General features: G+C 72.9%; 157 protein-coding genes and 7 pseudogenes (1 of these 164 cut by a window edge). 91 read left to right on the forward strand and 73 right to left on the reverse strand.

Features of this window, described 5'->3' with window-relative positions:
* Positions 1-138: 138 nt before the first annotated feature.
* On the reverse strand, positions 139-972 hold the full coding sequence (locus tag ACIBEA_RS15025; RefSeq protein ID WP_399260839.1) for an alpha/beta fold hydrolase: 834 nt from the start codon (positions 970-972) through the stop codon (positions 139-141).
* 18 nt (positions 973-990) lie between these two features.
* Between ACIBEA_RS15025 and ACIBEA_RS15030 the strand changes: the two genes are divergently transcribed.
* A complete protein-coding gene (locus ACIBEA_RS15030; protein ID WP_399260841.1) occupies positions 991-1698 on the forward strand; it encodes a hypothetical protein in 708 nt (235 codons plus the stop codon).
* 92 nt (positions 1699-1790) lie between these two features.
* Here ACIBEA_RS15030 and ACIBEA_RS15035 read toward each other — a convergent pair whose 3' ends face one another.
* Complete coding sequence (locus ACIBEA_RS15035) at positions 1791-2639, reverse strand: aminoglycoside N(3)-acetyltransferase (protein WP_399260842.1); 849 nt, start codon at positions 2637-2639, stop codon at positions 1791-1793.
* A 54-nt stretch (positions 2640-2693) separates the two neighbouring features.
* Positions 2694-2891: a helix-turn-helix domain-containing protein gene (locus tag ACIBEA_RS15040; RefSeq protein WP_399261426.1), complete on the reverse strand. Its 198-nt coding sequence runs from the start codon at positions 2889-2891 to the stop codon at positions 2694-2696.
* A 581-nt stretch (positions 2892-3472) separates the two neighbouring features.
* Between ACIBEA_RS15040 and ACIBEA_RS15045 the strand changes: the two genes are divergently transcribed.
* The 11 genes from ACIBEA_RS15045 to fabD all read left to right on the forward strand — a co-directional run bounded on the left by ACIBEA_RS15045 (position 3473) and on the right by fabD (position 68954).
* On the forward strand, positions 3473-4468 hold the full coding sequence (locus ACIBEA_RS15045) for a LuxR C-terminal-related transcriptional regulator (protein WP_399260844.1): 996 nt from the start codon (positions 3473-3475) through the stop codon (positions 4466-4468).
* A 435-nt stretch (positions 4469-4903) separates the two neighbouring features.
* Positions 4904-5095 carry a hypothetical protein gene (locus tag ACIBEA_RS15050; RefSeq protein ID WP_399260846.1) on the forward strand — a complete coding sequence of 64 codons (192 nt, stop codon included), beginning with the start codon at positions 4904-4906 and terminating at the stop codon, positions 5093-5095.
* 52 nt (positions 5096-5147) lie between these two features.
* Positions 5148-5900 (forward strand): 4'-phosphopantetheinyl transferase, encoded by a 753-nt coding sequence (locus ACIBEA_RS15055; protein ID WP_399260848.1) that lies wholly within the window; start codon positions 5148-5150, stop codon positions 5898-5900.
* Between the two features lie 361 nt (positions 5901-6261).
* The gene (locus ACIBEA_RS15060; protein WP_399260850.1) at positions 6262-15252 is read left to right on the forward strand and encodes an SDR family NAD(P)-dependent oxidoreductase; all 8991 of its coding nucleotides are present in this window, start codon (positions 6262-6264) and stop codon (positions 15250-15252) included.
* Between the two features lie 15 nt (positions 15253-15267).
* A complete protein-coding gene (locus ACIBEA_RS15065) occupies positions 15268-24516 on the forward strand; it encodes an amino acid adenylation domain-containing protein (protein ID WP_399260852.1) in 9249 nt (3082 codons plus the stop codon).
* 575 nt (positions 24517-25091) lie between these two features.
* Positions 25092-40235 (forward strand): SDR family NAD(P)-dependent oxidoreductase, encoded by a 15144-nt coding sequence (locus tag ACIBEA_RS15070; protein WP_399260854.1) that lies wholly within the window; start codon positions 25092-25094, stop codon positions 40233-40235.
* Positions 40232-43735 carry an amino acid adenylation domain-containing protein gene (locus tag ACIBEA_RS15075; protein ID WP_399260856.1) on the forward strand — a complete coding sequence of 1168 codons (3504 nt, stop codon included), beginning with the start codon at positions 40232-40234 and terminating at the stop codon, positions 43733-43735. The genes ACIBEA_RS15070 and ACIBEA_RS15075 overlap by 4 nt, the downstream gene beginning before the upstream one ends.
* Positions 43736-43791: 56 nt before the next feature.
* On the forward strand, positions 43792-44925 hold the full coding sequence (locus ACIBEA_RS15080) for an OzmP (protein WP_399260858.1): 1134 nt from the start codon (positions 43792-43794) through the stop codon (positions 44923-44925).
* A gap of 65 nt (positions 44926-44990) precedes the next feature.
* Positions 44991-47612, forward strand: a complete 2622-nt coding sequence (locus ACIBEA_RS15085) for a type I polyketide synthase (RefSeq protein ID WP_399260860.1) — start codon at positions 44991-44993, stop codon at positions 47610-47612.
* 82 nt (positions 47613-47694) lie between these two features.
* Positions 47695-65736 (forward strand): amino acid adenylation domain-containing protein, encoded by an 18042-nt coding sequence (locus ACIBEA_RS15090; RefSeq protein WP_399260862.1) that lies wholly within the window; start codon positions 47695-47697, stop codon positions 65734-65736.
* Positions 65733-68954: an ACP S-malonyltransferase gene (fabD, locus tag ACIBEA_RS15095; RefSeq protein WP_399260864.1), complete on the forward strand. Its 3222-nt coding sequence runs from the start codon at positions 65733-65735 to the stop codon at positions 68952-68954. Before ACIBEA_RS15090 ends, fabD begins: the two co-directional genes overlap by 4 nt.
* A 97-nt stretch (positions 68955-69051) precedes the next feature.
* Here the strand turns inward: fabD and ACIBEA_RS15100 are convergent, their stop codons facing one another.
* On the reverse strand, positions 69052-70419 hold the full coding sequence (locus ACIBEA_RS15100; protein ID WP_399260866.1) for a cytochrome P450: 1368 nt from the start codon (positions 70417-70419) through the stop codon (positions 69052-69054).
* Between the two features lie 187 nt (positions 70420-70606).
* On the opposite strand from ACIBEA_RS15100, the gene ACIBEA_RS15105 reads away from it, so the two are divergent.
* Positions 70607-70894 carry a hypothetical protein gene (locus ACIBEA_RS15105; RefSeq protein ID WP_399260868.1) on the forward strand — a complete coding sequence of 96 codons (288 nt, stop codon included), beginning with the start codon at positions 70607-70609 and terminating at the stop codon, positions 70892-70894.
* 126 nt (positions 70895-71020) lie between these two features.
* Here the strand turns inward: ACIBEA_RS15105 and ACIBEA_RS15110 are convergent, their stop codons facing one another.
* The 4 genes from ACIBEA_RS15110 to ACIBEA_RS15125 all read right to left on the reverse strand — a co-directional run bounded on the left by ACIBEA_RS15110 (position 71021) and on the right by ACIBEA_RS15125 (position 79405).
* A complete protein-coding gene (locus tag ACIBEA_RS15110; RefSeq protein WP_399260870.1) occupies positions 71021-72073 on the reverse strand; it encodes an RICIN domain-containing protein in 1053 nt (350 codons plus the stop codon).
* Between the two features lie 104 nt (positions 72074-72177).
* Complete coding sequence (locus ACIBEA_RS15115) at positions 72178-77913, reverse strand: PA14 domain-containing protein (RefSeq protein WP_399260872.1); 5736 nt, start codon at positions 77911-77913, stop codon at positions 72178-72180.
* Positions 77914-78095: 182 nt separating this feature from the next.
* Positions 78096-78905, reverse strand: a complete 810-nt coding sequence (locus ACIBEA_RS15120; RefSeq protein ID WP_399260874.1) for a hypothetical protein — start codon at positions 78903-78905, stop codon at positions 78096-78098.
* Positions 78902-79405: a hypothetical protein gene (locus ACIBEA_RS15125; protein ID WP_399260875.1), complete on the reverse strand. Its 504-nt coding sequence runs from the start codon at positions 79403-79405 to the stop codon at positions 78902-78904. Before ACIBEA_RS15125 ends, ACIBEA_RS15120 begins: the two co-directional genes overlap by 4 nt.
* 6 nt (positions 79406-79411) lie before the next feature.
* On the opposite strand from ACIBEA_RS15125, the pseudogene ACIBEA_RS15130 reads away from it, so the two are divergent.
* The 6 genes and pseudogenes from ACIBEA_RS15130 to ACIBEA_RS15155 form a co-directional block, all read left to right on the forward strand.
* Positions 79412-79465, forward strand: a pseudogene (locus ACIBEA_RS15130) (hypothetical protein); the annotation flags it as partial.
* Between the two features lie 36 nt (positions 79466-79501).
* Positions 79502-81325, forward strand: coding sequence for an RHS repeat-associated core domain-containing protein (locus tag ACIBEA_RS15135; protein WP_399260877.1), 1824 nt, complete (start codon positions 79502-79504; stop codon positions 81323-81325).
* Between the two features lie 30 nt (positions 81326-81355).
* Entirely contained in the window at positions 81356-82378 is a 1023-nt protein-coding gene (locus ACIBEA_RS15140; RefSeq protein WP_399260879.1) for a hypothetical protein, read from the forward strand.
* 9 nt (positions 82379-82387) lie between these two features.
* A pseudogene (locus ACIBEA_RS15145) lies at positions 82388-83018 on the forward strand (helix-turn-helix transcriptional regulator); the annotation flags it as partial.
* 113 nt (positions 83019-83131) lie between these two features.
* A complete protein-coding gene (locus tag ACIBEA_RS15150) occupies positions 83132-83452 on the forward strand; it encodes a hypothetical protein (protein WP_399260881.1) in 321 nt (106 codons plus the stop codon).
* Between the two features lie 177 nt (positions 83453-83629).
* Complete coding sequence (locus ACIBEA_RS15155; protein ID WP_399260883.1) at positions 83630-86572, forward strand: DUF4157 domain-containing protein; 2943 nt, start codon at positions 83630-83632, stop codon at positions 86570-86572.
* 51 nt (positions 86573-86623) lie between these two features.
* On the opposite strand, the gene ACIBEA_RS15160 is transcribed toward ACIBEA_RS15155, so the two are convergent.
* From ACIBEA_RS15160 to ACIBEA_RS15215, 12 genes are all read right to left on the reverse strand, one after another.
* Positions 86624-87991, reverse strand: a complete 1368-nt coding sequence (locus ACIBEA_RS15160; RefSeq protein WP_399260885.1) for an NADase-type glycan-binding domain-containing protein — start codon at positions 87989-87991, stop codon at positions 86624-86626.
* The gene (locus tag ACIBEA_RS15165; RefSeq protein ID WP_399260887.1) at positions 87988-88560 is read right to left on the reverse strand and encodes a phage tail protein; all 573 of its coding nucleotides are present in this window, start codon (positions 88558-88560) and stop codon (positions 87988-87990) included. The genes ACIBEA_RS15160 and ACIBEA_RS15165 overlap by 4 nt, the downstream gene beginning before the upstream one ends.
* The gene (locus tag ACIBEA_RS15170) at positions 88557-90515 is read right to left on the reverse strand and encodes a putative baseplate assembly protein (RefSeq protein ID WP_399260889.1); all 1959 of its coding nucleotides are present in this window, start codon (positions 90513-90515) and stop codon (positions 88557-88559) included. The genes ACIBEA_RS15165 and ACIBEA_RS15170 overlap by 4 nt, the downstream gene beginning before the upstream one ends.
* Positions 90515-90955 (reverse strand): GPW/gp25 family protein, encoded by a 441-nt coding sequence (locus ACIBEA_RS15175; protein WP_399260891.1) that lies wholly within the window; start codon positions 90953-90955, stop codon positions 90515-90517. The genes ACIBEA_RS15170 and ACIBEA_RS15175 overlap by 1 nt, the downstream gene beginning before the upstream one ends.
* 34 nt (positions 90956-90989) lie before the next feature.
* Entirely contained in the window at positions 90990-92900 is a 1911-nt protein-coding gene (locus tag ACIBEA_RS15180) for a VgrG-related protein (protein ID WP_399260893.1), read from the reverse strand.
* Entirely contained in the window at positions 92900-93622 is a 723-nt protein-coding gene (locus ACIBEA_RS15185; RefSeq protein WP_399260895.1) for a LysM peptidoglycan-binding domain-containing protein, read from the reverse strand. The genes ACIBEA_RS15180 and ACIBEA_RS15185 overlap by 1 nt, the downstream gene beginning before the upstream one ends.
* Before the next feature lie 30 nt (positions 93623-93652).
* Positions 93653-94075: a phage tail protein gene (locus ACIBEA_RS15190; protein ID WP_385781399.1), complete on the reverse strand. Its 423-nt coding sequence runs from the start codon at positions 94073-94075 to the stop codon at positions 93653-93655.
* A gap of 60 nt (positions 94076-94135) precedes the next feature.
* Entirely contained in the window at positions 94136-94591 is a 456-nt protein-coding gene (locus ACIBEA_RS15195) for a hypothetical protein (protein ID WP_399260897.1), read from the reverse strand.
* A 2659-nt stretch (positions 94592-97250) separates the two neighbouring features.
* The gene (locus ACIBEA_RS15200) at positions 97251-97409 is read right to left on the reverse strand and encodes a DUF6760 family protein (RefSeq protein WP_385781393.1); all 159 of its coding nucleotides are present in this window, start codon (positions 97407-97409) and stop codon (positions 97251-97253) included.
* Entirely contained in the window at positions 97406-97894 is a 489-nt protein-coding gene (locus tag ACIBEA_RS15205) for a hypothetical protein (RefSeq protein ID WP_399260899.1), read from the reverse strand. The genes ACIBEA_RS15200 and ACIBEA_RS15205 overlap by 4 nt, the downstream gene beginning before the upstream one ends.
* Positions 97894-98337, reverse strand: coding sequence for a phage tail protein (locus ACIBEA_RS15210; RefSeq protein WP_399260901.1), 444 nt, complete (start codon positions 98335-98337; stop codon positions 97894-97896). Before ACIBEA_RS15210 ends, ACIBEA_RS15205 begins: the two co-directional genes overlap by 1 nt.
* Before the next feature lie 90 nt (positions 98338-98427).
* Positions 98428-100035, reverse strand: coding sequence for a phage tail sheath subtilisin-like domain-containing protein (locus ACIBEA_RS15215; protein WP_399260903.1), 1608 nt, complete (start codon positions 100033-100035; stop codon positions 98428-98430).
* A 305-nt stretch (positions 100036-100340) separates the two neighbouring features.
* On the opposite strand from ACIBEA_RS15215, the gene ACIBEA_RS15220 reads away from it, so the two are divergent.
* A complete protein-coding gene (locus ACIBEA_RS15220; RefSeq protein WP_399260905.1) occupies positions 100341-101729 on the forward strand; it encodes an RICIN domain-containing protein in 1389 nt (462 codons plus the stop codon).
* 46 nt (positions 101730-101775) lie between these two features.
* On the opposite strand, the gene ACIBEA_RS15225 is transcribed toward ACIBEA_RS15220, so the two are convergent.
* The 3 genes from ACIBEA_RS15225 to ACIBEA_RS15235 all read right to left on the reverse strand — a co-directional run bounded on the left by ACIBEA_RS15225 (position 101776) and on the right by ACIBEA_RS15235 (position 105403).
* Positions 101776-103818: an ATP-binding protein gene (locus ACIBEA_RS15225; protein WP_399261428.1), complete on the reverse strand. Its 2043-nt coding sequence runs from the start codon at positions 103816-103818 to the stop codon at positions 101776-101778.
* A gap of 20 nt (positions 103819-103838) precedes the next feature.
* Positions 103839-104540 (reverse strand): DUF4255 domain-containing protein, encoded by a 702-nt coding sequence (locus ACIBEA_RS15230; protein ID WP_399260907.1) that lies wholly within the window; start codon positions 104538-104540, stop codon positions 103839-103841.
* A gap of 164 nt (positions 104541-104704) precedes the next feature.
* Positions 104705-105403 (reverse strand): response regulator transcription factor, encoded by a 699-nt coding sequence (locus ACIBEA_RS15235; RefSeq protein WP_399260909.1) that lies wholly within the window; start codon positions 105401-105403, stop codon positions 104705-104707.
* Between the two features lie 302 nt (positions 105404-105705).
* Between ACIBEA_RS15235 and ACIBEA_RS15240 the strand changes: the two genes are divergently transcribed.
* The 3 genes from ACIBEA_RS15240 to ACIBEA_RS15250 all read left to right on the forward strand — a co-directional run bounded on the left by ACIBEA_RS15240 (position 105706) and on the right by ACIBEA_RS15250 (position 109937).
* Entirely contained in the window at positions 105706-108639 is a 2934-nt protein-coding gene (locus tag ACIBEA_RS15240; RefSeq protein ID WP_399260911.1) for an AAA family ATPase, read from the forward strand.
* 173 nt (positions 108640-108812) lie between these two features.
* Positions 108813-109037, forward strand: coding sequence for a DUF6243 family protein (locus ACIBEA_RS15245; RefSeq protein WP_399260913.1), 225 nt, complete (start codon positions 108813-108815; stop codon positions 109035-109037).
* Positions 109038-109145: 108 nt separating this feature from the next.
* Positions 109146-109937, forward strand: coding sequence for a hypothetical protein (locus tag ACIBEA_RS15250; protein WP_399260914.1), 792 nt, complete (start codon positions 109146-109148; stop codon positions 109935-109937).
* A gap of 27 nt (positions 109938-109964) precedes the next feature.
* On the opposite strand, the gene ACIBEA_RS15255 is transcribed toward ACIBEA_RS15250, so the two are convergent.
* The gene (locus tag ACIBEA_RS15255) at positions 109965-110429 is read right to left on the reverse strand and encodes an SRPBCC domain-containing protein (RefSeq protein ID WP_399260916.1); all 465 of its coding nucleotides are present in this window, start codon (positions 110427-110429) and stop codon (positions 109965-109967) included.
* 128 nt (positions 110430-110557) lie between these two features.
* Here ACIBEA_RS15255 and ACIBEA_RS15260 point away from each other — a divergent pair, with 128 nt between their 5' ends.
* Both ACIBEA_RS15260 and ACIBEA_RS15265 read left to right on the forward strand, forming a co-directional pair.
* On the forward strand, positions 110558-111592 hold the full coding sequence (locus tag ACIBEA_RS15260) for a hypothetical protein (protein WP_399260918.1): 1035 nt from the start codon (positions 110558-110560) through the stop codon (positions 111590-111592).
* Positions 111593-111656: 64 nt separating this feature from the next.
* Entirely contained in the window at positions 111657-112097 is a 441-nt protein-coding gene (locus ACIBEA_RS15265; RefSeq protein WP_399260920.1) for a hypothetical protein, read from the forward strand.
* A gap of 7 nt (positions 112098-112104) precedes the next feature.
* Here ACIBEA_RS15265 and ACIBEA_RS15270 read toward each other — a convergent pair whose 3' ends face one another.
* The 6 genes from ACIBEA_RS15270 to ACIBEA_RS15295 are packed head-to-tail and all read right to left on the reverse strand — an operon-like array spanning position 112105 to position 117935.
* The gene (locus ACIBEA_RS15270) at positions 112105-113208 is read right to left on the reverse strand and encodes a pyridoxal-phosphate dependent enzyme (RefSeq protein ID WP_399260921.1); all 1104 of its coding nucleotides are present in this window, start codon (positions 113206-113208) and stop codon (positions 112105-112107) included.
* A complete protein-coding gene (locus tag ACIBEA_RS15275; RefSeq protein WP_399260923.1) occupies positions 113129-114172 on the reverse strand; it encodes a GHMP kinase in 1044 nt (347 codons plus the stop codon). The genes ACIBEA_RS15270 and ACIBEA_RS15275 overlap by 80 nt, the downstream gene beginning before the upstream one ends.
* On the reverse strand, positions 114169-115020 hold the full coding sequence (locus ACIBEA_RS15280; RefSeq protein WP_399261430.1) for a Rossmann-like domain-containing protein: 852 nt from the start codon (positions 115018-115020) through the stop codon (positions 114169-114171). Before ACIBEA_RS15280 ends, ACIBEA_RS15275 begins: the two co-directional genes overlap by 4 nt.
* Before the next feature lie 5 nt (positions 115021-115025).
* Positions 115026-115838, reverse strand: a complete 813-nt coding sequence (locus tag ACIBEA_RS15285) for an ABC transporter ATP-binding protein (protein WP_399260925.1) — start codon at positions 115836-115838, stop codon at positions 115026-115028.
* Positions 115835-116902 carry a FecCD family ABC transporter permease gene (locus ACIBEA_RS15290; protein ID WP_399260927.1) on the reverse strand — a complete coding sequence of 356 codons (1068 nt, stop codon included), beginning with the start codon at positions 116900-116902 and terminating at the stop codon, positions 115835-115837. Before ACIBEA_RS15290 ends, ACIBEA_RS15285 begins: the two co-directional genes overlap by 4 nt.
* The gene (locus ACIBEA_RS15295) at positions 116892-117935 is read right to left on the reverse strand and encodes an ABC transporter substrate-binding protein (RefSeq protein WP_399260929.1); all 1044 of its coding nucleotides are present in this window, start codon (positions 117933-117935) and stop codon (positions 116892-116894) included. Before ACIBEA_RS15295 ends, ACIBEA_RS15290 begins: the two co-directional genes overlap by 11 nt.
* Before the next feature lie 153 nt (positions 117936-118088).
* Here ACIBEA_RS15295 and ACIBEA_RS15300 point away from each other — a divergent pair, with 153 nt between their 5' ends.
* On the forward strand, positions 118089-119354 hold the full coding sequence (locus ACIBEA_RS15300) for an MFS transporter (RefSeq protein ID WP_399260931.1): 1266 nt from the start codon (positions 118089-118091) through the stop codon (positions 119352-119354).
* An 89-nt stretch (positions 119355-119443) separates the two neighbouring features.
* Here ACIBEA_RS15300 and ACIBEA_RS15305 read toward each other — a convergent pair whose 3' ends face one another.
* Positions 119444-120853 carry an MFS transporter gene (locus ACIBEA_RS15305; RefSeq protein WP_399260933.1) on the reverse strand — a complete coding sequence of 470 codons (1410 nt, stop codon included), beginning with the start codon at positions 120851-120853 and terminating at the stop codon, positions 119444-119446.
* Between the two features lie 101 nt (positions 120854-120954).
* Between ACIBEA_RS15305 and ACIBEA_RS15310 the strand changes: the two genes are divergently transcribed.
* Complete coding sequence (locus tag ACIBEA_RS15310) at positions 120955-121482, forward strand: winged helix-turn-helix transcriptional regulator (RefSeq protein WP_399260935.1); 528 nt, start codon at positions 120955-120957, stop codon at positions 121480-121482.
* 106 nt (positions 121483-121588) lie between these two features.
* Positions 121589-122953 (forward strand): endonuclease domain-containing protein, encoded by a 1365-nt coding sequence (locus tag ACIBEA_RS15315; protein WP_399260937.1) that lies wholly within the window; start codon positions 121589-121591, stop codon positions 122951-122953.
* Between the two features lie 100 nt (positions 122954-123053).
* Here the strand turns inward: ACIBEA_RS15315 and ACIBEA_RS15320 are convergent, their stop codons facing one another.
* Positions 123054-124073: an Lrp/AsnC family transcriptional regulator gene (locus ACIBEA_RS15320; protein WP_399260938.1), complete on the reverse strand. Its 1020-nt coding sequence runs from the start codon at positions 124071-124073 to the stop codon at positions 123054-123056.
* A 168-nt stretch (positions 124074-124241) separates the two neighbouring features.
* On the opposite strand from ACIBEA_RS15320, the gene ACIBEA_RS15325 reads away from it, so the two are divergent.
* Positions 124242-125468 carry a sensor histidine kinase gene (locus ACIBEA_RS15325; RefSeq protein ID WP_399260940.1) on the forward strand — a complete coding sequence of 409 codons (1227 nt, stop codon included), beginning with the start codon at positions 124242-124244 and terminating at the stop codon, positions 125466-125468.
* Positions 125469-125491: 23 nt separating this feature from the next.
* Here ACIBEA_RS15325 and ACIBEA_RS15330 read toward each other — a convergent pair whose 3' ends face one another.
* On the reverse strand, positions 125492-126175 hold the full coding sequence (locus ACIBEA_RS15330; RefSeq protein WP_399260942.1) for a response regulator: 684 nt from the start codon (positions 126173-126175) through the stop codon (positions 125492-125494).
* A gap of 345 nt (positions 126176-126520) precedes the next feature.
* On the opposite strand from ACIBEA_RS15330, the gene ACIBEA_RS15335 reads away from it, so the two are divergent.
* From ACIBEA_RS15335 to ACIBEA_RS15355, 5 genes are all read left to right on the forward strand, one after another.
* Complete coding sequence (locus ACIBEA_RS15335; protein ID WP_399260944.1) at positions 126521-129796, forward strand: hypothetical protein; 3276 nt, start codon at positions 126521-126523, stop codon at positions 129794-129796.
* 164 nt (positions 129797-129960) lie between these two features.
* Positions 129961-130524, forward strand: coding sequence for a papain-like cysteine protease family protein (locus tag ACIBEA_RS15340; RefSeq protein ID WP_399260946.1), 564 nt, complete (start codon positions 129961-129963; stop codon positions 130522-130524).
* A 10-nt stretch (positions 130525-130534) separates the two neighbouring features.
* Entirely contained in the window at positions 130535-131476 is a 942-nt protein-coding gene (locus tag ACIBEA_RS15345; protein ID WP_399260948.1) for a hypothetical protein, read from the forward strand.
* A gap of 248 nt (positions 131477-131724) precedes the next feature.
* The gene (locus ACIBEA_RS15350) at positions 131725-132825 is read left to right on the forward strand and encodes an LLM class flavin-dependent oxidoreductase (protein WP_399261432.1); all 1101 of its coding nucleotides are present in this window, start codon (positions 131725-131727) and stop codon (positions 132823-132825) included.
* On the forward strand, positions 132825-133535 hold the full coding sequence (locus ACIBEA_RS15355) for a CE1759 family FMN reductase (protein WP_399261434.1): 711 nt from the start codon (positions 132825-132827) through the stop codon (positions 133533-133535). The genes ACIBEA_RS15350 and ACIBEA_RS15355 overlap by 1 nt, the downstream gene beginning before the upstream one ends.
* Before the next feature lie 36 nt (positions 133536-133571).
* Here ACIBEA_RS15355 and ACIBEA_RS15360 read toward each other — a convergent pair whose 3' ends face one another.
* Complete coding sequence (locus ACIBEA_RS15360; protein ID WP_399260950.1) at positions 133572-134399, reverse strand: oxidoreductase; 828 nt, start codon at positions 134397-134399, stop codon at positions 133572-133574.
* A gap of 120 nt (positions 134400-134519) precedes the next feature.
* Between ACIBEA_RS15360 and ACIBEA_RS15365 the strand changes: the two genes are divergently transcribed.
* The gene (locus ACIBEA_RS15365) at positions 134520-134951 is read left to right on the forward strand and encodes a MerR family transcriptional regulator (protein WP_399260952.1); all 432 of its coding nucleotides are present in this window, start codon (positions 134520-134522) and stop codon (positions 134949-134951) included.
* Positions 134952-135010: 59 nt separating this feature from the next.
* Here ACIBEA_RS15365 and ACIBEA_RS15370 read toward each other — a convergent pair whose 3' ends face one another.
* Entirely contained in the window at positions 135011-135610 is a 600-nt protein-coding gene (locus ACIBEA_RS15370; RefSeq protein ID WP_399260954.1) for a TetR/AcrR family transcriptional regulator, read from the reverse strand.
* 96 nt (positions 135611-135706) lie between these two features.
* On the opposite strand from ACIBEA_RS15370, the gene ACIBEA_RS15375 reads away from it, so the two are divergent.
* From ACIBEA_RS15375 to ACIBEA_RS15395, 5 genes are all read left to right on the forward strand, one after another.
* Positions 135707-136144 (forward strand): DoxX family protein, encoded by a 438-nt coding sequence (locus tag ACIBEA_RS15375; RefSeq protein WP_399260956.1) that lies wholly within the window; start codon positions 135707-135709, stop codon positions 136142-136144.
* A 329-nt stretch (positions 136145-136473) separates the two neighbouring features.
* Complete coding sequence (locus ACIBEA_RS15380; RefSeq protein ID WP_399260958.1) at positions 136474-136608, forward strand: hypothetical protein; 135 nt, start codon at positions 136474-136476, stop codon at positions 136606-136608.
* Positions 136609-137014: 406 nt separating this feature from the next.
* Positions 137015-138523, forward strand: coding sequence for an FG-GAP-like repeat-containing protein (locus tag ACIBEA_RS15385; RefSeq protein WP_399260961.1), 1509 nt, complete (start codon positions 137015-137017; stop codon positions 138521-138523).
* Between the two features lie 147 nt (positions 138524-138670).
* A complete protein-coding gene (locus ACIBEA_RS15390; protein WP_399260963.1) occupies positions 138671-142306 on the forward strand; it encodes a hypothetical protein in 3636 nt (1211 codons plus the stop codon).
* On the forward strand, positions 142307-142804 hold the full coding sequence (locus tag ACIBEA_RS15395) for a hypothetical protein (protein WP_399260965.1): 498 nt from the start codon (positions 142307-142309) through the stop codon (positions 142802-142804).
* Between the two features lie 80 nt (positions 142805-142884).
* On the opposite strand, the gene folK is transcribed toward ACIBEA_RS15395, so the two are convergent.
* Positions 142885-143448, reverse strand: a complete 564-nt coding sequence (folK, locus tag ACIBEA_RS15400) for a 2-amino-4-hydroxy-6-hydroxymethyldihydropteridine diphosphokinase (RefSeq protein ID WP_399260967.1) — start codon at positions 143446-143448, stop codon at positions 142885-142887.
* 194 nt (positions 143449-143642) lie between these two features.
* On the reverse strand, positions 143643-144317 hold the full coding sequence (locus tag ACIBEA_RS15405) for a DUF4230 domain-containing protein (protein ID WP_399260969.1): 675 nt from the start codon (positions 144315-144317) through the stop codon (positions 143643-143645).
* A gap of 108 nt (positions 144318-144425) precedes the next feature.
* Between ACIBEA_RS15405 and ACIBEA_RS15410 the strand changes: the two genes are divergently transcribed.
* Positions 144426-144773 (forward strand): VOC family protein, encoded by a 348-nt coding sequence (locus ACIBEA_RS15410; protein WP_399260971.1) that lies wholly within the window; start codon positions 144426-144428, stop codon positions 144771-144773.
* Here ACIBEA_RS15410 and ACIBEA_RS15415 read toward each other — a convergent pair.
* The 3 genes from ACIBEA_RS15415 to ACIBEA_RS15425 form a co-directional block, all read right to left on the reverse strand.
* Positions 144751-145083, reverse strand: a complete 333-nt coding sequence (locus tag ACIBEA_RS15415) for a YkvA family protein (protein ID WP_399260973.1) — start codon at positions 145081-145083, stop codon at positions 144751-144753. The two genes, ACIBEA_RS15410 and ACIBEA_RS15415, sit on opposite strands and share 23 nt — an antisense overlap.
* 67 nt (positions 145084-145150) lie before the next feature.
* Positions 145151-145642 carry a GNAT family N-acetyltransferase gene (locus tag ACIBEA_RS15420; protein ID WP_399260975.1) on the reverse strand — a complete coding sequence of 164 codons (492 nt, stop codon included), beginning with the start codon at positions 145640-145642 and terminating at the stop codon, positions 145151-145153.
* A 167-nt stretch (positions 145643-145809) separates the two neighbouring features.
* Positions 145810-147006 (reverse strand): hypothetical protein, encoded by a 1197-nt coding sequence (locus ACIBEA_RS15425; RefSeq protein WP_399260977.1) that lies wholly within the window; start codon positions 147004-147006, stop codon positions 145810-145812.
* A gap of 155 nt (positions 147007-147161) precedes the next feature.
* Between ACIBEA_RS15425 and ACIBEA_RS15430 the strand changes: the two genes are divergently transcribed.
* From ACIBEA_RS15430 to ACIBEA_RS15445, 4 genes are all read left to right on the forward strand, one after another.
* Positions 147162-148388 (forward strand): cytochrome P450, encoded by a 1227-nt coding sequence (locus tag ACIBEA_RS15430; protein WP_399260979.1) that lies wholly within the window; start codon positions 147162-147164, stop codon positions 148386-148388.
* A 57-nt stretch (positions 148389-148445) separates the two neighbouring features.
* Positions 148446-148781 carry a hypothetical protein gene (locus ACIBEA_RS15435; RefSeq protein ID WP_399260981.1) on the forward strand — a complete coding sequence of 112 codons (336 nt, stop codon included), beginning with the start codon at positions 148446-148448 and terminating at the stop codon, positions 148779-148781.
* Positions 148782-148914: 133 nt separating this feature from the next.
* Positions 148915-149343, forward strand: coding sequence for a hypothetical protein (locus tag ACIBEA_RS15440; RefSeq protein WP_399260983.1), 429 nt, complete (start codon positions 148915-148917; stop codon positions 149341-149343).
* A 189-nt stretch (positions 149344-149532) separates the two neighbouring features.
* Positions 149533-149673 (forward strand): hypothetical protein, encoded by a 141-nt coding sequence (locus tag ACIBEA_RS15445; RefSeq protein WP_399260985.1) that lies wholly within the window; start codon positions 149533-149535, stop codon positions 149671-149673.
* Between the two features lie 43 nt (positions 149674-149716).
* Here the strand turns inward: ACIBEA_RS15445 and ACIBEA_RS15450 are convergent, their stop codons facing one another.
* Positions 149717-150406: a recombinase family protein gene (locus ACIBEA_RS15450; RefSeq protein ID WP_399260987.1), complete on the reverse strand. Its 690-nt coding sequence runs from the start codon at positions 150404-150406 to the stop codon at positions 149717-149719.
* 222 nt (positions 150407-150628) lie between these two features.
* Positions 150629-152341, reverse strand: coding sequence for a hypothetical protein (locus ACIBEA_RS15455; RefSeq protein WP_399260989.1), 1713 nt, complete (start codon positions 152339-152341; stop codon positions 150629-150631).
* A gap of 471 nt (positions 152342-152812) precedes the next feature.
* Here ACIBEA_RS15455 and ACIBEA_RS15460 point away from each other — a divergent pair, with 471 nt between their 5' ends.
* Positions 152813-154009 carry a S8 family peptidase gene (locus ACIBEA_RS15460; protein ID WP_399260991.1) on the forward strand — a complete coding sequence of 399 codons (1197 nt, stop codon included), beginning with the start codon at positions 152813-152815 and terminating at the stop codon, positions 154007-154009.
* Between the two features lie 221 nt (positions 154010-154230).
* Here ACIBEA_RS15460 and ACIBEA_RS15465 read toward each other — a convergent pair whose 3' ends face one another.
* Positions 154231-157269 (reverse strand): Tn3 family transposase, encoded by a 3039-nt coding sequence (locus tag ACIBEA_RS15465; protein ID WP_399260993.1) that lies wholly within the window; start codon positions 157267-157269, stop codon positions 154231-154233.
* Between the two features lie 127 nt (positions 157270-157396).
* On the opposite strand from ACIBEA_RS15465, the pseudogene ACIBEA_RS15470 reads away from it, so the two are divergent.
* Both ACIBEA_RS15470 and ACIBEA_RS15475 read left to right on the forward strand, forming a co-directional pair.
* A pseudogene (locus tag ACIBEA_RS15470) lies at positions 157397-157729 on the forward strand (DUF2809 domain-containing protein); the annotation flags it as partial.
* A gap of 198 nt (positions 157730-157927) precedes the next feature.
* Positions 157928-158437 carry a hypothetical protein gene (locus tag ACIBEA_RS15475; RefSeq protein WP_399260995.1) on the forward strand — a complete coding sequence of 170 codons (510 nt, stop codon included), beginning with the start codon at positions 157928-157930 and terminating at the stop codon, positions 158435-158437.
* 66 nt (positions 158438-158503) lie between these two features.
* Here ACIBEA_RS15475 and ACIBEA_RS15480 read toward each other — a convergent pair whose 3' ends face one another.
* Positions 158504-159241, reverse strand: coding sequence for a hypothetical protein (locus tag ACIBEA_RS15480; protein ID WP_399260997.1), 738 nt, complete (start codon positions 159239-159241; stop codon positions 158504-158506).
* 526 nt (positions 159242-159767) lie between these two features.
* On the opposite strand from ACIBEA_RS15480, the gene ACIBEA_RS15485 reads away from it, so the two are divergent.
* A complete protein-coding gene (locus ACIBEA_RS15485; RefSeq protein ID WP_399260998.1) occupies positions 159768-161807 on the forward strand; it encodes a M4 family metallopeptidase in 2040 nt (679 codons plus the stop codon).
* Between the two features lie 133 nt (positions 161808-161940).
* Here the strand turns inward: ACIBEA_RS15485 and ACIBEA_RS15490 are convergent, their stop codons facing one another.
* On the reverse strand, positions 161941-162495 hold the full coding sequence (locus ACIBEA_RS15490; RefSeq protein WP_399261000.1) for a YbaK/EbsC family protein: 555 nt from the start codon (positions 162493-162495) through the stop codon (positions 161941-161943).
* Positions 162465-163454 carry a DMT family transporter gene (locus ACIBEA_RS15495; protein ID WP_399261436.1) on the reverse strand — a complete coding sequence of 330 codons (990 nt, stop codon included), beginning with the start codon at positions 163452-163454 and terminating at the stop codon, positions 162465-162467. Before ACIBEA_RS15495 ends, ACIBEA_RS15490 begins: the two co-directional genes overlap by 31 nt.
* A gap of 80 nt (positions 163455-163534) precedes the next feature.
* Between ACIBEA_RS15495 and ACIBEA_RS15500 the strand changes: the two genes are divergently transcribed.
* The 7 genes from ACIBEA_RS15500 to ACIBEA_RS15530 all read left to right on the forward strand — a co-directional run bounded on the left by ACIBEA_RS15500 (position 163535) and on the right by ACIBEA_RS15530 (position 170706).
* Complete coding sequence (locus tag ACIBEA_RS15500; RefSeq protein WP_399261002.1) at positions 163535-164440, forward strand: LysR family transcriptional regulator; 906 nt, start codon at positions 163535-163537, stop codon at positions 164438-164440.
* Positions 164441-164639: 199 nt separating this feature from the next.
* Positions 164640-165053 carry a rodlin gene (locus ACIBEA_RS15505; protein WP_399261004.1) on the forward strand — a complete coding sequence of 138 codons (414 nt, stop codon included), beginning with the start codon at positions 164640-164642 and terminating at the stop codon, positions 165051-165053.
* A gap of 474 nt (positions 165054-165527) precedes the next feature.
* Positions 165528-167504 carry an RICIN domain-containing protein gene (locus ACIBEA_RS15510; RefSeq protein ID WP_399261006.1) on the forward strand — a complete coding sequence of 659 codons (1977 nt, stop codon included), beginning with the start codon at positions 165528-165530 and terminating at the stop codon, positions 167502-167504.
* A 277-nt stretch (positions 167505-167781) separates the two neighbouring features.
* The gene (locus tag ACIBEA_RS15515) at positions 167782-168390 is read left to right on the forward strand and encodes a hypothetical protein (RefSeq protein ID WP_399261008.1); all 609 of its coding nucleotides are present in this window, start codon (positions 167782-167784) and stop codon (positions 168388-168390) included.
* A gap of 109 nt (positions 168391-168499) precedes the next feature.
* Positions 168500-169153, forward strand: coding sequence for a CatB-related O-acetyltransferase (locus ACIBEA_RS15520; protein WP_399261011.1), 654 nt, complete (start codon positions 168500-168502; stop codon positions 169151-169153).
* An 82-nt stretch (positions 169154-169235) separates the two neighbouring features.
* Positions 169236-169691 carry a GNAT family N-acetyltransferase gene (locus ACIBEA_RS15525; RefSeq protein WP_399261013.1) on the forward strand — a complete coding sequence of 152 codons (456 nt, stop codon included), beginning with the start codon at positions 169236-169238 and terminating at the stop codon, positions 169689-169691.
* A gap of 181 nt (positions 169692-169872) precedes the next feature.
* A complete protein-coding gene (locus ACIBEA_RS15530; protein ID WP_399261015.1) occupies positions 169873-170706 on the forward strand; it encodes an NAD(P)H-binding protein in 834 nt (277 codons plus the stop codon).
* 130 nt (positions 170707-170836) lie between these two features.
* On the opposite strand, the gene ACIBEA_RS15535 is transcribed toward ACIBEA_RS15530, so the two are convergent.
* Positions 170837-172168, reverse strand: a complete 1332-nt coding sequence (locus tag ACIBEA_RS15535; RefSeq protein ID WP_399261017.1) for a YhgE/Pip family protein — start codon at positions 172166-172168, stop codon at positions 170837-170839.
* Between the two features lie 138 nt (positions 172169-172306).
* On the opposite strand from ACIBEA_RS15535, the gene ACIBEA_RS15540 reads away from it, so the two are divergent.
* A complete protein-coding gene (locus tag ACIBEA_RS15540; protein WP_399261019.1) occupies positions 172307-172981 on the forward strand; it encodes a MerR family transcriptional regulator in 675 nt (224 codons plus the stop codon).
* Positions 172982-173207: 226 nt separating this feature from the next.
* A complete protein-coding gene (locus ACIBEA_RS15545) occupies positions 173208-175232 on the forward strand; it encodes an NAD-binding lipoprotein (protein WP_399261021.1) in 2025 nt (674 codons plus the stop codon).
* A 51-nt stretch (positions 175233-175283) separates the two neighbouring features.
* Here the strand turns inward: ACIBEA_RS15545 and ACIBEA_RS15550 are convergent, their stop codons facing one another.
* Both ACIBEA_RS15550 and ACIBEA_RS15555 read right to left on the reverse strand, forming a co-directional pair.
* Complete coding sequence (locus ACIBEA_RS15550) at positions 175284-176378, reverse strand: DUF1152 domain-containing protein (RefSeq protein ID WP_399261023.1); 1095 nt, start codon at positions 176376-176378, stop codon at positions 175284-175286.
* Positions 176375-177823 (reverse strand): coproporphyrinogen-III oxidase family protein, encoded by a 1449-nt coding sequence (locus tag ACIBEA_RS15555; RefSeq protein ID WP_399261025.1) that lies wholly within the window; start codon positions 177821-177823, stop codon positions 176375-176377. Before ACIBEA_RS15555 ends, ACIBEA_RS15550 begins: the two co-directional genes overlap by 4 nt.
* A gap of 217 nt (positions 177824-178040) precedes the next feature.
* Here ACIBEA_RS15555 and ACIBEA_RS15560 point away from each other — a divergent pair, with 217 nt between their 5' ends.
* Genes ACIBEA_RS15560 through ACIBEA_RS15575 form a run of 4 tightly spaced genes read left to right on the forward strand, consistent with a single transcriptional unit; the run spans position 178041 to position 182828 of the window.
* A complete protein-coding gene (locus ACIBEA_RS15560; RefSeq protein ID WP_399261027.1) occupies positions 178041-179294 on the forward strand; it encodes an ATP-grasp domain-containing protein in 1254 nt (417 codons plus the stop codon).
* Positions 179295-179299: 5 nt separating this feature from the next.
* On the forward strand, positions 179300-180565 hold the full coding sequence (locus ACIBEA_RS15565) for an acetyl-CoA carboxylase biotin carboxylase subunit family protein (RefSeq protein ID WP_399261029.1): 1266 nt from the start codon (positions 179300-179302) through the stop codon (positions 180563-180565).
* On the forward strand, positions 180562-181812 hold the full coding sequence (locus tag ACIBEA_RS15570; RefSeq protein WP_399261031.1) for an MFS transporter: 1251 nt from the start codon (positions 180562-180564) through the stop codon (positions 181810-181812). Before ACIBEA_RS15565 ends, ACIBEA_RS15570 begins: the two co-directional genes overlap by 4 nt.
* Positions 181809-182828 (forward strand): GNAT family N-acetyltransferase, encoded by a 1020-nt coding sequence (locus ACIBEA_RS15575; protein WP_399261032.1) that lies wholly within the window; start codon positions 181809-181811, stop codon positions 182826-182828. The genes ACIBEA_RS15570 and ACIBEA_RS15575 overlap by 4 nt, the downstream gene beginning before the upstream one ends.
* A 43-nt stretch (positions 182829-182871) precedes the next feature.
* On the opposite strand, the gene ACIBEA_RS15580 is transcribed toward ACIBEA_RS15575, so the two are convergent.
* Positions 182872-183279 (reverse strand): DUF3224 domain-containing protein, encoded by a 408-nt coding sequence (locus ACIBEA_RS15580; RefSeq protein ID WP_399261438.1) that lies wholly within the window; start codon positions 183277-183279, stop codon positions 182872-182874.
* A gap of 103 nt (positions 183280-183382) precedes the next feature.
* Between ACIBEA_RS15580 and ACIBEA_RS15585 the strand changes: the two are divergent.
* The 4 genes and pseudogenes from ACIBEA_RS15585 (at position 183383) to ACIBEA_RS15600 (ending at position 186520) form a co-directional block, all read left to right on the forward strand.
* Positions 183383-184355 (forward strand): annotated as a pseudogene (locus ACIBEA_RS15585) (helix-turn-helix transcriptional regulator).
* Between the two features lie 84 nt (positions 184356-184439).
* Positions 184440-185237: a hypothetical protein gene (locus tag ACIBEA_RS15590; protein ID WP_399261034.1), complete on the forward strand. Its 798-nt coding sequence runs from the start codon at positions 184440-184442 to the stop codon at positions 185235-185237.
* 109 nt (positions 185238-185346) lie between these two features.
* The gene (locus ACIBEA_RS15595; protein WP_399261036.1) at positions 185347-185538 is read left to right on the forward strand and encodes a hypothetical protein; all 192 of its coding nucleotides are present in this window, start codon (positions 185347-185349) and stop codon (positions 185536-185538) included.
* A gap of 163 nt (positions 185539-185701) precedes the next feature.
* Entirely contained in the window at positions 185702-186520 is an 819-nt protein-coding gene (locus ACIBEA_RS15600) for an aminoglycoside phosphotransferase (protein WP_399261038.1), read from the forward strand.
* 5 nt (positions 186521-186525) lie between these two features.
* Here the strand turns inward: ACIBEA_RS15600 and ACIBEA_RS15605 are convergent, their stop codons facing one another.
* Complete coding sequence (locus tag ACIBEA_RS15605; protein WP_399261040.1) at positions 186526-187383, reverse strand: helix-turn-helix transcriptional regulator; 858 nt, start codon at positions 187381-187383, stop codon at positions 186526-186528.
* Positions 187384-187526: 143 nt separating this feature from the next.
* Here ACIBEA_RS15605 and ACIBEA_RS15610 point away from each other — a divergent pair, with 143 nt between their 5' ends.
* Positions 187527-188306 (forward strand): NAD(P)H-dependent oxidoreductase, encoded by a 780-nt coding sequence (locus tag ACIBEA_RS15610; RefSeq protein WP_399261042.1) that lies wholly within the window; start codon positions 187527-187529, stop codon positions 188304-188306.
* Between the two features lie 57 nt (positions 188307-188363).
* On the opposite strand, the gene ACIBEA_RS15615 is transcribed toward ACIBEA_RS15610, so the two are convergent.
* The 5 genes from ACIBEA_RS15615 to chvE all read right to left on the reverse strand — a co-directional run bounded on the left by ACIBEA_RS15615 (position 188364) and on the right by chvE (position 195271).
* Positions 188364-190010 carry a M4 family metallopeptidase gene (locus ACIBEA_RS15615; protein WP_399261044.1) on the reverse strand — a complete coding sequence of 549 codons (1647 nt, stop codon included), beginning with the start codon at positions 190008-190010 and terminating at the stop codon, positions 188364-188366.
* A 496-nt stretch (positions 190011-190506) separates the two neighbouring features.
* Entirely contained in the window at positions 190507-190818 is a 312-nt protein-coding gene (locus tag ACIBEA_RS15620; protein ID WP_399261046.1) for a hypothetical protein, read from the reverse strand.
* Between the two features lie 404 nt (positions 190819-191222).
* Positions 191223-192467: a multiple monosaccharide ABC transporter permease gene (gene mmsB, locus ACIBEA_RS15625; RefSeq protein WP_399261048.1), complete on the reverse strand. Its 1245-nt coding sequence runs from the start codon at positions 192465-192467 to the stop codon at positions 191223-191225.
* A gap of 3 nt (positions 192468-192470) precedes the next feature.
* The gene (mmsA, locus tag ACIBEA_RS15630) at positions 192471-194018 is read right to left on the reverse strand and encodes a multiple monosaccharide ABC transporter ATP-binding protein (RefSeq protein WP_399261050.1); all 1548 of its coding nucleotides are present in this window, start codon (positions 194016-194018) and stop codon (positions 192471-192473) included.
* A 149-nt stretch (positions 194019-194167) separates the two neighbouring features.
* On the reverse strand, positions 194168-195271 hold the full coding sequence (gene chvE, locus ACIBEA_RS15635) for a multiple monosaccharide ABC transporter substrate-binding protein (RefSeq protein WP_399261052.1): 1104 nt from the start codon (positions 195269-195271) through the stop codon (positions 194168-194170).
* 445 nt (positions 195272-195716) lie between these two features.
* Between chvE and ACIBEA_RS15640 the strand changes: the two genes are divergently transcribed.
* On the forward strand, positions 195717-196748 hold the full coding sequence (locus ACIBEA_RS15640) for a LacI family DNA-binding transcriptional regulator (protein ID WP_399261054.1): 1032 nt from the start codon (positions 195717-195719) through the stop codon (positions 196746-196748).
* Positions 196749-196993: 245 nt separating this feature from the next.
* Positions 196994-198082 (forward strand): aldose epimerase family protein, encoded by a 1089-nt coding sequence (locus ACIBEA_RS15645; RefSeq protein WP_399261056.1) that lies wholly within the window; start codon positions 196994-196996, stop codon positions 198080-198082.
* Between the two features lie 687 nt (positions 198083-198769).
* Here the strand turns inward: ACIBEA_RS15645 and xylA are convergent.
* Positions 198770-199942, reverse strand: coding sequence for a xylose isomerase (xylA, locus tag ACIBEA_RS15650; protein ID WP_399261058.1), 1173 nt, complete (start codon positions 199940-199942; stop codon positions 198770-198772).
* A 94-nt stretch (positions 199943-200036) separates the two neighbouring features.
* Between xylA and xylB the strand changes: the two genes are divergently transcribed.
* From xylB to ACIBEA_RS15670, 4 genes and pseudogenes are all read left to right on the forward strand, one after another.
* Positions 200037-201467: a xylulokinase gene (xylB, locus tag ACIBEA_RS15655; protein ID WP_399261060.1), complete on the forward strand. Its 1431-nt coding sequence runs from the start codon at positions 200037-200039 to the stop codon at positions 201465-201467.
* A 72-nt stretch (positions 201468-201539) separates the two neighbouring features.
* Positions 201540-202277: pseudogene (locus tag ACIBEA_RS15660) on the forward strand (ROK family protein); the annotation flags it as partial.
* Positions 202278-202293: 16 nt separating this feature from the next.
* Positions 202294-202827, forward strand: a complete 534-nt coding sequence (locus ACIBEA_RS15665; protein WP_399261062.1) for an ROK family protein — start codon at positions 202294-202296, stop codon at positions 202825-202827.
* A gap of 455 nt (positions 202828-203282) precedes the next feature.
* Positions 203283-203996, forward strand: coding sequence for an alpha/beta fold hydrolase (locus ACIBEA_RS15670; RefSeq protein WP_399261064.1), 714 nt, complete (start codon positions 203283-203285; stop codon positions 203994-203996).
* A gap of 61 nt (positions 203997-204057) precedes the next feature.
* Here the strand turns inward: ACIBEA_RS15670 and ACIBEA_RS15675 are convergent, their stop codons facing one another.
* Positions 204058-204555, reverse strand: a complete 498-nt coding sequence (locus ACIBEA_RS15675) for a winged helix-turn-helix transcriptional regulator (RefSeq protein ID WP_399261066.1) — start codon at positions 204553-204555, stop codon at positions 204058-204060.
* 97 nt (positions 204556-204652) lie between these two features.
* Here ACIBEA_RS15675 and ACIBEA_RS15680 point away from each other — a divergent pair, with 97 nt between their 5' ends.
* The 4 genes from ACIBEA_RS15680 (at position 204653) to ACIBEA_RS15695 (ending at position 207707) form a co-directional block, all read left to right on the forward strand.
* Entirely contained in the window at positions 204653-205144 is a 492-nt protein-coding gene (locus ACIBEA_RS15680; protein ID WP_399261068.1) for a PaaI family thioesterase, read from the forward strand.
* A 124-nt stretch (positions 205145-205268) separates the two neighbouring features.
* A complete protein-coding gene (locus ACIBEA_RS15685) occupies positions 205269-205829 on the forward strand; it encodes a GNAT family N-acetyltransferase (protein ID WP_399261070.1) in 561 nt (186 codons plus the stop codon).
* Positions 205830-205932: 103 nt separating this feature from the next.
* Positions 205933-206571: an RNA polymerase sigma factor gene (locus tag ACIBEA_RS15690; RefSeq protein ID WP_399261072.1), complete on the forward strand. Its 639-nt coding sequence runs from the start codon at positions 205933-205935 to the stop codon at positions 206569-206571.
* Positions 206568-207707 (forward strand): CU044_5270 family protein, encoded by a 1140-nt coding sequence (locus tag ACIBEA_RS15695; protein ID WP_399261074.1) that lies wholly within the window; start codon positions 206568-206570, stop codon positions 207705-207707. Before ACIBEA_RS15690 ends, ACIBEA_RS15695 begins: the two co-directional genes overlap by 4 nt.
* A 60-nt stretch (positions 207708-207767) precedes the next feature.
* On the opposite strand, the gene ACIBEA_RS15700 is transcribed toward ACIBEA_RS15695, so the two are convergent.
* Complete coding sequence (locus tag ACIBEA_RS15700) at positions 207768-208604, reverse strand: S1 family peptidase (RefSeq protein WP_399261076.1); 837 nt, start codon at positions 208602-208604, stop codon at positions 207768-207770.
* A 193-nt stretch (positions 208605-208797) separates the two neighbouring features.
* Entirely contained in the window at positions 208798-209016 is a 219-nt protein-coding gene (locus ACIBEA_RS15705; protein WP_399261078.1) for a hypothetical protein, read from the reverse strand.
* Between the two features lie 340 nt (positions 209017-209356).
* Between ACIBEA_RS15705 and ACIBEA_RS15710 the strand changes: the two genes are divergently transcribed.
* A complete protein-coding gene (locus ACIBEA_RS15710) occupies positions 209357-210277 on the forward strand; it encodes a cobalamin-binding protein (protein ID WP_399261080.1) in 921 nt (306 codons plus the stop codon).
* A gap of 57 nt (positions 210278-210334) precedes the next feature.
* Here ACIBEA_RS15710 and ACIBEA_RS15715 read toward each other — a convergent pair whose 3' ends face one another.
* From ACIBEA_RS15715 to ACIBEA_RS15735, 5 genes are all read right to left on the reverse strand, one after another.
* Positions 210335-210823 carry a DUF2165 domain-containing protein gene (locus ACIBEA_RS15715; RefSeq protein ID WP_399261440.1) on the reverse strand — a complete coding sequence of 163 codons (489 nt, stop codon included), beginning with the start codon at positions 210821-210823 and terminating at the stop codon, positions 210335-210337.
* Between the two features lie 224 nt (positions 210824-211047).
* On the reverse strand, positions 211048-211443 hold the full coding sequence (locus ACIBEA_RS15720) for a hypothetical protein (protein ID WP_399261082.1): 396 nt from the start codon (positions 211441-211443) through the stop codon (positions 211048-211050).
* Entirely contained in the window at positions 211440-212753 is a 1314-nt protein-coding gene (locus tag ACIBEA_RS15725; protein ID WP_399261084.1) for a hypothetical protein, read from the reverse strand. The genes ACIBEA_RS15720 and ACIBEA_RS15725 overlap by 4 nt, the downstream gene beginning before the upstream one ends.
* The gene (locus ACIBEA_RS15730; protein ID WP_399261086.1) at positions 212750-212914 is read right to left on the reverse strand and encodes a hypothetical protein; all 165 of its coding nucleotides are present in this window, start codon (positions 212912-212914) and stop codon (positions 212750-212752) included. The genes ACIBEA_RS15725 and ACIBEA_RS15730 overlap by 4 nt, the downstream gene beginning before the upstream one ends.
* 48 nt (positions 212915-212962) lie before the next feature.
* Entirely contained in the window at positions 212963-213874 is a 912-nt protein-coding gene (locus tag ACIBEA_RS15735) for an NADP-dependent oxidoreductase (RefSeq protein ID WP_399261088.1), read from the reverse strand.
* A gap of 331 nt (positions 213875-214205) precedes the next feature.
* Between ACIBEA_RS15735 and ACIBEA_RS15740 the strand changes: the two genes are divergently transcribed.
* Positions 214206-214379 (forward strand): LapA family protein, encoded by a 174-nt coding sequence (locus ACIBEA_RS15740; RefSeq protein WP_399261091.1) that lies wholly within the window; start codon positions 214206-214208, stop codon positions 214377-214379.
* Positions 214380-214442: 63 nt separating this feature from the next.
* Positions 214443-215180 carry a hypothetical protein gene (locus ACIBEA_RS15745; protein ID WP_399261092.1) on the forward strand — a complete coding sequence of 246 codons (738 nt, stop codon included), beginning with the start codon at positions 214443-214445 and terminating at the stop codon, positions 215178-215180.
* Between the two features lie 62 nt (positions 215181-215242).
* Here ACIBEA_RS15745 and ACIBEA_RS15750 read toward each other — a convergent pair whose 3' ends face one another.
* Positions 215243-215806, reverse strand: coding sequence for a nitroreductase family protein (locus ACIBEA_RS15750; RefSeq protein WP_399261094.1), 564 nt, complete (start codon positions 215804-215806; stop codon positions 215243-215245).
* A 194-nt stretch (positions 215807-216000) separates the two neighbouring features.
* Positions 216001-217350 (reverse strand): PucR family transcriptional regulator, encoded by a 1350-nt coding sequence (locus ACIBEA_RS15755; protein ID WP_399261096.1) that lies wholly within the window; start codon positions 217348-217350, stop codon positions 216001-216003.
* A gap of 245 nt (positions 217351-217595) precedes the next feature.
* On the opposite strand from ACIBEA_RS15755, the gene ACIBEA_RS15760 reads away from it, so the two are divergent.
* Positions 217596-218954 (forward strand): lipase family protein, encoded by a 1359-nt coding sequence (locus ACIBEA_RS15760; RefSeq protein WP_399261098.1) that lies wholly within the window; start codon positions 217596-217598, stop codon positions 218952-218954.
* A 208-nt stretch (positions 218955-219162) separates the two neighbouring features.
* Positions 219163-219303: pseudogene (locus ACIBEA_RS15765) on the forward strand (ATP-binding protein); the annotation flags it as partial.
* A gap of 318 nt (positions 219304-219621) precedes the next feature.
* On the opposite strand, the pseudogene ACIBEA_RS15770 reads toward ACIBEA_RS15765, so the two are convergent.
* Both ACIBEA_RS15770 and ACIBEA_RS15775 read right to left on the reverse strand, forming a co-directional pair.
* Positions 219622-219735 (reverse strand): annotated as a pseudogene (locus ACIBEA_RS15770) (IS5/IS1182 family transposase); the annotation flags it as partial.
* Positions 219736-219775: 40 nt separating this feature from the next.
* Positions 219776-220648, reverse strand: a complete 873-nt coding sequence (locus ACIBEA_RS15775; protein ID WP_399261100.1) for an SDR family NAD(P)-dependent oxidoreductase — start codon at positions 220646-220648, stop codon at positions 219776-219778.
* Positions 220649-220786: 138 nt separating this feature from the next.
* Between ACIBEA_RS15775 and ACIBEA_RS15780 the strand changes: the two genes are divergently transcribed.
* The 3 genes from ACIBEA_RS15780 to ACIBEA_RS15790 all read left to right on the forward strand — a co-directional run bounded on the left by ACIBEA_RS15780 (position 220787) and on the right by ACIBEA_RS15790 (position 222361).
* Entirely contained in the window at positions 220787-221464 is a 678-nt protein-coding gene (locus tag ACIBEA_RS15780; RefSeq protein WP_399261102.1) for a TetR/AcrR family transcriptional regulator, read from the forward strand.
* A gap of 161 nt (positions 221465-221625) precedes the next feature.
* Entirely contained in the window at positions 221626-222156 is a 531-nt protein-coding gene (locus ACIBEA_RS15785; RefSeq protein WP_399261104.1) for a PhzF family phenazine biosynthesis protein, read from the forward strand.
* A gap of 25 nt (positions 222157-222181) precedes the next feature.
* Entirely contained in the window at positions 222182-222361 is a 180-nt protein-coding gene (locus ACIBEA_RS15790; protein ID WP_399261442.1) for a hypothetical protein, read from the forward strand.
* A 100-nt stretch (positions 222362-222461) separates the two neighbouring features.
* Here the strand turns inward: ACIBEA_RS15790 and ACIBEA_RS15795 are convergent, their stop codons facing one another.
* Positions 222462-222896, reverse strand: a complete 435-nt coding sequence (locus ACIBEA_RS15795; protein WP_399261444.1) for a DUF2000 family protein — start codon at positions 222894-222896, stop codon at positions 222462-222464.
* 309 nt (positions 222897-223205) lie between these two features.
* Between ACIBEA_RS15795 and ACIBEA_RS15800 the strand changes: the two genes are divergently transcribed.
* Positions 223206-223997 carry a DUF4239 domain-containing protein gene (locus tag ACIBEA_RS15800; RefSeq protein ID WP_399261106.1) on the forward strand — a complete coding sequence of 264 codons (792 nt, stop codon included), beginning with the start codon at positions 223206-223208 and terminating at the stop codon, positions 223995-223997.
* 130 nt (positions 223998-224127) lie between these two features.
* Here the strand turns inward: ACIBEA_RS15800 and ACIBEA_RS15805 are convergent, their stop codons facing one another.
* Positions 224128-225492: an NAD(P)/FAD-dependent oxidoreductase gene (locus ACIBEA_RS15805; protein ID WP_399261108.1), complete on the reverse strand. Its 1365-nt coding sequence runs from the start codon at positions 225490-225492 to the stop codon at positions 224128-224130.
* A gap of 213 nt (positions 225493-225705) precedes the next feature.
* Between ACIBEA_RS15805 and ACIBEA_RS15810 the strand changes: the two genes are divergently transcribed.
* The 5 genes from ACIBEA_RS15810 (at position 225706) to ACIBEA_RS15830 (ending at position 229237) form a co-directional block, all read left to right on the forward strand.
* Positions 225706-225984: a GlsB/YeaQ/YmgE family stress response membrane protein gene (locus tag ACIBEA_RS15810; RefSeq protein WP_399261110.1), complete on the forward strand. Its 279-nt coding sequence runs from the start codon at positions 225706-225708 to the stop codon at positions 225982-225984.
* Positions 225985-226107: 123 nt separating this feature from the next.
* Positions 226108-226590, forward strand: coding sequence for an MSMEG_6728 family protein (locus ACIBEA_RS15815; RefSeq protein ID WP_399261112.1), 483 nt, complete (start codon positions 226108-226110; stop codon positions 226588-226590).
* 25 nt (positions 226591-226615) lie between these two features.
* Entirely contained in the window at positions 226616-227827 is a 1212-nt protein-coding gene (locus ACIBEA_RS15820) for a spore photoproduct lyase family protein (RefSeq protein WP_399261446.1), read from the forward strand.
* 68 nt (positions 227828-227895) lie between these two features.
* Positions 227896-228657, forward strand: a complete 762-nt coding sequence (locus ACIBEA_RS15825; RefSeq protein ID WP_399261114.1) for an isocitrate lyase/phosphoenolpyruvate mutase family protein — start codon at positions 227896-227898, stop codon at positions 228655-228657.
* 235 nt (positions 228658-228892) lie between these two features.
* Positions 228893-229237 (forward strand): beta/gamma crystallin domain-containing protein, encoded by a 345-nt coding sequence (locus tag ACIBEA_RS15830; RefSeq protein ID WP_399261116.1) that lies wholly within the window; start codon positions 228893-228895, stop codon positions 229235-229237.
* Between the two features lie 229 nt (positions 229238-229466).
* Here ACIBEA_RS15830 and ACIBEA_RS15835 read toward each other — a convergent pair whose 3' ends face one another.
* Positions 229467-229865 carry a hypothetical protein gene (locus ACIBEA_RS15835; protein WP_399261118.1) on the reverse strand — a complete coding sequence of 133 codons (399 nt, stop codon included), beginning with the start codon at positions 229863-229865 and terminating at the stop codon, positions 229467-229469.
* A 148-nt stretch (positions 229866-230013) separates the two neighbouring features.
* A protein-coding gene (locus ACIBEA_RS15840; RefSeq protein WP_399261120.1) for an SDR family NAD(P)-dependent oxidoreductase crosses the window boundary here: on the reverse strand, positions 230014-230686 show its 3' portion. It continues 113 nt past the right edge of the window; the window shows 673 of its 786 coding nt (coding positions 114-786); its start codon lies beyond the right edge, outside the window — the gene reads right to left on this strand; its stop codon occupies positions 230014-230016.

Here is a 230686-nt window from a genome sequence, read left to right on the forward strand (position 1 = left end):
CCGGGGGCGGGCGTAGACGGCCCCCCCCGCCCCCCCCCCCCCAACCCCCCCGCGCCCCCCCCCCCCCCACCCCCCCCCCCCCCGCGGGGGCGCGGCCCCCCCCCGGGGGGGGGGCCCCCCGGCCGCGCGCCCGCACGGCTACGACGGCGACGCCTGCGGGCGCGGGCCCGGCAGCCGGGCGGTGAGGAAGTCGAGCAGGACGGCGTTGAAGCGCTCGGGCTGTTCGGCGCCGGGCAGGTGGCCCGCCCGCTCGATGACGGCCAGGGACGCGTGCGGGACCAGGCGTCGGATCGCCTCGGCGTCCGCGACGGGGGTGTACGCGTCGTCCGCCCCGACGACGATCAGCACCGGCTCCCGGACCGCGGGCAACGTGTCGCGGAAGTCCCGGCGTTCGGCCCGGCCGCGCAGTGCGGCGGCGGCGCCGCGGGGGTCGGTGGCGCGCATCATGGACAGCACGCGCGCGGCGACGTCCGGCATCGCGTCGACGTTGTACGCGGCGAGCATCTTGTCGATCACCTCGTCCGCGTATCCGCCCATGCCCTCGGAGAGGAGCCGGTCGGCCAGGCGGTTGCGGAACTCCTTGCCGTCCTCGGTCTCGGCCGGGGCGGAGGTGTCGGACAGGACGAGGGCGTGCACCTGCCCCGGGTGGCGGTGGTGGAACTCCATGGCGATCTGACCTCCCATGGAGACCCCGCCGACCACCGCGCGCTCGATGCCCAGGTGGTCGAGCAGCGCGGCGAGGTCGTCGGCGAAGTCGGAGAGGAACACCTTGCCCGGGGTGACCCCGCTGAGCCCGTAGCCGCGCAGGTCCGGGGTGATGACCCGGTAGCCGGCCCCGCCCAGTGCCTCGGCCTGGGGCGCCCACAAGGTGCGGTCGAAGGGGTGGCCGTGCACCAGGAGCACCGGCAGGCCCGTCGCCGGGCCGAAGTCGTCGTGGTGGAGCGTGGCACCGCGCAGGGTCGTGGCGTTCATACCGGGCACCCTAACTCCATGATCTTGTCGTTCGCGCGTGCTACAGGTCGCGACCGGCATCGGTTCCGGCCGCTATCGGTTCCGGCCGATATCCCTGAACCCCACTTCGTTCCAGCCGACTTGACATATTCCGAGGGGGAGAAGCATACGCTCCGGAATCCTGAATTCGCCCCGAAAAGCCGTATTCGCGCCGAGATGACGTCGATGGAATGCGCGATTCATGGATGCCGACGAGTCGATCGACCTGACGTATTGGGCCATTGGCGAGTTGTCGACCCATCCATGCGGTGCATAAGGTCTCGGCGCAAAGCTTTTCGGAATCGGAAAGGAACCGACATCCTCGCGCGCCTCCCCGTCGGCTGGCTTGTTGCCCTGGCGGTCCTCGCCACCTGCGTCCTCTGTCTCGGCGTACAGCGCTGTCTGGGGACGCGCGGATCGGCCGCCAAGGCGGCCGGTCTTTCCCTGTTGTTCCTGCTTCTGATGACGGTCATGGGGGGTGTGGGAGCGGTGCCGTGGAACGCCCGGCAGATGGTGGTCATGTACTCCTTCACCTGGGTCGGTTTCACCATCGGTGCGATTCCCAGCGGGAGACTGCTGCGCGCTCACCTCCGAGCAGGGACGGCGTCGACGTCGGACCGGGGCCTCGTGGTGCCGACGCGCCATCTCGTCATCATGTGCGTGACCCTCTCCCTCGCGCTGCTCCTGGCCTACGTGCTCGCCACATGAGCCGGAAGCGGAGGCGGTGCGCGGGGAAGCGGCGGGAGGTCCTCCCGGGGCCGCGGCCGCGTACGGTCGCGCCGTACGGGTGTCGGTGGGCGTCAGGCGGCGCGGGCCAGGACCGCCTCCTGCTCCGTGGCCGCCCCCCAGGCGTCCTCGGCGAGCAGTTCGGCCAGCCGGGCCGCGGCGAAGTCGGTGTAGCGGCCGGACTCCATCAGCAGGCAGCGGGCGGAGCCCACGGTGCGGCTGCGGACCAGGCCGGCCGCCTCGGCCTCGGCGCCCAGCAGGGAGAAGAACCGGCCGTTGTCCTCGGCGACGTCGGGGGTCTCCACCCACACCCGCCCGTGCTGGATCTCGTACGGGAACCGGCGCACCTGGGTCCGGTGCCAGGGCACGCGCGACTCGGCGTGGTGCAGGAAGGAATTGCGGTGGTGGCCGACACCGAGCAGCAGGATGTGGGCCCCGAGCTCGTACATTCGCTCGAAGGGGGAGTCCGGGCCGAAGGCGTGCTGGAGCGGCTGCTCCGCGGTGATCGCGGCGGCCAGCGGGCCGACCGCCGCCACCGAGACCTGGGGATGGCGACCGCGCACGCGCTCGGGCAGTGCCAGCACCGCACTGGACACGGCTCCCATCGAGGTGGGGAGCCCGTCGTGGAAGAACGGCACGTGCCGACGGTCCTCGTCCGCCCGCGCGTTCTCCAGGGGCGGCGTGTGCGGATGCGGGTCGCGGACCTGGGGCGTGAAGGTGGGCGCGACGACGGTGCCGGACGGACCGACGCACCTGCGCAGCGCCCGTACCAGCGCGTGGGCCCCGTGCCGTACCGGGCCGAAGGCGGAAAGCGACGCGTGCACCATCACGACGGCTCCCTCGGGCAGGCCCAAGGAGCGGAATTCCTGATGCAGGAATTCTTCGTCGAGGACGGTGTCCGGGCAGGCTTCGGATATCGGCATGGTGTTCCTCGTCTCTGCGTGCGTCGCTTCATCGACCGTGCATGGCGGAACCGGTCAGTGCTCGTCCGCGGAACCCTCGGCAGGACCGGAGGGGCCGCCCCGTCGGCGGAAGGCGACCCCGGCCTCGGCCAGCATCCGGTGCACCCAGCCGTAGGAGCGGCCGGTCTGCTCGCTCAGCTCGCGGATCGACGCGCCGTTGAGGTAGGCCTTCTTCAGCTCCAGGGAGTGCTGGGCCCGAACCGGTCCCAACATGTGTTTCCTGTCCGGCAGGTGGAGGTCCGTGGAGTCGGGCTTCGGCTGCGCACGGTCCGGTTCCACCGGGAGCGGTTCCGCCTCGACCGGCTCCGGTTGCGGCGGCTCCGGCTGCGGCTCCTGCCGGTACCGGTCGGCCGTACCGGCCTCGGAGCCGGTCGGGGGCTCCATCAGGGCCGCCCCGCACTCCAGGACGGCGAAACCGGCGAAGGCGGGTGAGCGCAGGGCGCGCAGCGCCAGGCGCAGGGCCGCCGTCTCGGCGTCCGCGAGAGCTCCGCAGGAGAAGAACAGGCCGATGACGGGAGGCATGTGCGGGTCGGGGATCGCGACGGCGACGTGTTCCAGCGCGTCGTCCGCGTCAGCGCGCGCCATCAGCTGTGCCGCGGTGTCCCGGGGCAGTTGCTGATGGCCGTCTAAGGGGGCCATGCGTAAGTGAACAAGATGCATGAGAACGAACATCGTCTGTCCGTCCGGCCGTATCAAGAAGATGTAGTTGGCCGGTTCCGGCAATTACCCGTTCTGGCCCTGACATGCTGAGATCAATCTGCCATGATCAATCTGAATCTGATGAGGGGGACGTCTTGCTGGGGTTGTTAGGATTAGATTCGCTGACCGAAGAGGTCTACCGCGCGATGCTGCTCCATCCCGGTAAAGGGGTGAGCGCGTTAGTCGAGCACCTGGGGCGACCGGAGCACGCGGTCCGGACCGCACTGGACAGGTTGCACGAATTATCGCTGGTACGTCCATCCGCGGGAAACGGGCTGCGCGCGGTCGAGCCCGAACTGGGCATGGAGGCGCTGCTGGCCAAGCAGCAGGCGGACCTGGCGGCGCAGCGGCAGCGGGTGGAGGAATCCCGCGCCGCGGCGGCCCAGTTGATCGCCCAGTTCTCCGAACTGCGCTCGACGTCCCGGCAACCGGGCGTCGAGCACCTCGATGACATCGAGCAGATCCGCGACCGACTCGCGCTGCTCACCCGCCGGGTGCGGACCGAGGTGATGACCTTCGCCCCCAACGGTGGGCACACGCAGGAAAGTCTGGACACCGCCAGGCCGTTGGACGCCGAACTGCTCGACCGCGGGGTGCGGATGCGGACGGTCTACCTGGACAGCGTCCGCAACAGTCCGCCCACCGTGGCCTACGCCGAATGGCTGGCGGAGCGGGGCGGTGCCGTGCGCACGGTGCCGTCCCTACCGGTGCGCATGGTCATCGTGGACCGGGAGACCGCGCTCATTCCCGTCAATGCCGAAGAGGCCCGGCATTCCGCGGTGGTGCTCACGGGGCAGGGCACGTTGACCGCCCTGTGCGCTCTGTTCGACACCGTGTGGGCGTCGGCCTCGGACCTGGGGGAGGGGAACAAGCGGGACGAGTCGGGGCTCAGCGCGCAGGAGCGAGAGGTCCTGGCCTTCCTGTACCGGGGAATGACCGACGATGCCATCGCCAAACGGCTGGGCGTATCACCGCGCACGGCGCGCCGGGTGGCCAACGACATGATGGAACGGCTGGGCGCCCGCAGTCGGTTCCAGGCCGGAGCCCTCGCCGTGCAGCACGGCTGGCTGCCGACCGTGCAAGCCCGCTGAGCGATCACCACAAGGACGCGATCGAATAGGGCCATTGACTGGATTCACCCGTCGTCATGGCGGAAAAGGAAGGGAAGGGAAGGGAAGAGACAAGGAAGAACCCCCGGGCGGTACGACGCGGAACGAAGAGCGACGACGCGCAATCGCCCCTGTGCACACACCGATGGGCCGACCCCTTTGCGGGGGTCGGCCCATCGGCGTTTCCGGTCACGGACCGCGGAATTCGCCTTCGACGTGCAGGCCGGGCCAGGCCAGGCCGGAAACGGCAACTGCCGGTTCCGGCAAACCGGTAGCCCTTCCGGGCCGCTTCCGGCCCGGCGAGAGTGGAGACATCGCCGGGGACGCCCGAGAGAACCGCACAGCAAGAGCCCGACCAGCCAGCCAGGCATGCATGGCAGTCGGGGTCGCTGTCACCCGTTACTCGAAGGAGCTTCCATGTCCCGCCACACGACCGCCGCCGCCCAGACCGCCGCCGCCAAGACGGTCCTGGTCCTCGCCACGGCGCTGCTCGCCCCGGTCCTCCTGGCCCAGAGCGCTTCCGCGGACCCGGTCACCCCGGCCGCCGCCCCCACGACGGTCACCACCACGACCCCCGCCGCCGGGACGAACTCCATGATCTGGGACTGAACCCCCGCCTCACCGGCCGTGCGACGACAACAAGTGAAGAAAGGGGAGGCTCGTGATCGAGGAGATACTTCCCGCTGAGGTGGCCGCCATCGACGCGGTCGACGAGGACGTGGCCGAGCTCTTCGCCGTGGAGCGCGCGGCGATCGGCGGAGCGGTTCCCGAGCGCCGCCGGGAGTTCGCGATGGTGCGCAAGTCCGCCCGGACGGCGCTGGGACAGCTCGGCATCCCGCCGGTGCCCCTCGTGCCGGGCGCCGGCCGGGCCCCGGTCTGGCCGACCGGAGTGGTCGGGAGCATGACGCACTGCCCGGGCTACCGCGCCGCCGCGGTGGCCCGGTCCAGCAGGGTGCACGCCCTCGGCATCGACGCCGAGGTCAGTGAGCCGCTGCCGAGCGGGGTGTTGCAGATGATCGGACTGCCTTCGGAACGCACGATGCTCGCCCGACTTGACGAACAACACCCCGAAGTTCCGTGGGACCGATTGCTGTTCAGCTGTAAGGAGTCCGTCTACAAGATCTGGTACCCGCTCGCCGGGACCATGCTGGAGTTCGACGGCGCGGAGGTCGAAATCGACCCAGGTGGCGGCTTTTCCGCACGGTTCACGGTCGAGGGGCCGGTGGCCGCCGGTCGCAGGGTCTCGCGCCTTTCGGGGCGCTGGCTGCACCGGGACGGACTGCTGCTGACCGGAATCGCATTGGGGATGATCAATCTGCCCGGGATTTCATTGCGCCGGGATGATCACTCGCCTAGGCTCCAACGTGCCATCTCGTCAGGTGAATTGACGAGGAGTTCCCTTGGCTGGAACTAGGCGTAACGGGGGTCAGATCCGGCCACGTACCGGACGAGCGCGCGGGGGGACTGAATTTGAGAGTCTGCGGACTGTAACGGGGCCACCTCCGCTTACAGGAGTGCTGGTCAACCGGGCTGCCGCCCGAATCCGCCAGGTGTCCGCAGGGCGCCTCGCCTTCATCGACGCCGTCGACAGCTGTCGCTTCCGGCGCCATTGAGGCATGCCCTGGACGGGTTGATTGATCATGTTCCGTTTCTTTGCGCGGAGATCCTGGCGATCAGAATGACGGAGTTCTCTCACGTACTCCGGAATGAATTCTTCCGGCTGGGCCTGGATCGGGCCCCCTCGCCGGATCGTCGCTCGTCTGGGATGGAAACCGATGGCCGTATCCGAATCGCCCGTGTTCACCGAGACCTTCACGGTCACGTCCGAGAACCCCCTGCTGCACGGCCATGTCGTGTACGGGCGGCCGCTGCTGCCGGGAGTCGGCTACGTGGACCTGGTGCTCCAGGTCCTCGCCCGGCACGGCCACGCCATGCCGGACGTCGAGCTGCGCAACCTCACGATCCTCGCGCCCCTCGTCGCCGCACCGGGTGAACGCGTACAGACCACCATCGAGGGACGTCCCTCCCCGCGCGGCGGCTGGCGCATCGAGGTCCGCAGCCGCCGCGAACAGGACGCGGCCGACGTCCTGCACGCCGTCGTGGCCGCCCACCGACGGGAACCGACCGCCTTCACCGAGCGGTTGGCGCTCCCGCTGGACGGGGTGACCGGTGCGACCCCGGTGACCGACATCTACCGCTGGTGCCGGGAGCACGATCTCCAGCACTCCGGCATGATGAAGATCAGCGGTCAGGTGCACCACCGGTCCGGGGACTGGATCGCCGAATTGGAGCTGGCCCCCGAGTACCACGGCACCACCGAGGCGTTCCTCTTCCACCCCGCGCTGTTCGAGGCCGGGCTGCTCGGCGGCGGAATCGCCATCGGCATGCTGCACGGCGACGACGACGGTCCGGGGCTGTACCTGCCGCTGATGTTCGAGGAGTTCCGGGCGACGGGCCCGCTGGGCAAGCGCGTCTTCGTCCGGGTCCCGGCCGAGTCGGTGCGTCGGGACGAGGAACTCATCCGGCTGGTGGTCGAGTTCTACGACGAGACCGGGCACAAGGTCGCCGAGGTCGGCCGGTTCGTGGCCAAGCGGGTGCGGGCCCAGTCCTCCCTCGACGTCCGCGAGACCCCGGCGCCCGAGCCCGTGTCCGCGCCGGTTGCGGTCGCCTTGCCCGAGTCCGTGTCCGTGCCCGTCCCTGTCCCTGTCCCCGCCCCTGTCGTCGTCGCGGAGGCCGTTCGCGTGGGTGGCGGTGGTGATTTCGTGTCGGTGTTGCGGGATCTGGTGGCGGTTCCGTTGGGGCGTGTGGCGGCTGATGTGGAGGTGGATCTGGGGTATTACGACCTGGGTCTGGCGTCGGCCGATCTGTTGGCGTTGGTCGCGGAGTTGGAGGATCGGCTGGGTGTGCCGTTGTCGCCGACGGTGATGTTCGAGTACCGGACGATCACCGAGTTGGCGGCCTGGCTGGAGGAGGAGCACCCGGACCGGGCGCTCTCGCCCGAGTTCGAGCCCGAGCCCGTGTCCGTGTCCGCGTCGGTCGCGGTCGCCTTGCCCGTCCCTGACCCCGTCCCCGTCCCCGTCCCTGTCGTCGTCGCGGAGGCCGTCCGTGTGGGTGGCGGTGGTGATTTCGTGTCGGTGTTGCGGGATCTGGTGGCGGTTCCGTTGGGGCGTGTGGCGGCTGATGTGGAGGTGGATCTGGGGTATTACGACCTGGGTCTGGCGTCGGCCGATCTGTTGGCGTTGGTCGCGGAGTTGGAGGATCGGCTGGGTGTGCCGTTGTCGCCGACGGTGATGTTCGAGTACCGGACGATCACCGAGCTGGCGGCCTGGCTGGAGGAGGAGCACCCCGACCGGGCGCCCGCGCCCGAAGCTCCCGCGACCGTCGAAGCCCCCGCGGTGGTCGAGGTGCGGGTCCCGCTCGACCATGCCGCCGGCCCGCTGGCCGTCGTCACCGAAGAAGTGGCGGCGCTGCTGAGCGTGACCGCCGCCGAGGTGGACCCCGACGCCGAGCTCGCCGAGTTCGGGCTCGACTGGACCGGCCTCGCCCAGCTCGCGGGCAGGTTGACGGCGCGGTACGGCCGTACCGTCGAGCCCACCGTGTTCTCGCGGCACCGGACGGTACGGGCCGTGGCGGCCCACCTCGACTCCGCCGTCCCCGCGACCGTCCCGGCGACCGTCCCCGCGGCCGGGCACCCGATGCTGCAGCGGCCCGTCCCGGACGCCGCCGGCGAGGGCGACCGCCGCGTGACCTCGTACGAGACGCACTTCACGGGCGAGGAGCCCTACCTGAAGGACCACCAGGTGCGCGGCGTCCGCGTCCTTCCCGGCGTGGCCCACCTGGAGATGGCCCGCGCGGCCGTGGCCCGCACCCTGGGCGAGGAGCACGCCGACCGGGTGCACCTGGAAGACGTCGTGTGGCTGTCCCCCGCCACCAGCGGAACGGACGGGCTCGACCTGCGCGTCACCGTACGGGCCCTGCCCGGCGGCGCCGTCCACGCGTACGAGATCCACGCCCTCGGCGCCGACGACGAACCCACCCTGTGCAGCGCGGGCCGGGCGAGCCTGCGCGACGCCGGCCGGACCCGGACCCGGACCCTGCCCTCCCTCGCCGAGGTGCGCGCCGCCTGCACGGGCACCCCCCTTTCCGCCGCGGACGTCTACGGCCACTTCACGGCCATGGGCCTGGAGTACGGCCCCACGCAGCGCACCCTGGTCGCCCTGGCCACGGGCACCGACGCCGCCGGGCGCCGCCAGGTCCTCGCCGAACTCCGGCTGGCGCCCACGGCGGACCCGCTGCCCGGCGTCCGGCTGCACCCGGCGATCGCCGACGGCGCCCTCCAGGCCAGCATGGGCCTGTGGCTGACCGGCGGCCCCGCAGGCGAGGGACGGGCCGCGCTCGCGCTGCCGTTCGCCCTCCAGCAGGCGGCCACCCCCGCCGCCACCACCGACCGGGCCTGGGCCTGGGTCCGCCACCAGCCGGACAGCGCGGCCGAGGCCGCCGACGGCTCCGTGCGGCTCGACGTCACCCTCTACGACGAGCACGGCCGGGTCTGCGCGGACCTGTCCGGCCTGAGCTCGCGGCGCGTCCCCGCCGGGTCCGTGACCGCCGGGGCGCCCGCCCCGGCCGCCGAGCCCGCGCAGGGCGAGGCTCCGGTTGCCGCCCGGGCCGCCGCGCCGGCGCCCGCCGTCACCGACATCGCGATCGTCGGCGTCAGCGGCCGTTACCCGGAGGCTCCCGACCTCGACGCGTTCTGGGACAACCTCCGCGCCGGCCGCGACAGCGTCCGCGAGGTCCCGGCGGACCGCTGGGACCACCGCCGCTACACCGAGGCGTCCGGGCGCACCGCCGGCACGTGGGGCGGCTTCCTCGACGGCATCGACGAGTTCGACCCGCTGTTCTTCCAGATCTCGATGCTGGAGGCCGACTACCTCGACCCGCAGGAGCGCCTGTTCCTCCAGTGCGCCCACCACGCCCTGGAGGACGCCGGATACACCGGCCGGGGCCTGTCCGGCTCGGGCCGGGTCGGGGTCTTCGTCGGGGTGATGTACCAGGAGTACCAGCTCTTCGGCGCGCAGGCGCAGGAGCGCGGCAAGCGGACCGCCCTGTGGGGCAGCGCCTCCACCATCGCCAACCGGGTCTCCTACTTCCACGACTTCCGCGGCCCCAGCCTGGCCGTGGACACCATGTGCTCGTCCTCCCTCACCTCCCTCCACCTGGCCTGCGAGGCCATCAGGTCGGGCCAGTGCGAGGCGGCGATCGCGGGCGGCGTGAACCTCAGCCCCCACCCCAACAAGTTCATGGTGCTCGCCGAGCGCCACTTCCTCTCCAGTGACGGCCGCTGCCGTTCCTTCGGCGAGGGCGGCGACGGCTACGTGCCCGGCGAGGGCGTGGGCGCCGTCGTGCTCAAGCCGCTGGACCGGGCCATCGCCGACGGAGACCAGATCTACGGCGTGATCAAGGGTACCGCCGTCAACCACGGCGGCCGGACCGGCGGTTACTCCGTACCCACCCCGGTGGCCCAGGGCGAGGTCATCGCCGAGGCGATCGCCGCGTCCGGTGTGGACCCGCGGGCCCTCAGCTACCTGGAGGCGCACGGCACCGGCACCTCCCTCGGCGACCCGATCGAGATCGCCGGACTCCAGAAGGCCCTCCGCCAGGCCGGCGGCGGCCCCGGACACCTCGCCATCGGTTCGGTGAAGTCGAACATCGGGCACTGCGAGAGCGCGGCCGGCATCGCCGCGGTCACCAAGGTGTTGCTCCAGCTCAAGCACGGGGAACTCGTGCCGAGCCTGCACTCCCGCGAGCTCAACCCGCACATCGACTTCGACCGCACCCCGCTGCACGTGCAGCAGGAGGTCGAGCCGTGGCGGCGCCCGGTCCTGGAGGTCGACGGGGAGCAGGTCACCTTCCCGCGGATCGCCGGTGTGTCCAGCTTCGGCGGCGGCGGTTCCAATGCCCATGTGGTCATCGCCGAACACCTGCCCACCACCCCCCGACCGGTACGGTCCGCGGCCGACGGCCGGCCGGCCCTGCTGGTGCTCTCGGCCATGAGCGAGGCGCAACTGGTCGAGCAGGCGCGGCGGTTGAGCGCCCGCCTGGGCGAGCTGACCGACGCAGACCTGGGCGACGCCGCCCGGACCCTGCAGAGCGGCCGGACCGCCCTGGACGAGCGGCTGGCCTTCGCCGCCGCGTCGAGGGCCGAGGCCGTGGCCCTGCTGGAGTCCTTCGCGGGAGACCCGCGGCGCCCCGATGCGGCCTGGACGCGCGGCACCGTCCGCGCCGACCGCGACCGTGACGGCCGGGCCCTGGCCGAGGCCGTCGCACAGTGGTCCGAGTCGGGCGCGTACGAGCGGCTGCTGGGCCTGTGGGCCGACGGGGCGGCCGTGGACTGGGAGGCGGCCCACGCCTTCCTGCCGCCCGCCCGCCGGATCAGCCTCCCCGGCTACCCCTTCGCCCGGGACCTGTGCCGACTGGGCGAGGAGATCCTCGGCGTGCCGCTGCACCAGCAGCCGCACCAGCTCGCGCGGCAGTCCGCGCAGCAGCCCGCCGAGCGGCCGCGGCCGCCCGTGGCGACGGCGCGACCCGAGTCGGACGACACGGACGAGGTGCTGCTGCTGCGCCCGGTCTGGACCGACCGCGCCTGCGGCCGTACGCCGTCCGGGACCCCGCAGGGGAACCCGGATCCCGCGGAGTTCGCGGCGCGCCACGTCGTGGTGATCGGGCGGCTCGACGCCGCCGACCGCGAGGCGTTCGAGGCCGCCCTGCCGGCGCAGACCCGGTGCCGCTTCCTGGAGCCGGTCGAGGGCTCGCCCGCCCAGCAGTACACCGACCTGGCCGGGCGCCTGTTCGGGGTCGTCCGCGAGCTGCTGGAGCGCGGCGTGCGCAGGCCCGAACTGCTCCAGGTCGTACTCGTGGGCGACGCCGGCCAGGACGCCGATCGCGACCCGCGGGCCTGCTTCGGCGGCCTCGGCGGGCTGCTGCGGACCGCGCGGCTGGAGAACCCGCGGCTGCGCACCCAGTTCGTGGAGTGCCTCGACGGCGCCGCGCCGGCCGCGGTCGCCGCCCGGCTGATCGCCGAGGCCGTGCCCGACCCCGAGCCCGAGGTGCGCCACCGCGGCGGCCGCCGGCTCGTCGCGGAGCTGGCCGAACTCACCGGGCCCCGGCCCGCCGCCCGACCGTGGCGCTCGGACGGGGTGTACCTGATCACCGGCGGCGCCGGCGGCCTCGGCCTGATCGTGGCCCGCGAGATCGCCGCGTCCGCCGCCGGCGCCACCGTGGTGCTGACCGGCCGCTCCCCGCTGGACGCGGACCGACGGGAGGACCTGCGGACCCTGCGCGAGGCCGGACTGACGGTGGACTACCAGCGTGCCGACGTGGCCGACCGCGAGGCGCTGGCCCGCCTGCTCGCCCACGTCGCCGACAACCACGGCCCCCTGACGGGCATCGTGCACAGCGCCGGAGTGGTCGCGGACAACTTCGTGGTCCGCAAGAGCCCCGAGGAGCTGGAGCGCGTCCTGGCGCCCAAGGTCGCCGGACTCGTCCACCTGGACGAGTTGACCCGGGACCAGCCGCTGGAGGCGTTCCTCTGCTTCTCGTCGATCAGCGGTACCTTCGGCAACCCCGGCCAGGCCGACTACGCCGCCGCCAACGGGTTCATGGACGCCTACGCCGCCCACCGCAACCACCTGGTCGGGGCCGGCCTGCGGCGCGGGCACACCGTGTCCGTCGCCTGGCCGCTCTGGGACGAGGGGGGCATGGGGGCCGACGCCGCCGTGCGCGACCACCTGGCCGGTACGGGTCTGACCCCGCTGGACACCCCCCGCGGCCTGGCGGCCCTCCGGGTCGCCCAGGATCCGCGGCAGAACGGCCTCGACACCGGCCGCCTGCTGGTGGTCTCGGGCCGTCGTGAGCAGCTGCCGGCCGGACTCACCGGCCGCACGGCCCCGACCGCGACCGCGCCCGCTCCCGCCGCGGGCACACCCGGTGCGACGGCTCCCGCCGAGGGCGCCCCGGTGCCCGAGACGGACGGCTCCCTGGAGGAGCGGACGGTCGGTCACCTGCGACGACAGCTCGCCACGGCCCTGGGGCTCCGGCCGGAGCGGCTGGCCGTCGACAAGCCGCTCGAGCGGTACGGGATGGACTCCGTCCTCGCGGTGAACTTCGTCTCCGGCCTGGAGGACTCCTTCGGCCCGCTGCCCCGGACCCTGCTGTTCGAGGTGCAGACGGTCCGCGGACTCGCCCGCCACCTCCTCGGCGAGCACCCGGCGGAGCTGCGCGCGCTGCTCGGCGAGCCCCCGGCCCCGTCCGGCGCGCAGCAGCCGACCCCGGCGGCCGCCCCCGAGCCCGCACCCGCTCCGGCGGCGGTCCCGCGGCAGCCGCAGCAGCCGCACGTCGCGGAGCCCCGTACGACCGGGGCCCGTACCGAGGGCACCCGCACCGGGGCCCGTACCGCGGAAGCCGACCGCGACCTCGGCGGCGACCGTGACCGTGACCGTGACCGTGACGCCATCGCGATCATCGGCATCACCGGGCGCTACCCGGACGCCCCCGACCTGGACACCTTCTGGGCCAACCTGCGCTCGGGCCGGGACTCCGTCACCGAGGTGCCGGCCGACCGTTGGGACCACGAGCAGTACTCCGGAGCCCCCGACACCCCCGGCACCAGCCGCGGCAAGTGGGGCGCCTTCCTCGACGGGATCGACCGCTTCGACCCGCTGCACTTCGGCATCTCGCCCCGCGAGGCCGCGGTGATGGACCCGCAACAGCGGCTCTTCCTGGAGACCGTCTGGCACCTGTTCGAGCAGAGCGGAGTGACCCAGGAGGTCATCGAGCGGCGGCACGGACGCCGGGTCGGCGTGTACGTCGGATCCGCCTACCAGATGTACCGGGCCGAGGACACGGAGCCCGCGCTCGCGGCCCTGACCGCCTCGTCCTCGTACAACATGATCGCCAACCGGGTCTCGCACTTCTTCGGTCTCGAAGGCCCGAGCCTGGCCGTCGACAGCATGTGCACGTCCTCGGCGATGGCCGTCCACCTGGCCTGCGCCGACCTGCTGCGCGGGGAGAGCGAACTGGCCGTCGCGGGCGGGGTGAACCTCACGGTCCACCCGGACAAGTACGTGGCCCTGTCCGAGATGCAGTTCCTCGGCAGCCACCCGGGCAGCCGCAGCTTCCGCGACGGGGACGGCTACCTGCCCGCCGAGGGCGTCGGCGCCGTCCTGCTCAAGCCGTTGGCCGCCGCGCGGCGCGACGGGGACACGGTCCTCGCCGTCATCCGCGGCACGGCCTCCTTGCACAGCGGCCGGTCCAACGGCTTCATGACGCCGAGCCACCGCAGCATGGTGAAGGTCATGCGGCAGGCGCTGGACCGCGCCGGAGTCGCCCCCGGCTCCATCGGTTACGTGGAGGCCGCCGCCAACGGCACCACCTTCTCCGACGAGGTCGAGGTGGGCGCCCTGCGCGAGGTGTTCGCCGCGGCCGACGCCCCGGTCGCCGTGGGCACCGTCAAGTCCAACCTCGGGCACCCGGAGGCGGCTTCCGGCATCGCCCAGCTGACCAAGGTCGTCCTGCAGCTGCACCACCGGGAGCTCGCGCCGCTGGTCGAGGCGGGGGAGCCCAACGCGAACCTGGACCTCGCCGCCGGCCCGCTCGTCCTGTGCGACGCGCTGACCGCCTGGGAGCCCCGGGGCGCGGGGGGCACGTCGGGTGCGCCCGGTACGACCTCCGGTCGCCCGGAGCGCCTGCTCGCCCTGGTCAACTCGGTCGCCGCGGGCGGCAGCCACGTGAGCCTCGTCGTCGAGGAAGCGCCGCAGCGCGCGTCCGACGCGTCCGACGCGGGGGATGCGGGGGACGTACGGGAGGCCGGACCGCAGCTCGTGGTGGTCTCGGCCCGTCACCCCGAGGGGCTGCGCACCGCCGCCCAGCGGCTGCACGACCACCTCGGGACCGGACCGCTGGACCTCGCCGACCTCGCCTGGACCACCCAGGTCGGCCGGGAGGCGCTGCCCGAACGGCTCGCCGTGGTCGCGGGCTCCGCGCAGGAGCTCCGGGACGCCCTCGCCCACCACCTGGCCGCCGACGTCGACGGACTCGACGCCCCCGCCGACCTCGCCACGGTCCACCGCGGCAACGCGGACGAGGACGGCGGCCCCTTCGCCGCGGTGATCTCCGGCCCTCGCGGCGAGGCCCTCCTCGCGGGGTTGGCCGCCGACGGGGACCTGGAGAACCTCGCCCGGCTCTGGGTGCACGGCGCCACCGTCGCGTGGCCCGCACTGCACCGGGGCCCCCGCCGACTGGTGCGGCTGCCCGCGACCGCCTTCGAGACGGGCCGCTACTGGGTGGGCCGCACGCCCGCCGGAGCACCGGCGCCGGTACCCGCCGCCCCCGCATCGGGTGCGGTACCGGCAGCGGACCAGGGCCGGGCCGACGCCGAGTCCCTGATGGCGTCCGCGTGGGCCGAGCTGCTCCAGATCGAGCCCTCCCGGCTCGGCGGCGCGAGCAACTTCTTCTCCCTCGGCGGCAATTCGCTGCTGGCGACCCGCCTGATCAACCTGATCAAGCAGCGCACCGGGGTCGAACTGCCCGTACAGGCCGTCTTCGACGCGCCGAAACTGACCGTGATGGCCGCCGAGCTCCGCCGCCGCCTGCCGGCCGCCCGGCCCGCCGCCGCCATCGGCGCCGCGGACGTGAACACGATCCTCGAAAGCCTCAGCCGCATCGAGAACATGACGGACGACGAGCTGGACGCCCTGGGCGTCGGTAACTAGGGCGAGGGGACCACGATGAGCACCACCACGCACTCCACCACGCACTCCACCGCACCGGACCTGCTCCGGACGATCAACTCACTGCCCGCCAAGCGCCGCCGGGCCCTGATCGCGCTCCTGCGCGAACAGGGCGTCGACCTCACCGCCCTCGGCCGGATCGACGACGTCCCGCTGCGGGCCCGTGACGACGACGGGCCCGTGCAACTCTCGTTCGCCCAGCAGCGGCTGTGGTTCCTGGCCCAGCTGGACGGCAGCAGCGCCGCTTACAACATCCCCGTCGCGACCCGGTTGAGCGGCCCGCTGGACCGCCCCGCCCTGCGGCGCGCCCTGGCCGAGCTGGTCCGCCGCCACGAGGCGCTGCGCACCCGCTTCGCCGACCGCGACGGCGTCCCGCACCAGCTGATCGGCGACGGCTGCGACTTCGCCGTCGCCGAGGCCGACCTCGGCGACCCGGCCGAACTGGCCCGGATCTGCGCGGGTGAGGCGGCCACCGCCTTCGACCTGGAGCACGACCCGCTGATCCGGGTCCGGCTGCTGCGCGAGGCCGAGCAGGAGCACGTGCTGCTGATCACCATGCACCACGCCGTGTCCGACGGCTGGTCGGTCGGCGTCCTCATCCGCGACCTGAGCGCCCTGTACGAGGCGTTCGCCGCCGGACTGCCCTCGCCGCTCGCCCCGCTGCCCGTCCAGTACGCCGACTACGCGCACTGGCAGCGCCAGTGGTTGCAGGGCGCGGAACAGACCCGGCAGACCGCCTACTGGAAGGAGCAGCTCGCCGGGATCGACCCGCGGCTGACCCTGCCCGCCGACCGCGAACGCCCCGCGGTCAAGACGTACCGGGGGGCCCGGATGGGCTTCCTGCTCCCGCCCGACCTGCTGGCGCGGCTGCGCGAGGTCGCCGCGCGGCACGACGCGACCCTCTACATGACGCTGCTGGCCGCGTACTCCGTCGTCCTGAACCGCTACACCGGCCAGAGCGACATCGCCGTCGGCACCGTGGTCGCGGGACGCAACCGCATCGAGGTGGAGGGGCTCATCGGCTTCTTCGCCAACACGCTCGTCATGCGCGCCGACCTGTCGGACGACCCGGCCTTCCCCGAGCTGCTCGCCCAGGTCAAGCGGACCGCGCTGGCCGCCTACGACCACCAGGACGTGCCCTTCGAGGCGGTGGCCGACGCCCTCCAGCTGGAGCGCAGCCTCAGCCACTCGCCGGTCTTCCAGACCATGCTGGTGCTCCAGGAGGCGCAGACCGAGCGCACGGCGCGGCTCGGTGAACTCCTCGTGTCGGCGATCGAGTTCGACCTCGGCGTCACCAAGTTCGACCTCACCCTCGACCTGCGCGAGACCCCGGACGGCCTCGCCGGGACCGTCGAGTACAACACGGACCTCTTCGACCCGGACACCATCCGCCGGTTCACCGGCCACTTCGGCGAGCTCCTCGGCTCCCTCACCGCCGACCCCGGGGCCCGGCTCTCGGGCCTGTCGCTGCTCGACGAGGCCGAGCGGGAGCAGGTCGTCCGGGGATGGAACGACACCGACCGCCCGTTCTCCGCCGACCGCTGCCTGCACGAACTCTTCGAGGCCCGCGCGGCCCGCCACCCCGGTCGGACCGCGCTCGCCGACGCCGACCGCACCTGGACCTACGCCGAGCTCAACGCCTGGGCCAACCGCATCGCCGACGCCCTGCGCCGCAGCGGAGTGGGCCCGGACACCCTGGTCGGCCTCAGTGCGGAGCGGTCCGCCGAGATGGTGGCCGGGATCTACGGCATCCTCAAGGCCGGCGGAGCCTACATGCCGATCGAACCGTCCTACCCGGCGGCCCGCATCGAGGACCTCGTCGAGAGCTCCGGCGTCCGCGTGGTCCTCACCCAGCCCCATCTGGACCCGGCCCCGCTGCACGGCGCCGCCGACCTGTTCACCCTCGACCGCGACGGCACGGTCCGCGACCGGGCCGGCCACGCGGCCGAGGACCTGTCCGAGGCGGACCTGCCCGCCGCCGCGCTCGGCCTCGGCCCCGGCAACCTGGCGTACGTCATCCACACCTCCGGCTCCACCGGCCGCCCCAAGGGCGTGATGATCGAGCACCGGGCGGCCGTCAACCGCATCGAGTGGATGCAGCACGAGTACCGGCTCGATCAGGACGACGTCGTCCTGCAGAAGACCCCCTACAGCTTCGACGTCTCGGTGTGGGAGTTCTTCTGGCCGCTGCTCTTCGGCGCCCGCCTCGCCGTCGCCGCGCCCGGCGGCCACAAGGACCCCGCCTACCTGGTCTCCGCGGTACGGGAGTTCGGGGTGACCACCCTGCACTTCGTGCCCTCCATGCTGCGCTCCGTCGTCGCGGAGCCCGACTGGTCCGCCTGCGCCTCCGTGCGCCAGGTGTTCTGCAGCGGCGAGGCCCTGCCCCCGGAGCTGTGCGAGCGCCACTACGAACGCCACCCCGCCCCGCTGCACAACCTGTACGGGCCCACCGAGGCCGCCGTCGACGTCAGCCACTGGACCGTGCCCGCCGGGCCGGCCCCGCGCCTGGTCCCCATCGGCCGCCCCATCCAGAACATCCGCCTGTACGTCCTGAACGAGGCCCTGCGCCCCCAGGGCGTCGGCTGCGTCGGCCAGCTGTACATCGCCGGTACGGGCCTGGCCCGCGGCTACCTGCACCAGCCGGAGCTGACCCGCGAGCGGTTCGTACCGGACCCGTTCGCGACGGACCCCGACGCCCGCATGTACCTCACCGGGGACCTGGCCCGCTGGTTGCCCGACGGCACGCTGGAGTACCTCGGCCGCGCCGACGACCAGGTCAAGCTCCGCGGCTTCCGGATCGAGCTGGGCGAGATCGAACACCGGCTGACCGAGCACCCCGCGGTCCGCGCCTGCGCCGTCATCGTCCGCGAGGACCAGCCCGGCAGCCCCCGGCTGGTGGCCTACCCCGTCCTCGGCGACGACGTCGCCCCGGCGGCGGACGAGGCCGCCCTGCGCGCCGAGCTCGTCCGGCACCTGGAAGCGACCCTGCCGGAGTACATGGTTCCCGGCGCCTTCGTCGTCCTCGGCGAACTGCCCGTCACCGCCCACGGCAAGCTCGACCGCCGGGCCCTGCCCGTCCCCGACATCGAGGCCTTCGCGCAGCGGGAGTACACCGCCCCGGCCACCCCCACCGAGCGGCTGCTCGCCGGCCTGTGGGCCGAACTCCTCGGCTTCGACGGGGACCGGATCGGCGCCGGCGACAACTTCTTCGCCCTCGGCGGCCACTCGCTCCTCATCACCGTCCTGGTGGCCCGCCTCGCCGAGCACGGCCTGCGCGCCTCCGTGCGCGCCGTCTTCGGCGCCGCCACCCTCGCCGAGCTCGCCACCGCGCTGGACGCGGCCGAGCCCGCCGAGACGTACGAGATCCCGCCGAACGCGATCCCGGCCGGCTGCGAGCGGATCACCCCGCAGCTGCTGCCGCTGGTCGAGCTCACCCAGGAGCAGATCGACGCGGTCACCGCCACCGTCCCCGGCGGAGCGGCGAACGTCCAGGACATCTACCCCCTGGTCGCCACCCAGGAGGGCATCCTCTTCCACCGCCTGCTGGACCCGGACAACGACCCGTACCTGGTCTCGACCCTCTACGTCGCCGAGGACGAGGCCGCCTGCGCCGCCTTCACCCGCGCCCTGCAGGCCGTCGTCGACCGGCACGACGTCATGCGCACCGCCGTCGTCACGGACGGCCTGCCCGCACCCGTCCAGGTCGTCCACCGCACCACCACCCTGCCCGTACGCCGACTGCTCCTCGACCCGGGGCGGGACGCCGAGCAGCAGGCCCTCGCCCTGCTGGAGCAGCCCGACAACCTGGAGATCGACCGGGCCCCGCTGCTGCGGCTGACCGTCGCCGAGGACCCCGGCTCCGCCCGCCGCTACCTGCTGCTGAGCGCCCACCACCTGATCGAGGACGCCACCTCGCTCCGGCTCACCCTGAACGAGCTCGCCCTGCACATGGCGGACCGCGCCGACCTCCTGGCCCCGCCCGCCCCGTACCGCGACTTCGTCGCCCACACCCGGAGCCGGCAGGCCGACGCCGACGCGGAGGGCCACTTCCGCGCCATGCTCGGCGACGTCACCGAACCGACCACCCCCTTCGGGCTGACCGACGTGCACGGCGACACCAGCCGGGTCCGCCGGCTGCGCCGCGCCCTGCCCGACGCCCTCACCCGGGAGATCCGGACCCAGGCCCAGCGGCTGCGGATCGGCCCCGCCAGCCTGTTCCACGCGGCCTGGGCCCGCGTCGTGGCCGCCACCAGCGGGCGCGACGACGTCGTCTTCGGCACCATCCTGTCCGGCCGGCTCCAGGGCGTGCCCGGGGTCGAGCGGATGCTCGGCAACTTCATCAACACCCTGCCCCTGCGGACCCGGCTGGCCGAGCGCACCGTGCGCGAGCTGATCGCCGACGTCGACACCGGGTTGAAGGACCTGATCGACCACGAGCAGACGCCGCTCGGGCTGGCGCAGCGCTGCAGCGCACTGGCGGGCGACGCGCCGCTCTTCAGCGCCGTCGCGAACTTCCGCCACTTCGAGGCCGGGCACGGCGAGGCCGCCGAGGCCCTCACCGACGGCCGGGGCGTGCGCTTCCTCTCCGCCGCCGACGGCATCAACTACCCCCTCGTGGTCTCCCTGGACGACTTCGGCACCGAGCTCTCGCTGGACATCCAGGCCGACGCGCAGGTGGCGTGCGAGGCCGTCGCCGACTACCTGGAGAGCGCACTGGCCGGCATCACCGCCGCCCTCGCCGACGGCGACGGCGCCCGCACCGCCGCGCTCGACGTACCGGTCCTGCCCGCGGCCGAACGCCACCGGCTGCTCACCGAATGGGCCGGGCCGAAGGCGCCCGTCACCGACGTCCCGCTGGGGGAGCTGATCCAGCGGCAGGCGGCCCGCACCCCCGCAGCCCTCGCCGTCAGCGCGCCCGGCGGTGACGAGTTGACGTACGCGCAACTCAACGAGCGGGCGAACCGCCTGGCCAGGGTCCTCATCGCCCGCGGCGTCGGACCCGGCTCCTTCGCGGGCGTGTCGCTGCCCCGCGGCAGCCTGGCGATCGTCGCCTTCCTCGCCGTCCTCAAGTCCGGCGCGGCCTACCTGCCCATCGACCCCGAGTACCCGCAGGACCGGATCGACTTCATCCTCGGCGACACCGGGCCCGCGGTGGTCCTCACCGACCGGGCCACGGCCCCCGCCCTGCCGGGCGCCCCGCTCCTGGTCCTGGACGACCCGGCCACCCGGGCGCTGCTCGCCGACGCCGCGGTCGACGATCCCCGGCCGCGGGAGCGCACCGGCCCGCTGACCCCCGAGACGCCGGCCTACGTCGTCTACACCTCCGGTTCCACGGGACGGCCCAAGGGCGTGGTCCTGCCGGCCCGGGTGCTGACCAACCTGCTCGCCTGGTCCCGGTCCGTCTTCCCGGCCGAACCGGGCTCGCGGGTGGCGCAGTTCGCCGCGGTCAGCTTCGACATGTCCGAGTACGAGCTGCTGAACGCCCTGCTGCACGGCAAGACCCTGTGCGTGCCCGCCGCGGACGTCCGGGTGGACCCCGCCGAGCTCGCGCGCTGGCTGGAACGCGAGCGGATCACGGAGTTCTTCGCCCCCAACGTGGTGATCGCCGCCGTGTACGAGGCCGCCACCGCGCAGGGCCTGGAACTCACCGCCCTGCGCCACGTCCTGCAGGCCGGCGAGGCCCTCCAGCTGACCGCGCTGGTGCGGCGGTTCCACGCCGACCGGCCGTGGCTGCGGCTGCACAACCAGTACGGACCCTCCGAGACCCACGTGGCCACCGCCGCGACCCTGCCCGAGGACGTCGGCGCATGGCCCGCCGCGGCGCCGCTGGGCCGCCCCGTCGCCAACACCCGCACCTACGTCCTGGACGACCGGCGCCGCCCGGTCCCGGTGGGCGTGGCCGCGGAGCTCTACCTCGCGGGGACCTGCCTGGCCCAGGGGTACCTGGGCCGGCCCGACCTCACCGCGGAACGCTTCGTCGAGGACCCCTTCGGGGCCCCGGGCGAGCGCATGTACCGCACCGGAGACGTGGCCCGCTGGCTGCCGGACGGCACCCTGGAGTACCTCGGTCGCGCCGACGACCAGGTCAAGGTGCGCGGCTTCCGGATCGAACCCGGCGAGATCGTGAACGCCCTGCACGCGCACCCCGCCGTGCACAGCGCCGTCGTCGTCCCCCGGGCCTCGGGAGACACCACCACCCTGGTCGCCTACGCCCGCCCCACCCCCCAGTGGCTCGACGGGGCGGCCCGGGAGCAGGACGCCGTCCACCTCGACCGGTGGCGGCGGACCTTCGACGAGAGGTACGCCGGCTCCGCGGCCGTCGACCCCGCGCCGCCCGCGGCCGGCGGGGCGCGGGGCGCGCTCGCCCGCGCCGTCGAGGACCTGCGGCCCAAGCGCCTGCTGGAGATCGGCTGCGGCACCGGCGACCTGCTGCGGCACTACGCCGAGGAGTGCGAGGCGGTGCACGTCGTCGACGTCAGCGCACCGGCCCTCGACGCCGTCCGCCGACTCGCGGAGCGCCGCGGCTGGACCCACGTGTCCCTCGTCCACGGTGACGCCCTGAGCGTCGCCGAACCCGCGAACGGCCCGCTCGCCGGCGCCCGGTTCGACACGATCGTCCTCGACTCGGTCGTGCGGTACTTCCCCAACCGCCCCTACCTGGAGGAGACGCTCGCCCGCCTGCTGCCGCTGCTGGAGGAGGGCGGGCGCATCCTGATCGGCGGCGTCCGCAACCTCGACCTGTTCCCGGCGCAGCTGTGCGCCGCCGAGCTGGCCGACTCCTGCGCGGGCACCACCGCCGGGGCACTGCGGGCCCGGGTGCAAGGCCGCCGCCGGGCGGAGTCCGAACTCCTGCTGAGCCCCAGCTGGTTCGCCGCCCTCACCGAGCGGTTCCCCGAGCTCGGCGCCGTCGACCTGCTGCTGCGGCGCGGCGCCGGTGACGGCGAGGAGCTCGCCCACCACTACGACGCGCTGCTCACCAAGGGCGCCACCGCCACCGCTCCGGACCCCGGCCACCCCTGGCTGGTGGCCGACGGCCCGGCCGCGCTGCGCGCGCTGCTCGCCGGCGGCGCGGGCGCGCTCCCCGAGCGGTTCGGGGTCAGCGGGCTGACCAACCCCCGGGTCGCCGAGGACGTCCGCCTCCACGAGGACCTGGCCCGCTGGCCCGCCACCCGCGAGGTCCCCCTGCCGCCACACGGGGCAGGACTGTCCGCGCAAGCCGCCGAAGGGGTGCGGGAGCTCGAAGACGTCCTGAGGTACGCCGAGTCCCTCGGCCTCCGGGTGGCCGCCACCTGGTCCCAGGACCGGCCGGATGGCCTGGACCTGGTGTTCGGCCGGGGCGAGCTGCCCCGGGTGCGGGCGCGTTCCCCCTACCGCGCTGCCCAGCAGGCGAGCTCCCCGCAGCTCGGCCTGCTCGGTCCGGCGATGGCACGGATGCTGAAGGAGCACCTCGCCGGTTCGCTGCCCGAGTACATGGTCCCCAGCGCCTTCGTGATCCTCGAAGAGCTGCCCCTGACCTCCAACGGCAAGGTGGACAAGCGGGCGCTGCCCGCCCCCGGCGACGACGACGTGGCCAAGGGCGAGTACGTCGAGCCGCGCACCGACGCCGAACGGACCCTGTGCCGGATCGTCGGCGAGCTCCTCGGGGTCGGCCGCGTGGGCCTGCGGGACAGCTTCTTCGACCTGGGCGGGCACTCCCTGCTGGCCACCCGGCTGACCCTGCGCGTGAAGCAGGAGACGGGCGCAGAACTCCCGCTCAAGCTGGTCTTCACCGGTGCCACGCTGGAGCAACTGGCCGCCGCGGTCGCGCAGTCCGCCACGGACCGGGCCACCGCGCGTGCGGACGGGCCCGGCCGGGCGCGGACCGCGCCCCCGCTGGTCCCGGTGGAGGGCGCCACGGCGGTCGGCGCGCGGGCCCCGCTGGCCCTGCAACAGCGGGACCTGTGGTTCCTGAACCGCCCCGGCCACCTCGCCGAGGCCCACGACAACGTGCAGCTGGCCTTCCGGATCGACGGCCCGCTCGACCGCGGTGCCTTCACCAGCGCGGTCCGGGCCCTGGTCGAACGGCACCCGATCCTACGCACCGGCTACACGGAGCACGAGGGGGTCTGGACCCAGCAGGTCCACGCGGCGGCCGGGTTCACCGTGCCGGTGCTGGCGGCCGGGGACGAGGAGGAGGCCGGGGCCTGGGCCGCGGCGGAGCGGCTGCGCCCGTTCGCACCCGGCGCCGGAACCGCCCTGCGGGCGCACCTGATCGCACTGTCGGAGCACGCGCACGTCGCCGTGCTCACCCGGCCGTGGGGCGTCTTCGACGGTTGGTCGGTAAATCTGGTCCTGGCCGAGTTGATGGATTCCTACCAGCAATCGGTCGGCGGCCGGGAACCGCGGCGGGCCGCACCGGCGCTGTCGTACGCCGATTTCGCTCACTGGCAGCAGTCGGCCGTTGACGCTGCGGAGTTGGATCGGCAGCGGGAGTACTGGCGCGGCCGCCTGGTCGGACTGCCCGCTGTCACCGCCCTGCGCACCGACTACCCGCGCGGCCCGGTGAAGACGTACCAGGGCTCCTCGGTCCCGGTCCGCGTCCCGGCGGGGACGGCCGACGGGCTGCGGCGGCTGGGCCGCGAGCGCGGCGCCACGCTCTACATGAGCCTGCTGTCGGCGTACGCCGTCCTGCTGGGCGGGCGCACCGAAGAGCGTGAACTGGCCGTCGGAACGGCGGTCGCCAACCGACCCGGGCCCGAACTGGAACAGGTCGTCGGCTACTTCACCAACACGTTGGTGATCCGGCTGGACGTGGACCCGCAGCGCTCCTTCAGCGAGCTGCTCGCCGACGCGGGGGAGGCCACGGCCGACGCCCACGACCACCTTGACCTGCCCTTTTCTGATCTGGTGCGCTCCCTGATCGCGGAGTCGGACCCGGCGCACTCCCCGTTGTTCCAGGTGATGTTCAACCTGCTGCCCGCCCCCGCCGGGGAGCCCGCCGCCGCCCAGGACGGGCCGGGGACGGAGCCCGGCGGGCTCGCCGTCCGGTACCTGCCGGCCCGGCCGGGCACCACGAAGTTCGACCTCAACCTGGTGCTCCAGGACGCCGACGGCGCCCTGGAGGGCTACCTGGAATACAGCACGGACCTGTTCGCCCGGGGGACCGCGGAGCGGTTGGCCCGGGGGTACGAGCGACTGCTGGACGCGATCGCGGCGTCCCCGGACACCGCCCTGGCACGGCTGCGGGAGGCCGCCGCCAGGTCCTGACGTCCGGCACGTGAGTAGGTTTTCGGCCACCCCCGATGCGGGGGTGGCCGAAAGTCGTGGGCGAAAAGTCGGAAGGATTGGCTCCGGACAAAGCGGTCAGGGAAAGATCATTCTCTGATCGTTTTTCGTTGCACCCCGTCGATCACTCCTCTAGGCTCCAGCTAGCCGAGTCCGATCTTGACTCGGTGGCGGGTCCACCGACTGGGACCCGGAGCTACGGGGTGACGGAATCGGCATTCATGCCGACGGGCTTTTCGGGGGATCACAGTGAAGCTGTGCGGTATTCCAGCGGGGACAGGCCCCGTTTTCTCTCCAGTGGTGTAGCCGCCAGGGACTTTTCCCTATGTGACGCCATCGGCGCCAGCCGGTAGGTGCTCTATGGTCATGCCTTTTGTCACTCAGGAGTTTCCTCCTGTCCAGTTAGCCGGTTTCGCCCTGTCGGGCACCGGCGGAATTCAACGCCCATTGTCGGACCCACATGAAATGTGTGGGGATCATGGGGTCGTGCCGGAATTCATCATCAGCGGTTCGCCTGCCCCACTCCGGTCAGGCCAGCGAAAGGGAGAGTTGGGTCAGTGAGCAGCCCCGAGGGTCCGATGGTGAACGACACGGATGTCGCGATCATCGGCATGGCCGGGCGTTTCCCCGGCGCCGACGATCTCGATTCCTTCTGGCAGCTGCTGAGCGAGGGCCGGGAGGGAGTCACCCGTTTCAGCCGCGAGGAGCTCGCCGCCGCCGGAGTGCCCCGCCGCCTGCTGGACGACCCGGACTACGTCCCGGCCCACGGCGTGCTCCCCGACGTCGACCTCTTCGACACCGGCTACTTCGAATTCACCCCGGCCGAAGCCGAGTTCACCGACCCCCAGCACCGGATCCTGCTGACCGCCGGACACGCCGCGCTGGAGCACGCGGGCTACGACCCCGCCCGCCACGACGGGCTGATCAGCGTCTATGCGGGCGCGGCCATCAACACGTACCTGCAACAGCAGGTCCTGCCCCACGTCGACCAGACCACCACCTCGAACCACTTCGCCGTGATGGTCGGCAACGACAAGGACTTCCTCGCCACCCGGCTGGCGTACAAGCTCGACCTCAAGGGCCCCGCCTACACCGTCCAGACGGCCTGCTCCACCTCTCTCGTCGCCATCCACCTGGCCTGCCAGGGCCTCATCAACGGCGAATGCGACATGGCGCTGGCGGGCGGCGTCACCATCAAGCTCCCCCAGGAGAAGGGCTACCTCTACGAAGAGGGCGCGATCCTCTCCCAGGACGGGCACGTGCGCACCTTCGACGCCGACGCCAGCGGCACCGTCCTCGGCAACGGCGTCGGCGTCCTCGTCCTCAAGCTGCTCAGCGACGCCATCGCCGACCGCGACACCATCCACGCCGTCATCAAGGGCACCGCCACCAACAACGACGGCTCCGGCAAGGTCAGTTACGCCGCACCCGGCGCCGCCGGACAGAGCGCCGTCATCCGCGAGGCGCACGCCGTCTCCGGCGTCGACCCGCGGTCCATCAGCCACGTGGAAGCACACGGCACCGCCACCCGGCTCGGCGACCCGGTCGAGGTCTCCGCCCTGACCAGGGCGTTCCGTGCCGGCACCACCGACACCGGCTTCTGCGCCATCGGCTCGGTCAAGTCCAACCTCGGCCACCTCGACGCGGCCGCCGGGGTCGCCGGCGTGATCAAGACCGCGCTGATGATGCGCCACCGGACCCTGGTGCCCACGCTGAACTACCGCACGCCCAACCCGGCCATCGACTTCGCGTCCGGCCCCTTCACGGTCACCACCGAGACCCGGCCCTGGACCGGCGACGGCCCGCTGCGCGCCGGGGTCAGCTCCTTCGGCATCGGCGGCACCAACGCCCATGCCGTGCTGCAGGAGGCCCCGGCCGTCACCACCGGCGCCCCCTCGCGTCCCGGCCAGGTCCTGGTCCTCTCCGCCCGCACCGCCACCGCGCTGCGCACCGCCGCCGACCGGCTCGCGGACCACCTCGACGGCGCCGGCGGCACCGGCACGGACGGCCCCGGCGAGGAGCACGCCGCCGCGGCCCTGCTCGCCGACACCGCCTACACCCTGGCCGTGGGCCGCCGCGCCCACGAGTTCCGCCTCGCCGTCCACGGCGCCGACCGCGCCGCGCTGGCCGAGGCCCTGCGCGCCGCCACCGCCCCGACCGACCACGGCGCCACCGAGATCTCCTTCGCCTTCACCGAGCACGTCCCGGGCGCCGAGGCGCTCGCGGCCGAGTGGGCCGCCGCCGAACCCGCATTCGCCGCGCACCACGCCGCCGCCCTGGCCGCGGGCGCCGCCGAGCAGGGGGAGCGCGGGCAGGCCTTCGCCCTCCAGTACGCGCTCGGCCGGCTCTGGCTCGACTGGGGCGTGCGCCCCGTCGCCGTCCACGGCGACGGCCTCGCGGCCCGCGTGGCCGCCTGCGTGACCGGCGCCCTGGACCTGGCCGACGGCGCCGCCCCGCAGGGCGGGCCCGCGCCGCGGGCCCGTACCGCCAAGGCGGCGGGCGGCTCCGGCATCCCGCTGCGCAGCGCCCAGGAAGAGGTCCGCGGCCTCGTCCTCGGCGTCTCCGACGGCCCCTGGCAGGGCGTCGCCCGCGCCTGGCAGGCCGGGGCCGACGTCGACTGGACGGCCTGGTTCGACGGCGAGGAGCGCGGCCGCGTGCCGCTGCCCACCTATCCCTTCGAGGGCCGGCGCTGCTGGATGACCGCTCCCGCGGCCGCCGCGGAAGCCGCCACGGACCACGAAGGCCGCGGCCCGCACCCGCTGCTGGACGAGAACGTCTCCACCCTGGACACCCTGGCCTGGCGCAGCTCCCGCTCCGGCGAGGAGTTCTACCTCGCGGACCACCGGGTCGCCGGCGCCCCCGTCATGCCGGCCGTGGGCCACCTGGAACTGGCCCGCGCCGCGGGCGAACTGGCCTTCGACGGCCCGGTGCGGCTGCGCGACGTCTCCTTCGAGCAGCTGCTCTCCTACGCCCAGGGCCCGCGGACCGCCCTGGTCTCGCTGTGGCAGGAGCAGGAGCAGGAGCAGGACCCGACGGCGTACGACGCGACGGACGCGGCGGTCGACCCGGTCCGCTTCGAGATCGCCGAGGACGACCGCGTCCACGCCGCGGGCACCGTCCTGCCCGGCGCGCCCGCCCCGGCCGGCCCGTTCGACCTCGCCGCGGCGGCGGACCGCTGCCCCGAGGCCGTCGCCCACCACGACTGCTACGCCCTGCTGCGCGAGCGCGGCCTCGACTACGGCCCCCGGATGCGGGCCCTGGCCGAGGTGGCCCTCGGCGACGGCGAGGCCCTCGCCATGCTCGAACTGCCCGAGGGCGCGGCCCTGGACGGCGCCCTCTTGAACCCGGCCCTGTTGGACGGCGCCCTGCACGCCCTCGTGGTGCTGCTCTCCCGTGCCTACGGCGACGCCGCCGACGGCTTCCTGCCGCTCGCCCTCGACGAACTGACCGTCCACGCGCCGGTCGACGGAGCCTGCTGGGCCCACGTCGAAGCGGGCCGCACCGGTGAGCGGTCCGCCGTCGCCGACCTGAGCCTGCTCGACTCCGACGGCCGGGTGCTGGCCCGCCTGGCCGGGCTCACCGTCCGCGTCCTGAAGGACGGCGCGGGTTCCGCCGAGCCCACCGCCGAGCTGCTGGTACGCCACTGGGTCGACGCCCCCGCCGAGCCGGTCGGGCACCGTCCCCGCACGGCCCTCGTCGTGGCCGACGACGAGGCCCGCCGCACCGAACTGGACGCCCTGTTGCGCTCGCTGGGCGCCGCACACGTCACCACCGACGGCGCCCTGGACACCGCCCCGGACACCGCCCCGGACACCGTCGTCGTGGACGAGCCCACCGCCGTCCAGGCCCTGGAGCTGGTCCGCGAACTGCTCCGCAGCCGGCCCGCGGCCCCGGTACGGGTGCTGCTGGTGCACCGCCACGAGCCGGCCGGGGCCCGCCCCGAGCGCGCCGCGCTGGCCGCCTTCGCCCGTACCGTGCGGGCCGAGAACCCGCTGCTCGCGGTACAGGCCGTGGGCCTGGCCGCGGACGCGGACGACGCCGCGGCGCTCGCCGCCGAACTCGCCGGTCCGGGCCGCGACGCCGAGGTGCTGCACACCGCCGGTGCCCGCCGCGTACCCGCGTTCCGACCCGCCCCGGCCACCGAGCCGGTCTCCGTCCGCGACGGCGGCCACTACCTGGTCACCGGCGGCGCGGGCGGCCTCGGCCGGATCGTCGCCGACTGGTTGACCGGCAGCGCCGACTGCCGCGTGGTCCTCGTGGGCCGCAGCGAGGAGCCCGCCGCACCCGCCGACGGGCGCGTGACGTACCTCCGCGCCGACGTGTCCGACCCCGAGGAGCTCGCCGCCGGGCTGGCGCAGGCCCGTACGCTCCACGGCCCCTTCCACGGCGTCGTGCACGCCGCCGGAATCCTGCGCGACGGCTTCGCCCTCACCAAGTCCGCCGAGGACCTGGAGGCCGTACTGGCCCCCAAGGTGGCCGGGCTGCGCGCCCTGGAGGCCGCCACGGCCGAGGACCCGCTGGACTTCTTCGTCGCCTTCTCCTCGATCGCCGCGCACATCGGCTCTGCCGGACAGAGCGACTACGCCTACGCCAACGCCTACATGGAGGCCCACGCCGAGCGTGACGGCCGGACGACCGCGGTCGCCTGGCCCATGTGGGCCGAGGGCGGCATGCGCCAGAGCGCCGAGGCGGCGGCCGACATCGCCGCCGCCACCGGCTTCGCGGTCCTGCCCACCGCGGCGGGCCTGGACCTGCTGGAGCGGGCCCTCGGCACCGCGGGCGCGGTGGTCGCCGGCTACGGGGACACCGCGCGGATCACCGCCGTGCTCGGCGCTCCGGCCGCCGCACCCGCCCCCGCCGCCGCGAACGGCGCCGCCCCCGCGGAAGCCGACGGCGGCGGGCACGGCGAGGGCCCGACCCCCCGCGCGGCGGCCCTGGCGATGCTGCGCGAGCTGATCGCGGCCGAGACCGGGCTGGTGGCGACCGAGGTCGCCGAGGACGCGCCGTTCGACCGCTACGGCATCGACTCCCTGATGATCACCAAGCTCAACCGCGAGCTGGACCGTCGGATCCAGGGGCTGTCCAAGACCCTGTTCTTCGAGTACGCCACCCTCGGCGAGCTCGCCGACCACTTCGCCGAGCACCACCGGGCCGAACTGCTCGCCGCGCACGCCGGTCAGTCGGCCTCCGCAGCCGCAGCCGTTGCGCGCCCGGCCGCCGCCACCACGCCCGCCCGCACCCGCCCGGGCCGTACCTCCCGCACGGCCCGCACCGCCCGCACGGCGGTCACCGCGGAGCAGCGGCCCGCCGACGCGCACGACGCGGACGACGAGGCCATCGCCGTCATCGGCCTGGCGGGCCGCTACCCGATGGCGGACGGGCTCGACGAGTTCTGGACCAACCTGCTCGACGGCCGGGACTGCATCACCGAGATCCCCGAGGACCGCTGGGACCGCGACCGCTGGTACCACCCGGACCCGGCCAACCCCGGTACCGCGCACACCCGTTGGGGTGGATTCCTGCGCGACGTGGACCGCTTCGACCCGCTGTTCTTCGGCATCTCCCCGCGCCAGGCGGAGCTGATGGACCCCCAGGAGCGGCTCTTCCTCCAGAACTCCTGGCACGTCCTGGAGGACGCCGGCTACCGCCGCGCCGACCTGTCCGGCGCCCCCGTCGGCGTCTACGTCGGCGTGATGTACGGCGAGTACCAGTTCCACGGCGCCGTGGACGTGCTGCGCGGCGGCCGTCCGCTCACCGGTTCCTCCTTCGCGACCATCGCGAACCGGGTCAGCTACGCCCTGGGCCTCTCCGGCCCGAGCCTGGCGCTCGACACCATGTGCTCCTCCTCGCTCACCGCGATCCACCTGGCCTGCGAGAGCCTGCGCCGCGGCGAGAGCGAGCTGGCGATCGCCGGCGGCGTCAACGTCTCGGTCCACCCGTACAAGTACGCCTTCCTCAGCCAGGGCCGGTTCCCCTCCTCCGACGGCCGCTGCCGCGCCTTCGGCGCGGGCGGCGACGGCTACGTGCCCGGCGAGGGCGTCGGCGCCGTCCTCCTCAAGCCCTACCGCCGGGCACTGGCCGACGGCGACCGCATCCATGGCGTCATCCTCGGCAGCGCCGTCAACCACGGCGGGAAGACCAACGGCTACACCGTGCCCAACCCCCGTGCCCAGCAGCGCGTCGTCACCGCCGCCCTGGCCCAGGCCGGGGTGGACCCGCGGGAGATCGGCTACGTCGAGGCGCACGGCACCGGAACCGCCCTCGGCGACCCGATCGAGCTGACCGGCCTCACCGCCGCCTACCGCGCGGCCGACGGGACCGCAGCGGTCCCCGGCCACTGGCCGATCGGCTCGGTCAAGACCAACGTCGGGCACCTGGAGTCCGCCGCCGGGATGGCCGGACTCACCAAGGTGCTGCTCCAGTTCGCCCACGGCACGCGGGTGCCCTCGCTGCACGCCGACGAGCTCAACCCGAACATCGACTTCGACCGCTCCCCCTTCCGGGTCCAGCGCACCGCCGAAGCCTGGCCCGCCGGGGACCGCCCCCGCCTGGCCGGCCTCAGCTCCTTCGGGGCGGGCGGCGCCAACGCGCACCTCGTGCTGCGCGAGGCCCCCGAGCCCGCCCCGGCCGCCGCCGCGCCCGCGGCCGAGCAGAGCGTCGAGGAGCCCGTGCTCTTCCTGCTCTCCGCCCGCGACGAGGAGCGGCTGCGCGCCTACGCCGACACGGCCGCGCGGTTCCTCGAAACCGAGCGGGTGCCGCTCGCCGACCTCTGCTTCACCACCCAGGTCGGCCGCGAGGCCATGGGGGTCCGCCTCGCGGTGCTCTCCACCGACGGCGCCGACATCCTCGCCGCCCTGCGCCGCTACGCCGCGGGCGGCCCGCTGCCCGCGTCCACCGGCGCCACCGGACCCGAGCAGGACGGCCCGCTCGCCGCGGCGGCCCTGCGCTGGCTCACCGGCGCCGAGGTGGACTGGGCCGCCGAGCACGCCGGACGGCCCGGTCCGGCCCCGCGCCGCACCGGCGCCCCGCTCTACCCCTTCGCCGACGAGCGCTACTGGATCCCGCTCGACCCCGACCAGGGGCAGGACGGGGACCCGCACCCGGCCGTGGCTCCGGCCGCCCTGCACCCGCTGGTCGACGCCAACGAGTCCACCGTGGCCGAGGCCAGGTTCCGCAAGACCCTGCGTGCCGACGACGCCCTGCTGCGCGACCACGTGATCGAGGGACGCGCGCTCCTCGCGGGCGCCGCGACGCTGGAGTTCGTACGGACCGCGGCCGCTCTCGCCGAACCGGGCGTGCGGCACACCCTGCGCGAGGTCGTGTGGGGCCGGGCCGTCGAACTGCCCGGCGACGCCGCCGAACTGGCGCTGTACGCCGCCTTCCGGGCCGACGGGGACCGGCTGGCCTTCGAGGTCTTCTCCCGTACCGGGGACGCCCGCACCACCCACGTCCAGGGCATCGCCGTCCCCGCGGCCCCCGCCCTGCCCGGCTCCGCCGACCTCGACGCCCTGCGCGGCCGACTGGCCCCGGTGCGCGACCGGGAGGGTGCCTACGCCGACTACGCGGCCGCGGGATTCCACTACGGCCCGTCCTTCCAGGTGATCGACGAGGTCCGCACCGGACCAGGGGAGGCCCTGCTCCGGCTGAGCGCCGCCCCCGCCGCGCACGGCACCGAACTGCCCCCGGCACTGCTGGACGGAGCGCTGCGGGCCTGCCACTGGGCGGGCCGCACGGAGTCCCCGCGCCCCGGCGCCCTGGACGTTCCCTTCAGCCTCGGCGCGCTGGAGGCGCACGCCCCGCTGCCCGCCGTGTGCTTCGCGCACGCCCGGCTGATCGGCGAGAGCGCCGGCATCCGCCGCTTCGAGGTGAGCGTCCACGACGAGCAGGGCCGCGTACTGGCCCACATACGGGACTTCGCCGGCCGCACCCCGACGGCGGCGGCCACCTCGGTACGGGAGACAGCTCCCGCCGCCGACGCCACTGCCACGGGCGAAGCCCGGTTCTACGAGCCGCACTGGCGCCCCGCCGCCGAACCCGCGGCGGCGGACGCCGCTGCGCTGCCCGGCACCCTGGCCGTGCTGGGCGAGGACGCCGCCCTGGTGGACGCCCTGGCCGCGACCGGCGCCTGGCGCCGGGTGGTCGCGGTCCCCGAGCTCGGGGAGGCCCGTACGGACCGGCTCGCCGGGCTCGCCGACGAGCACGGCCTCGACCTCGCCCTGGTGCGGGACCCGGCCCGGCGGCCCGCGTCCGCCCCGGACTCCGCGGACGGCCCCGGTTCGGCCCCCGACGAGCTGGAAGGGCTCTGCTTCGAGGTGCTCGGCCTGCTGACCGCGACCGTCGCGGGCACGCTGCCCGGCCGCGTCCGGTGCCTGCTGGCCCACCCGCAGGACGCCGGTGCGGACCGCCCCGAACAGGCCGCAATGGCCGGCTTCGCCCGGTCCACCGGCCCGATCACCTCCCGCTTCGAACTGCTCACCCTGGGCCTGCCGCACGACCTGGACGCGGCCGGCCGGGCCGCCGCCGTCGCCGTCGAGCTGCGTGCCGCCCCGCGCGCCGCCGGCCTGGAGGTGCGCCGCACCACCGCCGGCGGGCGCGAGGTGCGCGCCCTGCGGCGGGCCGTTGCCACCGCGCCCGCCACCGCGCCCGCCACCGCGACCGCCACCGCGACCGCCACCGCGACCGCCACCACGACCGCCACCGCGACCGCCACCGGGCAGAGCACCGCTACGCCCCTGCGCGAGCACGGCGTCTACGTGATCACCGGCGGCAACGGCGCGATCGGCCGGCTGCTGGCCGAGCACCTCGCCCGTACCTGCCGGGCGAAGCTCGTGCTCGTCGGCCGCTCCGAGCCCGACGCCGGAGCCACCACCTGGCAGCAGGGCCTGACCGCCCTCGGCGCCGAGGTCCTGGCGCTGAGCGCCGACGTGGCCGACGCCGCCGCCCTCGCCGCCGCCCTCGCGACGGCCCGGGAGCGCTTCGGCGCCCCGCACGGGGTGTTCCACCTCGCGGGCGTCGCCGACGACGGCCGGGCCACCGACGGCGACCGCGACCGCTTCGCCCGGGTGCTGGCCGCCAAGACCCGCGGCCTGGTCCACCTGGACCGGCTGACCCGGGACGACGCCCTCGACCTGTTCGTGGTCTTCTCCTCCGTCTCCTCCCTGGTCGGTGACTTCGGCGCGGCCAGCTACGCAACGGCCAATCGTTTCGCCGACCTCTACACCGTGCTCCGCGACTCCTGGGCCGCCCAGGGTGCGCGCCACGGCCGGAGCCTGTCCCTGGGTTGGCCGCTGTGGTCGGTCGGCGGGGTCGACGGCCTGGTCAACCCGGCCGAACTGGCCGCATACACGCGGCGCAGCGGGATGCGGGCGCTCACGGCCGAGCAGGGCCTGGCGGCGTTCACCGGTGCCTTCACCATCCCGGCGCCGTGGCTGGTCCCGGCCTGGGGCGAGCCCGCGGCCCTGGACGCGGCCCTGGTGGAACCGGCCGCCGCGACCGGGACGGCCCACCAGCCCGCACCGCACGACGCCCCGTACACCGCCCCGCTGCCCGTCGCCGCGCTCGCCGACGTGCGCGCCCGCCTCGTGGAGCACCTGAGCGAGACCCTGTCCGGGGTGCTGGGGCTGCGCGCGGGCCGGCTCGACAGCCGCGTCCCGCTGGACGACTACGGGCTGGACTCGGTCCTGGTGATGGAGTCGAACAGGCTGCTCGGCAAGGACTTCCCGGGCCTGCGCGGCACGGTGTTCTTCGAGTGCCGCACGGTCGAGGAGCTGGCGGCGCACGTCCTGGCCGAGCACCCGGACGCGGTGGCGCGACTGTTCCCCGCCACCGCCACCGCCACCGCCACCGCCACCGCGAACGCCCCGGCCACCGAGGTCGCCCCCGCCCCCGCCCCCGCCCCCGCCCCCGTGCGTTCCGCCGCGGCCCCGGCCCCGGCAGGGGACGAGCCCATCGCCGTCATCGGCATCAGCGGGCGCTACCCGCAGGCCCGCGACCTGGACGAGTTCTGGCAGAACCTGGCCGACGGCCGGGACTGCGTGAGCGAGGTCCCCGCCGACCGCTGGGACGCCGACGCCCTCTTCGACGCGGACCCGGCCGCCCCGGGCCGCAGCTACAGCCGGTGGGGCGGCTTCCTGTCCGACGTCGCCTCCTTCGACTCGCTGTTCTTCCAGATCTCGCCGATGCAGGCCCGCACCATGGACCCGCAGGAGCGGCTGTTCCTGGAGACCGCCTGGTCGGCACTGGAGGACGCGGGCTACCCGCCCGCGCGCCTGCCCGCACCCCGCTTCGGCGGCCAGGGTCACGACGTCGGCGTGTTCGTCGGCGTGATGTGGAACGACTACGCGGTCCTCGCGGCCGCCGAGTCCGCGCGAGGCAACCACCAGGTGGTGCTGGCCAACCGCTCCTCGATCGCCAACCAGGTCTCCTACTTCGGGGACTTCCGCGGTCCGAGCGTGGTCGTGGACACCGCCTGCTCGGCCTCCCTGGTCGCCGTGCACCAGGCGTGCGAGAGCATCCGCCGGGGCGAAGTCGGCTACGCCGTCGCGGGCGGCGTCAACGTCGCCGTCCACCCGGACAAGTACGTCCACCTCAGCCGCAAGACGATGCTCGCCGCCGACGGTCGCTGCCGCGCCTTCGGCGCGGGGGGCAGCGGATACGTGCCCGGTGAGGGCGTCGGGGCGGTCGTGCTCAAGCGGCTGTCCGACGCGGTCCGCGACGGCGACACGGTGCACGCCGTGATCCGCTCGACCGCCGTCAACCACGGCGGCCGCACCAGCGGTTACACCGTCCCCAACCCGCACGCCCAGCAGGCCCTCGTGGAGCAGGCGCTCGCCGCGGCCGACGTCGGCGCCCGCACCATCGGCGTGCTGGAGGCGCACGGCACCGGCACCGCGCTCGGCGACCCGATCGAGCACACCGCGCTGGCCCAGGCCTACGGCAAGCACACCGCCGACACCGGGTTCTGCGCGCTGGGCTCCGTGAAGTCGTCCATCGGCCACCTGGAGGGCGCGGCGGGCATCGCCGGTCTCACCAAGGCGGTGCTCCAGCTGCGCAACGCCACCCTGTTGCCCACGCTGCACGCCGAGGAGACCAACCCGGTGATCGACTTCACCGGCTCCCCGTTCACCGTCCAGCGCGAGAGCGCCCCCTGGCCGCAGCCGCTGGCCGAGGACGGCAGCCCGCTGCCCCGACGGGCCGCCGTCAGCTCCTTCGGCGCGGGCGGCACCAACGCGCACGTCATCGTCGAGGAGTACCGGGCGCCCGAGCCCGCCCCGCAGGCCGTCGAGACGCCCGAACTGATCGTCCTGTCCGCCCGCGACGCGCAGCGCCTGACCGCCTACGCGGCCGAGCTGGGCAGCGCCCTGACCGCACGGGCCGCCCGCACGGACGGTGCCCCCGTCCGGCTCGCCGACGTCGCCTACACCCTGCGGGTCGGCCGCGAACCGATGGCCGAGCGCCTGGCGTTCGTCGCCGCCGACCTCACCGACGCGGCCGCGCGGCTCACCGCCGTCGGACGCGGCGAACAGGGCCAGTGGTTGCACCGGGGGCAGGTCCGCCCGCACCCGATGCTGGAGGGCCTGCTGGCGGGCCAGACCGGCGGCGAGGACTTCCTGTCCGCCCAGGTCCGCGCCGGCCAGGACGACATGATCGCCCGGCTGTGGGTGTCCGGCATCACCGTGGACTGGGACCTGGTCCACCGACTCCGGGCCGCGACCCGGCGCACGGTGTCCCTGCCCACGTACCCCTTCGAGCGGGTACGCCACTGGATCGACCTCACCGGCTCCGCCACCGCGGCCGCCGTGAGCGCCGCCCCGGCCGTGTCGGCCACCGCCCCGGCGGCCGCCGGGCCGCTGTGGCGCCGGACCCTGACGGCGGACGCGCCGGTGCTGCGCGACCACGTCGTGGACGGCCGTCCGGTCCTGCCGGGCGTCGGCCACCTGGACCTGGTCGCCGAGGCCGCCGGCGGCGCCGTTGTCGGGCGGGCCTTCGCGGACGTCCGCTGGATCGCCCCGCTCGCCGTGACCGGCGGCGAGGAGCGGGCCGCCGTCCGCTTCGACGCCGAGGGCTACCAGGTGCTCGGCGGCGACGACGCCCTGCGTTCGCGCGGTCGGCTCACCGAGGCCGCACCCGTCCCGAAGCCCCTGGACACCGAGGAGCTGCGGGCCCGCATGGAGACCGGCCCCGGACAGGACGCGTTCTACGCCCTGCTGCTGGGCCAGGGCCTGCCCTACGGCCCGTTCTACCGCCGCGTGGAGCAGGTGTGGACGGGCGGGGACGAGGTCCTCGGCCGCCTCGGCCGGACCGCCCCCGGCGGCGCCCACGCGCTGCACCCCGGCGTCCTGGACGCCGCCCTGCACACCTACGCCGCCCTGCTGGCGCGGCGCCGCGGGGCACAGGCCCGGCCGATGCTGCCCTTCGCGGCCGACCGCGTCGACGTCTTCGGCCCGGTGCCGGACCACGGCTGGTCGTACGTGCGGGAAACCGGCACCGACCGCTGCGACGTGTGGGTCCTGGACGGGACGGGCGAGGTCCGGGTCCGCTTCACCGGCCTGACCTACCGCCAGGCGAAGGCGCCGACCGTCGTCGCCCACCGCCCCGTCTGGATCCCACGCGCGGCCGAGGAGGGCGCCGCGCCCGCCCGCAGCGTGCTGCTGGTCGGCAGGGCTCCGGACGCCGAACCGGCGGCCGGGATCGCCCGCGCCCACCAGGGCGCCGAACTGACCCGCTTGGAGATCGGCCCCGGCGGCCTGGCGGAAGCGGAGCTGGACCGGGTCCTGACCGGCCCGGGCGCACCCGACCTGGTCTACTTCCTCGGCACGGGCACGGGCCCGGACACCGCGGCGGGCGCCCCCTTCGACGCCGCCGCGCTGCGCGACGCCAACGAGCGCGGACCGATCTCGCTGTACCGCCTGGTCCGCGCCCTGGACCGGCACGGTCTGCTCGAAGCGGAGCTCCGGCTGAAGGTCGTCACCCACGACGTCCACCCGCTGGAGCCCGGGGACGACTCCGCCCCCTGGTCGGCGGGACTGGCCGGTCTCGCGACCGTGGTCGCCAAGGAGTACCCGGCCCTGAAGGTCGCCCTCGTCGACGTCCGCGCCGCCGAGGCCGCCGACTCGGCCGCCCTGGTGGCCGCCGAACCGTTCCCCCCGCGCACCACCGCCGTCTCCCTGCGGGGCGGCGTACGACGGGTCCGCGTCCTGGAGCAGGTCGAACTGCCGGCGTCCACCGGCCGGTTCCGCACCGGCGGCGTGTACCTGGTGATCGGCGGCCTGGGCGCCGTCGGCCGGGACACCTGCCGGTACCTGGCCACGACCTACCGGGCCAAGCTCGTGGTCGTCGGCCGGTCCCCGCTCGACGCGGCGCGGCGCGAGGTCCTCGCCGGGCTGGAAGCGGCCGGGGCCGAGGTGCGCCACCTGCCGCTCGACGCCACCGACCCGGCGGCGCTCGCCGAGGCCGTCGCCCTGGCCAAGCGCGAGTTCGGCGCCCTGCACGGCGTCGTCAACGCGGCGATGGTGCTGGTCAACCAGGCCGTACGGGAACTCCCCGAGGCCGAGCTGCGCGCGGCCCTGACCTCCAAGACCGACACCACCGTCAGCCTGCTGGAAGCGGTCCGCGGGGAGGCCCTGGACTTCGTGCTCTTCTACTCCTCCGGGGTCGCCTTCGAGGGCAACCACGGGCAGGCGGGCTACGCGGCCGGCTGCACCTTCGCCGACGCCTACGCCCTGCACGCCGCCCGCACCCTGCCCTTCCCGGTCCGGGTGCTCAACCTGGGCTACTGGAACGCGGGCGGGGACGCGGAGCGCGAGCGGGTGCTGCGGCGCTTCGAGGCCGCCGGGATCCGGCCGTTCACCGCGGAGCGCGGCATGGCCGTGGTCGAGCGGGCGCTCGGGGCCGAACTGCCCCAGCTGCTCGCCCTCGACGCCGACCGGCACATCCTGGACAACCTGGGCGTGGTCGCGGAGCGCACGCTGACCGTGCACCCCGCGGGCCCCGGTCCGGCCGCGGCGCCCGAGGTCCGCTTCGCCTCCGACCCCGCGCGGGACGGTGAACTGCGGTCCTACCAGATCGCGGTGGCCGAGGCGGAGGAGCTCGCGCACCGCCTGCTCGCCGCCGCCCTGGACCGGGCCGGACTGTTCAAGCTCCTGGAGGGCCGGCCCGCGGGGGCGTACGGCAGCGCCGAACTCGCCGAGCGGCTGGGCGTGGTGCCCGAGCACGCCGACCTGTTCCGGGTCCAGCTCGACATCCTCGCCGCGACCGGATTCCTGTCCGCCACCGGTGACGGGGCCGACGGCCCGCGCCCCGGGACCCGCTCGGCGGAGCCCGAGTCCGGGGTGGTCCGGGAACTGGACGCGCTGATCGCCCGGCACCCCGGCATCGCCCCCGTCGCCTCCCTGCTGCGGGACTGCCTCGCGGCGCTGCCCGAGGTGCTCACCGGCCGGCTCGGCGCGATGGAGGTGCTCTTCCCGGACGGATCCGCGGAGCGGGTGGCCGCCGTCTACCGGGGCGACCCGGTCACCGACCGCTGCAACACGGAGGTGGCCCGGCTCGTCGTGGCCCAGGTCGAGGCCCGGCGCGCGGCCGCGCCCGGAGCCACGGTCAGGGTGCTCGAAGTGGGCTCCGGCACCGGCGGCACCAGCGCCGCGGTGCTGGCCGCGCTGGCCCCGTACGCCGACGAGGTCGACTACGTCTTCACCGACGTCTCCCCGGCCTTCGTCCGCAAGGGCCGCACCCGTTTCGCCGCGGCCCACCCCTTCGCCCGGTTCGAGGTGTTGGACATCGAGGCCGGTCCCGGGGCGGGCCCGACCGGAGCGGGCATCGAGGCCGGCGCCTACGACGTGGTCTTCGGCACCAACGTCTTCCACGCCACGCGCGACCTCGCCCACACCCTCGCGCAGACCAAGCGGCTGCTGCGCGGCGGCGGCGTGCTGCTGCTCACCGAAGGCACCCGGCCCCAGCACCAGTTGGCGCTGATCTTCGGCCTGACCACGGGCTGGTGGCTCTTCACCGACGCGGAGCAGCGGATGCCCGGCTCCCCGCTGGCCGCCGAGCGGCAGTGGCGCGACGTGCTCGGGGCCGGCGGATTCCACGGGATCAGCACGGGCTCGCCCTCGACCAGCGCCGGAACGGCCTTCCAGAGCGTGATCGCGGCGGTCAGTGACGGCCTGGTCCCGGCGCCCCGCCCGGTCGCCCGGCCGACCACGGCGGCGCCCGCGGGGGCCCCTGTCGGGGCCGTGGTGAACGCCCACGCCCCCACCCCCGCCCCGACGCCGGCCCGTTCGGACGACACGCTGGAAACGGTCACGGCGGTGTTCGCCCGGGTGCTGGAGATGGCCCCCGAACAGCTCGACCCCGACCTCACCTTCGAGAACTACGGAGTGGACTCACTGGTGGTGCTGGACCTGACCCGGGCCCTGGAGGCCGTCCACGGGCCGCAGCCGGCGACCCTGCTCTTCGAGCGGATCACCATCCGGCAGCTCGCCGAGCACTTCTCGCGCAACGCCGCGCCCGCGGCGGAGCCCGAGCCGGTACGGGAGGCCCCGGCGGCCGTTGCTCCCACTCCCGTCCCCACCCCCGCCCCCGCCCCGCAGGGCCCGGCCGACGGCGCGGAGACGCTCGTCGCTGGCCTGTCCGACACGGCCGTCGAAGAACTGCTGGCCGAACTGCTGGGCCGCGACGGCGGCTCCGAAGGAGGAAACCGATGACCGCCGTGCCCTTCAGCTGTGTGGTGGTCGGCGAGGAGGCCCTCCTCGTCGAGTGCACCAAGGTGCTGCTCGCCCGCGGGCACACGGTGGCAGCCGTGGTCAGCCCGTCGGAGCAGCTGCGCGCCTGGGCCGAGGGCGCCGACCTGACCGCCGTGCCGTTCGGCCCGGACCTCGTCGAGCGCCTCGCACCGCTCCGCTTCGACTACCTGTTCAGCATCGCCAACCTGCGGATGCTGCCGGACGAGGTACTGGAACTGCCCGCCCGACTGCCCGTCAACTTCCACGACGGGCCGCTGCCCCGGCACGCCGGCCTGTTCGCCACCAGCTGGGCCGTCCTGGAGGGGGACACCGACCACGGCGTCAGTTGGCACGTGATGACCCGCGAGGCCGACACCGGCGACCTGCTGCGGCAGCGAGCCGTTCCGGTCGGTCCGCGGGCGACCGCGCACGACCTCGACGTGGCCTGCTACGACGCCGGCATCGAGTCCTTCACCGAACTGGTCGACGAGCTCGCCGCCGGCACCGCCACCCGTACGCCGCAGGACCTCGCCCTGCGCACCTACCACGGCAAGTACGACGGCCCCCCGGGCGCCGGTGTGCTCGACTGGCGGCGCCCCGCCGCCGAGCTCGACGCGCTCGTCCGCGCCACCGACTTCGGCCGCCGCCCCAACGGCTTCGGTACCGCGCTGCTGGCGCTGGGCGACGACGGCTTCGCCGTCGTCCGCACCCTGGAGCCCACCGGGCGGCCGTCCACCGCCGCACCCGGCACCGTCGTCGACTCCGGCCCCGACGGGCTCACCGTGGCCACCGCCGACCACGACGTGCGCCTGACCACCCTGACCACGCTCACCGGGGAGCCCGTCGACCCCGCGGCGCTCGCCGACGCGGCGGCCCGCGACCACGGGAACCGGCTGCCGCTCCTGACCCCGCGGCGGACCGCCGAACTCGCGGCCGACGTCCGCGCCGCGCACCGCCAGGAGGGACACTGGCTGCGCACCCTGACCGCGCTCGAACCGCTGCTCGCGCCGCGGTTCGGCCTGCTGCCCGAGCGCCCCCGGTCCGCGGGGCCGGTCGCCCTGCCCCAGGCCCTGGTCTCCGGCGCCGCCCCGGCCCCGGAGCAGCTCGCCCTCGCCGCGGTGCTGGGCTTCCTCGCCCGGCTGGCCCGCGGCGGCGAGCGCGACGTGGCCCTGCCCGTGGCGGCCCCCGCCGCGCTGCTGGCGACCGAGGTCCCGCTGCGCGCCCCCGCGGGGCTGCTCGACCGGACACTGCCCGAACTCGCCGAGCTCGTGGGCGCCGAGGCGGCCGCGCTGGCCGCCCGCTCCCCGTACCGGCGCGACCTGCTGCTGCGCCACCCGGCCACGGCCGCGTCGCTGGGCGGCTTACCCGTCGCGGTCCTGCTCCCGGGCGCGGCCCAGGACGCTCCGGCGCCCGCCGAGCGCGCGCTGACCGTACGCATCGACACCGCCGGCACGGTCTCCTTCCACCGCGGCGCCGGGCTCACCGAGGGGCACGAGGGCTGGCTCGCCGAGCACTTCGCGCTCTTCCTGGCCGCCGCGGCCGAGAGCCCGCGGCTCCCGCTGGCCGCCCTGACACTGCTGCGGCCCGAGGAGCGCGAGCTCGTCCTCGACCAGTGGAACGACACCGCCGAGGAGTACCCGCGCGAGCGCACCCTCACCCGGCTCGTCTCTGACATCGCCTGCGCCGCGCCGGCCGCGCCCGCCGTACGGGACCGGGGCCACGAGCTCGGCTACGGCGAGCTGGAGGCCGCCACCGACGGGCTGGCCCGACGCCTGGCCGAGCTGGGCGCGGGACCGGGCTCCCGGGTCGGCGTCTACCTGGAGCGCGGCGCGCGGCTGCTGGTCTCCCTGTTGGCCGTGCTCAAGACCGGCGCGGCGTACGTACCCATCGACCCGATCTACCCCCCGGCCCGGATCGGCCACATGCTCGGCGACTGCGGGGCCCGGCTGGTCCTGACCGACGAGGCCCTCGCCGACACCCTGTCCGGTTTCGAGGTCACCCCGGTCCTGGTCACCGAGCAGGACACCCGGCCGGACCCGGCGGCGCCCGCCGCCGCGCCGCTGGACCGCTCGGACCCGGACGCGCCCGCCTACGTCATCTACACCTCCGGATCCACCGGGTTGCCCAAGGGCGTCCAGGTGGGCCACCGGGCACTGGTCAACTTCCTCTGGACGATGGCCCGGCGGCCCGGCTTCGGCTCCGGCGACTCGCTGCTCGCGCTCACCACGGTCTGCTTCGACATCGCCGCCCTGGAGCTCTACCTGCCCCTCGTGCGCGGCGGCACCGTGGAGGTGCTGCCCGCCGAGGTCGCCGCCGACGGCTTCGCGCTGCGCGAGCGGATCGAGGCCGCCTCGCCCACCGTGCTCCAGGCCACGCCGACCACCTGGCAGATGCTCCTCACCGCCGGCTGGCCCGGCGACCCGGACCTGCGGGCGCTGTGCGGCGGCGAACCGCTGCCCGGCGAGCTGGCCGCCGAACTCATCGGCCGCGTGGGCGCCCTGTACAACATGTACGGCCCCACCGAGACCACCATCTGGTCCACGGTCGACCGGGTGCTGCCGGGCGGCGCCGTCACCATCGGCCGCCCGATCGGCAACACGCGCTGCCACGTGCTCGACGAGCGCGGGGTCCCCGTACCGCCCGGCATCCCCGGGGAGCTGTACCTGTCCGGCGACGGCGTCGCCGACGGCTACCTGGCGCGCCCCGAACTGACCGCCGAGCGCTTCGTGGCCGCCCCCTTCGGCGAGGGCCGCGCCTACCGCACCGGCGACCTGGTGCGCCACCTGCCCGACGGGCGGCTGGAGTACCTGGAGCGCATCGACGGGCAGATCAAGCTCAACGGCTACCGGATCGAGCTCGGCGAGGTCGAGTCGGCCCTGCGCCGGATCGACGGGGTCACCGCGGCCGTGGCGCTGGTCCGCGAGGACCGGCCGGGGGAGCGCCGGATCGTGGGCTACGCCACCGGTCGTGCCCTGCCCGGGCCGGACGCGCTGCGCGCGGCCCTGCGCGGCGGCGCCCTGCCCGCCTACATGGTCCCGGCCGCGGTGGTGGTCCTGGAGGCCCTCCCGCTCACCCCGAACGGCAAGATCGACCGCAAGGCACTGCCCGCCCCGACGGCCCCCGGCCCGATCGCCGGCGGCGGCGCGGCCGTCCGCAGCGGCATGGAGGGACGGATCGCCGAGGTCTGGTGCGCGGTGCTGCGCCTGGACCGGGTCGGCGCCGAGGACAACTTCTTCGACCTGGGCGGCGATTCGCTGGGCCTCACCCGGGTGGTGGCCCTGCTCCGCGAGGGTCTGGGCCGGCCGGTCTCGCGCCTGGACATGTTCGGGCACCCGACCGTCCGGGCCATGGCCGCCCACCTCATCGCCACCGACGCCGCGGCCGCGCGGCCCGCCGCGGCGGGGGCCGCCCCGCCGGCGCGGCGCGGGCGCGACACCGCCGCGCTGGCCGGGCGCCGCAATCGACGCGGAGGCCGGGCATGACCGGCAGCGCCGCCCACCACGCACCAACCATCCAGTCAGGTAACCCAGGGGGATCCATGTCCGTGTGCACCGTCTGCTCGCTCAAGGCCGACCATCCCGGAGTCGTCCTCGACGACAAGGGCGTCTGCAACCTGTGCACGATGGACTTCGCCGAGGGCCTGCTGGAGAACTACCGCTACACCAGCAAGGTGTTCACCGAGTTCCAGCAGGCCCCGCAGGCCACCGGCGAGTACGACTGCCTCTTCATGTACAGCGGCGGCAAGGACAGCACCTACATGCTGGACAAGTTCGTCAACGAGTACGGCAAGCGGGTCCTGGCCTTCACCTTCGACGTGCCGTTCGAGAGCGTGCACGCGGCGCAGAACATCGCGCTGGCGAAGGAGAAGATCCCCGCGACCTTCGTGCTCGACGCCGACGACGACAACATCAAGCTGATGATGCGCGAGGTGTTCACCCGCAAGGCGCCCAAGAAGCCCGGCAAGTACCTCGACGAGAAGCTGCCCTGCGTCTCCTGCCGCACCTTCTTCGTGCTGCGGGCCATCCTGATGGCCTACCGGCAGAAGATCCCGTACATCGCGCTGTGCGCCGACCCGCAGCAGATCCTGACCATGGAGTCCAACGTCCGCGAGGTCGTGCGCGACTTCTACAAGACCTTCGGCGAGCGGCTGGCCGACACCCTGTTCGGCGGGGAGCTGGAGGAGCTCCTGTTCGACGAGGACGAGAACCTTCCGAAGATCGTCTTCCCGTTCATCGCGACCCGGCACGAGTACGACCCCGACCGGATCGTCGAGGAGCTCCGCGCGAAGGGCCTCTACCAGTCCTCGCCGCTGGAGACCCACTGCACGCTCTTCCCGCTGCTGAACTACTACTCGTTCAAGAACTTCGACTGCATGTTCTACAAGCTGAACGCTGCCAGTCACGTGCGGTCGGTCCAGCGCAACGCCGACTACGACCGCAACACCTTCAGCATCAAGTTCCCCCGCTCCCTCGACCTGCCCGTGGTGGAGGAACGGCTCGGCAAGGTGGTCCTCGCGATCGCCGCCGGCGAAGGCGTCCGGGAGGACCACGAAGCGGAGCTGGTGGACCTGTTCCAGCGTATGGACGCCACCGAGGACGCCGCCCGCTTCGTGGCGGCCAGCTTCCTGGACATGCGCACGGTCGCCGCCGATCTCGGTATCCCGCTGGGCTGACGCCCGCGGCCCCGGCCCCGGCCGACCTCCACCCAGCTTCGAGAACCCGACGAGGGAGACCCACCATGACTGTTTCCGCATCAGATTCCGCATCGGACTCCGACATCGCGATCATCGGCATCGCCTGCCGCTTCCCCGGCGCGGACTCCGCCGACAAGTTCTGGGACGTGCTGCGCGAAGGGCGCGAGACGCTCACCCGGTACACCGACGAGGAACTGCTGGCCGCCGGCGTGCCCGCGGACCGGCTCGCCGACCCGCGCTACGTCAAGGCCGCACAGACCATTCCGGACACGGACCTGTTCGACTCCGAGCTGTTCCAGTTCACCCACGACGAGGCCGAGATCCTCGACCCGCAGCACCGGATCTTCCTGGAGTGCGCCCACGAGGCGCTGGAGCGGGCCGGATACGACCCCCAGCGCACCGACGGCCGTATCGGCGTCTACGGCGGCGCCGGCATGAACACCTACCTGCTGCACAACCTCGGCGAGCGCTACCGTGCGGCCGGTTCGGTCGACCACTACCGACTGATGCTCGCCAACGACAAGGACTTCCTGGCCACCCGCACCGCGTACAAGCTCGACCTGCGCGGTCCGGCCATCAGCATCAACACCGCCTGCTCCACGGCGCTCGTCGCCGTGCACACCGCCTGCCTCGCCCTGATCGGCGGCGAGTGCGACGTGGCCCTGGCCGGCGCGGTCCACCTCGGCCCGAAGGACCAGGGCTACCAGTACCAGGAGGGAATGATCTTCTCTCCGGACGGGCACTGCCGCGCCTTCGACGCCGAGGCCCAGGGCACCGTCATCGGCAGCGGCGCGGGCATGGTCGTCCTCAAACGGCTCTCCGACGCGCTCGCCGACGGCGACTGGATCCACGCCGTGGTCAAGGGCTCCGCCGTCAACAACGACGGTTCCAACAAGACCGGTTACACCGCCCCGAGCATCGCCGGACAGGCCGAGGTCATCGCCGACGCCCAGGAGGTCGCGGGCATCGCCCCCGACACCATCGGCTACGTCGAGGCCCACGGCACCGGCACCCCGCTCGGCGACCCCATCGAGGTCGCCGCCCTCACCCAGGCGTTCCGCCAGGGCACCGAGCGGGTCGGCTTCTGCGCCCTCGGCTCGGTCAAGACCAACATCGGCCACCTGGACACCGCCGCCGGCATGGCCGGTCTGATCAAGACGGCGCTGATGCTGGAGAACGCCACCCTGGTGCCCAGCCTGCACTACACCCGGCCGAACCCCGAGATCGACTTCGAGACCGGCCCGTTCTACGTGAACACCGAGACCACCAAGTGGCCGGAGGGCGAGGGCCTGCGCCGGGCCGGGGTCAGCTCCTTCGGCATCGGCGGCACCAACGCGCACGTCATCCTGGAGGAGCCGCCGGCCCGGGCCGCCGCCCCGCGCGGCCGGAACCGCGAACTGCTCGTACTCTCCGCGCGCTCCGAGGCCGCCCTCCAGCAGTCCGGCGCGGCCCTGGCCCGCCACCTCAAGCAGCGGCCCGACCTCGACATCGCCGCCGTGGCGCAGACCCTCTCGCTGGGCCGCCGCGGCCACGGCCACCGCCTCGCCCTGGTCGCCAAGAGCGCCCGCGACGCCGCCATGGCCCTCGCCCTCGGTGACGCGGACCGCCTGCACCGGGGCGCGCCTAACGGTGAACCGGCCGCCCCCGTCCTGGTCCTGGACGGCTCCGGCGCCGACGCCGCCGACCGCGCCGAACTGTACGACGCGGTGCCCGCCTACCAGGACGCCGTGGACGCCTGCACCCGCGCCGGAGCGGGCGAGGCCCACCAGGACTTCGTCCACGGCTACGCCCTCGCCTCCACCCTGCTGGCCTGGGGCATCGAACCGGCCGGTCTGGCGGTCACCGGCGCGGGGGCCGCCGTCGCGGCGGCCCTGGCCGGCGCCCTCCCCCTCGAAGCGGCCCTGGCCCTGGCCGAGGGCCGCACACCGGGGGAGTGGCAGGCACCGGGCCTGCCCGTGCTCTCCCCGCGCACCGGCGCCTGGATGACCGAGGAGGACAGCCGCACCGCGCACGCCTGGACCGGCACCGGCGACCTGTCCGGCCTCGACGCCCAGCTCACCGGCACCGGGCGGTACGCCTTCCCGTTGGCACCGCAGGACGACGAACCCGCGGGCCTGGCCCACCTCCTGGGCCTGGCCGCCCGGCTGTGGACGCTCGGCGCCGACCTCGACTTCGAGGCCGTCAACGGCGGCGCCGACACCCGCCGGGTGCCGCTGCCCACCCACCGCTTCGAGCGGCGCCGGCACTGGGCCGTGCCCGGCGCCCACGCGGCCACCGCCGCCGAGTCGCAGGACACCGACCGCCTGATCGGCCGGTTCGACGCCCAGGACCCGGAGCACAACCGCCGCCTGGTCACCGACTACCTGGTCGAGGAGATCGGCAAGGTGCTCGGCGGTCGCCACCTCGCCGCCCTGGACACCAGCCTCTTCGACCTCGGCCTCGACTCCCTGGTGCTGATCGAGATCGTCGCCAAGCTCACCGAGGAGCTGGACTTCGCGGTCCCCGCCACCTCCTTCGTCGAGTTCCCGACCATCCGCGCCTTCGTCGACAACCTGGCCGAGCTGATGGGCTTCGGCGCGGCGCCGAGCGGCGCCGCGCCCGCCGGGGACGGCCGCACCTCGCGGCGCGCCCAGCGCGCCGCGGCCGCCCAGGGCCCGGCCGCCTGACCTGCCGCGCGCCCGTGGCCCCACCCGCCGGACCGCCCGCCCCCGCGACCGGCACCCCAGACCTTGTGAGAAGAGAGAGACTGTGAACGACAAGCGCAAGCTGCTGCTGAGCCTGCTGAAGCAGGCTTCCGCCCCGGCGGCGCCGAGCGAGGGCGTGGCGATCATCGGTGTCGCCGGCCGCTACCCGCTGGCCGAGACGGCCGGTGAGCTGTGGGACAACCTGGCCTCGGGCAAGCACTGCATCCGGGAGGTGCCGGCGGATCGTTGGGACGCCGACGCGCACTACGACCCCGCCGGCACCCGCGCCGGATACAGCAAGTGGGCCGGATTCATCGACGACGTCGACAAGTTCGACCCGCTGTTCTTCCAGATCTCCCCCGCGGACGCGGAGGCGATGGACCCCCAGGAGCGACTGTTCCTGCAGACCGCCGCGGCCACGCTGGACGACGCCGGCTACCCGGCCGCGCGGCTCGCGGCCCAGGGCCGGGTCGGGGTGTTCGTCGGCGTCATGAACAACAACTACGAGTGGATGGGCGGCGAGGCCACCGCGCTCGGCGTGCAGACCGACGCCCACTCCAACCACTGGTCCATCGCCAACCGGGTCTCCTACACCTTCGACTTCACCGGGCCCAGCCTCGCGGTGGACACCGCCTGCTCCGCCTCGCTCACCGCGGTCCACCTGGCCTGCGAGAGCCTGCGCAGCGGCGAGTGCGCTTCCGCCGTCGCGGGCGGCGTCAACCTCGTCCTGCACCCCATGCACCTGCGCACCCTGGCGCAGCGCGGCATGATCTCGCACGACGACCGGCTCAAGAGCTTCGGCGAGGGCGCCGACGGGTTCGTCGACGGCGAGGGCGTCGGCGCGGTCCTGCTCAAGCCGCTGTCCGCGGCGATCGCCGACGGGGACCGGATCCTCGGCGTGATCACCGGCTCCAGCATCAACGCGGGCGGCAAGACCGGCGGCTACACCGTGCCCAGCTCCGCCGCCCAGAGCGAGGTGATCCGCGCGGCCCTGGGTCGCGCCGGAGCCGCCCCCGAGAGCATCGGGTACGTCGAGGCCCACGGCACCGGCACCCCGCTCGGCGACCCCATCGAGATCGCCGGCCTGACCGAGGCGTTCGGCGGCCGCATCACCCCCGCACAGCGCGCCGAGCGACCCACCGTCGCGGTCGGCTCGGTCAAGTCCAACATCGGCCACCTGGAATCGGCGGCCGGCATCGCGGGCCTGACCAAGGTGCTCCTCCAGCTCCGCCACCGCGCACTCGTGCCCTCGCTGAACTCGGCCCGCCTCAACCCCGAGATCGACTTCACCACCACCCCCTTCGAGGTGCAGCAGACCCTGCGCCCGTGGACCCGACCGACCACCAACGACGCGGACGACGCGGCCGACGGCGCGCCGCTGCGCGCCCTCGTCAGCTCCTTCGGCGGCGGCGGCGCCAACGCCTGCGTGGTCGTGGAGGAGTACCGGCCCGCGGTGGAGCCGTCCTCGGCCCACGAGGCCGACACCGAGCAGCTGTTGGTGCTCTCCGCCAAGAGCGAGGACCGGCTGCGCGCGGCCGCCACCGACCTCGCCGCCTTCCTGCGCCGCGGCCAGGGCGAGGATTCCCGGGACCAGCGGCCCGAGCCGGACACCCTGGCCGCGGCCCAGCGCCTGAGCCTCGAACTGGCCGCCGAGACCCTCGGCGTGGACGCCGACTACCTGGACCTGGCCACCGAACTCACCGAGTGCGGCTTCGGCGTGGCCGAACGCGCCCGCTACCAGACGCTGCTGGCCGACGCGGCCACCACCGCGCTGCCCGCGGACACCACCGCCGCGGACACCATCGGAGCCGTCGCCCGGACCGTCGCCGCCGCCCTGGCCGCCACCCGCCCCCGCCCGCTGGACGGCGCCGCCCTCCGACTCGCCGACGTCGCCCACACCCTGCAGTCCGGGCGCACCGCCTACGAGTTCCGGCTCGCCCTGCCCGCCGCGTCCCCGGCCGACGCGGCCCGCCTGCTGGAGTCCTGGGTCGCGGGGGAGGACGAAGCCCGGACCGTCACCGGTCGCGCCGCCCGCGCCCGGGTGGAGCTCACCGCCGACGCGGCCGCCGACCTCGAACGGGCCCTGGAGCGCCGCGACCTGTCCGGCGTCGCCGCCGCCTGGGTCACCGGAGCCCTGGTGGACTGGACGCGGACCACCCCGGCCGCCGCCCGCCGCGTCGAGCTGCCGACGTACCCCTTCGCCCGCCGCCGCTACTGGATCCCGCGGCCCCCGGCCCCCGTGGCCGTCGCCGCGCCCGCCGAGCGCCAGGACACCGGCGAAACCGCCGTCAGCGACGGCGCGCCAGAGTTCTTCCGCCCGCTGTGGGTCCGCACCCAGGCGCCGACCGAAGGCGCCGCCCCGGCCCCGCGGCGCATCACCGCCCTGGTCACCGCGGCCTCCCGCTGGCTGGGCGAGGCCCTCGCCGCCCGCCACACCGGCTCCGTGGACCTCGTACGCATCGACGAGCAGCCCGGGCACGCGGCCGCCCCGTGGCTCGCCCGCACCGCGGACGCCGACCTGGTCGTCCACCTCGGCGCCGTCGGCACCCGGATCGCCGATGGTACGGGCGCCCCCGCGCTCGCCGCCGAACAGCTCCGGAACGGTTCGCTGTCCCTGTTCCACCTGCTGCGCTCCACCGCCGCGGACCGCGTCCTCGTCGTCACCAGCGACGTCCACGCGGTGGCCGGCAGCGCCTCGGAGAACCCCTTCGCCGCAGGGCTGCACGGTCTGCTCCAGGTCGCCCCCAAGGAACGGCCCGAACTCCGCGCGGCGGCCGTCGACTTCGCCGCCGCCGACTTCACCGGCGAGGCCGGCGCGCGCGCCCTGGCCGACCTCCTCCTCGCCGAGCCCGTCGACACCACCGGGCGCACCACCGTCCTGCGCGCGGGCATCCGCTACGAACGCCGCCTGGGCCGGGTCGCCCTGCCCGCCACCGTGACCGACGACCGCCCCGTCTACCGCGACGGCGGCGTCTACCTGCTGATCGGCGGCACCGGCGGCATCGCCCGCGAGCTCAGCGTCGACCTGGCCCGACGCCACCGCGCCCGCCTGGTCTGGTTCAGCCGCGGCGAGCTCGGAGCCGAGCAGCGGGCCGCGGCCGAGGAGATCCGCGCCCACGGCGGCGACGTCGCCCACGTACGCGGCGACGCCTGCTCCACCGAGGACCTGGCCGCCGCCGTGGCCGAGGCCCACCGCCTCTTCGGCGCCCTGCACGGCGTCTTCCACGCGGCCATGGTCTTCGACAACCACCTCCTGGCCGACCTCGACGAGGCCGCCTTCACCGCGGCCACCCGGGTCAAGACCGAGGGCGCGGCCGCCCTCGCCGCGGTCGTCGCGGGCGAGCGGCTCGACTTCCTCGCCTACTTCTCCTCCGCCGGCTCCTTCGGCCGGTTCGCCGGCAACGGCGCCTACATCTGCGCCTCCGCCACCGAGGACGCCTACGCCCTCTTCCTGCGCGCCCGCCTGGACTTCCCGGTCACCGTCGTCAACCAGGGCTACTGGCACCAGGTCGGCTCCGGTGCCCAGCCCGGCCTCGCCGAGATCTTCCAGGGCCTGGGCATCAGCGGCTTCACCGCTGCCGAAGGCATCACCGCCGTCGAGCGGATCCTGGCCTCCGGCCTGCCCCAGGCCATGCCGATCCGCGCCAACCGCCGCGCCCTGGAAGCCATGGGCCACGACCCGGCCCTCGACGGCGACGCCCTGCCCGGCGGCTACCCGGCCGCCCTCGCGGACCAGGCGTCCCGCCTCGCCGGGGCGGCCGCCACCGACCCCGCCGCCACCCGGGTCCTCGACGGCTACCAGGAGCTGGAGGCGGTCTCCGCCCCCGTCCTGCTCGGCGTCTACCAGCGCATGGGCGTCTTCCACCGCTCCGGCGAACGCCACAGCGCCCTGGAGCTGCGCACCACCCTGCGCATCCAGGACCGGTTCCAGCGGCTGCACGAGGCCCTGCTCAACATCCTCACCGGCGCCGGCCTGCTCACCCGCGACGGCGACCGGGTCACCACCACGGCCGCCGCCGACTCCGTGGACCACGCGGCGCAGGCCCAGGGCTGGGAAGCGGAGTTCGACCGCATCGCCACCGCCTACCCGGACATCGAGCCGACGGTCACCCTCAACCGGCTCTTCCTCCAGGCGTACCCGCAGATCCTGCGCGGCGAGGTCGGCGCCACCGAGATCATGTTCCCCGGCTCCTCCATGCAGCTGGTGCAGAACTTCTACAAGGGCAACCCGCTCACCGACCACTTCAACCTGCTGGTCCGCGAGACCGTCCGGCGCGCCCTGGAACTGCGCCTGGAGCAGCTTCCGGACGGCACCTCCTTCGAGGTGGTCGAGCTCGGCGCCGGCACCGGCGCCACCAGCGAACGGGTCCTGCCCGCACTGGAGGGCCACTCCGGCCGGGTCGGCTACACCTTCACCGACATCTCCCCGAGGTTCCTGGACTACGGCCGGGAGCGCTTCGCCGAGCGCTACCCCTTCGCCCGGTTCCAGATCCTCAACCTGGAGCGCGGACTGGCCGAACAGGGCTTCACGCCCGCCGCCGCCGACCTGGTCCTCGCCACCAACGTGGTGCACGCCACCAGCGACCTGCGCTCCACCCTGCGCAAGGCCAAGGCCCTCCTGCGCCCCGGCGGCTGGCTGGTGCTCAACGAGCTGACCTCCGTGCGGCCGCTGCTGACCATCGGCGGCGGCGTCCTGGAGGGCTGGTGGGCCTTCGACGACGGCGAACTGCGCATGCCCGACTCGCCGTTGGCCTCCCCCGAGGGCTGGACCCGGATCCTCCACGAAGAGGGCTACACCGAGGTCCGCGCGCTCGGCGCCGACGGCGCCGACCTCGGCCAGACCGTCCTCGTCGCCGAGAGCGACGGCGTCGTCCTCGGCGCGAACCCGGCGCCGCGGGCAGCTCCCGCGGCCACCGACGCGGCCACCGACGCGGCCACCGACGCGGCCACCGACGCGGCAGCCGACGAGGCCGCCTCGGCCCGGGCCGCGGCCGCCGACGCCGCCGACGCCGTCGGCGAGCGCCTGCGCGAACTGGTCGAGCGGGTGCTCAAGCTGGACGAACGGGTCGACCCCGACCGCCCCCTCGCCGACTACGGCTTCGACTCGCTCAGCGGGATGAAGATCGTCTCCGCGGTGGACGACACCTTCGGCGTCACCGTGCCCCTCGGCGACTTCTTCGAACGCCCGACCCTGCGCGAGCTCGCCGCGCACCTCGCCTCCGGCTGGCTCGCGGACGTCGTCGCCCCGGCCGCCCCGGCGCCCGCCCCCGCCCCGGCCCGGTCCACGCCCGTGGCCCCGCAGGCCCCCGCCGCGCCCGCCGCCCCCGCACGGCCCGCGGCCGCCCCGGCCGCCGAACTCGTGCTGCGCCCCCGTACCGACGCCGAGGCGTCCGTCCACCCGCTGTCCGAGGGCCAGCGCGCCCTCTGGGTCATCGAGCGGATCGCCCCTGCCACCTACGCGTACAACCTACCCCTCGCCCTCTGGCTCGACCGCGACACCGACCTCCTCGCCCTGCGCGTGGCCCTCCAGGACCTCCTGGACCGCCACGAGGAACTGCGCGCCACCGTCCGCGAGGGCGCCGACGGCCCGGCTGCCCACATCGCCACCGAGCCCGAACTCCCCTTCCAGCAGGTGTTCCTCACCACCGTGCACGAGGACGACCTGCGCGGGCGCATGCGGGCGGAGCTGCGCCGCCCCTTCGACCTCGCCGGTGGCCCGCTGCTGCGCGCCACCCTCTACACCCTCGGGGACGGCCGCCACGCCCTCCTGCTGACCTTCCACCACCTGGTCTTCGACGGGGTCTCCATCGCCCTGCTCCTCGCCGAACTGGAGCGCGGCTACCGCGCCGTGGCCGACGGCGGCCTGCCGCCCACCGACCGCCCCGAGCACAGCTACGCCGACTTCACCACCTGGCAGCGCGATCTCCTCGCCGGTCCCGAGGGCCGTCGGCTGCGCGACTACTGGACGCAGCGGCTGAGCGGCCGCCAGACCACCGTGCCGCTGCCGCTGGACCGCCCCCGCCCCGCCGTACCCGGCTACCGCGGCGCCAGCATCGACGGCGCCGTCCCCGGCCCGGTCACGGAACGGGCCCGCGCCCTGGCCGCCGCCGAAGGCACCTCGCTCTTCGGCGTCATGCTCTCCGGCTGGTTCGCCCTGCTGCACCGGTACGCCGACCAGGCGGACATCGCGGTGGGCACCCCCACCGCCGGCCGCCCGGCCAGCGGCTACGACGACGTGTTCGGCTACTTCATGAACATGGTCGTCCTCGCCGAACGGGTCGACGGCCAGGAGGCGTTCCGCGCCCTGGTCCGCCGCACCCACGCCACCGTCCTGGGCGCCCTGGAGCACAGCGCCTACCCGCTGCTCACCCTCGCCGAGGACCTGCGCCGCCTGGACCCGGCCGCGCCGTCCGCCCCCTTCAACACCGCCTTCTACTTCCAGAACTGGGCGCGCGCCGCCCGCCACGACGGCCTCGTCCTCGGCCCCGTCGAAGGAGTCCACCAGGAAGGCGAGTTCGACCTCACCCTGGAGCTCGTCGAGCAGGCCGAAGGCTGCCGCTGGACCCTCAAGTACGACCCCGACCTCTTCGACGAGGACACCGTGGAGCGCCTCGGCGCCCACTTCACCACCCTCCTCGCCGCGGCCGTCGGGGCCCCCGACACCGCCGTCGGCGCGCTCGACCTGCTCACCGGCGAGGAGCGGACCCGGCTGGCCCCGCCGGCCGCCGCCGAGTACCCGGCCGACACCCTCGTGTGGGAGCTCGTACGCCGGCAGGCCGAAGCCCGCCCGCAGACCGTGGCCGTCCGCCACCAGGGCACCGAGCTGACCTACCGCGAGCTCACCGAACGCGTCGAGACCCTCGCCGCCCGGCTGCGCACCGCCGGCGTCGGCCGCGGCCGTACCGTCGGCGTCCTGCTGCCGCGCGACGCGGACCTGCCCGTCGCCCTGCTCGCCGTCCAGGCCGCGGGCGGCAGCTACGTCCCGCTCGACCCCGGCTACCCGCGCCAGCGCCTCGCCTACATGGCCGAGGACGCCGGACTCTTCCTGATGCTCACGCACTCCTCGCACCAGGACGCCTACACCGCCGTGCCCCGCCTGCTCACCGACGGCGGCCAGGAACCGCCCGCCGCTCCCTCGCCCGGCCCCGCCGGACCCGGGGACACCGCGTACGTCATCTACACCTCCGGCTCCACCGGTCGGCCCAAGGGCGTCGCCGTAGCGCACCGCGCCCTGACCAACTTCCTGTGGTCGATGGCCCGCGAACCCGGATTCGGCCCCGGCGACACCCTGCTCGCGCTGACCACCGTCTGCTTCGACATCTCCGGCCTGGAGCTCTACCTGCCCCTGGTCACCGGCGGCACGGTCGAGATACTCCCCACCGAGGACGCCCGCGACGGACTGCGGCTGCGCCGCGCCGTCGAGACGAGCAGGGCCACCGTCATCCAGGCCACCCCGGCCACCTGGAGCATGCTGCTGGCCGCCGGATGGCAGGGCAAGCCCGGCCTGACCGTCCTGTGCGGCGGCGAGGCACTGCCCGCCGACACCGCCCGCGCACTGCTCGCCGGGAACCACGCGGTGTGGAACCTGTACGGGCCCACCGAGACCACCATCTGGTCCGCGGCGAGCCGCCTCGCCCCCGGCGAGAAGGTCACCATCGGCACCCCGATCGCCAACACCGCCCTGTACGTCCTCGACAGCACCCGCCGCCCCGTCCCGGCGGGGGTGCCCGGCGAGCTGTACATCGGCGGCCACGGCGTGGCCCAGGGCTACCTGGGCCGCCCCGAGCTGACCGCCGAACGCTTCCTGGCCGATCCGTTCGCCACCGCCGCCGACGCCCGCATGTACCGCACCGGCGACCTCGTCCGCCGCCTCCCGGACGGCCGGATCGACTACCTCGGCCGGATCGACTCCCAGGTCAAGATCCGCGGATTCCGCGTGGAACTGGAGGAGATCGAGACCACCCTGCGCGGCCTGCACGGCGTGCGCGAGGCCGTGGTCGTCGCCCGGGGGGAGGGCACCCGACACTCGCTGCTGGCCGCCTACGTCCTCGCGGACGGCGCCACCGAACCCACCCGGGAGCGGCTCGCGGCCTGGCTGCCGGACCACATGGTCCCGGACGCGCTGGTCCGGGTCACCGGCTTCCCCCGCACCCTCAACGAGAAGATCGACCGGACCACCCTGGCCGCCCTCCCCGTGGCCGAACTCCGGGCCCGCTTCGGCGCCGCCGGAGCCACGGCCGCCACCGCACCCGAGCGGGAGCGCACCGACGGCGGCGCGCAGCTCCGTACCGAGGCGCTCGTCGCCGAACTGACCACCATGGTCGCGACCCTGGCCGGACAGCGCCCCGAGGACATCGGCGCGCAGACCCCGCTCGGCGACCTCGGCATGAACTCGGTCAGCTTCACCGCGCTGAGCACCGAACTGCGCAAGGCCTACGACATCGAGGTCTACCCCACGCTGTTCTACCGCCGCGGCACCCTGCTCGCGCTCGCCGACCACCTGTGGGAGCACCACGGCAGGGAACTCACCGCCCACTTCGGCCCGGCCGTCACCGCGCTCCCCGCGGACCGCGACCTCGACCCCGCGGGGGCGGAGCCCGCCGACTCCCCGGCGACGCGGGGGCGGCGCCCCAGCAGCGACATCGCCGTCATCGGCATGGCCGGACGCCTGCCCGGCTCCACCGACCTCAAGGAGTACTGGGACCACCTCGCCGCCGGCGACGACCTGGTGACGGAGATCCCCGCCGACCGCTGGGACTGGCGCGAGCAGCCCCGCTCCCGCTCCCGCTGGGGCGGCTTCGCCCCCGACGTCGACCGCTTCGACGCCGCCTTCTTCGGGATCTCCCCGCGCGAGGCGGAGCTGATGGACCCCCAGCAGCGCCTGATGCTGGAAGTGGTCTGGTCGGCCATCGAGGACGCCGGCTACCGGCCCTCCGAGCTGGCCGGACGGCGCGTCGGAGTGTTCGTCGCGGTCACCAACTCCGACTATCTCGACGTGCAGCGCGCCGCCGGACGCGGCACCGAGGGCCACACCCTCACCGGCGCCGCCCTGTCCGTCATCCCCAACCGCGTCTCGTACGTCCTGGACCTGCGCGGCCCGTCCGTCGCCGTGGACAGCGCCTGCTCCGGCTCGCTGACCGCCGTCCACCAGGCGAGCGCCGCGCTCCGCGACGGGAGCTGCGACCTGGCCATCGCGGGCGGCGTCAGCCTGATCCTCTCCCCGTCGGTCTACGAGGCGCTCAGCCAGGGCGAGATGCTCAGCCCCGACGGCCGTTGCAAGGCCTTCGACAGCCGCGCCGACGGCTACGTACGGGGCGAGGGCGCCGGCGTCGTGCTGCTCAAGCCGAACGACCGCGCCGAACGCGACGGCGACGCCGTCCACGCCGTCATCAAGGCGGTCGCCGTCAACCACGGCGGCCGGACCACCTCCCTGACCGCCCCCAACCCTGACGCCCAGGCCGACCTGTTGGTCGAGGCGTACCGGGCGGCCGGGGTCGCCCCGGAGACCGTCGGCTACATCGAGGCCCACGGCACCGGCACCGCGCTCGGCGACCCCATCGAGACCGCCGGCCTCTCCACGGCCTTCCGCCGGCTGCGCGCGGAGAACGGCTCCGGCGCCCCGCGGACGCCCATCGCCATCGGCTCGGTGAAGACCAACATCGGCCACCTGGAGGCCGCCGCCGGCATCGCCGGCCTGTTCAAGGTCGCGCTCGGCATGCGGCACGCCACCATCCCCGCCAGCCTGCACTTCCACGAGCAGAACCCCTACCTGGAACTCGACGGCGGACCCTTCGAGGTCGCCGCCACCGCCCGACCCTGGCCGCGTCACCGCGACGCCGCCGGCGCACAGCACCCGCGCCGCGGCGGCGTCAGCTCCTTCGGCTTCGGCGGAGCGAACGCGCACATCGTGCTGGAGGAACCGACCATGCCCGACACCCGCGACGAGCAGACCGCCGAGCAGCTGTTCGTGCTGTCCGCCCGGGACGAGGAGGCACTGCGCAACACCGCGCAGCGGCTCGTCGACCACCTCGACGCGCAGGACGTCCCCCCCGGCGACCTCGCCCACACCCTGCAGACCGGCCGCGAGCCGATGGCCCACCGCCTCGCCGTGGTCGCCGAGGGCGCCGCGGCCCTGCGCGCCGAACTCGCCGCCCACCTCGCGGGCCGCCCCTCGGCGGTGCGCACCGGACGGCCCGCGCGCGGCCTGACGCCGCGCCCGGCAGCCGCCACCACGGACCTCGACACCCTCGCCGGCCACTGGCTGGACGGCGCCGAGGTCGACTGGGCCGCCCTGCACCGGGGCGCCCCGCGCCGCCGCGTGCACCTCCCCGCCTACCCCTTCGCCCGGACCCGGCACTGGGTCACCCCGGCGGCCCCCGCGGCCGCCGCCGCAGCGGCCCCGCTCCACGCCCCGCTCCACGCCCCGCTTCACCCTGCGCTCCTCGACGCCGAACTCCCCGCGCCCGACGGCGGCGGCCGCGTCTTCGCCAAGCACCTCACCGGCCGGGAGTTCTTCCTGCGCGACCACATCGTCGCCGGCGACCCCGTGCTGCCCGGTGTCGCCCATCTGGAGATCGCCCGGCTGGCCGGCGAACTCGCCGCCGACGGCGCCCCGGTGACCGGCATCGACGGCCTGGTCTGGGCCGCCCCCGTCCGGCTGCCCGCCGGCCACGGCGGCCACCGCCTGCGGGTCCGCCTCACCGGCCCCGCCGACCGACCGGCCTCCTTCGAGGTCGCCGGCGAGGGCGACGGCGCCCCCGTCCACGCCGCCGGAACCCTGCGGTTCGGCGACCCCGGCGAGCGCCCCGCGCCCGTCGACCCGGCGGCCGTCCGCGCCCGCTGCCCGCGCGTCCACACCGCCGCCGACTGCTACGAGGGCTTCTCCCGGCTCGGCTTCGACTACGGCCCGGCCTTCCAGGTGATCGAGGAGATCGCCGAGGGCGACGGCGAGGCCCTGGCCGCGCTGCGGCTGCCCGCCGACCGCCACACCGGCCCCGGCGCCTACGCCTTCCACCCGTCGCTGCTCGACGCGGCCCTGCAGACCGCCGGGCGGCTCGCGCCCGGCGCCGCCGACCCCGCGAACCCGGTCCCGTACCTGCCGTTCTCGCTCGGCTCGGTCCGCCGCTACGCCGACCTGCCGGAGCGGGTGTACGCCCACGCCACGGTCTCGGCCCGCCCGGCCCGCCCCGGCACGCTGTGCTTCGACGTCGCCCTGCGGGACGCCGAGGGCCGGGTGGTCGTCGCGATCGACGCCTTCACCCTGCGGGCCGTGCCCGCCGCGGCCCGCGCGGCCGCCTCGACCCCCGCGCCCGGGGCGCTCCCCGGCTCCGACGAGGTCTTCGCCTTCGCCCCCGGCTGGCAGCCCGTCGCCGCCGGAGCCGGCCCGCTCGACACGGCCGTACTGGTCCTCGGCCCCACCACCGGGTCCGCGGCGGTCACCGCGGCCCTCACCGCCGCCGGCGCGACCACGGTCGTCCGCACCACCGACGCCGTCGACGCCGCAGACGCCTTCGACGCCGAGGCGGCGGTCGGCGCCGTCGCGTCCGGATCCGCCACCGTGGTGCACCTGTCCGGCCCGGACACCGACACCGCGGCGGCCGTCGAGCACGGTTTCCACACCGCCGGCGCCTTCCTGCGGGCCTGGCAGCGGGCCCGCCGCGGAGCCCTGCGCTACCTGTACGTCCACCCCGAGCCCGCGGCCTCCCCGGCCCACCCGGCCATGGCCGCCTTCGCCCGCTCGGTGCGCCTGGAACACCCCGCCGTCGATTTCACCGTGCTCGCCGTCGCCGCGGACCGCACCCTCGCCGACGCCGTCACCGCCGAACTCGCCGGATCCGGCGGGGTCGAGACCCGCGCCGACCGCACCGGCCGCTCCCGCCGCAGCTGGCACCGCGCGACCCTGCCCGCCACCGCCCCGTCGCCCTTCACCGGCCCCGGCGCGCACATCGTGACCGGCGGTACGGGCGCCCTCGGCCTGCTCCTCGCCGAGCACATCGCCGCCGCCCGCACGGAGGCCGGGACCCGCGCCGGAGGCATCGTGCTCGCCTCCCGCACGGCCCCCGGCCCCGAGGCCCTCGCCCGGATCGACGCCATCGGCGCCCACGTGGTGCGGGCCGACGTGTCCGACCCGGACGGCGTGCGGCTGCTGATCGAGGAGGCCCGCCGCACCCACGGTTCGGTCGCCGGCGTCCTGCACGCCGCGGGCGTCCTGCGCGACGGCCTGCTCGCCCGCAAGGAGCGGGCCGACGCCGAGGCCGTCCTCGCCGCCAAGGTGCACGGCACCGTCCTGCTCGACGAGGCCACCCGCGAGGACCGCCTCGACTACTTCGTGACGTTCTCCTCGGCCGCCGCCGCCTTCGGCAACACCGGCCAGAGCGACTACGCCTTCGCCAACGCCTTCCTCGACCACTTCGCCGAGGAGCGCGAGCAGCGGCGCCTGGCGGGCACCCGGCACGGCCGCACCCTCGCCGCCGCCTGGCCGGTGTGGGCCGACGGCGGCATGCGGATCGACGCCGCCGCCGAGGAGTTCATGGACCGGGTCCTCGGCATGCGCCCGCTGCGCACCGGCGCCGCCCTCGGCGCCCTGGACCGCGCGCTGGCCACCACCGCACCCCGGCTGCTCCTCGCCCCCGGTGACCCCGACCGCATCCTGGCCGCCCTCGACGGCGGGCGCGCCCCCGCGGCCCCGGTGACCGCAGCGGCCACCGCGACCGCCCCGGCGGCCGACGCGGACGCGCAGGGCCGCGCCGAGGCACTGGTCCTGCGGCTGCTCGCCGAAGAGGTAAAACTCCCCGAGAGCGAGATCTCCCTCACCGAGTCCTTCGACCAGTACGGGCTGGACTCCCTCATCTCCATGAGCATGGTCCGCCGGCTGGAGGAGCTCTTCGGCCCGCTGCCCAAGACCCTGCTCTTCGAGCACGTGACGGTCCGCGAACTCGCCGGGTACCTGAGCACCGAACACCCGGACGCGCTGACCGGTCTCGCGACCGAGACCGCGACGGCGACGGCCCCGCCGGCCCCCGAGGTCGTCGCCGTGACCGCCGCCCCCGACCGCGCCGCCACCCGCGGCGAAGACATCGAGATCGCCGTCATCGGCGTCGCGGGCCGGTACCCGCAGGCCGACGACGTGGACGAGTTCTGGCGCAACCTGCGGGCCGCCCGGGACAGCGTCGAGGAGGTCCCCGCCGACCGCTGGGACCACGACACCTTCTACGACGCCGACAAGTCCGCCCCCGGCAAGACCTACGGGAAGTGGGGCGGCTTCGTCCGCGACGCCGACCGCTTCGACCCGCTGTTCTTCCGCATGTCCCAGATCGAGGCCGAGCACACCGACCCCCAGGAGCGCGTCTTCCTGGAGACCGTCTGGCACCTCATGGAGGACGCCGGCTACACCCGCGCGCAGCTCCGCGGCGCCCGTACCGGCGTGTTCGTCGGCATGATGTACGGCCACTACCAGCTGTACGGCGTCCAGGAAGCCCTGGAGGGCAAGGGCTTCGCCCCCTCCTCCTCCTACGCCTCGGTCGCCAACCGGGTCTCGTACTTCTTCGACTTCACCGGACCCAGCGTCGCCCTGGACACGATGTGCTCCTCCTCGCTGGTCACCATCCACCAGGCCTGCCTGGCCATCCGCAACGGCGACTGCGACGTCGCCGTCGCCGGCGGCGTCAACATCTCCAGCCACCCCGTGAAGTTCCTCCAGCTCGCCCAGCGCAGCTTCCTCGCCGCGGACGGCCGCTGCCGCAGCTTCGGCGAAGGCGGCACCGGCTACGTGCCCGCCGAGGGCTCCGGCGCCGTCCTGCTCAAGCGACTGGACGCCGCCCTCGCCGACGGCGACCGCATCCTCGCGGTCGTGAAGTCGTCCGCCGTCAACCACGGCGGCGCCGGCTCCGGCTACAGCGTCCCCAACCCCAAGGCCCAGGGCGACCTGGTCCGCTGCGCCCTGGAGCGGGCCGGGCTGCGCCCCGCCGACCTCGACTACCTGGAGGCCCACGGCACCGGCACCGCCCTCGGCGACCCGGTGGAGGTCACCGGTATGCTCCGCGCCTTCCAGGGCGACACGCCCGAGCGGCTGCCGATCGGTTCCGTGAAGTCGAACATCGGGCACGCCGAGTCCGCAGCCGGCATCGCCGCCATCACCAAGGTGCTGCTCCAGATGCGGCACGGCGAACTCGCCGCCTCGCTGCACGCCGACCGCCTCAACCCCAATATCGACTTCTCCGCCGGCCCGTTCGAGGTCCAGCGGGAACGCGCCCCCTGGCCGCGCCGCGTCCTCGACGACGGCACCGTCAAGCCGCGCACCGCCGGTGTGAGCAGCTTCGGCGCGGGCGGCACCAACGCGCACATCATCCTCCAGGAGTACGTCGCCGACCCGACGTCGCCGACCCGCACCCCGGCCGTCGGACCCCAGCTGGCCGTGCTGTCCGCCCGCGACGCCGACCGGCTGACCGCCCAGGCGCGCCGACTGGCCGCGCACCTGCGCGACGAGGCCGTGGACGCGACCCCCGAGGAGATCGCCTGGACCCTGCAGTCCGGACGCGAGGCCATGGAACACCGGCTCGCCGTCCTCTTCCACCACCCGGCCGAACTCGCCGCCCACCTGGACGAACTGGCCGCCGGCCACACCCCGGCCGGTACCTGGCGCGCGGTCGTCAACCTGCGCAAGCCCGTCGCGGGCGGCCCGGTCGACGACAGCCCCGCAGCCCTCGCCGAGGCGTGGACCGCCGGCCGCCAGGTCGACTTCGCCGTCCTGCACCCGGCGGGCCGGCCCGCCCGCACGGCCCTGCCCGGCTACCCCTTCGGCGGGGACCGGGTCTGGCTCGCCGCCGCGGACGCCCAGCTCGCCGCCCTGAACCGGGCGGCCGCACCCGCCGGCGAACTGCTCACCCGGCACTGGGTCCCGGCCGAGGCGGTCGTACGCGGCGCCCTGCCCGCCCGTACCGCCGTACTGGCCGCGCCGGGCACCGAGGCCCTCGCCGCCCGGCTGGCCGCGCACCTGCCCGCCGCCGAGGTACTGGACGCGGAGCGGATCGCCGCCGACCTCGCCGACCCCACCACCGCGTGGAACCGCTACGACGCCGTGGTCGACCTCGCGGGCTGCGCCGACCCGGCCCGGCCCGCGGCGCACCACCTGCTGGCCGGCTGGCTGCACTGGATGCGACAGCTCGTCGACAGCCGCCACGAACTGACCGCCCTGCTGATCACGCGCGACGGCGGCGGGGGAGCGGCCGCCCGCACCGGGCTGTACCGGATGCTCCAGAGCGAGTACCGCCACCTGCGCTCCCGCCACGTCGACGCCGGCCATGGCGTCCTCGACGACCAGCTGTGCCTGCGCGTCGCCGACGAACTCGCCGCGGGCGACGACCCGTACGAGATCGCCTACCGCGACGGCGCGCGCCACCGGGCGGAGCTGCGCGCCCTGCCGCAGGCCCCGACCGGCCGCACCTCCTTCCCGGCCGACCACGTCCTGTGGGTCACCGGAGGCACCCGCGGCCTCGGCCTGCTGAGCGCCCGCCACTTCGTCGAGCGCCACGGCGTGCGCAAGCTGGTCCTCACCGGCCGCGAGGAACTCCCGCCGCGCACCGCATGGGCCGCGCACATCGCCGCCGGCACCGCCCTGGGCGAGAAGCTGCGCCCGCTCGCCGAACTGGTCGCGCGCGGCATCGAGCTGGAGGTCCTCGCCGTACCGCTGGAGGAGACGGAGGCCCTGGCCAAGAGCCTCGCCGACATCCGGCTCCGGATGGGACCGGCCGGCGGAGTGATCCACAGCGCGGGCTTCACCGACTTCGAGAACCCCGCCTTCGTCCGCAAGACGCAGGCCGGCATCGACCGGGTCGTCAGCCCGAAGGTCTTCGGCCTCGACTCGCTGATCACCTGCTTCCGCGACGAGCCCCTGAGCCTGTTCGTGCTGTACTCCTCGGTCGCCGCCTGCGTCCCCGCCCTCGCCGTGGGCCAGAGCGACTACGCCTTGGCCAACGCCTACCTGGACGCGGTCGCCGAGGCCCGTCCGTACGGGCTCCCGCTGGTCAGCGTGCAGTGGCCGAGCTGGAAGGACACGGGGATGGGGGAGGCGCGCAGCGCCGCCTACCAGGCCTCCGGGCTGTCCTCGCTGACGGACGAGCAGGGCCTCGCCCTGTTGGACCGAGCCCTGGCGAGCGGTGCCCGGGTGGTCCTGCCCGCGCTGCCGCGCCCGGACGCCGAGTGGCGCCCCGAGCTCCTCACCTCCCGCCGGCTGTCCCCGGCCACGACCCCGGCCGCCCCGGCCGTCGCCGCCGCCCCGGCGGTCCCCACCGCTGCGGCAGCCGACGACGGGGTGCGGGGCGCGGTCGACGCGGCCTCCTCCTGGCTGCTGGACCGGCTCGCCGCCGAACTCCGCTTCGAGCGGAGCCGGCTGACGGGCGACACCCCCATCCACGACTACGGCACCGACTCGATCATGGTGTCCCAGCTGGTGCAGACCGCCGCCAAGCGACTCGACGTCTCCATCGACCCCTCGGCGCTGCTGGAGCACCCCACCGCCGACGGCTTCGCCGCGTACCTCGCCGACGAGCACCGGGACGCCCTCCTCGCGGCCTTCGCCGCACCCGCCGCGGCCACCCCCGCCGCCGTCCCGGCATCCGCGGCCCGCACGGCGACGGCCGCCGCGCCGACCGCGCCGGCGGCACCGGTCGGCCCGGCCACCGCGGCCGTCGCCCCCGCCACCACCGACATCGCCGTGATCGGCCTCTCCTGCCGCTTCCCCGACGCCCCGTCGGCCGGCGCGTACTGGGACCTGCTGCGCCAGGGCCGCTCGGCCCTGCACCCGATCCCGGACAGCCGGTTCGGTCGTCCCGTCGGCTACCACGCGGGTCTGCTCGACGACGTCCTGCGCTTCGACCCGGAGTCCTTCCTCCTCGCCGAGGCCGACGTCGCGGCCATGGACCCGCAGGCCCTGCTCCTCCTCGAAGAGGTCGACAACGCCCTGCACCACGCCGGCTACCGGCCGGCCGAGCTCAAGGGCCGTCGCATCGGCGTCTACGTCGGCGGCCGCGCCACCCACACCCCCGACACCGAGAGCCTGGCCAGGGCGAAGAACCCGGTCGTGGTCACCGGTCAGAACTACCTGTCGGCGAACGTCTCGCAGTTCTTCGACTTCCGCGGACCCAGCCTGGTCGTCGACACCGCCTGCTCCTCCGCCCTGGTCGCCATGGACATGGCCGTCCAGGCCCTGCGCTCGGGCGACATCGAGTCCGCCGTGATCGCGGGCGTCAGCCTGCTGGCCGACGACCGCGCCCACCAGGTCTTCGGACAGCGCGGACTGCTCAACCCGGGTTCCGCGTTCCACGTGTTCGACCGCCGGGCCGCGGGCCTGGTCCTCGGCGAGGGCGTCGGCGTCGTCGTCCTCAAGCCGCTGGCGGCCGCGCAGGCCGCCGGGGACCGCGTGGTCGCCGTCATCAAGGGCATCGCGATCAACAACGACGGCCGCACCGCCGGCCCCGCCACCCCGAACCTCCAGGCCCAGAAGGACGTGATGAAGGAGGCACTCGCGCGCAGCGGTCACCTGCCCCAGGACATCGGCTGGATCGAGGCCAACGGCTCCGGGTCGGCCGTCACCGACCTGCTCGAACTCAAGGCCGTGGAAGGGGTCTACCGGTCCGGCTCCGCCCAGCCGGTGGCGCTCGGTTCCATCAAGCCGAACATCGGCCACCCGCTGGCCGCCGAAGGCATCGCCGCCTTCATCAAGGTGGCCCTGATGCTGCACCACCGCGAGCAGGTCCCCTTCGGCTCCGGTCAGGAGCCGCTGGCCCACTACGACCTGGCCGCCTCCCCGCTGTACTTCCCGCGGGAGCCCCGGCCCTGGCCGACCGGCGCCGCCGAACTCGCCGCGGTGAACTGCTTCGCAGACGGCGGCACCAACGCCCACCTGCTGCTCGCCCCGGCGCCGGATGCGTCCTCGACCGGGTCGGCCGTCGTCCGTACCCCGCTGCCGCAGCCGGTCCGCGCCCCCCGGGTCGTGATCCGTGGCCGGGCGACGGCGAGCGCCACCGCGTCCGCGAGCACCGCTCCCGCCGCCCCCGCCCCCGTCCCCGCCGCGCCCGCCGGGAGCATGTTCTGGGACACCTACCGATGAGCGCCGTGATCCCCGCGCCGACCGGGGACCTGCCCGTCGTCTTCATGTTCTCCGGCCAGGGGTCCCAGTACTACGGGATGGGTCGGGAGCTCTTCGAGGCCGACGCGGTGTTCCGCGCCGCCCTCCTCCGCCACGACGCGGTGGTGGCCGCCGAGCTCGGGGAATCGGTCATCGCCCGGATGTTCGACCCGGCTCGCCGCAAGAACGATCCGTTCACCGACACCCGGCTCACCCACCCGGCGATCGTCATGACCGAACTGGCCCTCGCGGAGACCCTGCGGGCGGCGGGACTGGAACCGGCCTACCTGCTCGGCTCCAGCCTCGGCGAGTACGCGGCGGCAGCCGTCTCCGGCAGTCTGGACGAGGCGGAGTGCCTGCGGGTGCTGGTACGACAGGCCTCCGGCCTGCGCACCGGCCCCCGCGGGGGCATGCTCGCCGTGCTCGCCCCCGTCGACGTGCTCGACCGGGTCGCCGCCCTGCGCGAGTGCGAGGTCGCGGCCCGCAACTACCCGGGCCACTTCGTGGTCGCCGCCGACGAGGACACCCTGGCCCGGGCCGAGCGGGAGCTGCGCGCCGCCGACGTCCTCCACCAGCGCGTCCCCGTCGAGTACGCCTACCACTCGCGGCACATGGAGCCGGTCCTCGCGCAGTGCAACAACGCCTTCGACGGCGTGGAGTTCGGCCCGCCGACCATCCCGTGGATCTCCTGCGTGGACGGCCGGTCCGTGGAACGGCCGACCGCGCACCACTTCTGGCGGGCGGCCCGCCGACCCATCGAGTTCGAGGAGGCCATGGCCGCCATGCGGGCCCGGGGCGACTTCCTCTACCTCGACCTGGGGCCGTCCGGCACCCTGCACAACTTCGCCCGCAACAACCTGCCGGCAGGGAGCCGCTCCCGGTCCCTGCCCCTGCTCAGCCCCTTCGGGTACGACCCGGAACAGATCTCCCGGGCCCGGACGCTCGCCGCACCGAAGGCGGCCACGGCACCGCGCGCACCGCTTGCACCGCACGCACCGAAGACACCAAGGAAGGCACACGGTATGAAGGTCTACGGCTTCCCCGGCCAGGGCTCCCAGCAGCGGGGCATGGGCAAGGGATTGTTCGAAAAGTTCCCCGAGCAGACCGCGATCGCCGACCGCGTCCTCGGCTACTCCATCGAGGAACTGTGCGTCTCGGACCCCGAGCGCCGCCTCGGCCGCACCGAGTACACCCAGCCCGCCCTCTACACGGTCAGCGCCCTGACCTACCTGGACCACCTCACCCGGGACCCGGAGCCCGCCGACTACCTGATCGGCCACAGCCTGGGCGAGTACGTGGCCCTCTTCGCCTCCGGCGTCTTCGACTTCGAGACCGGGCTGCGCCTGGTGCAGCGCCGCGGAGCCCTGATGGCCGCCGCGGGCGGCGGCTCCATGGCCGCCGTCGTCGGCAGCGACGAGGACGCCGTCACCCGGATCCTCGCCGGATCCGGTCTCGACGGCCTGGACCTGGCGAACCTCAACGCGCTCGACCAGTTCGTCCTGTCCGGTCCCGCCGACGACATCGGCGCCGCCTGCACCGCCTTCGAGGCGGCCGGCGCCCGCGCGGTCCGACTCAATGTGAGCGCCCCCTTCCACTCCCGCTACATGCGGGGAACCGCCGAGGAGTTCGCGCGCTTCCTCGACGGCTTCGCCTTCGGCCGGCCCACCGTCCCCGTCCTCGCCAACACCGACGCCCAGCCCTACCGGGCCGACACCGCCAAGGCGACCCTCACCGCGCAGATCGCCTCCCCGGTGCGCTGGAGCGAGACGGTCCGTCGACTGATGGGCCACGGCGACTTCGACTTCACCGAGCTCGGCCCGGGCCACGTCCTCACCCGGCTCGTCGCCCGCATCCGCTCCTCGGCCACCCCCCTCCCGGTCCCGACGCACACTCCGGCCCCGGCCCTCGTCGACGCGGCCCCGGCCCAGGCCCCCGCGCCCCGCGGCATCGAAGCGGACACGCTCGGCTCTGCGACGTTCCGGGCCCGCTACGGCCTCCGGCGCGCCTACCTCCTCGGCTCCCTCTACGGCGGCGTCTCCGGCCCCGACATGCTCCGCGCCGCGGCCAAGGCCGGGCTCCTCGGCTTCCTCGGCACCGCCGGTCTGGGCCCCACCGAGACCGAGGACCAGCTGCGCACCCTCGCCGCCGACCTGGGCCTCGGCGGCGCGTTCGGCGTCAACCTGCTCTACCGGCACGGCGCCCCGGAGCAGGAGTCCGCGCTCGTCGACCTGTTGCTGCGGCACGGAGTGGACCTCGTCGAGGCCTCCGGCTTCCCGCTGATCACCCCGGCGCTGGTCCGCTTCCGGCTCAAGGGCGGCCGGATCATCGCCAAGGTGTCCCGGACCGACACGGCCGCCGAGTTCCTCGCCCCGCCGCCGCAGGTCCTGGTCGACCGCCTGCTCGCGTCGGGCGAGGTCACCGAGGAGGAGGCCCGGCAGGCCGCCGGCCGGCCCATGGCCGACGACCTGTGCGTCGAGGCCGACGGCGGCTGGCTCAGCAGCACCGCCGACCTGCTGACCCTGCTCCCCGCCGTGCTGCGGCTGCGCGACGAGGTCGCCCTGCCCGGCCACCGCGTGCACATCGGCTGCGCCGGCGGCATCGGCACCCCCGAGGCCGCCGCCGCGGCCTTCCTCCTCGGCGCCGACTTCCTGCTGACCGGCTCCGTCAACCAGTGCTCCGTGGAGGCCGCCACCAGCCCCGAGGTCAAGGACATCCTCCAGCAGGCCCGGGAGTTCGACGTGGACACCGCCCCCTGGGGCGAGATGTTCGAACTCGGCGTCCAGGCCCGCTACCTCAAGCGCGGTCTGTTCTTCCCCGCCCGCGCCGCCCGCCTGTACGAGATCTGGCGCCGGCACGCCTCGTTCGCCGAGCTCGACGAGGAGACCCGCACCCAGGTCCTCGACCGGTTCCTCGGCGGCGCGACCGCGCCGGCCGCCACCCCCGGCCCGGACCCCAAGGCCGAGCTCGCCGCCCTGTTCCGCGGCTACTTCGACCGGGGCCTGCGCCTCGCCGTCACCGGGGACCAGCGCTCCCGGGTCGACTACCTGGTCCACTGCGGTCCGTCGATGGGCGCGTTCAACCAGGTCGTCGCGGGCACGGCGCTGCACCCCTGGAGCGCCCGTACGGTCGAGGCCATCGCCGACACGCTCATGGAAGGCGCGGCGACGCACATCACGGACCGCCTGAACACCTTCCGCTGATCCGGCCTCACCCGCACGACGACGTCGGCCTCCACGACCAGGACCTGGTCGTGGAGGCCGACGTCGTGCCCGCCCGGTGGTTCATCGGGCGGGTCGTTCACCCACGGGGAGCGAGCTTCACCCGAACCGGGCCCTCGGCCCGCAGCGTCACCCCGGTCGACATCGGAATGTCCGTGTCGACCGCCGTGAACTCGAACTTCTGCAGCAGCGCGCCCAGGGTCAGGACCGCGTTCAACATCGCCAGGTGCTGGCCCACGCAGGCCCGCGGACCGCCGCCGAACGGGAACCACGTGTACCGCCCGCGCTCCGCCTCCTTCTCCGGCAGGAACCGCTCCGGGTCGAAGAGGTCGGGGTCCTCCCAGATGTCGGGACGCCGCTGGATCACGCCCGGGCTGACCAGTACGTCGGAGCCCGCCGGGATGACGTACTCGCCGATCTCCACGTCCACATCGGGGGAGCGGCCGAAGGAGGGCGCCGCCGGGTACAGGCGCAGCGTCTCCTTGATCACCTGGTTCAGGTACGGCAGTTGCGCCATGTCCCCCGCACCCGGGATCCGGCCCTCCAGCACCGCGTCGACCTCCGCGTGCGCACGGGCCTGCGCGTCGGGGTTCAGCGCCAGCATGTGCATGGCGAAGGAGAGGGAGGTCGCCGTGCTCTCGTGGCCCGTCACCAGGAACACCAGCACCTGCTCGCGGATCTCCTGCGCGCTGAGCGGCTCCCCGTTCTCGTCGCGCGCACGCGCCAGCACGCTCAGCATGTCGTGCCGGTCCGACTCGCCCTCGGCCTCCGCGTCCTGGCGGGCCGCGATGATCTGGTCACACACGTCGTACAGTTCCTGGTGCGCTTTCGCCGCCTTCGTATTGCCGGGCGTCGGTACCTTTCGCGGAATGTTGACGGGCGAGAAGGCCCGCTTCACCGCGTACGCATTGATGATGGGGAAATTGCGCTTGACGCTCCCGAGCGCCGTCTCCAGGTCGCCGCCGGTACCGAACAGCAGCCGGGCTATCACGCGCAGCGTGTACCGGGCCATCTCGTCGGCGGCGTCGACGGTCGCGTCCTCCACCTCGTCCCACCGCCGCGTCAGCTCCTGCGCCTCGGCGGCGATGTCGGTGCAGTAGCTGTCCACCTGGCGCTGGCTGAACAGCGGGTTCAGCAGTCGCCGCTGGCGCATGTGCTCCTCGTCCTGGCTGGTCAGCAGCCCGTTGCCGAAGGAGGCGCGCAGTTCGTCGTAGAACCGGCTGTCCTTGCGGAAGGTGGCCGCCGACTGCGCGAGCACCTGCTGCGCCCCGGCCGGGGAGAACACCCCGTAGAACTGCGCCCGCATTCCCGGCGGGCCGGCGACGAACCGCACCACGTCGCCGTGCTCCTGCTGGGCCTTGAGGTAGGTCCCGAGAGCGTCCCGTTGAAGGTCGAGCATCGACCCGAACAGCGGGTGTCCGGTCGCGGTGGGCGGTTGGATCGCCATGCTGAATTCTCCCCGTTGTAAAGAATTGGTGAATCATTAACTATGTGCCGAGCAAGCCTAGTTGCTGTCGACCCGAGGCCAAGATCGATTTCAGGAAAGATCGTTTTGATCTGGCTGGTAAACATCTCTGGGGAGAGGGCGGGGGAGCGGTCCGTCGGCGGTCCGTGGCCTGTGGTGTACTCGGCCGATGGACATGACTTCCCGAGAGGTCCGCATCCCCCTTGACCAGGCCGTGGAGGTCGTTCAGGACCTGAACGAGTTGGTGGTCTCCCTCGACCGGCTCGTATCGCGGCTGGGCACGGGGACGGCGGATGAGAGCGCCATCGGCACCTTCGTCCTCGACTGGAACGTCCTGCGAAAGCTCGCCAGAGCTCGTCAAGTCATCGACGTGGCGCTCGATGCGGAGCTGAGCGAAGAGGAGAACCTGGAGGTCGACGCCCTGTGCGAGCAGGGCCGGTTCTTCGGCGCCGGGTAGGCGCGAGGCGCGGCCCGTCGCACGTTCGAGGGGCGGACTCCCTGAGTCCGCCCCTCATCGCCCGTTACGCTCCGGCCGCCCGGCGGAACCCACCGGCCGGACGGCGGGATCCTGCCGGGGTACGGGTCAGATCCCGGCGCAGTTGGTGAACGTCGGCCTGGTCCGGGCGCTGTAGATGCTCGCGCCGCCGTTGACGTCGTACTTGAGCGGCACGGTGATGGTGTCGTCGGCGGTCCACGGGAAGCCCTGGGCGTCGAAGGTCCAGGTGCCGGTGGCCTTGGTGGCGAGCTCGGACAGCGTGACCCACCCGTACTGGCGCGGGGGCACGCTCACGGTCAGCTTGTTGCCCATTTCCCGCTTGAGGTCCAACGTGGTCTGGCCGTTGACCTCGGCCGAGACGGTGAGCGTGAGTTTGACGACCTCGATGCTGCCCTCGCCGGAGAGGCTTCCACCCAGTTTGAAGCCGATGGAGTTGGTCCACCCCGTGCTGGTGCTCAGCGAGAACTCCCACGGGATCATGGTCGAGGTGTCGTTGAACCAGATCGGGGAGACGCACGTCTCCGGCAGGGTGAACGGCGGTGTCTGACTGGTCGTGGACCACGCGCAGGTCGCGGTGTCCTTGTTGCAGCGGCCGGCGGCGTAGTCCACGGCGGTGTTCCACGCCGTCTGGTAGATCGAGGCGGGCAGCGTCCACTGCTGCTGCGACGTGTTGTCGCAGCGGTAGGTGTACACGAAGTTGTCGGTGTTGGGCGGGATCTGGACGGTCAGGCAGGTGTTGTCGCCGACCTGGCGGATCCGGAAGGCCTTCTGCGGGGATCCGGAGATCGGTTGGAGGTACCACTGCTCGGACGCGCGCCCGTCACACGGCTGTTGCCGCAGTTGGTAGCGGGCGGTGGTCAGGTCCATGCACTTGCCGGTGGTGTTGTTGACGATGGCGAATCCCGAGCCCAGGGTGGCGGGCGTGTTGATGCGCCAGTTCGTGGCCGAGCCCGGCGCCCGGTTGACGGAGATGAACGCGTTGTCGTCGTAGTTGCCGTCCTGGACGTCCAGCAGCTTTCCGTTGCTGACGTTGGCGAACGTCAACTGGATCAGTGCCGTGGCCGACGTGCCGCCCTCCTCCCGTGCGGCGGCGGGGGACGTCATGACCCCCACGGCCGCGCACAGCGCCGCGATGAGCACAGCGCTTCTCCGCAGTAGAGATCTTCTTCCGCGCCCAGCTGTTTCTCTTGCCACGGGTGTCGTAGTCCCTTCGTAGAACGCATGCCGGAGGCAGCGACGGTGCATCACTTGTTTCGGCCCGAGTACTTGTTCCAGAGGTTCTTTCCTGCTTGTGCGCACACGGCGGCGGTTATGCAGACCACGGTCTCCGGACTGTGGACAGCGGCGCCCTTGATGACCTGCTCCAGACCGTTCACGCGGGTGTCCATGCTCGTCGTCGTGTAGCCGACGGCGGTCTCGTCCCCCAACCCGATGACGTTGAGAACCTTGCGCGAGGAGTCCGGCTTGGCGGCGCAGTTGTGGACGAGGAGGGAAGCGGTGCCGGCGCGGACGTGGTAGGTGTGGATGCGGCCGACGGCGAGGTTGTAGACGGTCTGGTCGGCGACTTCGCCGCGGTCGTGCACCGAGCTGACGCGCACGGGCGCGGCGCCGGGTCCACCGCGGATGAGGTCACCCGCCTTGACGTCCCCGGCGTCCACCCAGCCATGACCCTCGATCCAGACGGGGTGGCCGGCGGTGGCGGTGATGGGCGCCGCCCCGGGCCCCTCGACGCCGATGTCGACCAGGTGCTTGCTGCCGTGGCCCGTGATGACGTCCGTGACGGGCTCCGGCGCGGTGTGACCGGTGGCGGGGTCGGTGGCCTGGACCCGATCGCCCTCGCGGACCTCGCTGATCGGCTTGGTGGTGCCGTCGGCCATCACCACCGGGGTGTCGGGGGCGAAGGAGTTGTAGTTGCACGACTTCTCGACGGCCTCGACGGCCTTTCCGACGGTCGATGCCTCCTTCCCGGCGGTTTTCGCCAGGGTGCTGGCCAGCTTGCCGCCCGGGATGGCGCCGAGCGCGTCCATGGCGGCCTCTTTGTAGTGGCCTTGCGCCAACTGCCCGGCCACAGCGGCCCCGGATGCGACCGTGCCGATCGGGCCCGGTACGTAGGCCACCACTTCCGCCGCCTTGGTGGCGGTGGAGACGATCGATTTCCAGCCGAAGGTGCCGGCGATGTCCAGGCCGTTGACCGGATCCGCGTTGACGTAGTCGTAGTCGTTGGCCGACCCGCCCTCGACCGGATCCACTTGGAGGAATCGGCCCAGGATCGGCAGGTAGACCCGCGCGCCCATCTCGATCGCCTGCTGGCCCGCGAGGTGTTCCACCGGTCGCTCGTGCTGGCCCAGCCACCCGAAGTCCATCCCACCGGCCGCGGTCGCGGGGACGGGGATGTCGGCGAAGGAGCCGGAGGCGGGGTCGATGTTCCGGCCGTACGGGTCGTAGAGCCGGATGTCGCTCGTGAGGGTGGCGGCCCCGTCGGCGGTGAAGAGCACGTCGCCGTGGATGTTGGGGTAGGCCCAGTTCGTACTGGCGGCCCTGTCGTAGTTCTTGGTCAGCAGCACCCCTCCGGGCAGCGACACGATCCGCTGGAGCAGGCCGCCGTCCTTGTCCAGGACGAGGTCAGCGTCGTCCGTCTTGGAGCTGTACGAGTAGCGGGTGCTGCCGTTCTTCCACGGGTCGCCGGCGCCGGTGACCTTGCGGGCGGTCAGCCGGTCGGCAGGATCCCTGGTGTAGGAGATCGACGTGCCGGACGCGGTGGTCGTCCGGATGTGCCGCTTGGTGGAGTCGTAGCCCAGGGTGTCGCCGCCGACCTTGACCGCGTCGCCGTGGGTGTCGTAGGTCAACGCCAGCGCGAGGCCGCCGTTGGTGGAGGTCAGCCGGTCGACGCCGTCGTAGCAGTAGGTGGTGGTGACCGCCGGAGCGCCGTCCGGACTGTCGGTGGACGCGGTGCGGTTGGTGTTCGATCCGGCCGCTGTGGCCGCGCCGCAGCCGTCGGCCGGGTCGAACCCGTAGGTGAGCTGGTGGTGCGGGACGACCGCCGCGACCAGCCGGCCCACGGCATCGTAGGTGTAGGAGTAGTTCGCGACGGGTTTGCCGCCCGCCGTCACCGCGTCGCCGACGACCCGATTGTCACGGGAGCGGGTGACCGCGTCGACCACGGTGGACGAGGCGGTCTTCCAGGTGAGCGCCAAGGGCTTGCCCGAGTCGTTGCGTGCCAACGAGTCGAGGCGGGAGCCGTTGCCGTAGGCGACACCGGACAGTTCGGTGGCGGTGTCGTAGGAGGGGGTGGCGACCGTTGTTCCGTCCAGTTTGACGTTGGTCAGCTGGTTGGCGTCGTTCCAGGTGTACGTCACGGTGCTCGACACGCCCTTGACCGTGGTCGTGTCGTTGATCAGCCGCCCGACCTGGTCGTACGTGGACGCGGACGTGACGCCGTTGGCGTCGGTGTAGCGGATCTCCTGGCCCAGCAGGTCGATGACGGTGGTGATCGACCCGCTCTCGTCGGACACCTTCGTGGTCAGCGGGTCGCCGCCGACCGCGTGGTCGGTGACGATGGTGCGCGCGGGCTGGCCCCCGTACGCGGGAGCGCTCTTCCTCACCACGCGTCCGCGGCCGTCGTAGCCGGTGCAGGTCCACGCCTCGTCGTTGACGCGCTGGGCCACCACACGGCCGGTCTCGTCGTACACCGTCTCACCGGTGAGGGCGGGGCCGGTGCCCGGCTTCGCCCCGGTGGCGGTCTTGGCCATGCCGCCCTGGTTGGCGGCCGGGGCGTTCGGATCGCAGGGGTTGGTGCGGGTCTCGGCGTCGCCGTAGTAGGTGGTCGTGCCGCGCCGGTCGGGGCTGGCGATGTCGCCGGCCGGCAGGGCCGTGGCCAGCTTGCGCAGGTAGCCCGCGCCCGGCTGCTCGTAGCGGGCCCGCGAGGTCAGGCCCAGCCCGCCGGGATCGGCCGTCGAGGACACGGCGAGGCCGTACACGGGGTCGATGCCCGCCGCCGGGTCGGAGTAGCTGGTCGCGCCGCGCTTGGAGGGGGCCCGTTCCTTGTCGCCGCCGGAGGTGTCGTCGGTGGTGGAGCCGGTCGCCCAGCCGTAGCGGGGGGCGAGGTTCGTGCCGGGGACCTGCGTCGGCGCGCCGGAACCGGGCGGGGTCCAGGTGAAGGCCAGAGCTCCCGTCGTACCGGAGCGGTTGTAGTAGTCGACGCGGAGGCGGTGGCGGCTGCCGGCCTCGGTGTTGGTGTACGTACCGGTGACCGCGGTGGAGGGCTTGTCGCCCCAGCTGTCGACCGTCAGCACATCGTCCACCCACAGGCGCACGCCGTCGACCGCGGTGAAGCCGAGGCCGTACGCGCCGGTGGCGGGCAACCGGATCTCGCCGGTGAACCGGCCCGACCAACCACCGGTGTTCGCCACCGGCGGGCTCGCTCCCCACGTCCGGGACAACGCCCCGTCGCCGGCGCCCACACCGGTGGCGAAGGAGGTGGGTACGCCCGACAGCTCAGGGTTGTCGTAGAAGGCGGCCGAGAGCCCCGCGAGCCCCTCGTCGTAGGTGGTGTGGCTGTGCGGCATCCTCGCCGCGCACGCGGGCGTCGGGGTCAGGCCGTTGAAGCAGGTCACAGGTGCGGGACCGTACTTGTCCACCGGGCGGTCGGCGTGGTCGTAGACCGTGGTGGAGCGCCGGCCGGCGCTGTCGACCGCCGCGGTGGCCTGGTCCTTGGCGTTCCACTCGGCGGATATGGTCGCGCCGGCGAAGTCGGTGGTGACCAGTGCACGGCCCGCGTCGTCGTAGGTCACGGTGCGCGAGCGGGTGGAGTCGTAGACCCCGGCCAGGGCCACGGTGGCCTGCTTGCGTTCCAGGTAGTACTGGTAGAAGTGTTCGGCGCGCATGGTGCCGGAGCGGCCGTCGGGCGCGGGGGCCAGGACCTGGACCGCGCGCAGGGCGGGGGGCTCCTGGGGTTGTTCGATCACCGGGGTGTAGCCGATGACCGTACAAGCGGCCGCGGTGTCACTGGTGTTGGTGCAGCCGTTCTCCTCGGACGGGGCCTGGCGGGCCGCCCAGTCGTAGGCCAGACTGCCGCGGAGGGTGGCCAGCGGTCCGATGCTGTCCAGGGCCTTCTGCTTCTCCTCCTCGTTGTCCCCGGCCTCGTCGTAGCGCTGTTTGGCGGAGGCGCGGCCGACGTAGTCGAAGTCCTGCATGGCCGCGCCGGGGTTCTCGATCCGGGCGAGGGTGCCCATCTGGTACCACAGCCGGGTCTCGCTGCCGTCCCAGTACCGGATCCGGCACAGCATCTGCTGCGGGGCCTGGTCCGAGCCCGGCGGTCGGGACGTGGCGCCGTAGCAGCTGTCGCTGCCGTCGGTGTTGTAGAAGAGCTGGTGCGAGCGGCCGGAGACCGGGTCCTTGATCCGGGTCAGGCGTGCCGGGTTCCCGCTGTAGACGTACTGCAGGGCGGCGGGCTTCTTGCCGTCCAGTACCGATTCCACCGCCGCGAGGCGGCCGTCGGCGTTGAACACCGACACCGTTTCGCCCTCGGTGACCGTGATCTGACCCTTGCTGTCGAAGGCGAGCACGCCGTCCTCGCCCACCGGCGGCGTGTAGCCGCCCGCGGAGGCCTTGGCCCAGGTGTGCTTGCCGCCGGCGGAGTCGGTCAGCACCACCGATCCGTCCAGCATCTCGGCGCGGCTGTAGCCGCTGGACTGCGCCGACAGCGTCCAACCCGCCGGTAGCGACTGCGAGTCCGAGGAGAGCAACCACTCCGTCGGCACGATCCGCGGTTGCAGGTTGTCGGTGCGCTGGTCATCGGCGCCGGTGCTGCTCTTCGCCCACAGCACCATGCGGGGGCGCTGGTCGGAGTGGTGGTAGAGCTCGACGCGGATCGGCACCAGCTGGCCGGCCTTGAGGGCGACCTCCTGGCCCTGGCGCGGGCCGGGCAGCAGGAAGTCGTCGCCGGGATCGGCGGGGCCGGGGTTGTCGTAGACGAGCTTGTCGCCCAGCCAGACCCGCGCACCGTCGGTGTGCGCGCCCGCGAACCGGAAGTCACCGGTGACCGCGGCCTTGAACTGACCCTCCCAGCGCACGACGAACCAGTTCTTGTCCAGCGCCGGCGGCATCGGATCGTCCCGCCACGGCTGGTTGTCCGGGTTGCCGGTCCACGGGATGCCCCAGTCCAGGTTGACCTGCGACTCACCACGCACCATCACCGGCGTCGCGTCCGGGGTGCCGGTGTGCCGCGAGTCGTTGAAGTAGGAGGCGCGCGCTCCGTGGGGCGCGCCCTCCCTCGAGTTGTAGGCCAGGCTCACCCCGGCCGACCCGCCGACGGTCTGGAACGCCGGCCCGGCGGCCTCGACGTGCGCGTTGCCGTTGAACAGGTTGACCGTCACCGGCCCCAGGTGGTCGGTCGGCGCGGGTCCCGGATCGCCCACCCGCTGGTTGACCGTGAAGTGGCCGACCCACAAGGGCGGCGTCGCCGTCGTCGCGCCGGCCACGGCGGTGGCCGCCGTCCAGGTGTAGCGGCCGCCGTCGTGCAGCACGTGCTTGGGGACCGTCCACTGCGGCTGGTCGAGGCATCCGGAGTCCACCACGCTGCCCGAGCGGCCGTCGAACCCGGTGGAGATCTTGAAGCAGTACAGGAAGCCGTCACCGACCGCGTCCACCTGCAACGTCGGTGTCTCGGTGCCCACCACAGCGCCATCGACCGGGGCGACCGGACGGGTCTGTGGTGCGGAGTCGGCGTCGGCGCCGTGTACCGCCCTGCGCGCGTCGAAGCGGGCGTGCTCGCCCACCGCCAAGGGTCCGAAGTCGGCCTTCGGCTGCTTCGGCTCGGCCTGCGGTGCCTGCTCGCCGGGGGAGCGGACCGACAGGAGCGGTAGGTTCCGCGGCACCTTCTTGGACGCCGAAGCCGACGCCGACGCCGCCGAAGCGGACGGCGTGCTCCCGGCCTGCGCCAGTGACACCACCACAGCCATCGTCAGTGCGAAGACGATCATACGTATCCACGACCGCGCGGATAATCGCGCTCTCCCGCTACCTCCGGGCACCAAGACCCCTCCAACCCGTCCGCCGGAACGCGATGGTCCATCCCCCCACGACCGTGGGGACTGGTTCCGGGCCGCGGGAAAACTACCGGCCGGGCAGCGGGGTTGGATTGGATAAATCTGACCTGCTCACGTCAAGCCGTTCCGGCCGGCTTCTTCTTGACCTGGTCCGTGAAATCGACGGTGTCGGCGGCCGGCGGAGCCTCGACGGTCCGACTGCCCCCGAAGCTCAGGAAGTCGATGCTGAGGTCGGTGCCGCCGACGGACTGGCTCAGGCGGGACGGGGTCCCCTTGTCGTCGAGCCATACGTCCGTGACGAGGTCGCCCGTCATGCCCATGCCGGTGTACGCGTCGCCGGCCGCGCCCATCCGGTCCGTGGGGACCGTCGCCCGGTAGTGGGTCGTCTTCTTGCCGCGGAGGGTCTCCGTCCCGACCTTGGAGGCGTTCTTCGCGTACGTGAGCGTCTTGAGGCCGGCCATCGGGTCGCCGTCGCCGGACTTCATGGCGGAGGCGCCCGCCTCGCCGAGGATCGCCGAGGCGTCGATCCGCACCCAGGTCTTGCCCTTGAAGGGGCCTTCCGGGACGGGGTCGATGTTGTAGTAGTACACGGCGTCGACCAATCGGACCGTGACGGTCCCGTCCGCGACGAACTTCTCCATCTTCACGTCCGCGGCCGGCATCTCGTTCTGCATCGAGATGCCCCTGCCGTTGCCCCACGAGTAGAGCCCGGTCGTCCTGACGGTCCTGCCGCCCGTCTTCGGGCCCGAGACGGTCGTGGTGATGTCCGCCGAGCCGGGCTTGGAGGCCTGCTGGGAGGCCTCGGCCAGCGCTGCGGCCACCGCGGCGCTCGCGGCCTTGTCGGTCACGTCCGTGCCGCACCCGGTCGTGCCTGCTGCCATGAGGCCCATCGTGACGATGGCCGCGGCGATCGTGCGTGTCTTCATTCCCACCCCTGGGTCGTGTCCGTACCGGGCGGCGCCCACGCGCCCGCATCGTGGCCCGCCTCGTAGTACAGGTTCGCCGAGGAGCCGGCCGTGCCGCTGAACCAGTAGACGCCGATGTTCGTCAGCAGGCGGTCGCGCCCCACGGCGTCCTCGGGGAGCTCGGTGGCGGGGTCCGTCCACTCCTTGAACTTCTCCGCGATCCAGGCGAGTTGACCCACGGGGGAGTCGTGCAGGCCGTAGGCGAGGGTCTGCGGGCGGGTGGACTGGATCGCGTTGAAGCCCATCTTGTCCTGCTGGAAGTCCTCCAGCCGGGCGAGGCGTTCCTGCTCGGATCCGGTGAGCCCCTCGCATTCGGCGGGGTCCCCGGAGGGGAAGGTGATCAGGCCGTTGACGTGGATGCCGACGATCCGATCGGGCGCCTGGCGGCCCATCTCGGCGGCGGTCCAGGCACCACCACCGGTTCCTTGGACGCCGTACGAGCCGCAGCCGAGCCGGTCCATTAGCAGATCACGCGCCGCACCACCCCGCTCGGCGAGAGCGTCACCTACACCTGGGACTCCCTGGGACGGCTGGCGACCCAGGACGCCGCCGGCGCCGTGACGCACTACGCCTACGACCGCACAGGGTCCCTGGCCGAGGCCCGCACGGCCACATCGGTGCTGAGCATCGAACGAGACCTGGTCGGCAGGGTCCGTGCGGAGACCGTCGACGGTCGGACCATCCGGTACGCCCATGACAAGTCAGGCCGCCGCACCGGCCGCACCACGCCGACCGGCGCCGTCAGCCGCCTCGCCTACGACACGTTGGGCCACCGGACGTCGATCGCCGTGGACGCCCACGCGATCTCCTTCGGCCACGACCCGCTCGGCCGTGAGGTCACCCGCGTCGGGGGCTCCCCCGAGGAACGGGTCACCCTCACGACGACCTGGAGCGGCACCGGCCGACCGACGGCCCAGACCCTCGCCGCGGCCGTTTCGGCCGAGCCCCTCAGGTCCCGCACGTACGGCTACCGCCCGGACGGGTACCCCGTCTCGGTCACCGAGCACACCGCGGGGACCCCCCTACTCGACAGACGGATATCCCTCGATCCGGTCGGGCGGCCCCTGGCCGTCGAATCCGCCGACTGGTCCGAGGCCTACGCCTATGACCGGGCCGGCAACCAGACCGCCGCCAGCTGGCCCCCGTCAGCCGGTCGCACCGACGCCCGCGGGCAGCGCGCGTACGACGGCACCCGCCTCCTGCGGGCGGGCGCCGTCCACTACGAACACGACGCGGCCGGACGCGTCGTCCTGCGGCGCCGCACCCTTCTCTCCCGCAAGCCCGACATCTGGCGCTACGCCTACGACGCCCAGGACCGCATGACGTCCTGCACCACGCCCGACGGCACCGTGTGGACGTACGCCTACGACCCCCTCGGCCGCCGCAACGCCAAGCACCGCCTCGCGGCCGACGGGCGGACCGTGGTGGAGAGCGTGCACTACACCTGGGACGGAACCCTGCTGGTGGAGCAGAGCGATGACATCACCGGGACCGTCCTGACCTGGGAACACGACGGGCACAGCCCGATCGCCCAGTACGAGCGCAAGGTCCTGGACGGGGAAGAGGTCGACGCACGGTTCTTCGCCATCGTCACCGACCTGGCGGGCACACCGACCGAGTTGGTGTCCGCCACCGGCGAGACGGCCTGGCACGCGCGCGCGACCACCTGGGGAGCGACGGGCTGGAACAGGGACGCGACCGCCTACACACCGCTGCGTTTCCCGGGTCAGTACGCCGATCCCGAGACCGGGCTGCACTACAACTTCTTCCGGCACTACGACCCCGACACCGCCCGGTACACGACCCTCGATCCCCTGGGCCTCTCCCCCGCCCCGAATCCGTCGGCCTATGTCGTCAACCCGTCCGTCTGGGCCGACCCGCTCGGACTCGCGCCCAAGCGGTGCCAGCTCGACGGATACGACTGGGAGGGCAGCGTCCGCTACGGCCGGCTGGACAGCATGGGGCGTCCCACAGGGGTCTACTCCTGTATCCGGCCCGAGATGCTCAACACGGGAACGGAAGCCGGCAGGGTGAGGCCCCCCGGCTGGCGCGGCGACGGAAACGCGTTCAACGAAGCCCGCGGACACCTCTACGCCAACCGTCTCGGCGGGCACGGTACGGGACGGAACGCCCACCAGAACCTGGTGACGGAGACTCAGACGCCCACCAACACGCCCGAACAGCGCCTCTCGGTCGAAGACGTCATCTTCCGGCAGGTGAACGGCCCCCTGGACGAGATAGTCCAGTACAACGTGGTACCGAAATACCACGGCTCCAACCCCGTCCCGCACGAGATCCACTTCACGGCGCACGGAAACAAGGGGTTCACCTTCAGCTACATACTCGAGAACCCCGCCGCCTATCCCAGGACCGGCGTCTAGAGTGCCTGCCGCAACGCCGAGGAGCCGTTCATGACCCGCATCACGCCCCCGCGCCCCATCGACATCGAAGCGCTGTTCCCGGACCTTGCCGGGTTCAGGCGCACGGCCACCCGCCTGCACCCCCGTCCGGGCGAGCCCTCCGCCCAGGACAGCTCGGTCGCCGGGCCGATGCTGTGGCCCGCCGACGAGCCCTGGCCGGTGTGCACCGCCGTCCACCCGAAGGGCAAGGGGTACCGCACGGCGGACGTACGCCTCGCCCGCCGCATCGAGGCGGACGCACGAGGACGGACCAAGACCGATACCGAACTCCAGGACCTCACACGTCTGCAGCCGGCGACCCACGCGCCCGAGATCCACGACGAGGACCCGATCCCCCTGCTGGCGATCGCACAGCTGTGGGCCCGGGACGTCCCCGACCTGCGCGGTCCCGAGGGGTACGACCTCCTCCAGGTCTTCTGGTGCCCCTTCGAGGCGCACGGACCCACCCAGAGCGTCGACGTCGTCCTGAAATGGCGGCGCGCCGCGGACACGCGGGGCACCTTGAGCGAACAGCCGGAGCCCGTCGTCGTCGGCCGGCAGGAATGCGTGCCCGACCGCTGCGTCGTCCACCCCGAGCAGGTCACCGAACACGAATACATCGACCTGCTCCCCGCGGACCTCCGGGACGCCATCGACGCATGGCAGGAAGACCTCCTCGACGAGGACGAGGACGAGGACGAGGAGAACGACGACCACGATCCGTTCGGAATCGAATACGGGAGCGCACTGTCCATCGCGCCCGGCTGGAAGGTGGGCGGCTTCGCCACCTGGCACGCCACCGACCCACGGCCCGTCGATTGCCAGGTGTGCGGGACGCCGATGCCTCCCCTCCTGACGGTGCACCACGTCGAATGGGACCCCGCCTCCGCGAGCTGGGCCCCCGAGGAGGACCGCCGCCCCGACCTCTACCGGCACGTCATCACCCCCACCCAGGTCTACGTGGGCCGCGGATACCTGCGCATCCACACCTGCCCCACCGACCCCTGGCACCCGCACCGGCTGAGCTTCCAGTAGCTGGGCCACATGCTCGATACCTCCGCACGCTTGTTGCGCCTGCTCTCCCTGCTCCAGACCCCGCGTGCCTGGCCGGGATCCGAACTGGCCGAGCGCCTGGGGGTCAGCGGCCGCACCATCCGCAACGACATCGACCGCCTGCGCGAGCTCGGCTATCCCGTGGACGCCACGCGCGGATCCGCCGGCCACCCGCCGCACGGTGGAGCCCTACCGGGCGGCGAACTGGGGACGACGCTGGTACCTGGTGGCATGGGACGTCGAGCGCGCGGACTGGCGCATGTTCCGGATCGACCGGATCCGGCCCCGCACCCCGACCGGACCGCGCTTCGCCCCGCGCGAGCTCCCCGGCGGCGACGTCGCCTCGTACGTCTCCCAACGGGTGTCGAGCGCGGCCTGGCGCCACCACGCGCGCGTGAGCGTCCACGCGCCGGCGACGGCGGTGATCGAGCGGATCAACGCCGCGGTCGGCACCGTCGAGGCCGTCGACGCCGACAGCTGCGTCCTGACCACCGGCGCCGACACGCTCCAGGGCCTCGCCGTCCACCTGGGCATGCTCGGCTTCGACTTCGACGTCACCGAACCGGCCGAACTGGTCACCCATCTGCGTGACCTCGCGACCCGCTACGCCCGCTCCACCCCGCCGATCGCCTGAGCCGAGCCCGGCACCCGACCGGAGGCGCGCCCGGGCAACCCGCCCGACCCGGTCGGCGTCTCACCCCACGACGCACTGTTGCGAGCGACCCGGGAGGGCACGTGGCGAAGAAGGACCGTACGCCGGAGGCGGCGGCCGAGAAGGACCGCGAGAAGTGGATGGCACGGTTCCAGGTGCGGCTGGCCGGGCAACCGGGCGTGGACCGGGCGGTCGTGCTCCAGGCGGTCAAGGAGGTCACGACCCACTGTGCGGACACGGGGGAGGACCCCCGGACCGCCTTCGGTGACCCGGACGCCCACGCCGTGGAGGTCGCCACCCGGCTGGTGCCGGCGGACCGGGCGGCGCGCGCGAGGCGGCACGACGCGGCGGTGGGCAGGATCGGTTCCGCGCTGAAGAAGGCGAGGGACGCCACCGGTCTGTGACCGGTCCCGGCCTGCGCACGCGTACCGGCCCCCGCACCCGTACCGGCCTGCGCACCCGGATCCGTATCCGCGCCCGATCTGCCCCCAAGGCTGCCCCGGCGGCCCTTTCGCGGTCGGTGCCGCGCGGATACAACAGCGGTACGGAGACGGGGACGGCACCGGAGGGGCGGGTCAGACGTGGTCGCGCACGAAGAACGAGCCGAGTCGAAGGCCAAGGGCCCGGGCGCCGCAGCGCGCCAGGTCCGCGGCGTCGCGGGGCGCGGCACCGAGGAACAGGTGCGGCTGCTCGACCTGCAGGCACTGGTGGGCAATCACGTGGTCGCGCGCCTCGTCGCGCAGCGGCGGCACGAGCACGGGCCCGCCTGCGGGCACGGCGAGGCGGAGGACACCAGCCCCGCCGGACAGCGCGATCTGCTCCACAGGGCCCTGACCGAGTCGCCCGGGCGCCCGCTGCCGTCGGCGCTGGAGAAGGAGGCGAGCGCCTTCTACGGGCGGGACATGTCCCCCACCCGCCTCCACGACGGCCCGGTGGCCCAGCGGGCCACCGCGGCGATGGGCGCGGAGGCGATGACGGTCGGCCACCACGTGTTCCTGCCCCCGCGAGCGGCCGGGAACAAGCACGTGGTCGGCCACGAGCTGAGCCACGTGAAGGAGAACCTGCACGGTGTGCGGGAGACCGGCACCGACAACGGTTCCGGGGTCACGGTCACCGATCCCGGCCAGGGTTCCGAGCGGTCGGCGGACACCGACGGCGCCGCCTTCGCCGCGGGGGCGGGCACCGCCCCCTCGGTGGCGGTGCAGCGTGCGGCGGCGGCGGGTCCCGAGGGGGCCGGCGAGGGCGAGCGGGGCGCGGTCCAGCGTTCGCCGCTGGACACCAGGGCGGCGGGCCACGGCGGCGGTTGCTGCGGCGGGCACCACGTGCAGCGGATGCCCAAGAAGGACAAGGGCAAGGGCCGTGCGACCGCGGCGGCACCCCGACTGCGCACGTGGGAGGAGAGCGTCGCGCGGATCAGCGAGCTCGCCCATCAGTGCACGTGCGCGCAGGCGTACGGGCCCCGCGCCGGCCGCACCCCCGCCCAGGCCGTCCTGCACTACGCGCGTTCGTACAAGAAGCAGCCGGACGAACAGAGCCTGCGCCACCTCAGCCGCGTCCTCTTCCAGGAGCTCCAGGCCGGGGGACCGGAGGAGGAAGCGCGCACACCGCAGCCGGCGGAGGCCAAGGAGAAGGAACTCCAGTCGATGCTGGCCAACGACCACCTGCTCTTCGCCACCAACCTCAACGCGTCCACCGCGCGGCTGCACGCGGCGCTGCTGGAAGCGAGCCCCCTGGTGGAGGGACGGCCTCCGGTGGAGGACGCCCACGGCGACTCCCTGCGCCGGCTCCTGCTCGTCGGGCGCGGCCACGCCGAGTCGGAGAGCGAGGAGGACCCGGAACCGGTCCCGGGGTCGTCCAAGCGCCCGGCCCCGGACCGCCGCCCCGGACCGAAGCGGCGCAGGACGGTGGAGATGGCCGGCGAGACGGCGGGCGAGCAGGCGGGCGGGGCGGCGGGCGAGGACGCCGGCACCTACACCTCCAGCCGCGCCGCCAAGCGCGACGAAGAGGCGCGGCGCGACGAGCAGGCCAGGAGGAAGATCCGCCAGGGCTTCACGCGGCAACCGATGCCGCAGGTGCCGCCCCACGGGGCGATGGACGCGGACGGCAGGGACGGGTCGGCGGGCGGTCCGGCGTACAAGCGGGACAACCGGACGTTGCAGGCCCTGCGCAACACGTCATACGTCCGCATGGTCGACGTCTCGCGGTCCAGGACGAAGCACGAGGACTACCGCGACTACCTCGCGAAGCTGATCGCCCCGGACGGCGAGTACGCCAACTACGCCTACCTCCTCCACGACGGCACGAACAAGGACGACGTGCACGCCGAGCAGAAGCACCTGAGCCTGCTCGCCAACGCCGGGCTCGACCGGGACACCCCGCCGCAGGACCCCGTCCTCATCCGGGGCCGCAAACGGCCGTGCCAGCCGTGCCTGAGCCTCTTGACGTACGTCCGCGACGAGTTGGGGATCGACCTGCGCTTCAACCCCAACGGGAACAACTACTACGAAGGTCCCGTCAGGACCGCGGTGAGGAACTTCCGGACCGACGACGCCGAACGGGCCCAGCGGTTGGAGGACCATCTCGCCGAAGGGCTCGGCTCCATCGGGCACAGCCACGTATCGGCGCCGAGGCACGCCCGGCACGCACCGGCCGGACCAGGGGTCGGCGAAGTGGAACCGGACGGCAGGGGCGGCTTCCAACAGCATTACGAGCTGCTGAAGGTGATGACGGAGGGGACGGACGACATCGCCTACGTCGCGCACCCGAACAGCGGCGAGATGCAGACGGTGGACTCCGCCTCCAGCAGCGAGGCGTCCGGGGACTCGGACACGGAACTGGCCTCGCGGACCCGCCGGATGCGCCTCGCCGACGCATCCGGCCCGCTCGACCTCACCGCCCGGCCCCGGGGCGCACCGCAGCCCGTCCTCACCAGGGCGGAGAAGAAGGTGCGGGCGAACGCGGAATTCGAACGGGTCATCGCTCCGCAGCTGTTGGCGAAGATGGAGCCCGACCTGAGGGAGGAACGGGCGAACCACGTCGAGACGGAGCCCTACAGGGAACCCTGGCCGGAGTCGCTGCTCCAGACGATCGTGGACCTGACGGCCGGGGTCCACGCGCCGACCAGCAAGGCCGCCGTCGCGAGGTGGTTCGACATCTCGACGGCGGCGCTGCAGCAATCGCACTTGGACAAGCTGGGCCAGGTCGAGGAACGCAAGCAGGCCCGGGGTACCGATGCCGAGGGCGAGCGCGAGATCGAGAGGGAGATGGCGCAGCGCGACCCCCGCTTCCACGCCCAATGGCAGGCCGTCCCGTCGGGCGGGAAGACGTCGGCGAAGTTCAGCGAGGGCTTCGCCCGCTACTTGTGGTCGATCATGTACGAGCGCCCGACCGGCCGGGTGTCGTACACCTCGCTGGCCGATTTCCTCAAGGTGGGGCGCAGCACGATGAACAACCGTGCGGGGAAGATGCGCAAGGACTGGGGCGACCCCCGCAAGGACGGGAACGAGGGCGGCTCCTCCCGCTGACGCCCGCGCGGACCGTGTCGGCGCGGGCGTCAGCGGGAGGTCGGCGAGGCGTCAGCGGTTGGCGTTCGACGGGCCGAAGAACTCGATCTCCGCGAGGGCGGCCTGCTTGTCGGCGGCGGCGGCGTACGACGACTCGATGGTGAAGCGCACCTTGGTGACCTCACCGACACGGAAGGCGCGCCGCTGGCCACCCGCCCCCTGGTCCAGGGTCAGCCGGCGCGTGGTGACCTTGCCGTCCTTCCCGGTGACGGTCGCCGTGACGCGGTGCGGCAGGGCGGACTCGCCGATCTTGTCGGCCCGCCCGGATACGCCCGGGGTGATGATCACGTCGAGCAAGCGGGTCGGCTCGCCGAAGGTGGCCTCGATCCATTCGCCCTGCCCGGACTGCGAGACGCCGGGCCCCCACCAGGTGTTGCTGCGCTTGTCGAAGGCCAGCTCCGGCTGGTGGTCGGGGTACGAGCGGGAGGCCGCGACCCGGTCCGGGGCGACCGGGGCCCGCTTGGCGAAGTGGTCCCGGGCGGCGTCGATGCCGCCGGGCAGGTAGACGAAGCCGAGGACGGCCAGGGTGACGGCGGCGGCGAGGGCGAGCCAGGTGCCGACGCGGCCGAAGACGCGGCGCAGCCGGGGCCGTTCGCCCGCCCAGGGGACCGCGCGGCCCCGACCGCCGAAGAGCCGGCGCCACCAAGGCGCCCGTACGGACGCGGCGGCCCCGCCCGACTCGGCCAGGGGCATCGCACAGCGCACGCAGTAGTGGCGGTCGGCAGGATTGGGCGTGGCGCACCACCGGCACGGCGGGCCGCCCGCGGTGCCGGGCTGCGGCCCCGGGGCCCGTACGGCGGGCCGGTCCGCCTCCGGCCGGCCGGGGAGCACGGGCGCGGCGGCCGCCGCAGGGGGGCGGGGACCCTCGGAGTCCGCCACGGGCACGAGCAGGGAGCGCGCCCGGTCGGACAGGGTGTCGCTGAGCGGGTGCGGGTGCGGGTGCGGGTGCGGGTGCGGGTGCGGGTGCGGGGCCGGGGCGGCCGGCACGGGCCGGGTGGGCGCGGTCTCCTCCGGCCCCGGGGTACCGTGCCGTGCCGGAGCGGGTCCGGTGGGCTCGGAGTCCGCGGCCCCGTCCGGCCGCGCCGCATCGGCCGGACTCCGCTCCCGCGCCGGGGCTCCCGGGGCCGACGGCCGTTCGATCGGCTCCGGCCCGTGCGGGTCCGACACCGGCCCCCGCGCGGCGCCGGCGCCCGGCGTCGGGGCAGGACCGGCGGCGCGCGCCGCCGGATGCGCACGGGCGGCGTCCGGGGCGGCGGGCTGTGCGGCAGGCTGTGCGGCGCGGGCGCCCTGGTTCCAACCGAGCACGGCGCCGCACGCGTCGCAGAAGGACTGGCCCGGTTCCGCGCGCGTTCCGCACTCGGCGCAGTTCTGCGTGGTCATGTCTCCAAGTTCCTTTCTACGGCGGTCACCTCGACCGCGTAGGGCATGTGGGCGGGGCGGGCGGCGGCGACGAGGGAGTCCAGGCGGTGCACGTCGGCCGGAGTCGGGTCGGGCAACCGGAGCCTGACGTGCAGCCGCGGGCGCGGGGCGCCGGGGAAGGCGCCGAGGGGACGGGCGTCCCAATCGGCCCCGCCGCTCTCGGTGATCTCGGGCTCCGCGCCGAACGCCAGGCGGACCGCCTCCGCCAGGCCGCGGCGGGTGCCGCGGATCCGGTGGAGCGCGACGGCGGCCGCGACGGCGGCCCGCAGCCGCGGCTCGGGCTCGCCGCCGTCGGTCTCGGCGCCCACCCAGGTGCCGAGCCACCGGGCGAAGTCGGCCGGGGTCAGCGCCGGGTCGAAGTAGCTGTCCAGGCAGTCCAGCACGTTCAGGACGGGCGCGAGGACCTCGTCGAGTCCGGCGACGAACCGCTGGGCCAGGTCGTCGTCGGCGAAGACGGCCGGGAGCATCGTGCCCAGGGGCAGCGAGGAGCCGAGGCCGTCGACGGACCCCCGGTAGGCAGCCGCCGTCATCCGCCGTCCCCGATCACCCGGACGCGGTGGTCGAAGGAGAAGATCAGCGAGGGCCGCTCCAGGTCGATGCGGTCGGTCGGATCGCCGCGCTTGCCGGTGAGGGGGTCGGCGGGGTGCAGGACGACCTCGTCGACGAGCTCCACCCCCGGGACCCGCTGCAGGACCGCGAACACCTCGCCGGTCTGGACCGGCCGCCCGAAGGGCCAGCCCCGACCGTCCGCGCCGCCGGTCAGCGGATCGAGGTGGCGGTAGAGCGCGTCGTGCGCCCGGCGGCGCACCCGGTCCGTGTCGACCCCGCGGAAGGCGTGCACCGTGGCGACGACGGTGACGCCCTGGTAGTACGGCGGTCCGACGGCCAGCCGGGTGCCGATGAGCCGGCGCTCGTCCAGGTGGCGCGTGATCCGGTCGAGCAGCGCGTCGCCCGGCACGAGCTGCTCGAAACGCAACCGCCCGCCCGGATCGGGAACGGCCTGCGGGACGACGAGGACGCGGACCGCGTAGGCGCCGTGCAGCCCCTCCTCCCCTTCCAGGCAGGTGATGCGGGCGGTCTCGGGCGCGGCGCGGCGGGCGAGCTCCTCGTAGTCGCGCAGGGTCACGGCGCGGTCCTGGGCGCGGAGCGTGATCGGCGCCCGCAGCTTGGCCTCCTCGACCGTTTCGCCGTCGACGCCGCCGCGCGCCGCCTCGCGGTTGACGACCTCGGCGACGTACGGGACGGAGGTGCGCAGGACCTGTACGGCGCCGCGCGCCACGTTGCCGCCGCGGCCGCCCCCGGTCCGGTAGCGGTGGGCGCGGACGACGGCGCCCTTGGGGGCGACGGCCCCGAACTGGCGCAGGGTCCCGTCCGGTTCGCGGACGGCCGGGCCGAAGGCGATCTCGCCGGTGGCGGCGTCCAGGGTGACGTGCCGGTCGCCGGGCCGGGAAGCGGCGAAGTGCGGGACCACCTGCCAGTCCCGCCAACCGTCGTCCCCGGCGGTCTGCAGCAGCAGGGGCGGGTCGTCGGCCACGACCGGTGCGCGGGAGAGCCGCAGCCGCTGGCCGGGCAGCCCGGTCGCCTCGCCGAGCGCCTCGTCGTGGACGGCTTCGGCGTGCACGGCGCGGGTGGTGCCGCCGATGGTGAAGGCCTCCACGGAGCGGATGCTCGGCGAGGAGGTGTAGAAGGGCTGGCCCGCCAGCGCGGGCGTGGCCCGGCAGCGGATCCAACCGGCCTCGTGCCCGCCGCTGCGCGAGAGCACGTGACCGCCGGGCAGGTGCAGGACGACGTCGCCGGGCCGGTTGAGACCGCCGGTGCCGTCCCGGTCCACCTCGCACTCCTGCCAGCCGTCCTCCGTCCAGGCCTCCCACAGCAGCGGCGGCTGGCGGGGATCGACGCCGACGCCGTCGACGCTGCTGTCGAGTTCCAGCGCGAGCGCGCAGTGCGGAGCGGCCGCGGTCAGACCGATCAGCATGCAGTCGCCGGGTACCGGGGTCTCGGCGAAGCACTGCACGTCCTTGCCCTCCAGCAGGTCCGTGGTGCGGTCCACGACGGGCCGACCCTGGTGCTGCACCACCACGTGCGACAGCGCGCACGGGACGACCGCGAGGTCGCGCTCGGTGGCGAAGACGACGGCCTCCTCCCGCTCGGTGCGCAGCGTGGCGACCTCGGCACCGGCCGGGACCAGGACCACGTCCTCCTGCGGCGCGGACAGCCAGAAGGTGACGTCCGTACGCGCCGCGGACGGCGGGAACAGGGTGATGCCGACCAGGTCCAGGAAGGCGAGGTGGTTCTTCTCCGGGACGCGGTTGAGCCGGTAGACGATCTGGTCCGCCATGTGCGCGACCGTCTCCACGAGCGTGATGCCGGGGTCGGAGACGTTGTGGTCGGTCCACTCCGGGGCGCGCTGTTGGATGTAGCGCTTGGCGTCGTCGACGAACTGCTGGAAGCGCCGGTCGTCGAGGTTGGGGGAGGGCAGGGACATCAGAGGTCGCTTTCCGAGGAGCCCGAAGCGTCCGGCGCGTCGGGCTCGTCGTGGGAAGGGATGACGTAGAAGGGGAAGACGAGGCTGCGCGGGTTGTTCGTCCCGCGGATCGAGTACCGGACGTCGATGAACAGGACGCTCCGGTCGTCGCCGGCGGAGACCTCCACCTCGTGGACCTCGATCCGGGGCTCCCAGCGGTCCAGGCTCACGTGCACCTCGTGCTGGATGCGGCCCGCGGTCTGCTCGTTGACCGGGGCGAAGACGAGGTCGTGGATGGCGCACCCGAACTCCGGGCGCATCGGCCGCTCGCCCGGGGCGGTGGCCAGCACGAGCCGGATGGCCTCCTCGACCTCGCGCTCGCCACTGACCAGCGTGATGCCCCCGGTGGGCCCGATACGCAGCGGGAACGCCCAGCCGGAGCCGATGAACTGTTCGGCCATCAGGAGGCCACCTGCCTTCTGGTCGTCCTTCTGGTCATCCGAACGGGTACTTGATCTGGTTGAAGTAGACGACTCCCATGAGGTCGACCTTCAGGGCGCGGATGCCGACGTTGGCGATGGTGGTGACCTGGACCGTGCCACCAGAGGTGATCATGGTGGAGCCGATGGACTTGAGGCTGAGCAGCCCCATCGCGTCGACGTTGACGGCGCCGGCGGACTTGAGGGTGACGATGCCGCCGCCCTGGATGTCCAGCGGGCCGCCGCTCTTGAGGGTGAGCCGGCGCCGGGCGCTGAGCGTCAGGTCGGTCCCGGCCTCGACGGACACCGAGCGGCCGCCCTTGATGGTCACCGACCCCGCGCTGTCGACGGTGATCTCGGTCTCGGTGCGGTCGAGGTTGATGGTCAGCCGGTCGTCACCGGTCGCGATGCGGACACCCTGCCGGCGCCGACCCGTCCGTTGGCTGAGCAGGTCCACGCGGTTGGCCTGCCGGTCGGACAGGGTGTGCCGGGCGGCCTTGCGCTTCAGGCCGTCGTGGAGGGGCACGTCGTCGACCCGGGTCGGCAGGTCCCGGCCGTTGTAGAGACCGCCGATCACGAACGGGTGGTCCAGCGCTCCCCGGTCGAAGGCGACCAGTACCTCGTCACCGACGTCCATGGGGAAGACCCCGCCGCCGCCCACGCCCCCGAGCTGCACGCTGCGGGCCCAGTCGCTCACGTACGTGTCGTCCAGCCACGGGAACTGCAGCTTGACCCGCCCCCGTTTCAGCGGATCCTGCACGTCGGTGACGATCGCGTTGGCGACGCCGGGCAGCCGGGAGGCGCTCGACGCGTCCGCGGCGCCCCCGCCCGACGCCAGTCCGTACAGGGAGCGCCACTGGCGCCCGCTCACGGTGATCCACGACTCGTAGTGCTTGCCGTCGCCGAAGACGTGCCGCACGGAGGTGACGGTGTACTTGCCCTCGAAGGGCCTGCCCACGTCGCCGAGGGCCACGGGCACGCCCGGCCGCAGCCGGGGATCGCCGTGCGCCGAGACCTCCAACTCGGCGAACGACGACGTGACGTCGGAGGCCAGGGCCTTGGCGGCGTTTCGGACCTCGTCCTGCCGGTCGTACGGCGTGGCGGTCTCGACGAGCCGCGCCGAGGCGAACTTCGCGGCCGTCCGCCCCGGGGTGAGGCCGATGGAGATGCCCGGATCGGTGGTGGCCGGGGCCGTCTCGACGATCTTCTTCTTCGTGGTGACGTTCCAGCCGCGCGCCTCGACCTCGGCGACCTGGTCGGCGGCGGTCACCGCCGCCCGCAGCCGGAGGATGTCGTGGCCGGCCCGCAGCACGAAGGGGCTCGTGGCGGCGTCGGCCCGCGGGGACGGCGCACCGGCCGACGGCATCGGCGTCACGAACCGGAACCTTCCCTTGGAGTCCAGGGACATCACCATGTCGTTCTCGTCCGCGAGCCGGGAGAGGAAGTCCCAGTCGGTGACGTTGGACTGGCTGATGAAGGAGTAGGTGCCCCTCGTCGACTGGATCCGGCCGATCGGCACCCCGTCCAGGGCGGCGAGCTTGCGGGCGATGTCGGACGCCTTCTGGTTGCGGTAGGCGGCGACGCGGCGTTGGCGCATCATCCGGTGCCCGAGGTCGTAACCGCGGATCACGGTGAAGCTCCCGGTGCCGTCGTAGTCGGCCTCCAACGCGGTGACCTCGCCGGTCAACAGGGGTTTGCCACCGCCCTGGCCGTCGGCGATCGGGGTGAGCACCACCTTCGTGCCGAAGGTGACGTTCAGCTTGCCGAGGACCAGACGGTACGGGTCGCGGAAGGTCAGCCGGAAGGCGGCCGGCACGCCGACACCCTGGTCGACCCAGCCCTCGACGAGCAGCGGGGCGATGTCGTCCGGGAGCTTCGCGCCGCCGATCCGCACCTGCATGATGCTGGAGAACGCGGGCTGCACCATCAGCGGGAGACCTCCTCGGGCGCCGGCAGCACCAGTTGGGTGCCCGGCGCCAGCCGGGACGGGTCGTCGATGCCGTTGATGTCGGCGATCACCCGCCAGACGGTGGCCGTGCCGTACTCCCGCCACGCCAAGGACTGCAGTGAATCCCCGGCCACGACCCGGTGCACGCGCTGGGCGGTGAGCGCACCGGACGTCGGGTTCTGGCCCTTGGTCTTCCCGGGGATCTCCACCAGGTGGACCTGGCAGGTGGCGCGGATGGGCACGCCCGTGGTGCCGAAGAGGCTGTACGAGGCCTCGACGGAGCTCACGTACGCCACGAACCGGGCCGTGGAGAACGACCCCCACTCGAACACGACCCACGGGGGCGACGGCTGGTCACCGGCGATGCTCTTCGCCGTCACCTCGCAGCAGCCCAGCAGGGACTCCACCTTCCTCAGCACCGTGTTGCCGGTCGGCGCGGTCGAGGAGTCCAAAAAGATCTCCAGGGTCATCTCGCGCGGCTCGGCGCCCATGAACTCGGGCTTGGAGCCGTCGCGCACGGCCATCGTCGGCGTCGCCTTCCACTGCGCGCGCTGACTCAGCGACAGCTGCGCCGGATTGAACTCGAAGCCGAACGTCCGCATCAGCGCGCCGGGCGTCGTGCTCGTCCCGACCGGGGGTTCGTGGATCGCCAGCGATGCGCGCACCAGGCTCTTGCCGGCGCCCCTGCTGTTCCTGGCCATGGTGTGCCTCCTTTCCGTCCCGCCGCGCCGTCAGTCCGTGAACCCGTGGTGGGCGATCTCCAGGACCTCCGTGGCCACGGCGGCGCTCGCGGGGTCGAGGGTGGGGCCCTGCCAGCGCACCGGCAGGACGTCGATGAGTCCCCAGCGGGCCACCAACGACCCGTCGGCCCGCAGCGCCGCGATCTGTGCGGTGGGCCGCTTGATGCCGGTCTGGACCGAGGAGATCCACTTGGCGACCTTCGCGGTGTCCGGGGTCAGCGGCCGGGTGAGCCGGATCGTCGAGAAGGTGACCCGGGTGGGCAGTTGCCACACGAAGCCGTTGTTGCCGCCCTCCTGCCGGTGCTCGACCTCGACCTGCGACGACAGGCCTTCGCACCCGTTGAAGTAGCCGAGGCTCTCGCCGTCGATGGTGAGGGTGAACCAGATGGTGGACCCGGGGTCCTGGCGGGACATCGGCGGTGGGCCTTTCTGTCGTTCGGGAGGAGTCCGGTCCGTGGGACGCGGCCCGGTCCGTCAGGCGCGCGGATCGCGGAGCCTGCCGATCCGTTCCCGGTCCATGCGCAGTTCGGTACGGACGAGGCGGGTGACCCGGTCGATGATCCGGTGGACCAGTTCGTCCAGCTGGAACTCGGTCAGGTCGCGCGGATCGAAGGCGCCCGCCGGCACCGCGGCGTACGCGGGCGGCGGTTCCTCGGGGGAGACCGCCGCCCCGGCAGTCGGGTGCCCGCCGGACGCGAGCGGTTCGTACGGCGGCGGGGGCTCGTACGGCGGCGGGAGTTCCTGCGGCGGCGGCCGCTGCGGGGACGGTCGGATGTGCCCCAGCGTCGAGGCCACCGCGGCCGACGCGGCGGCCACGAGCGCCCCGACGGACCGGCCGGAGCCGGTGCCGAAGGGGAGGCGCTGGACCGGGGATCCGCCGGGCGCCGGTAGCGGGCCCCAGGCCGGGGCCGGGGCCGTCAGCGGCGCCACGGGAAGCGCTCCGCGCGCCGCGGCCCCCGCTCCGGGCCCGGAGGCCCGCCGCAGGGGAACCCCGCGCCCCGGGAGGGAACCGGGTGCGACGACCGGCGGGGGCGCTGCCGGCGGTACGTGCGGTACGTGCGGTACGTGCGCTGTGTGCGGTGCGGTCGGAGCCCAGGTCCGCTGGACCGGCGGGGGAGCGGCAGCGCCGGCGCCGGCCGGAACCGTCCGGGCGGGCGCGCCCACGAGGGGGGCGCCCAGCGCGGACCGGCGCCGGGCATCGGACGCACTGCCGGATTCCGGGTTCCGCGCCGTGGGCGCGAGGGGCGCGCCGACCCCCGTGCGGGCGGGGGAGGCGGGGCGGCCCGTGGGCCGCTGCACCGGGCCCGCCGCCGTGTCCGTTCGCGCGGCGTGCGCGGCCGAGGGCGGGGCCGGGGCCGGTAACGGGAGCGCCGCGGCGCGCTGGACGGGCGGGGCGCCGGGTCCGGTGGCCGGGCCACCGCGTTCGGTGTGCTGGTCGACGCGCGGGGGTGCGGGAGGGGAGCCGGCGGGTGGGGTCGAGGTCTGCTGGACGGTCGGGATGTGGTGAGCGGGTGCCGGCCGGTCGGGGCGGATGGCGGGGGGTGTCGTGGGTGTGCCGGGGCCGGCCGCCGGGACGCTGGGCTCGGCAGGCCGGTTGGCGCGCTGGGTCGAGGTCCGCTGGACGGGCGGGGTGCCGGAAGCGGTCGTCCGCGGGGGAGCGGCAGCGGACCCGGCGGGCGAGGTGCCGGGAGAGGCCGGACGGGGCGCCGCCGGAGCGGGTGCCTCCGGGGCAGGGCGCCTGCCGGGCGTGGGGACGTGGGATCCGACCGCCCGTTGGACGGTGGGCCATGCGGTGGCAGGGCGCTCGCCGACCTGTACGACCTGCACGGGTTCGTTCGCCGATCGCCGAACGGCCCCACCCCCGGCCGGGGGTGGGGAGGGCGGCGCGGGGTCCGCCGCCCGCGCGGGGCCGGAGACGCCGGTGCGCGGCGGCTCCTGCCGGGGCGGCGCCGGCTGTGCGGCGGTCGCTGGCCCGGACACCGACGGCCCTCGCGTGCCCGGGACTTCGGGGGCGTCCGTGCGCGGTGCGGAACCCTCGGGCCAGCGCACCGCGCTGCGCTGCACCGGCGCGCCGAGCCCCGGACGGCGGGCAGCCGGAGCCGTGCGCTCCGCGCTCGTCGGCCGCGGCGGGGCACCCCGTACCGGACCGTCCTGAGCCGCGGGGGCGATCTGCGGCGCGGACGTGACGACGGGGCCGCCCGTGGGCGGAGCGTCCCCGGCAGCGCCGACGGAACCCGCGGCCGGGCCGCCCCGGGGAACACCGCCCGACGCGGTCGCCGGGCCGGCTGCCGCCGGGATGGCCGGGATGGCCGGGGTCGCAGGGGTCAGCGAGGCCATCGGGGTCCCTGGCGTCACCGGAATCGCCTGGGGCGCGGGGGCCGCTGCGGTCACCGCAATCGCAGGGGTCATCGGGGCCGCGGGGCTTGCCGGGCCGGATGCCGCCGTGGCCTCCCGGGACTCCGTCGGCAGCGACGCGGGCCGGTGCGCTGCCGGCAGCGTCCGCTGGACGGTCGCGTGTACGGGAGGCGCCTTCGACAGCAGCTGCCGGGTCCGCGGCGCAGCCGGCGGTACGGGGGTCACCCGGATCCCCCGGGAGGCCGCCGGCGCCGGTGCGGACACCGCCCCAGGGGCCGGCCTACGCACGGGAGCCGGTGCGCGGCCTACCGGGGCTGCGGTCACGGCCGGGCCGGTCATCGCCCCACGGGCCGTCTCCCGTACCGCGGTTGGGGCGCGGTCCGCCGCGGCCACGGTCACGGCCGGGCCGTTCACTGCCCTAGGCCGTCTCGTTCGGATCCTGTCGGTCGAGCCCGCGGCGTCCGGTGCCGTGCCGGACGCCGCGGGCCCGGCAAGATCCGAAAGAGACGGCCTGGGGGCCGGATCCCGCGTGGGAGCCGGTGCGCGGCCTACCGGGGCTGTGGTCACGGCTGGGGTGGGCGCCACCCTACGAGCCGGCTCCCGTGCCGGAGCCGGGGTGCGGTCCGCCGGGGCTGCGGTCACCGTCGTGGCGGTCATCGCCCCACGGGCCACTTCCCGCGCCGGGGCCGGTGCACGGCCCGCCGGGGCGGACCCGATGGGGCGGGTGCCCGTGCGCGCCGCGGGGGCCCCCGGCACGGGGGACGCCACCGGGACCGCCCGGAGCGGAGCCACCGGCACGCGCTGCACGGCGGGCACGCCGGCGGCAGGCGACGGCACGCGCTGCACGGCGGGCACGCCGGCCGCGGGGAACGGCAGGGCGGGCGCGGGGCGGCCGAGCCCCACGACGGGCCCGGCCGCCCCGGCCACCGCACCCGGGAGCAGCCCGCCGCCCGCCGCGGGATCCAGTACCGCCGGGGAGGGTCCCCGGGTGAAAGCCGGGTCCTGCCAGGTCGCCAGCCGCCCGCCGAAACCGGCGTCCGCGACACCCGTCGCAGCGCCGTCCGTCGCCCGCCGCAACGGCGGCAGCCCGGCCCAGGCGGCAACGGCCACCGGGGGCGCGGAAGGCGCGGGCACCGGGGCCGGGGCCACGGCGCCCGGAGCGGGCGAGCCGCCGGGCGCCGACGCACCGCGGCCGCTCCGCTTCCCCCGCAGCCGGTCCAGGAATGCCACCTGCTCAGCCCTCCGGTGCGGCGCGCGTCACGAACGACGCGATCTGTTCGGTGTACCGGCGCCGGTCCTGGTGCTCCAGGTCCAAGATCGCCTCCAGTTCCCAGTGGAAGTGGAAGGCCACGTACGCGATCTCCTCGTGCAGCCGGTCGGTCGCGTACGTCACGATTCCCCCAGGCGGCTCCCGCCGAGCTCCACCTCGAAGGGCTCCGCGCAGTGCGGACACCGCACGGCCGCGCGGGTGTGGCCCTCCGCGTTGATCTGGCGGTAGAAGTCCTGGAGGAACGCCAGGTCCGAGGCGAACATGTTCTCCACGATCCCGTCGTGCACCATCGCCAGCGTGCCCAGCCTGACGATGACCCGGCCGAGCAGCACCACCGAGAGGTAGGCGGGGTTCTCCTGCACGCGCACGTCCCGCAGCGGGACCAGCTCGTCGCGCGCCGTGGACAGCCGCATGACACCGTCCCGGTGCACGGTGCCCGCCTCGTCCACGTACCCCCGCGGCAGCTCGAAGGGGAACTCGGTGCGCAGGGACCACCCGGGTGCCGGCTCCGCCGACGGGCCGGTGGGCGCGGCAGGGGCGGGCGCGGCGGCGGGGGCCGAGGGGGGAAGGTCCGCCCCCGCCGCGACCCTGGTCGTCGAACGGCGCATTACTCGATGACCAGTTCTTCGAACACGATGGTGACCGACTCGGTCAGCGCCGCGGCCTCGCCGGCCTTCACCGTGCTCGTCTCGATCTTGCTGCACCAGGCGTTGCGCAGGTTGTAGCGCTTCACCGGGTTGTCCTGGTAGTCCATCATGATGATGGAGGCGTTCTTGCGGGCCGTGCTCATCTGGCCGCGGATCGAGTCGTTGATCCACTCGGTGAAGGACGCCGACTGGGTCATGCCGCGCACGACCGTGCACTGGCCGTTCTTCTGGACGCCCGGCAGCAGCGCCACCTCGGGCCGGCCCTGCGCGCTGTTCTGCTGGTAGGTGATGACGTCCTGTTCGAGGGTGAGACCGCTGATCTCGGCGAGGTACTCGACCATCACCCCGTCGATCTGGAGGCCGAAGTTGTGTGACGTGAGGGCGTCACCCGGCTGGAGGCTCATGTGTTCGCTGTCCTTTTCACGACTTCACGACGGGAGTTGCGCGGAGGGGTACGGAGAAACGACGGGGCCGGAGGCGGGCTCCGCGCCCGGTTACTCCTCCAGCTCCCCGTTGCCGCCGGAGAACTGCGCGAGCCGGAAGATGACGAACTCGGCGGGCTTCACCGGTGAGATGCCGATCTCGCAGACGACCCGGCCGAGGTCGACCGACTCCGGCGGGTTCGTCTCCTCGTCGCACTTGACGTAGTAGGCCTGCTCGGGGCTCTGCCCGAACAGGGCGCCACCGCGCCACTCGTTGACCAGGAACGCGGAGACGTTGCGGCGGATGCGCGCCCAGAGGTTGTGGTCGTTCGGCTCGAACACCACCCACTGGGTGCCGATCAGGATCGACTCCTCCAGGTAGTTGAAGTACCGGCGGATGTTCAGGTAGCGCCAGGCCGGGTCGGAGGAGAGGGTGCGCGCTCCCCAGACGCGGATGCCGCGGCCGGGGAAGGCCCGGATGCAGTTCACGCCGATCGGGTTGAGCAGGTCCTGTTCGCCGCGGGTGATCTGGAGTTCGAGGTCGACCGCGCCGCGCACGACCTCGTTGGCGGGGGCCTTGTGGACACCGCGCTCGCTGTCGTTGCGGGCCCAGATGCCGGCGACGTGACCGCTCGGCGGGACCAGGCGCGACTGCCCGGTCGCCGGGTCGAAGGACTTGATCCACGGGTAGTACAGGGCCGCGTACTTGGAGTCGTAGTTGGCCGTCTCCTGGCGCCAGACCCGGATGGAGCGGGCGTTCATGCCGGGCGGCGGGTCGATGATCGCGACCCGGTCGCCCATCAGCTCGCAGTGCGCGATCAGGCCGAGTTGGACCGCCTTGACGGCCTCCAGGTCGATCGCACCGCGCTGGTAGGCGGACATCAGGTCGGGCACGGCGACCATGGAGATCTCGTCGACGGCCTCCAAGCCGCCGAAGCCCGTACGGTCCGCCGAGTCGCCGAGGTACTGCGCGGGGCCGGGGTGGGAGTCCTCGCCGCCCCGGTCGGCGGGGAGGGCCGGGGCGGCCGGGGGCGCCGGCAGGTCCACCGTCTGGTTCTCCGGTCGCGCCAACTGCCCGGACGGCGCGGCCTCGGTCACGGTGATGAGCCGGGAATGCTCCTTGACGTGCGTGACGACGTAGGACCGGTTGCCCTTCTTCGCGCTCACGTCGAAGGTCTCGACCGGCTTGTCGCCGTCCTTGACGATCAGCTTGAACCGCTCGGCCGGCCCTTCCCCCTCCGGGTCGGCGACCTCGACGGACAACGGGCCGAGGCCCTCCGCGACGGCGGCCACGGCGAAGGAACCGAGCGGGCGGGACGGGGCGGCGGGCAGCGGGGGCCGGGCGGACGCACCGGTGACGGCGGCGGGCGCGGACGCCCGGCCGTGGTCCTGGCCCTGAGCGGCGGCGTCCCCGGCGGACCCGCCGACGCGCACGACGTACGCGGCCGAACCGCCGTTGTTGAAGAACCCGTAGACGGAGTGCGCGAGGTAGTAGCCGTCGGTGAAGTCGCCGAAGGCCGCGACGTACTGGGTCCAGTTGGTCACCAGCGTGGGCTCGTTGAGCGGGCCGGTCGGAGCCAGACCGACGAAGGCCGCCACCGACGTGCCGACCCCCTCGATGGGGCGCGAACCGCTGGCCACCTCCTCGACGTAGACGCCGGGTGACAGGTAGGACGGCATGCTCTGCTCTCCTCGGGTACGAGACAGGACACCACCACCTTGACGCGCGCACCGCCCCCTCGAAACGTCCCCCGGTACCTGCACGGGGGCACCGTCGTTGCCCCCGCCGCTGCCTGGACGGGTACCCGCAGGGGCAGTGGCAGGGGTAGCGACAGGAGCGGCGCAGGAGCAGCAACGGAAGCAGTGGTGAGGGAGGTGCCGGCGGCCCGGGCAGCGGCTCGCGCCGGCGCGGACCGCGCGGGCTGCCCCGGGGTCTGCCCCTGCGGCTCCTGGCCGGCGGTGGGGCCGCGGTTAGCGTGCGGGGGGTGAGCCTATGGACTTCCCTGGAACCCGCCTCCGTCACCGTCGACCCGGGCAGCAGTACGCGCGTACGGCTGCGCGTGCGCAACACCGGTGACGTGGTGGACGAGTACCGCTTCGAACCCGTCGGCGACGCTGCGCCCTGGACGACGGTGGAACCGGCGACCCTGCGGTTGTACCCGGGCACCACCGGCACGGTGGAGCTGACCTTCGCACCGCCCCGCACCCCCGACGCCACGGCCGGCCCGAACCCGTACGCGGTGCGCGTCACACCGACCGAGCACCCCGAGGCCGTGACGGTCCCCGAAGGGAACCTGACCGTCACCGCCTTCACCGAGGTGCGCGCCGAACTCGTGCCGCCGACCGTCAAGGGACGCCTGCGCGGACGCCCCAGGCTGGCGGTGGACAACCTCGGCAACACCAAGGTGACGGCATCGATCACGGGCGGCGACACCGGGGACCACCTCACCTACGAGATCCGTCCCGGGAGCGTCCAGATCGACGCCGGGCGCGCCGCGTTCGTCGACACGACCCTGCGGCCCCGGCAGATCGTCTGGTTCGGTTCCAAGGAGGAGCGGCCGTACACCCTGGCGGTGCGCCGCTCCGGGGCCGAGCCGCTGGAGGTCGAGGGGACCTACGTCCAGCGCGGCTTCCTCCCGCGCTGGCTGGCCACCTCCTTCGGGCTGCTGCTCGCCCTGGCCGTCGCCTTCGTGATGATCTGGATGGCCTACGACCCGCAGGTCCGCACGGCGGCCACCGAGGCGACCGAGCAGGCCGGCACCGTGCTGCCGACCACCCAGCCCCTCGCCCCGCCGCCCCCGCCCTCGCCCAGCGCCACCCCCGAAGCACCCAAGGCCGAGAAGCCGGGCGCCGACGGCGGGGGAGGGAAGTCCGCGAAGCCCGCGGCCCCGGCGCCCGTGGTGCCCGCCGAGAAGGTCCTGCTGCGCAATGCCGCCACCCGCATGTGCGCCGACCTGTCGGGGGTCGACAAGGGCCGGATCAACCAGCCCGTCGCGCAAGCCGGTTGCATCGGCACCACGGCGGACAACCAGCTGTGGAACCTGGAGGTGAAGTATCCGGAGCTCGGCCCCGGCGGCACCCCCCTCTTCCAGATCCGCAACGTCAAGGACCAGCTCTGCATGGACCTCGGCGAGTACGACGGCCGGCCCGTGGGGACCGGCATCGGCGAGTTCACCTGCGACGGAACCACCGCTGACAACCAACTGTGGTGGATCGCCGTACAGGAGAGCGGCGACTACTGGATCCGCAACTACGCGAGCAACAACAAGTGCCTGAACGTGAAGGGCGGGGCCGTCGACGACCGGCTGGACATCGCCGACTGCACCAACACGGGCAACCAGGAGTGGAAGATCGTCCACCCCAAGACCGGCTGATCGCGGGTCGGCCGGATCGCGGGTCGCCGGATCACCGTGGGCCGGATCACCAGCCGCCTTCGCCCGGTACCAGCCGCCCCGCCTTGCGGTACTCCCGGCGGGCACCCTCCAGGAGGTCCTGCGCCGTCACCTCGTCGCCCCGACCGGCGGCGAGGTAGGCGGCGGTCACCACCGCACTGCGGATGGAGCCGCCGGCCAGCTCGAAGTCCCGAGCCAGCGGAGCCGGGTCGATCCCGTCGGCGGACGGTACGTGCGCCAGCCCGTGCCGCCACAGCGCGAGACGCTGCCCCGCGTCCGGGAACGGGAAGTCGACCACCAGGTCGAGGCGTCGGGTGAAGGCCGCGTCGATGTTCGCGCGCAGGTTCGTGGTGAGCAGCGCGATCCCGTCGAAGGACTCCAACCGTTGGAGCAGGTAGGAGCTCTCCATGTTGGCGTAGCGGTCGTGGGCGTCCTTGACCTCGGAGCGCTTGCCGAAGACGGCGTCCGCCTCGTCGAAGAGCAGCACGGCGTCGGTCCGGTCCGCCTCCGTGAAGATCCGCTCCAGGTTCTTCTCGGTCTCACCGACGTACTTGTCCACGATCGACGACAACTGGACCACGTACAGGTCGAGTCCGAGATCGGCGGCGACGACCTCCGCCGACAGCGTCTTGCCGGTCCCGGACTCCCCGGCGAACAGACCGAGTACGCCCCGCCCGCGCCCCCCGCCGGCGCTGAGCCGCCAGTCGCCGAGCACCCGGTCGCGGTGGCGGGCCCGTAGGGCCAGTTCGCGCAGCTGCGTCAGGGGGCCCGCGGGCAGGACCAGGTCCCCCCAGTCCACGGCCGGCCGGATGCGGCGGGTGTGGCTCTCCAGCCCCGAGGCCGACTGGCGGCGGGCGGCCCGCCGTACGTGAGCGGCGGTGAGCGGTGCGCCGTCGAAGGCGGCCAGCGCCCGGGCCGCCCGCGCGGCCCGCCGTATCCGGTCCCCGCCGAGGCGGTACGGGGCGACCGTCGCGGCCAGGTCGAAGCCGTCGGCGGCGTCGCCGGTGACGTCGGTGCCCAGCGCGGCCCGCCACGCGGCGGTCCCTCCGTCCCGGCGGTCCGGCGCGTCCAGGACCAAGGGGTCCTCGGGGGCCCAGTGGGGGTCGTACGGCCGGGGCCCGGCCAGCAGCACCGTCACGTCCGGCGCCGCGACGAGCGCCCGAACCAGTGGGCCGGGCGCCTCGGGCAGTGCCGGGACGACGACGGCCCGGCCGCTGAGGCGGGCCTCGCGCAGCAGCTCGGCGACGTGTTCGCCCGGCTCGGCGCAGCACAGCCCGTCCAGGCCCGCGGCGCGCAACGCCGAGGCGTAGGCGGCCAGGCCGTCGCCCTCGCGCTGTTCCCGCAGGTAGACGGTGGCGGGAGCGGCCGCCAGGAGGGCCGCGAGCCGGTGGGTGAACTGCTCGGCCGTACGGTCGCCGGGCAGCGGATCCGGCATCGGGCGCACCAGGCCGAGCAGGGCCGCGTCCGGGGTGTCGTCACCGAGGAGATGGCCGGTCAGCCGGTCGGGCACGCGCAACGAGCGGGTCAGGAAAGGGCGTTCGGGCTCGATGACCTCCAGCAGGCCGAGAGTCAGGAGGGGCGCGGACGGGTGCAGCCGGGCCCGGGCAGTGGCGGACCGGGCGGGCACCCCGCAGAGTTCGAGGGCGAGACCGACCGTGGCCCGGCGCCTGCTCACGTCGTCGTTGAGGTAGCCGTAGAGGGGTTCGAAGGTCCGGTCGACGTCGGGAGCGAGGGCGACGAGCACGACGGCGACGTCGAGCGCGCCGAGGCCCGCCCGCCCGGCCAGCCGGGCCATCCGGTCCGTCCCTGTCCCGGGGCCCTGCGACGGCGCCGCGATCATGTTCCGGTCGGATCCGGCGGCAACGTCGGACATCGGGGGCCAGGTATCGAGCACGTGGTGGACCGCCTCGTCGGACAGGTAGAGACCGCGCAGCGGGTCGTCGGCGGTCGGATCACCGGCGGTCCGCCGTTCGACCAGCGCCGACACCCGCCCGCGCAAGGCGTCGAGGCGATCGAGCAGCCCACGGCCCGGGTCGCCTGGATCGCCGGTGTCGGCCGCCGGCTGCGGGATCGGGCCGGCGTAGGGGGCGTTCACCGCGCGTCCGAGCGGCGGGAGGTCTCCCGGGGAAGGGGCGCGCCGCCGGCGTCGGCCCGGGCCGCCCGGGCGGCCGCCACCTGGTGGGGACGGTGCGAACGGCCCCCGGTCGCCGCCGGGTCGCCGTCCATCCCGCCCAGCCGGACGGTCGCGCCCTCGGTGACCGGCGGCCCCGCCTCGTACTCGGGGAAGGCCGGGAAGGGCGCGGTCACCACCAGGTCCAGCGAGGGTTTCAGCTCGCCGCCGAGCGCGGACCAGATCTCCGCGAGCGAGCGTGCCTCCGTCTGCACGCCGGCCGCCGTCAGCTGCACGGAGAGCCCCAGCGCCCGCAGGGAGCCCGGTAGTTCCTCCGGCGGCAGCACCTCGCGGGGCAGCAGCGTCGCGAGTACGGCGGACAACAACCGGTGCTCGTCCTGTGGGGTCTTCGTCCACGCGGTCACCAGGTACGACAGCTTGAACCAGCGCGGCGGTTGACTGCGCCGCACGACCACGTCCCGATCGTCGCGCACCTCCGTCCGACCGCGCTGGCGCCGGGCCACGTCCTCCCGGATGTCGTACAGGTAGGTGTTGACCACGGGGGCGTTGCGCCGGGCCGCCCAGTCCCGGGTCGGTGCCTCGAAGGACACCTCGATGCCCGAACCCGCCAACGCCCCGCCGCCGAGGAGGCCCTTGAGCACCTCGTCCACTTCGTGGATCACGCCCGTACTCCCGCCCTGCCCGCACGGCCGGTCGTGCCCGGGCCGTCGTCCTGCGCCGATCGTCCCCCGGGCGGCACCCGGGCGGCAGGAGCGCGGGGGACGACGGCGGGGCAGCCGCCCCTGCCCGCGCGGACACCCACCGGCGCCCGCGGTTGCCCGAACGCTCAGATGTAGCCCTCCCTGAAGGCGAAGGCCACGGCGTGCGCACGATTGCGCAGGTGGAGCCGGATGGTGAGGCCGTGCACGACGTTCTTGACGGTCCGTTCGGAATAAGCCAACTTGCCCGCGATCTCGGCGGTGTCGAAGCCCTCGGCGACCAGACGCAGGACGTCCACCTCGCGCGGCGTGAGCCCGAGGGCCGGCGGACCGGTCCGGCCGGCCGCACCCCGGTGGAGCGTGCCCAGCTGGTGGATGAGCCGACCCAGGAGATCGGCGGGCAGATCGCTGTCGCCGCGGGACGCGGCGAGCACCGCCCGCACCAGCCGCTCGGCCGTGGCGTCGCGGCGCCGGACGATCGCGCCGATCCCGCACTCCATCACGTCCAGCAGCTCGCTCTCCCGCATCGCGCCCACCACGAGAACGGCGCGTGCGCCCTCGCCGCGCACGAGGCGGCGCAGCCGGGTCAGCGCGGCATCGTCGAGGGCGTCCACCACGAGCAGGGCCACCGTGTCCGGACCGGACTCCTCGCGCAGCTCGACCTCGGGGCGTCTGCGCAGCTGGCCGACCGTCCCCTCCAGGCTGATCGGGTCAGCGGCGTACACGGCCACGGGCACGCGCCGGTCCGTGGAGCCGGCGTGCGGTCCCGTACCGGCGGAGGGCGTGGTGGCGGAGGGCAGGGTGATGGTCCGGGGTGAGTCGAGCAACGTTTCCCCTATGCAGCGGCCCGTCGTGCGGCTCGGGCCGGTAGCCGATGAGCTCCCCCACACTTCTTCGGGCGCCACCGGCGGGGCAATCGTGGACGACCACGGGCCCCACCACGAGAGCGCGGTGGTGATGACCACGAGGCCGGCCCGTTCCGTGCGCGTCGCCGCAGGTCACGGCGGTGCCCCTCGGTCTCGGGCCGGCCGTGGCCAGCGGAAGTGAGGTGCGCCACTTCGGGTCACCACGCCGCGGGCCCGGTCGTCTCATCTGGCGGCGGAGCACACCCTTGCCCACGGAGGTACCGATGACCACACCACTCCACGAGCGCCAAGGCGCCCGGGCGCTCCTCGCGGACCGGGCGGAGCGGGCCCGTTCCGGATCCGGTTCCCTGGTACTCCTCCAGGGCGCCACCGGCACCGGCCGCACCGCCGTGCTGGAAGGCGCCGTGCGGGAGGCCGAGGGGCTGGGCATGCGGGTGCTGTCGGCGCGGTGCTCGCCGGAGGACACCGGTGTGCCCTTCGCCACGGTGCTGCAACTCCTGGGCCCGGTGCCGGACTTCATCGACCTCGTGCCCGACCACGTCGACCGGGGGAACGCCGCCCGACTGTGGCGGCTGCTGCGCTCGTACGCGGCCGAGGGACCGCTCCTGATGGCGGTCGACGACGTCCACCTCGCCGACTCCGCGTCACGCCGCTGGCTGCGCGAAGCGGTGCGTCACATCGACCGATTACCCGTATTACTCGTGGCGGGCGAGCGCAGCCAGTACGACATCGGCCCCCGGCGCTCCGGGCTCGCCCGGTCGCTGTCGCCCTCGCTCGTCCACACCCACACCATCGACCCGCTCGGCGACGCGGCCGCCGCGGAACTCGTCCGCACCGCCCTGCCGACGGCCGGACCCGAGGGGACGGCGGAGGTCGTGCGGGCCGGCGCGGGCAACCCACTGCTCCTGCACGCCCTGCTCCACGACCTCGGCGGCGCACCGGAAGCGATCCCGCTGCTGCCGGACACCTGCGCCGCGCTGTACCCCGGCAGCTACCCGGCGGCCGTCTCGTGGTGGCTGGAGAGCGCGGGCGCGGCGACGGCCGAGGTGGCGCGCTGCCTGGCCGCCCTGGAGGAGGCCTGGCCCCGGCCGGCCCCACCCGGGCACCGCCCGAGCCGGGCCGACGGGAGCGCCACCGAGGCCGTGGCCGCGTCCGGCCCTCCGGCCGACCCCGATCCGGCCACGGGAGCGACCGGCGCCCCGGCGGGTCCGTTCGCGGCCGGGGTCCCGGCCGGTCCGTCCGAGGCCCGGATTCCGACGGGTCCGGGGGTGGCCGGGGTCCTCGCGGAAGCGGTCGGCGCGGATCCCGCGCGCGTCACGGGCTGGCTCACCGCGATGACCCGCATCGGGCTCCTGCGCCCTGACCCCGCCGGCCTGCCGCGCTTCGCGCACCGGCTGCTGCGCGACGCCGTGCTGAGCGGCTGGCCCACCACCCGGCGGGAGGCGGCGCACCTGGTGGCCGCGAGGACGATGCTGCGTCGCGGCGAGCGCGTCGAGACGGTCGCCGCCCACCTGCTGCGCACCCCGGGCGACGGCCTGCCGTGGGCCCTGCGCGTCCTGCGGGACGCGGCGACCGTCGCGGTGCACGACGCCCGCCCCCGCGACGCCGCGGGCTATCTGCGTCGCGCCCTGGACGAACCCCTCTCCGACGACCACCGCCAGCGTCTGCTGACCGAACTGGGCTCGCTGGAGTACGCCTCGGACGACGGCACGGTGGCGATCGCCCGGCTGGCCGAGGCCCAGTACCTGCCGGCCGCGCCCCGCGACCGGGTGCGCGCCGCCGTGGCCCTCGGCACGGCCCTGGTCGGCCGCGGCGAGGTCACCACGGCGCTGGAGGTGATGCGGCGCACGGAGGACGGCCTGGACGGCCACCCGGGACTCGCCCGCACCGTCCAGACCGTCACCGCGCTGCTGTCCGACGCCGACCTCGCCTCCCGTCAGGAGACCTACCGCAGGCTCTCCGCGAGCGGCGAGGACGCACCGGAGCTCGTCGGCACCGCCAGCCGGGCCCTGCTGGTGCGGTACGAGGCGACCGCCGGGCTGATCTCGGCCGCCGAGGCCATGACCCGCGTACGGGCCCTGCTCGCGCAGCCGTGCGACCCGCTGGCCGAGCCGTTCCTGCTGGGGACGGCGGCGGCGGTCGCCGAATGGGCCGACGAACTCGACGAGGCCGAGCGGCTCGTGGACCGCGGCCTGGTCGGCCAGTACCCCGCTCTGCTCCACCCCATGGAGGACGCGCTCCTCAACACCCGCGCGGACATCGCGGCCGCCCGCGGCGACGTGGCCCGGCTGATCGCGGTGCGCGGCGACGGTGCGGCCGTCGCCGCGCGCGCCCACGGCGGGCCCTCCAACCGGGACGCCCAGGTGCTGATGGCGCTCGTCCACACCGGCCGCCCGGAGGAGGCCCGACGGCTGGCCGAGGCCTTCGACCTCAGCCGGGCCCCGGAGTCGTGGGAGCTGAACCGCTTCCTCTACGCGCGGGGGGTGCAGCGCCTCGCCGCCGGCGACCCGGCGGGCGCGCTGCACGACTTCCTGGAATGCGGCCGCCGGCAGAGCGCCCGTGAGGTGTTCAGCCCGGTCGTCACCCCCTGGCGGACCGCCGTCGCCCAGTGCCGGCTCGCCTTCGGCGGCGATCAGGAGGCCCTGGCCCTGGCCGCCGAGGAGCTGCGGCTGGCGCGGGTGTGGAACACCCCGCGCACGGTGGGGCGCGCGCTGCGCGTCCTCGGCACCGCGACCGGTGGCCGTCGGGGCCTGGAGCTCGCCGAGGAAGCGGTCGGCACCCTCAGGGACGCACCCGCCGACGCCGGGATGGAACTGGTCGAGGCCCTCCTCGCCCAAGGCCGCCAGCTCCTCGCCGCCGGCGAACGCGCCCGCGCCCGTGACCGGCTGCGCGAGGCGGCCGACCTGGCCGAGCGCAAGGGCGGCCTGCGGCTGCTGGCGCTGGCCGAGCAGGCCCTGCGCGAGGGCGGCGCCCGGGTCCCGACCGCGGCGCGGACCGGTTCGGCGGCACTGACCGACAGCGAACGCCGCATCGCCGAACTGGCCGCGGCGGGCAGGACGAACACCGAGATAGCCGACCTCCTCCACCTGGCCCGGCGCACCGTGGAGACCCACCTGACGAGCACCTACCGGAAACTGGGCATCCGCAGCAGGGCAGAACTGCCCGCCACGCTCGCCCGCACCCGCACCCGCCGATGACGGGGACCGAGCCATGACCGGGCATCGACCGGACATCCGTCCCTTGTCATGTCCGTCCGGTCGCCGATCTACGATGGAGGGTGTGACGGACCCCTGCTGACGTCCTACGACGCCGCCGCGCCCGTCCCCACCGATGAATCCGCAGATCGCTTCACCTCATTCCCGGAGAGCTCGTGACCGACAGCAAGAACATCAACAACCCCGTGGGCCAGGGCGGCGGCCATCGCAAGAAGCTGTCCCGCGCCGAACGGCAGAACAACGGCCCGCACCGCAACCTCGACCGGCAGGGTGCCGCCGACCAGAAGGCGGAGCTGGTGCGCAAGATGCGCGAGAAGGCGCGCGCCGCCGAGGCCGCCGAGGCCGCCGCGCAGGCGAGCGACGACACCGCCCAGAGCTGACGCACCGCCGCGGCGGGGCCGCCACCGCACGGCCGGGCCCGGCCCGCGGCAAGCGGTCCGGCCCCCGCCGCCGCGCGCGTCCCGAGGGTCGGCGCGTACGTTGGAGGGGTGCGCTCCGAAACCCGCTCCGAGGCATACGGCACGGCCACCGGACCCGTCTCCGGCTTCCTGGAGAACCCGGTCGTCGGGATGGCCCCGTGGATCGTCTTCTCGCTGCTGGTCGGCCCGGGGCGCTTCGAGATCGCGGTCGGGATCGCGCTCGGCACGGCCCTCGCCCTGATCGCCCTGAGCCGGTTCGTGCGCCGCGGCGGTTCGTGGAAGCTGCTGGAGCTGGCCGACGTGGTGTTCTTCGCCGCGCTGGCCGTCATCGGCGCCCTCGCGAGCGACGGCACACTGCGCTGGCTGGAGACGTACGCGGGGGAGGTCGCGAACCTCACCCTGACGGTGATCGCCTTCGGCTCGATGGCCGTGCGGATGCCCTTCACCCTCCAATACGCCCGCGAACAGGTCGACCCGTCGCTGTGGCACGCACCGGCCTTCCTCCGCACCAACTACGTGATCACCGGCGTGTGGGGCCTGGCGTTCCTGGTGGCGGCCCTCGCGGGCGGCTACGGCGACCTGGTCCTGCACCATCCCGACAACATCTGGACCGGCTGGATCATCCAGGTCCTGGCGATCGTCGCCGCCCTGCGCTTCACCGTCTGGTACCCGGGCGTGGTCCGCGCCCGCGCCCGCGGCGAGAGCGCGCCGAAGCGGGCTTCGCTGCTGCTGCCCCTGGCGGGACTGCTGGTGCCGATCGGCATCGCGGTGCTGGTCTTCGACGGCAACGTCTGGTGGCTGGGCGTCGCCCTGATGGTCGCGGGCGGGCTGCTGACGAAGACCCTCCAGGCGCGGAGTTGAGCCGGTCCGCCCCCGCCACCCCCTCCGTCAGGCGGGATGGTGGTCGGCGACGGCGCCGATCTCGATGTCGTGTTCCAGCAGGGCCTTCATGGCGCACAGGGCGGTGGTGAACCCGCCGACGGTGTTGTTGAGCCACGCCACGAGGTCCGCGCCCTGGCCGTGGAAGCCGGTCTCGCGCACCTCGACGAAGGTGGCCTCCGGTAGCCCGGGGCGCGGGGTGAAGGTCACCTCCACATGGGTCGGCTCCGCGTAGTTGCCCCACTCGAACCGGATCAGCCGGTCCTGCTCCACCGCGGTGACACGGGCACGGACGCTGGCCCCGTACGTCTCCCACTCCCACTGGAGCTCGGCGCCGGGGACCATCGGCCCGCTGCTCCCGCTGTACCAGAACCGGGTGGTCACGTCGGGGTCGGCGAAGGCGCGGAACGCGGTGGCGGCCGGCTTCCGGACGATCATGCAGGCATAGGCCACGGCTTCTTCTTCGGTACTCACACGCACGATCATGGCCCCAGAGGCCACCACGGCCGCGGCGGCGCGGCCGACGGCGAGCACGGCCGGTTCGGCCGGCGTCTGTGAGCCGTTCTTATATTCTTCTGAGAATCGCCCCATAGCGTCCGCGCATGACGATGAAGCGCATGCTCCCCGTATCGGTATCCGTCCTGCTGACGGCAGTGGCTCTGACGAGCACGGCGGGGGTGGCCGTCGCGGCCCCCGCGGCCCCCGGTGGCAAAGCACCGACGGATTACCTGTACATGTCGCTCGGAGATTTCGAGGAAGCCGTGTCCGGAAAGTCCCCGGACATCAAGGCGAAGATCGACCGCCCGGACATTCACGGTGTCCAGGTGGTGGCGCCGTGGAAGGCCCTCGAAGGTCGCAAGGGCGAGTACAAGTGGTCGAGGATCGATGACGCCCTGACGTATCTCCAGGGCCACGGCAAGAAGCTGTTCGTCCAGGTCCAGGACCGGTTCTTCGACGTGGACGGCATCGAGAACGCCAATGTCCCCCAGTACGTGAAGGACGAGGGCGGGGTCGCCCCGACGATCGACGAGAACCCCGACGTGGTCACGAGCACCGGCGCCATGGCCGCGCAGTGGAAGAAGGACGTGCGGACGGACTTCCAGGGGCTGCTGAAGGCCATGGCGGCGAAATTCGACGGCAGGCTCGGCGGAGTGAACCTGCCCGAGACCGCGATCGAAGTGGACACGAAGAAGGACCGCACCGGATACGACTCCACGTCCTACATCGACGCCGAACTGGAGAACATGGCCTACGGCAGGAAGGTCTTCACCAAGACGCCCTTCGTCCAGTACGTGAACTTCCTGCCGGACGACGACGACCACAAGCGCATGAAGGAGATGTTCGACCTCGCCAGGGACAAGGGAATCGGAATCGGCGGACCGGACACCCTCCCGGACCGGGACTGGCAGATGAAGAACTCCTACAAGTTCCTCCACGCCTACAAGGACGTCCTCCCCGTCGTCGCCATGGCCGTCCAGGAGCCCGACATCGGCGCCAAGGACCCCAGGACCGGCCTCCCGTACACCCGTCAACGGTTCACCGACTTCGCCGGCGGCTACCTGGGCGCGAGCTGCCTCTTCTGGACGACCGAGGCCGATTGGCTGGGGAAGCCCGCGGCGAGCGCGGGTTCCCGGTAGCCACCGGTGGTGCGCCAGTAGCCCCTGGTACGTGGGCGGCGGCCCGGCAGGATAGTTTGCTCGGATGAGTCTCCTTGATGATGTGGCCGAACGCGACGGCTGGCGGTGCTGGGTGTGCGACGAACCGGTCGACCCCGACGAGTCGGTGAACGACCCGCGAGGGCCCAGTGTCGACAGCCGGACCACCGACCGGAAGGCCAAGGTCGCCGAGCGGCTCGCACACCGTGCGTGCAACACCCGCAAGGGCGCGGTCAAGGTGGTCATCGCCTGGCCGGAGCACCTGTACGTGGTCGAACCCGCGCCGCTGATCACCGTTGCCGACCGGCTGGAGCGCAAGGGCGGCCGCGAGATGGTGGGCCGTTGTCCGACGAAGAAGGACGCCCAGCAGGCGGCGGACTGGCTGGTGGACCGGTTCTCCCGGCTGGTCCCGGGGCTGCCCGTGACCGCAGCCGTCGAGCCGGGCGGCGGTCAGTTCCTCGTCGTCCTGGCCACGGGCCGCCGCTGACCGGCGATCACCCGCGCGCACTCGCCCGCGCCGAGGTGAGGGTCACCTCGGCCGGTCGACCGGCGGGCCAAGGCGCCGCCGGGGCGCGGTTCCACCGCATCCGGGACCACGGCAGCGCCAGCTGACCCTGGTCGGTCACCTCGCGCGGGGCGAAGTCCGCCATCGGCGCGACCTCGCGGTGCCGGGCGTAGACGGTGTCGACGTAGCGGTGTCCGGTGTCGGCGGCGATGAAGAGGACCGTCCGCTCGGGGGAGCGCTCGCGTTCGTGGCGGGCGGCGAGGTAGCCCGCACCGGTCGACAGGCCGGCGAAGACGGCGTGCCGCCGCAGCAGGTCGACGCTGCCGGCCAGCGCCGCGTCGAAGGCGACCCAGTGCAGGACGTCGTACAGCTCGTGGGAGACGTTCCCGAAGGGGATGGAGCTGCCGATCCCGGCGATGATGATCTCCGGGTCGCAGACGTGTTCGGCGCCGAAGGTGACGCTGCCGTACGGCTGGACACCGACGAGTTCCACATCGGCTTCCCCGCCGGCCTCCCCGTGCGCCTCCCCCTTCGCAGGGTCGTCGGCGGCCGTGCGCAGGTAGCGGGCGAGGGCTCCCGTGGAGGCGCCCGAGCCGACCCCGCCGACGAGGGTGAGCCCGTCCGCGCCGGTCGCCTCCCGGATCCGGTCGGCGACGGTCCGGTAGCCGAGGTAGTGGATGTCGTCGTGGTACTGCCGCATCCAGTGGTACTCGGGGTGTTCGGCGAGGATCTCGTGGATCCGCTCGACGCGCCGTTTCTGGTCGAGTTTGAGGTCGTTGCACGGTTCCATCTGCGTGAGCGTCGCCCCGAGGACGGCGAGCTGGGTGCGCAGCGTGTGGTCCACCGTGGTCGAGCCGACGATGTGGCAGCGCATGCCGTGCCGGTGGCAGGCCAGGGCGAGGGCGTAGGCGTAGATGCCGCTGGAGCTGTCCAGGAGGGTGTCCCCGCGGCGCACGACTCCGGTGTCGAGCAGGTGCCCCACCGCGGCGAGGGCGGAGACCACCTTCATCGTCTCAAAGCGCAGGCAGACGAGCCGGTCGTCGAGGCGTACCAGGTCCGGCCTGCCGATCGACTCCGCGATGTGCTGGTCCATTGAGGATCTCCTTGGTGGTGGTGCAGGTCGTGAAGGTACGAGTGGCGGGGATCGCATGGGCGTCCAGGGCGCGCAGGCAGCTGCGCACGCGGTGGCGCAGGCCGGGCGCGGCCGGGTCGAAGAGCACCCCCGCCACCGCCCCGCTGTGCGCGATCTGGACGCCCGCCGCGCCCACCCGCCGGGCGATGCCGCACAGCGCGTCGAACTCGGCGTGGCCGAGGACCCGCTGGCCGCGCCGAGCACTGGCGGTCGCGACCTGGCCGAGCAGTCGCACGTCACCGGTGGCCACCGCCCGGCGCAGCAGCTCGCGCAACCGCTCCCCGGCCCGCACGTCGTCGTCGCCGGGCTCGGGCACCGGCAGGGCCAGGGTGTCCACGGGCGCGCCCCCGCCCAGAGCGCAGCCCACGACGACCAGCGGCGGCAGCCGCGGGCCGAGGACCTCCAGGACCCTGCCCTCCCGCTGGGCGAAGAGCACCGGGCGGCCGTCCAACATCAGTGGATCGCAGGCCAGTTCCGCGCGTACGGACAGCCGGGCGACCGTTTCGGCGGACAGTCGCAGCCCGTACGCGTCCGCGACCGCGCGCACGGCGGCGATCACATCGCTGGTCGAGCTGCCCATGCCGAGTCCCACCGGCACGTCACCGGCGAGCCGCAACTCCCCGCCGCAGGGCGGCTGTCCGGATCGCTCCGCGCATTCCGCCACCGCGAGGGCCGCGGCCCCCGCGGCTTTCGTACGGTCGGCCGGTACGACGCTCAGCTCCCCGGGCTCGGTGCCGGGACGACGGACGAAGGTGGCGCGGCTGCCGGGGCCGGCCATGGGGAGGGTGACCAGGCCCGCGCACCGGCGTCCCGCGCCGTCCAGGAAGACGCCCTGGAGGATCTCGCCGTGGTGGCAGGGGGCGTACCCGGCGCCGGTGAGGAGGTCACCGCCGCCGGGCGCCGCCGGGCGTGGGGCGCGGATCATGCGCGGCCCACCGTCCGGTAGCGGTACAGGGTGGTCTCGTCGGCGCTGAACTGGGAGAACGGGAACGGTTCCGCCGACAGGGCGGTCACGCCCGAGCCGAGGAAGGCGCGGGCCACGGCGCTCCCGGTCTGCGCGTAGACGATCAGCGGGATGCCGCGGGACCGGCAGCGTTCCAGGATGGTGTCGAACGAGCCGTTGCTCAGGGTCATCCCGGTGGCGACGACGGCCTCGGCGCTCTCCAGCACCTCGTGCATGTCGGTGGTGACGGGATCGCCCCACTGGGTGGCCTTGAGGTTGAAGTCGCAGGGCAGCGGTGCGCCGCCGCGCTCGCGGATCGCCGCGACGAGGGGGTTGACGACGCCGATGAGGCCGACCTTGGCGCCCTCCTCGATGTCCAGGAGACCGGCGATGGCCGCGTCACGGGCCTTCGCGCGGACCTCCGGGGTACCGCCGGGCAGGGTCACGGACTCGGCGTCGCCCGCCCCGGCGGCGTCGCGGTGCGGGCGGGCCTCGGAGAGATAGGCGTCGAGGGCGGCGATCCGCAGCGGGCGCGGGGCCTCGCGCAGCAGCACGTCGAGCGGGGCGCCGGAGGAGTCGCGGCAGATCGACGGGGCGATCTCGCCGGCCTCGAAGGCGCAGCCGCCGAACGAGCCGCCGAGACGGACCAGGACGTACTGGTTGAGGTAGGTGGTGTCGCCGCCGGCCAGGCGGGTGCCGTGGTGCGTCCAGAACACGCTGGTCGCGACGAGCCGGTGGGGGAGCGGGCCGTGTTCGCCGGCGAGGACGGCCTCGATGAGGGCGTCGACGGTCACGGGGCGCATGGGGTCCACAGGGTTCATGGGGTCCATGGGGTTCACGGGGTTCCTTTCACGGGGGTGGGTCGGGGTGGGGCCGCCGGTGCTCCGAGCGGGCCCCGGCAGGTGACCGCGGGGTTGCCCAGGGCGTCGGTGGAGAGTTCCGCGTCCACCTCGAAGACCTCGGCGAGCCGATCGGAGGTCAGGACGGCGGCGGGCGTGCCGGCGGCGACCAGGCGACCGTGGTGCAGGAGCAGCAGCCGGTCGCAGTACCGGGCGGCGAGCGACAGGTCGTGCAGCGCGACCAGGACCGTCTGCTCGGTGCCGGTCGACAACTCCATCAGTTCCAGCTGGTGTTTGACGTCGAGGTGGTTGGTGGGCTCGTCGAGCAGGAGCCCGTACGGCTCTTGGGCCAGCGCGCGGGCGATGTGGGCGCGCTGGCGCTCACCGCCCGACAGCGCCTTCCAGGGGCGGTCGGCCAGCGCGGTGAGTCCGACCCGCTCCAGCGCGGCGGCGACCACCGTGCGGTCGGTGGCGTCGGGTCCGCGCCAGCGGTCCCGGTACGGGGTCCGCCCGAGGCCGACGACATCGGCGACCAGCAGGTCGCTGTCCGCGCCCGAGCCCTGTTCGACGAAGGCGACGTGACGGGCGATCCGCCGGGCGCTCCAGTGGCGTACGGACTCGCCGTCGTAGCGGACCGTGCCCGCGTCGGGGGGCCGCAACCCGGCCAGGCAGCGCAGCAGCGAGGACTTGCCCGAGCCGTTCGGTCCGAGCAGCCCGACCGTCTCGCCGGGTGCGATGTCCACGTTGACATCGCGCACGACCGGCCTGCCGGACACCGACCAGCTCAGCCCTTCGGCGGTGATCCTCACAGCTCACCCCTCCTGCGCAGGACGAGCAGGAAGAGCGGCACGCCCAGCAGGGCGGTGATCACGCCCACGGGAACCTCGCGGGGCGCGAAGGCGATCCGCGCCAGCGCGTCCGTCCACACCAGGAACACCGCTCCTGCCAACGCCGCGTACGGAAGCAGGACCCGGTGCAGCGGGCCGACGAGGAACCGCACCCCGTGGGGGACGATCAGCCCGACGAACCCGATGGCGCCGACGGTGGCCACCGCCACGGCGGTCAGCACGGCCGTGACCACGAGCAGCAGCATCCGGGTGCGCCGTACGCCGATCCCGAGGGAGGCGGCGGTGTCGGTGCCGAAGGCGAGCCCGTCGAGGGAGTGGGAGCAGAGCCAGGCCGCCGCCAGCCCCAGCGGGGTGACGATCGCGCAGACCACGACCGCGTTCCAGCGGGCCGGCGCCATCGAGCCCAGGAGCCAGTGGGTGACCGCCCGCGTGGTGTCCGCGTCCGCCGAGGCCATCAGGACGAGCGAAGTGATCGCCGTGAAGAGCTGGCCGACGACGACACCGGTGAGGACGATGCGGACGGAGTCCAGTCCGGTGCGCTTGAGCAGGAGCAGGAGCAGCCCGAAGGAGAGCAGCGCGCCGGCGAGGGCGCCGCCGGTGACCCCGAGGGCGTCGGCGCCGACCCCGAGGACGACCACGGTGACGGCCCCGGCCGAGGCCCCCGATGAGACGCCGAGCAGGTAGGGGTCGGCGAGCGCGTTGCGGGTGACCGCCTGGAGCACCGCGCCGCACACGGCGAGCGAGGCGCCGACGAGGGCCGCCATCAGTACGCGCGGTAGTCGCAGGTCCCAGACGAGGGAGTCCAGCAGCGGGGGCAACGGCCGCACGTCCAGGCCGAGACGGGAGCCGAGGACGCGGGCGAGGTCGGTCCAGCCCACGTCGGCGGTGCCGATGCGTACGGACGCGGTCACCGAGGCCGCGAGGGCGACCGCGGCGAGGAGGAAGAGCGCCGCCCGGGCCGCCGCGGACCGGCCCGGAGGCGAGAGGTCCCGCGTCCCCTGCCGGGCTACGGGGTCAGCGGACATATCCGAGGCCCTTCATGCCGTCGGCCAGCAGCCCCAGGGCGTGTACGGAGCGCACCGAGGGATCCAGCTCGATGCCCGGCACTTCGAGGACCTTGCCGTCACGGACCGCGGCCAGCTTGGAGATCACCGGGTGCTGGGTCATCGCGGCGCGCTTCTCCTTGGCGCTGTCGCCGGGCCGGCCGCGCTCGGACAGGTCGCCGATCACGATGAAATCGGGGTCGCGCTTGGCCACTTCCTCCCAGGAGACCTCGGGCCAGTCCTGGTCGACGTCGTCGAAGGCGTTCTGCGCACCGATGATCCGGCTCATCTCGCTGGGCAGGCCGGTCCTGCCCGCCACGTACGGCATGCCGTTGAAGACGGAGTAGAGGTAGACCACGGTGGGCCGGCCGGGCCGGCCCGCTCCCCGGGCGACCTTGGAGGCGTTCTGTCCGGCCCTGGCGACGGCGGCGCGCTGGTCGGCGGCGAGCTTGCCGGCCCGCTCCTCGACGCCGAAGACCTTGCCGAGGTTCTCGTAGTCGGAGAAGAGGAGCTCGAAGGGGGCCGTGCCGGCCGGGCTCTGCTGCGGGCAGTCCACGGCGCTGACGAAGGTCGGGACCTTGAGGGCGCCCAGCTCCTCACGGGTGCCGGCCCGGTCCTTCGTGAAGAGGTCCGCGGAGCCCGCGACGACGAAGTCGGGTGTGGCGGCGCGCAGTTGCTCACCAGTGGCGATCTTGGGGGCGATGACCGGGATCTTGGCGTACGCGGCCGCGTACTGGCCGGGGATCTTCGTCTTGATGTTGGCGGTTCCGGCCGTCCGGTCCTGGAGTCCGAGTTCGAGCAGGGTCTCGGTCGAGGTCTGGTCCAGGGCGACGGTCCGCTTCGGGGGCGCGGCGAGGGACACCTGGCGGCCGCAACTGGTGAAGGGGGCCGCCTTGGTGGAGGGGCGGGCGGCGGGATCGTCGTCCGTCGTGGAGCCGTCGCCTGCTGCTGTGGAGCAGCCTGCGGTGGCGAGGGCGATGGTCAGGGCGATGCCGAGGCGGGCGGGGTGGCGCATGGGTTCTCCGGTCCGGGAGAGCGGGCGTGGGCGTTGTCGTGCACAGGGCAGAAGCCCGGCGCTTGAAGGGTACTGTAATGGTATTCATTTTCATTAAGAAACCCGGGTGCGGTTCGACGAGCCGCCACCCCCACCCCGAGGAGCGACCACACCGTGGCGACCACACCCGCGCCCATCGCGACCAAGACCCCTATCCCGCAACCACGTTCGGTGCTGCGCGACACCGCGTTCCTGCGCCTGTGGGCGGGCACCACCGCCTCGGGACTCGCGACCTGGGCCCTGCCCTTCGTCCTCGGGCTCGCCGTACTGCACCGCGGTCTCGGCGCCGCCGGTCTCGGCCTCGTCCTCGCCGCCCGCACCGCCGGCTTCCTGGCCGCCGTCGCCGTCGGTGGCGTGCTGGCCGACCGGCACTCCCGCCGCGCGGTCGTCCTCTGGTCGGGCCTCGCGGCGGCGGTCGCCGCACCCCTGCTCGCCGCCGGACTCGGCCGTTCGCTCGTGCTGATGACCGCCGCCGCCGCCCTCGCGGGCGCCGGACAGGGCGCCTGCCGCCCGGCGTTCCAGGCGCTCACCGCCGAGACCGTGGAACCCGAGCGCCGTCAACAGGCCAATGCCGCCCTGACCATGGCTGTCCGCGGATGCACGCTCGCCGGGCCCGCACTGACCGCGCTCCTCGCCGCCGTCCTCGACATCAGGACGCTGCTGCTCGGCATCGGCCTGCTCTGGCTGGTCGCCGCGTTCGTCCCCGGCAAGGGAGCCGCCGTCCCGGCGGACCCGCAGGCCGAGCCGCAGCCGCGCGCCGGCCTGCGCGCGGAGTTCCTCGAGGGGATACGAGAAGCGCGCCGCCACCCCTGGTTCCTGGCCGGACTCGGCGCCCTGACCGCGGTGATCGCGCTGGGATACTCCGTCACCAGCGTTGCGCTGCCCCTGATCAGCCGGGACCGCTACGACACCCAGTGGGTGCTGGCCGCGGCCGTGACCGCGTACACCGTGGGCGCGCTCGGCGGGGCCCTGGTCACCGCCCGGTGGCGGCCCCGCTCGCAGGGGTGGGCCGCCTTCGCGGGATTGGGCGCCTACGGTGTCGCGCCGCTGAGCTTGATGCTGCCCGTGCACCCGGCCGTGGTCGTCGCCGCGTACGCGGTCGCCGGGATAGGCATCGAACTGTTCAATGTGCCCTGGTTCACGGCCACCCAGCGCGAGGTCGCCCCGGACAAGCTGGCCCGCGTCTCCTCGCTGGACTTCCTCGTCTCCTACGGTCTGGCGCCGGTCGGGCTGGCCCTGATCGCACCGGCCATCGCCGCCTTCGGCGTCACTCCGGTGCTCGCCGTGTGCGCCGCCGCCTGCTTCCTCGTACCGGCCGCCGCGGCGCTCGTACCCGGCGCCCGCCACTTCGCGCGGACGGCGCCGGTGTCGAGGGACTGACCCGACCTGCACCTGCGCCTGCGCCAGGAGGGCCAACGCCCGGGGCGAGTGCGAGTCCCGTCCGCCCTCGGGCGGACGGGACCCCTTCCTCAGGCGGCGCCGGTCTTCGTGGTGTTCGCGGTGTCGACCGTCGTCGCCGTCGCGGCGGCGACGGTCGGTCGCGGCTCGCGGACCAGCGGGAGCGTCGCGCACGCGGCGAGCAGGGACGCCGCGGCGACGGCGTACCAGCCGTGCTGGAACGCGGTGACGACGTGTTCGGGGGTCGGGGTGCCGAGGAGGCCGATCAGGACCGCCACGCCGAGGACCGCGCCGATCTGGCGGCCCATCGAGGTGATGGCCGAGCCGGTGGCGAAGCGGGCCGGCGGCAGGGCGGCCGCCGACGCCCCGGTCAGGACCGGCAGCGTCATGCCGACGCCGAGGCCGGTCAGCATCATGCCGGGCAGGAGCGAGGTCGCGTAGGCCGAGCCGGTGTCGAGCGCGGCGGCCCACCACAGGATGCCGGCGGCGAACAGTACGGTTCCCGCCAGCGCGATGCGACCCGCGCCGAACCGGGCCACGGCGGGCCCGATCCGCAGGGCGACCGGCGGCACCAGCAAGGGACCCGGCGCGATGGCGAGGCCGGTGCGCAGGGCGGAGTAGCCCCATACGCCCTGGCACCACAGCACCGCTCCGAGCAGCATGCCGGCGAACGCGACGGTGAAGAGCGTCAGGGCGGCCGCAGCGGATGCGAACGCCGGAACCCGGAACAGTGGCAGCTCGACGATCGGCACGGGGTGGCGGGCCGAGCGCAGGACGAACCAGACGCCGAGCAGCACCGCGGCGGCCAGTCCGCCGAGGGTGGCGGCGCTCGTCCAACCCCAGTCGGGAGCCTTGACCAGGCCGAGCGCGAGCGTGGCGATCGATCCGGTGAGGAGGGCGGCGCCGAACAGGTCGGGCAGCGCGCTCTTGACCGCCCCGGCGCGCCCGGGCGACGGCAGCACCTTGATGCCGAGCGCGATCGCCGCGATCCCCACCGGCACGTTGACGATGAACACCCAACGCCATCCGGCCTCGACCAGCAGTCCGCCGGCCACCGGCCCGAGTCCGGCGGCGATCCCGCCGATCGACGCCCAGGCCCGCACCGCTCCGGCACGCTTCTCGGGCGCCGTCGTGTCGAGCAGCAGCGCGAGCGAGGTGGGCATCAACAGCGCGGCGCCGGCGGCCTGTACGAGCCGTGCCGCGACCAGCGTCCCGACGCCGGGAGCGAGCGCGCAGCCGATCGAGGCGAGGGTGAACACCGCCAGTCCGGTCAGGAAGACCAGCTTGTGCCCGGAGCGGTCGGCGATGCGGCCGGCGACCACGAGGAGCGCCGCGAAGACGATCGCGTAGCCGTTGAGCACCCAGGAGAGGGAACCGAGGCCGCTGCCGCCGTACGAGCGGCCGATCTCCGGGAGGGCGACGTTGACGATGAAGAGGTCGAGGTTCGACATGAAGACCGCCGCCGCGACCGTCGCGAACACGGCTCGGGATGCGTGAGGTGGGTTTGATATTCCAACTGTCATGCGGCGGAGATTAGTCGTGTGAGTTTGAAAACACAACGGAGTGGGGGGATGATGGGGACGTGACCTCGAATGCGAAACAGGCCGAGAACGCGGTTCCGCACCCCGAAGTGCCCGGTCGGCCGTGCTCCGTGGCCGCCGCGCTGCAACTCATCGGCGAACGCTGGGCCCTTCTGGCGGTCCGGGAGATCTTCTACGGCAACCAGCGCTTCGACCGGATCGTCCGCAACACCGGCGCCCCCCGCGACCGCCTCGCCGCCCGATTGCGCGCACTGGAGGAGGCGGGCGTGGTCGAGCGCCGCGCCTACAGCGAGCGCCCACCGCGCTTCGAGTACCACCTCACGGAGGCCGGCCGCGATCTCGCGCCGGTGATGCGGGCGATGCTGACCTGGGGCGATCGCTGGGCGGTGGACACTCCACCGGTCGCCTTCCGGCACCGCGGCGGACCCGGCTCCGCGCACGAGGTCGAGCACGACCTCGACCCGGCGTCGACGTGCCGGACCTGCGGCGAGGAGGTCGCGCCGGGGAGCCTCACCCTCGACGTACGGGCGCCCGGATGGGACCAGGCCGGACCGACCGAGGGCTCCTGAACCGAGCGGCGATCGCCGACCCGGGCTCGGGGCCGCCGCTTGAGCCCAGGTCTGAGCCCGACGTCCACTGTGACGCCCAAGGGCCGCCAGCCCTTAGCCTGTTGGCATGCCGGAGCTTGCCGTCCCGGGCCGCGCGGGCGGCCGGATCACCCTACGTGCCGCGGACGCCCTGTGGGCCGACCTGACGGCCGACAGCGCCGTGCCGACGGCCTCCGAGGTGTTTGCCCGCCCTGCCGCCCGTGGCCGAGCGGGGTACGCCCTGCTCGGCTGCCGTGTGGTCGCGATGATCGAGGCGAGCGACGGCCGGTGGAGCGTTCCCGAGGCGGAGGTGCGCAGCGCGGCAGCGGAGATGAACGCGGTCGAGCTGGACGGCCGGGACCTGGTCCGCATCGGCCCGTTCCGCGGCGTCCCGCGGCAGGAACCCGACGGGGGAACGTCGCTGCGATGGCGCGCGCGCATCATGTGGGAACTGCAGCAGCCTTGCTCCCCGACGGAGTCGGGCGCCCCGGAGCGGGCGGCACGAAACGAAGGCGGCGGCCGGTCGTGTCAGCTGGCGGGGATCGACTGGCGGCGGATGCTCGTCGAGAAGTCCCACGACCGCGCGGTGCGGACCTGGTGGCTGCCGCGCGCCCTGGTCCGACTGCTCGACGCGGCCGAACACGCCGAAACGCGCTGGCTGCACGCCGAACGGACCCGCCGGACGGGCGCGGCCGTCACCGAACCGCCCTCCCCGCGCCGCGGGCCCCGATCCACCGGCGACCCGCAGGCGACCGGCCACGACCGCCCGACCGCCCCGTCGCGCCCGTACGAAGGGGAGCTGGAAGGTCACCTGTACGCGGTACTCAGCAGGAAGGCCGGTACCGCCCGCAAGGTGGCCGGGTGGGCGTGCTCCGTCTGCCGCACCGCCCCCGCCGCCGTGCTCGACCACTGCCACGAACACGGCTACGTCCGCGCCCCCGTGTGCCAGTCCTGCAACACCCACGAACGCCCCGACCACCTCTACAGCAACGACGTCCGCGTCGCCGACCACTACACCCGCCTCTTCGACACCCACGCCGCCGACTGGCTCCGCCACTGGCACCGCTGTCCCGGCTGCCGCACCCGCAGCACCCTGCCGCTGCCGCACCTCGCCGCATGGACCGCGCACACGGCCTGCCGATCCCTGCGCCCGACCCACATCGCCGCCCGCGGGCGCCGACCCTGCGGCGTGCTGCGCGCCTACTGGACCGGCAGCCACCGCGCGCCCCGCTCCTGCCTGCTCACCGTCGCCGTCGACTTCTGCCCTTCCGGCGAACACCGCGTCCTGGCGCGGATGCCCTACCGCGAAGCCGTCGAGCGCTTCGGCACCTGGCTGGCCGAGACCGCCCCCGCCGTGGCCGCCGCGGCCGGACCGGAGCGCTTGGACGACCTCCCCATCCGGTCCCGGCCGGTCGTCGTCGACACCGGCGGCGAGGGCCTGGCACTGTTCTGACCAGCCAGTATCGAGGAAGCGGTGGCTCTCGTGGGGTCCTCGCCACCACTGCGGCCCGGCGTCTCGGCGGCATCGGGCAGAGCGGGCGGGCTCCCACAGGTCACCCCCGAAGGTCGGCCGGGACGTGCGTGAGGGAGCGGCCCCGGACGTCGAGCAGGCGGCCCACGCGTTTGGCCGACCGCAGGACGAGGATCCGGTCGCGGATGAGCAGGCCGAGCGCCTGGGTGATCTGCTTCTCGAAGCGGAGCAGGTGCTCCAGCGAGTTGACCCAGACCGCGAAGCCGAGCGTGTACGCGTCGACGGAGGAGAAGACGGAACGGATCTCGGGATGGCGGGCGAGCAGCGCGACCCGGTGGTCCAGCTGGCCGATGGCCGCGTCCGCGAAGAAGTGGGCCTGCACCGGGAAGCGGGACGCCGAGCGGGCCACCTCGGTCCGCAGCGTGATCTGTCCGTTGCCCAGCAGTTGTTCGAGTCGTCTGCGGGTCCACGTCTCGTTCGTCCCGCACACCTGTGCCAGCCGGGGGACGGAGGCGCGGCCGTCGCGGCCCAGTTCCAGGGCCATGGCCCAGTCCTCGTCCGACAGCTCGCTCCAGGGACCGGACAGGCGGTCGCCGGCGCCGCGACGGACCTGCCCCACCTGGGAACTGTCCAGCGTGGACAGGCGCCAGCGGCTCCCGTCGGTGAAGCGGCGCAGCGCGAAATGGGAGCGTACGGCCCGGATGTGCGCGATCGACTGGAACCCCTCGATCACGCGCCCCGCCAGCTCCTCGTAGGTCCGCGCGGCCGCGACGACGAGCAGGTCCCGGGCGCCGCTGGCCACGTCGACGGTGATGCACCAGGGCTCGGCGCAGACCGCCCGGGTCACCTCGGCGAGCCGCCCGTGCTCGCACTCGATCTCGACCAGCGCGAACTGGGTGCCGGGTTCCAGCGCGGGGTGGCAGGTCACCCAGGCAGTACCCGCCTCGTGCAGCTGTCGCCAGCGGCGGGCCACGGTGGTCGCGTCGATCGACAGGACCCGCGCCACCTTCGTCCAGCTCGCGCGGGGCGCCAGCTGGAGGGTGTGGAGGATCGCCTGGTCCAGCTCGCTCAGATCGCCGGAATCGGGCGTTTCTCGGTTCATATCACCACTCATGCTGCTACGAAGGCGGTACAGGGCGCGACTCGGCGAGGATTCCCGGGCGGCTCCACCACGGCTTCACGCTCCCTCGGCTGCCGCGCCGCCGTCGTTCCGACACGGCTCCCACCTGCCAGCAATCCCGTCCGAGTGGCCTTCACCATGCGATGTCCCGTGACCTACGCCCGGCTCGTGGACGGCGCCGTGTGCGCGTCGGCGACCGTGGCCTCCCTGCTCGCCCTGGAGCAGAACCATTCGAGCGGCCTCCTGCCCGCGTACGCGGCCTCGGTGCTCGTCGCCGGGGTCGCGGCCGCCTCGCTGCTGCTGCGCCGGCGGGCGCCGGGGCTCGTCATGGCGTTGGCCCTGCTCAGTACGCTGTCCTCCGCCGATCCGACCCTGCTGATCTTCGCGGCGTACGCACTCGGGGCCTATGGCGATCAGGGCCGATGGGCGGGGACCGGCCCTGCGCTCATGGTCGCGGGCGCCAGCGCGGTGTACGTCTGCACCCGTTCGTGGGTGGATCCCGCGCAGCTGGAGCTCTCCGAGATCGCCTACGAGACCTTCGTCGCGCTGTGCTTCCCGGCCGCGGTCGGTGATCTGATGCGAAGACGGCGGGTGGTGACCCGGTTGCTGCGCCGACGCCTGGTGGCGGCCGAGCGCGCGGTGGACCAGGCCGCCGAACAGGCTGTACTGGAGGAACGGACCCGACTCGCCTTCGACATCCACGACGGCCTGGGCTACCAGGCCACCGTGCTGCGGCTGCACGCCGAGGCGCTGCGCAACGCCCCCGGGATCCCGGATTCGGCGGCCGTCCTCGCGGCGACGGTGGAGGAGGCCGCCGGGGGAGTGCAGCGGGACCTGCGCGCGCTGCTCGACGTACTCGGGGGAGGCGACGGGGAGCGGGCGCGCGGCGGGCCGCCGTACGCGCAGTTCGCCGCGGCGCTGGTCAGCAATCTGCGCGCGGCCGGGGTCGACGTGTCCCACCGGCGCACGGGGGAGCCCTATCCACTGCCCACCGGGGTGGACGACGTCCTGCGCAACTGCGGGCGGGAGGCGCTGACGAACGCCGTGAAACACGGGCACGGGGCGCCGGTCTCGCTCCACCTGGACTTCGGGGCCCGGGCGGTGACCCTGGAGGTGGGCCACGGGCCGAGTGCGGTGGGGTCTGTGGGGTCTGTGGGCTCGATGGGGTCCGGACGGGCGGGGCGGGCGCGGCGCGCGGGGCGGCGGCGGGGCGAGGGGATCGGGCTGGCGAGCATGCGCGAGCGGGTGGCCCGCGCGGGCGGCCGGATCGAGGCGGGAGGCACCGAGGACGGGGGCTTCCGGCTACGGGTGGAACTGCCGGTGGAGCTCGCGGGGCCGGAGGTCGGGGCGGGAACGGGTGTGGGGACCACCCGCTGATCGCGGGGCCGGGCCGGGGGCGGCTACCCCGGGTGGTTCGCGCGGGAGCGGTCGGTGTCGACCAGCCCGGCCTCGTACGCGAGGACGGCGGCCTGGGTCCGGTTGTCCAGCCCCAACCGCGTCAGCATGCGCGACGCGTACGTCTTGACGCTGGCCAGGGAGAGGTGGAGCGTCTCGGCGATCCGCTGATTCGTGTGCCCGGCTCCGATCAGCGCGAGCACCTCGCGCTCGCTGTCGGTCAGCCCGGCGATCTTCTCCATCATGCCCTCGAAGCCGACCGGTGTGCGCGCGTGCGCCCGGCTGACCAACTGCGCCATGATCTCGGGCGACATCACGGTGCCGCCCGCGGCCACCGTGCACACCGCGGTGGTCAGTTCGCTCCCGCTGAGGTCCTTGAGCAGGAAGCCGGAGGCGCCCGCCTGCAACGCCCGGATCACCAGGTCGTCGGTCTTGAAGGTGGTCAGGACCAGGACGCGTGGCGGGTCGTCCAGGCGCAGCAACTGGAGCGTGGCCTCCACACCGCCGATGTGCGGCATGTGCAGGTCCATGATGACGACGTCCGGGCGGAGCTCCCGGGCAGCGCTGATCGCTTCCGCGCCGTCGGCCGCCTCCCCGACGACGGCGAGCCCGTCGGAGGTCGCCAGGACCGAGCGCAGGCCCGAACGGATGAGGGCCTGGTCGTCAACAATCAGGACGCGGATCGTCACCGGCATTTCCTTCACTGCGGCAGGGACGCCGCCGAGCAAGGGCGGCGGTACGTCGTGGTGTCGGGGGTGCCGGGTCGACGGCACGGTGCGCGCCGGGGCAGGTGCCGCGGCAGCGGGCCACGGTGGGCATGAAACACCATATGTCACTTCTTCTCGGGAGCTCCTCCACGCCGGCCGGTGGGCGCGGGAGGTATCAACCATCGACGCCGACTGTCGACGACCGACGGCCTTGCGCGGTACGCGGAAGCTCATAACCTCGGCCCCAGTTCGCCCTCCGCGACCGCCGTTTCCGTCCTCGCCCTCCAGACACAGAACCCCGCCTCGACACGACAGACAGGGCCAGACATGCCTGGGTACGACTTCCACCCCCACCAGGAACACCGCAAGCGGCAGCAGAAGAAGATGCGGGAGGTGAAGAAGGAGCTCGGGCCCTTCGCGCGGAACGGTCCGTGGGCCGCCCCGGCGGCGGGCCGTGACCACCGGTCCATGACACCGGCCCAACTGTTCACGCTGGCGCTCTACATGAGCTCGACCCTGCCGAACGGACTGCCCGAACGCCCCGGCACCCTCCCCGCGTCCCCCGGAGCGGTACGGGAGCCGGGCTCCGAACCGCAGCAGCGGGGCGGCACGGGGCCGCAGGCGGAACCCTCCGTCACGGAGCCCGCGGTCACGGAGCCCGCGGTCGCCGAAGCCGCGGCGTCACCGGGCATGCTCGCCGCGCTGGACGCCTGGGCCAAGGGCGGTTGGGATCCCCTGCCCTTCCCGGGCGCCCACGGCGCGCCCGCCGCCGCTTCCGGGACGGGCGCCGGCAATGTCCCGCCGTTCGACGTCGATTCGATTCCCCTGCACGTGGACCCGCCGTCCTTCCTCGCCCGTCACAAGCACAAGGTGTTCCGTACGGCGCTGATGAGTCCGGTCTATTCCCCGCAGGGGGAAACCCTCCGGTCCACTCCGTGGAACACGGTGGAGAGGTACGCGCACCACCGCAGGACCCGCCACCCGGACATCTGCAAGGTCCAATGGCCGGACGGGGACATCACCCGGCTCAGGATCAGATGCGACCCGCCGGTGACGGACGACGGGCGCTTCCTCAGCTATGTCCACGTCAGCATCGGCTTCAAGGACGGCCGGGCTCCGCTGGAGACGATCATGCCGGCCGACGGACGGTGGAAGTCCTCCACCGACGTGTTCAGCCCGGGGATCCTGAACGGGCACTGGAAGAAGACGTCCGACGTGACGGTCAGTCTCCTCGGCAGCGAGCACGTCGATGACACCCGATGGGGTACGAGGTTCACGCCGCCCCCCGCCCCCGCCGTGCACGTCTCGGTGGCCGGGACGACCAGCGGCCGGGAGGTGGCGACGCGTCAGCCGCTGCCCACCTACTCGCCGGCCGAGTACTCGGTGTACGAGCGGGCCTACCTCCCCTTCGGCATGACGACGGAGTACGCCAAGGTGGGCGCCGACCCCGACGGCGACACGAACGGCTGGGAGCACCTCGTCGACACCACCGGCATCAGGATCGTCAAGCCGGTGGGGGCGACGTTCCACAGGAGGATCGCCTACACGAAGACGTCGGGGTACGACCACCAGGTCGACTTCACCGCCGCCTTCCCGCGCACCAAGGACTACGACACGGTCGAGATCTGGGTGACCCCCACCCAGGGGAGCCCGTTCAAGGTGATGGACCTGGCCGCGGACGGAACGACCCACCGGACCGTCGAGGTGAAATCGCCGCGGCCCATCTCCAGCGTGTCGGCGAAGCCCCGGCAACCGGCCGGAAACCCCTGGACGATTCCGGACATGGAGTTCCGGGGGCGCCCGAACGCCTTCCCCGTCCAGAGCGATCCCGACTTCGGCCTCCGGCACCTGAACACGAAGGCCGGCAGTTCGGTCAAGCCGCACGACATCGCCTTCGACCCGGTGCCCGCCCCGTGGTACGCGATCTTCTCCGCCGACACCTGCCGCATCACGGTGCCCTCCGGTCGGTACGACGCCGCCCTGGCGACCGTCGAGCGCAGCGGGTACCCGGGCTACGACAACATCGACCGCACGGCGCACCCCCTGATCAAGGCGGGCACCAGCCTCGGCGTCGCGTGCCCGGACAAGTCGACGACCACCATCACGCCGATCCTGTGGCCCGGCCGGTACCGCCCGGGACCGGTGGCCGAGTTCCCCACCCCGCCGACCCCCGAAGGCATGACGGCCGTCGCCGACGGCCCCGGCTGGACGAAGAGCATCTCCCTGCCCCGGATCATCGACGAGGCGACGGGCACGACGGCGCCGGAAGCGCTCCGCTTCCCGGAATACGTCATGCGGAAGGAGAACGGAGCGGTCCGCTGGCCGCAGATCTGCGATGTCTACCTGGACCCGGCCCGCCCCGGCTTCCTCATGGTGGGATGCGATGCCAACGGGGCCTTCGACACGCTCCAGGTCGAGCTGACGGAAGGGGGCTCCTACCGGATCCACGAGCGCGTACAGGCCAACGGAACCGTGTACGCCGTCCAGCTCCCGAGCAATGCACCCGACCCGTTCGGCGGAGACTTCAGCCTCACCGTGACCGGCTGCCGAAGCACCTCCCACGCGCAGCAGGTGTCCTTCCCGGTGCCGCTCAAGACGATGGCCGAGGACAGTGGCAGCACCTTCGGCGCTGCGGTCGGAGCGGCCACGCGGGGCGCCGACGGGGGCACCATCGACCCCGGCGGGAAGAACGTGATCCTCGCCGCCGGATCACTGGCGAGCACCGTGACGGTGATGACGGGGGACCCCTCCGTTCCCGACGCCCTGGTGAGCGTGGGGAACACCGGCGTGGTCATGGTGAACGCGGCACGCTACGGCCTGCAGCGGTCCGGGGCCTACGTCGCGGCGGACGCCCTGGGCAATGCGGCGCCCGTTCTCTCCCTCGCGGTGAACATCGGCTCCCTGGTCAACAGCGCCTGCAAGATGGACAAGGGCGCGATCGTGCTCGACGTCATCGCCATCAGCGGCGACATCGCCGTCATCGTCCTCACTTCCATGGGCGTCGCGGCGGCGCCGGTGGCTTTCGTCGGCCTCCTCTTCGGGCTGCCCGCCTTCTTCATGAGCGGCTCGGTGTCCACCGGCCCCATGACGGATCCGGAACTCTTCTCGAAGGCCCTCGTCGACGACACCCTCCCGCTGATCAAGGCCGCTCTGGTCAAGGCCGAGGAGGACACCTTCGACAAGTTCAAGCAGAACCTGTCGGGAGACTTCGCTCCGGAGGCGCTGCTGACGGCCTTCCACCAGGGTTGGAAGGGAACCGCCGAGAGGATCACGCTCAAGCTCTTGGAACAGTGGGAGAAGAGCTGGATGGAATGGATCGACAACCTGAAGCCGATGCCGGGACAGTGGATCGGCCACACGTGGCATCAGGACACGTCCCGGGCCGGACCGAACTCCATGCCGCATACGGACACCCTCCGCAAGGGCCTGGAGAAGCACGGGTACTTCGGCTGGACCTCGGAGGGCGACGTGAAGGCCCTGTACCGGCTGCTCGCGCGGTCGACCATGGCACAGCTGCGGCAGAACGCCGACGTGCTCACGGGCGGGACGGGTTTCTCCTCGGACAACGTCAGGCTTCCCGACCTCGGTTCCTTCCTCTCCTGACGAGACACCGAGTGCGTTGTCACCAATATTCAGATGAGCTGACAAGTAATCAGTAGGGGTTAACTTTCTGCGCGACCCCTTATGTGACGTTGGCATGCCGGGCTGTCATATTCCTGTCAGATTGCCCGGCTCATCTCGTTGCACCCATCGGGGAAGGCAGGAACATGGGCAAATTCAGGTACGGAACCACGGCGTCGGTGATCGCGCTGGCCGCCTTGGGATCGCTCGCCGCCACGGGAGGCACGGCTCACGCGGAAGCGGGCCAGGACACCATCAGCATGCTGAAGCAGGAGAAGACCCAGTGGTGCTGGGTCGCCTCCGGGCTGACCATCGCCAAGTTCCAGGGCTTCGGCTCCACACAGGCGGACTTCTGCACCAGGGCCCAGCCCTACTACGGCTGCAACAACCAGCCCGCCACGCTCGACGACATGGCCAAGGGTTGGAGCAGCCTCGGCATGACCCACCTGGGCTCGGGCCTGAACAGCGCGGCCACGTTCAACCAGGTGTACACCGACGTCAAGGCCGCCCGGCCGATCGGCGCCCGCATCGGGTGGTCGTCCGGTGGTGGCCACATGAACGTGGTCTACGGCTTCGACACGGCGAACAGCACGATCGCCGTGGCCGACCCGTGGCCGGACACCACCACGTACACGTGGTGGAGCTACAACGACTACGTGAGCAACAGCTCCTCCAAGTGGACCCACTCCCGCATCGGCATCTCCCGCTAAGGCAGGCGACATGCGTGACACCAGTGGCACCAGCAGCACCGGCATCAGTAGCACCATGGTCTCCGGCGGGCGGGCGGCTCCCCGCGCCTCCCTCCTCTCCCTCTGCATCGCACTGAGCGCGTCCGCACTGCTGTCCGTGGTCGGTCCGGCCCACGCGGCCCCGGCCAAGGATCCGCTCCCCGCCGACATCCCCGACTACCAGGCCGCCCTCGACGCGGTGAAGTCCCCCGAGGTCCTGGGCGCCGTCTGCCGTTTCCTGCGGACTCCGCTGCCCGCCGGCGGCGGCGACGGGCAGGTGCAGACGATTCCCGACACCGTCGAACCGTGCCGGGGCCTCCCGGTCTTCACCGTCCGGGACCCGCTCGCACAGAACGAGATCACCCCGGGGTTCGCCGCGGGCACCGCCGCACCACTGCCCACCGAAGCGATCCGGCTGACGCGGTTGGTCTCCTCCTTGAGCACCACCGTCAACGGCCGCGACGCCACCGTCATGCTCGCCCCCACCCAGGGCGGCGGCTGGCACCTGGCGGGCGTGCGCGACGGCGACGGTGACGCCGCATACGCCGGCAAGGCCACCGTGGGCACGCTGGTCTTCACCGAGCCGCAGATCCGCGGCTGGTACCGGCTGGGGCTCACCACCGTCACCCCGCTCAACGACCAGGCCCGACAGGGGCTGGACGGCAAGGAGTCGGTGTCGCTGAGCGACTACCAGAAACTGGTCAAGGCCCGCTACGCGGACAAACTCCCCGGGTCGGAGTACGCGGGCAAGGGCTACTCCAGCGGTTACGGCGCCCCGCCCGGAGGTGATGACACCCCGTCCTCGGCCCTGCTGCTCGCAGGCGGCGGCGCCACGGCACTCGCCTTCGTCGGCGCGGCCGCAGTGCTGCGCCGCCGTCGGCGCACCGGCACCAGCACCGGCACCAGCACCGGTACCGGCACTGACACCGTCTGAGGCACACCCCGTACAACCGGCTCCCCGTTCCGGCAACCGGCCGGATCGGGGGGCCTTCGGCCCTGTCGTGCGGCGCGTCGAGTCGCCCCGGGAAGCGGCCGGGGTGGCCGCTCGGCGACGCGAGCGTGCGTGCGCCCGCCCGCCCGCCCGCCGGGAATACCCCGGCAGCACTCCTCGTTCCCACTCATGGTTGAAAGTGAAACAATCATGGAGAGGGAGCCAAAGAAGTCATGGGAGCCACGGGAGCCATGCAGTTCGGGATCTTCACCGTCGGTGACGTCACGGCCGATCCGACGACCGGACGCGCACCCAGCGAGCACGAGCGCATCAAGGCCATGCTCGCCATCGCGCAGAAGGCCGAAGAGGTCGGCCTCGACGTCTTCGCCACCGGCGAGCACCACAATCCGCCGTTCGTCCCCTCCTCTCCGACGACTCTGCTCGGCTACATCGGCGCGCGCACCGAGTCCCTGATCCTGTCCACGTCGACGACGCTGATCACCACCAACGACCCGGTGAAGATCGCCGAGGACTTCGCGATGCTCCAGCACGTCACGGACGGTCGCGTCGACGTGATGATGGGCCGCGGCAACACCGGCCCGGTCTACCCGTGGTTCGGCAAGGACATCCGCGACGGCATCGACCTGGCCGTCGAGAACTACGCGCTGCTGCGTCGGCTGTGGGACGAGGACGTCGTCACCTGGAAGGGCAAGTTCCGCACCCCGCTGCAGGCCTTCACCTCCACTCCGCGCCCACTGGACGGCGTGGCGCCCTTCGTGTGGCACGGCTCCATCCGCTCGCCGGAGATCGCCGAGCAGGCCGCGTACTACGGCGACGGCTTCTTCCACAACAACATCTTCTGGCCCGTCTCCCACACCCGGCAGATGGTGAACCTGTACCGGCAGCGCTACGCCCACCACGGGCACGGCACCCCCGAACAGGCCATCGTCGGACTCGGAGGCCAGGTGTTCATGCGCAAGAACTCGCAGGACGCGGTGCGCGAATTCCGGCCGTACTTCGACAACGCGCCGGTGTACGGTCACGGCCCGTCCCTGGAGGAGTTCACCTCCCAGACACCACTGACCGTCGGCTCGCCGCAGCAGGTCATCGAGCGCACCCTGTCCTTCCGGGACTACGCCGGTGACTACCAGCGTCAGCTCTTCCTCATGGACCACGCGGGCCTGCCCCTCAAGACCGTCCTGGAGCAGCTCGACCTGCTCGGCGAGGAAGTCGTGCCGGTGTTGCGCAAGGAGTTCGCGAACCTGCGCCCGGCCGGTGTACCGGACGCGCCGACGCATTCCGCCCGCGTGGCAGCGGTCCGGAACGCTCCGGTGACGGACGCGGAGGCATGATGAAGCTCGTCGTCGTCACAGCGGGCCTGAGCACCCCCTCCTCGACGCGCCTGCTGGCCGACCGCCTCGCGGCGGCGACCGTGGCGCACCTGGACGCCGAGGCCGCAGCGAGCGAGCTGATCGAGACGATCGAGACGATCGAGCTGAGGGAACTGGCGACGGAGATCGGCCAGCACCTCGTCATGGGGTTCCCGCCCGCGCGACTGGCCGCCGCGCTCGACGCCGTGGCCGCCGCGGACGGCCTGATCGCCGTGACGCCGGTCTTCGCCGCCTCCTACAGCGGTCTGTTCAAGTCGTTCTTCGACCTCATCGACAAGGACGCCCTGACCGGGAAACCGGTGCTCCTCGGAGCGACCGGCGGCACACCCCGGCACTCCCTGGTCACCGAACACGCCATGCGCCCGCTGTTCACCTACCTGCGCGCCCTCGTCCCGCCCACCGCCGTGTACGCGGCCTCGGAGGACTGGGGCGACGCGGGGCTGGACCACCGCATCGCCCGGGCGGGCACGGAACTGGCCCGCTTCATGGTCGCCGCCGCACCCACCCGTGCCTCTTCCGCCCCCTCTGTCCCCGCTGTCCCCGCTGTCCCCGCTGTCCTCACCGCGAGCGCTCCCCGCTCGCCGACCGGATCGATCACCTCGGTGGATCCGGCGGACGGCTTCAAGGTGATCCCGTTCGAAGAGCGCCTGGCCGCGCTACGGTCCGAGTAGGGGAGTTGCTCGACCTCTTCCGTCGGGTACGGCCTCTCAGACCCCGGTGGACAGTGCCACGTGGCGCCACTGGTCGAGTTCGCTCCGCACCAGATCCAGCTTCGCCTCGACGCGCTCGACCGCATCCGCACCCAGTTGCAGGCGCAGCGGAGGCTCGGCGACCTCGGTGAGGTCGACGATGGCCTTCGCCGCCTTCACCGGATCGCCCGGCTGGTGGCCGTCGTTCCTGGCCAGCGCCTCGCGCACCGGCCCGGCGCCGGCGAGGTAGTCGGGGATGGAGGCCGGTTCGACCCGCATGCTGGAGCTGCTGAGGAAGTCGGTGCGAAACCCGCCCGGCTCCACGATCGTGACGCGGACGCCGAGCGGCGCCAACTCACCGTGCAGCGCCTCGGAGACGCCCTCGAGAGCGAACTTCGACGCGCCGTACAAGCCCGCCGCCGGAGCAGTGGCGAAGCCGCCCACGGAGCCGATGTTCAGGACGTGCCCGGAGCGCTGGGCGCGCAACGTCGGCAGGGTCGCCCGCAAGGTGTTGAGCACGCCGAAGACGTTGACGTCGAACAGTGCTCGGGCGGCCTCGTCGGAGACCTCCTCGATCGCGCCGATGAGGCCGTAACCGGCGTTGTTGGCCACGATGTCGATCCGGCCGAACCTCGCCAGGCCGGCCTCCACCGCCGCCGCCAGCTGCTCCGGCTCGGTGACGTCCGCGTCCACCGCCAGCAGCCCCGCACGCCCTTGTGGGTACGCCCGGCGCACCGCGGAGGCGTCCCTCGCCGTGGCGATCACGCTGTGCCCCCGGTCCAGCGCCTCCCGGGTGATCTCGGCGCCGAGCCCACGCGATGCCCCGGTGACGAACCAAACGCTCATGTTCTCCCCTGTTCCACTGTTCCCCTGTGCCGCCGTTCTCATGACCCGACGGGCCGATGACCAGACGCTAGAACCTAGAGTCGGGTCTAGATCAACAGTCGGCTGAGGAAGGGGGTGCTCATGGACCTGAGCATCGGTGAGGTGGCGCAGCGCAGTGGACTGAGCGTGCACGCGCTGCGGTTCTACGAGCGGGAGGGCCTGTTCGCCAACCCCGTGCGCCGCCTGTCCAACGGCCGCCGGGTCTATCACGAGGAAGACCTGGAGTGGCTGGCCATCTGTACGAAGCTGCGCTCCTCCGGCATGTCCCTCGCGGTGATCCGGCAGTACATCGAGCTGGCCAGGCAGGGCCCGGGCAACGAACACGAGCGCCTCCAGCTGCTGCGCCGGCACGAGGCCCAGGTGGAGGCGCAGATACGGGAGTTGCAGGGCACCCTGGACGTGATGCGGTACAAGGTGCGCATCTACGAGGAGCACCTGGCCCGCGGTGAAGCCGACCGGCTCTGGAATCCGTCCTCCTCGGACGCCGCGCCCGACGGCCCCGTCGATCGGTAGGGCGGATGGCTCCGCAGGTGCGGCGCGGAACTCCGGCCGCCGCCTGGGTACGGCTCGCTTCACCGCACGAGGAACCTGGTGACCTGCCGCGCCACGCCCTCCAGGTCGGCGTCCGGCGGTAGCGGGAGCGTGCCGCTGAGCTGCAGCGCCGTGAATCCGTGGACCAGCGACCAGGCCGCCAACGTCGCGATCTGAGGGTCCCCGTCTTCGGCGCGGGCGGCCAGGAGGGCTGCGCCGCGGCGCAGTGATTCGCCCGCGCGGGCCCGGGCGGCGTCCAGGTCGGCGGAGTCCGTGTGGCACAGGCCGGGTTGGAACATCACCTCGAAGTGCCCGCGATGGGTCAGCCCGAACCGTACGTAGGCGACGCCGACCTCGGCGAAGTCGCCGCTCCGTTCCCAGGTGGCGTCGAGCGCGTCGGCGAAGAGGTCGAACCCTTCGACAGCCACTGCGGTGAGCAGACCGGCCTTGTCGCCGAAGTGGTGGGCGGGCGCGGCATGGGAGACCCCGGCCCGTCGGGCAAGGTCGCGCAAGCTCACCGCGGAGGCACCGGTTTCCTCGATGGCCTCGACGGCTGCGGTCAGGAGCGCGCGGCGGAGATCGCCGTGGTGGTAGCTCTGACGGTCTGCGGCGGGGCGGGACGCGGAGGAGGGGGTTGTCATGGGATCAGCTTACCTGGATCTAGGCATTGACAGGATTGGTGGGATGAGTGAATCTTTCCAGTGTCAAGTTCTGGGAATTCGAAGGGTGAACACGCAATGGCTCCCGTGATCGTGCTCGTCGTCGGTTGGATCCTGGCCCGCCTCGCGGGAATGCTCGGCCTCTCCGTTCTGGACGGCTGGCAGCCCGCGTTGTGCCTCGCGTTGGCGTTGATGTTCACGCTCACCGGCGTTGCCCACTTCACGGGGCGCCGAGCCGAGATGATCGCGATGGTCCCGCCCGCGCTGCCCCGGGCGGACCTGCTGGTGACGGCCACGGGGCTGCTCGAACTGGCCGGAGCCGGCGGCCTGTTGCTTCCTGTGACGCGCCCCTTGGCCGCGATCGGGCTCACGGTCATGCTGCTGGCGATGTTCCCCGCCAACGTCCACGCCGCCCGGTCCGGGCTCACGCTCGACGGGAAGCCCGTCATGCCACTGGTGCCGCGCACCTTCCTCCAGGTGGTCTTCGTGTCGGCGTGCGTCCTCGCCGCGCTCTGACCACCGAGCACCGCGCACTGCCCTGATGCGCGCGCAGCCGATTCGAAGGGAGGCGGTCCAGGCGTCCGCGACCACCGGTCCCGGGCGACGGTCTCTTGCCCCGGCTGCGGCGGAGCGCAAACGGCCGCTGCCGCTTCCGTCCACGCCGGCGCCCTTCCACCCGTGTTGACCTGCGGCGAAAGTAGTTCTTGCCCGACGGACACCGGTCCGGAAGGGACTCGGACCGGAAAGCGCCGCCGCGGGACGCGACCGGGTCGGGGCGCCAGGGCACCAGCCGACCAGGGTGACTTGCCGACAGCACTCAAGAACGGAAGACCTTCGTGATTCGCATGCGCAGCGCCCGGGACACCGCGGTCCTCACGCTCTTCCTCATCGCCCCGCACTTCGCTGCCGGATCGGCGCCCGCGGCGCCCCCCGAGTCGGCTCCGCCGCCGGCGGTGCCGGACTCCATGGGCCGCCAGTAGTAACGACCCGGAGCCGGGCACGGCCAGGCTCCGCCCGCACCGACCACCGGTCGACTCCGCAGCCCGATGGCTCGTAGCCCTCCTCGCGACGGGCCGGGCCCCAAGAGCACCCACGCCGTCAGGAAGCCACCCGAACGCGGACTTCCAGCAGGCGGCCGCGCCCGCAGGTCCGTCGATCGGCCTGCCGAAGTCGCCGCCGCATCCCCGGCCGCACGACTTCCCCGAAGGCCTCTCCCAAAAACCTTCCCCACGGGCCTTTCCCGCAGCCCTTTCCCACGCCCCGTACGCCGCGCACTCAGGCCGGCCACGCGAGGTTCTCCTCCGCGAGCTGACGAGGGCTGCCCACAAGCCCGACCGCCGTGGGACCACCGCCTTCTTCGCACCACCCACCCATCTGGAGTTTTCGATGACCCGTTCCCTGCGCCGTTCGTCCGCCACCGCCCTGCTCGCCGCGGGCCTCGCCTCCGTCGTGCTGACCAGCGCGATCCCGGCGCGGGCAGCACAGGCCCCCGCGGCGCCGGCCGCCTCGCAGACCACCAAGGCCGACACGGGCACCATCACGCCGTTCACGCCGACCGTGCCCAACCCGACCACCGCCACGAAGGCGGAGCTCGCGGCGGCCGCTGCCAAGACCGCGAAGCCCGGCCAGATGTTCCTGGCCCCGCAGGCACAGGCCGCCGCCGCCGATTCCAGCACCGGCGGTCGGATCAGCCGCACCGAGGTCATAGCGCGAGCCAAGACCTGGGCCGACGCCGGGGTTCCGTACAGCATGACGAGCTACCGCTCGGACGCCAACGGCCGCTACCGCACCGACTGCTCGGGCTTCGTCTCCATGGCCTGGAACCTCGCCTCCTCCTCGGCCAACAACTGGGGCGAGACGACGGGGAGCCTGCTGGACTTCACGTCCTCCATCGCCAAGGAGTCCCTGAAGCCCGGTGACATCCTGCTCAACCCCGCCTCGGGGGCCCTCGGCCACGTCGTCATCTTCAACGGCTGGGCCAACGCCGAACACACCCGGTACGACGCCTACGAGGAGGCCGGCAGCACCGGCGCGGTGCACCACGAGATCCCGTACCCGTACTACTCCGGCCACGGCACCTTCAGCCCCCGCCGCTACGACAACATCACCGACGCCGGTAACGGCGACCTGACGGGTGATGGGAAGGCTGATCTGGTGGCGCTTGAGGCGGATGGTTCGATCTCGGCCGCTGATGGTACGGGGGGCGGTTTCACCAACTACCACACGATTGCGAGTGGTTTTGGTCTGCATGTGAATGCGGACCGGTTGAATTACGTGGACGCGGACGGTGATGGGAAGGCGGACCTGATCGGTCTGGAGACGAACGGGTCGCTCACCTTGGCCAGGGGCACGGGTAGTGGTTTCACCGACTACCACACGATTTCCGGTGGTTACGGGGAGTACGTGAACAACAGTCGGCTGAAGTTCGGTGACATCACCGGTGACGGTAAGGCCGATGCGTTGGCGGTGGAGAGCGATGGGTCGCTGACCTTGGCGGTCGGGATGGGGAACGGTTTCACCAATTTCCACAACGTCGCGACCGGTTTCGGTGAGTACGTCACCGGTAGTCGGTTGAAGCTGGCCGACATCACGGGTGACGGCAAGGCCGACCTGATCGCTCTGGAGAACAACGGGTCGCTGACCATGGCCGTCAGCAACGGTGACGGGTTCTCGAATTACCACACGATCTCCGGTGGTTACGGGGATTTCGTCGGCAATGACCGTCTGCGTTTCGGTGATGTCACCGGTGACGGCAAGGCCGACATCCTCGCGGTCGAGCCCGACGGCAGCCTCACCCTCGGCACCGGTACCGGCGACGGTTTCAAGGACTTCCGCAAGGTCGCGACCGGCTTCGGCACCTACGTCAACGACCACCGCCTCCAGCTCGCCGGCTGACCCGCCCCGCGCGAGAAACCCCACACGCCCCCACGGGTCGCCATCCGTCGACCGCCCTCGGTCCGTCTCGCAGGTCCCGCCGCAACTCCGCGGCGGGACCGAGCCGTCCGGCGCCGTCACAGGATGCGGACCCTTCCTTCGCGGAGAGTGAGCACGTACCGTGAAGGGGTGCGATGCAGCCGTTGTGGGGCGCAGATCGATACCGGAAGCCTGCTGCTGATACGCGACCACGACGTCGCGAAGACGGTCCAACTGTTGCGCGGGGAACTGGACTTCCTGCGCTGCGCGACGGGATGCCACACGACCGTACCCGCCAAGGTCTTCTACTGGGCGTCCACCGAGCAGAGCCTGATCCGCTCGCACGAGTCGTCCGAGATCGGCACGCCCGACGCTCTGCGTGCGGCGCTGCGCGAGCGGATCGAACAGAACCAGAGCAAGGATCGGGATCGAAGCCGGGATCAGCGCGAGGACCAGGACCAGGACCCGTACCGGGAGTGGGTGCAGGAACTGGCGCAGGGGCAGGGTCAGGACCGGGGGCAGCAGCGGGAGGGGGCGAGCCTCCTCGCCGATTCGCCCGCCCACTTCAAGCACCTGGTCGGCGCACTGCTGCGGCTCCGGATCGAGGCGGTGCTCGGGTGGTTCACCGAGGCGGAGTACGCGGAGCTCGACCTGCGCTGGCGGGAGCTGACCGGGGCGGTCTACTCCGCGCTGGCGGTCGCCGCGGCGGGGGTGCTGCCGCGGGTCAGGGTCGACCCGGATGAGGGGGTCGCCGTCCTGGGCTCCTGCCAGGCGCGGACGTGGCAGAACCTCTGCGCGGCGTGGGCCCTACGGGCGCGCGGGTTGCCGAGGACCTTCGAAGAGGACCTGCGTACGTACGTGGACGGGTCACCGCCCATCGGCGACGCGCTCGGCCTGTTCTCCGCCGCCGTCGCCCGCGTCCCGCGGACCGGGGCCAAGGGCGAGCGCGAGTGGTTCTACTGCGCCCGGGCCGTCGAGGCCGTCCTCCACCACAGGGCCGGCCTGTCGAACCCGGCCTCCCTCGACTGGGCGATGGAGTACATGAGCCTGGAAATGCGGGTGCGGCGGGCCTGGATCGGTACGTCGCTCGGCGAACGGCTGCGGCTGAGCGAGGAACACCTGCGCCCCACCGTGTCGGCCTTCGACCTCGGCCGCCTCATCGAGCTGGAGAAGGGGCTCCGCATCGACGCCTTCCAGCGGCGGCCGCGCCGAGTCGGCAGGAAGTGGAACAAGACGGAGGAGCACATTCAGCAGGCGGCGGTCAGGGCGGGCCACCCGAACCTCGCCGCACGGCTCGCCGACCACATCGCCATCCGTTTTCCCGAGAACGAGGTCGGCGTCGCCCTGGCCGGCATGATCGACGGACTCGGGGTCGGGTCCCTCGGCATGGTGCGCTCCCAGATCTACTCGGGACTGGCGCACCACGGCACGGACGCGGACTTCGATCTGGTCCACGCGGCTCTGGAACGCAAGACCGGGCCGTTGAACGCCACGGTGCTCATGGGCGAGGCGCTGATCACCGCGCGGAACGCGGCGGGCGCCCTGCGCATGCTGGAACGCGTACAGGACCTCGAACCGGCACAGGACTTCCGCCGATCGGACCTGTCCGACGTCCGCGCCCTCGCGCTGACCCTCACCGGCCGCACCGAGGAAGCGCTCGCGGAGATCGGCGACCAGGACGCCTGGTTCACACCCGATCGCTGGCTCACCGCGGTCCACCCGTTCCCGCACAAGCACGTGATCACCACCGCCGTCGTGCTCCGCGAAAGCGGTCGGGTCGACCAGGCCCTGGCCCTCCTGGAACCGCAGTGGGCGAAGCTGCGGCCGAGCCTGCGCCCGTACGTCGCCGTGGAGCTGGCGCCGGCGTACTTCACCACCGGCAGGTTCGGCGACGCCGTGACACTGCTGAGGCAAGCTTTGGTCCACGCGCTCGAATTCTCCTCCCTCGTCACCCCGATCGTCCGGGCGCAGCTCCAATACGCGCTCCTGCGTGACGACGAGGAACCCGAAGAAGAACTGTGGGCCCTGCCGCTGCACTCGCTGGACATCCGCGGGCCGGGGGAGGTCACGAACCTCGGAGCCGTCCCGTACAGCCCCCTCGCTGACCTCTATGCCGCCATGGCCCGGCTGGAGGAGCTGCGACGCGGAGCCCCAGGGGCTGGAGCCCTGGACGGGCTGGCGGACCTGCGCGCGCGGGCGGCCTCCCGCGGCGACTGCTTCGTGCACCTCCAGGCCACCCGGGTGGAGGCCCTCGCCGAGGAGATCCGCGGCGGCGCCCCTGACGTGCGGGTCCCCGACGTGCGGGCCCCCGACTGGGGAGCCCTCGAACGGCTGGCCGTGGAGCAGTACCGGGTCGATCCGCCGGTCGAGTGCTTCGTGCGCCCCGCGGTCGCCGCGGTCTCGGCCGGCGCGCACCAGGACGCCCTCGGGCTCGTGCGGAGGGCCGACCGGCTCGTCGGCCGGGCGATGGAGGGGTTCTCCGACTTCGAGCAGGCCGCCGGCGTGGAGGTGGCGTACCCCGGTGACCTGCGGGAGATCCAGGGAGCGCTCCTGGACGGCGAGGGATGCGGAGAACTGCAACGGACGGTGGAGGAGCTGTGGAGGGACCCGGCGCGGCGGATGCTCACCTCGGGTGCCTCGGGTGCCTCGGGTGCCTCGGGTGCCTCCAGTGGCCACGAGGCCCGTGGCGCGTTCGCCGACGACCGGGCGCTCGCCGCCTTCTGCGACCGGACGGGGCTCGCACGCACCGCCGTCCTCGAACAGATCGAGCACGGCCCCGACCGGCGGTCGCTGGTCCTGACGCTGATCGAGGCCGGACGGACTCCGGTCACGGAGGTCGTCATGCCCCTGGACGATCTCGGTCCGCTCGCCGCCCGGCTCGGCACCCGCATCGCCAACTGGACCCCGAGCCGCCCCGGCGACCCCCTCGACGTCCCGCAGTGGCGGACGTTCACCAGCACGCTCCACGCCGTGCTCCGCGAACGGCTCGGCGCCGCCGACCACGTCGTCGTCATCGAGTCGCCGCAGTTGTACCGGCTGCCGTGGCACCTCGCCCTCGGGCCCTCCTGGACGTGCTCCTACGCGCCGAGCTGGGGATCGCTCATGCTGCGGCCGGACGCCGCGGTCGCACGCCCGGCCGTCGGTACGGTGTGCGCGCCCCGCTTCGGCGAATCCCGGGCCGTCGAAGCGGCCCTGACGGCGTCCCTGGTCGCGAGCCGGGCGGAGGCCGCCGCGGCCGAGCTCGCCTTCGCCTCGGCGGACGGGGAGCGGGCGGACGCCGCCGCGCTCGTCCGCATCCTCGAAGGCTCCGACCTCTGCACACTGCTCTGCCACGGCCTGGTCGACACCGGCAGCGCCTCCGTGTCGCTCCTGCTCTCGTCCGAGGGGCGGCTCCCGCCCGGTGACTCCCTGGCCGCCGCCCGTTCCGGCCCCGCCCACCGGTTCGACTGGCGGTCCGCGACGGCCGTCGCGCGCTCGCCCTCCGCGATCTTCTCCGCGGCCTGTTCGAGCGGGCTCAACCACGCCCGCGGCGGTCAGCAGGTCGGCCTGTTCAGCGCGCTCCGCCACCGTGGCCTGCGCACCCTGGTCGCGCCGCGCTGGGACATCCTCGCCGAGCAGGTGCTGCCGGTCCTCGACCGTTGCCGCGCCCTCGTGCTGTCCGGCAGCCCACCGGGCGTCGCCCTGCGCACGTCCTGTCTGGAAGCGGAACGGTCCGGCCTGCCCGGCTGGATCGCTTGGTCGATGGCTCTGGAAGGTGACTGGTAGATGACTCGGACCTTGACGTCGGCGTTGTCGGAGCGGGAGGTGGACCCCGACACCGTCCACCACACCCTGCGCTACTACCTCAGCGAACGGCTGGACGACCCGACCACGGAAGAGATGCGCGCCGAACTCGCCCGGGGATGGGGCCCGGACTTCGCGGCCGACCTGGACCGGCTCGCCGCCGACCCGCTGCTCCTGGAGAATGCCGCGCTCCTCGTCCTGTCGGGCGCCTGGGACGAGCCGGACCAGGCCGAGCGGATCCTCCGGATCGCCGCCGACGCCAAGGCCAAACTCCCCGTCATCGAGATCGGGATCATCAGCGTCGCCGCCATGTACGGCCTCTACCTGCTGCGCACCGGCGGCATCAGGCGCAGCCGGCGCACCACCATCCGGCGCGGGGACGGCTCGTTCGAGGAGCGGGAGACGGTCGACTACGCCGACCCGCTCGGCCCGATCGCCGCGCTCACGCGCTTCCTCGGTCGCGTGCAGCCGCCACCGTGAGGCGTGCCCCGCCGGGAGGGGAGCGCTGTGCCCGATGGCGGTGGCCCCCTTCTCCTCCGGTGAACGAGCCGTGGGTCCGGTCAGTCCGGCAGGCTCAGGTACAGGTCGCGGCGCGGTACGACGCCCGCCGAGCCCTGCGCCGCGAGCAGTTCCCCGACCGGCCCGTGGCCGGGCAGCAGCGCCGCCGGGTCCAGGCAGTACCAGGGCACGAGCACCCGGGCGCTGCGGTGCGCGGCCGGGTGGGGCAGGGCCGGGCCGGGTTCGGCGCGGACCCGGCCGTCGTACGAGACGAGGTCGACGCCGATCTCCTGCTGCCCCGGCCGGGTGCCGATGCCGTCGTGGTGGAAGGCCTCCTCGACCGCCCGGCCGCGTTCCACCAGCGCGGCGGGGAGCAGCGCGGTCCGTACGACGGCGATCGCGTGCAGGTACGGGGCCGGCGCTCCCGGCGGCCGCGGCGCGGACTCGCAGACGGGCGAGAGGGCCGTCACCTCCAGCCCCGGGGTGTCCCCGAGGGCGTCCACGGCGGCCTGCAGACTCGCCAGCCGGTGGCCCGCGTTCGCGCCCAGCGCGATGACCGCCGTACAGGGCGTGCCGAAAACGGGGGACGCGGGCCCGCTCGGGGTGTTCGGGACGTCGTGGGACATGTGTGACTCCGGGGAGAAAGGTGGTGCCCCGATCCTCCGCGGCCACCTCGGTCCGGCGAACTCACCCAACGGCCACTGCGCGTCGCCGAAAGAAGGCGTTCCTTCCGCACGCCCCGGACCCCGAGCTCCTCCACGACCGGCCGACGTCGTGGGCCGCCCGTCCGTCCGTCTGTCCGCCCGCCCGCCCGCCCGCGTCAGGCGAAGGTGACCGTGACCGCGGTGAATCCCAAGGAGTGCAGCATTCCTTCGAGCACCGCGGCCGTGTTGCGTTCGGCGCGCTGCTCCAGCCCGCTCGCCTTGGCCGCCTCGCCGATGCGCTGCACGGCGACCTTCTGCACCGCCTGTTCGCCCGATGGATTGTCCGAGAAGAAGTCGCCGAGCCGGTCGAGCAGGCCGCGCTGCTTGGAGACCGCGTACGAACGCTCCGGGTCGAGCGCCGCCGCGCCCAGCCTGGCGTGCGGCAGCCGCAGCGAGGCCGAGGTCCGGTCCGCGTCGACCGTGACGGCCTGCTGGCCGAGCCCGCCCATTTCGACGTACGCCGACACGGAGCCCGCGCCCACGTACAGGGTGCGGGTGCCGCGGATGCCGTCGGGGAGGAACGGGGCGTCGTGTTCCAGATCCACCACGACCTGGTAGTCGCCCGCGGCGCCCTCGAACCGGCTCAGGTCGCGCAGGGACTTGAGCACGGCCGGTCCGGTCCGGTCGTGGGTGCGCGAGCCGAAGAGGTCTCCCAGGCCCGGCACGGGGAGGAAGCGGAACACGAGGACCAGCAGTGCGGCCGTCACGACGACGGCGACGGCGATCCGGCCGACCGTGCGGGCCGTGCGGGACCGGCGATCCGGGGCGACGTGCGTCTCCTTGGTGTCCATGCTCACCGGATTCCCCGTCGATCCATGGTCACGCGCGCGCGGCGCGGGGAGTGCTGTAGTACTCCTTCACACCGTCGAAGCACCGTCCGCACCCACCTGGAGTCAGTGATGGCCGTACGCCGTGTCGTGCCCAACATCCGGTCGGAAGCCGCCGAGGAGAGCCGGGAGTTCTACGGCCTCCTGGGGTTCGAGGAGGTCATGAACCACGGCTGGATCATGACGCTCGCCCCTCCGTCCGCTCCGGCGGCGCAGGTCAGCTTCATGGCCGCAGACCGCACCGCCCCCGTCACCCCGGACATGAGCATCGAAGTGGACGACGTGGACGCGGCCTATGAGGTCATGCGGGGGAGCGGAGCGGAGATCGTCCACCCCCTGCAGGACGAGGAGTGGGGGGTGCGGCGGTTCTTCGTCCGGGACCCCAACGGTCGCGTGGTCAACGTACTCGGCCACCTTTGAGGTGACCGACCGGGGCGGGATCCACCGGCGGGCGTGGTCCGCCGGGGATCCGCGCCGCCGCCGCGTGGAGGGAACGCAGGGCGAGCAGCAGCACCCCGATGTCGTCCAGGTACACCGGGTCCGGGATCAGGTCCAAGGGCGAGATCGTGTACACGACGGCGACCCAGAACAGCGCCTTGTCGCGCAGCGGGATCCCGGCGTCGAGCAGCAGCCGCCGCGCCGCGAAGACGCGCACCAGCAACACGGCGGCGCCGACCGCGAGTCCGGCGGCGACCACGGCGGCCAGGATGAGCCAGGCTTTTGTGTCCATGGCACCCGTATACCCGATCCGCCCCGGTCCTCCCCGCCCCCGTCCGCCAGCCGGTGCGCGGGCGTGGTCAGCGGGACGTGGCCGTGTCGGTCGCCGGAGCGGCCGCAGTCGCCGGGGCCATGTCGTACGTCACCCACATCGTGCGGGTGGCCACCTGGTCGTACTTGGACCGGGCCCGGTGGTTGTCGTCGGCGGTGATCCAGCGCACCACGCTCCAGCCCTTGTCCGCGGCCATCGCGCGCAGGGCGTCGAGCAGCAGGTCGGCCGCTCCCGAACCGCGGTGCTCGGGTGCGACGAACAGGTCGTCGAGGAAGCAGCCGACGGTGGCTGAGAGCGGCCGGGCGAACGGACGGTAGTGGGCGAGCCCGACGAGCCGCCCCGCGGAGTCCTCGGCCACCAGGGCGCCGACCTCGTGCGCGGGATCGTTCACCCACGCCCAGACGGTCGCGGCGGCGGCCTCCGTCTGCTCCACCGCGTAGAAGTCGGCGTAACCGCGGTAGAGGGCGCGCCACTGGGCGAAGTCGCCGGGCCGGGGCGCACGGACGGTGGTGTCGGGCATGGTGGGGAACTCCTGTACGTGGAGGCGGGGGACTGGTCCTCGATCATGGCGCGACACGACCGCCGAGGCACGCACCGCCCTGTCGAAGTACGGACGCCCGGGCCGCCACCATGGACGGGGCGCCCTCCGCGCCGGAGCGTGTACGGCCCCGGCCCCACCACCCCCACCTACGGCTGACGCGGGATCAGAGCCCGGAACCGGGCCGCCGCGCGGTCGGCCACGGCCTCCACGTACGGCACGTAGGCGTCGGGGTCCGCGTGGTCGGCCATCGGGAAGGTCACGGGACCGGTGTGCCCGGGGGCGTCGAAAGCGACGATCTCGTGGTGGATCAGCTGCTCGGCGAACCGTTCGGGATCCCTCGTGGACCAGCTGTAGCGGTAGCCGTAGCCCCCCGGGGGGATCTTCGACCGGCTCTCCGTCGCGAAGCCGTACGCGGCGGATCGGGCCGCGACGAAGATCTGGTCGGCGGGCAGGTGCAGCTGGTAGAGCCACCTGTTCGCGTCAACGGACCCCGGCGGCACGTCCGGTGGGGTCCTGAGCCGCCCGGTGTCGGGCAGGTCGGACCAGTCGAAGTGGATCCACCACCCACGGAGCACCTCGCTGGGATTGCCCCTGATGGTTTCGATGCCGGGCCTGCCCGCGGCCTCCAGCGCCGAGGCCGCCTCGGCGATCGCCCCGAGGACCCGCCGCAGGGCCAGTGCCTCCGCCTGCCGGTTGCGCACCGACGCGCGCACACCCGCCCACCACGCGACGGGGTCGCCCACGGCCGCCCTTACCTCCTCGGGCCAGCTCGCGGGACCGTCCCCCCGGGCCGCCATCTGACGGGGGGTGAGACCGCCGGCCAGCGGACGGTCGGCGACCGTCTGTCGGGCTTCCCACTGCCTGAACCGGACCACGACCTCCCTCCATCGCCGCTCCTTCTCCTGGTACGCCCGTCGCGTGACGTCGCGCGCGTGAGCCTCCTGAGCGGCCAGGCGCACCTCGATGACGGCCCGGACCGGTCGGTAGACGGCCGCCGCGGCCCGCACCTGCGCCAGGAAGTCCGCTCGGGAGTCGTCGTACCTCGCCCGAGCCCGCCGACGCGTCACCAAGGAGTCCCACCTCCGGATACGGCGCTCCGCCCGCCCCAGCAGCCGTTCCGCCTCGGCGATCCGCCGCACGAGCGAGGCGGCGGCCGCGGTCCAGCACTCGACCTCCTCGGGGGTACCGCCCACGTCGACCTGTCGGGGCGGCCAGGTACGCCACGACCCGAGCGCGCGCGTGACGTCGTCCGCGGGCGGGTCCGGCTCGCGGGGGAACAGGTACACCGTGACGTCGAGCTCCTCACCGAGCCGACCGCCCGCGTACGGGATCCGTAGGGCCATTCCCCCACCATGGCAGGTTCGGTGGCGCTGGTGGCCGTTCGCGCACGCCGCGTCCGCCGTTACGACGCGCTCTTCCGGTCGGGCCCGGCGTCCGGCAGGATGCCCGGTGCGCGCGGGACCGCTCCCGGGCGCAGACCGTGGGACGGGGGCTCTGTGTGTCAGCAGGTCACGAGCAGGCGGTGCGGGACGCGTTCTACCAGGACCCCTATCCCCGTTACGCCCTCGCCCGGCGAGCGGAAGGACTGACCTGGCTGCCGGAGGCCGACGCCTGGTTGGTCGCGCGCGAGGCGGACGTGCGGGAAGTCCTGCGCCGCGACGCGGACTTCTCCTCCGCGAACGCGCTCCTGCCGGACGTCCCGCTGTCGGAGGCCGCGCTCGGCGTCCTCCCGCGCGGGTTCGGACCACGGCCGACGGTGGTCTCCACGGACGGGACCGCCCACCACCGCCTCCGAGCCCCGCTGAACCGGGGCCTGTCATCCGCCCGGATCGCGGCGCTGCTGCCGTACGCGCGGGAGCGGGCGCGCGAGCTGGTGGACGCCTTCGCCACGGACGGCTCGGCCGAGTTGGTGGAGGCGTACGCCCGGAAGCTGCCCGGGCTGGTCATCGGGCACCTCATCGGGCTGGAGCCCGAGGACGCCCTCGCCGCGGTCCACGGCGGCTACCGCGCCGAGGAGTTGTTCTTCCGGCCGCTGACGCCGCAGGAGCAGGCCGCCGCCGCGCAGGACGTGGTGGCACTCCAACACCTGTTGGACGGCTACGTTCGCGACCGACGGGCCCATCCCCGCGACGACCTGTGTTCGGACCTGGTGGCGGCGCTGGCGCCGGGGAAGGGCGAGTTGACCCTGGAGCAGCGTCACGAACTGGTGGCCAATCTGCAGAACCTGCTGATCGCCGGATTCCTGACGACGAGCGCGCTGATCTCCACCGCGTTGCTGCACCTGCTCGGGAACCGGGAACAGTGGCAGTTGCTCTGTTCCGAACCGGAGTTGACCGACTCCGCCGTGGAGGAATGCGCCCGCTTCGATCCACCCATCCAGGCCTTCCGCCGGATCACGACACGGTCGGTGGCGCTGGGCGGGACCCAACTGCCCGCGGGCGCCACGGTGCTCGTCGCCTACGCCTCCGCCAACCGCGACGAACGCCGGCACGGGACGGCCGACCGCTTCGACATCCGGCGCCCGGCGGACCGGCGCCACCTCGGCTTCGGCCACGGACCGCACAACTGCCCGGGCTCCCGCCTGGCACGTGCCCAGCTCCACCTGACGCTGGAGCTGTTCTCGCAGACCCTTCCCGGCCTGCGGCTGGACCCGGACCGGCCACCGCCGCCCATGCGCCCGACCCTCATCCACCGCTCGCCCCGGACGCTCCACACGACCTGGTGAGCGTCCGACGAAACCAGCGAAGCCAACGGAACCAACGAATCCATCGGAGGGACTCCTATGCCCGACCGCACACGACGGGCTTCCATACTCGCCGCACTCGCCACGCCGCTCCTGCTCGCAGGGGCGGTCGCCGCGGTGCCGATCGCGCTCGCCACTCCGGCGAGCGCTGCCCCGCACGGCTGCCAGTCGACGAAGCTGGACCACGCCACGGCCAGCTCGACCTGCCACTACGGACCCGGTCAGCAGCGGGTGGTGATCACCTGCCTGGACGGGGTCAACGGGGAGCGGTACACCTTCTACGGCCCGTGGGCGCAGTGGTACCAGAATTCGAAGGCCTCGTGCGCGGCGGCGTACCGGCAGAACATCTCCTACATCACGATTGAAGTCCGCTGACCTGCGGTTTTATGCAGGGCTACGGTGGTGGGGGAGTGCCGTGTGAGGATGCGGCGTCGGTGGGCCTGTGCGAGGTTGGTACGAGTGGGGGCTGGACGGGGGGTGTCTTCTTCCCTGAAGGGGTGCATCACAGATGAACCGACTTCTCGCCACTGCCGTGAGCACGGCCGCCGCAGCGCTTCTCGTGACCGGCGGGGCCGCCTCGGCCTTCGCCGCCGCGCCGACCGACGACGCGACGAACAAGCTGTGCAGCAGCCTGACCGAACTCAAGGCCGACAACGCGAAGTTGCGTACGCTCGACCCGGCAACCGCCACCAAGGACCAGATCAAGAGCGCGCACAACGCCGTTCAGGATGACTGGAAGACCGTCGCCGAGTCCACCGCGCAATTCAACGCCGCTCAGAAGGACGCGGTGAAGTCCGCGGCCAACGCCGTGAAGAAGACGTACGACGGCCTGCCCGGTGACACCACCGGCGCCGATGCCCTGACCAAGCTCACCCCGGACCTGCAGAAGCTCGACACGGCCGTGGCCAGTGCCCAGTCCGGACTGAAGTGCGGCTGATCCGACCCACCACCGGGCCTGCTACTGGTGCAGCTGGGCCCACCACCGGACCTACCACCGACGGCGGTGGTTCGATCGCGCACTGCGACCGGACCACCGCCGTCTCCGTCTCCGTCTCCGTGAGGCTTCGACCCGCCGGGGGCGGCCAACGCTCGACCGGCGGCTCGTGGCGTGCGGCAGGATGACTCCGTGTCCCTCGTACCAGGAACCCATGGCCGCATAGCAGCCGACCCCGTACGCATCCGCCTCGTGGCGGCCGCCGCTGCCGCGGCAACGATGTGCGCGGGCCTGGGGCTTCGGGCCGTGGCGGGCGGGGACGTGGCCAAGTAGGGGTGCCGGTAAGAACCCTGTCACCAGCCGCAAACGACGGTGATCAGTCCTCTGACCTGGAGGGTCGGGGCAGTGCCGCCGCGCTGGTGGTCTCGGCGAGTGCGAGGCGGCCGCCCTTCAGTTCGGGCACGTAGTTGTAGATGGTGTTGCGGGAGACGCCGAGGAGCTTTGCGATCGAGGTAACCGTGTTCTCCGGACGGGCGAGTAGATCGCGGGCATGACGTACCTGTTCCTCGGTCATCGCCGGCGGGCGACCGAGCCGGGCGCCGCGGGCGCGGGCGGCGTCCAAGCCCTCGTTGGTGCCCTGCACGATGAGTTCGCGGATGAACTCGGCGAGGGCCGCGAACACGTGGAAGACCAGGCGCCCGCCAGGTGTGGTCGTGTCGAGCGCCTCGTGCAGCGAGGTGAAGCCGACGCCACGCTTACGCAGGCCGGACACGATCGCGATGAGGTCCTGGAGAGAGCGGCCGAGCCGGTCCAGCGACGGCACGACGAGGGTGTCGCCCTCGCGCAGGAAGTCGAGGGCTTTCCACAGTTCCTCGCGTTCGGCGTTCTTGCCGGACTTCTTGTCGGAGAAGATCCGGATGCACCCGGCTTCCGTAAGTGCGTGGACCTGCCGGTCGAGCAACTGTCCCTTGGTGGAGACGCGTGCGTATCCCACGCGGTCGCCGGTCCGTGCGGCCGGAACGGGGGCGAGGAGATCGGCGGTGTCGTCGTCCTGGGGTCGCTGCACCCGTCAGATCGTACAGAAAACGGTGCCCCTCAAGTTCTTGAGCACATCGACTTTCTGACACCGTTTTATGGGCATGATCCGGCCCCGATTCGGCCGCGTACAGCCGCTTGCAGGTCTTGCTCATCAATCGGTCGATAGATGAACACCAGCCGTGGGTAGGCTGCGGCGTCCCGTACTCAGTGGAGTCCGGATGCGGCGGGACCTGCCCGGCTTCAGCGGTGTCTAGGGGAGGTGGGGGCCGATGTAGCCGATGTGGATCTGGCGGGTGCGGCCGTGGGTGTCGTCGTGGAGGTGGAGGCGGAGCGCGGGTGGGCGTCCGGAGCCGATCCGGATGTGTTCGCTCATGAACACCCGGCCGGTGGGGTCGATGGTGCGGGGGACGGGGAAGGTGCGGCTCTCGCGCAGGCGGCTGTTGGTGGTGAGGCTTTCGGATTCGCCGGGTGCGTGGCGGGTGGCGGGGATGAGATCCTTGGCGTCGGGCCAGCGCAGGTAGGCCGCGAGGTGCGGCAGCAGCTGGGGGCCGTGCCGGGTGGCGGCTTCGGCGTAGGCCTGGAGAGTGTTCAAGGTCTGCCAGGTTCGGCGGATCCACACCTGTTCCAGGGGGTGGCCTCGCAGGGGGACCGTGGAGGCTGTGATGTCCGCAAGGACGATCCGGGTGAGTTCGCGGTGTGCCTGGTGAGCGAGTTGCTCCCAGCTGTCGGGCGTCGGGGGCGCGGTCTGGGGCAGGCTGCTGGGTGTGCTGGCCGTGGCGAGGCGGGCGCGCAGGCGGATGATCTCCGTGTTCTGGCTGTCAAGGAGTTCTTCTGCGGCCTCAACATCCTGTTCGGCCTGTTCGCGGCGGGTTTCGGCTGCTTCAGCGGCAGCGGTGAGCGCGCCGGTGGCGGTGGCGTCCTTGAGGTCGGCGAGGTGCTGCTCGGTGTCCCGGAGGCGCCTGAGGGCTGTCTGCTCGCGGCTGGTGGCATCCCGTGCGGCCAGGACGGCGTCCTTCAGGTCCCTTTCGTGGGTGGTGGCGAGCTGCCGCCAGGTGTCGCGGTCGGCCGTGAGGGCCTTCAGCTGCCGGTCTTTGGCCTGGAGGGCGGCCGCGGCTTGTTCGAGGCGTTCGGTGTCGGTGTCCAGGGTCCAGGTCGCCTGCAGGTCGCGGACGAGGGCCAGGATGGCGGGGGTGGCGGGCCAGGGCGCTGCCGCGTGCTGGAGGACGGCAGCCAGCAGCGGGGCGGGATCCGCGGCCGTGTCGTCTCGGATCTCCAGGTCTCTCAGGCTGATGCCGGGGCGGGGAGGGTGGGAGGGAATGATCACCGCTCCGCCGGGGGGCAGCTTTACACCGGTGGTGTGCAGGAGGCGGTTGACGGCCTGGCGCTGGTCGCCGATGACGCGGTACTCCAGGATGCGGCCCAGCATGCCGGGTGGCAGAGCTGCCAGTGCGGGCGTGGGGGGATAGACGAGGTGGGGTTCGTGGACCAGGACGCCGACGGTCCAGGGGCTCTGGGCCAACTCCCGCAGGTGTCCGCGCAGGGCGGTGTCCAGGGGCAGCTGGCAGACCTCGCCGAAGAGGGCGCCGCGCGGCTGGTCGCAGACGGCCAGCGTGCCGACGGGTACGAACTGGGTCAGGGGAGAGGGCCATGCCCAGTCCCATGCCTGTGCGGCCTGTGCGGTCAGCTGCCACAGGGTCCCGCCTTCCCGCGGGTCGTCGCAGAGGATCAGGCGGGCCCGTACTCTCACGCCGTCGCCGGCACGCCACCGTGCGTCGAACACCATGTCCGGGCCGTCTCCACGACCCGCGTCCTGAGCGCGGGCCCAGTCCTCGACCACGTTGCCGGCGTGCAGCGCGGTCAGGCGGGCGGCCACCAGGGCGGCCGTGCCGGATCCCACGAACCAGCCCCTGGATGCCCAGACCGTTTCAGGCAGGAGGACTTCGGGAGTCTCGGTCGCTGTCACGGCATCCTGTCCTAGGGAGTCGCACGGCCAGAACCCGCCCGGTCCAGGCGGGCGCGCAGGGCCCGGATCCGCTACGGCAAGGACTGGACGGACCATCACCCCCAACCCCCTTCCCACACCGCGGGACACGGACGGGAGTCGGGCCGTCACTCCCCTGGCGCAGCCGTCGCCCCGCCCGCTGCGCTCACGGCGGCGGCCGACATTCATGGTGGTGCTCCCGGCCGTCCTCACCCGATCGGAGTGTCCGCTCCACAACATGCGGACCCGCCCGGAACAGGTCCGTCTCCCGGGGTGCGGGCACAAGCCGGACTGGTACGGCCGGGCAAGCTGCTCCGCGCCGCGGCCCCTAATCCGGTCCGGGGCCGAAACCATCCGGTTGGCGGAGCGCATTGAGGTGGTGCTTCAGGCGGTCCTCGAATCGCCGAGGAACGTCGTAGGCTCTGATCGTTTCTGCATGATCGGGTGCCCGGCATGACCACTCGCAGCAAGCTCGTCCTCGCGGCTACCGCGACGGCGGCCCTGGCCCTGGCCGCCCCGCTGGCCACCGCCTCCCCGTCTCCCGCTGCACCGGAGCCGACCCCCGCACCGCTGTACACCTCGGCTAACGCGGTCCCGGGCAAGTACATCGTCACTCTCGACAAGACTGCCGTAGATCCGGCGGCGACCGCGAAGAAGCTGGGGCTGAAGCCGTCGTTCGTCTACACCTCCGCGCTCAAGGGTTTCGCGGTGGAGATGGACTCTCTCAAGCTGACGCTCGTCCGCAACACCCTGGGTGTGAAGTCCGTCGAGCAGGACGCCAAGATTCAGTCCATCCCGACCACCACCGCGCCGGGCACCCGGTCGCCGTCCGCGTCCTGGGGTCTGGACCGGATCAACCAGAAGAACCTGCCGCTGGACAACGACTTCAGCACGGAGGGCAACGGCGCGGGCGTGAACGCGTACATCCTCGACACCGGCATCGACTACGCGCACGAGGAGTTCGGCGGGCGCGCCACCTTCGGCTACGACGCCGTCAGCGCCCTGGCCAAGGGGCAGGACTGCAACGGCCACGGCACGCACGTCGCCGGCACGGTCGGCGGCAAGACGTACGGGGTGGCGCGCAAGGTCAACCTGATCAGCGTCCGTGTGCTCAACTGCGAGGGCGGCGGGGAGATCTCACAGATCATCGCCGGACTGGACTGGGTGGCCAGGAACGCCAAGCAGCCGGCCGTCCTGAACGGCTCGCTCGGCGGGGACAGGTCCGACGCCGTGAACAACGCCGCGAACGCCCTGTCCGAGGCCGGCGTGCTGCCGGTCATCGCGGCGGGCAACTCCTCGAAGGACGCCTGCTTCGTCTCCCCGGCCTCCGCGTCCAAGGTGCTGACGGTCGCGGCCAGCAACCAGTGGGACGAGGAGACCGACTTCTCCAACTTCGGCTCATGCGTTTCCGTCTACGCGCCCGGCCAGGCCATCGTCTCGGCGAAGCTCGGCGGCGGCTCCATCGCGCTGAACGGCACCTCCATGGCCGCCCCGCACGTCGCCGGAGTCGCCGCCCTCTTCAAGGCCGCCCATCCCAAGGCAGAACCGTCGGAAATCGCCGAGTTCGTCGATTCCGAGTCCACCAAGGACGTCCTGAAGAGCGTCGCCAAGACGAGCCCCAACGCCCTCCTCTTCACCGGCGGCCTGTAGCCCGCCCGCACCAGCCCCACACGGCTGGACCAGCGCCCCGATATCCCCTCGACGCCGATGGCATCGGGGCGCTCCCGAAGGCCGCAGGGCCACTTACCGCCGAGGCCGCAGGCGAAGTGGCGCACCCCACAGAGAGCCGGGCAGGCCACCGTCCAGCGGGCGTTGCGCGGGTGCGTACGCAGTGACTGCCTGTCGGTCACACAACAGGGCAGGGCCTGGCCTCACACCTCCATGCGCTCCCCGGCCTGCTCCCCATCACCCGCCCCGCGGGGGCCAGGCACCGTGGCCGCGGTCAGGTCCAGCCGTACGGCCATGTCCAGGTTGACCTCGCCGTACGGGCGGACGTGGGACCAGAACAGCGGGGTCAGGCCGCGCCGGTCCGCGGGGGTGAGCAGGTCGGCCCACTCCGGTTCGTCCAGGACGTCCTGGAGCATCAGGGTGTTCACGTAGACCAGGGCGGATTGCAGGATCCGCAGGCACAGCACGAACATCTCTTGCTCGTCGCGCCGGTTGGAGGCGATTTCTCCGCCCTTGCCGTAGGCGATCACTGAGTTCGCGCCGTTGGAGGACTCCATCACGTTCAGGCCCTCCTCGATCTCCCGCTGGAGGTCCCGCAGCCGCAGGTAGCGGGCCACGAAGATGGTCTTCTGGGCGCGGCCGACCTCCAGCATCGCGGCGTAGGTGGGGTGGGAGGCGTTGCGGGTGAAGCGGCGCAGGATCGCCTCGGTGGAGGCGGTACGCGTACGGATCGCGGTGGCGTACTTGATCATCTGGTCGTACTGCTGGGTGATGAGTTCCCAGCGGATCGGGCGGGTCAGCGCCGGGGTCAGCTGCGGGTAGGCGTCGCTTTCGCCGGGCACCGGCCGGTACAGCTTGACCTTGTTGATCCGCTTGATCCTGGGCAGCAGGTCGAAGTTCAGCAGCCGCGTGATGCCGAACCCGATTTCCGACTGGCCGTGCGAGTCCGTGTAGTTCGCTTCCACGTCCATGGTGGTGCCGTGCCGCATGGCGCCCTCGATCATCGCGGCGACCTCGGAGGCGGTGCAGTTGATCAGCTGGGAGTGGATGGCCAGGGACTTCTTCTCGACGTGCCAGTAGATGAGCACCCCGCGGCCGCCGTAGCGCGAGTGCCACTCGGTGAACAGGTTCTGGTCGTAGGCGCGCACGTGTGTGGAGTCGGAGGCGACCGCGGTCGAGCCCTGGCCCCACAGCTCGGAGCTGCGGGCCGCGAAGGTGGCGTTCGCGATCTGGACAGCGATGGCACGGGCCGCGTCGGCGGACAGATACCGGCGCCGTACGTACCGGAGCTCGTCCTCGGTGTGGCCGTGGCCGCCGGACGCCACCGCCTTGATCCCGGTGTTCGTGCCATAGGCGTAGATGACCAGCAGCAGACGCTCGGCCAGCACCTCCGCCGAGAGGCTGCCGCCGCCGGAGACGGAGGTGACCGCGTCCAGGCAGCCGGTCCGCAGCACCGCTTCCTTCAGCATGTCGACGAGCGGCACGATGCCCCAACGCCTCTGTACCTCGCCCTTGATCCTGCGCAGGTTGCGCGGTTCGGGCTGGGCCTCGGCCGCCGTGAGCCGGATCGCCCCGGACTTCCGCTCGGAGATGTCCAGCCAGGACAGCTTGGGCATCTGCTCGTTCAGCAGGGACAGCTCGGCCGTCATCTGTCCGCGCAGCTCGTCGATGAACACCGCTGGGTCCAGCGGCTTGCGCAGCTCCCGGTAGTTCTCCGCCCGCCTGACCTCGAAGTCCTGCGGCAGGTCCTCATCCGGGTTGCGCCACCTGTCAGCGCCCACCACCCAGATCTCCTTGCACTTGAGCTGATCGCGCAGAGCCTGGAAGGCGACGACCTCGTAGACCATGCGCACGACCCTGCGCCGGCCGTGCTTGTCGGTGCGGTGGACGACCTCCGCCCAGTCACCGCCCATCGCCTTGTGGACCGGCACCGTCTCGCCCAGTGGGTAGTACGTCGTGTTCCCGGCGCTCGCGTACCGGGCCACCAGTGCCAGGGCCTCGATCACGGGGCGGTGGGCGTGATTGCTGGAGCGGAACTCCAGCACGTCCAGCAGCTTGATTAGCCCACGCCGGTAGTGGTTGGTGTACGACGCCTTCAACGTGGTCTGCACCGTGCGCCGGTAGACCGGCCCGCGGGTCTTGAACTCGTGCACCAGCTCCCGCAGCGTCGTCTCACCCCCGGACACCGCCGGGAACACGACCTGCCGCACTGTCCCTTCCGGGGCACCGAGCGAGGCCTCGGCAAGCTTGAAGAGAATGTTCTCCTTGCCCGACACCTTCTTGAACGCGTTGACCAGTTGCTCGGTGACCTTCTTCTCCGCCCGCGCCCCGATCCTGTGCACCGTGGAGATCAGCAGCTCCACCAGCGTGTCTGTGATCTCCCGCTCCCGTTCGTACAGGAGCGCGGCCAGCAGCGTCACCCGCAGTGGAACCGAGTGCGTCCGCAGATGGGAAGGCGACTCCACCGCGGCCCGCGCCCGCCAGCTGGCCAGTACCTTAGGTGCCACGTCGATGAACAGATCCGGCGGCAGCCCGACTGCCCGCACCGCGAGGAGCTTGTCGATCTCGGTGAGCATCGTCTCCAGGCTCACGTTGCCCGGCGCTTCCTTGATCTTCCCCAGTACAGGCGGCCCGTCCTCGCCGTCGATACCTCCGTCAGGCCCTGCCTCGTCGTCCTGGTCGGCGCCGCCGGCCACCAGAGCCGCAATCCGCTCAATGCTTTCCGAGGCCAGCCGCGAGGAGATCCGTACAGTCAACGCCTCCTCGGCCGCCCGCAGGGCAGCCGCCACGATCCGGTCGCACCGCCCCGGCGTAGGCGGCTCAATGCTCTCGACGCGGCAACGCGCCAGCAACTCCACCCGTACCTGCTCGGGCCTGCGTTCCTTGTGCGCAACGTGCTCGGCCAGATGGACCGTCAGCTTCTCCGCATCCGCGACGCTGCACTCACGGAATCCGAGATGCCCCCGGATCTGCGCGCGGTGGTACTCGACCGTACGGCCCGTCCACTCGTAGAAACCCAGCTCAGACGCGGGAACCTGCACCTGCCGAGCTACGAACTCCACGGCCTCGCCAGGCAGCTCCGCCCGGCCCCGGGGAAACCGGCCGTACTGCGTGTAGAACTTCAGCAGCACGGCAAAGCCGAGCCGTGTCGTACCGCGCTTGCCGGACACAAGCACCTGCTCGTCCTCCAGCAGCGTCCAGTGCTCGACCAGCTCATCCAGGTCCAACGGGGTACGGGCCACGTTCGTAGATCGTCCTCGCGTGGGCTCACACACCGCAGCCGTACGGCCTCGGGCTCACCCGCACGAGGGATGGCCTCGCAAGATCACCGCCGTTTGCGGCTGGTGACACGGTTCTTACCGGCACCCCAAGTACGGCGGCGACGCCCTCTACACGGTCCTGCTGCTCGCGCTTGTCGTCGTGTTCGCGCCGCGTACGATGCCCCTGCGGGCCGCTGCGATCGCCCTGGCCGCGAGCTGGTCGATCGAGTTCCTCCAACTCGGCCCGCTGCCGGCGGAGCTGGCGCGGCACAGCACGGCGGCCCGTCTCGTGCTCGGTTCCACCTTCAACGCCCCGGACCTGCTCTGGTACACGGTCGGAGCCGCGGTCGGTTGGTGCGTCCACGTCTGCGTGCACGTCTGCATACACGCCTCGGCGCGACGCCGCCGGCCCGGCCACAGCACTGGTTCACTCGGCTCCTAGCCGAGGGCGCTCGGCCTGACCGCGATCATCCCGGGGTGTGACCCCGCACGGTAGGGGACTTCCCCAGGAGCGGCGGCGAGCGGGTTGCGGGCCCGTGATGCCCACGGGCGGCTCCGCCCCTCTGCTCCCCCGTGCGGGGGAGAGGCTCCTCCTGCGCGCCGACGCCTCGTCCGCGCCCCGGCTCGTAGCGTCGAGGTCATGGAATCCGAACCCGGGAAAACACTCGTCCGCTGGGCGTACGCGGCCGTGGCCTGGTTAGTGGTGAGCTTCGTGTGGCATGTCCAGATGGGCGTCATGTACGAAGACACGATGGGACCGGACGACGACACTCCGGTGTGGCTCTTCCTTTCCTACGACGCCCTCATCGTCCTCATGTCGGTCGTCGGCGTGGTGTGCCTGCTGGCCACGGTCAAGCCGGGGGGTCGACCTGCGCCGTACCGGCTGGTGCGCGCGCTCCTGTGGATCGGCTGCGCGGTGCTGACGATGCGGGGCGTGCCCGGCCTCGTCGAAAACATCACCACGGCGACGGGACTCACTCCGCATGGCCTGCTCGGGATGGAGAAGGAGGCCGTCGTCACGGGGTCATGGGACTTCTGGAAGACCATGGTGATCAACGGCTACTTCTTCCTCGGCGCGGTACTCCTCGTGCCCGCCACCGTGTTGTCCCGCCGGAGTCGACGCACGGCGAAGGTTCCCGCCCAGCACTAGCCGTCCCGTCGGGCCCCCCTTCTACGCACGGCCCGACGGTGGCTCCGACGCCCGCGCCGCATCCGGTCAGACGGCGATCGGAATCTCCTCGATCCAGCAGTCAACCGACCTTGCGGTGATCACGGTCAGGGCTTCCTCGGCATCGGCTCTGGTCAGGAAGGCCCCCGCCGCGGTGACCTCGGGTCCCTCGGGGCGCATCACGCGTGTCATGAGGACGCTGATGTGTCGGTGGCGCTCACGCCGGATGGTGGCGTTCTCCTCGGCCGACAGGGCCTCGACGAGTTCTTGGGCCGAGGCGATGTCGAGGCCGGCATCGACTCCGGAAAGCGGCTGGCTGGGCCAGGCGAGCGGCCTGGAGGGGTGGAACGTGTTGAAGAAGCTCTGCTGCGTGCGGCGGAGCACTCCTTCGGTCCAGCCGACGGCCATGGCGACCACGTAATCGGACTCGCCCCGGCTCTCCAGGACGAAGACCCGATCGTCCCTGCCGAAGGACATGTCGGCGTGCTCTGCCTTCACCCGCTCGGTCTCGGTCTCGGTCGCGCACCGGATCGCCAAGCCCCGGTAGTCAGTACTGATCTTCATCACGTAGGCGGGCTTGAAGAGCAGGTCGATCGTCGTCTCGGGCTCACCCGGCTCACCGGGCTCACCGGGCTCACCCGCCCCACTGGGGTGGCCGACGCTGCGCATCAGGAGTTGGCTGTGGCTCGCCGTGAAGGCCAAGAGGTGGAAGCTGCGCTCGCTGCGGAACAGCTCCTTGCCGGGGGCGAACTGGTGGTCGCGGTTGAGCCAGGTGCTGTCCGTCATGGGCTCACGATCTCCGTCCCGCCCACGCAGGTCAATCCGATTGTTCCACCGGAGGCGCACGGGTACGGGTGGACGGTCAACGGCATCGCGGACTCCCTTGGGGGTGGCGCCGCGCGGAGCGGCCTTCGTGATCACACCGGTCACGTCATGCGCAGAACAAGACTGTTTGACGCTTGATGCCGAACGCTTTACCTGAATGCGCAAGACGGGGTCGAGTGTCAGGATCTGGTCAAATCCTGTCCGACATGGGCCAGTTGGGGTCCTTGGGTGTCGATTCGCTCCGGCCCCGCGCGTCCGCTCGCCGGTCGGGACCCATCGGAATCCGGACATGTTTCGGCTGATACATGGCGTGTCCATGGCGATCATGAAGATCGCTGGCAACCTCTCCCCATCCCCAACAGCACCACCAGAGCCAAACGTCCCACCGGCACCACCAGCACTACCGGTGCCACCGGCTCTGCCCGGCAGGCCGGCCTCGTCCCGGCCGCCGATTTCGTTCCACCCCCCACGCTCTGAAGGAGTCCGCGTGAAGTCCACGCACCGCCGGAACGCCACCGCCACCGGCGCCCTGCTCGCAGCCGCCGCCCTGCTGACCGTCGGCGTCCAGGCCGGCAGCGCCAGCGCGCAGCCCGAAGCGTCCGCGAACACGAACGTCCCCGGCGGCGCACCCGTGCGCAACCCGGGCGCACTGCCCGCTCAGCTCACCCCGAGCCAGCGCGCCGAGCTCATAGCCAAGGCGCAGGGCACCACGGCCGCCACGGCCAAGGAGCTCGGTCTCGGCTCGCAGGAGAAGCTGCTGGTCCATGACGTGGTGAAGGACCAGGACGGCACCACCCACACCCGGTACGAGCGCACGTACGAGGGCCTCCCCGTCCTCGGCGGCGACCTGGTCGTCAGCCGCACCGCCGCGGACCGGACGCAGAGCGTGAGCAAGGCGTCCGCCGCCCAGCTGCAGGGCATTTCCACCTCCGCCCCGGCCGACGCGCCGGCAGCGGCCTCCGCGAAGGCCCTCGACGCCGCGAAGTCGATCGGTTCCAAGGCCGACAAGGCCGACGCCGCGCCCCGCAAGGTCGTGTGGATGGCGAACGGCGTGCCGACGCTGGCCTACGAGACCGTCATCGGCGGCCTCCAGGACGACGGCACCCCCAACAAGCTCCACGTCATCACCGACGCCAAGACGGGCGCGAAGCTCCACCAGTGGCAGGGCATCGAGACCGGTGTCGGCAACACCCACTACAGCGGCCAGGTCACCCTCGGCACGTCCGCGTCCGGTTCGAGCTACACGCTGAACGACGCCGGCCGCGGCGGCCACAAGACGTACAACCTGAACCGCGGTACGTCGGGCACGGGCACGCTCTTCAGCCAGTCCACCGACACCTGGGGCAACGGGGCCAACTCCAACGCCGCCACCGCGGGCGCCGACGCCGCGTACGGCGCCGGGGTCACCTGGGACTTCTACAAGAGCGTCCTCGGGCGCTCCGGAATCCGCGGCGACGGCGTCGCCGCCTACTCCCGCGTCCACTACGGGAACGCCTACGTCAACGCCTTCTGGGACGACGACTGCTTCTGCATGACGTACGGCGACGGAACGGGCAACAACGACCCGCTGACCTCGCTGGACGTCGCCGGCCACGAGATGACGCACGGCGTCACCGCAGCCACCGCGGGCCTGGAGTACAGCGCCGAATCGGGCGGCCTGAACGAGGCGACCTCCGACATCATGGGCACGTCCGTGGAGTTCTACGCGAACAACCCCAGCGCGCCGGGCAACTACCTCATCGGCGAGCAGATCAACATCAACGGCGACGGCACCCCGCTGCGCTACATGGACAAGCCGAGCAAGGACGGCGGCTCCAAGGACGCCTGGTACGCGGGCATCGGCAACCTCGACGTCCACTACTCCTCGGGCCCGGCCAACCACTGGTTCTACCTGGCCTCCGAGGGCTCCGGCGCCAAGACGGTCAACGGGGTCAGCTACAACTCGCCGACCTCCGACGGCCTGCCCGTCACCGGCATCGGCCGGGACAAGGCGCAGCTCATCTGGTACAAGGCCCTCACCACCAAGTTCAACTCCAGCACGGACTACGCGGGTGCGCGGACCGGCACGATCGCCGCGGCGACTGAGCTGTACGGCGCCGGCAGCGCCGAGGTCAAGAACGTCACCGACGCCTGGGCGGCCGTCAACGTGGGCGCCCGTTCGGGCGGCACCACCACTCCGGGGAAGGTCTTCGAGAGCACGACCCGGGTGGCCGTTCCGGACTCGCCCGGCCCCGCGGTCACCTCGTCGGTCGCCGTCAGCGGGGTCACCGGCAACGCGCCGAGCACCCTCAAGGTCGGCGTGAAGGTCACTCACACCTACATCGGTGACCTCCAGATCGACCTCGTGGCCCCCAACGGGACCTCGTTCCGCCTGCAGAGCTCGTCGTCCGACTCCACCGCGAACCTGGACAAGACCTACACGGTCAACGCCTCGGCCGTAGCGGCCAACGGCACCTGGAAGCTGAAGGTCCAGGACAAGGGAGCCGCCGACGTCGGCACGATCACCGACTTCAAGCTCACTTTCTGACACGTACCGATCAGCCGATCAGCCGATCAGCCGATCAGCCGAACGGCCGAAGGGCCGACCAGTCGTGACATGACATCAAGTGACATGACGTGAAGCAGATGCCCGGAGCCTCCCCAGGCCCCGGGCATCTCGGCTACGTCACGGCGTCGGTCGCGGTCGACGCGCCCGGGCCGGTAGCGGCAGAGGTGGCGGTGGCGGTAGCGGTACCGGCGATGGGCGCGACGCGCGGCATGGCGAGCCGGGCGTAGTCCTCGCCCGAGATGACCGCCGACCGGTCGAGCCGGGCGGCATTGAAGTACAGCTGGGGCCGGGCGACGACCGCGGGGTCGGCGACGAGTTCGAGGTCGGGATCGAAGGCGAAGGGCAGCACGGTGCCGGGGACGGCGTGGGCCAGTCGCTCGGCGGTGGCGGCGTCGCTGAAGCCGACGTAGCGGGCGTCGAACAACGTACGGACGGCGTCGAGGTCGACGCGCCGGTCGCCCGGGACGACCGCGAGGACGTGGCGGGTGGTCTTCTTGTCGGTCTTGACCCGCAGGACGATGCACTTCGCCGCCTGCGAGGTGGGGTGCCCGCGCAGGGCACACACCGACTCCGTGCTGCCCTCGGGTTCGTGATCGATGAGCCGGTAGGGCGTCCCGGTGGTGTCGAACAAGGTGATCAGGCGCTGGTACGTGTCATGTTCGGGCACGCTTCGTCCTCTTTCCCGGTGCTTGCTCTTGCTGGGGTGGTGTGCTCGGTCGGGTCGGTCGGGTCGGTCCGGTGGGTACGTTCGATGTTCTGGCCCCAGTAGGTGCCGGCGACCATCAGCAGGGCGCCCAGGGCGGCCCACGGGGTGAGCCGTTCCCCGCCGAAGCCGATGCCGATGGCGACGGCCCAGATCGGTTCGGTGCCCAGCAGCAGGCTGGCCCGACTGGCGGAGGTGCCCTGCACGGCCCAAGTCTGAGCGAGGAAGGCGAACACGCTGCAGAACAGGGCGAGATAGGCCAGCTGGGCCCAGGTGGTGGCGCTGCTGTGGAACAGGTCGGGCAGGTGGACGGCAGCGAGCGGCAGGAACAGGGCCGAGCCGACGACCGTCTGCACGGTCGTGAGGTGCAGCGGGTCCACGGCGCGGCGCGCGGTGAGCCGGCCGACGAGAACGACGTGCCCGGCCCGGACGAGCGCGGCGGCGAGCATCAGCGCGTCTCCGGTGCGGAGTGCGTGCGGCCCGGCGCTGGAGGTGAGCAGCCCGACGGCCACGACGCAGACACCGGCGGCGAGGAAGAACGTCCGCGGCAGTCGGCGGCCGCCCGTGCGGTCCAGCAGCGGAGTCAGCAGGGGCGTCAACACGATGGTCAGGCTGATGATCAACCCGGCGTTCGCGGCGCTGGTGTGCGCCACCCCGTACGTCTCCAGCACGAGCACGGCCGCCTGGGTGACTCCCAGCAGCGACCCGGCGCGGACCTCCGCACGGGTCCAACGGGTGCGGCTCCGGGTGCGGCCTCGGATGGCCACCAGGGCTCCGCACGCGAGTGCGGACATCGCGTACCGGGCGAACAGGACCGCCAGCACCGGGAGCGCGACGGTGGCCGTCTTGGCCGCGAGGTAGCTGGAACCCCAGACCAGCGCGACCAGGAAAAGTACCGCATCGGTGCGGCGGGCAACATGCATGCCGCCACGCTGCCCCACCAGCACGTTGAAGGCCATGACCAACTTCTTAACCTACGGTGTAGCGGCACTACAATGACAGCGTGGACGAACGGCAGCTGCGCATCCTGCGCGAACTGGGAGACCTGGGCAGCGTCAGCGCGGTCGCCGAGGCACTGCACGTGACGCCGTCCGCGATCTCGCAACAACTGCGACTGCTACAGCGCTCGATTCCCGTCCCGCTCACCGAACGGGCCGGACGCAGGGTGGTACTGACCGATGCCGGCCAGGCCCTGGCCGCGGCGGCCGTCAAGGTCGAGACCGCCCTGGCCCAGGCCCGGAACACGATCAGTGACTTCGCCGAGCAACCCGACGGCGACGTGTCGGTGGCCGCGTTCCACAGCGCGGCGTCCGCGCTCTTCCCGCTGCTGTTGCGCGGCCTCGCCGGCCCCGGACGCCCCCGCCCGGCACTCGCCGACGAGGACGTCCCCCAGGACCGTTTCCCCACCCTCACCCGTGACTACGATCTCGTACTCGCCCACCGTCTCGATCACGGCCCGCCCTGGCCGCGCACCGTGACCTCGACGACGCTGCTGCGCGAGCCCCTCGACGTCGCCCTGCCGGCCGGTCATCCGCTGGCGGCCAAGCCGCGGCTCACCCCGCGGGACGTGGCGGATCAACCGTGGATCACGGTGCACGACGGCTTCCCGCTGATGTCCACCATCGAGGCCATCGCCAGCGTGGCCAACCGCCGACTCGACATCGTCCACCGCATCAACGAGTTCGCGGTGGTCGCCGAGGTCGTCGCCGCCGGGGGAGGCCTCGCGCTGATGCCCCGCTGGACCGCCCGGCCGCACCCCGACGTGGTCCTGCGGCCCCTGAGCGGAGTGCGCGCGCGGCGCGACATCGACGTCCTGCACCGGCCGGAGCGCACCGCGCGCAGGGCGGTGCGCACCGTCCTCGCCGAGTTGCACCGCGCCGCGGCCGCGATCCAGGGGCGCAGCCGCTGAGCATCGATCGCACGGTCGACGCGGCTCATCGGCCGATGCGGCTCTTCGGGGGACGCGGCTCATCGGCGGACGCGGCTCCTCGGGTGCGGCGTCGAACGGGGGCCCGGCAGTGGGCTGTTCAGGCGGATCACAGACACCTGCGGCCGGTCCCGTCGTTGATCGGGACGTCATTGACCGTGCACTCGTAGAAGGACCTGTGATGTTCAACAAGATTCTGGCCACCGCCGCTGCTACCGCGTCCATCCTCGGAGCGGGCGCCGCCGTGGCCGCCCCGGCCATGGCGATCGGCAACGACGACGGGATCAACACCGTCAACGGCAACGGTGCTTCCCAGGTCTACGGCAACCAGAAGACCGCCGGCAACCAGAGCCCTGAGCTCAGCCTGGTCCAGGGCTCCGCCAACAAGCCTTGCGTCGGACTGCCCGTCAAGGTCAACGCCCAGTCGCTGGTCGCGATCATCGCCAACGTCGGGGTCCAGGACATCCCCGTCCTGTCGAACCCGATGAACCAGCAGTGCACCGAGAACTCCACCCAGGGCAAGGGCGACGAGCCGCTCTCGCACATCCTGGACAACATCCCGGTCCTGTCCGGCAACGCCTCCCTCAACAGCTGATCCGTTGCCCTCCCGGCGGGCCGGGGCGCCGGCCGCATGCACGAGTGCGGCCGGTGCACCGGTCCTGACCGGGCGTCAACGGCGTCCGGAGGCCCTCGTTCCTCACGGGCCGTGACGAGGGAATTTCGACAGGTAATAATTAGGTGAATTCCGCACTGAATTCTTGTCAATAGGCTTCCACTTCATATTTTATTTCGATAACGACTGCCACTCATAAGGCCTGGACCAATCCGCGTGACGCGCGTAACTGGCCTTGTTTTATGGGATGGTGATTGTTCGTCAAATTAGACGAGCAGGTAACGGAATGATTTCTTGAGGTGCGACCCCTCTTTGTCCGAATTCTCCGCCGCGTTCGTCTGGCAGGCTTCCGCGCACCCACTCATCCGATTCACAGTTGAGGTGCGCATGACAGGACGACGTAGACGGCGGGAGCATCGCCGCAAGCCCCGGCGGTTGATACTTCTCACCGCCGCCATGAGTACGGCGGCGGTGATAGCCGTAGGCATCGCCTACTCCGGCATGGGTGATGGCGCCCAGGCCGTGCCCGTACGAGCCGCCGAGGTGGCCGCCGCACCGGCCTCGGCGCCCGCCCGGGACCAGGAGCCCAAGCCCCTCGCGGCCGCGCCCGCCAACGAGAGCGCGCGCGGCATGATCTACGACGGTCTCGACCCCGCGCCGGGAGGCGACCGGTGCGCCGGCGTCTACCGGACCAGCGCCGGCCTCTGTACCCACGGGCCCGACGCCCCGCCCAAGGGCGTCGACATCACGAAGGACATCCAGCCCGCGGTCAAGTCCGCGGCGCCGGCGGCCGATCCGGCCCGCCCCCAGGCCGAGGACCCGGCGAGCTCCGAAGGTGGCGGACGTCCTGAGGACGCCCCCGCCGCCGACGCCGGTCGCGCCGCCGACAAGTCCGCCGCGCCCGCGCCCTCGCCCGCGGGTCAGGCCGTCGCCGCCGGCCCCGCCGGCCAGACCGTCCAGTGCGACGGCGACGGCAGCACCGGCAACCGGGTCCAGGTCGTGTACGTCCACGGGCCGGGCCGCGACCGCTACTCCGAGTACGTCGCCTCGTTCCGCAAATGGGCGGCCGACGCCGACCTCATCTACGCGACGAGCGCCCAGGAGACCGGCGGGATCCGCCACATCCGCTACGTCACGGCCGCCGACTGCACCCCGACCGTGGTCAACATCGAGCTCCCCGACTCCGCTCTGGCCGAGTTCAGCTCGACCAACACCGCCCTCGCCGGCAAGGGGCTCGACCGCCGGGACCGCAAGTACATGATCTTCGCGGACACCCAGGTCTACTGCGGCATAGGCACCTTCAACGGCGACGAGCGGCCCGGCCAGGCCAACATCAGCAACTTCGGCCCCTCGTACGGGCGCACGGACTCCGGCTGCTGGGGTGGCCACACCGCGGCGCACGAGCTCGGCCACAATCTGGGAGCGGTGAACAACAGCGCCCCGAACACCAGCCGTGGCGCGCACTGCACCGACGAGTTCGACGTCATGTGCTACTCGGACACTCCCTACTACCCGCAGATGCGCAACGTCTGCACCAACCAGGCGTCCGAGAACATCCTTGACTGCAACCACGACGACTACTTCCACACGAGCCCCAAGGCCGGCAGCTACCTCGCCACGCACTGGAACATCGCGGACAACCAGTTCCTGATGCGCAGCCAGGGCGGAGGCGGCACGGACCCCGGCCCTAACCCGGGCCCCACGCCGACCAAGAAGCCGACGCCCACGCCGACCAAGAGCCCCACGGGCGGTCCGGACGTGACGGTGGGGCAGATCCAATCGGACTCCGCCGTCGTGAACTGGCCCAAGGTCGAAGGCGCTGCCTGGTACCAGGTCCTGCTGAACGGCAAGCACCTGGGCTGGGTCCAGTCGCCCGTGCTGCGCGTCTACAACCTCCGGCCCGACACCTCCTACACGGTCGCGGTCTCCGTCCGCGACAACGCCGGCCGGGACACGGGAGCCGGCAGGACCGCGTCCTTCCGTACGAAGGGCACGGGCGGCGGCGCGACCACCCCCGGCACCCGCTACCTGCTCGGCAACGGCAGCACCGGCATGAACGCGGAGGTCTGGGGCGGGCGCGCCGCCGACGGCACCGTGCTCGTCGGGGCGCGCTCCAACGGGTACGCCCAGCAGCAGTGGTACTTCGACGACGCGGGCAACGGACTGGTCCGCATCCGCTCCGCGGCCTCCGGCAAGTGCCTGCAACCGGGCAGCGCTCCGGCCGCGGGGGCGTGGGTCGCCCAGCAGCCCTGCGGCGGCGCCGCGCAGGCCTGGAAGCTGACCTCCCGAGGCGCAGCGGTGACCGTCACCGACCCGAGCGGTGGCTTCGCGCTGACCGTGAGCAGTCGCCCCTACTACGGAAACTGGCTGCTGGACCTCCAGCGCGCGGACGGCCGCGCCGCACAGTCCTGGACCGCGCAGAAGGTCGGCTGACCCTCCCTGAAGCCCGCTGTAATCCCCTCCGGCGGGGGGGGGGCGGCCCCCCCCCGCCCCCCCCCCCCCCCCCCCCCCCCACAAACCCCCCCCCCCCCCCCCCACCCGGGGCCGACCGATGAGGAGCCCAGGCCCCCCCGCTCGGGCGGCCACGCCGTTGGGCGGGTCGCACACGACCCCCCGCGCGGGCCCCCCCGGGGGGGCGCGGCCCCCGCCCCCCCCCCCCCCCCCCGGCCCCACTCCACCCCACTCCATCCCACCCCGGAGCCCCTTCACGATGCGCATACGAATCGCTCTCCGAGCCGCACTGACCGCCCTCGGCCTGGTCCTGCTGTGCCCCGCCGCGGCGCACGCCCACGGGGACACCGTGAAGGTGGTGATGACCGGGCAGCGGGAGGGCCACGTCACCGCCGACATCGCCTGGGAGAACGACGGCGACGCGGTCGAGGAGGCGGTCGCCGCCACCGTGAACGCGGTCAGCGGCGACGGCTCCCGCACCCTGGGGCCCTGGCGGCTGGTGCGTGATTCCGCCAAGGCGCCGGCCGGCTGGGTCACCGCCGAGCCCCTGCCGCCCGGCTCGTGGAAGGTCGCCGTGGACGTAGGCTTCCCCGCACTCGGACACGGCGAACTCCAGCTCGACGTACCGGCCGTGGACCCGGCCCCGGTCACCGGCACGCCGGATCCCCGTCCCGCCACGCCGTCGCCCGCGGCGCCCCGAACCCAGACGCCACCGCCGGCACCGGCGTCGTCCCCCGAGGCTCCCGCAGAGCGCGCGGAACCCGGCTCGGGGTCCGCCATCTGGTGGACGGCGGCGGGGGTGACGGCAACCGCCCTGATCGGATCGTTCGTAGGGATCCTCGTACGCCGCCGACGCGAGGGGCGATAGGGCGTCGGGGCGGCGGTCGGTATTGCGTTGATCAAGGCGGCGGGGGCGTGCCAGCATGTCGGTGCGTCAGATGTCACTCTCGGTGCGATGGAGAGGAACCGCCTCCGCGATGCAACCCGTTCCCGCTGACCCCACCGTGCTCCACCCGATGCCGGAGCACCCGCGTGTGGTCCTGCTCAAGCCACTGGTGAAGTCGCCGCTGATCGAGGTCGGCGACTTCACCTACTACGACGACCCGGACGACCCGACCGCCTTCGAGACGCGCAACGTCCTCTACCACTACGGCCCCGAGCGGCTCGTCATCGGGAAGTACTGCGCCTTGGGCACGGGCACCCGGTTCATCATGAACGGCGCCAACCACCGCATGGACGGGCCTTCCACCTTCCCGTTCCCCACCATGGGAGGCTCGTGGGCGGAGCACTTCGACCTGATCACCGACCTGCCCGTCCGGGGCGACACGGTCGTCGGCAACGACGTGTGGTTCGGCCACGGCGCCACGGTCATGCCCGGTGCGCGCATCGGTCACGGCGCGATCATCGCCGCCGGCGCCGTGGTCACCGCGGACGTCCCCGACTACGCCATCGTCGGCGGCAACCCCGCCCGGCTCATCCGCACCCGCTACGAGGCCGCGGACGTTGCCCGGCTCCTCGCGGTGGCGTGGTGGGACTGGCCCGTGCGATCCATCACCCGGCACGTACGGGCGATCATGTCGGGGACCGTGGCCGACCTGGAGGAGGCCGCGGCGCAGATCGACCTGGCCTGACACGGTCTGAGGATCGGCGGTCCGGTTCCCTCGTGAGGAATTCGGGTTGACCGTCGTGAGCGTTCTCGGGTCTCCTGCTGCCATGTCTGATCTTCGGTACGAGCAGCCGGACGGCCACGCCGAGCCCGGCGACGCCACGCTCGGCGACTGGCGGTACGTCCACAACGTGATCATTGCGACGCATCCCCTGTCGTTGGCCGACGTACGCGAGCGCGCCCGCCGCAACCACCTGGAGGTCGCCTACCGCGGTGACGTCCTCGTGGGGTGCAGCACGGTGCGCCCGCCGACGGACGACGCGCCGGTGGCCACGGTCATCGCCCGCGTCCTCGCCGCTCACCGCGGGCAGGGTTGCGGCGAGGACCTCTATGCGCGGGGGCTCGACCGGGCCCGGCGGCTGGGCGCGGAGGCGATCGAGACCGTCGTCCTGTCGTCCAACGAGGACGGCCTGCGCTTCGCGCTCCGCCACGGTTTCGTCGAGACCGAGCGCTACCTGCTGCCCGGGGACACCATCCCCTGGATCGACTTGAGGCTCGCCTGACGGCCCGGACCGCGGCCGGTCGCCCGAACGCCCGGTTGCCTTCGCCTCACGCGATGGCGGTCCCCTCGATCTCGACCAGTCGGGCGGGGACCGCCCGTCGCACCACTCCGCCTTGACCTCAACCAAGATCGAGGTCCTAGCGTGGCGCCCAGTTGATCACCTGACGACGGGAAACACGCTCATGATCCTCGTGACCGGAGCCACCGGAAACATAGGCCGCGCCTTGATCGAGGAGCTGCGCGCACGCGGTGCCGGGCCGGTGAGGGGGCTCACCCGTGATGCCGCTCGGGCCGTCCTCCCGGAAGGGGTGGAGGTGGTGGAGGGCGACTTCGCAGAGCCCGCGTCGTTGGGGCCCGCGCTGGAGGGGGTGCGCTCGCTCTTCCTCGTGTCGCGTCTGGGACCGGACGCCGAGGTCCTCGAAGCCGCCCGGCGGGCGGGCGTGGAGCACGTCGTGCTGGTGTCGTCCATCACCGTCCAGAGCCACCCGCACCTCGGCCCCGCCGGCGAGAACCTGGCGGTGGAACAGTTGCTCAAGGCGAGCGGCATGGCCTGGACGATCCTGAGGCCGACGCAGTTCGCTTCGAACGCCCTGATGTGGGCCGCGACCGTCCGCGGCCGCGGACGCGTCCGCGCGCCGTACGCCGAAACGGCGCTGCCCACCATCCACCCCGCGGACATCGCCGCGGTGGCGCGCGTGGCCCTCACCGAGCCCGGCCACCACGGACGCACGTACGCCCTGACCGGTCCGGAACCGGTGACCGCCCGACAGCAGGTCGAGGCCATCGCGGCCGCACTGGGCCGGGAGGTGCCCTTCGTCGAGATCAGTCGTCAGGAGGCCCACGCGCAGATGGCCGCCGTCTTCGGGCCGGAGGCCGCGGACGCGGTGCTCGACGTCACCGGCGGCGACGTGAACGACGAACTGCTGGCGGTGCGCAGCACGGTCGCCCGGGTCACCGGAGAGCCGGCCCGCCCCTTCGGGCAGTGGGCCTCGGAGAACGTCGACGCGTTCCGCTGATCGGCATCCCCCGCTCAGGCGGGCACGTTGCCGGAGGCGAGCAACCGACGGCCTGGGCAGTGGGCGGGATCGGCGTGGCGGTGCGGGGCGGCTACCGCCCGCCCCGCACCGCCACGCCGACGGAGGTCGATCAGGCGCCGGCGGGCTCCGTCGCCCCGGCCGGCTCCTGGGCCGCGGGGGTCTCGCCGGCGGGGTGCGGGATGCGGTGCAGCCCCCGGCGGTCGTAGAGGCGGGTGACCGCGAAGCCGAAGACCAGCGCGGCGACGAGGGCGACACCCATCGAGGTCCACGCCCGGGTCAGACCGGCATCGGCCTGGGCGCCGTAGTAGAGCAGGGAGCGCAGGCCCTCGGTGATCTGGCGCAGCGGCTCGAACTCGGCGAGGGCGCGGAAGAAGCCGGGCAGCGCCTGGAGCGGCACGGTGGCACCGGAGGAAGGAACGGCCATCGCGACGAAGACGATGGTGGCCAGCAGCATGCCCGGGGTGCCGAAGGCGGCGAAGAGGGCCAGGCTGCCCATGCCGACGACCGCGATGGTGGCGACCGAGTAGAGCCACAGCAGGCCGAGGTGGGAGGCGTCCATGTCGAGGATGCCGACCGTCGCGACCTCGACCAAGGTGCCCATGACCACGGACATGCCGAGCATCAGGGCCATGCCGATGGCCAGGGTGCGCACGCGGCTGGTGTGCTGCACGGGTTCGCGCTTGCGGATGGGGCCGTAGTCGGTGTGCAGGTAACCGAGCGCGGTGTCGACCTGGGAGTTGACCAGGTTGGCGCCGAGCATGCCGCAGACGACCAGGACCAGCGCGTAGTAGAAGGCGCTCAGGCCCATGGCGCTGCGCGCCCCGAGGGGGTGGCCGTCGGCGACCGCCACGGTCACCGGGTCGGCCAGCTTGAGCTGGGCGGCCGTCGGGAGCGCGGTCTTCTGGGCTCCGGCCTGCTTGAGGAGCTCCTGGCCGATCGAGGCGGAGGCGGCGTGGGCGGCCTTCTGGGCGGCCTGGGAGGACATCGAGGAGCCGATGCTGCCGGCCGCCTGGTTGGTCAGCACGGTGATGGTCGGCGGAGCGGCCTTGCCCTGGGCCGCGGGCTGGGGGGAGCTGAGCGCGGCCACCGTCGCGGAGAAGTCCTCGGGTATGACGAGGGCGCCGAAGACCTTGCCGCTGCCCAGCCGCTTGTCGGCCTCCGCACGACTGACGACCTGCCAGTCGATGCTCCGGTCGCCCTCGGCGGCCTTGCGGATCCCCGAGACGACCTGATCGCCCAGGGCGAGGTGCCGGCCGCCCGCGTCGGCGCCGCGGTCCCCGTTGACCAGGGCCACGGGCAGATCGCGCAGGTTGCCCCGGGGGTTGACGTTGCCGCCGACGTAGAGCAGCGCGAACATCATGGAGACCACTGCGGCGATGAGTCCCGTACCGATCCACAACCGGGGTCGGCGGAGCACGGAGGGGGGATTGGGCTGAGGCATCGATTCTCCGGTGCGGCTGCGTTCCTGAGCTGGATCTGGATACCTTCAGTATCCAGATAGTGGATACTGGCAGTATCTTGTTGCGGTGTCCAATCGCCGACGCCGGGTGCCGGACCGAGTGATCAGCAGGGAAGCCGCATGAAGATCTCCGAGCTCAGCCGGCGGACCGGCGTACCGGTCGCCAGCATCAAGTACTTCCTGCGCCAGGGCCTGTTGCCGGCGGGCCGGGCCACCTCCGCGACCATTTCCGAGTACGGGGACGAGCACGCGCAGCGGCTGCGGTTGATCAAGGCGCTGACCACGCTCGGCGGCCTGTCCATCGCCGCCACCCGGGACGTGCTGGGGGCCGTGGACCAGGCCGACACCTCCGAGGGCGCGCTCGGGGCGGTCAGCTACGCCCTCCCGGTGCCCGTGGCCGCCCAGGGCGGCGCGGGGCCCGAGGAGGACGACGGTGCCACCCCCGCCGCTGCCGCGGAGGTGGCCGAGCTGCTCACGGCCCTGGACTGGCAGGCCCCCGGCACGTCACCGCACGTACAGGGGCTGACGACCGCCCTGCGGGAGCTGCGGCGGCTGGACGCGCAGTACGGCCCGGGCGAGCTCGCGGCCTACGCACGGCTGGCCGAGGGAGTGGCCCGACTGGACCTGGAACGCGCGGCGGTCCTGGAGGACCCGGTGGCCCTGGCCGAGCGGGCGGTGATCGTCTTCGCGATCTGCGCCCCGGTCTTCGAGCTGCTGCGCCGACTCGCCCAGGAGGACCAGGTCCGGCGGCGCCTGACGGGCGACGGCGCCGGAGGGGCCGCACCACGCTCGTGAGTCCGCGGGACGGGCCCGGTTCGGCCCCGGTTCAGCCCCGAACCGCTCCCGCATCGGCCCCGAATCCGAAAACGAGTCCCCTTCGTCATGCTGCGGATGGGTTTAACCGCTATGCCGTTTCCCTGCCGTGACGCGCCGTTAAGGTGTCACGTGCACCCATCCGTCGGTGCCGGGCGGTCCGCGGCACGGCGGGCACCCGCCGCGCCATTCCACCGAGGAACGCCGGTTGTCAGGACGCAGGCGACGCAGGCCCACAGGCCGAGCAGGACGGACCGCACCCGCCTGGGCGCGCACGCGCTACTGGTTCGACACCATGGTGGCCCGCGGCACGGCGGTGCTGATCGGCTGGCTCGTACTGATGTGCACGGCCATCGTCGTACCGGCCAGTGCGGCCCTGGTGTGGGCGGACGACCGCGGCCCGACCACCCCCTCCGGCCGGGCCCTGGCCGTGTGGGTGAGCGTCGGGCAGACCCTCAAGCTCGGCGGCGCCGTCGGTAGTCCCCTGTACGTGGTGCTCTCGGTGGTGCTGGCCCTCGTCGCGCTGCTCTTCGTCTCCACCCTCGTCAGCCTCATCACCACCGGCCTCAACGACAAGGTCCTCGCGCTGCGGCGGGGCCGCTCCACCGTCCTGGAGTCCGGGCACACGGTCCTGCTCGGCTGGTCCGACCAGGTCTTCCCGATCGTGTCCGAGCTGATCACGGCCAACGCCAACCAGCGCCGGGCGGCCCTCGCCGTCCTCGGCCCCAAGGACAAGGCGCAGATGGAGGACGAGATCGCCGACGCCGTCGGACGGCTGGGCCGGACCCGGCTGATCTGCCGCAGCGGGACGACCACCGACCCCTCCCTCGTGTCGCTCGTCGCACCCGGGACGGCCCGCGCCGTGCTGGTCCTGACCCACGACGGAGAGGAGGGCGACGCCCACGTGGTGAAGACCCTGCTCGCGCTGGAAGCCGCGGTCCGCGGACTCGGCGCGCCCGCCCGGCCCGGCGTGGTCGCGGCCGTCCGCGACGGGCGGCACAAGCGGGCCGCCGACCTGGCCGCCGGACCGCTGGGGCACGTACTGAACATCGAGGACATCACCGCCCGGCTGATCGCGAGGACCTCCTGCGAGCCCGGGCTCTCGCTCGTCTACCGGGCCCTGCTCGGCTTCGACGGGGACGAGATCTACACCGTGCCCGCAGGCCACCTCGCCGGGAGCAGCTTCGGCGACCTCCTGTTCGCGTACGCCGACTCCAGCGTGATCGGCCTCCTGCGCGCCGACGGCCGGGTGGAACTCAACCCGCCCTCGGCGAGCGTCCTCGGCGTGCGGGACCGGATCGTGGTGATCACCGAGGACGACGACACGGCCGTCCCGACGGACCGGCCGCTGCCCGTCGACGACCGGGCGGTCGTCACGGCGCCGCCCTCGCGGCCTTCCCCGGAACGCTTCCTGATGCTCGGCTGGAACCCCCGCGCCCCCCGCATCGTCGAGCAGCTCGACGCGGGCGTGCCCGACGGCTCCGTGCTGGTGGTGATGACGGAGGGCGAGGAGCACCTGAAGGACGCGGACCGCTGTGCCCGGACGCCCGGGCGGCGGATGCCGGTCACGGTCCTCGACGGCGACGTGAGCGACCCGGACGTACTGGCGGCGCTCGACCCACTGGGCTTCGACCGGGCCGTGGTCCTGGGGTACGACGGTCCGGAGGCGGGCGGCCCGCCGCTGGGCGGCGATGATCGGACCCTGGTCACGCTGCTGCACCTGCGGGCCCTGGAGCAGGCGGCGGGCCGGGAACTGGCCGTGGTGACCGAGATGGCCGACGACCGCAACCGCCTGCTGGCGCCCGCCCGCGGGGGCGCCGACTTCATCGTCGGCAGCCGCCTGATCAGCCTGCTGATGACGCAGATCGCAGAGGACGGGAGCCTCGGAGCGGTCTTCGACAGCCTGCTCGCGTCCACCGGCGACACCCTCCACCTGAGGCCCGCCGCCGACTACGTCGTGACCGGACGCCCCGTCGGCTACGCCACCGTGGTGGAGGCGGGGCGCCGCCGCGGGCACTGCGTCATCGGGTACCGGCTCCAGCCGGACGGCCCGGACGGCCCCGCACACGGCTTGTGCATCAACCCCGACAAGCGGGCGGAGGTGCGCTTCGGGCCGCAGGACTCCGTGCTCGTCCTCGCTCCCGGGCCGGCCTCCCGCGCCGCCCTCGCCCCTGCCCCCGCCCCTGCGGCCGGTACGACGCCCTCGCCCCGCCTGCCGTTCCCCACCTCGTGACGGGCCGGGCTCGACGCGGTCCCGGCCGGCCCGGGACACCGCCCCGACCCGTCAGCCGAGCCGCAGGAGCGGGGTGTCCGTGGTGAGGAGGGCCCGTAGGGCGGGGATGTCCGACCAGGTCAGGCCCAGGGTGCGGGCGGCGTAGCGGAGGGTGACGTGCTCGGCTCCGTCGGCCGCCGCGCGCAGCGTCCGCACGGCCCCGTCCCGGTCGAGGAGGGCGGTCCCCCCGGCAGGCGGCTCCTGCCGGGGGGTTCGGGCGCGTTCGCTCTCCAGCCCGGGAATGCCGGTGAGCCGGTGGGAGACGTCGGCGGCGGCGGCCAGGGTCGCCGGGTGCTCCTCGACGAGGGCCCGGGCCACGGGGTTGTGGCCGATGGCCTCCTGGAGCGGCAAGGGGTAGAGCCGCGGGGAGGCGTCCGTGAGCGCGATGACGTGGTTGACGGTGCGCACGGTGCCGCGGGCGCCGTGGATGGCGGCGGCCCACAGCGCGGACGCCTCGGAGGGGTGCCAGGCCAGTGCGCGGCCGGCCGCCGCCGTCGCGTCCCGGTCGGGGACGAGGGGCGGGCTCGCGGCGAGGCGTTCGAGGAGGATCCGTTCGCCGATCTCCCCGTCGAGGCCGGGCCCCGCGACGTGCACGGTGGTGGGGAGCCCCGTGAGGTGGCAGGCGGCGAGGGTGAGGGCGTCACCGAACGGGCTGCACAGCCCGGGCTCGTCGCCGTGGGTCAGGACGTCGCCGCCGATGTCGACGACGTGGATCCGGCCGCCCGCTCCTTCGGCCATGGACGCGATCTGCCGGGCCAGGGCGGCGAGGCCCCGGCCGGGGTCGAGGAGCAGCAGCCGGGCGGGCAGGTCCCGGGCGAGGGCGGGCATGGTCGACCCGGCCGGCGGGCGGGCCCGGGTGGCCGGGGTGAAGGCCGCGAAGCCGTCACCCCGGCCACCCCCGGCTTCGTGCAGGAGCCCGTCGAAGTCCGCTGCGCCGAGCGGGCTGGAGGTCGGGTCGACCTCGGGGCGCTCCCACGCGTACGTGGCGATCAGCGGCGGGCCGGCCGGGCCGGGCGGTGCGGCCGGGTCCGCCGCGAGGGCGCGGGCGGCGACGAGGGTCCCGACGGGATCCCCTCCGCCGCCCGCCGCGACGTACAGACCGCTCACGCGACTCCCTCGCGCTCGCGCAGGTCGATTCCGGTGATCCGGACCGGAGTCGCCCCCATGTTCTTCTGGGCGCGCCGGTTGGCCGCGTGCAGCCGCTCGTAGTACTCGCGGTCGAGGTCCTTGACGGACCCGGAGTAGAACATCCAGGACAGCACGTCGCGGTACTTGAAGCCCTTGGAGGTCAGCTGGACGCGCCGGCCGAGGCGGTGGATCAGCCCGTTGGATTCGGCGGCCTCCAGGACGGGTTCGAACTCGGCGGCGTGCTCCTGGTAGCCGAAGCGGTCGAGCTCGCCGAGGTCGAGGTCGAAGGTGTCGAGGACGAGGCGCTTGCGGACGATCTCCTCGGCGGTCAGCTCGAAGCCGGTGACGGGCACGAGTTCGTGGTTCTTGGCCTTCGTGATGTAGTCGGCCACCTCGGCCGCCGACGGCTTCACGCTGCCGCACATGTAGTCGAGCACGCTGGTGTAGGAGCGGGCGCCGACGCCGAGGCCGAGCAGGGGCACGCCGTGGAAGGTGAGCACCTTCTGCGCGTAGCCCCCGCGGCCGGGCTTCTTGTAGCGCACGGAGCCCTCCTGGACGTAGCCGTGGTCGAGGAAGACCTGGCGCGCGTAGTCGTAGCGCTCGTACAGCTCGGGCTGCCACATGTACTGGTAGGCGCCCGTCCTGGAGAACCAGGCGTCCGGCCGCACCGTGAGGAAGTACGTGCTGATGGTGGTGGGTTGGAGCGCGGCCAGCTCGTCCACGCTCTGGCGCCAGGTCTCGGGGGTCTGCCCCGCGAAGCCCATGATCAGGTCGGTGGAGAGGTCCGGCAGGCCCAGGTCCTGGGCCGTGCGGATGGCGCGGCGGATGACGTCCTCGTCCTCGCCGCCGCGGCCGGCCTCGCGGATCTCGCGCGGGACGAGGGACTGGATGCCGACGTTGGCGCGGGTGAGGCCCATGTCGATGAGGGCCTTGAACTCGTCGGGAGCATCGGCGATCGACGACGGGGTGGCCTCCACGGCGATCTCCTCCGCCGTGGAGCGCCAGTTGGGGTAGATCTCGCCGATGGTGGCGAATATCTGCTCGAAGTGGCGGGGCCGCAGCAGGGCGGGGGTCCCGCCGCCGATGTAGATGGTGCGCAGCCGGCGGGCCTGGATGATCTCCGCGTGATCGCGGATCTGCGTACAGAGCGCGTCGGTGTAGGCGTCGTAGACGTCCTCGTCGGTGCTGATGATGGTGTACAGGTTGCAGAACCCGCATTTGCGGTCGCAGAAGGGTACGTGCAGGTAGAGGTTGAGCTCGGGAACCTGGTAGTTGGCGAGGTCCGCGGCCCAGATGTCGGGGACGGTCCATTTGCCCTCGGGGAGCGGGCGGTAGGTGGAGCGGGGCGGGTACGAGTACTGGTAGGGCGGAATGACGCCCTGTTCGATGTGGTCGGCGAGCTCCTGGTGCAGCCTGCTGGTCACGGTGTTGCCTTCCGGGACGGGTCCGGGCGCGGGTTCACCCAGCCTGGTGATCGGACCACGGGGCGCCCTTCGGGGCCCATCGGGTGGGAGCACCAAATACCGGCCACCTACTGACCAGTTCATTGTGGATTGCTCCAAATGCTGCTGCCGTCCGGCGAGTTGATTTCGTCTGTCAGGCCCATAGCCGCCGCGCCCGGCCCACGGCTTTGCTGGAGGAATGGAAAACGGGACGGGCCCGCACGGGCCGGGAGTGCTGGTGATCGAGCCGATGGGGAACGCGGGGCGCTTCCTCGTCGAGGCCGCCGAACGTCTGGGAGTGCGCCTGTACGCGGCCACCCACCAGGACGTCCACGACGGCTACCCGCAGTGGCTGCGGGCCGCCCTCACCGGGCTCTGCGCGACGGACCTGACCGATACCCCGAAGGCGCTGGCGGACATGGAGACCTTCTGCCGGCAGCACGCGATCGCCGGTGTCGCCCCCTGCTTCGAGCTCTTCACCCCGCTCGCCGCGCTGCTCGCCGAACGGCTGGGCCTGCCCGGCAACGACCCCCGGCTCGCCCGCGCGGCCCGCAACAAGGTCCTGATGGGCGAGGCGTTCGCGGCCGCCGGGATCCCCGCCCCCCGCTGGGCGGTCGCGCACGACGGCGCCGAAGCCCACCGGGCCGCACGGCAGCGGGAGTTGGGCTGGCCCCTGGTCGTCAAGCCCGCCGAGCAGGGCGGCTCCTGGGGCGTGTCCGTGGTCGAAGGCCCGGACCAGCTCGCCGAGGCCGTCCGCGCGGCCCGCCAGTACACGCACGCACAGCCGCACGGCCTGGAGCTCGACGCGCGGGCCCTGATCCAGGAGTACGTCCCCGGGGACGAGTACTCCTGCGACACGGTGGTCGCCGACGGGGTGGCCTACCCGCTGCCCGTCGTCGCGAAGGACACCACCAGGGGCCGCTACCGCATCGAGACCGGGCACACCTGCCCCTCCGGCCTGCCCGCGCCGCTGGTCAGGAAGGTGCAGCACACCGCCGCGCGGGCGGCGCTCGCCGTGGGCGTCCGCAACGGGATCGCGCACACGGAGGTGAAGATCCCACCGGACTCGGACACGCCGTACGTGATCGAGACCGGCGCCCGCCTGCCGGGGGACAACCTGTGCGAGGTCGTCGAGGCCGCGACGGGTGTGAGCGAGGCGGTGGCCCACCTCCAGGCCGTGCTCGGCCGGCTGCCCGACACCGTCCCCTCCCGTACGGACGCGGCGTCGATCCGCTTCCTGCTGCCGGAGCGCGGCGGGGTCCTGCGGCGGGCGGTCATCGCGAACCTGCCCGGTACGCACGGCGAAGTACACCTGCGGCCCGGGGCGGTGGTGCCCGAGCCCACGGATTCGATGTGCCGCATCGGGCACGTGGTGGCCCGGGCGGAGACGGCCGACGCGGCGCGCGGGCTGGCCGGCCGGGCGGCCGCCCGGTCCCGAGTGGAAGTGGGCTGACACAGGTGCGGAAGATCGCCTTCCTCCGGTCCGTGCACATCCGGCGCGCCGACCCCTACATCCAACGGGCCGTACGCGCGCTCGCCGACGACGGGATCGAATCCGGGCTGTTCCACACCAGCGGCGCCGCCGGTGACGACGACTTCCCCGGCCACCGGCAACGGCTCGACCGCGGGGTGACGCCACGGGAGCTGGCGGACGCGGTCGCCGCCTGGGGAGCGGACGCCGCGGTGTCGATCTCGCTGCCCTGCGAGAACGCGCTGCGGGACGCCGCGACCAAGGCGTTCCTGGACGCCGCCGGCATCCCCACGGTCATGACCCCGCTCGCGGCGACGATGCTGCTGGTGGACAAGTGGGAGACCAAGCAACGGTGCAGGCGGGCCGGACTGGCGGTGCCCGACGGGTTCCGCATCGACTCCGACCTGCTGGCGGGGCGGGGCCTCGCGGTGCCCGGCTACCAGGACGCGCTGCGCGCGCTGGCCGAGGAGACGGGATACCCGCTGATGTCGAAGCCCGTATGGGACTCGACCAGCATGGGCATCCGCACCCTGCACACGCCCGCCGACCTCGACACCCACCTCGACACCCACCGCGCACCGGGCCCCGGGGCGGTGTCGACGGTGGTGGAGGAAGTCGTCGTGGGCGATCTGTGCAGCGTGGACATCGTCGGGCGCCCGGGCTCCTACCAGGTCCTCCCCCCGTGCTGGACCGGACGGGCCGGGCCGGAGCCGGTGTTCACCTTCGCGGACCTGCGCTGGTGCGGCCCCCGCGCGCGAGCGGACGCGGCCTTCGCCGAAGTGGCCCGCACCCTGGTCGATTTCTGCGCGGACCTGGGCGTGTACGGGTCGGTGAACGTCGACATGATCTACACCGGCGGCCGGTTCGTGGTCCTGGAGGTCAACCCGCGCATCGGCGGCGCCACCACCCTCTCGTGCGCCGCGTCCGGCACCAACACCTTCGCCTCCCTCGCCCGGATGGCCCGCGGCCTCCCCCTCACCGCGGGCGCGGTCCCACGGGTGGGCTGGGCGATCGAGTTCCTCGCCGGGGACGGCATCGCGCCGGCGCTGGCGGCGGAACTGCGCCGGCGCGTCAGCGTGGTCACCGTGCACGAGCTGGTGATCGACCGGGCCTCCCACGGGGACATCGTCGTGATCACCCTCGCCGAAGGCGAGGAGGACCGGACGGTGAAGTCCTTGACGGAGCTGCACGAGAGCACCGGCTTCCCCGCGGCCGACGTCCTGGGCAAGATCACCTCCCTGCTGAAGCGGTGAGCGCGCCCACCGGAACCCGCCGCCCGCGCACCGTGGCGGACCGCCTCGGCCTGCCCGCACTGCGCGGTCACGGCCTCTTCGTCACCGGCAACCTCATCGACTCCGTCGGCAACGGCATGCTCCTGCCGCTGGGACTGCTGTACTTCACCGAGGTCCTGGGAGTGCCCCTGGCGCGGGTGGGCGCGGCCATGACGGTCGGTCAGGCCCTGGCCCTGCCGGTCACCTTCCTCGCCGGCCGCCTCATGGACCGCGTCGGGCCCCGTCGCGTGGTGGTGTGGGCGAACGTCCTCTCCGCCGCCGGGTTCGCCCTGTTCCTGCTCGCCCGCGACCCGTGGCACATCGCCGCCGTGTACGTGCTCGTCCAGGCCGGCATCAACATGTACTTCACCGCCCAGCGCACCCTGATCACGCACGTCACCCGGGCCGAGGAACGCCGTGCCTGGTTCGCGTTCACCGGTTCGCTGCGCAACATCGGGCTCGCGGCCGGGTCCGCCGCCGCCGCGGGTGCCCTGACCGTGTTCGGGAACGGCTCGCTGCGCTGGATGATCGCCGCCGACGCCGCCACCTACCTGCTGGCCGCCGCCTGCTTCGCCGCCCTGCCCACCACCCCGCCCGCACCGGACGCCGCGCCCGGCGCGCCGGTGACCCGGGCCGACGACACCCGCCGCTACCTCCTGCTCGTGGCCGTCAACCTCCCCTACGTCCTCGCGCAGGCCGTCCTCGCCGTCCTCGTCGCCGTCTACACCACCCGCGCCCTCGGGCTCCCCGCCTCGGCGGCGAGCATGCTGTTCGTCATCAACACCGTGATCGTCTCCGCGTGTTCGACGGTCGTCACCGCACACGTGGCGCCCAAGGAACCCCGCCGCGCGGTCGTCGCCGGATACCTGATCCTGTCGGTCGCGATGGCGGTGTTCGCGCTGCCGGCGCTGCCGCGTGCCGCCGCCATCGCCTGGGTGGCCCTCATCGCCGCGATCACCCTCTTCAGCGTGGCCGAGATCCTCCTCGGCCCGGCCCTGAGCGAGCTGTCGGTGAGCCTCACCCCGCAGGCGGCCGGAGGCTTCACGCAGGGCCTGTACCAGTTCTCGTGGGCCGCCGGCATGGTCGCCGCCCCCGCCCTGTTCACCCTGCTCCTGGAGACCGGCCCCCTCTACCCGTGGGGCGTCGAAGCCGCCGCCTGCCTGATCGGCGCACTCGCCGCGCCCGCCCTCAGGGCCACCCACCGCCACCGCCGGAGGAACCAGAGTTGATCGAGAGCACCATCGAGTCCATCCACGAGGTCCCCGCCGCCGAGTGGGAACACCTGGCCCGCCCCGCGGGTCTCTACCTCTCCCACCGATGGCTCGCCGGGGAGGAGAAGGACCCCACCGCCACCCGTGCGTACGCGCTCGTACGGGACCCCGAGGGAGCCCTGCTCGCTGCCGCCCCCCTCTCCCTCGTGCACGAGGAACCGAACGACAGCTACCAGCCCCGGGCCGTGCTGCCCCCGCACCTGGGGCCCCGCGTGATCGCCGGGGCGCGCCGCGGCTACCACAACACGCCGCTCACCGCCCCCGGCCTCGGCCCCGACCGGCGGGACGCCTGCCTCACCCGGCTGCGCGACGCCGCACGCCGCTTCGCCGCACACCACGGCACCACGCACTGGTGGCCCTACCTCACCGCCCCGGCCACCACCCTGCTCACCCCCCTCTACGCGGACCCCGCCCTCCACCTGGAGGACGACGCCCTCATCCCCCTCCCCGGCACGGGCATCGACGACTACGTCGCCGCCCTGCGCCGTCGGCGCCGGGCCGGAATCCGCAGCGAACGCCGCGACTTCACCGCGTCCGGCCTCGACGTACGCCGACAGGTCCTCGCGGACTGCGTCGAGGACGCCGCGTTCCTCCTCGCCGGACACCAGCAGGACCACGGGCACGACCGCGACGGCGTCGACGCCATGACCGCTCTGCTGGAGCGGCAGGCCGGGGCGATGGGCAGCGAAGCGCGGGTGGTCGCGGCCTACGACGGACACCGGATGATCGGCTTCTGCCTCTACTACCACTACGGGAGCACGACGTGGATCCGCGCGGCGGCCCACGACCGCCGCCACCCCGCACCCCACCTGTACTTCAACCTCACCTACTACCTGCCGATCGAGGACGCCTACGCCCACGGCGCGAGCGCCCTGCACGTCGGCATGGGGGCGATCGAGGCCAAGCGCCTGCGCGGCGCCGCCGTGTCCGGCCTGCACGCCCTGGTCGACCTGCCCCCCGCCGGGCCGCGGTGACGCAGGGCCCGTGGGCGCCGCCCCGCCGCCCACGGGCCCGGGCTCAGCCGAGGTCGTAGTCGAAGGTGTACGCGACCGACGGCTCGCCGTGCCGCGCGGTGAAGCCGCCCGTCCCGCGCAGCCCGGCCAACTCGCCGGTGCCCGAGCCCGGCACGACCTCGAAGATGCAGTGCACGGTGCCATCGGCGTCGAAGGAGCCGCGCTCCTCGACGGCGAAGCCGCCCTTACGGCCGTCGACACTGCCCCGCAGCACCTCCATCCCGGCGAACGTACCGGTCGTTGCGCTCACGTACGCGATCGTGTAGTCGCACGTGGTGTCCGCGGCCTCGATGCCGCCGGTGAAGGTGTTGACGACGCCGGCGCGGGCGAGCGTGGGGTGCGTGGCTCCCGCACCGAGCGGGTGCTCCTCCCAATCGGCGGCGGTGAAGTGGCCGGTGGTCCGTACGGGCATGGTCGTCCTCTGGTCCGGCCGCGCGGTCTGCCCCGCGCGGTAGGTGACCAGCCTGGCCGCCGTACCTGACATCTCTTGTCAGGTACGGCGCGACAATGGCCCCATGCGCGCCGACCGGCTTCTGTCCCTGCTCCTGCTGCTCCAGAACCGCGGCCTGATGACGGCCCCCGAACTGGCCGCCGCACTGGAGGTGTCCGTCCGCACCGTCTACCGCGACGTCGAGGCGCTCGCCTCCTCGGGCGTCCCGGTCCTGGCCGAGCGCGGACCGGCCGGCGGGTTCCGCCTGATGGGCGGCTACCGCACCCGGCTGACGGGGCTCACCGACGCCGAGGCCGGGTCGCTCTTCCTCGTCGGAGCCCCCGGCCCGGCGAACGACCTGGGTCTGGGCGCGGAGTTGGCGACCGCCCAGCTCAAGCTCCAGGCCGCGCTCCCCGCCGCCCTGGCCGACCGGGCCCGGCGCGTCCAGGACCGCTTCCACCTGGACGCGCCGGCCTGGTTCCGCGACGCCGACCCGGTGCCCCACCTGGCGGCCCTCGCCCGCCGTGTGGGAACAGCGCGCGGTGCGCACCCACTACCGACGCTGGCGCGGTGAGGTGCACCGGGACCTGCACCCCCTGGGCCTGGTCCTCAAAGCGGGCATCTGGTACGTGGTGGCGCTCGGGGAGGGCTCCGTACGGACCTACCGGGTCGCGCGGTTCCTGGCGGTGGAGGGCCTGGCGGAAACCTTCGAGCGACCGACCGGCTTCGCCCTGGCGTCCTACTGGGAGCACTCGTCCCGGCGGATGGAGGCCGCGCTGCACCACGACACCGCCCGGCTACGGATCTCCCCGGACGCCGCGCGGCTGCTGCCCATGCGGCTCGGCGCGGCCGGCCGGCGCGCCCTCGAAGGGGCCGGGCCGCCCGACCAGGAGGGCTGGGTGGAGGTACGGCTGTCCGTGGAGACCACCGCCGTGGCGGTCGGCGACCTGCTCGGGCTCGGTGCGGAGGCGGAGGTCCTCGACCCCCCGGAGCTGCGCGACGCCGTCGCCCGCGCCGCCCGCTCCCTGGCGCAGCGCTACGGGCCGCCCCCCGAGTGACCCTGGGCGACGGAGCCGGGCGCCCGGCGGCGCGCGGCCACCGACTATGGTGGAGCACCGATCATGGGCTGCGGAGGGGGATCCGTGGGGAAGTACCGGGTACCGAATCCGCTGCGCGTGATCCTGGCCGGCTTGCCGGATCTCCGCTGGCTGCGCGGGCGGCTACCGGACGCTCCCGTGCACCCGGAACCGTCCGGCCGGACCCGCTCGCGCGAGCGGGAGAAGAGGGTCCGGGCGGAGTGGGAGGCGCTGCGCGAGCAGCTCGCCCCGGCCGCCGCCGAGCACGTCACGCGCGTGGGCGAGCTACTGGCGGACCCGCGCACGGAGTTCACGCCGGACCCCGGACAGAGCGCGGTGCGACGGGACTACCTGGCCGCCACGGAGGCCTATCAGGCGGCCGGCAAACTGCTGGACGAGGCGCAGGACCTGCCGGACCTGGCGGCCTGCGTGGTGCTCGCGGACCGGGCGGTCGAACTCTTCGTCGCCGCCCGCGCCCGGCACCTGGGGCAACGCCCGCCCGTGCCACGGCCCCGCTGCTTCTACAACCCCCTGCACGGCGCCGCCGCCGAGCCGCCGCGCGACCGCGGTGTTCGCAAGGGGCGGCGGGTGGTCGCGCGGGAGGCCGCCGCAGCGCGCCGCCCGGCGTGCGAGCCGTGCCGGCTCGCCCTCGTCGCGGGCGAGGCCCCCGACGTACTGCCCGCCCTCTGGACCGTCCGCGACGAGCGCGATCGCCCGGTGACCCTGCTCGTGCCGTACTACGCGCTGCCCCGCCAGGCGTCCATCTGGGCGGGCACCGCCTGCGGGGCCTACGACGCCGCGGCGGCCGCCCGGGTGCTGCGCGGCGAGCACCGACGCCGTACGGTCGGACCGCCGGCCGGGTGACCCGCGGTCACCGGAAGGACGGTTGTACCCCCGGAACCGGCCGGGACCGATCAGCAAGGCCGCGCGCGGAACCGGTGGGCGCGACCGAATGCGCGGGGAGGTAGGAAGAATGGTCGCTCTGGTGTTGGTGGGGATCTTGGTGCTTGCGGTCGGCGGGTGCGCGTGCGTGCTCTGGGCCGAGCGGGGCGGGCCCCGCTGGGCCCGCACGGTGGCCACCGTGACGCTCGCCGCCGGCGCTCTGGTGCGGCGCTCGGCGAAGGCGCGGCGCCGCGGCCCGAAGGGGTCGGGCGGCGGAGAGTAGGGGGCGGTCCGCATGACGGCGGGGGCCGACGGCGCGGCTCCGTCGGCCCGGAGTTCGTGCGTTCGGGCCCGGCCCGCGGGGCGGGCCCGGTAGCCTGAGGAGGCCGGAGAAGAACCCGCCGTTCCCGCCGAACCAGCCGCAGCACCCCCAGAGGTGAATGGCCGTGCGTGTCGCCCCGCGCTCCTACGGAGAACTGCCCGAGTCCGTACGGCACGCCGTCGCCGACCGGGTCGGAGCGGGCGGTTCCGCTGCCGACATGGTGAACGGGAGCAGTGCGGGCTTCGCGGCCCTGCTGTCCGTCCCCGGTCACGGGCGCGTCTTCGTCAAGGGGCTGCCCGAAGGCCACGAGCGGACGGCGGAGCTGGACGTGGAGAGCAGGGTCGCGCCCTACCTACCCGCCTTCGCACCGCCTCTGCTGTGGCGGATCTCGGTGAGCGGTTGGACGGTCCTGGGGTTCGCGGGGATCACGAGCACGTCGCCCTGGGCCGACTTCGACGCCGAGGCCGGCCCCCAACTGGAGGCCGTCACCGCGGTCCTGCGGGAGTTGAGCACGACGGCCGCGCCGCCCGGGGCCGGGTTGCCCGCGGCGTGGGAGCGGTGGAAGGAGTACTGCGACCCGGCCGACGAGCCGCTCCTGATCGGCGACGGGCTCGTACACGGGGATCCGGCGGCGACCAACTTCCTGCCCGCGGCCGACCGGACGTGGCTGATCGACTGGGCGTGGGCGGCCCGGGGCCCCGGGTGGGTGGACGCGGTCCTGTGGGGTCAACGGCTGGTCCTGGACGGCCGGCAGACTCCCGAACAGGCCGCGACCTGGTGCGCGCGCGTCCCCGCCTTCGCCCGGGCGCCCCGCGAGGCCGTCGTGGTCCTGGCCGAAGCGGACGCCCGGTCCTGGGAGGCCTGGCAGGAGTACGGAACGACCGGCCTGGAGCGCACGGTGGCCGCGGCCCGGGCCTGGGCCGACTACTGGCAGGCGCCGTAACCGCGTCAGACGCTCCCCAGGGGGGCGCCGGCCGCTTCGGGTTCCGGCGCGGCGCCGGCGTCCCCGCGCAGGCTGGCGAGCAGCCGCAGCCCGTCCGCGGTCGGGGTGCCGGGGGCCGCGGACATCACCAGCAGTTCCGTGCCCGTCGCGTCCGGCAGCGCGAAGTTCTCCTGGTGCAGTTCCAGCAGTCCGACCAGCGGGTGTCGGTACGCCTTGCGCCCGTGCGTGCGGGCGCGCACGTCCGCGCGGGCCCAGAGGTGGCGGAAGCGCTCGCTGCCCATCGCCAGCTCGCCGATGAGCGAGGCCAGGCGGGGGTCCTCGGGGTAGGTGCCGGCCGCCAGGCGCAGGTGCCCGACCACGTCGAGCGTGCAGTCGTCCCACTCCGCGAAGAGTCCGCGCTCGGCCTCCTCCAGGAACACGTGCCGGGCGATGTTCAGGCCGGGCATCGGGCGGCCGAAGAGGAGACGGGCGAGACGGTTCCCGGCGAGCGCGTCCAGCCGGTGGTTCATGATCAGCGCGGGTGCGTCGGTGACCAGGTCCAGGACGCGCAGCAGCTCCGGCCGCAGCCGGCCGCTCGGCGTCTTCGGTCGTCGGCGGGGCTGCCGGGCGAGCCGGTCGAGGTGTCCGCGTTCGGTCTCGTCGAGGCCGAGGACGCGGGCGAGCGCGTCGAGGACCTGCTCCGAAGGCTGCGTCGCGCGGCCCTGCTCCAGGCGCACGTAGTAGTCGACGCTGACTCCGGACAGGTGCGCGACCTCTTCACGGCGCAGCCCGGCGACCCGGCGGCGGCTGTCGACGGGGATGCCGACGGTGGCCGGGGCGACTCGGGAGCGCCGGGTGCGCAGGAAACCTGCAAGATCGTCCATGCCCCCAGTATGGCTCCGCCCCGGCAGGTGAAGGTGGCCCTGCCAATACCAGGAAGTCCCGTCCGACGGAAGGCGCGCCCCTGAACACCGGGCGCCGCGGCGGCCAGGATCGAGGGCATCCGAACCGTTCCCGAGGAGCTCCCGTGAAGACCCTGATCGTCCACGCCCACCCCGAGCGGCAGTCGCTCAACAGCTCGCTGAAGGACCTGGCGGTGTCCACGTTGGAGGCCGCGGGGCACGAGGTGCGGGTGAGCGACCTGTACGCGATGAACTGGAAGGCGGTCGTCGACGCCGAGGACTACGGCCCCCACGCCTCGACTCCGCTGAAGGTCGCCCTGGACTCGGGGCGGGCGTTCGAGGCCGGGACGCTCACCCCGGACGTCCTGGCCGAGCAGGAGAAGCTGCTGTGGGCGGACACGATCGTCTTCCAGTTCCCGCTGTGGTGGTACTCGATGCCCGCGATCCTCAAGGGGTGGGTGGACCGGGTGTTCACCTACCGCTTCGCCTACGGGGTGGGGGAGCACAGCGCCACCCGGTACGGCGAGCGCTTCGGCGAAGGCACCCTCGCGGGCAAGCGGGCCCTGCTGTCCGTGACCACGGGCGGGCCCGAGTCGCACTACGCGGCGCGCGGGATCAACGGCCCCATCGACGACCTGCTGTTCCCGATCCAGCACGGCATCCTCTACTACCCGGGCATCGAGGTGTTGCCGCCGTTCGTGCTGTACGGCACCGACCGGATGACCGCCGAGGAGTACCCGGACGTGGCCAAGGCCTGGGAGGAGCGCCTGCTCACCCTGGAGTCGACCGAGCCGATCGCGTTCCGGCGGCAGAACTTCGGTGACTACGAGATTCCCTCGCTGCACCTGAAGGAGGGGCTGGAGCCCGCGGGCCGCACCGGCTTCGGGCTGCACGTGCGCGGCTGATCCGAAGGCGCCCCCTCCATGGCATGGAGGGGGCGCCCGTCATCGTCCGGGTACGGATCAGTTGACGTTGACTCCGGACCAGGCGGCGGCCACGGCCTTGTACTCGGCGGAGGTCGTGCCGTACAGGTCTCCCGCGGCGCTGAGCGTGGCGGTGCGGGCGCCCTTGTAGTCGGTGGTGGACGTCATGTGCACGGTGAGCGCGCGGTACCAGATCTTGAGGGCCTTGTCCCGGCCGATGCCGGTGAGCGCGACGCCGTTGGAGGTGGGGCTGTTGTAGGAGACGCCGTTGATGGTCTTGGCGCCGCTGCCCTCGGAGAGCAGGTAGAAGAAGTGGTTGGCGACGCCCGAGGAGTAGTGGACGTCGAGGTTGCCGACGCCGGAGGACCAGGAGTCGGCGGAGCCACCGTCCTTGGAGGGCTTGTCCATGTAGCGCAGCGGCGTCCCGTCGCCGTTGAGGTTGATCAGCTCGCCGATGAGGTAGTCGCCCTTGTCGGCGGCGAGGTTGGCGTAGAACTCCACGCCGGTGCCGAAGATGTCGGAGGTGGCCTCGTTCAGGCCGCCCGACTCGCCGGAGTAGTTCAGGCCGGCGGTGTTGGAGGTGACGCCGTGGCTCATCTCGTGGCCGGAGACGTCCAGTTCGGTGAGCGGGTGGGTGTTGCTCGCGCCGTCGCCGTAGGTCATGCAGAAGCAGTCGTCGTCCCAGAAGGCGTTGACGTAGTTGCGGCCGTAGTGGACCCGGCTGAAGGCGCCGACCCCGTCGTTGCGTATGCCGCTGCGGCCGAAGGTGTTCTTGTAGAAGTCCCAGGTGACCGCGGCGCCGTACTGGGCGTCGACCGCCGCGGACTGGCCGTTGGACACGGTCCCGGTGCCCCAGGCGTTGTCGGCGTCGGTGTACAGGGTGCCGTTGCCCGAGGTCTTGTTGGAGAGGTTGGTGGTGTACTGGCCGCCGCGCGTGGCGTCCTTCAACTGGTACGTGGATCCCGACTTGTTGGTGGTGAGCGGCACCGATCCTACGAAGACGCCCTTGCCGCTGCCGGTGGCGTTGGCGGTCTGGATGCTCTCGTGGGTGGAGAGGACCGCACCGCTGTCGGCGTCGGTGACGACGCGCTGGCGGCTGGGGGTGCCGTCGGCGCGCACGCCCTCGACGACGGTCTCGTGCGCGAGGCGCGGGGTGCCGCTGGCGGCCCAGACGACGAGGCGGGGGGTGCCGGCCCGGCCGACCGAGGTGAGGGCGGGTTCGTCGGCGTCCTTCGCGATGCCGACGGTGGCCTGCACGGCGCCGGAGGCCTTCGTGGCGGCCTGGTCCGCGGAGAGCTTCGGCGAGAGCGAAGCGGGGGTGATCGGAGCCTGGACCGCCTTGTCGGCCGACTTCACGGCCCCCTTGGCGTCCTGGTGGACCACGAGGTCGCCGCCGAGCACGGGCATCCCGTTGTAGGTGCGCTCGTACCGGACGTGGCGACTGCCGTCCGCGTCGGTGACGACGTCCTTCGCGACGAGCTTCTCCGTGCTGCCGAGGCCCAGCGTGCGGGCCGCGGCGGGCGCCTCGGCCGTGGCCCGGGCGAGATCGGCGGCGCGCTGCTGTGCGGGGCCGGAAGCGGGAGCGGGGGTGGGAGCGGCCTGAGCCGCTCCGGAGCTGACCTGGATGGCACCGGCGAGCAGGGCCGAGGCGGAGAGTACGGCTCCGACAGTGAGCTTTCGCTTCACGTGATGTTCCTTCCGATCCAACCGCGTGTGCGCGGTCGCACCTCGTTCCGGGGCACTTGGGTGAGTGCTCGCAGGGGGCGGAACGGGGTGCTGCGGCTCCGCACGGTGAGCCGTGCCCGTCGGGGTGGGGATCGACTGGGCGCCGCCGTACGAAGCTGTCGGAAGCATGACAATCGACGTGGTCACATGCACAGAGGGCCAGGGGAATTGGCGCACGCCCGCCAGAATTGACGATCCGTCACTAACTGAGGCCCCGTCAGCCGAGATGCGCATTTCGGCCGAACGGGACCTCGGGAGCGTGGTTACTGCAAGTATTTCGGGGTGCGATTCGGTGGATCGATGCCATATACGACAAAGCCGGGCACGGTTACGGGTTCATTACCACGGTGTGTCCTGCCGCGGGGCGCGGGGTGAACGTGGCGGGTAACTGCCACCCCGGTCAGTGGTGGCGGGTGCCCGGCGGGCGGGCCGGGGGAGGGGAGCGTCGGTCAGCTGTTCAGGGCCGACCAGCGCCACTGGCCGCCGACCCGTACGTACAGGCGCTTGTCGGCGGAGTCGACGGGTTGCCCGCCTTGTTGGCGATGACCACGTTCTCCAGGGCGCCGGCACTCGCCGCCCAGGCGATGATGTTGCGCGCGGTGGCGGGGGTCCCCGCCGCGAAGTCGCCCGCGTGGGTCCGGCTGATGCCGCCGCCGAGGGCGGAGTCCACCTGGACGCCGATGCCGACGCCGAACACCGTGACGCCGGTGTTCAGGCCGGCGGTGGCCGTGCCGTTGAAGCGGTAGGAGCCCGAGGTGGTCTCGGTCACCACGGCGGTGGTCTCGGTGGTCTCGGTGAAGAAGCCGCCGTCGGCGGACCAGACGTAGGTGTTGACGAGGTCGCGGCGGGCGAAGGCGGCCGCCCCGTCCTTGTCCCCCCGGTCCTTGCCGGGGCCCGGGATCGGGCCGGTGAAGCGGCTCAGGAGCTCCTCCGCCCGCTTGTACGTGGGGTCGGGGTCGGCGGCCCCGGTCGAGACGCTCGCGTAGAACGCCTGGCGCCGCTGCTGGTCCTCGGCGATCCGGCGCTTGAGCGCGTAGGCCCCTTTGGGCTTGAAGTAGCTGTACTCGCCGTAGCCCGAGGCGTCCTGGTAGTCGGGGTCGGCGCCGCCCGCTCGTCGTGGCCGGGACAGCCGACCCGGTACGGAACCGGCCGGTCCCGGCCACGCGCACCCGGTCAGGAACCGGCTTTGCGCTTGTTGTAGACGTCGAAACCGACGGCGACGAGGAGCACCAGGCCCTTGATGACCTGCTGGTAGTCGGTGCCGACGCCGACGAGCGACATGCCGTTGTTCAGCACGCCCAGGACCAGACCGCCGATGATCGCGCCGAGGACGGTGCCCACGCCGCCGCTGGCGGAGGCGCCGCCGATGAAGGCGGCGGCGATGGCCTCCAGCTCGAAGTTGATGCCGGCCTGCGGCGTGCCGGCGTTGAGCCGCGCCGCGAAGACCAGTCCGGCGAGCGCCGCGAGGACGCCCATGTTGGTGAAGGCGAGGAAGACGACGCGCTTGCTCCGCACCCCGGACAGCTTGGCCGCGGCCTCGTTGCCGCCGATCGCGTAGGTGTGGCGGCCGATGATCGAGTTGCGCATCAGGTAGCCGAAGCCGATCAGCAGGGCGCCGAGGATCAGCAGGACGATCGGCACGCCGTGGTAGCTGGCCAGCAGCAGCGTGAAGACGAGCACGGCCGCCGTGATCACCGCGAGCTTGGTCAGGAACAGCCCGAGCGGGAGGACCTCCAACCCGTACGAGGCCGTCCGGCGCCGCCCGCGCAGCTCCTGGAGGACGGCGACGGCCAGCACCGCGAGGCCCAGCAGCAGGGTGAGGTTGTGGTAGTCGGTGTGCGGGCCGACCTCCGGGAGGAAGCCGCTGCTGATGCTCTGGAAGCCCTTGGGGAAGGGGGCGACCGACTGGCCCTGCAGGATGATCTGGGTGCCGCCCCGGAACAGCAGCATGCCCGCCAGGGTGACGATGAAGGACGGGATCCCGAGGTAGGCGATCCAGAAGCCCTGCCAGGCGCCGGCGAGCGCCCCGATCACCAGCGCCGCGAGCAGGGCCACCGGCCAGGGCATGTGGTGCTTGACCATCATCACGGCGGCCGCCGCTCCGACGAAGGCGGCGAGCGATCCGACGGAGAGGTCGATGTGCCCGGCGATGATGACGATCATCATGCCGATCGCCAGGATGAGGATGTAGCCGTTCTGCTGGATCAGGTTGGTGATGTTGAGCGGCTGGAGCAGGATGCCGTCCGTCCAGATCTGGAACAGGAGCACGATCAGGGCCAGCGCGACCAGCATGCCGTACTGGCGTACGTTGCCGCGCAGCGCGCCGGCCAGGGCGGAACCGACGGAACGGCTCGGGCCGGCCTTCGGTGCCTTCTGTGCCTTCGGGGAAGAATCCGGGATGATCTCGGTCGGGGTCATGCCTCACACCTGCTCGTTGCTGGATGCGGTGCTCATGGTCATGAGCCGCATGAGGTTTTCCTGGGTCGCGTCGGCGCGGGCGACCTCGCCGGTGATCCGGCCTTCGGTCATGGTGTAGATCCGGTCGCACAGGCCCAGGAGTTCGGGGAGTTCGGACGAGATGACGAGCACGGCCTTGCCCTGGGCGGCCAGCTGGGCGATGACGGTGTAGATCTCCGCCTTGGCACCGATGTCGATGCCCCGGGTGGGCTCGTCGAGGATCAGCACCTCCGGTTCAGCGAAGATCCACTTGCTGAGGACGACCTTCTGCTGGTTGCCGCCGCTGAGCGTGCCGGTCCGGGTGAACACCGTCGGGGCCTTGATGTTCATGGTCCGCCGGAAGGATTCGGCGACCCTGCTCTCCTCGTGCCGGTCGACCCGGCCGAACCGCGCGATCTTGTCGAGCGCGCTGAGCGAGATGTTCCGGCTGATGTCGTCGATGAGGTTCAGTCCGAGGTGCTTGCGGTCCTCGGTGACGTAGGCGATGCCGTGCCCGATCGCCTCCGGCACCGTCCGGGTGCGGATCTCCCGGCCGTGCAACCGCACCCGCCCGCCGCTCCACCGCCCGTACGAGCGGCCGAAGACGCTCATCGCCAGTTCCGTGCGGCCGGCGCCCATCAGCCCGGCGATGCCGACGATCTCGCCGCGCCGCACGTGCAGCGTGGCTCGGTCCACCACGGTGCGCTGCTGGTCGATCGGGTGCCGAACGGTCCAGTCCTCGACTTCGAAGGCGGTCTCACCGATGTCGTGGGTGCGCTCGGGGTAGCGGTGCTCCAGGTCGCGGCCGACCATGCCGCGGATGATCCGGTCCTCGGAGATGCCCTCCGGGCCGATCGCGATGGTCTCGATGGTCCGCCCGTCGCGCAGGATGGTCACGGAGTCCGCGATCCGGGCGATCTCGTTCAGCTTGTGCGAGATGATGATGCAGGAGATGCCCTGCGCCTTGAGTTCGAGGATCAGGTCGAGCAGCTTGCGGCTGTCCTCGTCGTTCAGCGCGGCGGTCGGCTCGTCCAGGATGAGCAGTTTGACCTCCTTGGCCAGCGCCTTGGCGATCTCGACCAGCTGCTGCTTGCCGACGCCGAGGTCGGCGACCCGGGTGTGCGGGCTCTCGTCCAGGCCGACCCGGGCGAGCAGTTGGGCGGCGTGGGTGAGCGTGCGGCGCCAGCTGATGACGCCCCGGGTGGCGTGCTCGTGGCCCAGGAAGACGTTCTCGGCGATCGACAGGTACGGCACCAGGGCCAGTTCCTGGTGGATGATGACGATGCCGCGCTGCTCGCTGGCCCGGATGTCCTTGAACCGGCAGGGCTCGCCCTCGAAGAGGACCTCGCCCTCGTAGCCGCCGTGCGGGTGGACCCCGCTGAGGACCTTCATCAAGGTGGACTTGCCGGCGCCGTTCTCACCGCAGATGGCGTGCACCTCACCGGCGGAGACGGCCAGGTTGACCTCGGAGAGCGCTTTGACGCCGGGGAACGACTTGCTGATCGACCGCATTTCGAGAAGGGGTCCGGCCATGGGTGTGCGTCCGTATCGTTCGGGGCGGTGTGGTGGGGCGGGGGAGGGCAAAGGGTTCGGGGCCCGGGGCCCGGGCGAGCCCGGGCCGCGGAGGCGCCCGGGCCCCGCACCGCCGGTTCGGCGTGGGCCCGTCTACCGGGCCCCACGGGCTACTTGAGCTGGTCCGCGGTGTACTGGCCGCTGTCGACCAGGACCTTCTGGTAGTTGTCCTTGTCGACGCTGACCGGCTGGAGCAGCTGGGCCGGAACGACCTTCACGCCGTTGTTGTACTGGGTGGTGTCGTTGACCTCGGGCTTGCCGCCGGTCAGCAGGGCGTCGCCCATCTGGACGGAGGCCTTGGCGAGTTGCCGGGTGTCCTTGTAGACCGTCTGGGTCTGCTCGCCCGCGATGATCGACTTCACCGAGGCCAACTCGCCGTCCTGGCCCGTGACGACGGGCAGTGCCTTGGCGCCGCCGTAGCCGACGCCCTTGAGCGAGGAGAGGACCCCGATCGAGATGCCGTCGTACGGCGACAGCACGGCGTCGACGTGGGCGCTGGTGTAGGCCTTGCTCAGCAGGTTGTCCATCCGGGACTGGGCGACACCGCCGTCCCAGCGCAGCGTGGCGACCTGGTTGAACTCGGTCTGGCCGCTCTGCACCACCAGCTTCTTCTGGTCGATGTACGGCCCCAGGACGCTCATCGCGCCGTTGTAGAAGAAGGTGGCGTTGTTGTCGTCCGGTGAGCCGGCGAACAGCTCGATGTTGAACGGCCCCTTGCCGTCCTTGAGGCCGAGCTTGTCGGCGATGTAGCTGCCCTGGAGGACACCGACCTTGTAGTTGTCGAAGGTCGCGTAGTAGTCGACGTTCGGGGTGCCCCGGATCAGTCGGTCGTAGGAGATGACCGGGATGTGCGCGTCGGCGGCCTTCTGCAGCACGTTGGTGAGGGAGGAACCGTCGATGGCGGCGATCACCAGCAGCTTGGCGCCCTTGGTGATCATGTTCTCCACCTGGGAGACCTGGTTCTCGACCACGTTGTCGCCGTACTGCAGGTCGGTCTTGTAGCCCTTGGCCTGGAACTCCTTGACCATGTTGGTGCCGTCGTTGATCCAGCGTTCCGACGACTTGGTGGGCATCGCGATGCCCACGAGCCCACCCTTGGCGTCGCCCTTGGCCGTCCCGCCACCGGCGCCGTCGGTGCCGTTGGCGCTCTGGCCGCAGGCCGCCAGCGAGAGCGTCAGCCCCACGGCGACGAGTCCAGCTGAAAGCTTCCGCACAAGATCCTCCAGTGATGATGTTCCGCGACCGGCATGGAGCGACCCTGGTCGGTCGACCGGGAGCGGTCGGGCGGGGCCGGCCGGAGCGGTTCCCGGTGCCGTGGAACGGCGGGCTGCGGTAGCTCTGGCCTGGCGTGAAATGAAGTGTTAACGCTCACATCGGAGGCGTCAAGGGGCGTCGGCGGCTTCCGTGCATCTGATGCGCGCCGTGCGCGCGGCGGGACGGTGATCTCGGCGAACGCGAGCGCATACGAGGGCATACGGGCACATGCGCGCACATACGAGCACGTGCGGCCGCGTGCGAGCTCCCTGCGTGTCCGGCTGAAGGGACGCCGCCGGTTGGAACGAGGGGCGCGGACCAGGACCGGGGCCAGGACCAGGGCCGCACCGGCCCGGAGTCGCCCTGGTCGCGTACTGTGGTCCGCAATCGAGGAGGGAACTGCGAGTGGGAACCGATAATGCCGGGACGCAATCGCGCCAGCCCGTGATGGCGGACGTGGCGAAACTGGCCGGGGTGTCCCACCAGACGGTGTCCCGGGTGCTCAACAGCGCCCCGCACGTGCGGCCCGACACCCGGGATCGCGTGCTGGCGGCCATACGGGAGCTCGACTACCGGCCCAACTCCGCCGCCCGGGCCCTGGTCACCCGACGCTCGCAGGCCCTCGGGGTGGTCAGCTTCGATTCGACCCTGTACGGCCCGGCGTCGATGCTCGAAGGCATCGAGCGGGCCGCGCGCAGCGCCGGGTACGCCGTCAGCGTGACGAGCCTGCGCTCCCTTGACGGCCGTTCGGTCCAGGAAGCCGTCGACCGGCTGCGCGACCAAGGAGTGGAGGGCGTCGTCGTGATCGCGCCCCAGACCTCCGCCGTCAGCGCGGTGGCCCGGCTCTCCAGCTCCGTGCCGCTCGTCGCGGTCGGTTCGGGCAACCAGACCCAGGTGCCGATGGTGTCGGTGGGCAACCGCTACGGCGCCGGCGAGGCGACCAGGCACCTGCTCGACCTGGGCCACCGCACGGTGCACCACCTCGCCGGGCCGGCCAACTGGCTGGAGAGCCAGGACCGGGAGGAGGGGTGGCGGATGACCTTGCGTGCGGCCGGAGCCCCCGAACCGGCGGTGGAGCGCGGCGACTGGAGCGCTCGCTCGGGCTACCAGGCGGGGCTGCGGATCGCCGAACTGCCCGACGTCACCGCCGTCTTCTGCGCGAGCGATCACATGGCCCTCGGCCTGCTGCGCGCGCTGCACGAGGCCGGTCGGTCGGTCCCTGACGAGATCAGTGTGGTCGGCTTCGACGACATTCCGGAGGCCGGCTACTTCATCCCGCCCCTGACCACTGTGCGACAGGACTTCGGCGAACTCGGCCGCAGGGCGCTGGAGTTGCTCGTCGGGGAGCTGGCGGGCGGCACGCCTTCGGCGCCCCATGTGCAGATCTCCCCGGAGATGGTGTTGCGGCGCAGCGCGGGCCCGGTCGTCCGGCGCTGACGCGCCGGTGGCCCCTCGTGGCCCCGGTGGGCCCTGCCTTGACAAGCGTATTTGTTAACGCTCACAATTTATGTATGCGTTAACGGAGCCCCGCACGCCTGGCCCGAGCCCCTGGCCCCCTCGCCGGAGCCGCTGCCCCACCTGGCCGTCGCCCGTGCCGTCCGGAAGCCGTACCCCGACCCGACGATGCCCGCCAGGACGGCGGGCGTCGCCCTTTTCCGAACCGTGTCGAACGGAGCAGTCCCGTGTCCAGAGACGCACTCGTCACCTCCGGCCAACTGATGCTAAGCCAAGAGGACTTCGCAGGACTTCCGGACGGACGATGCGTCACCAAATGGACGTTCGGCTCGTGGGGCAACGTGACGGTGGAGGTGCTCAGCCTGGGCGCCCGCCTCCAGGCCGTGAACGCGCCCGACCGGTCCGGGCGGCGGGCCAACGTCGTCCTCGGTAGCGACAGCGTGGCGGACATGCTCGGCGCGGCGTCCTTCTTCGGCGCGACCGTGGGCCGCTACGCCAACCGGATCGCCCACGGCGCGCTGCCCCTCGACGGCGTGACGCACCGGCTGGCGACCCAGGTCGGCGGCCACACCCTGCACGGCGGACCGGACGGCTTCGCCACCCGCCTCTGGGACGGTGTCCCGGTCCGGGCGGACCGCCGGATCGGCGTCCGCTTCCGCACCCGCAGCCGCGCCGGGGACCAGGGGTTCCCGGGCAACCTCACTGCCGAGGTGACGTACCTGCTCGACCCGGACGGGGAGCTCTCGATCACCTACCGGGCCACCACGGACGCTCCGACGGTCGTCAACCTCACCAACCACGCCTACCTCAACCTGGCCGGCGAGGGCAGCGGAACGGTGCTCGACCACCTGCTCCGGGTCGAGGCCGCCGGGTACCTGCCCGTCGACGAGGAGCTGATACCGCTCGGCCCGGTCGAGCCCGTCGCCGGCACCCCCTTCGACCTCCGCCGGGCCCGCAGGATCGGCACCTCCATCGCCGAGGACCAGGAGCAGCTCCACCGGGCGGGCCGTGGTTTCGACCACACCTGGGTGCTCGACGGCACCGGCTACCGGCGGGCCGCCGTCCTGAGTCACCCGGCCAGCGGCCGCCGCGTCGAATGCCTGACCACGGAACCGGGGATCCAGGTCTACACCGGCAACCACTTCGACGGCTCGCTGAGGGGCCGCTCCGGGCGCCCGTACCCCGCCCACGCGGGCATCGCCCTGGAGACCCAGCACTTCCCGGACTCTCCTCACCGGCCCCGGTACCCCTCCACGGTCCTGCGGCCGGGGGAGCGGTACCGGTCGAGGACGGCGTACCGCTTCTCCACGGAGTAGGGCGAGCGACGTACTTGGACGAGCAATGCACTTGGGCGGCGGGCCGGTCTCGTGGCGGGCCCGGGCCTCGCGGTCGGCGTAGCCGGTGAGCGGGCCGAGGACGAGGTGGCCGCCGGCCTCGGCGTACGCCGCGAGCCGGTTCAGTGGCGAGTCCTCGGCGAGGTGGGGCCTGGGGACGCCCCGTACGGGGTGGCGCTGCGCAGCCAGTTCGGGTGCCGGGCTCTCGCGCCCCCCGGGGATCGTGCAGCCGGCGGGCGTGCAGGATGCGTACCTGGCCGCCGGCCTCGAAGGCGCCGCGGTACCCTCCGCGGCTCGCCCGCCCGGACTCCGTGATCCCGTTCGGGGCCGACGAGCAGCGCCCGGTCCCGGCCTGGGCCGAGGACGTCGAGCTGCGGGTGCACGCCTTCGCCGACGGCGCCGAACACGCCGTCGTGATCCCGCACACCGAGGGCCCCGGCGAGAGCGCCCGTTTCGCGCCGCGCCGCACCGGCGACCGCCTGCGGGTGACCACCGACAGCCAGCACCCCTGGCAGCTGCGGATCGGCGGCTTGGACGGAGCCCTGCCCGCCGTCCCGGCCGGCACCCGAGGTCGAACCGCCCTGCCCGGCCTGAGGCCCGCCCCCGGAGGTGGACGACGGCGGAGCCGGACCGTGCCACCCGCACGGCCCGGCTCCGTCGCGGGTACGGTCAGCGGGCGCCGAGGAGGTGTTCGAGGGCCAGCTGGTCCAATTGCTCGAAGGCCATGCCGCGCCGGGCGGCGGCGTCGACGTCGAACTCCTCGAAAGCGGAGGTGTCCGCGAGCAGCCCGGTCAGGCCGTCCTCGGCCGTGGGGAGGGCGAGCTCGGGCAGCCGGGAGGCGGTGAGCGCGGCCTGCACCTCCGGGTCGGCCCGGAAGGCGCGGGAACGCTCGGCCAGCAGCAGGTAGTTGCGCATGCAGCCGGCCGCCGAGGCCCAGACGCCGTCGAAGTCCTCGGTGCGCGGCGGTTTGAAGTCGAAGTGCCGCGGGCCGTCGTAACCGGCGGACTCCAGCAGGTCGACCAGCCAGAAGGCCTGTCGCAGGTCTCCGGCGCCGAAGCGCAGGTCCTGGTCGTACTTGATGCCGGACTGGCCGTTGAGGTCGATGTGGAACAGCTTGTCGTGCCACAGGGCCTGGGCGATGCCGTGCGCGAAGTTGAGCCCGGCCATCTGTTCGTGGCCGACCTCGGGGTTGACGCCGACCCGATCGGGCCGCTCCAGCGCGTTGATGAAGGCCAGGGCGTGGCCGACCGTGGGCAGCAGGATGTCGCCGCGCGGCTCGTTCGGCTTGGGCTCGATCGCGAAGCGCAGGTCGTAGCCCTGCTGCTCGACGTACTCGCCCAACAGGTCGAAGGCCTCCTTGAGCCGGTCGAGCGCGGTGCGCACGTCCTTGGCCGCGCCGGATTCGGCGCCCTCGCGCCCGCCCCAGGCGACGTAGACCGAGGCACCGAGTTCGGCCGCCAGATCGATGTTGCGGATCGTCTTGCGCAGCGCGTAGCGCCGTACGTCGCGGTCGTTGGCGGTGAAGGCGCCGTCCTTGAAGACCGGGTGGGTGAAGAGGTTGGTGGTCGCCATCGGGACCGTCAGCCCCGCGTCGTCCAGCGCGCTACGGAAGCGCTTGACGGTCTGCTCGCGCGTGGCCCGGCCGGCTCCGAAGGGGATCAGGTCGTCGTCGTGGAAGGTGACGCCGTAGGCGCCGAGGCCGGCCAGCCGCTGCACGGTCTCGACCGGATCGAGGGCGGGACGGGTCGCGTCGCCGAAGGGGTCGCGACCCTGCCAGCCGACGGTCCAGAGACCGAAGGTGAACTTGTGCGCCGGCGTGGGGGTGAGGGTGTCGCTGGACATGGAGCGGCTCCGGATTCAGTGCCGAAGGGATTTGTAATGACTCTAAACAAATTAGTATGCGGGAACGCCGGAAGGAACCCCATCGGAGGAACGCATGCCCGAACAGCGCGTCGTGATCGGCTTCGACAGCTCCACCCAGTCGACCAAGGCGCTCGCCGTCGACCTCGACACCGGCACCGTCCTGGGCCGGGGCCGCGCCGTGCACACCGTCAGCACGGGCGCCGGCCGCGAGAGCGACCCCGAGCAGTGGTGGGACGCGCTCGGCGAGGCCGCGGCGCGAACCGGCTGGGCGGACCGCGCGGCCGCCGTCTCGATCGCCGGCCAGCAGCACGGTCTGGTCACCCTGGACGCCGCCGGAGCACCGGTCCGTCCGGCGCTCCTCTGGAACGACGTCCGGTCCGCGCCCCAGGCCGCCGAGCTGAAGGCCGCGATCGGAGCCGCGGAACTCGCACGCCGCACCGGCAGCGTGCCCACCGCCGCCTTCACGGCCCCCACCTGGGCCTGGTTGCGCGCCCACGAGCCCGTCGCCGCCGACCGGACCGCGGCCGTCCGCCTGCCCCACGACTTCCTGACCGAGCGGCTGACCGGCGCCGCGGTGACCGACCGGGGCGACGCCTCGGGAACCGGCTGGTGGGGGCCGGACGGCTACGACCGGGACGTCCTCGCCCGGATCGGCCTCGATCCGGGCCTGCTGCCGGAGGTCCTGCCCCCGGGCGCGCGCGCCGGCGCCGTGCGCGCCGGAACGCCGCTGCGCGAAGGCACGCCGGTGGCCGCCGGCACCGGCGACAACATGGCCGCGGCCCTCGGCCTCGGCCTGCTCCCCGGGCAGCCGGTGCTCAGCCTCGGCACCTCCGGCACCGTCTACGCGGTGGGCCGGACCAGGCCCGCCGATCCGAGCGGCACCGTCGCCGGCTTCGCCGACGCCCTCGGTGGCTGGCTGCCGCTGGCCTGCACGCTCAACTGCACCCTCGCCGTCGACCACTTCGCCGCCCTGCTCGGCCGCGGCCGCGAGGACGTCGAGGACGGCGGCACGGCGGTCGTCCTGCCCTACCTGGACGGCGAGCGGACACCGGACCTCCCGGGTGCCTCCGGCCTGGTCCACGGGCTGCGCCACGACACCACCCCGGGGCAGCTGCTGCAGGCCGCCTACGACGGCGCCGCCCACGCCCTGCTCGCCGCCCTGGACGGCGTGCTGCGCGCGGGCGGCGCGGACCCGGCGGGCGACGAGCCGCTGTTGCTGATCGGCGGCGGCGCCCGCGGCCGGACCTGGCAGCGGACCGTCCTGCGGCTCTCGGGCCGCGCGGTCCAGGTGCCCGACGCAGAGGAACTGGTGGCGCTCGGCGCCGCCGCCCAAGCCGCCGCGCTGCTCACCCGCGAGCCCGCCGACGCGGTCGCCCGCCGCTGGAAGACGGCGCGGGGCCCGGTGCTGGAGCCGGTGGAGCGGGACGACGAGGCCCTGATGCGCATCGGGGATACGCTGCGTCGGGCCGGGGCCCTGCAGGGAGCTCCGGCCGAGGACCGGTAGGAGGGGCGGCGCGTGACAGTGGTCGGCAAGGCGAAGAGCGACCCGGGCAACGGGCCCGCTTCGCTACAGGACATGCGACGGCGCAACCTCGGGTTGGTCCTCGGCGAGGTCGCCGCGCACGGCTCACTGTCCCGCCCGCTGTCTCGTGCGGACGTCGCCGGACGCGTCGGCCTGACCAGGGCGGCCGTTTCGTCGCTGGTCGACGAGCTGATCGGACGAGGCGCGCTGACCGAGGCGGAGAACCCGCCCGACGGACGGGTCGGTCGCCGGGGACGCGCGCTGTCGGTGGCCGACGAAGGCCCCGCCGGAGTCGGCCTGGAGATCGGCGTCACCCACCTCGGCGCCTGCGTGGTGGACCTGCGCGGCGAGCCGCGGGTGTGGCGCCGGGTGGAACGGGCCAACGCCGGCCGGCCGGCCGGGCTGGTACTGGCGGAGGTCGCCGCACTGGCCGCCGAGGTGGAGGCCGAGGCCGCCGCCCTCGGACTGCGGGTCGAGGGCCGCGTCCTGGCCGTGCCCGGGGTGGTGCCGAACGGCCCCGGCGGACTGGTCGAGCGCGCGCCCAACCTCGGCTGGCACGGGATCCGGCTCGCCGACCACTGGCCCGACCCGGACACCGTGCCCGAACCGGAGAACGAGGCGAACCTCGGGGCGCTGGCCGAGTACTGGAGCGCCGAGCAGGCCGTGGAGACCTTCGTCCACGTCTCCGCCGAGGCCGGGATCGGCGCCGCCCTGGTCATCGACGGGCGCTTGTTCCGGGGCGCCCGCGGCTTCGCCGGCGAACTCGGCCACATTCCCATCCAGCCCGACGGCGTCGCATGCGCCTGCGGTGCCCGGGGCTGCCTGGAACAGTACGCCGGCGAGGCGGCCGTGGGGGGCGCGGCCCGGGGGGGGGGGCCCGCCCGGGCGCGGGGGGGGGGCCCCCCCCCGGGGGGCCCCCGCCGCCGGCGGGGGGGGGGCGCCGCGCCCGCGCCCCCCCCCCCCCCCCCCCCACGGCCGCGGCGGGGCCGGCGCCTACCCGGCGGGCGACCCGATCGCCCTGCTGGCCGAGCGCGCCGCCGCCGGGCACGCGCCCACCCTGGCGGCGCTGGACCGCGCGGGGCGAGCGTTGGGCCTCGCCCTCGCCTCGGCCGTGGAACTCATCGACCCGGACGGTCTGGTCCTCGGCGGCGCCTACGCCGAACTCGCCGACTGGCTGATCCCGTCCGTGCGCGCCGAGTTGGCCGCCCGGGTCACCGTGCGGCCATGGGCCCCGGAGGCGCTGCGCCCGTCCGCGCTGGGCCGGCGCGGGCCGCTGTTGGGCGCGGCGCTGACGACGGTCCGCCGGATCGTGGCCGACCCGACCCTGCTGCCGGTCGGCTGACCCCGACCCCGTCGGCTGACCAGGACCAGGACCAGGACCAGGACCAGGACCCGGACCCCGAGGCCGCGGGCCCGAACCGAGGGCCCCTGCGGCGTCGGTCGTGCTCGACCACGACCATCGCGTGCCCGTCCGCGGTGGTGACCCGTACGGGGAGGTACTCGCCGTCGTGCTGCCAGGCCAGCTCTTGTCCGGCGGGCTGCAGCCGCACCGAGCGCGGCGCGGTGGCGAGCCGGACGGCGACGGGCACGTCGACCAACGGGAACGGGTCGCGCACCAGGTCCAGTTCCGGGGTCTCCCGGGAGGGAACGAAGCGGACCAGGTGCACCACGCCGTCCCCGGCGACCCGCGGCGCCTCCGCGCCCGCCTCACGGCGGGCGTCCGGTACCGGCTCCGCCTAGGGTGCGGATCGAAAATATCCTCTAGGGAGCGTTCGGCTGCTCGGCTACGGTTCGAGCATGGTGAATTTCGTGCTGGTTGCAGGTGCGCGGCTCGGGGCGTGGGCGTGGGACGAGGTGGCGCCGTGTCTGCGTGCGGCCGGCCACGGCGTTTACCCGCTGACACTGTCCGGCCTCGCTGACAAGCGGGGTGTCCCGGCGGGGCAGGCGACTCACGTCCAGGACATCGTTGCCGAGGTGGAACGCCAGGGCCTGCGTGACGTAGTCCTGGTAGGTCACAGCTACTCGGGCATTCCGGTCGGGCAGGCCGCGGAGCGGATCGGGGACCGGTTGGCCCGCGCGGTATTCGTGGACTCCAGTGTCCCAATCGACGGCGAGTCGTTCGCCGCCGCCCGGCCGGACGGCGGAGCGACGCTCAAGGCATCGATCGCCGCAAACGGAGGGTTCTGGCCGCTCGCGCCGGCTTCCCACTACGAGGGCGAGGGTCTCACCGATGAGCAGATCGCACGCCTCGTCCGCGGCTCGACGCCTCACCCGGGCGCCACGCTGACCGAGCCCGCCGTGCTGGCGAGGCCGCTCGGTGAACTTCCGGCGACTTACATCCTGTGCGCGCTCGCGGGGGCTGAGCCCGCGGATGCCGAGCCCGACAAAGACGTAGCCGAGCTGGTGGACGGCAAGCACTGGCGGCTGATCAAGATGGACACCGGACATTGGCCGATGTTCTCCCAGCCGCGCGAGCTGGCACGGATTCTCCTCGATGCCGCCGTGGAGTGACACACTTTCCACGCTCTGGGTCTTCTGAACACGCCTCATGTGCGCTGGTCACAGCCATTCGTCAGCCATGAGGATCCGGCCGAGACGCCGGCCGATGCCGGGGCCGGGCCCCCCGGCCCGGCGTGGCGGTGACGTCCCCGGGGGAGAGGTCGGTGTGCTCCGCGGAGCACTGGACGGCGACACGGACAGGGGAGCCGCAGTCGGTGTGGCGTACGTCCACGACGGGGCCTTCGGGGCCGAGCGCGTGCGTCTCGCCCCACTGGCTCAGCGCCACCAGGACGGGCCACAAGTCCCAGCCCTTGCGGGTCAGGCGGTACTCGTTGCGGGAACGACTGCCCGGCTCCCGGTAGGGGCTGGTCCGCAGGACACCGGCCGACGTCAGCTTGCGCAGACGGTCGCTGAGGACGGCCTCCGACAAACCGATGTGGCGGCGGAAGTCGTCGAAGCGGCGGACGCCGTTGACGGCGTCACGCAGGATCAGCAGGGTCCACTTCTCCCCGACCACGTCGAGTGCCCGCTGGACGGGACAGTTCTCCGTGCTTGCCTCAAGCCACTCCATCCCGCCATCGTAGGCGCCTGGCTGTGTCATTGACAGTCAGGTGGCGCCGGGTCTAGCTTCATTCACAAAAGTCAGATGCTAGGGAAGGCGCTGCGCCGTGGGGCGGACACGTACGTACAGCTGGGACGATCCGGCGGTCCCGGCGCGGGCCGCGGGAGCCATGGCCGGGCTGGAATTCCTGCGCGAGGTGCAGGCGGGGCGACTGGCCGGGGCGCCCCTCGGTCAGACCCTCGACTTCGCGCTGGACGAGGTGGAACACGGCCGGGCTGTCTTCTCCCTGCTGCCGGGGGAGGAGCACTACAACCCGATCGGGAGCATGCACGGGGGCGTCTTCGCCACGCTGCTCGACTCGGCGGCGGGCTGCGCCGTCCAGTCCACGCTCCCCCAAGGGATGGCCTACACCTCGCTCGATCTGACCGTGAAGTTCTTGCGGCCGGTCACGGTGGAAACGGGCCGGGTGCGCGCCGTCGGCACGGTGATCAACGCCGGGCGCCGCACCGCCCTCGCCGAGGCCCAGCTGTTCGACGCGAAGGACCGCCTGCTCGCCCACGCCACCAGCAGCTGCATGCTCTTTCCGCTGACCGGCTGACCGAACTGTCGGCCTCCGCCCCCCCCCGCGAGCCCCCTCGGCCCTGGTGGTGGGCGATCCTGGTCCCTGTTCGATCTTCTTCAGGAGCGGAGCAGGCATCCGCGGAACCGGCCGGGGGCATGGGATGACAGAGCAGGCGACGGTTGCGATAGAGCGCATGGACGGCGCGGCCGCAGCGAAGGCCGAGGGGGCCTTGGGGCTGATCTACGCCGAGGTGTTCGCGGAACCTCCGTACAACGAGACCGAGGACGACGCCGTAGCGGCCCTGCGGTGGCTCTCCTCACAGCTGCACCGGGCGACCTTTCGGGCCGCCCTGGCGCGTACGCAGGACGGGGACCCGGTCGGCATGGCCTACGGCTGGTCGGTCCCCCCGGACACGGTGTGGTGGGACGAACTGACCGTGCCGGTGTCCGCCGACATGCGACGTGAGGACGGGCACCGCACCTTCGGGCTGATGGAACTCGCCGTACGCGCACCGTGGCGGGGGAGGGGCATCGCGCGCCGCCTCCACGAGGCGCTGCTCGAAGGCAACGGGGCCGAGCGCGTGTTGCTGAACGTGCAGCCGGGCAGCAAGGCCGCGGTGGCCGCGTACCGGGCCTGGGGGTACCGCACGATCGGCGAGGCTCGGCCGCGGGAGGCCGGCGGGAACCCCCGCGAGGTGATGCTGCTCGACCTGCGCGGTTGAGGCTCGCCGCGCGGCCCGAAGGGTCCTGGGCAGGCAGCCCCACTGCCGATGGCCTGTGAGGCAGGTCACCGGAACCGGGCGCCCCCGGTGGACAAGGCAGTTCGTGAACTACTCATTGCACGACCGGATACGCGCCGGGGACCCCGAGGCGTTCAGGGAACTCTTCCGCGACCACGCCCCCCTGGTCCACCGGCACGCCGTCCGTGTGACGGGCGATTGGGCCCTCGCCGAGGACATCGTCTCGCTGACCTTCTTGGAGGCGTGGCGGCTGCGGGAGCGGCTCCTCGACCACGAGGCGGGCCCGCGCCCGTGGTTGATGGGCATCGCGGTCAACGTGCTGCGCAACACCGGACGTGCCGGACGCCGCCACCAAGCCGCCCTCGGACGTCTGCCGGCCCGCGACACCGTCCCGGACTTCGCCGACGAACTCGTCGGACGCATGGCCGACGCCGACGAACTCGCCGCGGCGAAGCGGGCGCTGAAGCGGCTGCGGCGCACCGAGCGCGAGGTGTTCACCCTGTGCGTCTGGTCCGGCCTGGGCTACGCCGAGGCCGCCGCCGCGCTGGGCGTCCCCGTCGGCACCGTACGGTCGCGCCTCTCACGTGCCCGCACGCGGCTGCGCAAACTCGCCGGACAGGAACTGACGAAGAACCGGGAACCGCTTCCGCGCCCCGGACAAGTACAGGGTGGCCGCACCGCCGCGGCCCGGTCGTACGAGTCGCACGAGGAGACGTACGGATGACCCGCAAGTTCTGGAAGCGGACCGAGCCCATGACCCACACCGGGCTGAACCGCTCGGGGCCGGACCATGGAGAGCTGGACCGCGCAGAGCCGGACCACGCGGAGCTCGCCCTGCTGTTGCCGGCCCCGTCGGCCCCCGCGATGTCGCTCGACCGCCGGCTGCTGTTCGAGGAGCACCTGTTGAACGAGATCCACACGTCCGCACCCCTGCCCACGCCCCCGAGGCGGCCGGTCCGGCGCGCCCTGTTCATCGGCGTTCCGGTCACCGCCGTCGCGCTCGGCACCGTCTTCGCCGTGAGCGCGCTGACCAGCCGTGGCAACACCGCACCGGCTTCGGTCGAGGCTCCCGTCGTAGCGGTGGAGGCCGGCAGTACGGTCCAGCTCGTCTCGACCGTCCAGCAGATCGCCGCTGCCGCGAGCGCGCAGCAGACCCCGGAGCCGGGGCCCGGCCAGTTCATCTACATCAAGAGCACGGTCTCCTGGATGTCCACCTCGGTCAACGGCGCCACCAACGAGTCCAAGACGTGGGTCCAGCCGCTGCACCAGCGCGAGATCTGGCATACCCCCGACGCGAGCAAGGGCTGGCTCGACGAGCCCGGCTACCAGGCCAAGGGCGGCATCGGCCTCGGGGCGAACAATCCCTATTCCAAGCCCAAGAACGGCAAGGACATCCCGGGCGACGAGACCCGCCTGTCGTACGACTGGCTCAAGGCCCAACCGGCTGACGCGCAGGCCCTGTTGAAGACGATCTACGCGAAGCTCAGCGGCCCGCGCGACCGGGATCAGCAGGCGTTCGAGGAGATCCAGGAGATCATCAACGAGCAGCTCGTCCCCGCGCCGACGGCCGCCGCCCTCTACCGTGCCGCCGCACAGGTCCCGGGCGTGGTCCTCGTCCAGAACTCCCAGGACGCGGTCGGCCGCAGCGGGCTCGCCCTGGCCCGCCTGGACGAGAAGACCGGAGAACGCACCGAGCTGGTCTTCGACCGCACGACCTTCGCCTACCTGGGCAGCCGCGGCGTCCAGGTCAAGGAGTTCGGCGGCATCAAGCCCGGCACGGTCGTCGAACGCACCGCCGTCCTGGAGCGGGCCGTCGTCAACGCCGAGAAGGAACGACCGGCGAAGGGCGGAACCGCCTGAGCGGAGCGCGCACGGTGCGCCGCGGTGCCCAGGGGGGCAGGGCGCCGCGGTCGCCGCCCGCTACCCTTCCGTGCCGTTGGCCTCGATGGTCCGCTCGATCCAACGGGCGTACGCGGGCGCGCTGGAGTAGAGGCCGGGGCCCTGCGAGCACGCGACGTTCGGAGCGCCGGGCCCCGAGGTGACGCCGATCAGCTCCCAGCGGCCGCCGCGCCCCCTTTGGACCTGCGGTCCACCGGAGTCCCCGAAGCAGGCCATGGCATGCGGCACGGTGGTGATCGTGCACAGCCGGGTCCGGTCCGCGTACCCGGGCGCGCACTCGGACTCGGCGCCCCTGCGGGTGTTCAGCTCCTGCAGCCGGTCCGGGAACAGGAATTCGGTGTCGGAGGTGGTGCCGAAGCCCAGGAGCCGGGTCGGGGTGCCGGGCTTCCCCGGCCGCTCGGCGATCTTGATCGGCTTCACGGAGACCGGTCGGTCCAGCCGGATGAGCGCCACGTCGTCCTTGTTGGCGGCCCTGTTGTCGCCGTTCAGATAGCCGGGGTGGACGAAGGTCCGGTCGATCTTCCGGACGGTGCCGCCGGACTTCCGGTGGTCGCTGCCGAGGCGCACGATGCCCTCCAGCTCGAGGCCGTCGCCCTGCACGCAGTGGGCCGCGGTCAGGACCCACCGCTCGTCGATCAGCGATGCCCCGCAGTTCCCGTCGAGCAGTCCGTGCTTCGGGGCCGATATCGGCACGCTCGCCATGAAGGGGTAGCTCTCGCTGGATCGCGACCCGTTGACGATGGCACCTGCGCTGCCGGCCGTGACGGTGGCGCAGGCGACGGCGGCAAGACCTCCGACGACGACGGCGCGAGCGGTACGGGCGGTACGGCGGCGGCGCGGCGGCTTGAAGCTGAACACAGAGGCTTCCCTTGTTTTCGCTCGGTCGATCTGGTCGATCTGTACGCGTTCAGCCTCGTTTCTCGCCGCCCGCCGGACCATCGGGGCAGCGGGCCGGCCGATGGTGGGGCCAGCACCCCCTTCGTACTGGGGGGGGCTCCTCGGGGAGGGGCGGGAGGGGTGCGTGTATGGGGTGCGGGTCCGCGTCCCGGGCTCAGCCGGTGGTGGTGAGCGCGCGTTCCGGGATCAAGGACAGCGGCGTCGCGTCGAGCACGACCTCGGAGTCCTCGCTGGTGCGTACGGTGTCGGTGCCGCCCAGGACGGCTCCGGCGATGGCCGGGCTGAGGCCGCAGAGCCGGCCGATGATGCCCGAGGCTCCCTGAACGGCCCGGACGGATGGACCAGCGATCCCGCGATGGCCATGGCGGTCCACTGGTTGGCTGCGGCGAAGGGCTTCGCCGCCGTCACTGCCCGCAGGACGGGTAGGAAGTGGAAGACCCCGTCGCCCGCGGCGTTCAGGACGGTGAACTCCTGCCAGGTCTCGGCGACCAGGCCGAGCTCGGTGACCAGCACGATCGTGGCCTTGAGGAGGCCCGCACCGGCCGGCGTCCACAGGAACGGCGTGAAGATGCGGGAGATGACGTCGACGAGCCGGGTCAGCGGATTGCCCCGGGACGCCGGGGCCGCGGGGTCGGAGCCGCTCGCGCGGGGCGCGTCCGCGCCGAGCCGGCCCGGTCAGGGGCCCGCCCCTCGCGTGCGCCTACAGTCGGAGCATGCGCATCGTCTCCCTGCTCCCCGCGGCCACGGACATCGTGGCGGACCTCGGACTCGTCTGCGACCTGGTCGGACGCACCCACGAATGCGACTGGCCGCCCGCCGCGGTCGCCTCCGTTCCCGTCGTCACCCGAGCGGAATTCGACGCCGACGAACTCAGCAGCCGGGAGATCTCCGACGCGGTCGGTGGCGCGGCACACAGCGGATCCTCGCTCTACACCCTCGACACGGAGGCACTCGGCGCGCTCGCACCCGACGTCCTGCTCACCCAGGACCTGTGCGCGGTCTGCGCGGTGTCCTACGAAGGCGTCTCCCGGGCGGTGCGCCTGATGGACGCGGGGCCCCGCGTGCTGAGCTTGGAGCCCCGCACCCTGGACGACGTCCTCGACTGCCTCGTCACCGTCGGCGAACTGCTGGGCGTGCGCGAGGCGGCCGTTCGGCGGCGCACGGAGCTGCGAGGTCGACTCGACGAAGTCCGACGCCGCACGCGGGGCCGGCCCCGACCCCGGGTCGTCGCCGTCGAGTGGCTCGATCCGCTCTGGCCCGCCGGCCATTGGGTACCCGAGCAGATCGCCGCGGCGGGCGGGGATCCGCTGATGGCCGCGCCCGGCGAGCACACCGAGCCGATGACCTGGGAGGCGGTGCGCGAGGCGCGCCCGGACGTACTGCTCGTACTGCCCTGCGGGTTCCCGCCCGAACGGACCCTGGCGGAGATCGATCTGCTCACCTCGCTGCCCGGCTGGGGCGAGTTGCCCGCCGTCCGGGCCGGAGAAGTATGGGTCCTGGACGGGCCCGCGTACTTCAACCGGCCGGGCCCCCGCGTGGTCCGAGGAGCCGAGGTGCTCGCCCACGTCCTCCACGGAGTGCGGTCCGGGGACCCGGTGACGGAGTCGGAAGCACGCCGGCTGGGCCGGGCCTGACGGCCACTCCGAGCCCGAGCCCCGCGGCGAACGGCCGTGAGGCGGGAGGACGCCGGGCTACGCCTCGGAGCCCTCCGTGGGCCCCCACTGCCGCGACGGCAGGTGGACCAGCAGGAGCACGATCCCCGCCAGGGTGAAGTTGCGCCCGGCGGGCTCCAGCCCGTTCCACTTGGTGGACTGCCACATCGCGAACCACTCGCCGCCGATGACGAGGAAGCCGAGGCCGAACAGCAGCATCAGCATGAGCAGGCCGAGCGTCGTCGCCCGCCGGGCACGTTCATGGAGCCCCGAACGCAGACCCCGGCCGTGCAGCACCGTCGCGGTGGTGAGCACCACGGCGGTGAGGACCTCCCAGACGATGATCCCCACGTAGGCGATGTACACCAGCGTCGGTGAACCGACGGCCCGCCACATCAGGTCCGGGTCCCGGAACGTCGTGTCCATGGCGAGCACGTGCCGGACGAACGCGCGGTTGGAGTCGAAGTCGGTGATGTTGCCGAAGGCCACGAGCGCCATGTAGGCCGCGAGGAGACCCGTCAGGACCATGACGGCCACCGGTAGACGGCCGAGCCGCAACAGACGATCGGCCGCCCCGCCCGGCCGGGCCGACGAGGAGCCCCGCCCCGCTCTGTCGCCGGCGCCCGGCCGCCCGGAGATGTCCATGCCCGCACCCTACCCGCGGCCGCGGTCCCGGACCCGGATCTGCCACGGTCTCGGCACGGCCGCACCACCGCTGAACCCTCCGGCTGCGGCACCAGGATGACGGCCGGTCACCGCGGTCGACGGGCCGGCCGCTCCTGGAGCCGGACGTGCCGGAACTCGTAGGCGGGCCCGTTCGCTCGGAGGAGCCCGCGCCGGTGCGCGTCGTCGAGGAGGGTCATCAGGCGCAGGGGTGTGCCTCCGCGGACGGAGAGTTGTACGGCGGTGAGGGCGGTGGCGACCGCCGCGTTGCTGAGGATTCCGGCCGCGAGGGCGTGGCCGCTGCCCACGACCACGCCGAGGGCGAGAGCGAAACCGGCTCCGTTCGACATGGCGGCCAGCCCTCCTGTGTACAGGCCCACGGCGCCGCCCGCCAGGAGCCCGAGGGGGAACAGCATCCGCGTGTGGTGCCGCCAGACGTCCCTGGGGCCGAGGACCCGCGTCTCCGTTTCCAGCTCCGGGATCATGGCGCGAGCGGAGCGGGCAACCGGAACGGCGCCACGATGGTCCTGGCCACCAGGTCCACGGCACGCCCCCGCGGCAGTGCGCCGCCGAAGCCGTACGGCAGCCCCAACAAGCAGCACAGCAGCAGGCTTTGCGGGTGCCCGGCGAAGCGCAGGAGGAGCCAGGCCGGACCGGTCGTCATGATCCAGTCGAACAGACCGCCCGTGATCGCCAGGAGCGGCAGCATGTCCCGCCAACCGGCGCTGGTCAGCCGCTGCTGATGGTGGAGCCGGGACATGCGGATGGCGGCGTCGAGAGTGCCGAGGGTCCAGCCCATGAGTGCGGCGACTGCGGCCCAGAGCGGTCCGATCCACGGTGCGAGGGTGAGGAGGACGGTCGTCAGGTACACCACGGTGACGGCGGTCCCCGTGATCCACACCCTGAATCGCCGCCCGGGCCAGGACGGGATCCGCCACCAGTGCAGTTCCGCGGTGCCGTCCTCGGTGAGCCGCGCGGCGAGATGCCGCAACGTCCGTTCGGCCGTCTCGGGGCGGTAGGGGCGGCAGCCATGGGGCCGCGGCCTTCGCGTGTAGGCCGCGGCGACCGCGTGATCGAGCAGGTGGTCGCGGACGGCGTCGGGACCGGTCAGGTCGAACAACTCCTCGACCGGGCCGCGAGGTGCGTAGACCTCCGCCAGCAGACTCACCGTCAGGGGATGGTACGAGGCGGCGTCGGCGGGCCGCACCGGTTCGAGCTCCAAGGCGACGGCGCCGGCCGGCAGCTCCCGCGCGGCCGTGTCCGCGGCCTCCTCGGTGCGGGAGATCAGGACGACTCGGAAGGGCGCGGACTCCAACGCGGCCACCGCCAGGGGCCGTACCTCCTCGTGGACCTCGTCGAAACCGTCGAGGAACAACGCGATGCGGCCCGTGGCCAGCAACTGGCGCAGATGCCGGTGCCCCTTGTGCAAGCGGGAGGGCCGCTCGACCGCCCAGTCGACCACGTCCCTCCGCTCGTCGTCCGGCGCCCAACCGTCCTCGGTCACCGGGACGACCCCGGGCAGCGGCGGGAACCTCGGCGTACCCCGCTCGGCCGTCGCGGCGGCGACCCTGGTCGTGAGCCGGCGTCGGCTCACCCGCCAGCGCACGGGTACCCCCCTCTTGAGCAGTCCCCGGCTGTCCGCCTCCGCGTACCAGTGCGTGCCCACGGCGTCGGCCAGTTGGTCGGCGGCCCGGTCCAGGTCGTTCTCGGTGATCGCGACGGTCGTGTGGTGGATCTCGGCCCGACTGCCTCGGCCGTTCAGGACGACCGCGGGCCTGAAGTAATTGTTGATCACCCGGCCGTCCCGAAGTGGACCACGGCACGGCTGTTCGCGCCGTTCAGGACCACGGGGGAACCACCGTGGAAGTTGTTGATCACGCCCGCCCCCGCGGAGCCGTCACCGGTCGCCAACTCCCGGGCCAGTGCAAGTGCCTCGGCGGCTAGACCGGCGGCCACTCTCCGCGCCGCTCGTGGCACCCTCTGTTACATGCGCGGGGCGGCTGCTCACGGCACGAGTACGATGCGCCCGCGCAAGCCGCGCGAGGCCAGCGCGTCGTGAGCCGCGCCCGCCTCCGAGAACGGCATCGTCCGGTCCACCCGCAGGCTCACCCGGCCGGCGTCCGCGAGCCGGGCCAGTTCGGCGAGTTGCTCGGCGTCGCTGTGTACGCGGACCTGGGATACGCGGATTCCGCGCTCCGCCGCCGGGCCCGCGCCGAGGACGCTGACGAACGTACCGCCGTCGCCCACCGCTCCGATCGCCGACCCGCCCAAGGCCGCGGTATCGATCAGCCCGGCCACTCCGCCCGGGACGGCGGCGCGGATCGCCGCGGTGGGGTTGTCGGAGCGCGGTACGAAGAGGTCGGCACCGAACCCGCGCACCAACTCCTCGTCCTGGGGTCCGGCGACGGCGACGACGCGCAGGCCGCGCGTGACCGCCAGCTCGACGAGATAGCCGCCGACGGCGCCCGCGGCGCCGGTGACCGCCACGGTGTCGCCTTCGGTCGGGGCGAGCAGGTCCAATGCCTGCCAGGCGGTGAGTCCGTTCAGCGCAAGTGTTGCCGCCTGTACCGGGGTTGCGTGCCTCGGTGCGGTGGTGACGGCGGTGGCGGGCAGGACGACGTACTCGGCGTGGGTGCCGGCCTGGGTCTCGGGCCAGTCGGACAGGCCGATCACGGCGTCGCCGACCGCGAAGCCGCGCACGCCGCCGCCCAGGGCGTCGACGGTCCCCGCCACGTCGAGACCGGGAACGTAGTGGTCCTGCGCGGGGACGCGGGAGGCGAGGGCGCCAGAACGGATCAAGGCGTCGGCGGGGTTCAAGGCGGCTGCCGAGACCCGGACGCGGATCTGACCGTCACCCGGCTCGGGGGTCGGCACCTCGGCGACGCGGAGCACGTCGGACCCACCGTATTCGGACAAGATGACAGCACGCATCGTCACGTCTTCTCTCTGAAGGTGTTCTGTCCGGGCGGGCCCCGGCGAGCCATCCCTTGAACCCGGACGACCGGTCGCTCATTCCTGGCTCCGGCGAGATCGGCCCGGCCACCGGGCAGGGATGGAAGTGCGGTGGCGGCCTGTGCGGGTGAGAGTGGTGGGAGCCGGCGCGTGCTGTCAGGTGCTGTCAGGTGCTGTCGGGTGATGGTTCCTGCCGGTCGGTGTTCCTCGGAGGACGGAGTGTTCGATGGCCCGGACGAAATCGACCCGGCGCGCGGACGGTTCCCGATCGCGGCCGGCTCTGTCTCCACGGCTGGTGGCAGGCCTGGTACTCGCGGGGCTGGCCGTGTGGTTCGTGCTGATCAACACGCGAACGGCGCGGATCCACTTCTGGATCCCGTGGGTCGACGCACCGATGTGGTTCGTGCTGGCCGTCACCTTCCTGGCGGGAGCCGCGACGGCATGGCTGCTCGGCCGCCGCGGCAAGTAGCTGTCGCCCGCGGGTGCGCGCGGCGGCCGCACGGGTCGGGTCAGGGCCGGGGAGGACGACGACATGGGTGACTGGTGGTACCGCAACATCGTCGAGCCGGGGAAGCTGCCGCTGTTCCTGGCGCTGTCGGCGTTCGTCCTCACCTTCGCCGTCACCCGGGTCATCACCCGAATGATCAGGGCGGGGAAGGGGCCCTTCCGCAACGTCACTCCCGGCGGCCTGCACGTGCACCACGCCGTCCCGGGGGTGATCCTGATGACCGTGGGCGGTTTCACCGGCAGCGCGGCCGGCCGGACGGGGTGGGGGGCTGCGCTGGCAGCGGTGGTGTTCGGCATGGGAACGGGTCTCGTCCTGGACGAGTTCGCACTGATCCTGCACCTGAGCGACGTCTACTGGACCAAACAGGGCACGATCAGCATCGAGGTGGTGATCATGACCTCGGCGCTGGCAGCGCTGCTGCTCTGCGGGTTCCTGCCGCTGGGAGTGGACGGGCTCTCGCCCGAGGAGGAGAGCAGCCGGCTGACGGTGATGAGCACGGTGGTGGGCAACCTGCTGCTGTCGGTCGTCGCCATGTACAAGGGGAAGCCACGGATGGCCGTACTCGGGGTGGTGGTCCCGGTGATCGCCCTGGTCGGGGCCGTCCGGCTGGCCCGGCCCGTGTCACCGTGGGCCCGGCGCTTCTACCGCGGCCGGCACAGGGCCCGGGCCCGGGCCATCAAGCGGGCCTACCACCACGACCGGCGCTGGAGCGGCCTGAGGCGCCGGGTGGACTACCTGATCGGCGGTGCACCGAGCCAGTAGCCGCGCGAGCGGGTGCGCCGGGCGTGTCGCCGGCGATCCGACGCGCCGGGCCGACCCGTCCGTCAGCGCGCGGTCACGGCCCACGGGGCGGAACGCAGATCGTCCGTACTGCGCCGGGCCCGCGTGCTCGCAGGGGCGTCGGCGGCCTTCCCTATCGCGACCATCGAGACGATTTCCCATCCAGGGTTCGGCCGGAGCTCTTCGGTGAGCGCTTCCAGGTCGAAGGCGCGGAACTGGTGGGTGGACAGGCCCATGGCCTGAGCTTGGAAGCTCAAGTGGGCCACCGCCTGCCCGAGGTCGTAGTCGGCGAACTCGGAGTAGACCAAGCCGGCCCCGTCGACATGGCGGTGCGTCAGCGCCACGACCAACAACCCCGCGTCCTTGGCCCACCGCGCGGAGCTGGGCGCCAGATGGGGCACCACCCGCTTGTACTCCGGCTCACCGGGCCTGGTCATGAGGAACCCCCAGGGCTGGGAGTTGCCCGCGGAAGGGGACCACCTGGCCGCTTCCAGGAGCAGCTCCAAGGTCTCGTCCGGCACCGCACCGGCCGGATCGAAGGCGTACGGGCTGAACCGCTCGGCCAGCAGCGGGTGGACCCGACCGGCCCACTCAAGATCATCAGACATGATCGTCACCAACAGTCGTCCCGCGCGATTCATTTCCGCACGGCGCGCGAGTCCGTACGCCCCGGCGCAATGCCGTACGAGCCGACGCGACCCGAGCCGACCCGAGCCGACCCGATTCGATTCGATTCGATTCGGGTCGGCCCGACCCGCGACGTCGCGCCGCGACTGATCCCGTCCGAGGCGCTGCCGGAAGGCTAGGTCCGGGCCGACCACCAGTTCGGCGGCCGGGGCGCCCCGGGCCGACCCGCGTCCAGCTCGGCCTGCTGTACGGCGTCGTGGGCGGCCAGGGAGGCGCGCAGGGTCAGGATGTCCGCGCCCCGGGAGGCGTCCAGCCCGGTGAGCTCGGTGGCCTTGCGCAGCCGGTAGTCGACCGTGTTCGGGTGCACCTGGAGCCGGGCCGCGGCCCGGCGGCGATCGAGCCCCCGAGCCAGGAAGACGCGCAGCGTGTCGAGCAGCTCCGGGCGGGCGTCCAGCGGGTCGAGCAGTGCGGCCAGCCCCGCCCTGGCCGGGCTCGGGCGGCTCAACTGGTACTCCAGCAGCACGTCATCGAGCAGGTACACCCCGGGCCCCCGGCCGGACGCCTCCGCCACCGCCCGCACCTCCCCGGCCAGTCGGGCGGCCTCCGCGACCCCTTCCGGCGCCGCGGCAGTCGCCGCCGCCAGCAGCTCGGCGCCGCACATCCGGCCGAGCTGCTCGACCAGCCGGGACAGCCACACCCGGTCCACGTGGCCGGATTCGGCCGGCGGAGCCTCGTACGGGATGAGCACCGTCCCACCGCCGCCGGACAGCACCGAGAGCGGAACGCCCGTCGTCTGGCGCTGGATCTCGTTGCGCAGCCGCCGGAGCTTGCGGCGGGCGGCGACCGAGTGGTTCACACCGGGCACCAGTTCGTCGGGGTGCGGCCCCACCGCGATGCTCAGCACCAGGTAGCAGGCCGGCAGCCGGATGCCGGCCCGGTCCGCCGCGCCCTGCGGACTACCGCCCTCCAGTAGACGGGACAGCAGCGACTGCAGCGCGACCTGTTCGTCGCTGAGGGCCGTCTGCCGCTCCTGTACGTACCCCGCGGCCACTTCACAGCTCACCAGCCGCAAGTACGCGAGCATCTGGCGCTGCACCAGTAGTACGTCGGCCAAGTCGCCCGGCTCGGCCGCCGGGAAGACCCGGGCGGCGCATTCCTCCGCACCGAGGTGGTAGGCACCGACCACGGCCTCCAGCGGCACGCCCTCGTCGGCGCGCCTGGCCGACGACTCGCGGATGACCGCCGCCTCGGCCTGCCCGAGCATCTCTCCGGTGCGCAGGACCGCGGCGAACCCCCGTATGCCGTGGGTCACCTGCTTGGCGATGTCGCCGCCGAGCTGCTCCGCCGGTAGCGTCCCGTATACGGGGAGCCGCTCGACCAGCCTGACCATTACGGCGCGTTCGAGTGCACCGGCCGCGTCCTGGAGCCGCTTGTGGACCGGCACACCGCCGAACCGCGGCACCCGTTCCCGTTCCCGTTCCCGGTCACGGCCCCGGTCCCGTTCCACCCCGTTGGATCCGGTCACAATCCACCTCGCACATCTTTGTTCCCCACCCCGGAGACCCGGCCGCGTACCGGCCCCATGATGTTTCCGGGACATCACTTACTGGTTGGTAACACGACTGGCCGGTGCATGGCCAGATGTGGCAGGACCTCGGCCGCATCGTTCACCGCATCTCCTTGCCGGGGACCGCCCACCCCGGCCCGACGCGGCGCGCACCGGACCCCATGCGGCTGCGTCGGACCCCCCACCCAGGATTCGAGGAACGCATGTCCAAGACGGCCGTTCGCCTGATATCCGTCGCTGTCGCAGCCGCCGCAGCCATGGCCACCGCACCCGCCGCCACCGCCGTCGCCGCTACGCCGCCGGCCGCCGCGCCGGCCGCCGCGACAGCCTCGGCGAGCGACCCGTTCTACAGCTACGGTGGCAGCGAGCCGCTGTCGACGTTCGCGCCGGGCACCGTGCTGAAGACAAGGACCCTGCCCTACCACGTCCTTGGCATCCCCACGCCGCTCAAGGCGATCCAGCTGCTCTACCGCACCACCGACGCCCAGGGCCGCCCGGCCGCCAACGTGACCACGGTGGTGCGCAGTCTTACGGGCGACAGCAGCAAGGCTGTCTCCTACCAGTCGTTCTACGATTCGCTGAACCCGCAGGACAGCCCCTCCCGCGCGATCGCCGGCGGCGTCACCCTGGGCGGTGCCATCCCCAATGCGGAGGCCCTCTTCATGGCGCCGCTGCTGCTGCAGGGCTACAACCTCGTCATCCCGGACACCGAGGGACAGCAGGCGAACTTCGCCGCCGGACCGGAGTACGGGACGAACACCCTGGACTCGATCCGCGCCGCGACGAGGGCGGCCGAGACCGGCCTGGACTCCACCACGTCGTTCGGCCTCCTCGGCTACTCGGGCGGCGCGATCGCCACCAACTGGGCCGCCGCGCTCGCGCCGAGCTACGCGCCGGACGTGAACCGTCGACTGGTCGGCTACGCCGAGGGCGGCCTCCTCGTGGACCCGGCGCACAACCTGAAGTACGTCGACGGCTCGCTGGCGTGGTCCGGCGTCATCCCGATGGCCGTCATCGGCGTCTCCCGTTCGTACGGCATCGACCTCAAGAGCTACCTCAACAGCTACGGTCTGAGCGTCTACAAGGACCTGGAGCGCGGATCGATCATCAACGCCCTCGGCCACTACCCGGGTCTGACCTGGAAGAAGATGGCGAAGCCGGAGTACGCCGACCCCAACTCGATCCCCGCCTTCGTGACGGCGATGAACAAGCTCAACCTCGGCTCCGCCGGCACCCCGTCCGTCCCCGGCTTCATCGGCCAGGGCAACGGAGGCGTCTTCGAGGGAACCTTCAGCAACCGCCCGGGCATCGGCACGGGCGACGGCGTGATGGTCGCCGGCGACGTGCGCTCGCTCGCACGCCAGTACTGTGCCACCGGCAGCTCCGCCGTTAAGTACGACCAGTACGAGCTGCTCAGCCACACGGGCGCGACCCTGGCCTGGGCCCCCGCCGCGCTGGGCTGGCTGGGCGACCGCTTCGCCGGCCGGACGGCGCCGTCCGATTGCGGCCGGATCGCCAGCGGCAACTCCCTCGCCCCGGAGGCCGCCGCTCCGCGGTCGTGATCCGCAGCAGACCCCTGCTTGCCCGACGGCGCCGACGGCTCGTGCACCCACGGGACGCCGGCGCCGCCGGCGTGGCCCCGGGCCACCTGAGCACGAGCAGCGGTTGACTCCGCCCCTGTCGGCGCCGGGCGTACGTCCGGCGCGGGCCCAACGCCATGGCGGCGTCGAACACCCGCGACGCGTGCGGGCGCGGGGTCGCAGGCCGGGGCCCCGATGGGGGCCGGGGCGGGGGCTGACGATCGTACGGCGCATCGTGGAGGCCCACGCCGGCCGTACCGCCGTCCGCAACGTCCCCGGCGGCTGCCGCTTCGAGGTCACCCTCCCGGTGACGGCGGCCGCGGCTTCTTGAGCGTCCGCGGCCCTGCCCGGGCCGCGGGTGGGGCGGCGGACGGTCCGGGTGTCAGCGGTGCACCTTGTGCTTGTGGTCCTTGACCTTCGACCTCGTCACTCCCGTCCCACTGATGGTCAACTACCCCTGCAATCAATAAGGTTGACGAAACTCAGGTGGTCCCAAGTGGCTTGGGCGTGCCGTAGGGAGGCATGATCCCGGCCCAGCCCATTTTCGACGGGGAGGGCCGCAGGTTCCGTCCTCAGGGGGACTTGTGAACTACTACTACCTCGACGTCGTCAGCAGTGCGCCGACTTTGCCGGCCGTGCCCGCCGCCAGGGGACCGTTGCCGCCCCGCTCCCGCACCACCTTCACCAGCTTCGCGAACCGCTCCACCCGCAAGCCCGTGAACGTCTCCACCCACAACGACTCACTCCGCAACACCCCACCCAGACAACAGGAATGCCCCAACACGGACCCCCTGCGACAACCTTTAGGCCGGCGCGGGTACCGCCTTCTCCGCCGCGCGGCTGACCTGCTCCCAGCCGGAGTAGGTCGCCTTGCGGCGTTCCGCGACGTCGACGGCGAGGTCGTACACCATGCTCCCGAGGACCATGCGTATCGGCGGTTCCTCGGCGGCGACCAGTTTCAGGAGCGCCTCGGCGGCCAGCCGCGGTTCACTGTCGATCGATCCCTCGGCCCACTGCTTCTCCAGTTCGGCCCGTAGCGGGGCGTAGGCCGCGATCGGGGTGGTGGCGCGCATGGCTGCGTACAGGTCGGTCCAGTAGCCGCCCGGCTGCACGATGCTGACCTTCACTCCGAACGGGGCGCCTTCCATGGCCAGGGCCTCGCTCATGCCTTCCAGGGCGAACTTGCTCGCGCTGTAGAGGCCGGTGGTCGTGAAGCCCGAGATGCCTCCGATGCTGGAGATCTGGACGATGTGACCGCCGCCCTGGGCGCGCAGCAGCGCCATGGCCGCTTGGCTGACCCAGAGGGCGCCGAAGAAGTTCACCTCCATCTGCGCCCGGGCCTCGGCCTCCGTGAACTCCTCGACCATGCCGGCCGACAGCGTGCCGGCGTTGTTGACGACGATGTCGAGCCGTCCGAAGTGGTCGGCGGCCGCTTCGACCGCGGCGAACGCGGCGGCCCGGTCGGTGACGTCCGCGGTCAGCGGCAGGACGCGGTCGGGGTGGGTCGCTGCCAGTTCGTCCAGGGCGGCCGTCGTACGGGCGACCGCCGCCACCCGGTCGCCGGCGGCGAGGGCGGCCTCTGCGAACGCGCGCCCCAGGCCCCGGCTGGCGCCGGTGACGAACCAGGTCCGCGGTCCGTCGGTGCGCGGGCCGATCGATGCTGCGGTGGTGGTCATGACTGCCTCATTCTCTTTCGTGAAACCGAGCCAACCTGAGACGAGACGGTCCGTCTCGCATGAGCGTCAGCATGACACACGCAGAGCGGGTGTCGCAAGACGGAGCGTCTCGTCTCTTGAATTGGGTAGGGTTCCCCCATGACAACTCCGCCGTCCAAGGCCCCCAACGCCGCCCGGCGCAGCGAGGCATCCCGCCGAGCGATCCTCACCGCCGCCTTCGACCTCGCCGGAGAGCTCGGCTACGGCAAGCTCAACATCGAGGCCATCGCCACCCGCGCCGGAGTCGGCAAGCAGACCATCTACCGCTGGTGGCCCAGCAAGGGCGCCGTTCTCTTCGACGCGTTCCGCATGCTCAGCGAAGGCCACGGCACAGGTCACGGCACAGGTCAGGGCACAGGTCACGACGAGGGCCGCGGGGAGGACCCCGCCGCCGGCCTACCGGACACCGGAGACTTGGCGGCGGACCTCAAGGTCGTGCTGCGCGAGACCCTCGCCGAACTCCGTGACCCCCGCATCGCGGAACCCATGCGGGCGCTGACCATCGAGGTCGCCGGCGATCCCGAGCTCGCCGCCCAGTACGCCGAGCACCTCGACGAACCCGTCCGTGCGCTCAAGCGCCGCCGCCTCGGGGCCGCCCAGCAGGCCGGCCAACTCGCCCCCGGCATCGACCTCGACCTCGCCATCGACGTCATCTGGGGCCCGCTGCTGAACCGCTGGCTGCTGCGCACCGGACCGCTCACCCCCGCGTACACGGACGCACTCGTCGACAACGCCCTCCACGGCCTGCGTCCCACCGTGTCCCAGGCCGCCGAGTAACCACCGCCGCACAGGACCCGCCGCACGGGACGCGGCGCATAGGACCCGCCGCACAGGACGCGGCGGTGCCGGGGGTCCGGTCGCCGCGCAGCCCCCGCACCGAGGCGAGCCCCGGCAGGTGCACGGCGCGGCGTCCCGGACCGGCGAGGGCGACGAAGCCGGTGAGCGTGTCCAAGAGCGGCGACAGCGCGAACCTGACGCATGCGACGGCCGACACGCCGAAGCGTCGCCACGCCGAAGCGCCGAAGCGCACCTCACCCATGCCCGCGCATCCCCGCCCCGTCCCGCTCAAGGAGCACCCCGTGCGCTACCTCCACGTCGACGTCTTCACCGGCCGCCCCTACACGGGGAACAGCCTGGCCGTCTTCCCCGAAGCCCAAGGACTCACCGCCGCACAGATGCTGGCCATCACCAGGGAACTGCGCCACTTCGAGTCGGTGTTCCTGACGCAGGACCTCGCACGACCGCGGACCCACCGGGCGCGGATCTTCGACCTCGCCGGCGAACTCGACTTCGCGGGGCACCCCCTCATCGGCGCCGCGGCCGTGCTGCACGCGCTGGAGGACGTTCGCGACACCACCGGCCAGGAGGCGGTGTGGGCCCTCCGACTGACCGCCCGCACGGTACGCGTGGCCACCCGCCGCAGCGGACCACGGCGCTACGAGAGCACCCGAAGACACGGCCACCGGTAGTGGGGCGGGCTGCGCCGCCGCGTACCTGCGCCGCCACGGCCGCATCGGCGACGGAGTGCCCACCCTGTTGCGGCAGGGCCGCTTCACCGGCCGGCCGAGCGAAATGACCATCAGCGCACACGGCGACGGAGGATCGGTCCACACCATGGAGGTCGGCGGCTCCGTGGCGATCGTCGGCGAGGGTCAACTGGCGGAGCTGCCCTGACCGGACGGTACGGGCGGGTCCACCCCACCACCTCCCTGCACCTCCCCACATCTCCCCGCACCGGCGTCAACGGCGCCCCCGTACCGTTGTCCACCGGCCCTCACCCGTGCATGCGGGCGCCCTTGAGGACCTTGTCCACGGAGTTGCGCGGCCCGTGGACGGCGATCCCGACCAGGTCGAGCTGGTCCTTGCGCACCGCCGCCACCGCTGCCCGGTTCGCCCGGTCGTGGCCCGTGGCGAACAGGTCCGACGTGAACACCGCGGTCGGTAGCCCACGGCGCAGCGCCCTCTCGTGCGCCGCCGTCACCGCCTCCTTCCCGCCCTCGAAGACCAGCACGGGCTGGCGGAACATCGGCAGGTAGGAGCTGCCGTCGGCGTCCCGGTACGGCTCGCCGACCACCTCGGGGAGGACCGTTCCGAGCCCGCTGACGAGGAAGGCGGTGACGTTCAGTCGCTGCCACGTCTCCAGGTCGTCGCGCAGCAGCACCGCGATTTTGGTATCGAACCGCACGGGCCCGTCCGCGCCGCCGCCCACGCCGACCTGCCCGCCGTTCTCCCCGTTCTCCCCGTTCTCCCAGCTGTCCCCGTTCCCCCCGATTCCGTCGCTCCCGCTGTTCCCGCTGTTCTCGTGGTCGTCGACCGATTCGTTGATCGCCTCGTTGCTCATGGCCCGAGACTGCCGGGTACGCCCCCGCGCGGTCTTGTACGTTCTTTGCGTGGCCCCCCACAAGAAGTCACGGCCTGGTGGCGCCTGATCACCCCGTTCGATCCGGTGCCCCGTACGAGTGGTGCGAGGGGGCATGGTGCTGCAACCGGTCGGTCCGCGCACCTAAACTCGGCGCTCATGTCGCTCTGGCTTCTCAACCATTTCAGTACCTTCGCCCTGGCCGCCGTCGCCGTCGGAGGAACCGTTCTTCTGGCCGTCGCCGGCAGCTTGCTGCTGCGTCGCAGGTATCCGTCGTTGGCCCGAGGAGAGCACAACGACATGGTCGGTGTGACGCTGGGCATGTTCGGTGCGATCTACGGGATCATCCTCGCCTTCGTCATCGTCACCCTGTGGACGCAGTTGGAGGCCACCCAGACCATCGTCGCCTCCGAGGCCACCGACGCGGCGCTCATCACCCGGGACGCCGCCGCGTTCCCGGAGCCGGTGCGTGCCGGTCTCGATGCGGCCATCAGCGGGTACGTCCATGCGGTCGTCGAGGACCAGTGGCCCCTGATGCGCGCGGGACGACCCAGCTACGGAGCCACGGAGGTACACCTGCAATCCGCCTTCCGGGTGCTCCAGGCGTACGATCCGAAGAGCCAGACGGAGCGCGTCTTCTACGAACAAGCCGTCGACCACCTCAACGACGTCGCCTCCCAGCGCCGTGCCCGCCTGACCATGGCCCGCCAGGAACTGCCCCCGCTGCTCCAGGCTTTGGCCTTCGGCGGTGCGATCGTCCTGGTGCCGCTCACGTTCCTCTACGGTCTGCGCAAGCTTCGGGTGCAGATCATGTTCATCGCTTCGGTATCCGGGCTGATCGGCTTCAGCCTGCTGTTGGTCTTCGTCCTGGACCGCCCCTTCTCCGGCGACCTCAGCGTCAGCCCGGACCCCTACCGCGAAGGAGCCCTCGCCCAGTACTGGACGCCCTGAACCGAAGGCGCGTGCTGTGCCGCCCGTGCGATCGGTCGGTCCCCGACAAGCCTGGGCGAGGCACTCGGTGCTCACATCGCACAGGTGGAGCGGGGAGCCGGGCCGCCGAGGGTCCGCCGCCCCGCTCCGGTCAACCAGCGGCCAGCAGACTCCGCGTGTGCTCCCGGACCTGCGCCGGCGTCAAGTACATGTCGCGGTCCTCGAACTCCCGCAGCGTGGGCGGCCGCGCGGACTGGAAGCCGGTGCGGACGAAGTCGTCGCCGGCCACCGCGTTCAGCAGCCAGTTGGTCATCACCCGGGTCTTGGCCACGTTCGTGCGCAGCGCCGACCAGTGGTACCCCCGGGCCACCGCCTGGGCCGGCAGGCCGCGCAGCGGGACGCCCAGGGGCTTGGACACGGCGTCGGTGCCACCGAGGTCCACGACTAGGCCGAGGTCCCTGTGGACGTACGACCGCAGCGGCTGCCCGCGCAGCGAGGCGACCAGGTTGTCGGCCAGGACGCGTCCTTGGCGCAGCGCGTGCTGAGCGGTCGGCGGGCAGATCGCCCCGGTCCCGCCCTTGGCCAGGTCCGGAACGGCGGCGGCGTCTCCCAGAGCGAACACTCCGGCCGCCTGTGGCACCGTCATCTGCGGTGTCACCAGCAGCCGTCCCTTCTCCGTCTGCGCATCCATGGTGGCGATCAGCGGGCTCGCCGCGACGCCGGCCGTCCAGATCAGCGTTCGGGTCGCCAGGATCCGCCCGTCGGTGAGCGTCACTTCCTCGGGCCCCGCCTTGGCGACGCCGACCCCCAGCGAGACACGGATGCCGCGCCGCCGCATGATCTCCAGCGCCGCGCGGCCCAGGGAGTCGCCCAGCTCGGGCATCAGCTTGGGCGCCGTGTCCAGCAGGTGCCAGCTGATCTGCCGGGCGTCCAGCCGCGGGTACCGCTTCACCGCGTGGTCCGTCAGCCGCTGGAGGCACGCGGCCGTCTCGGTGCCCGCGTACCCACCTCCGACCACGACGAAGCACAGCCGGGCCGCCCTCTCGTCCTCGTCCTCACTCGCATCCGCGAGATCGAGCTGGGCGATGACGTGGTCCCGCAGGTACGCGGCCTCGGCGAGGGTCTTCATGCCCCGCGCGTGGTCCAGTAGCCCCGGAATGTCGAAGGTGCGGGTGACGCTGCCGGGTGCCAGTACGAGGTGGTCGTACGGCCGGTCGATCACCTCGCCGGTGATCTTGCGGACGATGACGACCTTGGCCGTGGTGTCGACGCCGATCGCCGTGCCGGGAACGATGCGCGTGCGGTGGCGGCTGCTGCGGCGCAGGGACACGGCGATGGACTGCGGGGTCAGGACCCCGGAGGCCACCTGGGGGAGGAGGGGCAGGTACAGCTGGTAGGAGTGCGGAGTGACCACGCAGATGTCGGCCTCGCCGGGGGACAGGCCGCGCTCCAGACGGCGTACGCATTCCACTCCTGCGAAGCCCGCACCCACCACGAGGATCCTCGGTCGCGCCATGGTGTCGTCCTTTCTGAGGTCCACCAGGTCGGTGGCGCGCCTGCCCCGTTCGCGGCGGTGTGCACCTGCGGGGCCGCGGGAATCGTCCGCACCTTCCGGGCACCTTCCACCGCCGAGGTGGACGCGACGACGTCCGCAGGGGGTTTGGAAACGTTCAGACGGTGCAGACGCGGTGTTGACACCGACCACACATCACGAGGTAGGAGACCCACCATGGGCGTCATCGCCTGGATCGTCATCGGTCTGCTCGCCGGCATCATCGCGAAGGCGATCATGCCGGGCAAGGACCCGGGCGGCATCATCATCACCATGCTCATCGGCATCGCCGGCGGCCTGCTCGGTGGTTGGCTCGGCAAGGTCATCCTCGGCGTCGACTCGATCGACGGCTTCTTCGACCTCTCCACCTGGATCGCGGCCATCGTCGGCTCCGTCATCCTCCTGGCGCTGTACCGCCTCGTGACCGGCGGTCGGCACTCCCACCGGCACGCCTGACAGGTGCGCCCGGACAGCGGTACCTGGAAGCGGCTCTCCCCGTTCGAGGGAGAGCCGCTCCGTCGCCACCGGGCGATGGGCTGAAAGGGCTGAGAGCGTGTCGTAGGAGGTGAGGAGAGCGCCGTGCAGACGTTCCTTCCGTTCGCATCGTTCCGGGCCACGGCAGCTGTGCTCGACGGGCGCAGGCTCGGGAAGCAGCGGGTCGAAGCCGTGCAGGTGCTGCGCGGTCTGGTCGTGCCGGGGTACGGCTGGCGCCGACACCCGGCCGTACGGATGTGGGCGGGCTACGAGGAGGCTCTCGTGCGCTACGGACTCGACGTGTGCTCGGTCTGGACGGCCGAGGGACGTCGTGACACCTGCGCCGTCACGCTGGTCCAGGACTTCCGCGGATGGCTACCGGGTGGCGCGCCGAGGACGCAGGACGAACTGGAAGCGGACGGCGACCTGCCGCCCTGGCTCGGCGCACCGGACTTCCACCGCAGCCACCAGTCGGCGCTGGTGCGCAAGGACCCGGACTTCTACGTCGGGCACTTCCCGGGGGTGCCGAACGACCTGCCGTACGTCTGGCCGGCATCCGACCGCGACGAGGGAATCCAGGATGCCTGAGGCCGAGATCCCGCAGGAGCCGCACATGGGCCAGGAGCGACACGAGGGAGCACCGCCCCACCGGGACCGACCGGCGGGTGGTGACCCGGACGCACTGTTCGCCCTCGACGACCTCGACACGGGGCAGGAACGCCTTCCCCCGCCCGGCACCGGTCCGCTCTTCCGCGACACCCCGGCCGCCCGACGCCTGCTCGCGGTACGCGAGATCCGCGCCGAGCCCGCCGCCGCGGCCTCCCCGCGCGGCAGGCAGGTCCTCGCCCGCTTCCCGGACGCCGAGATCGTCCCCGTGGACTCGCACTGGAACATTCCGGACCTGCACGGCAATGCGGGGAACGTCGACCGGTGGGTTCGGATCAAGAGCGAGGTCCTGGTCCTGGGGGAGAAGAAGACGCTCACGACCCGCCCCAACGGACGCTCGGCGGACTGGATCGCCCCGGGCGCCGCCAACGGCTGCGCGATGGCCTGCGCCTACTGCTACGTCCCGCGCCGCAAGGGGTACGCCAACCCGATCACGGTCTTCACCAACAGCGACCGCATCATCGCCCACATCTCGCGGCACGTCGCGCGCCTCGGCCCCAAGACGGAGGCCAACCAGTGCGATCCGACCGCTTGGGTCTACGACGTGGGAGAGAACAGCGACTGCTCCGTCGACGCCCTGATCAGCGACAACGTCAGCGACACCATCCGGGCCTTCGCCCGGTGGCCCTCCGCCAAGGCCTGCTTCGCCACCAAGTTCGTCAACCCGGACCTCCTCCTGCTCGACCCGCGCGGCCGGACCCGCGTCCGGTTCTCCCTGATGCCGCAGGCCGACTCCAAGCTGTTGGACATCCGCACCAGCCCCGTGGAGAGCCGCATCGCCGCAGCCGGAGACTTCCTGGAGGCGGGGTACGAGGTCCACTTCAACCTCTCACCCGTCGTACTGCGACCGGGCTGGGAGACGGACTGGGCCGAGCTGCTGCGCCACCTGGACGACGTACTGCCGGCGCCGGTCAAGGACCAGGCCGCGGCGGAAGTGATCATGCTGACGCACAACGAGGGCCTGCACGACCTCAATCTCGGCTGGCACCCGCGCGCCGAGGATGCCCTGTGGCGCCCCGACCTCCAGGAGCCCAAACGCTCCCAGAACGGCAGCTGGAACGTCCGCTACCGGGGCGGAGTGAAGTCCGCAGCCGTCGAGACGCTGCGCGCGCTCGTCGCCACCCATGCCCCGTGGCTCAGGATCCGCTACGCCTTCTGACGCCGGTACGCCTGCCCGCCGGTACGCCCGCACGCCGTCCGGGCCGTTCCGGGGGTAGCGTGCCGGGCATGGACCTCCGCACCACCGCCCAGCGCGCTCAACGCCTCAAGCACCTGCACGGCGCGTACAAGCCGCTCGTGTTGCCGACCGTGTGGGACGTCTGGTCGGCCCGTACGGCGGTCGGGGCCGGTTTTCCGGCGCTGACGGTCGGCAGTCATCCGCTCGCCGAGTCCCGGGGGGCCGCAGACCACGAGGGGCAGACCTTCGAGGAGGTCCTCGCCGCCGTCAGGCCGATCATCGCGGCGGTCGACGTCCCCGTGTCCGTGGACCTGGAGGCCGGGTACGGACAGGAGCCCGCGGACCTCGTGGCCGGACTCATCGAGGCCGGCGGTGTCGGCCTCAACATCGAGGACACCGTCCATTCGGACGGTGGACGGCTGCGCAGCACGCAGGAGCACGCGCGCTACGTCGCCGGCCTGCGCGCGGCGGCCGACGACGCCGGGGTCCCCGTCTGGGTCAACGGGCGCACGGACGTCTTCCTGCACGCGGACGACCCCTCCGCCGTCCTGGACGAGGCGATCGAGCGACTGCGGTCCCTGGAGCGGGCCGGAGCCGACAGCGTCTACCCGGTCCGCATCCAGGACGACGACGACCTGCTCAGGGTCGTGATCGGCGCCGTAGGCATTCCCGTGAACTCCACGGCCCACCCCGTCAAGCACGACCTCGAACGCTTCCGCCGCCTCGGCGTCGGCCGGATCACCTACGGCCCGCTGCTGCAACTCGCGATGACGGACGCGATGAAGGCCGCGCTCGGGCCCTGGGCGCCGTAGGCGACCCGGGTCACGCGGCCTGAAGCGTGACCGATCGGCAATGAGCCACATCAAGGATTAAACGTTTCATCTTCGACGTAGATGCTGAAAACGGGACATCGTGGCGCCAAATCCATCCGTGCACAGCCGAGTTGATTGCATGGCGCACCCATTGCACAGGAGTCTTGATGTGCACCCGCGAAGACCTCGTGGGTGCCTCAGCCGCTCGTTTTCTGTGCAAGGAGAGTGCGTGCGCATGAATACGAAGAGGTTCCTCCGGTCCGCCGCCGTGGCATTCGCCGCGGCAGCGTCGCTCACCCTGACCATCCCCGGCAACGCCTACGCCATCGACCACGTCGAGTGCCGCGGCGGCGAGAATTTCCTGAAGATCTGGTCCCACAGCGGCGGCTCCAACAGCGTGGACTGCTACGCGAACAAGGGCCGGACCAACTTCGGAGGCTGGTGGGTCGACAGGATCTCCACCGGTAACAACGACCTCATCTACTACGACGACAACGGCGACTCCGTGCGGATCAACCGCTGGACCGATATCACGTTCCCGAACCGCCCGCCCAAGGTCAACTCCATCGAGATCCTCTGAGCTCTGAGCTCTGAGCTCTGAGCTCTGAGCTCTGAGCTCTGAGCTCTGAGCTCTGAGCTCTGAGAACTGAGAACTGGGGCCTGAGAGCTGGGGCCTGAGGCATCTGAGATGCAGAGTTCCTGAGGCCCCGTCGGGATTCCCTCGCAGGTCCGGGTGCCGCCCCCCGGCCCTTGCTCCGCGGCCTGCGGGGGAGTCCTGCTCGGGCCGGTGCTCCCCTCGCCCTTGGCGTTCAGAACACGATGTCGTGGACGACCAACCCGAGGACGAGGAGGACCAGGGCGAGGACGATGCCGCAGGTGAGGCGGAACCGGAAGATGCTCCAGAATTCCGCTCGGCGGCCCTCAGGAGTGTCGGTGCGCCAGACCGACGGGATGTCGACCCGACCCTCGGCGATGGCCGCCGCGGCCCGCCGCACATCCCCGGGATGGTAGTCGTAGTACGTCGGCGCCGTCCCGTACGTGCCCCGGCTCTCCCCGCCGTACCGACGGGTGCGGACGTCCGCACGACCGGCGGTACCGGGCAACCAGTCCGTACGTATCGGCCACAGCGCGGCGACTTCGTGGCTGCTCAGCCACGGCTCCTCCTCGTGCTCCGATTCGGGTGCCCCTGGATCCGGTGTGCGCGGCATGCTTCCCCCTCGACGCGGCAAGCCCCCAGTACACACCCGCCGCTCCGCACGCCGACTGCGATGCGGCGCTTTTGTGACAGGGATCCCGACTTCCCGGAACCGGCACGGGAACCGCCACCGGCACCGCACCTGACACGGCCGGCCCGGCCTACTGGGCCAGGTATCCGCCGTCGACCGGGAGGACGGTGCCGGTGATGAAGGAGGCGGCGTCGGAGGCGAGGAAGGCGATGGCCCGGGCCACTTCCGCGGGCTCGCCGAGCCTACCGAGCGGGTGAAGGGCCGTGATGCGGTCGAGGTACTCGGGGCCGCCGGGCTCGTCCGCGAGGCGCCGGACGCGCTCGGTGCGGATGGTGCCGGGGGCCACCGCGTTGACCCTGATGCGGCGCCCGGCCCACTCGACCGCGAGGTGCTTGGTGAGCCCGGAAGCGACGAACTTGGCGGGCCCGTAGGCGGCCTGGCGGGCCTGGCCGGCCAGGCCGGAGATCGAGGAGACGCAGACGACGGACCCGCCGGTCTCCTGCCCGGCCATCTGCGCGATGGCGTACTTGCAGCAGAGGAACATCCCGCGGCCGTCGACGGCCATCACCCGGTCCCAGTCCTCCGCGCTCGTTTCCAAGAGGTCCGACAGCGGCAGGATCCCCGCGTTGGCGACGAGCACGTCCAGCCCGCCGCCCGCCGTCACCGCGGCGTCGGTCATCCGCTCGGCGTCCGCGGGCCGGGACACGTCCCCGGTCACCACGGTCACCTCGTAGGCGTCGCCCCGGTCGGCGCAGTCGCGCCGCAGCGCGCTGAGCCCCGCGGTGTCCAGGTCAGCGGCGGTC

The sequence above is a fragment of the Streptomyces sp. NPDC051555 genome (assembly GCF_044454405.1).
Classification (GTDB): domain Bacteria; phylum Actinomycetota; class Actinomycetes; order Streptomycetales; family Streptomycetaceae; genus Streptomyces.

What these genes read in the sequence shown, in the direction of transcription:
- ACIBEA_RS15185 (WP_399260895.1), bottom strand. Translation starts at nt 93,622, where the DNA reads ATGGCCAGGAACAGCAGGGGCGCCGGCAAGAGCCTGGTGCGCGCATCG.
- ACIBEA_RS15295 (WP_399260929.1), bottom strand. Translation starts at nt 117,935, where the DNA reads ATGCGCCACCCCGCCCGCCTCGGCATCGCCCTGACCATCGCCCTCGCC.
- ACIBEA_RS15800 (WP_399261106.1), top strand. Translation starts at nt 223,206, where the DNA reads ATGTCGCTCTGGCTTCTCAACCATTTCAGTACCTTCGCCCTGGCCGCC.
- ACIBEA_RS15405 (WP_399260969.1), bottom strand. Translation starts at nt 144,317, where the DNA reads ATGGACACCAAGGAGACGCACGTCGCCCCGGATCGCCGGTCCCGCACG.
- ACIBEA_RS15395 (WP_399260965.1), top strand. Translation starts at nt 142,307, where the DNA reads ATGACTCGGACCTTGACGTCGGCGTTGTCGGAGCGGGAGGTGGACCCC.
- ACIBEA_RS15355 (WP_399261434.1), top strand. Translation starts at nt 132,825, where the DNA reads ATGAAGCTCGTCGTCGTCACAGCGGGCCTGAGCACCCCCTCCTCGACG.
- ACIBEA_RS15535 (WP_399261017.1), bottom strand. Translation starts at nt 172,168, where the DNA reads ATGCCTCAGCCCAATCCCCCCTCCGTGCTCCGCCGACCCCGGTTGTGG.
- ACIBEA_RS15510 (WP_399261006.1), top strand. Translation starts at nt 165,528, where the DNA reads ATGAGTACGGCGGCGGTGATAGCCGTAGGCATCGCCTACTCCGGCATG.
- ACIBEA_RS15415 (WP_399260973.1), bottom strand. Translation starts at nt 145,083, where the DNA reads ATGGACACAAAAGCCTGGCTCATCCTGGCCGCCGTGGTCGCCGCCGGA.
- ACIBEA_RS15315 (WP_399260937.1), top strand. Translation starts at nt 121,589, where the DNA reads ATGCCGGAGCTTGCCGTCCCGGGCCGCGCGGGCGGCCGGATCACCCTA.
- ACIBEA_RS15530 (WP_399261015.1), top strand. Translation starts at nt 169,873, where the DNA reads ATGATCCTCGTGACCGGAGCCACCGGAAACATAGGCCGCGCCTTGATC.
- ACIBEA_RS15385 (WP_399260961.1), top strand. Translation starts at nt 137,015, where the DNA reads ATGACCCGTTCCCTGCGCCGTTCGTCCGCCACCGCCCTGCTCGCCGCG.
- ACIBEA_RS15695 (WP_399261074.1), top strand. Translation starts at nt 206,568, where the DNA reads ATGACCCGCAAGTTCTGGAAGCGGACCGAGCCCATGACCCACACCGGG.
- ACIBEA_RS15170 (WP_399260889.1), bottom strand. Translation starts at nt 90,515, where the DNA reads ATGTCCCTGCCCTCCCCCAACCTCGACGACCGGCGCTTCCAGCAGTTC.
- ACIBEA_RS15760 (WP_399261098.1), top strand. Translation starts at nt 217,596, where the DNA reads ATGTCCAAGACGGCCGTTCGCCTGATATCCGTCGCTGTCGCAGCCGCC.
- ACIBEA_RS15360 (WP_399260950.1), bottom strand. Translation starts at nt 134,399, where the DNA reads ATGAGCGTTTGGTTCGTCACCGGGGCATCGCGTGGGCTCGGCGCCGAG.
- ACIBEA_RS15205 (WP_399260899.1), bottom strand. Translation starts at nt 97,894, where the DNA reads ATGCGCCGTTCGACGACCAGGGTCGCGGCGGGGGCGGACCTTCCCCCC.
- ACIBEA_RS15475 (WP_399260995.1), top strand. Translation starts at nt 157,928, where the DNA reads ATGGAATCCGAACCCGGGAAAACACTCGTCCGCTGGGCGTACGCGGCC.
- ACIBEA_RS15825 (WP_399261114.1), top strand. Translation starts at nt 227,896, where the DNA reads ATGGACCTCCGCACCACCGCCCAGCGCGCTCAACGCCTCAAGCACCTG.
- ACIBEA_RS15260 (WP_399260918.1), top strand. Translation starts at nt 110,558, where the DNA reads ATGACGATGAAGCGCATGCTCCCCGTATCGGTATCCGTCCTGCTGACG.
- ACIBEA_RS15160 (WP_399260885.1), bottom strand. Translation starts at nt 87,991, where the DNA reads ATGACCACGCAGAACTGCGCCGAGTGCGGAACGCGCGCGGAACCGGGC.
- mmsB (WP_399261048.1), bottom strand. Translation starts at nt 192,467, where the DNA reads ATGACCCCGACCGAGATCATCCCGGATTCTTCCCCGAAGGCACAGAAG.
- ACIBEA_RS15750 (WP_399261094.1), bottom strand. Translation starts at nt 215,806, where the DNA reads ATGTCTGATGATCTTGAGTGGGCCGGTCGGGTCCACCCGCTGCTGGCC.
- ACIBEA_RS15410 (WP_399260971.1), top strand. Translation starts at nt 144,426, where the DNA reads ATGGCCGTACGCCGTGTCGTGCCCAACATCCGGTCGGAAGCCGCCGAG.
- ACIBEA_RS15810 (WP_399261110.1), top strand. Translation starts at nt 225,706, where the DNA reads ATGGGCGTCATCGCCTGGATCGTCATCGGTCTGCTCGCCGGCATCATC.
- ACIBEA_RS15030 (WP_399260841.1), top strand. Translation starts at nt 991, where the DNA reads ATGATCTTGTCGTTCGCGCGTGCTACAGGTCGCGACCGGCATCGGTTC.
- ACIBEA_RS15480 (WP_399260997.1), bottom strand. Translation starts at nt 159,241, where the DNA reads ATGACGGACAGCACCTGGCTCAACCGCGACCACCAGTTCGCCCCCGGC.
- ACIBEA_RS15605 (WP_399261040.1), bottom strand. Translation starts at nt 187,383, where the DNA reads ATGGACGATCTTGCAGGTTTCCTGCGCACCCGGCGCTCCCGAGTCGCC.
- ACIBEA_RS15085 (WP_399260860.1), top strand. Translation starts at nt 44,991, where the DNA reads ATGACTGTTTCCGCATCAGATTCCGCATCGGACTCCGACATCGCGATC.
- ACIBEA_RS15525 (WP_399261013.1), top strand. Translation starts at nt 169,236, where the DNA reads ATGTCTGATCTTCGGTACGAGCAGCCGGACGGCCACGCCGAGCCCGGC.
- ACIBEA_RS15125 (WP_399260875.1), bottom strand. Translation starts at nt 79,405, where the DNA reads ATGGACCGGCTCGGCTGCGGCTCGTACGGCGTCCAAGGAACCGGTGGT.
- ACIBEA_RS15505 (WP_399261004.1), top strand. Translation starts at nt 164,640, where the DNA reads ATGTTCAACAAGATTCTGGCCACCGCCGCTGCTACCGCGTCCATCCTC.
- ACIBEA_RS15365 (WP_399260952.1), top strand. Translation starts at nt 134,520, where the DNA reads ATGGACCTGAGCATCGGTGAGGTGGCGCAGCGCAGTGGACTGAGCGTG.
- ACIBEA_RS15420 (WP_399260975.1), bottom strand. Translation starts at nt 145,642, where the DNA reads ATGCCCGACACCACCGTCCGTGCGCCCCGGCCCGGCGACTTCGCCCAG.
- ACIBEA_RS15595 (WP_399261036.1), top strand. Translation starts at nt 185,347, where the DNA reads ATGGTCGCTCTGGTGTTGGTGGGGATCTTGGTGCTTGCGGTCGGCGGG.
- ACIBEA_RS15275 (WP_399260923.1), bottom strand. Translation starts at nt 114,172, where the DNA reads ATGATCCGCGCCCCACGCCCGGCGGCGCCCGGCGGCGGTGACCTCCTC.
- ACIBEA_RS15280 (WP_399261430.1), bottom strand. Translation starts at nt 115,020, where the DNA reads ATGGACCCCATGAACCCTGTGGACCCCATGCGCCCCGTGACCGTCGAC.
- ACIBEA_RS15100 (WP_399260866.1), bottom strand. Translation starts at nt 70,419, where the DNA reads ATGGCGATCCAACCGCCCACCGCGACCGGACACCCGCTGTTCGGGTCG.
- ACIBEA_RS15290 (WP_399260927.1), bottom strand. Translation starts at nt 116,902, where the DNA reads ATGTCCGCTGACCCCGTAGCCCGGCAGGGGACGCGGGACCTCTCGCCT.
- ACIBEA_RS15350 (WP_399261432.1), top strand. Translation starts at nt 131,725, where the DNA reads ATGCAGTTCGGGATCTTCACCGTCGGTGACGTCACGGCCGATCCGACG.
- ACIBEA_RS15780 (WP_399261102.1), top strand. Translation starts at nt 220,787, where the DNA reads ATGACAACTCCGCCGTCCAAGGCCCCCAACGCCGCCCGGCGCAGCGAG.
- ACIBEA_RS15175 (WP_399260891.1), bottom strand. Translation starts at nt 90,955, where the DNA reads ATGGCCGAACAGTTCATCGGCTCCGGCTGGGCGTTCCCGCTGCGTATC.
- ACIBEA_RS15460 (WP_399260991.1), top strand. Translation starts at nt 152,813, where the DNA reads ATGACCACTCGCAGCAAGCTCGTCCTCGCGGCTACCGCGACGGCGGCC.
- ACIBEA_RS15745 (WP_399261092.1), top strand. Translation starts at nt 214,443, where the DNA reads ATGGGTGACTGGTGGTACCGCAACATCGTCGAGCCGGGGAAGCTGCCG.
- ACIBEA_RS15210 (WP_399260901.1), bottom strand. Translation starts at nt 98,337, where the DNA reads ATGAGCCTCCAGCCGGGTGACGCCCTCACGTCACACAACTTCGGCCTC.
- ACIBEA_RS15025 (WP_399260839.1), bottom strand. Translation starts at nt 972, where the DNA reads ATGAACGCCACGACCCTGCGCGGTGCCACGCTCCACCACGACGACTTC.
- mmsA (WP_399261050.1), bottom strand. Translation starts at nt 194,018, where the DNA reads ATGGCCGGACCCCTTCTCGAAATGCGGTCGATCAGCAAGTCGTTCCCC.
- folK (WP_399260967.1), bottom strand. Translation starts at nt 143,448, where the DNA reads ATGTCCCACGACGTCCCGAACACCCCGAGCGGGCCCGCGTCCCCCGTT.
- ACIBEA_RS15830 (WP_399261116.1), top strand. Translation starts at nt 228,893, where the DNA reads ATGAATACGAAGAGGTTCCTCCGGTCCGCCGCCGTGGCATTCGCCGCG.
- ACIBEA_RS15435 (WP_399260981.1), top strand. Translation starts at nt 148,446, where the DNA reads ATGCCCGACCGCACACGACGGGCTTCCATACTCGCCGCACTCGCCACG.
- xylB (WP_399261060.1), top strand. Translation starts at nt 200,037, where the DNA reads ATGCCCGAACAGCGCGTCGTGATCGGCTTCGACAGCTCCACCCAGTCG.
- ACIBEA_RS15540 (WP_399261019.1), top strand. Translation starts at nt 172,307, where the DNA reads ATGAAGATCTCCGAGCTCAGCCGGCGGACCGGCGTACCGGTCGCCAGC.
- ACIBEA_RS15820 (WP_399261446.1), top strand. Translation starts at nt 226,616, where the DNA reads ATGGGCCAGGAGCGACACGAGGGAGCACCGCCCCACCGGGACCGACCG.
- ACIBEA_RS15080 (WP_399260858.1), top strand. Translation starts at nt 43,792, where the DNA reads ATGTCCGTGTGCACCGTCTGCTCGCTCAAGGCCGACCATCCCGGAGTC.
- ACIBEA_RS15715 (WP_399261440.1), bottom strand. Translation starts at nt 210,823, where the DNA reads ATGGTCCTGACGGGTCTCCTCGCGGCCTACATGGCGCTCGTGGCCTTC.
- ACIBEA_RS15720 (WP_399261082.1), bottom strand. Translation starts at nt 211,443, where the DNA reads ATGATCCCGGAGCTGGAAACGGAGACGCGGGTCCTCGGCCCCAGGGAC.
- ACIBEA_RS15270 (WP_399260921.1), bottom strand. Translation starts at nt 113,208, where the DNA reads ATGGACCAGCACATCGCGGAGTCGATCGGCAGGCCGGACCTGGTACGC.
- ACIBEA_RS15165 (WP_399260887.1), bottom strand. Translation starts at nt 88,560, where the DNA reads ATGACGGCGGCTGCCTACCGGGGGTCCGTCGACGGCCTCGGCTCCTCG.
- ACIBEA_RS15375 (WP_399260956.1), top strand. Translation starts at nt 135,707, where the DNA reads ATGGCTCCCGTGATCGTGCTCGTCGTCGGTTGGATCCTGGCCCGCCTC.
- ACIBEA_RS15320 (WP_399260938.1), bottom strand. Translation starts at nt 124,073, where the DNA reads ATGAACCGAGAAACGCCCGATTCCGGCGATCTGAGCGAGCTGGACCAG.
- ACIBEA_RS15520 (WP_399261011.1), top strand. Translation starts at nt 168,500, where the DNA reads ATGCAACCCGTTCCCGCTGACCCCACCGTGCTCCACCCGATGCCGGAG.
- ACIBEA_RS15495 (WP_399261436.1), bottom strand. Translation starts at nt 163,454, where the DNA reads ATGCATGTTGCCCGCCGCACCGATGCGGTACTTTTCCTGGTCGCGCTG.
- ACIBEA_RS15370 (WP_399260954.1), bottom strand. Translation starts at nt 135,610, where the DNA reads ATGACAACCCCCTCCTCCGCGTCCCGCCCCGCCGCAGACCGTCAGAGC.
- ACIBEA_RS15240 (WP_399260911.1), top strand. Translation starts at nt 105,706, where the DNA reads ATGACCACACCACTCCACGAGCGCCAAGGCGCCCGGGCGCTCCTCGCG.
- ACIBEA_RS15035 (WP_399260842.1), bottom strand. Translation starts at nt 2,639, where the DNA reads ATGCCGATATCCGAAGCCTGCCCGGACACCGTCCTCGACGAAGAATTC.
- ACIBEA_RS15515 (WP_399261008.1), top strand. Translation starts at nt 167,782, where the DNA reads ATGCGCATACGAATCGCTCTCCGAGCCGCACTGACCGCCCTCGGCCTG.
- ACIBEA_RS15115 (WP_399260872.1), bottom strand. Translation starts at nt 77,913, where the DNA reads ATGATCGTCTTCGCACTGACGATGGCTGTGGTGGTGTCACTGGCGCAG.
- ACIBEA_RS15120 (WP_399260874.1), bottom strand. Translation starts at nt 78,905, where the DNA reads ATGAAGACACGCACGATCGCCGCGGCCATCGTCACGATGGGCCTCATG.
- ACIBEA_RS15560 (WP_399261027.1), top strand. Translation starts at nt 178,041, where the DNA reads ATGGAAAACGGGACGGGCCCGCACGGGCCGGGAGTGCTGGTGATCGAG.
- ACIBEA_RS15775 (WP_399261100.1), bottom strand. Translation starts at nt 220,648, where the DNA reads ATGACCACCACCGCAGCATCGATCGGCCCGCGCACCGACGGACCGCGG.
- ACIBEA_RS15580 (WP_399261438.1), bottom strand. Translation starts at nt 183,279, where the DNA reads ATGCCCGTACGGACCACCGGCCACTTCACCGCCGCCGATTGGGAGGAG.
- ACIBEA_RS15685 (WP_399261070.1), top strand. Translation starts at nt 205,269, where the DNA reads ATGACAGAGCAGGCGACGGTTGCGATAGAGCGCATGGACGGCGCGGCC.
- ACIBEA_RS15345 (WP_399260948.1), top strand. Translation starts at nt 130,535, where the DNA reads ATGCGTGACACCAGTGGCACCAGCAGCACCGGCATCAGTAGCACCATG.
- ACIBEA_RS15335 (WP_399260944.1), top strand. Translation starts at nt 126,521, where the DNA reads ATGCCTGGGTACGACTTCCACCCCCACCAGGAACACCGCAAGCGGCAG.
- ACIBEA_RS15425 (WP_399260977.1), bottom strand. Translation starts at nt 147,006, where the DNA reads ATGGCCCTACGGATCCCGTACGCGGGCGGTCGGCTCGGTGAGGAGCTC.
- fabD (WP_399260864.1), top strand. Translation starts at nt 65,733, where the DNA reads ATGAGCGCCGTGATCCCCGCGCCGACCGGGGACCTGCCCGTCGTCTTC.
- ACIBEA_RS15215 (WP_399260903.1), bottom strand. Translation starts at nt 100,035, where the DNA reads ATGCCGTCCTACCTGTCACCCGGCGTCTACGTCGAGGAGGTGGCCAGC.
- ACIBEA_RS15440 (WP_399260983.1), top strand. Translation starts at nt 148,915, where the DNA reads ATGAACCGACTTCTCGCCACTGCCGTGAGCACGGCCGCCGCAGCGCTT.
- ACIBEA_RS15140 (WP_399260879.1), top strand. Translation starts at nt 81,356, where the DNA reads ATGACCCGCATCACGCCCCCGCGCCCCATCGACATCGAAGCGCTGTTC.
- ACIBEA_RS15805 (WP_399261108.1), bottom strand. Translation starts at nt 225,492, where the DNA reads ATGGCGCGACCGAGGATCCTCGTGGTGGGTGCGGGCTTCGCAGGAGTG.
- ACIBEA_RS15065 (WP_399260852.1), top strand. Translation starts at nt 15,268, where the DNA reads ATGAGCACCACCACGCACTCCACCACGCACTCCACCGCACCGGACCTG.
- ACIBEA_RS15265 (WP_399260920.1), top strand. Translation starts at nt 111,657, where the DNA reads ATGAGTCTCCTTGATGATGTGGCCGAACGCGACGGCTGGCGGTGCTGG.
- ACIBEA_RS15040 (WP_399261426.1), bottom strand. Translation starts at nt 2,891, where the DNA reads ATGTTGGGACCGGTTCGGGCCCAGCACTCCCTGGAGCTGAAGAAGGCC.
- ACIBEA_RS15380 (WP_399260958.1), top strand. Translation starts at nt 136,474, where the DNA reads ATGCGCAGCGCCCGGGACACCGCGGTCCTCACGCTCTTCCTCATCGCC.
- ACIBEA_RS15180 (WP_399260893.1), bottom strand. Translation starts at nt 92,900, where the DNA reads ATGGTGCAGCCCGCGTTCTCCAGCATCATGCAGGTGCGGATCGGCGGC.
- xylA (WP_399261058.1), bottom strand. Translation starts at nt 199,942, where the DNA reads ATGTCCAGCGACACCCTCACCCCCACGCCGGCGCACAAGTTCACCTTC.
- ACIBEA_RS15060 (WP_399260850.1), top strand. Translation starts at nt 6,262, where the DNA reads ATGGCCGTATCCGAATCGCCCGTGTTCACCGAGACCTTCACGGTCACG.
- ACIBEA_RS15340 (WP_399260946.1), top strand. Translation starts at nt 129,961, where the DNA reads ATGGGCAAATTCAGGTACGGAACCACGGCGTCGGTGATCGCGCTGGCC.
- ACIBEA_RS15835 (WP_399261118.1), bottom strand. Translation starts at nt 229,865, where the DNA reads ATGCCGCGCACACCGGATCCAGGGGCACCCGAATCGGAGCACGAGGAG.
- ACIBEA_RS15190 (WP_385781399.1), bottom strand. Translation starts at nt 94,075, where the DNA reads ATGTCCCGCCAGGACCCCGGGTCCACCATCTGGTTCACCCTCACCATC.
- ACIBEA_RS15670 (WP_399261064.1), top strand. Translation starts at nt 203,283, where the DNA reads ATGGTGAATTTCGTGCTGGTTGCAGGTGCGCGGCTCGGGGCGTGGGCG.
- ACIBEA_RS15710 (WP_399261080.1), top strand. Translation starts at nt 209,357, where the DNA reads ATGCGCATCGTCTCCCTGCTCCCCGCGGCCACGGACATCGTGGCGGAC.
- ACIBEA_RS15675 (WP_399261066.1), bottom strand. Translation starts at nt 204,555, where the DNA reads ATGGAGTGGCTTGAGGCAAGCACGGAGAACTGTCCCGTCCAGCGGGCA.
- ACIBEA_RS15075 (WP_399260856.1), top strand. Translation starts at nt 40,232, where the DNA reads ATGACCGCCGTGCCCTTCAGCTGTGTGGTGGTCGGCGAGGAGGCCCTC.
- ACIBEA_RS15050 (WP_399260846.1), top strand. Translation starts at nt 4,904, where the DNA reads ATGTCCCGCCACACGACCGCCGCCGCCCAGACCGCCGCCGCCAAGACG.
- ACIBEA_RS15105 (WP_399260868.1), top strand. Translation starts at nt 70,607, where the DNA reads ATGGACATGACTTCCCGAGAGGTCCGCATCCCCCTTGACCAGGCCGTG.